Below are 230,686 nucleotides of genomic sequence, written 5' to 3' on the forward strand. Positions count from 1 at the left end.
AATATAAAGCCACATTTTTTAACAGTTTGACGAATTTAAACAATTTTTTTGAATTTAAATTCATATCTTGTTCAATCTGATAAGGGGGAAAATTTGCTGATATTCACTTCATTGCGCGCGGAAAAGAGGGGTTGGCAGTATTCACTGAATCATTTATTAGTTGAATAATTATGTAGTGCGTTACTATTTTGCGGCCTTTCAGACAGGGCAAACAATAAGACGCGATATGAATGATTGAGGATGAAACGAGGGAAAAATGCGGCGTAGCGGTAAAATAACAACGCCGTCAGTAAGACGGCGTTGTTATTGGGACAATAAATCGAAAATCAATAAATCTGGTATAAAAAAATAATAATAAACGTTATCAATGGCTAATGCTTTCGATAATCAAGAGATTGGCAATCGGTTGATTCAATTTTAGCAATGCCTGCTTCAAGTATGTATATAAGTTTTCTGGCTACATCTGTCGTTAACCATAACGTCCGGTCAACTTGCGCTTCATCTGGAGCCTGATCCGAGGTGGATAAATAGTGTAAACGGATCATCATGGCGTCATAACTGTCAACAGTGCTGATGTCCCAACCTACAAGAGGATGTGTTTGAATAACTTCATTTTCTCTATCCATAAATACCCCTTATTGACTAGTTACTAACATGAGTGACTAACGAGGTTTAAGGCGGCTCCTTATTTAGAAGAGCATTAACAGTATATCGTCGCTAATTTAATTTATGAAAAATATTTTAAAAAAATCTGCAAAAATTTTTTTCGAACACTAATTAAACAGTCCGGGACAAAAGGCATTCATCTGGACTGTTTCGAAGGATTGAATAAAAGCGAATTTATTCGGTATTTAAACCGGCGTTCTTCTCTAAAGTGGCGACAAAACGAGCAAGATGTTTTTTCATCAAAGGATCCCGATTTTCATTTTGGGACTCCAGCTTCAGATTGTGGATCAGCAGCTGGTTCGCTTTTTCATCCAGGCAGAAAACCAGAGACGAAAATGCAAGCTCCAATGCGTCAATCTTGCGCTGCTGTGCGCCAATCAGCTCCAGCAGTTCACCGAATGTCATAGCCTCTTCCGGTTTTTCTACTGTCATAATAGGTATCCTCAGTCATAACAGGATGGCAAGATGCCTCGAGCAATAGTCATTGCAGCTGATAACTTATCATTCAGCCAACGCTTTCAACAGGCTAAATTTACTCGTTACGGCCGTAGGGCTCGTCTTTCGTACCGTTGCGAGCGGCATTGACGTTAAAAAATGCGTCGCTATTTCTTATTCTGGCATAAACCAGTCGTCTGCGCTTTCCCAGGTTTCTTGCAGCAATTCAGAGATACGTTCTTTGTCATCTTTATTGCCGCCCAGAACGCTAAGGTTATTGGCCGCCGCATAACGGATATGAATCGATGTATCTGGATAGTGCTGGTGAATTCGTTTCCCCAACTCCTGAGTCAGTGCTTCAAGAGCGCCTGAGGGTAAAGGGGATGACTTTGCTATGGTAATTTCGACACGCATAATTGCCTCCATTGATAACTGTTTATTTATACAGTTATCAATGAAAAAGAACAAGCGACGATGAAAAAATTACTGCCTTACCAAACCAACATCACGATGTAAACCGACATTTCCGGCTATGCCGCCGCATGGTTTGGAACACCACCCATCACACATTGATAGCGTGCATGACGGGCCTGTCAGCTATCGGATTGACCAGTTAAGGCTTTGTCCTGCCAGGAAGGGGACCAACGACTCATTGCCTATTGAAATTTCTTCAGGGAAGCTAACCGGTTCGCGGTGGAGTTCTATCCAGTCTTCATTAACCGGCAAGCCATAAAAACGTGGCCCATTCAACGAACAAAATGCTTCAAGTTTATCCAGCGCATTCATTTCATCAAAAACCGTCGCGTAAGCGCTCAAGGCCGCCTGGGCGTTGAATACGCCGGCGCAGCCGCAGCTGGATTCTTTTCTGTGTTTAACATGAGGCGCTGAATCCGTGCCAAGGAAAAGCCGCTCGCACCCGCTGGCAACGGCATCCCGCAGCGCTTGCTGGTGAATATTTCTTTTGAGAATGGGCAGGCAGTACAGATGCGGGCGGATCCCGCCAACCAGCATGTGATTGCGGTTAAACATTAAATGTTGGGGGGTAATCGTGGCGGCAAGATACTCATTACCTGATACAATGTACTGCGCGGCTTCTTTGGTCGTGATGTGTTCGAATACGACTTTCAGTTCGGGGAACCGCCGACGTAATGGTTCCATAACCAATTCAATAAATCGGGCTTCCCGATCGAAGATATCTATTTCAGGATCGGTTGCTTCGCCGTGTACTAACAACGGCATCCCTATTTCCTGCATTTTTTCCAGAACGGGATAGATGTTGGCAATGTCTGTTACGCCATGACTGGAGTTGGTCGTCGCATTGGCCGGGTATAATTTGGCGGCGGTAAAAACGCTTTGCTCAAAGCCGCTGACAATCTCTTCAGCCTCCAGCGAGTCAGTCAGATAACACGTCATCAACGGTTGAAAACTGTCTTCTCCGGGGATCGCGGCCAGAATGCGCTGACGATAGGCGACGGCGCTTGCTACGCTGGCGATCGGCGGTGTCAGATTGGGCATGATGATAGCTCGGCCAAAAAAGCGGCTGGTGTATGGCAGTATGGTTGCGAGCATCTGATCATCGCGTAGATGAAGGTGCCAATCATCAGGGCGGCGGATTTTCAGTATGTCTGGCAGTGCGGTCATGGAATAGGCTCCAGAGGTCAGTAGAAAAACATCATCTGTCAGTTGGTTTGGGACTAATTCTGCGGGGAATAAGAATAAGTGCAAAGCCATTCGAATGCATCCGTTAGTTGCTGAATGCTTAAAATTAACTAGTATAACCACTACGACTATTGGCATTTCATGCCTTATCTTTTGATCTTTAAACATAAATTATAGAAGGACTAAAATGGAAATTCGTATCGTTGCCAGCTTACAGGCTAAAGCGGAATTTATTGACGATGTTACTGCCGCAGTGAAGCAGGCCGTAGCGCCTAGCCGTCAGGAAGCGGGCAATCTGCAATATGATTTGCATGAAGAAATCGACAAGCCTGGCGCTTTCGTCTTCTTTGAGCGTTGGAAAAATCAGACGGTACTGACGGAACATGAGCAATCAGCGCATTTCAAACGACTAATCGCTGAGTTGGAAGGGAAAACCGAGTCATCGAGCATAAAGCTGCTGAAATATCTGGGCTGATAAAAATACCTGAGCGTTTTAGGGGGCGGGCAGGGATAGCCCGCCATAAAAAAACGCCTGGAGCGTTTTTCAACGCTGCTTGCGGCGGCCCGAAGGGGGGCGGGCAAGGATAGCCCGCCATAAAAAAACACCCGCCGATTGGCGGGTGTTTTTACTGGTGATGAAATGGATTATTCATTAACCGACGTTGGCTTGGTCGCAGGCGCCGCCGCATGATTAACGGCTGAATGGCCTCCGGCTGAACCCTTGCCGCTGAATTGATACGCGGGACGATTCCAGTCGCTCTGACGTGCAGGTTCCGGTTGATAATCCGGAGCCGGCGCTTTAGTCATCGGTGCGGTTGCATGGAACTTATAGCGCGGCTGTGGTGTTTCCGCTGCTGTCGGTTGAGCAGAAACAGCCGGTTCTTCCGCTGATGCAATCGGCGCGGTAGTTATGACCGGCTTAGGTGCGGTTTCTTCAGCAACTTTATCGCTTTCCCCGGCAATCTCGCCGGTTTCTTCGACAACTTCATTGCCTTGTTCGGCAACTTCATTGTTTTCTCCGACAATTTCATCGCCTTCTTCGATAACGTCATTGTTTGCTTCGACAACTGCATTGCCTTCTTCAATAATGTCATTGTTTGCTTCGACAACTGCATTGCCTTCTTCAATAACGTCATTGTTTGCTTCGACAACTTCATTATCTTCTGCGACAACCTCATCGCTTTCACCATACGCTTTCTCCTCTACGAGGATTGACGGAATGGCATCGGCATCGGTTTTCGTTTCGACAATCTCATCCGTAACGGAAGCCTCAATCGCGGCCGCTGCCGGCGTCTCACCAGCGACGGATTCGGCAGAGACGGCGCCGGCATTTTCTTCCGCAGGTTGATCAGCAGAAGTTTGCTGTGCCGGTTGCACTGGGTCGACAACGGAAGTCGCTGCTTCATCCGGTACAGACGCAGTTTCCGGATTGGCGCTTACGGGGCTTTCTACCGCCGTTGGCGCTTCGTATACCGTGGTTGCGGGAACCGTAGCGGCTTCCACAACGACCGGCAGGCTCGGTGTGGCGATTGCTGCGTTATTTTTCGCATTTTCCGCCTGCTGCTGTTCTTCGAGCTGTTCCAGCGATTGGTATTGGGCGACCGGGTAGTTTATCCACACTTTACCTGACGCCAATTCCGGAGACGATGCAGCATATTCCAACGGCATTGGCGACTGAGACGGATAACGCTCGTCACGGTAACGGCGACGGCGTTGACCGCTAACGCGCAGATGGCGTGGCGAGCGGCGGGAACGGCGCGGCATACCGTTATTTTCCGGATTCGCGCCCTTATTGGCATCAGCGGCCTGCGAGTTTTCCGTTTCGCTAGCGTCGGCGACGGTAATCGTCGCTTGCTCAACAGGCGCGAGCTGCGGCGCAACGGTTTCCGCTGCTGCTGCGGATACGACTGTTTCGGCTGGCTCGATTTCAGACTGAATCCGCACTTTCTGCGTCAGTTGGCGACGCTGGCGGCGCGGCATGACCTGTGCCGGTTTTTCCTGCTCGGCAACACTCTCTTCCGTTTCAGCAACAGCCGTATTTTGTACTTTCGCTTCCTGCTGAGGCTGCTGACGTTTATCGTCTTGACGACGGCGCTGACGCTCTGCGCGCGGTTCGCGACGCGGTTGCTCATCAATAACGGCTTTTTCTTCCGTCTCTTCCGCCGCGCGAGTTTCTGGCGCTACTTCAGTATTCTGGCGTTTATTACGGCGCTGCTCCTCACGGGGTTCACGATTGTCACGTGGATTACGATCGCGGCGGTTATTGCCTTGACGACGCGTATTCCGACGTTCCTGGCGCGGGCTCTCGTTGGCCTCGGCGGATTCGGTCTTCTTCTCGTCCGCGGTTTCTGCGGCCTCGGTAGAGGGTTCGGAAGCGAAAATGCCTTTCAACGCACCGAATAAACGACTGACAAGCCCTGGCTGAGCCGGCGTCGCAGGGGAAGCGGCTGACGGAGCCGTATTTTCCACCGTCGGCGCTTTATTTTCCGCAGGCATGTTGGGCATGGTGAAGGTTGCTAACGCTGGCTGCTCAGGCAGTTTGCGTTCGGCAACCTGCTCTTCCTGCAATAATTGCTGGGCTTCGGTTTCCAGCAGTTGCGGCAACAGATAGCTGAGCGTCGGCTTTTCTTCTCCATTACGCACGCGTACGACGGAGTAGTGCGGCGTCTGCATGCCATCATGCGGGACGATAACGGCACGAACGCCCCCCTGACGCTTCTCAATAGCATTGACCGATTCGCGTTTCTCGTTCAGCAAATAGGATGCAATCTGTACGGGAACGATGGCGTGAACTTCTTTGGTGTTCTCTTTCAGCGCTTCTTCTTCGATAAGACGCAGAATAGACAGAGAGAGAGACTCGTTGTCACGCACGGTACCGGTACCGCCGCAACGTGGGCAGACGTGATGGCTTGACTCGCCCAGTGAAGGGCTGAGGCGCTGGCGCGACATTTCCAACAGACCAAAGCGAGAAATCCGGCCAATCTGAATGCGGGCTCGGTCCTGACGGACGGAATCACGCAGGCGGTTTTCTACTTCCCGCTGGTGGCGAACCGGCGTCATGTCGATAAAGTCGATAACGATCAGGCCGCCCAGGTCACGTAACCGTAACTGGCGGGCAATTTCATCGGCCGCTTCCAGGTTGGTGTTGAACGCCGTTTCTTCAATATCGCCGCCGCGGGTGGCTCGGGCGGAGTTGATATCAATTGCGGTCAACGCTTCGGTGGTGTCGATGACGATAGAGCCGCCGGAAGGCAGGCGCACTTCACGCTGGAAAGCGGACTCAATCTGGGATTCGATCTGATAATGGCTGAACAGTGGAATTTCACCGCTGTAAAGTTTGATTTTACTGTTGAAATCCGGGCGGCCAAGCGCGGAGATATGTTCTTTCGCCAGATCGAGAATTTTGGGGTTGTCGATCAGGATTTCGCCGATATCCGGGCGTAAATAGTCACGGAAGGCGCGAACAATCACGTTGCTTTCCTGGTGGATCAGGAAAGGGGCAGGGCGGCCTTCAGCCGCTTTCTTGATGGCTTCCCAGTGTTTCAGACGGAATGCCAAATCCCATTGTAGCGCTTCGGCGGATTTGCCGACGCCCGCGGTACGAACGATAAGCCCCATACCGTCGGGTAACTCTAAAGAGCCTAATGCTTCTTTCAGCTCAGTGCGATCGTCGCCCTCTATTCGGCGTGAAATACCGCCGGCACGGGGATTGTTTGGCATTAGTACCAGATAACTGCCGGCCAGACTGATAAATGTTGTCAGTGCTGCGCCTTTGTTGCCTCGCTCTTCTTTATCTACCTGAACAATGACTTCCTGTCCTTCACGCAAGACATCTTTGATGTTGGGACGACCATGAGAGGAATAGTTGCTGGGGAAATACTCGCGAGCGATTTCTTTGAGAGGGAGAAAACCATGTCTTTCCGCGCCATAATCAACAAAAGCGGCTTCAAGACTGGGTTCAATACGGGTGATTTTACCTTTGTAGATATTCGCTTTCTTCTGCTCATGACCGGGACTTTCGATATCCAGATCATACAGCCGTTGACCATCAACCAAGGCAACACGCAACTCTTCCTGCTGAGTCGCGTTAATCAACATTCTCTTCATCTTTAACTTACTCGTTATTTTTACTTACATTATTGATAGAGCTGCGGACAAAAGAACCGCATGACCGGAGTGAACCGATGGCCTCGTGGCTTATCGCAAGGACGTCAACCTCCCGGTTGTCGCCTGCATAGAGACGCATGTTTCGGTAGCCTGTATTTCCTGGTGGAAAACAGCGCGTTTACTGAGGGAACAGCTTCTGAATAATGTCGCCAGATCTGATTCCATTTGCCGGCCAAGCTGCAATCCGCAGCCCGCTAACTGCTTGATATCACATTACGTCTTACGCCATTGCTGCGTTTGTGTGTCATCAGGCAAACTTAATAATTCCGCAATTTCCCTTGTTTTAATGGAAATCAGCGCGGAAAACACGAAAAGCATTATTCCATTGCTGACACTGTTATAGCAAGGTTACTTTGCCTGTCTGTATAAAGATAGTTGTGCTGCTATTCACCAAACTGTCGGTGGTTGAGACTAAATTCAGCCAGACCTGTAGGTGTAACAATATCTTCATAAGTCAGGCTTCCAGTTAAGCACAGAAAAAGAAGTGGCGCTATCCAAGCGCTCTATTTAGAATCGCGCATCATGAAAACAGACAATCCTGCAGTACAATTTGTGACAATATCCGCCGATGAGGCTGGACAACGCATTGATAATTTTTTGCATGCCCGATTAAAAGGCGTGCCTAAAAGTATGGTTTACCGCATCTTGCGCAAAGGCGAAGTCAGGGTAAATAAAAAGCGGGTAAAGCCAGAATACAAGTTACTCGGCGGGGATGAGGTTCGTATTCCGCCGGTCAGACAGGCCGAGCGCGATGCTCCGCCTGTTTCCGCCAGTCTTGGCAAAGTCGCCGCGCTGGCGGAATGCATCGTCTATGAAGATGATTATATTCTGGTGCTGAACAAGCCATCGGGTACGGCGGTTCACGGCGGCAGCGGGCTGAGCTTCGGCGTGATTGAAGGGCTACGCGCGCTGCGGCCTGAAGCCCGTTTCCTTGAACTGGTTCACCGCCTCGATCGCGATACGTCGGGTGTCTTACTGGTGGCCAAGAAGCGTTCCGCATTGCGTTCTTTGCATGAGCAGTTACGTCTCAAGGGGATGCAGAAGGATTATCTGGCGCTGGTGCGGGGAAACTGGCCGTCACATTGCAAAAGCGTACAGGCTCCGTTGCTGAAGAATATTTTGCAAAGCGGCGAGCGTATTGTTCGGGTAAACAGCGACGGTAAGCCTTCGGAAACGCGTTTCAAGGTAGAAGAACGTTTTGAAATGGCCACGCTGGTTCGCGCCAGTCCGGTAACGGGCCGTACCCATCAGATCCGCGTACATACGTTACATGCCGGTCATCCGATTGCTTTTGACGACCGCTATGGCGATCGCAGCTTTGATAACCTGCTGGTTAAAACCGGTTTGAAACGCCTATTTTTGCATGCCCAGGCATTACGCTTTGAACATCCCAATACGGGAGAAACGCTGCGGGTTGAGGCGCCGCTGGACAACCAACTTCGCCATTGCCTGCAAATATTGCGTAAATCGAAAGGATAAGCGGGCGTTTTTATCTTTTATCGGGATACCGGCGCCATGGTATCCCATCCGGTTAGCGCATTATCAGTGGATTGACCTGCTCCTCTCGCAGCATATGCGCCAGCGCAATTAAAGGCAGGCCAACAAGCGTATTGGGATCGCGTCCTGATAATTTATCGAATAACGTAATTCCCAGCCCTTCACATTTAAAACTGCCGGCGCAGTTCCAGGGCCGCTCTTTTTCCACATACCCCTCAATTTCTTCCTGCGTCAGGGCGCGAAAATGGACGTCAAACGGCTCAACAAAACGCTGTAGGCGTTGAGTGGCGCTATTAAACAGCGCCAGTCCGGTAAAAAAAGTGACGCGCTGCCCGCTTGCCTGCCGTAATTGCCGCACGGCGTTCTCTTTATTATGCGGCTTTCCGGTAATGGCGTTGTTCAATAGACAAACCTGATCGGCGCCTATAATAAGATGATTGGGGTACTGCTCCGCCAATGCGCGCGCTTTGCCTTCAGCCAGCCTTGCCACTAACGCCGTCGCATCTTCGCCGGGATTGGGCGTTTCATCCACATCGGGAGATGCGCAGATAAAGGGCAGATTGAGTTTTTCCAGCAGGGATTTGCGGTAGGGGGAAGTCGAGGCGAGAACGATCTGATACATAATTTTTTTATAAACCGTAGCGGAATGATAAAAGGCATTTTAAACTGTGTGCCGCTCTGGAAGCGAATATTGGTGAAAGGTCGAGCTTCACTGCCTTTTTCTTTGACTCTATGTCGTTACGACGTTAATATGCGCGCCCTATGCAAAAGGTAAAATTACCCTTAACCCTTGATGCGGTCCGCACTGCTCAAAAGCGTTTAGATTACATTGGTATTTATACGCCCGAGCAGGTAATGCGCGTTGCCGAATCAGTGGTGAGTGTGGACAGTGATGTTCAGGCTTCTTTGTCTTTCAATATCGATAATCAGCGCCTGGCGGTGATTAATGGTAGCGCAGATGTGTCGGTCACATTAATGTGCCAGCGCTGCGGGAAGCCATTTGAGCATCAGGTCCATGCGACGTTTTGTTTTAGCCCGGTCATCAATGATGAACAGGCCGAAGCTTTACCGGAAGCGTACGAGCCGATCGAAGTTGATGAGTTTGGCGAAGTCGATCTGCTGGCAATGGTTGAAGATGAAATCATCCTGACTTTGCCTATCGCACCGGTACATGATTCTGAACACTGTGAAGTGTCCGAAGCGGACATGGTGTTCGGCAAATTGCCTGAAGAGGCGGAAAAACCGAACCCGTTTGCCGTATTAGCCAGTTTAAAGCGTAAGTAATTAAGGAGTAAGGTCCATGGCCGTACAACAAAACAAACCCACTCGTTCCAAACGTGGTATGCGTCGTTCTCACGATGCGCTGACCACGTCTTCCGTATCCGTAGATAAAGTTTCCGGCGAAACTCACCTGCGTCACCACATCACTGCGGACGGTTACTACCGCGGTCGCAAGGTTATTGCCAAGTAATTCTTGCGAATTATCAGCAAGGCAATACTTTGACACGCCTAACTCTGGCGTTAGATGCGATGGGCGGGGACTTCGGTCCCTGCGTAACAGTGCCTGCTGCATTGCAGGCACTGGCTTCTAATTCAAGTCTCAACCTGATACTAGTTGGCGATCCTGCTGCGATTACCCCATTACTAGCCAAAGTCGATTCTGGTTTATTGTCCCGGTTGGAAGTTGTTCCGGCTGAATCGGTTATTGCCAGTGATGCCCGACCTTCGCAGGCCATTCGCGCGAGCCGCGGAACCTCGATGCGCATCGCGCTTGAGCTGATCAAAGACGGAAGGGCTCAGGCTTGTGTCAGCGCGGGCAATACCGGCGCGCTGATGGGACTGGCGAAGCTCTTGATTAAACCGCTTGACGGCATTGCGCGCCCGGCATTGGTTTCTGTTTTACCTCATCAGCAACATGGAAAAACCGTGGTGCTGGATTTGGGGGCCAACGTCGAATGCGACAGCACCATGCTGGTTCAGTTCGCGGTAATGGGCTCGGTGATGGCGGAAGAAGTTCTTGGGTTGAAAAATCCGCGGGTGGCGCTGCTGAATATCGGTGAGGAAGAGAGCAAAGGCTTGGATAACATCCGCGATGCCGCGGCTAAATTAAGAAACACGCCTTCGATCAACTACATCGGTTATCTCGAAGGCAACGAATTACTGACCGGGAAGACGGATGTCATGGTCTGTGACGGCTTTGTGGGTAATGTCACCTTGAAGACAATGGAAGGTGTGGTAAGGATGTTCCTTTCGTTGTTAAAGTCTTCATCTTCCGGTACGGACCGAAAGCAAAAACAATCATGGTGGTTACGATTACTGGGACGTTTGTTACAAAAACGTTTGGCCAAACGTTTCGGCCATTTGAATCCTGACCAATATAATGGCGCGTGTCTGTTAGGACTACGGGGAACCGTAATCAAAAGCCACGGTGCTGCGAACCAGCGAGCGTTTACGGTTGCTATCGAACAGGCAATGCAGACGGTACAACGGCAACTTCCGGAACGGATTGCTGCCCGTCTAGAAGCTGTATTACCCAAGAGTGATTAAGCGTACATGTATACAAAAATAATCGGAACGGGCAGTTACCTGCCTGAACAAATCAGGACGAACGCTGATTTAGAGAAGATGGTGGATACGTCTGACGAATGGATCGTCACACGCACTGGAATTCGTGAGCGTCGTATCGCCACGCCAGATGAAAATGTTGCCACGATGGGCTATCATGCAGCGCAAAAAGCGCTGGAAATGGCGGGTATCGATAAATCACAGGTTGGTTTATTGATTGTCGCGACCACGTCTTCAACCCATGCTTTTCCCAGCGCTGCCTGCCAGATTCAGCAGTTGCTTGAGATTAAAGACACCATCGCATTTGATCTGGCCGCGGCCTGTGCGGGATTTACCTACGCGCTCGGCGTTGCCGACCAGTACGTTAAAAGCGGCGCGGTGGATTATGCTTTGGTTGTTGGTTCTGATACGTTATCCCGCACGTTGGATCCGGAAGATCGCGGTACGCTGATTTTGTTCGGCGATGGCGCCGGCGCCGTTTTATTGACTGCTTCAGAGCAGCCGGGCATCCTGTCCACGCATTTGCACGCCGACGGACGTTATGGTGAGTTGCTGACGCTGCCGCACCAGGATCGCAATAACCCGGAAAAACCGGCTTATCTGACCATGTCCGGTAATGAAGTATTCAAAGTCGCGGTAACCGAACTGGCGCATATTGTTGAAGAAACGCTGCGGGCGTCCCAACTGGATAAAAGTGAGTTAGACTGGCTGGTGCCCCATCAGGCTAATTTGCGCATTATCAGCGCAACGGCGAAAAAATTAGGTATGGGAATGGACAAAGTTGTTGTGACGTTGGATCGTCATGGCAACACATCAGCTGCCTCCGTGCCATGCGCTCTGGATGAAGCCGTGCGCGACGGGCGGATAAAACCAGGACAGCTGGTGCTGCTTGAAGCTTTCGGCGGTGGTTTTACCTGGGGTTCTGCGCTGATTCGTTTTTGATTAAACAGGATTTTCACTATGACGCAATTTGCAATGGTATTCCCAGGTCAGGGATCTCAATCCGTGGGTATGCTGGCCGAACTGGCGGCGGAATATCCGGTTGTTACTGAAACATTTGCTCAGGCCTCCGCTGTTTTAGGTTATGACTTGTGGCAGCTTGCCCAGCAAGGCCCGGTAGAGGAACTGAATAAAACCTGGCAAACCCAGCCGGCGCTGTTGACGGCGTCCGTTGCTATCTGGCGCGTCTGGCAGTTGCAGGGCGGCAAAACGCCGGCGCTGATGGCCGGTCATAGCCTTGGTGAATATTCTGCTCTGGTTTGCGCCGGCGTTCTGGATTTTCAGCAGGCGGTAAGCCTGGTTGAGCAGCGTGGCAAATTGATGCAGGAAGCCGTGCCGGAAGGTACGGGCGCGATGTATGCGATTATCGGCCTCGATAATGACGCTATCGCCAAAGCGTGCGAAGAGTCGGCTCAAGGGCAGGTTGTTTCGCCGGTAAACTTTAATTCCCCAGGGCAGGTAGTGATTGCCGGGAACAAAGAAGCGGTGGATCGTGCCGGTGCGGCCTGTAAAGCGGCTGGCGCCAAACGCGCGTTGCCATTGCCGGTGAGCGTACCTTCGCACTGCGCGCTGATGGAGCCGGCGGCCAAAAAACTGGCTGTCGCGCTTGAATCTGTCGACTTCAGCGCACCGAAAATTCCTGTCGTCAACAATGTTGATGCGCGGGTTGAAACGTCGCCGGAAGCGATCCGCAGCGCGCTGGTGCGTCAGCTCCACTGCCCGGTACGCTGGACGGAATGCGTCGAATTTATTGCCTCTCAAGGGGTTGAGTCGTTGTTGGAAGTCGGTCCTGGCAAAGTTCTTACCGGCTTGACCAAGCGAATCGTTGCCACCCTGACAGCAAGCGCGGTGAACGATCCTGCTTCTCTGTCAGCGGCGCTTGAAAAATAAAACGGAGATGACAATGGGTTTTGAAGGAAAAATTGCGCTGGTTACCGGCGCAAGCCGCGGGATTGGCCGGGCTATTGCTGAGAAATTAGTCGCTCGCGGTGCAAAAGTCATTGGTACAGCCACCAGCGAAAAGGGCGCGGAATCAATCAGCGCCTGGCTGGGTGAACACGGTAAAGGTTTTGTGCTGAACGTCACTGATGAGGCGTCAGTGGAAAAAACGTTGGCAGATATTCGTGCTGAGTTCGGCGAAATTGATATTTTGATCAATAATGCCGGCATCACTCGCGATAACCTGCTGATGCGAATGAAAGAAGATGAATGGCAGGATATTCTGGATACCAATCTGACATCGGTATTCCGTCTGTCTAAAGCCGTAATGCGCGCTATGATGAAAAAGCGTTTTGGCCGTATCATTACCATCGGTTCTGTGGTTGGAACGATGGGGAATGCCGGGCAGGCGAACTACGCGGCGGCAAAGGCCGGATTAATTGGCTTCAGCAAATCGCTTGCTCGCGAAGTGGCCTCCAGAGGCATTACGGTAAACGTTGTTGCGCCAGGTTTTATTGAAACAGATATGACTCAGGCATTGACAGAAGAACAGCGAGCAGGCATTTTGAGCCAGGTTCCCGCTAACCGGCTCGGTGATGCTAAAGAAATCGCCAGTGCTGTTGCATTTTTAGCCTCTGATGAGGCGGGCTACATTACCGGCGAAACATTGCATGTCAATGGCGGCATGTATATGATTTAAAAAGTACGAAAACTATTTGCGTTATTTGCGGCGATAACCGCAAAATAGCACAAAATCGTGGTTCGACCAGCCGGGATTTTGTTGCATCTTTTTCAACATTTTATACACTACGAAAACCATCGCGAAAGCGAGTTTTGATAGGAAATTTAAGAGTATGAGCACTATCGAAGAACGCGTTAAGAAAATCATCGTTGAACAGCTTGGTGTTAAGCAGGAAGAAGTCGTAAACAATGCTTCTTTCGTTGACGACCTCGGCGCTGATTCTCTTGACACCGTTGAGCTGGTAATGGCGCTGGAAGAAGAATTTGATACTGAAATTCCAGACGAAGAAGCCGAAAAAATCACAACTGTTCAGGCAGCCATTGATTTCATTCAGGCGAACCAGCAGTAAGCGAACATATCTAGGCGGTCATTCGACCGCCTAAGTTTTTTTGTCCCGCAGTGTCATATTTTCCCTCCCTGGAGGACAAGCGTGTCTAAGCGTCGAGTTGTTGTTACCGGACTGGGCATGTTATCTCCTGTCGGCAATACGGTGGAGTCTACCTGGAGTGCTCTTCTTGCCGGTCAGAGTGGTATCAGCCTGATCGACCATTTCGATACTAGTGCCTATGCAACGCGTTTTGCTGGCTTAGTAAAGAATTTTAACTGTGAGGAATTCATTTCGCGTAAAGAAGCTCGCAAAATGGATGCCTTTATTCAATACGGGATCGTCGCTGGCATTCAGGCCATGCAGGATTCCGGTCTAGAAGTAACGGAAGAGAACGCACCGCGCATTGGTGCGGCGATCGGTTCCGGCATTGGCGGTTTGGGGCTCATTGAAGAGAACCACAGTTCGCTAGTGAAGGGCGGTCCGCGTAAAATCAGCCCGTTTTTCGTACCGTCAACCATCGTTAATATGGTTGCCGGGCATCTCACTATCATGTACGGATTACGCGGCCCGAGTATATCTATCGCCACCGCCTGTACTTCGGGCGTGCATAACATTGGTCATGCGGCGCGTATCATCGCCTACAATGATGCTGATGTTATGGTTGCCGGCGGCGCGGAAAAGGCCAGTACCCCGCTGGGTGTCGGCGGCTTTGGCGCCGCGCGGGCATTATCAACCCGTAATGATGACCCGCAGGCGGCCAGCCGCCCATGGGACAGAGATCGTGATGGTTTCGTGCTGGGCGATGGCGCCGGTATGATGGTGCTGGAAGAGTACGAACACGCGAAAAAACGCGGCGCCAAGATTTATGCGGAAATCGTCGGCTTTGGTATGAGCAGCGATGCCTACCATATGACGTCGCCGCCGGCGGATGGCGCCGGAGCTGCGCTGGCGATGGAAAATACGCTGCGTGATGCGGGTATTTCCGCATCGAAAATCGGTTATATCAATGCGCACGGTACGTCCACCTCGGCGGGCGACAAAGCTGAAACCCAGGCGGTTAAGTCAGTATTTGGCGCGGATGCCGGTCGTGTATTAGTCAGCTCGACAAAATCGATGACCGGGCACTTATTGGGTGCGGCCGGGGCGATCGAGTCGATCTTCAGTATCCTTGCGCTGCGCGATCAGGCTATTCCTCCGACAATCAATCTGGATAATCCGGATGAAGGCTGCGATCTGGATTTCGTGCCTCATGAAGCGCGCCAGGTTAGCGGCATGGAGTACACGTTGTGTAACTCCTTTGGCTTCGGCGGGACGAACGGTTCTTTGCTATTCCGTAAAGTCTGATCGTCAAAATCTGATGAAAAAACCCGGTTTCCGGGTTTTTTTTTGCCTGTCAAAATCAGACTGGTTGGCTTGTATGACGCGCCTGAATGCTGGCAAGCTGTCAGTACGTGACAGAAGGGAAAAAAAGAGATGCTGTGGATAAATGGTCAGTTGCAGGAACAGCTGGCGGTGGCGGACCGCGGCACCCAGTTTGGCGATGGCTGTTTCACCACCGCCAGAGTGCGTGACGGGCACATTGTGTGGCTGGACAGACACCTGGCGCGATTGCGGCTGGCTGCCCGACGTTTGATGCTGCCCGCCATTGACTGGCCGCGGCTGACGTTGGAAATGAACCAGGCGGCGCAAGGCCGGCGTGACGGCATCGTCAAAGTCATTCTTACCCGGGGGCGGGGCGGACGCGGATATGGTATTCAAGGATGCGATAACCCGACGCGTATCGTAATGCAGGCGGACTATCCCGCACACTATGCGCGCTGGCGCGAAAAGGGGATTTGCCTGAGCCTCAGCACGGTCGCATTGGCCAGAAGTGAACTGTTGGCGGGTATTAAGCATCTGAACCGTCTGGAACAGATTCTTATTCGTATCGAACTTGAACAGCGTTCCGCCGATGAGGTCTTGGTGCTTGACACTTCCGGGGCGCTAGTGGAATGCTGTGCGGCTAATTTATTCTGGCGTAAGGGAAACAATGTTTATACGCCGGACTTATCTTATGCCGGTGTTGATGGCGTTGCCCGACAGCAGATCATTTTGCTGCTCACGGATTCTGATTTTGAACTGCATATCGTCAGCGAACCAGTCGAGGCGTTGGCTGATGCGGATGAAGTGATTATTTGTAACGCACTGATGCCGATTGTTCCCGTAAACCAGGCGCAGTCCTGGTGTTATCGCTCCAGAAAACTGTATCGGTTTCTGAGCCCTAACTGTTAGTTGTTGGTTGATTTATGAAGAAAAAAAAGATTGTCCTGGCGATCGTGGCGCTGCTGATAGCCTCGATGTTGCTGCTATGGCAGAAAGTACAGAATTTTGCCGACTCGTTACTCGCCATCAAGCAGGAAACCATTTTTACTCTCCCGGCGGGCACCGGTCGTGACGGGTTGGAAGCCCTGTTACTGGAGCAGAAAATCATTACTAATGGGACGTTTTTCCCATGGTTGCTGCGTGTCGAGCCTGAGCTGGCAAAATTTAAGGCCGGTACCTACCGTTTTACCACGGGAATGACGGTTCGGGAGATGCTGGTCCTGCTATCCAGCGGCAAAGAGGCGCAGTTTGCCATTCGCTTTGTCGAAGGCTCCCGACTGAAGGAATGGCTCGAAACGTTGCGTCAGGCATCTTATATTAAGCAGACGCTGACGGATAAAAGCGAGCAGGAAATCGCGGAGCAGCTTGGGATGAAAGACAAAACCAATCCGGAAGGATGGTTCTATCCCGACACGTACATGTACACGGCCAATACGACCGATGCCGCTTTGCTGCAACGCGCTCATCAGCGAATGAAAAAAACCGTTAATGAGGTGTGGCAAGGACGCGAGGAAGGATTGCCGTATAAAACGCCAGATGAGTTGTTAACTATGGCGTCGATCGTTGAGAAAGAGACGGCGATCGCTGAGGAGCGTACCCAGGTCGCGTCCGTTTTCATTAACCGCTTGCGAGCCGGTATGCGTTTGCAAACCGATCCAACCGTCATTTATGGCATGGGTGATGCGTATAAGGGCGTGATTACCCGCAAGGCGCTGGATACGCCGACGCCTTACAATACTTACGTTATTTCCGGATTGCCGCCAACACCGATTGCGATGCCGGGAAAAGCGTCACTGGATGCGGCCGCGCACCCGGCTAAAACGTCATATCTTTATTTTGTGGCGGACGGCAAGGGCGGGCATAGTTTTACCACTAACCTTGCAGACCATAACCGTGCTGTGAGGCTTTACCGCTCAGCGTTAAAGGATAGGGATGAACAACAGTAAATTTATCGTGTTGGAAGGTTTGGAAGGCGCGGGGAAAACCAGCGCCAGGAACGTCGTGGTTGAAATATTAAATGAGTACGGCATTCATAATGTGACCTTTACCCGCGAGCCGGGGGGAACGCCGTTGGCTGAAAAACTGCGTGAATTGATCAAGCAGGGGATTGCTGATGAGAAAGTGACCGATAAAGCGGAAATCCTAATGCTGTATGCGGCCCGCGTCCAACTGGTGGAAAACGTAATTAAACCGGCGTTGGCTCAGGGAAACTGGGTGATTGGCGATCGTCACGATCTCTCGTCTCAGGCATATCAAGGCGGGGGACGAGGAATAGATCGCCAGTTGCTGCAGTCATTGCGTGATACCGTTTTGGGCGATTTTCGTCCCGACCTGACCCTTTATCTTGATTTACCGCCGGCCATCGGCTTGCAACGCGCTCGTCAGCGCGGGGAGTTGGATCGCATTGAACAAGAGTCATTGGCCTTTTTCGAACGTACCCGCGCCCGCTATCAGGCGCTGGCGGCGCAGGACGCCAGTATTGTGACGATTGATGCCGCACAGCCGATGGAAAAAGTCGGCGCCGACATTCAGGGCGTAATGCGGCAATGGTTGCAGGCGCAAGGATTCGCTCCGCTGACGTTAAAACAGGATCGAGCCTGATGGACTGGTATCCGTGGCTTAACGCCTCTTACCGCCAACTGATCGGTCAATATCAGGCGGGAAGGGGCCATCATGCCATTTTGCTGCATGCATTACCCGGCATGGGGGACGATTCGCTGGTCTATGCATTGAGCCGCTGGTTGATGTGCCAGCACCCGGAAGGAATGAAAAGCTGCGGCAAGTGTCACTCCTGTAATTTGATGATGGCGGGGACGCATCCTGACTGGTACGTGTTACGTCCGGAAAAAGGCAAACACAGCCTGGGGGTCGACCCGCTGCGTGACGTTCTGGATAAGTTGTATCAGCACTCCCGGCAGGGCGGCGCTAAAGTGGTCTGGCTGCCGTTAGCTGAACTACTGACCGAAGCGGCGGCCAACGCGTTGCTTAAAACATTGGAGGAACCCCCGCAGGGAACCTACTTTTTGTTTGGCTGCCGTGAACCTGCGCGGTTGCTGGCCACGTTGCGTAGCCGTTGCCTGTATCATTATCTGGATGTGCCAAGTGAAACGCAGAGCGTGTTATGGTTAAATTCACGCCATAAGAACGACGCCCTGGCATTGCGTACCGCATTAAGGCTACAGGCGGGAGCCCCGCTGGCGGCGGAAAAACTTTTGCAGCCGGATCGCTGGAAACAACGGGTGGCTTTATGTCAAACGTTCTCTGCCGCGTTGACGTCGCACGATCTGCTCTCTTTATTACCTCAACTTAACCACGATGATGCCGATGAACGTATTCACTGGCTGACGTCGTTGTTGCTTGATGCGATGAAATGGCAACAAGGGGCGGCAGAGTACCTGGTGAATCAGGATCAAACCGCGCTGGTTGAACATTTGGTCAATGCGGGTAATTCTCAGCTACAGTACGAGTTGCATCAGTGGCTGGTCTGTCGACAAAAGTTACTGGCGGTAACGGGCGTGAACCGTGAGTTACTATTAACGGAACGATTGCTTGATGCTGAACAAAGCCTGACCACACCTGTCCAGCGGCACTTTCATCCATTTTCTGCTTAATTGATTTCGAGTAAATATCATGTTGTTAGTTGATTCCCATTGCCATCTTGATGGACTGGATTACCAGTCAATACATAAAGATGTCTCCGATGTTTTGGACAAAGCCAGACGTCGTGACGTCGGTTTTATCCTGGCGGTAGCGACGACGCTGCCTGGTTTCCGCGCGATGACCGATTTGATAGGCGAACGGGATAATGTGGCTTTCTCGTGTGGCGTTCATCCGCTTAATCAGGATGAACCCTATGACTACGCCGAATTACGTCGCCTTGCGGCCTCCAGCCAGGTGGTGGCGCTGGGGGAAACAGGGCTGGATTACCATTATCAGGAAGAGACGAAAGCGCAGCAGCAAGCCTCTTTTCGTGAACACATCCGCATCGGCAACGAATTGAATAAGCCGGTGATTGTGCATACCCGCTCCGCACGAGCCGATACGCTGGCGATTTTAAAAGAAGAGCAGGCGGAAAAGTGCGGCGGGGTGCTGCACTGCTTTACTGAAGATTTGGCAACGGCCAAAACGCTATTGGATATGGGATTCTATATTTCATTCTCCGGCATTATCACTTTCCGTAATGCGGAAGAATTACGCGATGTCGCTCGTTATGTGCCATTGGATCGCATGCTGGTTGAAACCGATTCCCCCTGGTTGGCTCCCGTGCCTTTCCGGGGACAGGAAAATCAGCCGGCGAATGTTCGTGATGTGGCGGAGTACGTATCCGTGCTTAAAGGCGTTGAGCTGGACACGTTGGCAGAAGTCACGACCGAGAACTTTTCCCATTTGTTTCACATCGACCTCTCACGGTTGACCAGTGCGCGATAGTGGTTGAGAATAGCCGAGTTTTTTCGGGCTGTGTAATTAATCGTAATAAAGGCACAATCTGGTCGGTCTTTTTTTCGTCAGTTATGTGCGTTTTTCAGTGACGCGCTGCAAATAAGATTGATTTATGTTCTGTTTTGACTTGTCGGGTTGCTGAAACGTGATAGCAGTCAAACATTGATTGCGCTATTTATTTTACTCTGCGTAAAAATTAAAAGGGGGGCTAAGACCTCCCTTACTTGTAAAGGGTATCCTCCCCGCCTTTTATGTATATATAAGCATCAGAAGTAAAAGCACCATTACTCAGGAGCACACTCAATTATGTTCAAGAATGCATTCGCAAACCTGCAAAAAGTAGGTAAGTCGCTAATGCTGCCGGTATCCGTACTGCCGATAGCAGGTATCCTGCTGGGCGTCGGCGCGGCAAATTTTAGCTGGTTACCCGCTGTTGTTTCCCATGTTATGGCTGAAGCCGGAGGATCCGTCTTCGCCAATATGCCCCTGATCTTTGCTATTGGTGTGGCATTGGGATTCACCAACAATGACGGCGTATCGGCACTAGCTGCTGTTGTGGCCTATGGCATCATGGTAAAAACCATGGCGGTGGTGGCGCCGCTGATTCTGCATTTATCCCCGGAAGAGATTGCGGCACAGCACCTTGCCGACACCGGTGTATTGGGCGGGATTATCGCAGGCGCTATCGCGGCTTATATGTTTAACCGCTTTTATCGCATCCAACTGCCGGAATATCTTGGTTTCTTCGCCGGCAAACGCTTCGTTCCCATTATTTCCGGTCTGTGCGCCATCCTGCTGGGGATTGGCCTGTCATTCATTTGGCCGCCGGTTGGCCGTGGTATTCAGGCCTTCTCTCAATGGGGCGCCTATCAGAACCCTGTCTTAGCATTCGGCCTGTACGGTATTGTTGAACGCTCGCTGGTGCCTTTTGGTCTTCACCATATTTGGAACGTACCTTTCCAGATGCAGATTGGTGAATTCACCAATGCGGCAGGTCAGGTGTTCCACGGTGATATCCCCCGTTATATGGCCGGGGACCCGACCGCGGGTAAATTGTCTGGCGGCTTCCTGTTCAAAATGTATGGCTTGCCTGCTGCTGCTATCGCTATCTGGCATTCCGCTAAACCGGAAAACCGCGCCAAAGTGGGCGGGATCATGATCTCGGCAGCACTGACCGCATTCCTGACCGGGATTACCGAACCCATCGAGTTTTCGTTCCTGTTCGTTGCGCCGATTCTGTATGTGATCCACGCGATTCTGGCCGGTCTGGCATTCCCGATCTGTATTCTGCTGGATATGCGCGACGGCACCAGCTTCTCTCACGGTCTGATCGACTTTATCGTGTTGAGCGGCAACGGTCACAATCTGTGGCTGTTCCCGATCGTTGGTCTGGGCTATGCGTTTGTCTATTACTCTATATTCCGTATCCTGATCGCCAAGCTGAATCTGAAGACCCCGGGCCGTGAAGACAGTAGTGCCGATCAGGTTGTTCAGGGAAGCTCTGAGATGGCTGCCGCGCTGGTCGGTGCCTTCGGCGGTAAAGATAACATCACCAACCTGGATGCGTGTATCACTCGTTTACGCGTGAGCGTGGCGGATGTAACAAAAGTCGATCAGGCTGGTTTGAAACAATTGGGTGCTGCGGGTGTTGTTGTTGCGGGTTCTGGCGTTCAGGCGATTTTCGGTACCAAGTCTGACAACCTGAAAACCGATATGGACGATTTCATTCGTAATAGCTAATTAGCAGTCGGGGAGTTTCAAAAGGGGCGAAAGCCTGCTCATGCCGGACACTTAGGGTGTCCGGCATTTTTTTTAATGGATATGCCGAACACCTTCCTTTATTTCTCTGCGATCATTCCCTGCCCGCCGCCGCATTGATACCCGGCAGCACGCTCACCGTCCCTGGCGAGCCATTTCCGGCCTTGCCGAAGAAAAGCCAGATTAATACATTACTTTATTTAATGTTATTCGATGGCGGTCAGCAGAAAAAATCCATCTCAGAACGCTCGATGTGCTGACTTCATTTGCGTAATAGCGCGAAATTTGAACGAAAATGCGACGCGTTACAGGAATGTGCCCTTTTATGATGCTATATGAATTTAGTTATTCATATAAATATAACTTAAGTTTTTGCCTAAGTTGATCCAGATCAATCTGGACCGAGCTACCATTTGATTCAACCGGATTCAACTATCTATAGTTTTTTAAAAAATTTTTTACAAAAAAGGGAATTATCTATGTCTAGTCATCGCTCAATCTCTTCACCGAAGAAATTCATCATCGCAAAAGATTTGCTGCTGGACCCCAGCGCATATATTAATGACCTTGGTCATCAGGCCCTTATTATCTGCGACGTTTTTTTTCTGGAGACGGTCAATTCAACCACTAAATCTAATCTGCAAAAAAACCATGTCGCCAGCGTTATAGAGAAATTCGCGGGCGAATGCACACAAAAAGAAGTCGACCGCCTGTGTGCAATAAGAGAAAAAAACGGTTGCGACGTCATCGTCGGTATCGGCGGCGGGAAAACATTGGATGCGGCGAAAGCCGTTGCTTACCAACATAAAAAACCTGTCGTCGTTGTTCCAACCATTGCGTCCACCGACGCCCCCTGTACCGCCCTGTCTGTTCTCTACGAAGAAAACGGCGAATTTGATAAATACCTGTTCCTGCCCGAAAATCCGGATACCGTATTAGCCGATCCCAATGTCCTGGTGAAGGCGCCGGCGCGCTTTTTCTCCGCGGGCATCGGCGACGCATTAGCCACCTACTTTGAAGCCCGCGCTTGCTACGGCGCCGACGGCCTGAACCTGATTTTAAGAAAACCTTCAATAACCGGTATGGCCATCGCCAAATTGTGCTTTGAGCAACTGAAAGCCAACGTCGAACAGGCAATGATTTCTGTGGAAAATAAAGTCAGCTCGCCGGCCTTTGAAGCCTGTCTGGAGGCCGCTATTTACAGCAGCGGCGTGGGTGCGGAGTCCGGCGGTTTGGCGGCGGCTCATGCGGTGAACAACGGCATGTCCGTGGTGCCAGAATTGCACCGGGCGCAGCACGGCGAAAAAGTGGTTTTCGGTCTTTTAACGCAGTTGGTGCTGGAAAATGCGCCGCAAGCAGAACTGGAAGAAGTCATCAAGATTATCAAGATCGCCAAACTGCCGCTGTGCCTGGAAGATTTTGGTCTGACGGAGTGGAAAGAAAAAGATTGGCGAGCCGTTGCTGAAGTTGCCTGCGCAGAAGGCGACACGATGACCAACATGGTAAAAAAAGTCACGGCGAACGATGTCTATGACGCCATGAAGATTGCCGACTCGCTGGGTAAATATTATCGCGATAAATAAGCGGCGAATACCGATCGTCTAAAGGCGATGGATTAGCGGAGAGTGTATAAAAGGTTCATGATTTTCATGAACCTTTTTTATGGCGTCGCTGGCGAATTATCCATTTGTGAGAGAAATAGTCGAAGAAGGTTGAAAGACATAGAGTCTGTCACTCATACTGCCTTATGCGCTTCATTCTATTGGGCTGATACGGTTTTAACCCAAGCTTGCTTTAAAAGGAAATCAATCATGGCTGAAGAAACCATTTTTAGTAAAATTATCCGCAAGGAAATTCCGGCCGACATTGTTTACCAGGATGAATTGGTAACCGCCTTTCGTGATATTGCGCCGCGTACCCCCACCCATGTTCTGATCGTACCTAACGTCTTGATCCCCACGGTTAATGATACGACGGCTGAACATGAGGCCGCGTTGGGACGGATGATTACGGTCGCCGGGAAAATCGCCAAGCAGGAAGGTATTGCCGATGATGGCTACCGGCTGATTATCAACTGCAACCGGCACGGCGGACAAGAAGTTTACCATGTCCACATGCATCTGCTTGGCGGTCGCGCCTTAGGGCCATTACTGGCTGACTAGGTCTGATTTCAAACGGCCGATAGCGGCTGTTTTATTGCTTAGGAATGTGCCGACTGATGACGCGGACTTAGGTGTTGAGAGAGGAAACATGAAAAAGTATCTATGGGTGGTATTGGCTACGCTGGTGCTGACGGGGTGTCCAAGTCGACCGCCGGAGCCCACGGAACCGCCTGCGACGGTTGAACCGGTAGAGCCTTCGGTTCCGGTAACTCCTCCGCCGAGCGAGCCGGTTCCGCCGCCGCCTAAAATTCAGACGCTGAATTGGGACGCCAGCATCAATCCGCTGGTCGCGCAGATGTTGAAAGCGGATGGCGTAACGCAGGGGAGTATCCTGCTGCTGGACAGCGTGAAGAATAACACCAATGGGGCATTGCAGACGGCGAGAGCCACTAACGCGCTATACAGCGCGCTGGCGGCCGACCATACTTTTACCCTGGTGCCGAAGGAGCAGGTTGCGCAGGCTAAGCAAACGTTAGGCCTGTCGGTTGACGATAGCTTGGGATCGCGCAGCAAGGCGATAGGGCTGGCCCGCTATGTTAGCGCGCAGTATGTGTTGTATAGCGACGTGAGCGGTGATGTGAAATCACCGGTGCTGGATATGCAACTGATGCTGGTTCAGACTGGGGAAATTGTTTGGTCGGGTAGCGGTGCCGTACAATAGTAAACAACAGATTGCCGATCTTATCGGTAAGCATTTTCCGGCGGCAGAGTCCGCCGGTTTTCATTTGGCCCCCATTAGTGGATTAAGCAGCGAAAGCTGGCGGATCCATGCTCCGGGACTCGATGTGCTGGCACGGCCGCAGTCGCTGTCCGGTCGCCTGTCGGGCACCGATCGTCAACGGGAGTTTCATCTGTTGCGGCAAATGGCTTTGATTGGCCTGGCTCCGCGCCCGCTGCTGTGGCATGACGGCTGGTTAATCGTCGAGTGGGTGGACGGCCGCGTCGCCACGGCGTCGGAGTTCTCCGCCTTGCTGCGTAACGGCGAACTGGCGCGTTGCCTCGCCCGCATTCATCAACAGCCATGCAGTGGTTATCCGTTGGCGTTGAAGCCGCTATTCGCCCGTCATTGGCAAATGATGGATGCCCGCCGGCGCTCTCCGGCGTTGTTGCGGCTTCATCGGCATTTCCAGCAAAAAGCGCCGCCCAAGCCATTGGCTATTGCTCCGTTGCACCTGGATGTCCATGCGGAAAATCTGTTGCTGACAGATGAAAAAATCATGTTCATCGATTGGGAGTACGCGGCGGATGGCGATATTGCGCTGGAGATGGCGTTTATTATTCGCGCTAATCAGTTGGATAGCGGAATGCAACGGCGTTTTTTACAAACTTATCAGCAACAGCGTCCGGGGTTTTCTCTCGCATGTCTTCAGCAACGAACTGCGCAGTGGCTGCCGTGGGTCGATTATCTGATGGTGATGTGGTACGAAATACGCTGGCAGCAAACCAGGCAGGAGACATTTCTGCGCGCGTTGGCGCCATTGCGCCGGCAGTTAGGGATCAGCGGATAACCGCGTGGGTATAAGGTCAGGACGACGCATCAATCAATTGAGTAATGAATGAGGTTTTCGTGGGCCCAGTAATGTTAGATGTCGCCAGCTACGAGCTGGATGCTGAAGATCGTGAAGTGTTAGCCCATCCGCTGGTTGGCGGCGTGATTCTATTTACCCGGAATTTTCATGATGTAGGGCAGTTGGCGGAATTGGTGCGCCAGATTCGCACGGCGTCGCGTGAACGTTTGGTTGTCGCGGTCGATCAGGAGGGGGGCCGGGTTCAGCGTTTCAGGGAAGGATTTACCCGGTTACCGGCCGCCCAGGCTTTTGCCGCCTTGAATAGCGAGACCGACGCCTGTCGACTGGCGCAGGAAGCCGGCTGGTTGATGGCGGCGGAAATGATCGCCATGGATATTGATATCAGTTTCGCCCCGGTGCTGGATATCGGTCACCGCAGTGCCGCAATTGGCGAACGTTCGTTCCACGCACAACCTGAAAAAGCGTTACTCGTGGCTAAAAGTTTTATTACCGGTATGCACAGCGCCGGAATGAAAGTAACGGGTAAACATTTTCCCGGTCACGGCGCGGTTAGCGCGGATTCCCATAAAGAGACACCGATCGACCCCCGTTCGCTGGATGAAATCCGCTCGCATGATATGCTTATCTTTAAACAACTTATCCAGCAACAGCAGTTGGATGCGATTATGCCGGCCCATGTGATCTATACCGAAGCAGACCCTCGTCCGGCCAGTGGATCGCCGTTCTGGTTGAAACAGATATTGCGTCAGGAATTAGGCTTTAACGGCATTATCTTCTCCGATGACCTGTCGATGGAAGGGGCGGCCGTGATGGGGAGTTATCCTGAGCGAGCGCAAGCCTCGCTAAACGCGGGGTGCGACATGATTCTGGCCTGCAATAACCGCGATGGCGCGATAAGCATTTTGGATAACCTGTCCCCGGTCAAAGCGGATCGGCTGTCCAGCTTATATCATCGGGGTTCGTTCTCTCGTCGACAACTGCTGGATTCGTCGCGTTGGCAGCAGGCGAATCAGGCGCTTACGGCGCTCAGCGAGCGCTGGCAGGCATACAAGGACGAGAGGAAATAAGATTTTCCGCTACCCGCGCGTGGCGCGGCGTAGCCAAAACAGTGGTGAAGAGCGATGATTATCTACTTACATGGGTTTGATTCAACCAGCCCCGGTAACCATGAGAAAGTGTTGCAGCTTGAATTCATCGATGATGATGTTCGGCTGTTGAGCTATAGCACACGGCATCCGCGCCATGATATGCACCATCTGCTGAAGCAAGTGGATAAAATGATTCAGCAGGTTGACGACGAGCGTCCGCTGATATGCGGCGTCGGGCTTGGCGGCTTTTGGGCTGAACGAGTCGGTTTTCTGTGCGACATACGGCAGGTGATTTTTAATCCCAATCTGTATCCACAGGAAAATATGGTCGGTAAGATCGATCGTCCCGAAGAGTATTGGGACATTGCGACGAAATGCGTTGCCGATTTTCGGGAAAGAAATCGCGAGCGTTGTCTGGTGGTGCTCTCCCGCGAAGATGAAATGCTGGATAGCCAACGCAGCGAGCGGGCGCTACGTGACTATTATGAAATCATCTGGGATGATGAACAAACGCACAAGTTCAAAAGCATTTCGACTCACTTACAGCGTATAAGAGCATTTAAGGCGCTGAAATGAACGTCAATCTGTTATCTCCCGTTGGTCATCGAAATAGTACCCTATAGGTGACGGCGTCACTTCTTATTGTCTTTCAAATTCATTAACCCTCTGAAAGAGAAAACAAATACCAGCCGGTCAAATCGTTAAAATCAAAATAAATTGATATATATCAATTTTGGTATGACCAAATGACCCGACATGGTATTCTTGCCGCAGATATCGAGTTTAACTTACGCGAACCCTATGTAATATAAGGATATTATCTTTAACCCTTTGTTAACTATCGGTTCACATTTTTAGGGGGTCATTTTGACATCACCAACCAAAAAAATTGTTATTGTCGGCGGGGGAGCCGGTGGACTGGAGCTGGCAACCAGTTTAGGTCACAAACTTGGTCGTAAGAAAAAAGCGGAAATTACGCTGGTGGATCGTAATCACAGCCATTTGTGGAAACCGCTGCTGCATGAAGTCGCAACCGGATCGCTGGATGACGATATGGATGCGCTGAGCTATCTGGCTCATGCCCGCAATCATTATTTCCAGTTTCAGTTGGGCATGCTGACGGATATCAACCGTGAGGAGCAGACTATCCAACTGGCTGAAATCCGTGACGAACAGGGCGAACTGTTGGTCGCGGCACGCAAAATTCCTTATGACATTCTGGTTATTGCATTAGGCAGTACCTCCAATGATTTTGGTACGCCAGGGGTAAAAGATCACTGTATTTTCCTGGATAATCCGCAACAGGCGCGACGCTTCCATAACGAAATGCTGAATCTGTTCCTGAAATTCACGGCCAATACGGAAGGAAAAGAACGGGTAAATATTGCGATCGTCGGCGGTGGCGCCACCGGCGTTGAATTGTCCGCGGAGCTGCATAATGCGGTGAAACAGCTGCACAGCTATGGTTTTGACGGTCTGGATAAAGACACGTTGAATGTTACGCTGGTGGAGGCGGGCGAGCGTATTTTACCTGCGCTGCCGCCGCGCATTTCTGCCGCCGCGCATCAGGAACTGACGAATATCGGCGTCAGGGTCCTGACCAAAACCATGGTAACCAGCGCCGAAGCCGGCGGGTTGCATACTAAAGACGGTGAGTTTATCGAGGCCGATCTGATGGTTTGGGCGGCTGGGATTAAAGCGCCGGATGCCATGAAAGAGATAGCCGGTCTTGAGACCAACCGCATCAATCAACTGGTGGTGGAGCCTACGTTGCAGACGACCCGCGATGCCAATATTTTCGCTATTGGCGACTGCGCATCTTGTCCGCAGGAAGGCGGCGGTTTTGTTCCGCCGCGCGCCCAGGCCGCGCACCAAATGGCGTCACGCTGCCATGCCAATATCCTGGCGTTATTGAACGGACAAACGCTGAAGCCTTACGTCTATAAAGATCATGGCTCACTGGTTTCGCTGTCTAAGTTCAGTACCGTGGGCAGCCTGATGGGTAACCTGATGCGGGGCTCGGTAATGGTGGAAGGGCGTATCGCCCGATTTGTCTATATTTCGCTGTATCGCATGCACCAGATTGCCTTGCACGGTTATGTGAAAACCGGCCTGATGATGTTGGTCGGCGGTATCAACCGGGTTATTCGTCCCCGTCTTAAACTGCATTAATGCCGGGAGCCGGGAAACCGGCTCTTTCCACGGGATAAGGCGCCGTCAACGTTGGCCCTGTCCCGTTTTTTCTCCTCGCATCCCATTTAAATGCCTAGCGTCGCCGTTATATGGCGATTTTACAGCACGCTGCTAATTATTAACTATTCAGTATAAAATATCGTTCTATTAGTGCTTTCCGTTAAGATAATTCTCAAATTATGTTTTTTTGTTATGAAAATAACATATTTGGTTAATTAGTCTGATTGCGGGAATCAAGAGCATTGTGCAGACTTCCTACTGTCTATTCTATTGGCGGCATAGTGCGCCGCGTATCCTGAAGGTCAGTCATTCAGGATAAACCTGCGGATTCATCGTGTGAAACGCGATGCGTAGTTAAGTCGCACCGTCTTAATACTACGGGGTCGCAGATGGGGAATGCGTGGAAATCTATTCAGGAGGTATCCGGTGAATAAATCAATGTTAGCGGGTATAGGTATTGGTGTAGCTGCTGCATTGGGTGTGGCGGCGGTGGCGAGTATGGATGTTTTCTCATCTAAACCGCAGTTTGCGCAGGTGATTACAGCAACACCAATTAAAGAGACGATCAGAACGCCTCGCCAGGAGTGTCGCAATGTTAATGTTACGCAGCGTCGCCCGGTTCAGGATGAACATAAAATAACCGGCTCGGTGTTGGGCGCGGTGGCGGGCGGCGTATTGGGCCACCAGTTCGGCGGCGGTCGCGGTAAAGATGTCGCGACGGTGGCAGGAGCCTTGGCGGGCGGCTATGCCGGTAATAAAGTACAAGGCAGCATGCAGGAAAACGATACTTATACAACGGCGCAGCAACGCTGCCAGACGGTATACGACAAGTCGCAGAAAGTGCTGGGTTATGACGTTACCTATAAAATCGGCGATCAGCAGGGGAAAATTCGGATGGACCGCGACCCCGGAACACAGATTCCGGTAGATAAAAATGGTCAACTGATCCTTAACCAAAAGACCTGATACGCTTAGGCCAAAACGATTTCTCTTTAATTACGCTGCCCAATAGCGTCATCTTCTGGGCAGCGTTCTTACTCTCTCTTCCCGCACCGGCCGTTCGTTGAACGACACTCAAGTCGTCATCAATCCGCCTTACCTATGCCCATCCGCCGGGCTATCCGCCTGACGGGGCGCGTACTGCCGCTGCCGGGGTGTGCGGCTACAGAATACGATCGTTCGGCGCCTTGAATAGCGCCTTCATTTCGTCGGACATGGCAAAGTTCATGTTGATGTTTTTAGGCGGAATCGGTTGAGTGAACCAGCGCTGATACCATTTCTCCGCTTCGCCGCTGGTTTGGGCCTGGGCGATAGTGGTATCCATCAGCTTTTTAAATTCAGCATCGTTTTTACGCAGCATACAACCGTAGGCCTCGTGAGATTGCGCGGTGCCGACAATATCCCACTGGTCTGGTTTCTTCGCTTTGGCTCGTTCGCCGGCCAACAGCGGATCGTCCATATAGAATGCTACGGCGCGGCCGCTTTCCAAGGTGCGAAATGCATCGCTATGGTCTTTGGCTGAAATAATGCGCATCTTCATATTATTTTTATCATTTAACTGATTGAGCAGAATTTCATTGGTGGTGCCGGAGGTGGTGACGACCGGTTTCCCTGCCAGATCCTGAAAGTCATTAATACCGCCGCCTTTTTTGACCAGAAGCCGTCCACCGACGATAAAGATCGAGTTGGAAAAGGCGACCTGTTGCTGACGTTCCGCATTGTTGGTGGTCGAGCCGCATTCAAAATCAATGGTGCCGTTTTGCAACAGGGGGATCCGCGCCTGTGAGGTGATGGGAACCAGTTTGACCGCCAGATTGGGCATATTCAGCTGTTTTTTCACCGCATCAACAATCGCATTCGAGTATTCCTGCGAATATCCGACCACTTTCTGATTGTTGTCGTAGTAGGAGAAAGGGACGGAGGATTCGCGGTGCCCGACGATGATAATTCCTGTTTCCTGGATTTTTTTGAGCGTATCGGTCTGAACGGCTCCGTCGCTAGAGCGGGTATCCGCGGCATTGGCCGCATGGCAAGCGATCCCCATCACCAGTAATGAGACCAGTGTTTGTTTTTTCATTGTGTACTCCGTTTTGGTATGAAGGCTGTGGCGAAGACGAATGAACGCCTGCGCCCAGCTTAGCGCCAGGCTGTAGACCGTGGCAAAATAGCATTAGAAATTAATCTGTTCCGCTTGTCGTACTGCATTACGAAGCAATATTGATGCCATGGGCGCATTCTGTGGCGGGCGGGTGCGTTAATAATAGTACGTGATGACGGGCGCCGGGCGAGGCGTCGATGATTATTTTTCCCGGCGAAGCGCCGGTTGGACAACGAGGCGGGAGCTAGCTGAAATCATAATGTGCACCTTCAGAGTGCGTTACCCGTTCAAGTTAAACAGCTTGCGCCTATTACCGCGCGATAGGGAGTGAATGAAGTCATCGCAACAAGAAGGACGATTATTCACTCCCGGTATCAACTAGCCGGCATTGCGCGTTAATCGCGGAATAAAACTTGTGCCCAGCGGGCCAGCCCCGCGGTGACCGAACCAAAGTCATTGCCGCTGGCGATGGGAATGCCCGGCAGTAATTGCTCAATGGCCTGACGCAGTAGCGGCGAGCGGGCGCTACCGCCGGTCAGATAGATCACGTCTGGCTGGGTTTGGCTGGTATTCAGCGCTTGTTTTATTTGCTGTTGAATACGTATCAACGGCTGCTCTATCGCCGTATTCAGTTCATCACCACTAATCGTGGTCGCCACGCCCGGCTCGACAAAGTGCAGATCGGCGGTGGCGAACGTTACATCGGACAAGGTGATTTTGCACTCTTCCGCCAGTTGCACCAGGCGATAACCCAGCCGCTGGCGCCAAACGGTAAGCAGGCGTTTTACCGCTTCGGGCTGTTGGGCATCTCGTATCATTTCATTGATCAAAGTACGGCAGGCCGTGCTGTAGAAATCTTTCTGCGCCGGAATATCGTTAATCGCCACCGCATTCCACCAGGGTTGACTGGGAAGCGTGATGCCCTTTTCCGTCATGCCGTTCATCCCCAGCATCGGCATCAGCTGTTTGAACGCCAGAATGATATCCAGATCGTTGCCGCCGACCCGGCAACCGCTGTGTCCTAGCAGACTTTGCTGCCGTTCGCGTTGCTGATGCCACTCCGGGCCCATCAGCAACATTGAGCAGTCGGTGGTTCCCCCGCCGATATCAACCACCAGTACGCGGGTTTCTTTGCTAAGCGACGCTTCAAAGTCCAGACCGGCGGCGACCGGTTCGAATTGAAACATCACCTGTTGGAAGCCGGCGCGGTGTGCGGCGCGCGCCAGAATGCCCTGGGCCTGCTGATTAGCCTCTTCGCCGCCAATACTCTGGAAGTTGATCGGACGGCCGATAACGGCCTGAGTGATAGGCTGTGCGAGCTGCCGTTCGGCCTGTTGGCGAATATGCAGCATCATGGCGCACACCAGATCCTCAAATAACGCGATCTGTTGAGGTTGAAGACCGACGGCGCCGAGGAAAGACTTGGGCGATTTGACGAACCAGGTTTCTTCCGGGTCAGTCATATATTGCTGTAACGCGGCCCGTCCGAATTTCACACTGTCCGCCTGAACGCGGATATCCTCGTCGTGGTTATAGTTGATGGCGCGGCGAAGCAGTAAAGCATTCTCCCCGATAGATTCGACCTGATGATGACGCCACAGCCATTCACTGACGGCTTCGCGCACCGGGGCGCACAGCAGGGAGGATAAATACGGGGAATCGTTTTCCAACGGTACGAGCTGCGGCGTACCGGCATTCATCACCGCTACCGAGCAATTGGCCGTGCCATAGTCAAAACCTATAAACATCCTGAGTTTCCCATGCCATGAAAAAAGGGTGGGGACTTTACTGTGTTCATCCCTGGGTTGTAAAGAAGAAAGGTTTTACAACCCGGAGAGAATCGGGGAGAAGGGACGTTCGGCGTGGGAAACGCGTGATCTGGATTTAGCGATCGACAATGGCGATTGATGGAATCGGCGGTAGTCCGGGCAGTTTCAATGTGACCTGAGCGACTTCAGCCGGCGGAGCGCTAAAAATACCTTGCCAGGAACCGACTCTGGGGTTTTTCTTGCGATCATAACTGAAATTCAGACGTAGCTCTTTGGGCGTTTTCTGTTTGCCGGCGGCGCTTAGCGGCCAGCGTTGCCCGTTCGCTTCGATATAGAATTGTGTGTCCAAATCGTTGGGGGTCAGGCCGCTGTAGATGATTTCACCGCCAAAAGTGTCGGCTGTGGTTTCAAACCGCAGATCGATCTTCAATTCGCCGTCCTTACGGATTGCCCGCATCACCTGAGCTTCGGCATTGGCGCTGTTGGTCGGCGCAGTCGGACGTTCGGCCGCGCTGACGCCCAAGACGGGCAACAGCAACAGGCCGCATAACATGACGGTTTTCAGCCAGATCTGACGGATTGACGTTAAGGATTGCATACTCATGAATAACCAGAATCTCTTGATAAACGGGAAGCAGACAATGCCGCACGGAATTGATCTATCGCGTGCGGCATTGCTTAATGCTTAGTTGGTCTGTGTGGTATTAATGCCGAACGCGTTGGCTACCGTACGGAAAATATCCGTATTGTCGACATACTGCTGATTGTCTTCGGGGACATGATACGCCGCCAGACCCGCGTCGTGTTTCGCCGCAGAGGTCAGGAAGTCGGCGCCAGGGCCTTTGGCGAACACCGGCACCAGTTCGCGGGTGTGGGTATCGGTGTGCCAGCGCACCAGCGGCAGGGCTCCCGCGCCTTGATTGACGATGTCGGAAAACGCATCGTTATTGGAGTCCGGTCCCAGCAACAGACCGTTACCGTGGTCGGTGGTGACGATGACCAGCGTTTCATCCCAGGAACTGTTTTCTTCCACCCATTCCGCTACCGCTTCAACCGAACGGTTAAAATCGATTTGCTCTTCGATCAGGCGGGGCAGGTTATTGGCATGGGCAGCCCAGTCCACCGCGCCGCCTTCCACCATCAGCATAAATCCGTTCGGGTTTTTGGCGACCAGATTCAACGCGCCTTTAGTCATGGTGACAAGGTCGGGCTGATTGGGGAGTAAATTCCCGGCCGCGACGCCATCACGGTTGAATTGCAGCGTAGCGTTGTTTTGAACCGTTCCAATCAGCTTGGTTTTATTGCCCAAATCCAGCTTATTGTTGGCCAGCGCCTCGAAATCGGCTTTGGTTTCGATATGTTTGTAGGCCGTTTTACCAGAAATGAGACGATCCCATTCTTCTTTACCGCCGACATAACGATAGGCTTTGTCATCCTTTGGCGTGATGGCTTTACCGTTCTCGTCATAGGCGGGGTGTCCTGAACCCATCACCACCGTCGCCAGGCCGGACTCGATAATTTCTTTACCGATTGCGGCGTAGTCGTTGCGGCTGACATTATGCGCCAGGAAACCTGCCGGAGTGGCATGACTCCACTGCACGGAGGTAATAACGCCCAACGCTTTGCCATTTTCCACCGCGTACTCGCCGATGTGTTTCAGCTTCTTGTCGTCATTGGACCAGTTGATCGCGTTGTTGTAGGTTTTATGGCCGGATGCCAGTGCGGTGGCAGCGGCGGCGCTGTCGGTGAAATCGGCGCGAAGATAATCGTAGCCGGAGAAGTAGCCGGGATAGTTACCCAGGCTGCCTTCGAATATGGCGTCGGATTTGTCTTTAGTCCAGATTTTGGACGCCTCGAAAGTCACCGCGCCTTTTTCGGTATGGGTCGGGACATTTGATGTATTCAGCGGATGGGTGGAAGCAAATAGTTTGACGTCAAAATCATCATAGACTTCATGACCTAATGCTCCGTGGCGATAATAGCTGGCCGCATGCCAGGTATTAATGCCCGCGCCGTCCGTGATAAGTAAAATGACATTTTTCGCTTTGGCTGGCGCGACGTCCTGCGCAATGGCTTGAGTGACCAGAGATGTACTGAACACCAGCGTCAGCAGGGCAGTGGAACACATACGCATGGGATAATCCTTGTAGTAATAAATTGTTGCATTTAGATAAATCTTGGTCACCTTATCCTGCTTGGATGACTTTTTTTTGACGGAAATAAGACAAAAAGATGACAGAGAGGCGGGTCGGATAGATCCATTGGGGCTCAGCTCCGCCCACATAGGGAGGCGCTGATAGTGTTTTTAAGGAGTTATGCCGCCAGCGTATACCGGGCCATATTGGTTAACAGCGATTGGATAAACTCAATACGTTACGGCCGGGCGCTTAGATCTTTGATGAATTTCAGGCGTGAAGGCTCATATAAGTGGTAAGTGCCGGAATTTTGCTGCAGCCGCCCGAATGCTCAGGCGGCCGGCGATGGGGTTACCGAGCGGCAGCGGGTTCGGCATCGCGCTGACAGGCCGGCACCGCGGTGCAGTAGCGCGCCATGAGCTTCAGCGTGACCCCGTTGGTCCAGCCGAAGCCGTCTTGCAGCGCATATTCGCCGCCGCCACCGCCGCTGCCGAACCCTGTGCCTTCCACCACATATTTCTCCACCAGCTTATGTTTGGCGTCGTACAGCTTTTGCACATTGTCCAGGAAGCGGGTGCCGATGGCCTGCGCCAGCGCCTCCTGACCGTAGCGATTGAAGCCCTCGACCGCGACCCATTGCAGCGGCGCCCAACCGTTCGGCGCATCCCACTGCTGGCCGGTATTGAGGGTGGTGGTGGTTAACCCGCCTTCTTTCAGCAACTGCCTGCGCACCGCTTCGCCGCTGGCTGCCGCCCGATCGCGCGGCGCGATGCCGACATACAGCGGGAATACCGCCGCCGCGGTGATCGGCTGCGTTATCGCCTTCCGACGCCAGTCATAGTCGCTATAGTAGCCGTCTTGTTGATTCCACAGATAGCGGTTGACGGCCTGCTTGCGCTCATCGGCGACGCGCAGGAAGTACGCCGCTTCCGTTTGATTGCCGGCGGCTTTGGCGCCGCGTGCCAGCGTCAGCTCCAGATGAAACAGCAACGAATTCAGGTCTACCGGAATAATGTCGGTGGTGTGGATGGTGGACAGATCGTGGGGATCGCGCAGCCAGCGCGAACTGAAGTCCCAGCCGGAGGCGGCGCCGGCGCGCAAATCGCGGTATACCTCGGCGGTAGGGCGACCGCTCGCCTGAGCGGCGGTCGTTATATCTTCCAGATAGGATTCGGTCCGCGGCGTATTGCGTTCATCCCAGTAGCGGTTCAGCACGCTGCCGTCGTCAAGACGCAACACGCGATCGCTGGCTTGCCCAGTCGGCAGCCCAACGCTGCCGCGCATCCAGTAGTGGTACTCTTTTTTCAACTGCGGCAGATAGCGCGCATAGGTCTTCTCTCCTTGATGCTGAGCCAGCAGTTCCACCATAAACGAGAAGAAGGGCGGCTGTGAACGGCTGAGATAGTAGGTGCGGTTGCCGTTGGGAATATGGCCGTAACGGTCAATTTCGTAAGCGAAGTTATCGGTCATATTCTGCACCAGTTCCCAGTTGTCGCTTTCCGCCAGACCCAGCATGGTGAAATAGCTATCCCAATAGTAAATTTCGCGAAAACGTCCGCCGGGCACCACGTAGCTATGGGGCAGCGGCAGCAGCGAGTCGTACGCTTTCACCTGCCGGGTGGTGCGCGTCAGCACTCGCCACAGGCCGTCAATATGCTGGCGCAACGTCTGTCCCGCCGGGGGAATGTAGGCTTCGCCTTCTTGCGGCAGGGTAAAATGGCGCTCGACAAAACGCTGTAAATCGAAGCCGGGCGACGATTTCTGCCGCGTATAGGCGGCGAGGATGACGGCCGGATCCTGGTTCGGCACGGCGTCGGCAAAGGTTTTCTGATCGGGGAACAGTTTGGCCCGTTGCACGTCGTTGAACAGCGGCCCCAGCAACACATCGGGCGGCTGGGCGGCCGCGATAGCTGAAGCGGGTTGGGCGATGGCCGGCGGTTGCTCGGGCGATGGCGTAGCGGCGGCGAGCGTGGGAAAGGGAATGCCGAGGCTGAGCGCCAGAGCAAGGGGCTGCAGGGACGTTTTTATTCCATGCAGGGAAGCGGAAAACATGCGCAAATCTCCTTGTGTAAGGCGGTAAAGCCCGAGCGTTGCCGGAAAGACGGAACAATGCATTCGGCGACCCGGACTGACCGCGCAATGGAAATGGCTGAATGAATAAGCGTAGTCCGTCAGCGACGGCGTTTGCCGCTGAGGGGGGTAAAAGTGAGGTGCAGTTCAAATTTTTCGCGGATAGATGACGCTGGAGCAGGGCGGTGGGTTTTTGGCATTGGACGGCGGCGCCCAATGCCAAAGGCGGAGATGCGGGGATTTACGCCGCCAGCGTATGCTGGGCCATACTGATTAACAGCGATTGGATAAACTCAATACGTTGCGGCCGGGCGCTTAAATCTTTGATGAATTTCAGGCGTGAAGGCCCATCCAGGCGGTAGGTGCCGGGACTTTGCTGAAGCAGCCCGATCAGATGCGTCGGATCAACGCGGTTCTGTTCGCTGAACTCGATAAAGCCGCCTTTTTCATTGCCTTCGATCCGTTTGATTCCCAGCGATTGCGCCTGCTGGCGGAGCGCCGCCACCTGCAACAGATGCCGCGCGGCGTCCGGCAATAGGCCGAAACGATCGATCAGTTCGACCTTGAGTTCATCCAGTTCGCCCGGCTGCTTGGCGCTGGCGATGCGTTTATAGAAAGACAGCCGCGTGTTCACGTCGGGAATAAAGTCTTCCGGCAGCAGCGCGGGTAGCCGCAGTTCAACGTCGGTCTGACTGCTGATCAGATCTTCCAACGACGGTTCGCGGCCGGCTTTCAACGCATCAACGGCGCTCTCCAGTAACTCCATGTACAGCGAGAAACCGACGTTGGCCATCTGTCCGCTTTGGTCTTCGCCCAGCAGTTCGCCGGCGCCGCGGATTTCCAGATCATGAGTGGCGAGCGCAAAGCCGGCGCCTAAATCCTCCAGCGAGGCGATGGCTTCCAGACGCTTATGCGCGTCGCTGCTCATCGCTTTGGGATTCGGCGTCAGCAGATAGGCATAGGCCTGATGATGCGAGCGCCCAACGCGGCCGCGCAACTGGTGCAACTGCGCCAGACCGAAGTGATCGGCCCGTTCAATGATGATGGTATTGGCGCTGGGAATATCGATCCCGGTTTCGATGATGGTGGTGCAGACCAGCACGTTGAAACGCTGATGATGGAAATCATTCATCACCCGCTCCAGCTCGCGCTCGCGCATCTGCCCGTGGCCGATGGTAATCCGCGCTTCCGGCACCAGTTCGGACAGCTTCTGGGTGGCCTTCTCAATGTTTTCCACATCATTGTAGAGATAGTAAACCTGACCGCCGCGCAGAATTTCACGCAGAATGGCTTCGCGCACCACCAGCGCGTCGTATTCCCGCACGAAGGTTTTCACCGCCAGACGACGGGCGGGCGGGGTGGCGATAATCGAGAGGTCGCGCATGCCGCTCATCGCCATATTTAAGGTACGCGGGATCGGCGTCGCGGTCAGCGTGAGGATATCCACGTTGGCGCGCATCGCTTTAATCCGCTCTTTATGGCGCACGCCGAAACGGTGCTCTTCATCCACAATTAGCAGTCCCAAATCGTGCCAGTGCACATCACTCTGCAACAGTTTATGCGTGCCGATGAGGATATCGACTTTGCCTTCCCGCGTTTCATCCAAAATCTGCGTTTGTTCGCGTGCGCTGCGAAATCGGGAGATCATCTCAATTTTTATCGGCCAGTTGGCAAAACGATCGCGGAAATTGTCGTAATGCTGTTGGGCCAGCAGGGTGGTCGGAACCAGTACCGCCACCTGTTTATGATTTTCCACCGCCAGGAAGGCGGCACGCATGGCGACTTCGGTTTTACCGAAGCCGACGTCGCCGCACACCAACCGATCCATCGCCAGCGGCTGACACATATCGCTCAGCACGGCGTTAATCGCCTGAGCCTGATCGGGCGTGGTTTCAAAAGGGAACGCGGCGCAGAAATGCTGATATGGTTCTTTATCATGCTTGAAGGCAAAACCGCTTTTCACCGCACGCTGGGCATAGACGTCCAGCAGCTCCGCCGCCACATCGCGCACTTTCTCGGCGGCCTTCTGCCGGGCGCGCGACCACGCATCGCCGCCCAGTTTGTGCAGTGGCGCGCTTTCGTCGGCGCCGCCGGCGTAACGGCTGATCAGATGCAGAGATGAAACCGGTACGTAAAGTTTATCTTCCCCGGCATAGGTCAGGATCAGGTATTCGGCCTTGATGCCGCCCGCTTCCAACGTGGTTAAGCCGGCATAGCGGCCGACGCCGTGCTCCAGATGCACCACCGGCTGACCGGGACGAAGCTCCGCCAAATTACGGATCAACGTCTCGGTATTGATGGCGCGCCGGTTATCCTGCCGCCGCCGGTTGACGCGCTCGCCCAATAGATCGCTTTCGCAAATCAGGGCTCGCTGGCTGAGCGTATCGATAAAACCATGCTCGCTGGCGCCAATCATCAGATAAGCGCCGCGTTTTTGCGCCTGTTCCAGGCGATCTATCGGCGCAGGTTTCAGTTTGATACGAGCCAGCAACTCTTGCAGCGTTTCGCGCCGGCCTTCGCTCTCGACGGAAAAAATGACCTGACCGTCAAACTGTTCGATAAAGCGGCGCAGGGGATCCAGCGGCGCTTTCTGCTGGTGCTGGATGGCCAGGTCGGGCAGCGGCTGGTAACCCAGATTTTCATTAGCGGCTTTTTTCGGCAGCGTGTCGGTTCGCAGCTGAATGCGCGGCCACTTTTTCAATTCGGCGAACAGGCTGTCGATGCGTAGCCATAATGACTCAGGCGGCAACAGCGGACGCATCGGGTCGACCCGGCGGCTCTCGAAGCGTTGCTGGGTATCCTGCCAGAAACGATCCGCCCCTTGTTCGATATCTCCGGTATTGACAATCAGCGTGTGGTCCGGGAAGTAGCTGAACAGCGACGGCAGCGGTTGATTAAAAAACAGCGGTTGCCAGTATTCGATGCCCGCGGGCCAGGTGCCTTTACTCACTTGCTGATAAAGATGTTCGGCATCGCGGCGGACTTCAAACTGTTCGCGCCACTGGCTGCGGAACAGCTCGATGGCGTTTTTATCCGTTGGGAACTCATGGGCGGGCAGCAGATTGATGAGCGGAACTTCATTTAATGTCCGCTGCGTGTCCACATCAAACAGCCGCAGACTGTCGATTTCGTCGTCAAAAAAATCGATTCGATAAGGTTCATCGCTCCCCATCGGGAAAAGATCCAGTAGCGCGCCGCGGGTGGCAAATTCCCCGTGCTCCATCACCTGATCGACGCTGCGATAGCCGGCCTGCTCCAACTGCGAACGCAGTTTATCGCGCGACAACCGCTGACCTTTTTTCAGCATCAGGGCATGTCCGTGCAAAAAATTATGCGGACAGACCCGCTGCATCAGGGTATTGACCGGCAGGATCAGTACCCCGCGTTCCATTAGCGGTAACTGATACAGTGTGGCAAGCCGGTTGGAAATAATTTCCTGATGAGGAGAAAAACTGTCGTAAGGCAATGTTTCCCAGTCCGGTAAGGTCGTGACGGGTTGGTCGGTAAATTGCTGAATTTCATCGTGCAGACGTAAAGCGTTCTGCATATCGGGGGCGATGAGAATGACCAGCCCGGCGTGGCGATCGATAATTTCTGCGCATTCCACCGCGCAGGCGGCGCCGGTCAGTTGTCCCAGCAGGCGTTGCTCGCCCGATTTAAGCGGCAACGTATAACGATATTTTTCAGGCATAATCTGATTATCAGGTCTCGACCCCGGTATCCGCTAAGAAAAAGCCGGAGAGTGAGGGTGTTAGGGTTCCATAAAGCGGTACTACCCTTTATTATCCTTGAACACTTTGCTTTGGCAACCTCATCCAGACGGATTTCATGTATCAACCTGTCGCATTATTCATCGGTTTGCGTTATATGCGTGGCCGAGCATCAGACCGCTTCGGGCGGTTTGTCTCGTGGTTATCCGCTATTGGCATCACGCTTGGCGTGATGGCGCTGGTAACCGTACTGTCGGTTATGAATGGTTTTGAGCGTGAATTGGAGGACAACATCCTGGGGCTGATGCCGCAGGCGTTGATCACCACGGCGCAAGGATCGCTCGATCCACGGACTCATCCCGCATCGTCGCTGGATTCATTGCAGGGCGTTAATCGCACGGCGCCGTTAACCACCGGCGAAGTGGTGCTGCAAAGCGCCCGTAGCGTCGCCGTGGGCGTTATGCTGGGCATCAACCCGGATGACGAGGAACCCCTGGCGCGCTATCTGGTGAACGTGACGCAACAGCAACTCCAGCCGGGGCAATATCGGGCCATTCTTGGTGAACAACTGGCTTCACAACTGGGCGTCAAGGCCGGGGATCAGTTGCGCCTGATGGTGCCCAGCGCCAGCCAGCTCACGCCGATGGGACGTATCCCCAGCCAGCGTATCTTTACCGTTGCCGGGACGTTTTCCGCCAACAGCGAGGTGGATGGCTACCAGTTGTTGGTCAATCAGCAGGATGCCTCGCGGCTGATGCGCTACTCGATCGGTAATATTACCGGCTGGCGTTTGTGGCTCGATCAACCGTTGACGGTGGATACGCTGAGCAGCCAGACACTGCCGGAAGGGCTGGTCTGGAAAGATTGGCGTGAGCGCAAAGGCGAATTATTCCAGGCCGTGCGGATGGAAAAAAATATGATGGGTCTGTTGCTGAGCCTGATCGTGGCGGTTGCGGCCTTCAATATTATTACGTCACTGGGTTTGCTGGTGATGGAAAAACAGGGCGAGGTCGCCATTCTACAAACGCAGGGGCTGACCAAACGTCAGATTATGACGGTGTTTATGGTGCAGGGCGGGAGCGCCGGGATTATCGGCGCATTATTAGGCGCGCTTCTGGGGACGCTGTTGGCCAGCCAGCTAAATACGCTGATGCCGATGTTGGGACTATTGCTTGACGGCGCCGCGTTGCCGGTGGCGATAGAGCCGCTGCAGGTCATTACCATCGCGGTCGTCGCGATGGTGATCGCCCTCTTGTCCACGCTGTATCCGTCATGGCGCGCCGCCGCCGTTCAACCTGCCGAGGCTTTACGTTATGAGTGATTTACTGTTGTTGCAGTGCAATAACCTGTGCAAGCGCTATCAGGAAGGAAAATTATCAACGGACGTTCTACGCGACGTCTCGTTTGAGATGCGCTACGGGGAAATGATGGCGATCGTCGGGAGTTCGGGTTCGGGTAAGAGTACCTTATTGCATTTATTAGGCGGTCTGGACTCGCCAACCTCCGGCGAGGTGATCTTCAAAGGCCAGCAGATGAGCCGGCTTTCGGCGGCGGATAAGTCCGCGTTGCGTAACCGCGAACTGGGTTTTATTTACCAATTTCACCATCTATTGCCGGATTTCACCGCATTGGAAAATGTGGCCATGCCGTTACTGATCGGTCGTGTTCCGGCTGCGCAAGCGCAGGACAAGGCGCGAGAAATGCTGGCGGCGGTCGGGTTGGAGGCGCGCAGCCATCACCGCTCGTCGGAGCTTTCCGGCGGCGAGCGCCAGCGTGTCGCCATCGCCAGAGCGCTGGTGAACAGCCCGTCGCTGGTGTTGGCGGACGAACCGACCGGGAATCTGGATCAGCGCACCGCGGATACGATTTTTGAACTGCTGGGCGAGCTGAATGTTCGCCAGGGTACGGCATTTCTGGTGGTTACCCATGATTTGCAACTGGCCGGACGCCTGAGCCGTCAGTTGGAAATGCGTGATGGTCAGTTGCAGCAGGAACTGACGCTAATGGGAGTGCCGCAATGAGATTTCCTCCGCTCTCCCTGCTGATTGGGCTGCGCTTTAGTCGCGGCCGTCGGCGCGGCGGCATGGTATCACTGATTTCGATTATCTCGACGGTGGGGATTGCTTTGGGCGTTGCGGTGCTGATCGTCGGCCTAAGCGCGATGAACGGTTTCGAGCGCGAATTGAACAATCGTATCCTGGCGGTGGTTCCTCACGGCGAAATTGAGCCGGTTAATCAGCCGTTTGATGGCTGGCGGTCGATTTTGCCAAAAATCGAGAAGGTGCCGGGCGTTGCGGCGGCGGCCCCTTATATCAACTTTACCGGGCTGCTGGAAAACGGCGCCAATCTGCGAGCCATTCAGGTAAAAGGGGTCGATCCGCAGCAGGAGAGCCGACTCAGCGCGCTGCCGCGTTTTGTGATGAATGACGCCTGGAGAAATTTTCGCGCCGGCGAGCAGCAGGTCATTATCGGCCAAGGGGTGGCAAAGGCGCTGAACGTGAATGAAGGGGATTGGGTGACGGTGATGATCCCCAATAACGATCCGCAGATGAAACTGATGCAGCCGAAGCGTATTCGTCTGCATATCGGCGGTATTTTGCAACTCAGCGGTCAACTCGATCACAGTCTGGCGCTGGTGCCGCTGGCCGATGCGCAACAGTATCTGGATATGGGCGACAGCGTAACGGGGATAGCGATCAAAGCCGCCGATGTATTTAGCGCCAATAAACTGGTGCGCGATGCGGGTGAGGTGACCAACGCTTACGTTTATATTCGCAGTTGGATCGGCACCTATGGTTACATGTATCGTGATATCCAGATGGTGCGCACTATTATGTATCTGGCGATGATCCTGGTGATTGGCGTCGCCTGCTTTAATATTGTCTCTACGTTGGTGATGGCGGTAAAAGATAAAAGCGGCGATATCGCGGTATTGCGGACGCTGGGCGCCAGCGACGGGCTGATCCGCGCTATCTTTGTCTGGTATGGTCTGCTTGCCGGGCTATTAGGCAGCGTGTTCGGCGTGATCGTGGGGGTGATCGCCACATTACAGTTGACCAATATTATCCGCGGCATTGAATCGATAACCGGTCATCGCTTTTTATCCGGCGATATCTATTTTATTGATTTTCTGCCATCGGAGTTGCATGTGATTGATGTCATCAGCGTATTGGTGACGGCGCTGTTGCTGAGTTTGATCGCCAGCTGGTATCCGGCACGCCGCGCCAGCCGGATTGACCCTGCGCGCGTGTTAAGCGGGCAGTAACCTTTTACCCACGGCCATGTGGGCAAAACATTCACTAAGGGGCGGGTCATGTATTACGGTTTCGACATAGGCGGCACGAAAATCGAACTGGGCGTATTTGATGCCGGGTTGAATAAAGTCTGGCAGAAACGGGTTCCCACGCCCAGCAATAGCTATGAGACACTGCTGAACACGCTGGTCGATCTGACCAAAGAGGCCGATGCGCAGGTAGGAATGGAAGGTAAAATCGGCATCGGCGTGCCGGGCATGCAGACCGGCGCTAATGGCGCATTGTTTACGGCGAATTTGCCGGCAACCATGGGGCGACCGCTGGCTCAGGATCTGGGGCAGCTATTGCAGCGGGAGATCCGCATTAACAATGACGCCAACTGTTTTGTGCTGTCGGAAGCCTGGGATGCGGAATTCCGGGCTTATCCGGTGGTGCTGGGGATGATCCTGGGCACCGGCGTGGGCGGCGGACTGATTGTCAATGGCCGCCCGGTTGACGGGCGCAACGGTATGACGGGCGAGATTGGCCATTTCCGCTTGCCCGCCGACGCGCTGGCGATCCTGGGTGAAGATATCCCGCTGGTAAAATGCGGTTGCGGGCAGAGCGGCTGCATTGAAAATTATATTTCAGGCCGTGGATTTGAGTGGCTATACGCGCATTTTTATCAGCAGACGCTGCCGGCGGTCACTATCATCAGGCACTATCGCGCCGGCGACGCTAATGCATTGGCGTTTGTCGATCGCTTTATGGATTTGCTGGCCGCCTGCCTGGGCAACCTGTTAACCCTTATCGATCCCCATTTGCTGGTGCTGGGTGGCGGATTATCGAATTTCGATGAAATTTATCAAATTTTACCCACGCGTTTACCCCCGTATTTATTACCTATTGCCAAACTGCCGCGCATAGTCAAGGCGCGCTATGGCGATGCCGGCGGCATTCGCGGAGCGGCTTTGCTACACTTAATGGACAATTAGCAGGAGCAGATATGCATTCGCGTCAACGGTTAGGACGTTTTCATAAAGGGAAACGAATGCGTCAGCAGCGTCTGCGAGCACGTATTTTCCACCGAGATTATCTGGCGGTAACAGAAGTGAAAAAACCACGAGTCGTTGTTTTAACCGGTGCCGGCGTTTCCGCGGAGTCGGGCATTCGCACCTTTCGTGCGGCCGACGGTCTGTGGGAGGAGCATCGGGTTGAGGATGTCGCAACCCCTGAAGGTTTCCAGCGCGATCCAGAACTGGTGCAGGCCTTTTATAATGCGCGCCGTCGTCAGTTGCAGCAGCCGGAAATCAGGCCCAATGCGGCCCATCTGGCACTGGCGAATTTGGAAGCGTCGCTGGGGGATAATTTTTTACTGGTCACGCAAAATATCGATAACCTGCACGAGCGCGCCGGTAGCCGGCGAATTGTGCATATGCACGGCGAGTTACTGAAAGTGCGCTGCTGCCAGAGCGGACAAGTGTTTGACTGGACCGGCGATCTGTCGGCCGAGGAGCGCTGCCACTGTTGCCAGTTTCCTGCGCCTCTGCGTCCGCATATCGTGTGGTTCGGCGAAATGCCGCTGGAAATGGATAAAATTTATCAGGCGCTGTCTCAGGCCGATTATTTTATTGCCATCGGGACATCAGGGCATGTTTATCCCGCCGCCGGATTTGTGCAGGAAGCGCGCGCGCACGGCGCCTATACGGTCGAATTGAACCTTGAACCCAGTCAGGTGGAAAGTCTGTTTGACGAAAAAAATTATGGTCCGGCCAGCGTTGTCGTACCCGAGTTTGTCAGCGGCTGTTTGACCCACCGCAAGGGCGTCAAGTTTTAGCCAGCGTTCACTCCCTGCTTTTTTCTTTGCGTGGCGGCGCGTTTTGCTCACATTCGGTAACCTGATCGAAAGCGAACGTCGCCGCGTGATTGAAGAAACAGAATTCGCTTTCATGGCAATGGCAGTGGGCAGCCGCCTGAGGCGGCGAAGAAGGGGGATCTCTGCGTATGATGCGCCGAAAGAAAGTCAGCATACCGTCATCCTCATGTCAGCATGGTTAGGCGCGCCGCCAGACGAAGCCAATGAGAGAGATTCTCGTATGACTAAGCGTAGCCGATATTCCGGCGATTGCGGAATGACGGCGGTTAAAAGGCTTGAACAGGATATCGCCGCCGGTCGGACAGGCTTTTGTTTTTGGTCTCGGATGGATTATGCAGCCTTTGAATGTGGGATATACCGAGTTAAAACGACGGCAGCGCGTTCATGATCGTCAGCGTTTGATCCTGCTGTTTTTTCTGACGTTATTTACGCTGGCGATAGCACTCTGCGCCGGCGATCGCTGGATCTGGCCGCTTAACTGGCTGGATGACTCGCATCGTCTCTTCGTCTGGCAATTACGTTTTCCCAGAACATTGGCGGTTATGCTGGTAGGGGCCAGTCTGGCGATGTCCGGCGCCGTGATGCAGGCGATATTTGATAATCCGCTGGCCGAACCAGGATTGCTGGGGGTCGCCAACGGCGCCGGTGTCGCGCTGGTCCTCACGGTATTACTGGGGCAGGGGATGCTGCCGATATGGGTCTTAAGCCTCAGCGCCATTATCGGCGCGTTGCTGATCACCTTCCTGCTGCTGCAATTTGCCCGTAGACATGTCTCTAATGCGCGTTTGCTGTTGATCGGCGTTTCGCTGGGCATTATCTGTAGCGCGGTCATGACCTGGGCGGTCTATTTCAGTAGCAGCCTGGACTTGCGTCAGCTAATGTACTGGATGATGGGCGGATTCAGCGGGATTGACTGGCGGTATGGCTGGCTGATGCTGGCGCTGACGCCGTTTATCCTGTGGCTGAGCGCTCAGGGGAAGGTGCTCAACTGGCTGGCGTTGGGGGAGTCGCAGGCTCGTCAATTGGGCGTGTCGGTCTATTATTGGCGTAACGTGCTGGTCTTGGTTATCGGCGCGTTGGTTGGATTGAGCGTTGCGCTGGCTGGGGTGATTGGTTTTGTCGGTTTGATTATTCCGCATATGTTGCGCTTGTGCGGGCTAACCGATCAACGTTATTCATTAACCGGTTGCGCCCTGGCCGGCGGTTCGATCCTCATGCTGGCCGATACCCTGGCGCGGGTCGCGCTCTCTTCCGCTGAGTTGCCGATCGGCGTCGTTACCGCTACGCTGGGTGCGCCGTGGTTTATCTGGTTGTTGTTACGTAACAAAATGTAGAATCTATCCCATCTATCCCCCGCTGGGATAGGCTCTTAGCCCACCGCATAGCCAGAAATGGCTGACGGCCTCCATTCTCACAGGATCAAAAGGATCAAGACGATGAGTAATGAAATCTACGCCATTCCACTGAAAACCATTGACGGACAAGAGGCGACGCTTAAGCCCTATCAGGGCAAGGTGGCGTTAATCGTCAATGTCGCGTCGAAATGCGGTCTGACCAAGCAATATGACGCCCTGGAAAAAATTTACGAAACCTATCGCGATCGGGGATTTACGGTTCTGGGATTCCCTTCAAATGAGTTTGCCGGGCAAGAACCGGGCAGCGAACAAGAGATCCAGGAATTTTGCCGTACGACATTTGGCGTTCAGTTTCCGATGTTCAGCAAAATAGAGGTTAACGGCGCGAATCGTCATCCGCTGTATCAGTTGTTGATTCGTGAACAGCCGAAAGCTACCGGCTCGTTGCTGAGCGGGTTTTATAGCCGTCTGGTTAATAAAGGCCGTAAGCCTGCTCATCCGGAAGATATTTTATGGAATTTTGAAAAGTTCCTGGTCGCCCGTGATGGCCGCGTAATCCAGCGCTTTTCTCCCGATATTGCCCCGGACGATTCCACCATTGTCGATGCCATTGAAGCGGCGCTGGCAAAGTAATTGATGCTGCAATCTTCTCCCTTGTTACAGTTGCGGCAGGCAGGCGTGTTTCCCCGCCTGTCTCCGGTCAATGTTGAGTGCCGTGCCGGCCAACTGTTGCATATTATTGGTCCGAATGGCGCGGGGAAAAGCACATTGCTGAGCAGGATCGCCGGCATGCTTAGCGGAGAAGGCGACGTTTACCTGTCCGGCAGGCCGCTGTCGGCATGGCCTGCGCGGGAGCTGGCGCGGCATAGAGCCTATCTGGCTCAGCAGCAACCGCCCGTGGCGATGATGCCGGTGTTTCAGTATTTACGATTGCATCAGCCTGCGACGGCCAGCGAATCGATCATCGAAGACGTCGTCAGTTTTCTGGCCGAGCGTCTGATGCTGACGGACAAACTGGCGCGTTCGTTGACCCAACTGTCCGGTGGCGAGTGGCAACGCGTCAGACTGGCCGCCACGCTATTACAAATATGGCCGACGGCCAATCCCCACGGCCGTTTGCTGTTGCTGGATGAACCGGCCAACAGCCTGGACATTGCGCAACAGGTCGCTCTGGACGATTTGTTCTCTTCGCTTTGTCAGTCTGGATTAACCGTTATCGTCTGCGCCCACGATCTCAACCACAGCCTGCAACATGCCAACGGCATCTGGCTGATGTCCGGCGGGAGACTGGTGGCGCAGGGCGACACCGACGAGGTGATGCAACCGGAAACGCTGTCGCCGGTGTTCGGCGTCGATTTCCAGCGCTGTATGGTTGATGGCCGGCACTGGGTGATCACTCGTCGCGCCTGAACGCATAGGCGGAAATTAAGAAAAATCGCCTTTACTTGCCAGCCATACCCTTTCAACGCTAGATTAAGCGGATATATCATATCTTTTAGATATTAACCGGCGATTTCGGGTAAAAACATGATGCGTTTAAAACATGTATTGGTGTTGGCAAGCCTGATATTGGCGGGGTGCAGCAGTCATAAAAACCCGCCGCCGAATCCGCGTCTGAGCGATTCCATTATGGTGGTGGCGCAACTGAATGACCAACTTAGCCAATGGTATCGAACGCCTTATCGTTATGGCGGATTGGATCGTAACGGCGTCGACTGCTCAGGCTTTGTTTATCTGACCTTCCGTGACCGGTTCGGCATGCGGTTGCCGCGTTCGACAGAGGATCAGACTGCGTTGGGCGAACGGGTCGATCGTGATGACCTGTTGCCTGGCGACCTGGTATTTTTCAAAACGGGTAGCGGCGGCAACGGGCTGCATGTGGGGATCTATGATAAAGACGATCAATTTATTCACGCCTCCACCAGCCAGGGCGTTATCCGGTCGTCATTGGATAACGTTTATTGGAAACGGGCTTACTGGCAAGCCCGCCGCATCTGAGTTTTTCTATCTTACTGATCTTTATGCCCAATAGTCTTCAACAGGCGGGAAGCCGGGATACTGCTGCTTGCAAGATAAAGGGTATGGGGGTACGGAGCATTTATGTCTTCTCTGCGTTTACTGATCTCGGATTCGTTTGATCCCTGGTTTAATCTGGCCGTTGAGGAGTGCATATTCCGGCAGATGACGACAACGCAGCGGGTGTTGTTTTTATGGCGCAATGCCGAAACCGTGGTCATTGGCCGGGCGCAGAATCCGTGGAAAGAGTGCAATACGCGCCGGATGGCGGAAGACGGTATCAAACTGGCGCGACGCAGCAGCGGGGGCGGCGCAGTATTTCACGATCTCGGCAATACCTGTTTTACTTTTATGGCGGGTAAGCCCGAATACGATAAAAGCGTTTCAACGCAAATCATTCTCAATGCGCTGGCGGCGTTGGGTATCAACGCCAGCGCTTCCGGCCGTAACGATCTGGTTATTGAGCGGGCGGACGGTATCCGCAAGATATCGGGTTCGGCATACCGGGAAACTAAAGATCGCGGTTTTCATCACGGCACGTTGTTATTAAACGCCGATCTGAGCCGTTTAGCCGATTATCTCAACCCTGATGTGAAAAAATTGCAGGCGAAAGGCATTACTTCGGTACGTTCACGCGTAGCCAACCTGGTGGAATTACTGCCCGCGATTGATCATCAGCAAATTTGTCAGTCAGTGATTCAAGCCTTTTTTGATTATTATGGCGAACGCTGCGAACCAGAAATTATTTCACCCAGCGCTTTTCCTGATTTGCCGGGCTTTAGCGAACAATTCGCCCGTCAGAGCAGTTGGGAATGGAACTTCGGACAGGCGCCGGATTTTACGCATCTGCTGGATACCCGTTTCCCTTGGGGAGGCGTTGAATTACATTTTGATGTTGAACGCGGCGTTATTGCCCGCAGCCAGATTTTTACCGATAGCTTACATCCTGCGCCGCTGGAAGCTCTGGCGGTTGCGCTGCGCGGTACGGCATACCGTCCGGAGAATATGGCTGCGGTTTGTCAGCAGCTAATAGAGAGATTCCCGGAACAGCAAAGTGAGTTACGGCAAATGGAAGAGTGGCTGGCGCACAGTATCCGCTAATTAATCGCCCGCGGCGTAATCAGGCTTTCAGGCGAGGGATATTTCTTTGCCGCAGATTGCGCCGGCGGTGGGTTACCCGGACTCGCGCTATTTTTCCCGGCTATTTCGCCACCATTACGGTATCAGTCCCCGTGAGTATAGAAAATGCTACGAGAGAAAGAATACGATTTGATAATGTTTTCTTGCTCTGAAGATTTTTATCTGAAAAACCCGTCAATATACGAACTCGGCCTATTCTTATTGTATCCATGTGGAAAATGCATTGTTCTAGTCTATAAATAAAGCAAGTAGTCCGCTTTTTTATAGACTGTGACATAGCGTATTTATATGGTCTGACTTAAATGATTTATCTGACCCTCTGGCTGGGATAGCAAATGGCGTCTGGATAAATAGGACTAAATACTGATTGTTCTTTGCGTGTTTAGTATAAAACACACGAAAACAGTGATTTATTCTCACCTGACTATGACGATATAACATGCTTATTCGGTTAGATGTAGATTATGAGAGTGATTATGTTTTCTGGCCTATTTATCGTATGGAAGGGAGGTTATTGGCCGTTGCAATGATCACGCGGTTTAATAGTTTGTCAGGAAATATGAGTATCTTGCCTGATGTTATTTTCAGTATGTTAACCAAGTTACAACAATATGATTTCATTAAAGAACAGGTCGATTTTATCAACAGAAACGTGGATTGGTTTAGCCAAAATGAGGTTTCTTTGATTCTAAAAATTGACCATGAAATAGCAGATTTTTTGATGGGATCAGAGATATTAAGTAATGAAATTAAAGGCCTGCCTTTCATTCAATTAGAGATTAATGAACTGTTCCCAAACTTATCCGAGGGTAAAAAGAACGATCGTATTTTAAAGCTGAGTGAATCGTTTAACCTTTGTTTGGATAACTTTGGCTCCGGGAAAATTAATCTGAATCCTTTGAATGATAACTTAATTAGTATGGTGAAAATGGATCAGAATTTTGTTTGGCATCTATTATCCCGTTCGACAAACACTTCGATTATGGATCCGCTGTTGCGGATTATTAAGAACCATTATCAAGGGGTAAGGATTATTGCAAAAGGCATTGACACGCCTGAATATTTAAACAAAGTCAGGCGGTTAAATATTGATGCGGTACAGGGAAATCTTTGGCCGGCGGTTCACTTTAATGAATTGAAAACGCAGGCCGATTTTTTTTATCAGCCATAACGCGCCTCTCTCGTTTTTTCATTCCCGCTAATTCACCCGTTGGCACGGCTGAATGGATAATATCCCTACTCTTGTTCCGTGTTAGTTTCACTACAGCCGTTCTACACTTTCCCTTCCAGGGGAGAAAACATGCCGCAGAAACTATCGTTCGTTAATCACTACCATCAACAGTTGCCGGGTTTCTATACTGAACTGAAACCCACGCCGCTTCAGGGCGCGCGTTTGCTTTATCACAGTCAAGGACTGGCGGATGAGCTTGGCCTCTCTCCTGCGTGGTTTACGCGCAAATATGACGCCGTTTGGCGTGGCGAAACGCTGTTGCCCGGTATGGCGCCGTTGGCGCAGGTCTACAGCGGTCATCAGTTCGGCGCGTGGGCCGGACAATTGGGCGATGGGCGGGGTATTCTACTGGGAGAGCAGCAGCTAGCGGATGGCCGTAGCGTCGATTGGCACCTGAAAGGCGCGGGGCTGACGCCGTATTCGCGCATGGGGGACGGGCGCGCGGTTTTGCGCTCCGTGATACGCGAGTTTCTGGCTTCCGAAGCGCTGCACCATCTGGGTATTCCCACTACGCGGGCGCTGACCGTGGTAACCAGCGAACAGGCGATACAGCGGGAGCGCGAAGAGCCAGGGGCGATGCTGCTGCGCGTGGCGGAAAGCCATGTGCGCTTTGGGCACTTTGAGCATTTTTATTATCGCCGTGAGCCAGAAAAGGTGCGTCAACTGGCGGATTTCGTCATCGCCCGTCACTGGCCGCAGTGGCAGGACGACGAGCGGCGCTATACGCTGTGGTTTGGCGACGTGGTTGAACGTACCGCGCGGCTGATTGCGCACTGGCAGGCGGTCGGCTTTTCGCATGGCGTGATGAATACCGACAATATGTCTATCCTCGGTTTGACCATTGACTATGGGCCGTTCGGATTTATGGATGATTATCAGCCAGGCTTTATCTGCAATCACTCCGACCATCAAGGACGTTACTCATTCGATAATCAGCCGGCGGTTGGGCTGTGGAACCTGCATCGTCTGGCGCAGTCGCTGTCAGGCATGATGACGACCGATGAGCTGGAAAGCGCTTTGGCTCGCTATGAGCCGGCGCTGATGCAGCAATTCGGGGAATTGATGCGCGCCAAGCTGGGGTTGTTTACCGCCGATGCCGCAGATAACGATATTCTGGTGGGGTTATTAGGCCTGATGCAGCAAGAGCGCCGTGACTATACCCGAACGTTTCGTCTGTTGTCCGAGGTTGAGACAAACGATCCCATCTCGCCGCTGCGTGATGAATTTATCGATCGTCCGGCGTTCGACCACTGGTTTACCGCGTATCGTAAACGCCTTATGCAGGAATCCCAGAGCGATGCCGAACGCCGGCAGCGAATGAAAGCCGCCAATCCGAAATATGTGCTGCGCAACTATTTAGCGCAGCAGGCCATCGAACCGGCGGAAAAGGATGACGCCGGCATGCTGGCGCGGCTACATCAAGCGCTATGTCAACCCTATGCCGACCAGCCGGAAATGGACGATTTGGCGGTGTTACCGCCAGAGTGGGGCAAACGCCTGGCGGTATCCTGCTCCAGTTGAAAACAGCCTACCGGCGTAGGTAGACCTGCGGGATCGGGTATTCGGGATGCGGGCTGACGTTCAGATCGGCCTGATACCAGCGGGTAAGCAGATCCTCCTGCAAGACCTGCTCCGGCGCGCCCTGCGCCACCAGTTTTCCTTCGTGCAGCAGTAAAATTCTGTCGGCATACAGGGCGGCCAGATTGAGATCGTGCAATACGCAGCAAACCGCCAACGGTTGCCGCTGCGTCAACTGTTTCAACAGCCGCAGCAGATGCTGCTGATGATAGAGATCCAACGCCGAAGTGGGCTCGTCGAGAAACAGCCATCCCGGCGTCGGCTGCGGGTGCCAAAGCTGGGCCAGCACGCGGGCCAGTTGCACACGCTGCTGTTCGCCGCCGGAGAGATAACGGTAATCCCGATGCGCCAGATTCAGGCAGCCGGTTTGCTCCATTACCCGGCGTATGATGTCGCTATTTGCCGGGTCGCGCCCATACGGGGAACGGCCCATGGCGACAACGTCCTGTACGCTGAAGGCGAAAGCCAGCCCGCTGTGCTGGCGCATCACCGCGCGGGTTTTAGCCAGTGCGGTCGGCGTCCACTGGGAAAACGGCTTACCGGCCAATAAACATTCGCCTTGATGCGGCGTCAAATAACCGGTCAATAAGCGCAGCAGGGTTGATTTACCCGCGCCATTGGGGCCGATAATGGCCACGATCTCACCACAGTTTACCTCCAGTGAAATATTTTCGGTCAGGTAGCGTCCGCCAGCCTGGAAACTCAGGTTTCGGGCTACCAGCGCGTTATCCAGAACGGCGTTATTCATTGCCGCGTCCTTTATGTTGCACGATTAACCATAAGAAATAAGGGCCGCCAATCAGGCTGGTGAACAGCCCGACAGGTATCTCCGCCGGGGACATGACCGTGCGCGCCAGGGTATCGGCAATCAGCAACAGACAGGCGCCGCCCAGGATGGAACCGGGAATCAGCCAGCGGTGATCGGCGCCAAGATGCATGCGAATGAGGTGGGGAATAATTAGCCCGATAAAGCCGATCACGCCGCTGACCGCAACGGCGACGCCCACCAACAACGAGCTTAACAGCAAGAGCATATGCTTGGTGCGCTTGACGTTAACGCCCAGATAGTGCGCTTCTTCATCGCCCAGTTGCAGCAAGTTTAAGCGGTGGGTTTGATACAGGGTAACCACCATCGCCGGAAGCACCAGCGTAGCGGCGACCAACAGCATCGGCCACTGCGCCTGACCTAAACTCCCCATTCCCCACAGTGAGAACTGGCGCAGTTGCTGATCGTTGCTGATGTAGGTTAATACGCCGACGCTGGCGATACACAGGGCATTAAGCGCAATACCGGCCAACAATAGCCGCGTCAGCCCGCCCTGTTCGGACCGGCTTAGAATGAAAATCACCGCGGTAATCGCCAGGCTGCCGACAAAAGCCGCCAGCATCGGGCTGTAGAGCGACAACAGCGGCGGAAGGCCGAGGGGCAGAACAATCGTCAGTGCCACACAGAGCGCGGCGCCGCTGCTGATCCCCAACAGTCCGGGATCGGCCAGCGGGTTCCGGAACAATCCCTGCATAATGGCGCCGGAACAGGCCAGCGCGCTGCCGACCAATACGGCCAGCAGCACGCGGGGAAGGCGAATATTCAACCAGACGTGCCACAGAGGATCGCTCAATGGCGTCAGCCACAGCGTTTTGAACGATAAGGCGAGTGCGCCGAGATTCGCCGCACACAGCATCAGCACCAACAGAAACAGCAGCAGAGCGGCCAGTAAATAACAAGGATGAAGCCGCTGCATCATTTTATCTGTTCTGCCGCCTGACGGATGGTCGCCATCAGGGCCGGCGTCTCCAGCGTAAAGCCGAGCATCGCCATGTCATCAACAACCAGCAAACGATGATTTTTCCCCGCCGGCGTTAGCGCCAGGCCCGGTAATTTCCATATTTGCTCTTCGCCGCCCAGGCTTTTTAATCCCTGAGTGGAGATCAGAATCAGATCCGGCGCGCTGGCCACCACGCCTTCCTGCGATAGCGGCTGATAGCGCTCAATGGCCTGCATGGCGTTGGTTAAACCAACGTTACGGATGATGGTATCCGCAGGCGTATTTTTCCCGGCGGCCATCGCGGTCATACCGCCGTGACTAAGAATGAAAAGCGCTTTCACCGGCAGCGGCGTACCGGCGACGCTGGCCAACTGCTGCTGATAAGTCTCAGCCAGCTTCTTGCCTTCCGCTTCTTTATCCAGCGCCTGGGCAATCACGCTGATTTTCTGCGGGACGGTTTCCGGCACGGGTTTGGCCGGAATATTGATGACTTTGGCGCCGCTGTCCGCCACCTGTTGCAACACCAGTGAAGGCTGCGATAGTTCGCTGGCGATCACCAGAGAGGGCCTCATCGCCAGAATACCTTCGGTATTCAGTTGGCGCATGTAGCCAACATCGGGGAGTTTGGTGGCGGCATCGGGATGCAGGCTGGTGCTGTCCCTGGCGACCAGATCTTTTTCTGCGCCCAGCGCATAGATGATTTCAGTTACGTCGCCGCCGATGGAGACAATGCGTTCGGCGGCCGATGCGCATAGCGGCAGCGCCATTAACAACGGGAATAGCCAGTTTTTCATGCGGCAAGCTCCTTAAGCGGTTTCAGTGCGCTAATTTGTTCACGCCATTGCTGCTGTTCCGGCGTGCCTTCGGTACGTTGTCCGAACAACTGCGCAATTTGCGTGCCGTCTGCAGCGTACAGTTCCAGGCTGGTGACAATGCCATCGGCGGTCGGTTTACGCGTTACCCAGCTTTCGGCAATGGCGTTTTCAATCAGATGCAACGTAAAGTCATGATTAAAAACGTTAATCCATTCGGCGAGCTGCTCCATCCGTTCCACGCGTTCGATTTTGCCGGTAAAAATCTGCACGCAGCCGCGGTTGCCGACAAATACCATAATTTCATTTTGCGCGTCTTGGGCGGCGAACAGCATTTGCGCCAACGCCGAGTTATCAACCTGATAGGCCAGATCATCGCTAACGGCACGGAAAGCCTGCTGACGGGTAAGGTTGTAACGCTTCAGCAGGATGAAAAATTGATGAATATCGGTCATTGCGCGCCAGTCGGCTTCAAGTTCCGGATTGTGTTCCACCGCAGAAGCGGCGTCCACGTCGGTCGTGGACGGGCGGATGGCCAGCGCCGGATTTTCATTGCCGGCGAACTGTTCGACGAACTGCCGCCAGGCCGGCAACTCGGTGGCGTCGGTCGCATAAACCTTCAGAATGGCGTCGCCCTGATGGTCAAAAAACTGAATGCTTTGACGTTCGCCGCGCGGCGTGGTTTCCACCAGCGAAAAAGCGGACGCCCACTGATGCAGGAATAACCGTAAGTCCAGCTCGCGCGGATTAAGAATCAGGCCGGCGTGGCCATCCAATTGTTGGTTGCGGTAATAGCCGACGTGCTCATGAACGGCATAGTCATTGCGCGTGATCGACTTGGTATTACCAACCTGCTCCAGGGCGGTCAGCCAGGATTTGGCGTCGCCCCGCAGACGCGTGGCATCATGTCCGACGCGCGCGTGAGTTAATTCAGCTTCGCTGATACCGAGCAGCTCTGCCAGATCGCGGGCATATTTACGCGGATGCGCGATTTTAGCCTGTAGATATTGTTGGTAGATTGAAGTCTGCATTGTCGCTTCCTTATTCTTTGTTTTCATCACAGCATAGCCAGAAATTAATGAGAATCATTTTCATGTAACAAAAAAGTTACATCAAGTGAAATTTTCTTAATCCATTGGAAATGAAACCTAGAGCGACAACGGCGGATGAGGTTGTGTCGATTCCTGGCGAATTCCACGTCGCGAAGAGGGAAGTCGGCTTGTTTTCAGTCTTCCCCACCACTAATTGATAAAAAGGAATAGTGGATCACATATCGTCCCCCTAACTTAGTTCAGCATGCTGAACTAGATATATTATTCGACTTCCTGGGCGGGTAGACTTTTTAATAACGGAAAACGGGGGCCGTTATGAGTGGCAAAGGATGTAATTCAGTGGTCAGAGCTGAAAAAATTCTGACATATATTGCTTATGTCGGTGCGGCAAGTTTTATGGAGCTGATAAAAGAATTTCAGTACCCTAAAAGCAGCCTGCTTAATTTATTGAATGTCATGGTAGAGTGCGGTTTTTTAATTAAAAATGAACGCGGGCAGTATTCTCTCGGAATAAAGAACTATGAACTTGGCTGTCAGGCTTTGCACAGGAAGAATATATTTGAAGTAACAAAACGTCCTATGCAAGAACTTTCGCTTAAAAGCGGTTTGGTCTGCCATTTGGGAGCAATGGAAAACTATTATGCCATTTACCTTGATAAGGTTGAAAGCCCTGATTCGGTACCGACCAGGAAAAGCTGGATAGGGAAAAAACTGGAGTTGCATATTACGGCGCTCGGTAAAGCGTTGCTGGCCTGGAAAACTCAGGAGGAAATGGATTATTTTTTAGATGCGCTAATACTGAAAAAACATACTCAAAATACGCTGACAGATAAAAAATTATTCAGGGGAGAGTTACAGAAAACACGCCTGAGAGGTTGGGCTATAGATAATGAAGAATCAACTTATGGCGCGGTGTGCCTGAGTATGCCGATTTTCAATATGTATAACCGGGTTAACTATGCAATTTCATTGTCGGGAAATCCGGTAATTTTTTCAGGAAATAAAACCGATGATTATCTTGAATTGCTCCGTCAATGCGCGGAACAAATATCATACGGGCTGGGTTACAGGAATACATTTGAATATTTTAGAAAAGGAAACTGATATAAATGAAAAAGTTTAATGGAATTATCCCACCGGTATCCACTACCTTTGATAGCAACGGGAATATTGACGAAGTCGCCTTAAAACAGGTTGCTGATTTTCTTATCGAAAAAGGCGTCAACGGACTGTTTTACCTGGGAACGGGGGGGGAATTCAGCCAGATGAACGCCGGTCAGCGAATGGCTCTTGCCGAGGTGGCGATTGACGCGGTCGGCGGCCGGGTTCCGGTCTTGATCGGCATCGGATCGCCTTCCACCGCCGAGGCCGTGCAACTGGCGAAACATGCCGAAGCCTGCGGCGCGGACGGAGTCGTCGCTATTAACCCCTATTACTGGAAAGTCGCCTCCCGCAATCTGGATGAATATTATCGCCAGATTGCAAGCAGCGTCAGCCTGCCCGTCATTATTTATAACTTTCCGGGGCTTACCGGTCAGGATTTAACGCCCGAAGTGGTGAAACGTCTGGTGTTGCAAAATGAGAATATCGTCGGCATCAAAGATACTATCGACAGCGTCGGTCATCTTCGGGCCATAATTAACACGGTCAAAGCCGTGCGCCCTGAGTTTTCCGTATTTTGCGGTTACGACGATCATTTACTCAATACGCTTTTACTGGGCGGCGATGGCGCCATTACCGCAAGCGCGAATTTCGCACCTGAATTATCCGTGGAAATTTTTGATGCGTATCAGGCCGGCGATCTCGCTACGGCGACGATGCTGAATAAAAAATTACTGCAACTTCCATCTATTTATTCTCTGGAAACGCCGTTTGTGTCTCTCATCAAATTTGCGATGCAATGTGTGGGGCTACCGGTGAACACCTATTGTCTGCCGCCGATTATGGAAGCTTCCGATGAGGCGAAAGAAAAAGTGCGCGCATTATTGGCCTCGCAGGGAATTTTAAAATCATAAGGGGATACCATGTCTGTTCTCGATATTTTTAATAACGATAACCGGGATATTTACCAGATCAGGACTCACGCTTCCGGCCCTCAAGGCGAACTGCCGCTGACACCGGATATGTTGATAAATCGCCCCAGCGGCGATATTTTCGGCATGACGATGAATGCCGGAATGGGCTGGGCGCCTGACGAACTTAACCGCGACGGCGTTCTGCTGCTCAGCACGTTGGGCGGGCTTCGCGGGCCTGAGGGTAAACCTGCCGCGTTGGCGCTTCACCAGGGCCATTACGAGCTGGATATTCAGATGAAAGCGGCGGCGGACATCATTAAAACGCATAACGCGCTGCCTTATGCGGTCTACGTCTCCGATCCCTGCGACGGACGCACTCAGGGGACGACCGGGATGTTCGACTCGCTTCCCTATCGCAACGATGCCTCAATGGTGATGCGTCGCCTGATTCGCTCACTGCCGGGGGCAAAAGCGGTGATTGGCGTGGCGACCTGCGACAAAGGGCTTCCCGCTACCATGATGGCGCTGGCGTCACAGCATGACAAAGCAACGGTGTTAATCCCCGGCGGCGCCACTTTGCCGGCGTTGGACGGGGAGGATAACGGCAAGGTACAGACCATCGGCACTCGTTTCGCCAATGGCGAGTTATCGCTGCAAAACGCCCGCCGCGCGGGATGTCAGGCCTGCGCGTCCTCGGGGGGCGGATGTCAGTTCCTCGGAACGGCGGGAACATCGCAGGTTGTCGCCGAGGGACTGGGACTGGCGATCCCCCATTCCGCGTTGGCGCCTTCCGGCGAGCCGGTCTGGATCGAGATAGCCAGAGCATCGGCGCGGGCAGCGCTGCTGTTGAACAAAAAGGGCATCACCACCAAGGATATTCTCACCGATAAAGCGATTGAGAATGCCATGATGATTCATGCGGCGTTTGGCGGCTCCACCAATCTCCTGCTGCATATTGCGGCGATTGCGCATCAGGCGGGTTGCCATATCCCGACCGTGGATGACTGGATCCGGATTAATCAACAAGTACCCCGGCTGGTCAGCGTACTGCCGAACGGACCGGTTTATCATCCGACCGTCAGAGCCTTTATGGCGGGAGGCGTGCCGGAAGTTATGCTGCATCTGCGCCAATTGGGGCTTCTGCATGAAGATGTCATGACCGTCACCGGCAATAGTCTGAATGAAAATCTGGACTGGTGGGAACAGTCTGAGCGGCGTCGGGTATTTAAAGATTTACTGCTCAAACAGGAACAGGTCGAAGCGGAAGACGTGATCATGTCGCCGCAACAGGCTCTGAAACGCGGGTTGACGTCAACCATTACATTCCCGGTGGGGAATATTGCGCCGGAAGGATCTGTTATTAAATCCACCGCAATCGATCCCTCGGTTATTGATGAACAAGGCATTTATTATCATAAAGCCCCGGTGAAGGTTTATCTTTCGGAAAAAACCGCTATTTATGACATCAAACACGAGAAAATTAAAGCGGGCGATATTCTGGTGATTATCGGCGTCGGGCCGTCCGGCACGGGAATGGAGGAAACCTATCAAGTAACCAGCGCGTTGAAACATTTGTCCTATGGCAAGCAAGTATCATTGATTACCGATGCCCGGTTCTCCGGTGTTTCCACCGGCGCCTGTATTGGTCATGTCGGTCCGGAAGCATTGGCAGGTGGCGCAATCGGAAAATTACGCACTGGAGATATTGTTGAAATAAAAATTGATTGTAAAAAACTCCATGGGGAAGTTAATTTTCTGGGGACAGTCAATGATGAAAATCCACTGTCAAAAGAAGAAGCAACCGCTCTTTTGCATACCAGATGTAGTCACCCTGATTTAATGCCCGACCCCGAATTACCGGATGATACTCGACTCTGGGCAATGCTTCAGTCGGTAAGCGGCGGTACATGGAAAGGGTGTATATATGACGTAAATAAAATAAGCGATGCACTGGGGGAATATATTAATAAGTCCTGAAGAGATTATTAATAGTAAACTTGGAATGAGTATTTCATAAATAAATACATAAGAACATCTTTTCCTGATTAATGAGAGGTCGTTATGCCACTATTAATAGTTGTGGTAGGTATTGCTGTACTCCTGCTTTTAACCATAAAAATAAAACTAAATACTTTTGTTTCATTAATTATTGTCTCAATCGGCGTCGCCATCGCCAGCGGCATGGAACTGAATAAGGTTGTCGTTTCGGTCGAATCCGGGCTGGGAGGCACGCTGGGTCATATCGGCCTGATATTCGGCTTTGGCGTGATGCTGGGGCGTTTATTGTCGGACGCTGGCGGCGCACAGCGTATCGCGCTCACCATGCTGAAGTATTTCGGTGTGAAAAAACTGGACTGGGCAGTGGTTTGCTCGGCATTTATCGTGGGGATTGCACTTTTTTTCGAAGTCGGTCTGATCCTGCTGGTGCCTATTTTGTTCGCGATTGCCAGAGAAGCGAAAATTTCCCCGATGTACATGTGCGTACCGATGCTGGCGGGGCTGCTGGTGGCTCATGGTTTTCTTCCTCCCCACCCGGGACCAACCGTCATCGCCAGAGAATATGGCGCGGATGTCGGGGTTGTACTGATCTACGGGATCGTGATAGGCATTCCCACCTTTATTCTCTGCGGCCCGTTTCTTAACAAAGTATGCCGACGTTTGATCCCGGACGCATTTAAAAAAGAGGGAAATATCGCTTCGCTCGGTGCGGCAAAGAGTTTTACCGAAAACGAAATGCCAGGTTTTGGCATCAGTTTCTTAACCGCCATGTTGCCGGTGATCCTGATGGCGCTGGTGACTATCATCGAAATGGCCCGTCCGAAAGACGCCGGCGATCCCGGCATGTTGTATTCCGTGGTGCTGTTCTTCGGGAATTCGACCATCGCGATGCTGATTTCACTGTTGTTTGCCATCTATACGATGGGTGTCGGCAGAGGGAAAACAATTACGGAATTAATGAACTCCTGTGGCAAGGCGATCGCGGGAATTGCCGGTCTGTTGCTGATTATCGGCGGCGGTGGCGCGTTTAAACAGGTATTGATTGATTCCGGGGTGGGTAATTACATTTCGTTGTTGGTTTCCGGGATGGATATTAACCCAATCCTGATGGCATGGGGCGTCGCGGCGTTTTTACGAATTTGTCTGGGTTCCGCGACTGTGGCGGCGATATCGACCGCGGGCCTGGTCATTCCGTTATTGGCCGCACATCCGAACACCAACCTGGCGCTAATTACTCTGGCTACCGGAGCGGGCTCATGCATCTGTTCCCACGTTAATGATGCGAGTTTCTGGATGATAAAGGACTTCTTTGGCCTGACAACCAAAGAAACCTTATTGTCCTGGACGTTAATGTCCACGCTATTATCGATCTGTGGTCTGATATTTATTCTGCTGGTCAGCATGGTGTTCTGATAGCGGAACACTGGCTAGTACATGCGACGACTCATGCCGAGAATATCAATGACCTTGGCGGAAATTTCCTCAACGGAATAGTTGGTGGTATTGATGTATTTGATCTGATGTTTGCGAAACAGCGCTTCAACTTCGCTTAGCTCCATGCGGCACTGGCGCAGGGAAGCATAGCGGCTATTTCCCCGGCGTTCTTCGCGGATAGCGGCCAGCCGTTCTGCATCAATGGTCAGCCCGAACAGCTTATGCTGAAAAGGTTTTAGCGCATCGGGCAGACGCAGGTTATCCATGTCGTCGGCAATGAAGGGATAATTGGCGGCGCGGATACCGAACTGCATCGCCAGATAGAGGCTGGTGGGGGTTTTGCCGCAACGTGATACGCCGAGCAGGATAACCTGCGCCTGATCAAGATTACGCAGCGAGATACCGTCGTCATGCGCCAGCGTATAGTCGATGGCGGCAATGCGCGCGTCATATTTGCCCAGGTTGCTGGCGGTCAGGCCATGGGTACGATTGGCGATCGGGGTCGGGGGAATATTGAGTTCTTCCTGTAACGGCGCCACCAACGCTTGCACGATATCCTGACAAAATCCCTCGCTGTTGGTGATAATATCGCGCACGGTGGGCGTGACGATGGAATAAAACACCAATGGACGCAGACCGCTTTGCTGATACAAGGTATTGATTTGTTCGCAAACGGCCTTGGCCCGCGCTTCATTTTCAACAAAAGGCAAGGTATAGCTTACGGTACTCACCGGAAATTGCGACAACACCGCGTGGCCGAGCACTTCAGCCGTGATTGCCGTCCCATCGGAGACATAAAATACGCTTCTTTCCACATCAACCCCTTGTTGTTTTTTAATAAAAAAACAGGTCAACTTCGCTAAAAATTGATTTTAACGAATACTTTTATTAAAACACGATTTCATTATCGTCATGATAACGATAGTGATCTTGCACAATAATTTATTTTTACCGCATTTGTCGATTTTGCTCTGTGAAATCAGTTTTTTTTCATAGGTTGATCGATTCACCTTTCAATACTTTATCAATCGCTATGCTACGCTGATTACGTTGAGACAAATTCTCAACTGAATGTTTTCATACCCTACTTGTATGCAGAAAGGATTTTTTCGATGTCCAATAACGGCTCTGATTTACGGAATGTCCTCTGGTATAACCAGCTTGGTATGCACGATGTTGACCGGGTGGGCGGCAAAAATGCCTCTCTGGGTGAAATGATCACCAACCTGTCAGAATTGGGCGTATCAGTGCCTAACGGTTTTGCGACCACGGCACAGGCGTTTAATGATTTTCTTAATCAAAGCGGTATTAATCAGCGTATCTATGATTTATTGGATCACACTGACATTGACGATGTAAACCAACTGGCGAAAGCAGGAACGCAAATTCGTCAGTGGATTATTGATACGCCGTTCCAGCCCGCGCTTGAGCAGGCGATTAGTGATGCGTATCAACAACTGGCCGAAGGGGAAAAAGATGCCTCTTTTGCCGTACGCTCTTCCGCCACCGCCGAAGATATGCCGGATGCCTCGTTCGCCGGGCAACAGGAAACCTTCCTGAATGTTCAAGGCATAGACGCGGTGATGGTTGCCGTGAAGCACGTATTTGCTTCGCTGTTCAACGATCGCGCCATCTCCTATCGCGTCCATCAGGGGTATGACCACCGCGGCGTCGCATTGTCGGCGGGCGTTCAACGCATGGTGCGTTCCGATCTGGCCGCGTCCGGCGTGATGTTTACCATTGACACGGAATCCGGTTTTGATCAGGTGGTGTTCATTACCTCGGCGTATGGATTGGGTGAAATGGTGGTGCAGGGGGCGGTTAACCCGGATGAGTTCTATGTGCATAAGCCCACCTTGCGCAACAACAAACCGGCGATTGTCCGCCGCAATATGGGATCAAAAAAAATCCGCATGGTGTACGCGGCCAGCCAGGAGCATGGCAAGCAGGTTCAGATTGAAGATGTTCCGGAACAGCAGCGCACGCGCTTTAGCCTGACCGACGATGAAGTACAGGCGCTGGCCCGGCAGGCGCTGCTGATAGAGAAGCACTACGGCCGGCCGATGGATATCGAGTGGGCGAAGGACGGTCACAGCGGCAAGCTGTATATCGTTCAGGCGCGCCCGGAAACCGTTCGTTCCAATGGTCAGGTGATGGAGCGTTATCATCTGCCGTCCGGTGGCGAGGTGCTGGTGGAAGGCCGCGCTATCGGCCATCGCATCGGGGCCGGCTCGGTGAAAGTGATTCAGGATATCAGTGAAATGCACCTGATTAATGCGGGTGATGTGCTGGTGACGGATATGACCGATCCTGACTGGGAACCGATCATGAAAAAGGCGTCAGCCATCGTAACGAACCGCGGCGGGCGTACCTGTCATGCGGCGATTATCGCCCGTGAACTGGGGATTCCGGCGGTGGTGGGCTGCGGCGACGCCACGGAGCGTCTGCATAACGGACAGGAAGTGACCGTGTCGTGTGCGGAAGGCGATACCGGCTACGTCTACCAGAATCTGCTGGATTTCACCGTGAAAAGCTCGCAAATCGATGAAATGCCGGATTTGCCGCTGAAGATCATGATGAACGTCGGTAATCCCGATCGCGCCTTTGATTTCGCCTGTCTGCCGAACGAAGGCGTGGGGCTGGCTCGTCTGGAGTTTATTATCAATCGCATGATCGGCGTTCACCCCCGCGCGCTGCTGGAATTCGATCGGCAAACACCGGAGTTGCAGCGTGAAATTAAAGCATTGATGCACGGGTACGACGACCCGGTCGAGTTTTATGTCGCTCGTTTGACGGAAGGTATCGCCACCCTGGGCGCGGCGTTTTCACCGAAGCGGGTGATCGTGCGGTTATCCGATTTTAAATCCAACGAGTACGCCAACCTGGTGGGCGGCGAGCGTTACGAACCGGACGAAGAGAACCCGATGCTGGGCTTCCGTGGCGCCGGACGTTACGTTTCTCCTGATTTCAAAGCGTGCTTTGCGCTGGAATGCGAGGCGGTTAAGCGTGTGCGCAATGACATGGGGCTGAAGAACGTCGAGATCATGATCCCGTTTGTGCGTACCGTTGCGCAGGCGGAAGCGGTGATCGACGAACTGGCCCGGCAGGGTTTACGCCGCGGCGAGGATGGGCTGAAAATCATCATGATGTGCGAGATCCCGTCTAACGCCTTGCTGGCGGAAGAATTTCTGGCGCACTTTGACGGTTTCTCCATCGGTTCGAACGATATGACGCAGTTGGCGTTAGGGCTGGATCGGGATTCCGGCGTCGTTTCCGAGCTGTTTGACGAGCGTAATGACGCGGTCAAAGCATTGCTGTCAATGGCGATCAAAGCGGCGAAGAAACAGGGGAAATACGTGGGGATCTGTGGTCAGGGGCCGTCGGACCATGAAGATTTCGCGCTCTGGCTGATGGAGCAGGGGATTGACAGTCTGTCGCTCAACCCGGATACCGTGGTGCAAACCTGGCTGAATCTGGCCGAACACCAGTAGTCGCTGAACGTGACGGTATCTTGCCTGACGCTATCGGGCGTCAGGTTACCGCCGCACCTCCCGCTTCCATCGTCATCCCCGCGCAGGCGCTGAGGAATCCCCACAAAAATACCTTGTTAATATTTTACATTTAACATGCTGATATTAAACATATATTCAGTACTTAAATCGTTCGTCTCACGGCGTAAGAAATTACGCTGAGGTGAATGACCCCGCGAATGAGCAGCATGGATGCTGCTCAAGCCAGTGCCGCGTAGGGAACGCGTCACTGGCGGTTCGGAAAAGGGGACGGCCGCCGAAGGAACCGCGTCAGCGGCGTGATTTCAGCCACAAGCCCGGGTCCGGAGGGTGGTGGCGTTTGAACCACCCTGCGTCGGGCGCGTGCTACGACGTGGCATGAAAAAGCCTTTCTTTTCGCGCACGAAATATTCTTCGATATGACATATTCCGATTTATGGGGAGCCTTCAGCGCGCAGACGGGGATCTTCTTTTCAGGTCATTCATTGGTATCAGGAAGGTTCCTGCCTACGCAGGAATGAGGGATTTGGATTCGGTATTACCAAGGTGACTTTGTCAACGTTCTGACGCCCGGTAGCAATAATGCCATCGGGCGTTTTCGTTGGTCTGCGGCATTCACTGCGCAATCAGGAATGACTGGAACTGAGGCGTCATTTCCGTATGAAAACCTTTATCGGTTTTAGTGATCAGATAAACGGCCAACCCTTGCTGTTCGGCTAGCTTTAAGGCTTTTTCGCCGCCCAGCACCATTAACCCGGTATCCCAGCCGTCGGCCTCCAGGGCGGTCGGCGCGATAACGGTCACCGAAACCAACTGATGCGTGATGGGTTTCCCGGTCGCGGGATCGATCACATGAGAGTAACGTTGACCGTTTTGCTCAAAGTAATTGCGGTAGCTGCCGGATGTGCTGATGGCGTATCCCTGCAGATTGACCGCCGCCTGCATGGCGTTTTCCTGGTCGGTCGGTTTCTGGATCGCCACTCGCCACGGCACTCCTTCGGCATTGACGCCCCGGCTGGATATGGCGCCGCCGACGGAAACCAGATAGTTGGTGATGCCTTTGCGGGCCATCAGTTGCGCCAGGAGATCGGCGCCATAGCCTTCGCCCAATGTTGACAGGTCGACATACAGATCGGGCAAATCTTTTTGGATCCATTCTCCCTGTTCGTCACTCAGTAATTTCAGGTGATTGAGCCCGATTTTCTGCCGGGCTTCATCAATCTGTTGCTGGCTGGGAATTTGCGTCGGCTGCTTTTGCGGTCCGAATCCCCACAGGTTGACCAGCGGTCCTACGGTAATATCCATGGCGCCGTCGGTTGCCCGGCCGATACGCTGCGCCGCCAATATGATATCCGCCATACCGTTGCTGATGGGCTGCGGCGCGTTGCCGCGATATTGATTGAATTTCGACAGCGTCGAATCGTTACGATAGGTGGAAATCTCGTTATTGGCCTGCTCCAGCAAGGCGTCAATCTCCTGTTGAAGCTGTTCCTTGCTCTCTTTCTGTTCCCCGCTGATTTTAACGCTATAAAACGTTCCCATCGTTTTTCCCTCGATGGTCAACAGTGGACGCAGATCGGTATGGGGCGCGTTATCACACCCGGCAAGCAGGCTGAACAAGAAACCGAGTAGTAATCCCTTGGCGAGATTAGCCATGAAAAACTCCTGAGAATAAAGCAAGCGATTTGAAAGAGGAAAGGTATAAAGCAAAGCGCGTGAAATACAAATAGAAGATTTACAAAAACATGGCCGACCGCAATTTATGGTGATGAAACTTTATATGTAAGGACAATGAGATAAAAATCTTTCGGAGATATTTTAATGCCGCCTGCGGCGGGCTGGAGGGGACGGCTAGCAACCCAGTCTAAAAAAAAGCCCATCTCAGGGGATGGGCAAAGACTACACACAGCAATTCGTTACTAACTCTGACGAGGAGGAAACCTTGTTGACTAACAGAAGGTTAAACCTAGCTCCGTAATCAATCCTAGGGATTCTACCGTGCTCAGTCATTAGGAATCATCCTAATAGTTAATTGTTTTTTAAGGATTTCTTGGCGGAGATCGCAAAAATTTCAGTAAAACTGAACTGAAAAGGCAAAACAGGCCGATTTTTTAGGATTATTCCCTCAAATATGAAGGTAAACATTAAAATTATTTATTAATCACCGCCGGGAATACTTCTCCGCGGCAGTGATTTTGTTTGACGTCATCTAATCCTTGTCGGCATCGGCATCAAGCGGCACATTAATGATTCCCTGCGGCTCAGGAATCTCGTCCATCCATGCAAAAATCAGGCGATAAGAGACCGCAAGCACCACCGGCCCAATAAACAGGCCGATCATGCCGAAGGCCAGTAAACCGCCGATAACCCCGCACAGGATCAACAGCAGCGGCAAATCGGCGCCTAAGCGGATCAAAATCGGGCGGATAAAATTATCAATCGTGCCGACCACGCAACTTAAGATCAGCAGCACCGTTCCCCAGGTGGTATCCCCACTCCAGTACAACCAGATAATCGCGGGGACCAGGATAGGGAGCGGCCCCAACTGCACCAGACAGCACAGAAACATCAGCACCGTTAATAACGTGGTATAGGGGATGCCGGCGATGAACAGTCCGATACCGCCCAACAGCGATTGAACAATGGCGGTTACCACCACGCCCAGCGCCACCGCCCGGATGGACTGCGCCGCCAGAATGACCGCGGTATCGCCGCGCTCATGGCCGAGACGGATAGCAAAGTGGCGCACCGCTTTGGCGACGGCTTCTCCCTTGTAATAAAGCAGGGCGCTGAATAACAGCATCAAGGCGCAGTGCATCAGAAAACGGCCAACGTGCGCCGCCTGAGCCACCAGCCAGGTTGCGGTTTTCCCCACATAAGGCTGGGCTTTGGCAAACAGACCGCTGCCGCCGCTTTGCAGCAGGGTTTGCCAACTACTGAATAATTTGTCTCCGACCACCGGAATAGACGTCAGCCACTCCAACTGGGGCGGGGAGAAATTTTCCTGACTGGCTGCCCAACCCATTAACGCCGAACTATTATCGATGGCGCTGCTGACCAGTATGGCAATCGGCATGACGAACAGCAGGATCAGCAGTAACGTCATGACGACAACGGCAAGAGAACGACGGCCCCATAGCAGATCCTGAAATTTGATTAATAATGGCCAGGTTGCGATCACCACCATGCTCGCCCAGGCAAATCCCAGGATAAAAGGCTGAACTACCCAAAAACAGGCGATGATCATGATAGTAATAAACAGCAGACTGAATAATGTTCTGACCAAGTCGAAATGCTGTTGTGAAATTATTTTTGTCAATGAATAGTACCTCTGTTAAGTCTGAAAGCAGCGCCGCTTTGGCAAGGCGATGAAACGGCGATGATTTATCATGAGATATTTATGTGGTTTTTGACAGTCTGTCGAACATATTGTTGGCGCGGACAGCGAAAACCAACACGCAGTGTGTTTTTTATCGAACCAGCGGCATAGCTGTGGGAAATGTGATAAAACGTGATAAGTCTGATGGTTGGATAAATAATAAATCGTTTCATTCACAGACACCTAACGTCATATTGGCAAACACTTCTTGTATAGACAGGGTCAAAAAATAATGATCCCACAGATCTCTCAGTCACCCGGCCTCGTTCAGCCGGTGCTCGATTTTTTGGAAGCATTGAAAAAAAATGGTTTTACTGGCGATACCGCGACAAACTACGCCGATCGTCTGACGATGGCGACAGATAATAGTATCTATCAATTGTTACCGGATGCCGTTGTATTCCCCCGTTCCACCGCCGATGTCGCGATTTTATCGCGTCTGGCCGCACAGGAACGCTTTCTTGACCTGACATTCACGCCCCGAGGCGGCGGCACCGGCACTAATGGTCAGGCACTGAACCGGGGCATTGTGGTTGATATGTCCCGCTATATGAACCGTATTCTGGAAATCAATCTGGAGCAGGGATGGGTCAGAGTCGAGGCCGGTGTAATAAAAGACCAGCTAAACCAGTATCTCAAACCCTTCGGATATTTTTTCGCCCCGGAATTGTCCACCAGTAACCGCGCTACGCTGGGCGGCATGATTAATACGGATGCATCAGGGCAGGGGTCGCTGGTGTATGGTAAAACCTCCGATCACGTACTGGGTTTGCGGGCTTTGCTGATCGGCGGCGAAATGCTGGATACGCAGGCCATGCCCGTCGCATTGGCGGAGCAGTTGGCGCAGGAGGCATCCGCGGTTGGCCGGATTTATCAGGCGGTGCTGCACCGCTGCCGCGAGCAACGCCAGCTTATCCTCGACAAGTTTCCTAAACTGAACCGGTTTTTGACCGGATACGACTTACGCCATGTTTTCAGCGACGATCTGCAAACCTTCGATCTGACGCGTATTCTCACCGGCGCGGAAGGGACGCTGGCGTTTATTACCGAAGCCAAACTTGATATCACACCGTTGCCGAAAGTCAGACGGTTGGTCAATGTCAAGTACGACTCGTTTGATTCGGCCCTGCGTAATGCGCCCTTCATGGTGGAAGCCCAGGCGTTGTCGGTGGAAACCGTGGATTCCAAGGTGTTGAATCTGGCGCGTGAGGATATTGTCTGGCACTCCGTCAGCGAACTGATTACCGATGTGCCCGATCGGGATATGTTGGGGCTGAACATTGTTGAGTTCGCCGGCAATGATGAAGCGTTGATCAACGAGCAGATAAATACGTTGTGCGAGCGGCTGGATACCCTGATGAGCGAAGGGAAAACGGGCGTGATCGGTTATCAGGTCTGTAACGATCTGGTCGGAATTGAACGTATTTACGGTATGCGTAAGAAAGCCGTGGGTTTGCTGGGAAACAGCAAAGGCTTGGCGAAACCGATCCCGTTTGCCGAAGATACCTGCGTACCGCCGCAGCATCTGGCGGACTACATTGCCGAATTCCGTGAATTACTGGATAGCCACAACCTGACGTACGGCATGTTCGGTCATGTGGACGCGGGCGTTCTGCACGTGCGCCCGGCGCTGGATATGTGCGACCCTCAGCAGGAAATGCTGATGAAGCAGCTCTCCGATAATATCGTCGCGTTAACGGCCAAATACGGCGGCCTGCTGTGGGGAGAGCACGGCAAAGGCTTCCGCGCCGAGTATAGTCCTGAGTTTTTCGGCCCCGAGCTCTATACCGAGTTACGTCGCATCAAGGCCGCGTTCGATCCGGGGAATCGCCTTAATCCGGGGAAAATCTGTCCCCCGCTGGGTGTTGATGTCCCGATGATGAAAGTGGATACGGTTAAGCGCGGAACCTACGATCGCACCATCCCGCTGGCGGTGCGTACCTCTTTTCGCGGCGCGCTGGATTGTAACGGCAATGGGCTATGTTTCAATTTTGATACCCGCAGCCCGATGTGTCCTTCGATGAAAATTACCGGCAATCGTATTCATTCGCCGAAAGGGCGGGCGTCGCTGGTTCGTGAATGGCTGCGTTTGCTGGCGGAACAGGGCGTCGATCCGCTGGAGTTGGAGAAAAAATTACCGCAGCAAAAACTCAGCCTGCGGACGTTTATCCAAAAAGTCGGCAATACCTGGCATGCGCGTCAGGGAGAATATGACTTCTCCCACGAAGTAAAGGCATCCATGTCGGGCTGCCTGGCCTGTAAAGCCTGTTCTACGCAATGTCCGATTAAAATCGACGTTCCCAGTTTCCGCTCGCGCTTTTTACAGCTGTATCACACTCGCTATTTACGCCCGGTGAGGGATTATCTGGTCGCGGGGGTGGAAAGCTATGCGCCGCTGATGGCGCGCAGTCCTAAAACATTTAACTTCTTTTTGAAAATGCCGTGGGTGAACGAACTGAGCCGCCGGCAGATCGGCATGGTCGATCTGCCGCTGCTTTCGTCGCCGTCGCTGCGTCAGCAGCTTGCCGGCCATAGCGCCTGTCAAACCACGCTGGAACAGTTGGAAAAACTGTCTGAACAGGAACGCCGCTCTTATGTATTAATCGTGCAGGATCCCTTTACCAGCTATTACGACGCGCAAGTGGTCACCGATTTTGTTCATCTGGTGGAAAAGTTGGGGCTGAAACCGGTACTGCTGCCATTTTCTCCGAATGGTAAAGCGCAGCACATTAAAGGATTCCTGAACAGCTTCGCCAAGACGGCCGCAAAAACCGCTGACTTCCTCAATCGCGTGGCGACGCTGGGGATGCCGATGGTGGGGGTCGATCCGGCGCTGGTGCTGTGCTATCGCGACGAATATCGTGAAATTCTGGGGGATAAGCGGGGCGACTTTAAGGTGCTACTGGTCCACGAGTGGCTGACGACGCTGCCGGCGAAAGAGACGCCGCAGGCTGCCACGGGCGAATCCTGGTATTTGCTGGGGCATTGCACCGAAGCCACCGAGTTGCCGGCCAGCAGCCAGCAGTGGGCGAATATCTTCTCCCGTTTCGGCGCCAGGCTGGAAAATGTCAGCGTCGGCTGTTGCGGCATGGCGGGAACCTATGGTCATGAAAGTCAGAATCTGGCGAATTCCCAGGGTATCTATGCTCTGTCCTGGCAGCAGGTGTTGCAGAAGTTACCGCAAAAACGCTGTCTGACCACGGGCTACTCCTGCCGCAGTCAGGTGAAACGGATGGAAGGACGCGCGCTGCGTCATCCGCTACAGGCTTTACTGGAGATTATCTGATGCAGTGGAAACGACAGGCGACGCTTGAGCAACTCAACCAACAGGCGCAGGGGTGCATGATTGCGCATCTGGGTATTCGGTTTACGAAACTGACGGACGACAGTCTGGAAGCGGTAATGCCGGTGGATGCCCGTACCCGGCAGCCGTTTGGTTTTCTGCACGGAGGCGCTTCCGTCGTTCTGGCCGAGTCGCTCGGTTCCGTCGCCGGCTATCTATGCACGGAAGCGGAACAGCAGGTAGTAGGGATAGAAGTCAATGCCAACCACCTGCGCGCCGTCGTTGACGGCGAGGTGCGGGGCGAGTGTCACGCCCTGCACATCGGGCGGCGTCATCAGGTGTGGCAGATAAATATTTACGATGCGAACGAGCGGCTATGCTGCGCGTCCCGGCTGACGACATCGGTCATTAGCCCTTAGTTCTGCCATCACAAAATCGACTGGGCAACAGGCCGTTGCCTGGTCTATTTTGCCGCCATAGCCTGCTATACTTAATATCTGTTTTATCCAGATGAACGCATCAGTATCCGACGCCATCTCATTGATGCATGGTGCGCTGACATCAACGCGTCAGGGCAGAAAAGGGACTTGTTTGACGAAATCAGTCTGGAATGCGGTGGCTTTATCCCACCGTCCCTGCATGCTTAACTGGTGGCAGATGGACTTGAGCGTATTGCGTGCAAAGTAGTAGCTCTGCACCCGGAAAAGGTGGCAGCGCGCCTCATTATTTATTTCTTTAATCAGTCGATTATGCAGTTTTATCAACGCGTGCAAATAACTGTCGTCGTCGCCGTTTCTCAGACATAAATCGACCATTTCCATGCAAGCGTTATAATAGCGCCTCAGATGGTCAATATGGCTTTCTGGACGATTTAGGCGAGCCTCCGCCATATAGAAATCTACTGTGGCATCCCGGATTTGAAATTTATATTCGTCAATCTGATGTTGCAGCCAGGCATTCACGGAAAGCATGGGTATCGGCCTTGAACATTAATGATAATCATTATCATATTTATAAAAATAGCCGGGATCAATGGGGAAAATGGGCTTTGACGACAAAAAACTTCCGGGAGAAGTTTTTAACGTCGCGTCAGCGACGATCCGTAAGGATGGCGGCCAGGGACGGCACGCCATAAAAAACTTCCGGGAGAAGTTTTAAAGAGACTGACATGGGGTGGCGCGCCACAAAAATTCGACGGGGATGAGATTAAATCTTCATTTACTTTCCCTGTTTTATAAATAGGTATTCTCTATGTATGTTAAAGTAATGATAATGAATTGATAATTTTTGTACGGGCAATGGTTTGCGGTTCATGTTCTTTATGATTATTTATCAATTGGTTAGGTTTTAATTTTGCTTCCATTTCAGGGCTGGAGTAGCGGCGGATAACGGTTATAACCGTCACTAATAATGAAATGTTAAGAATAGCCCTGCGAAGCAAGTGGTTGAAGCCAGACGCATTATCACTAACATTAGGGGAAACCAGCCTGAAACTGGTACCACACGTAATGAGGTAGACCGTATGCAGACGGAAAATGTAGCGACGTTTTCACTTGATGAGAATGTCTGGCAAGGTTTGACGCTAACGGACAGTGCAGCAAAACAAATAAAAAATTTAATGCAGCAGGATGCCGCAGTAAAAGGTTTACGACTAAGTGTGAAGCAATCCGGCTGCGCCGGATTTGGCTATGTATTGGATTTGGTGCGGGAGAGCGCGCCGGATGACCTGTTATTCGAACGCGATGGCGCAAACCTTTATGTACCGTTAAAGGCGATGCCTTTCATTGATGGCACCGAGCTCGATTTTGTCCGTGAAGGGCTGAATCAGGTGTTCAAGTTTAATAATCCTAAAGCTCAGCATGCCTGCGGATGTGGCGAGAGCTTTGGCATTTAAGTGATGAAAAATTATGGCACGTAGCACAGTAGAAGTACCTGATGATGTTCAGATCTGGATGGGTGATGTTAGCTATAAAGAAGGCTTCTTCACTGAATTGGCGACGGATCAGCTGGCCCATGGGATCAACGAAGAGGTTGTCCGGGCGATTTCAGCGAAACGTAACGAGCCGGAATGGATGCTGGAATTCCGCCTTAACGCCTATCGGGCATGGCTGGAAATGGAAGAGCCTCACTGGCTGAAGGCCAAGTATGAGAGTCTCAACTACCAGGATTATAGCTATTATTCCGCGCCATCCTGTGGACAGTGTGACGATAGCTGTGGTTCCCAGCCGGGCGCAACCCAGCAGTCGGGCATTGCCGAGGTAAATAATTACCTGACCAGCGAAGTGGAAAAAGCCTTTAATCAGCTTGGCGTACCGGTGCGCGAAGGCAAATCGGTGGCGGTGGACGCGATTTTCGACTCCGTTTCCGTGGCGACTACATACCGGCATGAACTGGCTGAGCAGGGCATTATTTTCTGTTCGTTCAGCGAGGCGATTCAGGAGCATCCTGATTTGGTTCGTCAGTATCTCGGGTCTGTGGTGCCGTCGAATGACAACTTTTTTGCGGCATTGAATGCGGCGGTCGCTTCCGACGGCACCTTTGTTTATGTGCCGAAAGGCGTGCGCTGCCCGATGGAGCTGTCGACCTATTTCCGCATTAACGCCGCGAAAACCGGACAGTTCGAGCGCACCATCCTGATTGCTGATGATGATAGCTACGTCAGTTATATCGAAGGGTGTTCGGCTCCGGTTCGCGACAGCTACCAGCTTCACGCCGCGGTGGTGGAAGTGATCGTCAATAAAAACGCAGAAGTGAAATATTCCACCGTGCAGAACTGGTTCGCCGGGAAAGAAGCGGAAGGCGGGATCCTGAACTTCGTGACCAAGCGTGCGTTGTGCGCCGGTGAAAATTCGAAAATGTCGTGGACGCAGTCAGAAACCGGTTCGGCCATCACCTGGAAATATCCCAGCGTGATCCTGCGCGGCGACAATTCAGTCGGCGAATTTTTCTCCGTCGCGCTGACCAATGGCCGTCAACAGGCGGATACCGGGACCAAGATGATCCATATCGGTAAGAACACCCGTTCGACCATTATTTCCAAAGGGATTTCCGCCGGACACAGTGAAAACACCTATCGTGGACTGGTGAAAATTATGCCGAGCGCCACCAACGCCCGTAATTTCACCCAGTGCGATTCCATGCTGATCGGCAGCAATTGCGGCGCGCATACCTTCCCCTATGTGGAAGTACGCAACAATACCGCCCAGTTGGAGCATGAAGCGACCACCTCGAAGATCGGCGAAGATCAGCTCTTTTACTGCTTACAGCGCGGCATCAGCGAAGATGATGCGATCTCGATGATTGTCAACGGATTCTGTAAGGATGTGTTCTCTGAGCTACCGCTGGAATTTGCGGTAGAGGCGCAAAAGTTACTGGCGATTAGCCTGGAACATAGTGTGGGTTAATTCGTCGGTTGCCGATGTTTCTAATCGGTCACGAAAATGATGAGCGTCACAAGGTGCATGACGCCTGAAGGATAGAGCATGTTAAGTATTGAAAATTTGAAAGTCAGCGTAGAAGGCAAAGAGATCATTAAGGGACTTAACCTCACGGTTAAACCAGGTGAAGTGCATGCCATCATGGGACCGAACGGTTCAGGGAAAAGTACGCTCTCCGCCACGCTGGCCGGACGCGAAGAATATGAAGTCACCGACGGTTCGGTGAGCTTTAAAGGCAAGGATTTGCTGGAGTTGGATCCTGAAGACCGCGCCGGGGAAGGCATCTTCATGGCGTTTCAGTATCCGGTGGAGATTCCCGGCGTCAGCAACCAGTTTTTCCTGCAAACCGCGGTTAATGCGGTGCGTAAATATCGGGAATTAGAGCCGCTGGACCGTTTTGACTTTGCTGATTTTATCGAAGATAAAATCAAGCTGCTGAATATGCCGGCGGATTTGTTGACGCGTTCGGTGAACGTCGGCTTCTCCGGCGGTGAGAAAAAGCGTAACGATATCCTGCAAATGGCGGCGCTTGAGCCGGATTTATGCATTCTGGATGAAACCGATTCCGGTCTCGATATCGATGCGTTGAAAGTCGTCGCCAATGGCGTTAACTCGCTGCGCGACCAGAAACGCTCATTTATCATTGTGACGCACTACCAGCGTATTCTGGACTATATCAAGCCAGATTATGTTCACGTTCTGTACCAGGGGCGCATCGTTAAATCCGGTGACTTCTCGCTGGTGAAACAGTTGGAGGAGCAAGGCTATGGCTGGCTTACCGACCAACAATAAAGCGACTGCCGCTAAAATCAGCGCTGAACAGAAACAGGAAAAAGCCTTACAGCAATGGCACAACCTGTTTGAAACCTATAGCGCCAAGCGTTCGGCGGACGCGCATCGGCACTGGCAGGAAGTTCTGCGTCTGGGGTTGCCGCATCGCAAACATGAGCACTGGAAATACACGCCGCTGGATGGTCTGCTGACGCATGAGTTCGTCGCCGCCAGGGCGCAGGTTGATAAAACAACGCTGAATGCGCTGGCGCTGCCGATCGACAGCTGGCGTCTGGTGTTTATTGACGGCGAATTCAGCGCGGAACTCAGCGATGCCGAATGGGGGCCGTACCAGGTTGATATCAACGCGCGTAATCACGATGAATTTCCGGTGGCAATCCAGCCTGAGGTGTTTTTGCACCTGACGGAAAGCCTGGCCGTCGAACGCACGCTGATTCGTTTGGCTGCCGGCGTGCAGGCGGAAAAACCGCTGTATCTGCTGCATATCAGCAGCGGTCAGGCCCAGGCGTCGTCTCTGAATACCGTACATCATCGCCACCATTTGCATATTGAACGCGGCGCCTGCGCGCAGATTATTGAACATTACGTCAGTCTGGACGAACAGGCGCATTTTACCGGCGCGCGATTGACGATTAACGCGGGTGAAAACAGCCAGATCGGCCATATCAAACTGGCATTTGAAGCGGCGGCCAGCTATCACTTCGCTCATAATGACCTGGTGCTGGCGCGTGATGCGCGGGTTCGCAGCCAGAGCTTTTTGCTGGGCGCGGGTTTGACCCGGCATAACACCAGCGCCCAGCTCAACGGCGAAGGCACCAACCTGGTGATGAACAGTCTCATTATGCCGATCGGCAGCGAGGTCTGTGATACCCGCACCTATCTGGAACATAACCAGGGGTTTGGCGAAAGCCGCCAACTGCATAAAACCATCGTTAACGATCGGGCTAAGGCCGTGTTTAACGGCATGATAAAAGTGTCCCCCGACGCGTTGAAAACCGACGGTCAGATGACCAACAATAACCTGTTGTTAGGCCGGCTGGCCGAAGTCGATACCAAGCCGCAGTTGGAAATTTACGCCGACGATGTGAAGTGCAGTCATGGCGCCACGATCGGCCGCATCGACGAAGAGCAACTGTTCTATTTGCGTTCGCGCGGCATCGGTCAGCATGATGCGCAGCAGATGATCATCTTTGCTTTTGCCGCTGAATTAACAGAAGCCATTGCCGACGAGTCGTTAAGAGACGTGATATTGCAACGTATTGCGCAACGTTTGCCGAACGCACAGGCGGATTTAGTGAAGGCTGAATTATGAGTTATCCAATCGAACGGGTTCGGGCTGATTTTCCTCTGCTGTCAACAGAAGTGAATGGTCAGCCGCTGGCTTACCTGGACAGCGCCGCCAGCGCACAAAAACCGCAGGCGGTGATCGATCGCGAGCTGGCTTTTTACCAACACGAGTATGCGGCCGTACATCGCGGCATTCATACGCTGAGCGCGCAGGCCACCAGCGCGATGGAAGCGGTGCGCGAGCAGGTCGCCGCTTTCATTAACGCCGCGTCGGCAGAAGAGATCGTATTTGTGCGCGGCTCGACGGAAGCCATCAATCTGGTCGCCAATAGCTATGGGCGGACTTTCCTGGCGCCCGGCGATAATCTTATCATTACCGAGATGGAGCATCATGCCAATATCGTTCCCTGGCAGATGCTGGCGCAAGCGCGGGACATTGAAATCCGCGTGCTGCCTATGACATCAGACGGTACGCTGGATTTGAGCAAACTCCCGGCCTTGCTGGATGAGCGTACCCGGCTGTTGGCGGTAACCCAGATTTCAAACGTATTGGGCACGCTGAACCCGGTTAAAGAGATTATCGCGCAGGCGAAAGCGGCCGGCGCCGTCGTTCTGGTGGACGGCGCTCAGGCGATTATGCATCAACCGGTTGATGTGCAGGCGCTGGACTGTGACTTTTATGTCTTTTCCGGTCACAAGATCTATGGTCCTTCAGGGATCGGCGTCCTGTATGGCAAAAGCGCGCTGTTACAGGCAATGCCGCCGTGGGAAGGCGGCGGAGCGATGATCCGCGAAGTGAGCCTGCTGAACGGCACCACCTACGCCGATGCGCCGTGGCGCTTTGAAGCCGGTTCGCCGAATACCGCCGGGATCATGGGGCTGGGCGCGGCGCTGAGCTACGTTAGCGAACTGGGGCGCGAAGCGATCCAGCGTTATGAAACATCGCTGATGAGCTATGCGCTGGAAGCGTTGTCGCAGGTTCCCGATTTGACGCTGTACGGCCCCGCGGAGCGGCATGGCGTCATCGCTTTTAACCTTGGGCAGCATCATGCCTATGATGTCGGCAGTTTCCTCGATCAGTATGGCATTGCCATTCGCACCGGCCACCATTGCGCCATGCCGCTGATGGAACACTATCGTGTTTCCAGTATGTGCCGCGCCTCGCTGGCCGTTTATACTACACGCGAAGAAATTGACCGGCTGGTTGCCGGTTTGCAACGTGTCCATCGATTACTGGGCAACTAAGCGTTATTTTTGTTGCCTGGGGAGGAAAAAATGGCAAGTCTGCCGGAACCGCAGAAATTAGTCCGTAATTTTTCGCGCTGTCATAATTGGGAAGAGAAATACCTTTATATCATTGAGTTGGGCGCCCGTCTGGCGCCGCTGCCGGACGCCTGGCGGCAGGCCGAAAACTTGATCGCAGGCTGTCAGAGCCAGGTGTGGATTGTGATGCAGCGTGACGAGCGGGGACTGGTCACATTGCATGGCGACAGCGACGCCGCCATTGTGAAGGGGCTGATTGCCGTGGTGTTCAGCCTCTATCAGGGATTGACCGCGCAGGAAATCGTGACGCTGGACGTACGTCCTTTCTTTCAGGAACTGGCATTGAGCCAACACCTGACGCCGTCTCGCTCACAGGGACTGGAAGCGATGTTGCGCGCTATCCGTGCCAGGGCGATGCAGCTATCCTAAACTGAGCTGTTTTGATTGTAGAAAAGCGCCGGGCCGACAAGCCCGGTGTTTTTTTATGCCCGGCTTCCTGCCTTCACCTACGGGCGTTTAACATCGCCTCCCGGCCAGCGTTTATTTTTATCCCTTTTTTATCTTTTCAATCATTGCGGTATTGGTTTCGCTTACCTGGATAACTGATTTAACGTGTGGCTTAAGAAACGGTACGTTTTTATTTAAACCATAATGATTATGAGTATATATAAATTAACATTCTGATATTTCAGAATTAGTCCCGTAGATTTATTTGGGGCTGAATTTTATGCTGGGTCTGGCTTTTGTAAAGAATTGAATATCAATGATTTGATTTTTAAGTGAAATATCATTTTGTTACAACAATGCTAATATAGCAGGTGCATGATACTGGTTGATAAAAAGAGAACCAGGCATCGTTTTTAAACCGACATAGATCAGTGACGTAGGGAACTTAGTATGAAACGCGCGTTAACGTTACTTGGTATGGTATTCGCAACGTATCTGGCGGGCAGTAGTGCGGCCAGCGCCACGGAATACCCGCTACCGCCGGCAAACAGCCGTCTTATCGGCGAGAACATCGCTTATACCGTCCCCAATGATGGTCGCCCATTGGAAGCCATTGCCGCTGATTTTAAAATTGGCCTGCTAGGGATGCTGGAGGCTAACCCCGGCACCGATCCCTATCTGCCGACAGCCGGTTCAACATTAACTATACCTACTCAGATGCTGTTGCCGGATACGCCGCGCGAGGGCATCGTGGTTAACCTTGCGGAATTGCGGCTTTACTATTATCCGAAGGGGACGAATACCGTTATCGTGTATCCAATCGGTATTGGCCAACTGGGGCGTAAAACGCCGCTGATGGTAACGTCGGTGTCGGAGAAGCGTGCGAATCCGACCTGGACGCCGACAGCGAATATCCGAAAACACTATCTGGAAGAGCAGGGCATCGTGCTGCCAGCGGTGGTGCCCGCCGGGCCGGATAATCCAATGGGGCTTTTCGCGCTGCGTCTGGCGGCGCATGGCGGCGTGTATCTGATTCACGGCACCAATGCGAATTTTGGCATCGGCATGCGCGTCAGCTCCGGCTGTATCCGGTTGCGTCCCGATGATATCGAAGCGTTGTTTAATTCCGTCCCTGTCGGCACGCGGGTACAAATCGTCAATGATGCGATCAAGACGTCGGTTGAGCCTGATGGCAAACGCTATGTAGAAGTTCACCAGCCGCTGTCTCGAACCGATCAGGACGACCCGCAGACCATGCCGATCGACATCAATAAAAAGGCGAAGGCGTTTATTGATAATGCGGATACGGATGGCAAAACCGTCGCAGACGCCATTGTACGCCGCTCAGGCATGCCGGTACTGGTCAACGTAGGCCAGGACATTAATACCTACCAGGAGGCGTTACACGCGGTTTCTGAGGGTGCTGAGACGCAAGACGCCGCGCCTATTACTTCTATCAGTACATCCGAGTGAAATAGAAATGAATGACCCGGCGGAAAGCAGACGCGTTCGTCGGGTGCGATTGCCAGGCGCTCAAAGGAAGGGGGCGAATGAACTCAGGTAAACGGAATGAAGGCGGAACTGAAAACGGAAGATAAAAAAAATGGCGCATAAAATGCGCCATTTTCATTACTTAACCAGTTCGATTACTTTTTGTAAGTGCGAACTTGGTTGTCCAGACGCTGGTTAGCACGAGCTGCGTCGTCTTTAGCAGCCTGTACGTCAGAGCGGATTGCGTTCACATCGTTGCTCAGTTGATCAACTTTAGCGTTCAGAGTCTGAACGTCAGAAGACAGTTGATCGATTTTAGCATTGCTAGAACAACCGGCCAGCAGAGTAGAACCCAGAATTACCGCGCCCAGTACCAGTTTAGTACGATTCATTATTAATACCCTCTAGATTGAGTTAATCTCCATGTAGCGTGACAAGTATTACACAAACTTTTTTCTAATGAGAATAAATTTTTGATGAGAACATGCTTAATTTTGATCGTTAGCTCAAAGAATCAGCGGGTTTTACCGAATAATGAAAAAAGCAAAGAAAACAGCGATATTTCCATCAGAAAAGTCTTACCTTTTGGTTATTAAAAGCATGTGTTAATAAGCATATTAATTTAACCATGATAACGGCAGAATATAAAAAAGCGCCCTAAAAGGCGCTTTTTCAATATGTGAAAGAGGAAAAGATTTAGACGCGGTGCACGGAAGCGGTATTGGTGGTGCCGCTTGGAACCAGCGCGCCGGAAACCATAACCACAACATCGCCGCTCTGGGCATAACCGCTGCTTAACGCCGCTTCTTTACCAATACGATAGAAATCATCAGTAGAGGCGATTTCTTTTACCAACAGCGTATCAACGCCTTTGCTCAGCAGCAGCTGGCGGGCGGTCACTTCATTGGTGGTCAAGGCCAGGATACGCGCGTTCGGGAAGTATTTACGGATGGACTTGGCTGATTTACCGCCGCTGGTCGCCACCACGATCAACGGCGCATCCAGTTTCTCTGCCGTTTCAACGGCGCCACGGCACACGGCTTCGGTGATGCGCAGTTTGCCCACGGTTTTGATGGTATCCAGGCGAGACTTCATCACGCTGTCGGTGCGTCGGCAGATGGTGGACATAATGCTCACCGCTTCCAGAGGGTATTTCCCTTTGGCGCTTTCGCCAGACAGCATGACTGCATCGGTGCCGTCGATGATGGCGTTAGCCACGTCGCCCGCTTCAGCGCGGGTAGGACGCGGGTTTTTGATCATGGAATCCAGCATTTGCGTCGCGGTGATAACCACTTTACGAGCCTGATTACATTTTTCGATCATCATCTTCTGCGCGAAAATGACTTCTTCAACCGGGATTTCAACGCCCAGATCGCCACGAGCAACCATGATGCCGTCAGACGCGTCCAGAATTTCGTCGAAGTTGTTCAGACCTTCCTGGTTTTCGATTTTAGAGATGATCTGAATATGTTCGCCACCGTGCTGTTTCAGGTGTTCGCGAATCTCTTCTACGTCAGAACGTTTACGGATAAAGGAAGCGGCGACAAAATCAACGCCTTGTTCGCAACCAAAAATCAGATCGCTTTTGTCTTTTTCAGCCAGAGCAGGCAGTTGGATGGATACGCCCGGCAGGTTAACGCCTTTGTTTTCGCCCAGATCGCCATTGTTCAATACTTTGCAGACTACTTCATTACCGTTGATCGCCGTTACTTCCATGCCGATCAATCCATCGTCGACCAGCACGGTATTGCCGACGCTCAAATCTTCAGCGAAGCCGGCATAGGTCACGGCAACGCGTTCTTTATTGCCGACGACGCTTTGATCGGTGGTGAAGGTGAAGGTTTGACCCGCAGTCAGAGAAACGTCGGCGCCGTTTTCCAGCTTCATGGTGCGAATTTCCGGTCCTTTGGTATCCAGCAGAATGGCTGCTTTTTTACCGCTTTTTGCCAGCACGGCCCGCAGATTCTTGATGCGTTGACCATGTTCGGCGTAATCCCCATGCGAGAAGTTCAGGCGCATCACATTCATGCCGGCATCCAGCATTTTGCTCAGCATTTCCTCTGATTCTGTTTTTGGCCCGATAGTACAAACAATTTTTGTCTTTTTCATACGATAGCTTCTACAAGTTGTGATGGATAGAAAACGATTGAACCGAAGGTTGTGAGAGATGGACCCCCGGAAATAATTCATTTGAGTATAGTCTGAAAGAGGTAAGTATAGATGATGACCTACATAACCGATTATCACGTTTTATCAACGAGATAAAGGTAAGCGATGCCTTTGACAACGGTTTTAATGATAGTGGCACGTTAATTAGCTGAAACCATTCAATTGAAACAACGTTCCGTATTATAGTTATTAGCCCGTGATAAACAAGGTGGCTGACGGCCTCAATTCGTATATTTTAGCCCGTTTACGCAAAAAAAGTAACGATTTGTCGTTTTTACCCAGGTTTGTTGCGCAACTGTTCAAAAAAGTATCATGTCAGTGCAGCTGAGACCCTGCACATTGCGTGCGAAAATGTGATATTTATCACTTTTCGCTATAGAAAAGAAAAAAATATGTAAATAAAATGTGTTCTATCGATCCACGTCACGTTTCTACCCAGCAGATGTTGAGAAGAATATGGTAAGTGATAGTTTATCCGCTATAAGGATTGTTACTGCGCTAGCAGGCAAAACCAGATATCCGCTTTTCAGCGGGTGTCTGGTTTTTTTGTTTTCAAGGTATGAACGATGAAAATTGCCAAGATACTCAACAACAATGTCGTGACGGTTATCGACGAGAACAATAATGAGTCGGTTGTGATGGGGCGCGGGCTGGGGTTCAAAAAACAGACTGGCGATTCCCTGGACGAATCGCTGATTGAGAAAGTGTTCGCACTGAAGAGCGGGGAATTGACCTCCCGCCTGAGAGAGTTGCTGTCGGAGATCCCGTTGGAGGTGATCACCACCGCGGACAGAATCATTTCACTGGCGAAAGAACGCCTGCCGGGGAAGTTGCAAAACAGTATTTACATCTCATTGACCGATCACTGCCACTTTGCGATTGAGCGCCATAAACAAGGAGTGAATATCCGCAATGTGCTGTTGTGGGAGATCAAGCGCCTTTATCAGAAAGAATTTCTGGTCGGCGTTGAAGCGCTGGATATCATTGAGCAGCGTTTATCGGTGCGATTACCGGAAGATGAGGCCGGCTTTATTGCTTTGCATTTAGTCAATGCGCAGCTTGATAGTGAAATGCCAGAAGTTATTCACATTACCAAGATCATGCAGGAGATCCTGAATATTGTGAAGTATCAGCTAAACCTGGATTATAATGAACAGGCGTTAAGCTATCATCGTTTTGTTACCCATCTTAAGTTTTTTGCGCAACGGCTTATTGGCAAAAATACGGTGTTCAGTGATGATGAATCATTACATGATGTCGTTAAGGAAAAATACCAACTTGCTTACCAATGCGCTGAAAAGATACAGGCGCATATTGATCAACAGTATCGCTATTGTTTGACGAAAGAAGAGTTGATGTTTTTGACAATTCATATTGAGCGGGTAAGAACCGAATTGCTGGATAAAACGTAAGAAATAGAGAAGAAGGAAATTTGCGGTTCATCACATAACAGTGATAAAAAAGAATAAGTCGCTTGCAAGAATGCCGGGTTGAAGAATAGGATTCTTGCATTAAGGATGTTGATAAATCAGGATTGTAACTGTACGGCTTAATATTAGCCATACAGGCAAAACCTAAACCGTTTTTGTTTTCTGCCCCCTTGGCAGTGAAAAAAACAGTTTGGGTTTTTTTTCGTTTAAAAATAGCGTTGGTTTTTCGTAACGTACTGATTTTATTGTGTGGTTACTGGGCATTAAGGATAGGCAATGAAATACAAGACATTAGCCAGTGAGATACTTGAAGGTGTAGGTGGTCGCGAGAATGTAAATAACGTAATACATTGCGCGACGCGGCTGCGTTTTAAATTAAAGGACAGCAAGAAAGCAAATATTTCCGCACTTAAAAATAATCCTGGAATTATCATGGTGCTTGAAAGCGGCGGCCAGTTTCAAGTCGTCGTGGGTAATCATGTAGGCGACGTTTATCAGGATTTTCTTGACGTGTCTGGTATAAGTGAATCCGCGAGCGCTAATGCTGAAAATCAGGACGGGGGGAATAAGGAAAATCTATTATCCCGCTTTATTGATATCATCGCCGGTATTTTTACCCCATTAATGGGCGTGATGGCGGCCTCCGGGATATTAAAAGGTTTTTTAGCATTAAGCCTGGCCTGCGGTTGGCTGGTGGAGAGCAGCGGGACTTATAAACTTTTATTTTCCGCCAGCGATGCATTATTCTATTTTTTCCCGATTATTCTCGGTTATACCGCCGGTAAAAAATTTGGCGGCAATGCTTTTGTCACCATGGCAATCGGCGGCGCGTTGGTCCACCCGACGATGATCGCCGAATTTAATGCCATGTCGGCGGCGGATTATCAGCCATTACACTTTCTCGGCATTCCCATTACGTTTATCAATTATTCCTCATCGGTTATTCCGATTATTTTTGCCGCGTGGGTTTCCTGCAAACTGGAAAAACCACTGAACGCTTTCCTGCACGCCAATATCCGTAACTTCCTGACGCCGGCCCTGTGCTTGCTGATTACCGTCCCGCTGACGTTTTTAGCCATCGGCCCGGTGACCACCTGGCTAAGCTATCAGTTGGCGCATGGCTATCAGTTGATCTATGGCGCGAATCAAACCATTGCCGGCGGCTTTATGGGCGGTCTGTGGCAGATATTCGTCATGTTCGGTCTGCACTGGGGATTCGTGCCGCTGATGATCAACAACCTGAGCGCATTGGGGCATGACACGCTGATCGCCGTATTGACGCCGGCGGTATTGGCGCAGGCTGGCGCGGCGTTGGGCGTCTCCCTGCGCACCAAGGACGCAAAGTTGAAAGGCATTGCGGGCTCGGCGTTTCCGGCGGGGATCTTCGGCATCACCGAACCGGCTATCTACGGCGTCAACCTTCCTTTGCGTCGTCCGTTTATCTTCGGTTGCATCGGCGGGGCGCTCGGCAGCGCGATTGCCGGCTATTTCGGCACGACACAGTACTCTTTTGGTTTGCCCAGTATTTTCGCCTTTACGCAAATCATCCCGCCGACCGGCATGGACATCACCGTATGGGGGGGAATTATCGGCACGGCGGTCTCCTTTGTATTCTCGGCGGTGGCCAGCTACCTGTTTGGGATAAAAAAAGAACCGGTAGCGGAGACTCAGACGGCCGAGGCCGTACAGAAAAGCGCCGCGCCGGTACGCCAGCAATCCGTCAACAGTCCGATCGAAGGAGAAACTCATCCGCTGGAGCAGGTCAGCGATCAGACTTTCGCCAGTGGTTTGATGGGAAAAGGCATCGCCATCAAGCCGCGGAGCGGGCGAGTGGTTTCTCCAGTTAACGGGACGGTCGCATCACTGTTCAAAACCAACCATGCGATTGGCCTGGAGTCTGCTGACGGCGCCGAAATATTGATCCACGTCGGGATTGATACCGTAAAACTGAATGGACAGTATTTTACCGCCCACGTTAAAACCGGGGATGTGGTGAAGCAGGGCGATCTCCTGGTGGAGTTTGATTATCAGTCCATTGAAGCGGCGGGATATGACACGATCACGCCGATCATCATTACCAACAGCGATGATTACATCGATGTGTTGCCTGTGGCGGGTGATTCCGTAGCGGAACAGTCCCCGTTGTTAACCTTGATTATTTGATCGTTAAACAGTTACTACCCGAATTGGGGAGGAGATTAAAAATGAGCCACCGTTTTCCTGACAATTTTTTATGGGGCGGCGCGATAGCGGCCAATCAGGTAGAAGGCGCTTACTTAACGGACGGTAAAGGGTTATCCACCTCCGATTTGCAACCGCAGGGCGTTTTTGGCGAGATAGTGGAGAGACGCGAGGGCGATAGCGGCATAAAGGACGTGGCGATCGATTTCTATCACCGCTATCCGCAAGATATCGCGCTATTTGCCGAAATGGGCTTCAAGTGCCTGCGTACTTCGATCGCCTGGACGCGCATTTTCCCTCAAGGTGATGAAGAAACGCCAAACGAAGCGGGGTTGGCGTTCTATGATCGCCTGTTTGATGAAATGGCCAAACACCATATTCAGCCGCTTGTGACATTGTCACATTATGAAATGCCGTATGGTCTGGTGAAAAACTACGGCGGCTGGGGCAATCGTCAGGTGATTGCATTCTTTGAGCGCTATGCCCGCACGGTATTTCAGCGTTTTCAGCATAAGGTTAAATACTGGCTGACGTTTAACGAGATTAACATGTCGCTGCACGCGCCGTTTACCGGCGTTGGCCTGCCGGAAGACAGCGATAAGGCGGCTATTTATCAGGCGATCCATCATCAACTGGTGGCCAGCGCGAAAGCGGTAAAAGCCTGTCATGAAATTATTCCCGACGCCAAAATCGGCAACATGTTGTTGGGCGGTCTGCTTTACCCGCTGACCTGTAAACCGGCGGATGTACTGGAAACGCTGCGGCAGAACCGCGAATGGATGTTCTTTGGCGACGTTCAGGCGCGCGGCGCTTATCCCGCCTATATGAAGCGTTTCTTTAAACAGAATGCTATCGAGCTACAGATAACGGATGATGACCGGGATTCGCTCAAGGAAACCATCGATTTCATCTCCTTTAGCTATTACATGAGCGGTTGCGTCACCACCGATGAGGAACTCAACCAAAAAGCGCGCGCTAATATCCTGAATATGGTGCCGAATCCACACCTCGAAAGCTCGGAATGGGGCTGGCAGATCGATCCTGAAGGGCTGCGCATCCTGTTGAATGTATTGTATGACCGTTATCAGAAGCCGCTATTTATCGTGGAGAACGGACTGGGCGCCAAAGATCGGATTGAAAGCGATGGCGGCATCAATGATGACTACCGTATTCAGTACCTTAACGATCACCTGGTTCAGGTCGGCGAGGCGCTGGAAGACGGCGTCGAGGTGCTGGGGTACACCAGTTGGGGGCCTATCGATTTGGTCAGCGCGTCAAAAGCGGAAATGTCGAAACGCTACGGTTTTATTTATGTCGATCGTGACGACCAGGGTAATGGCACGCTGGAGCGTAAGCGGAAGAAAAGCTTTTACTGGTATCGCGATGTGATTAGCAGCAAAGGTGAAGCGCTGAAATAGGTTTAGCGCCCCTGAATCGTCGGCAGGCCCGATCGCTTACCGTGCCGGCCGGCGGTTTGTGGTTTCATCGCAGTTGAGCGGATATTGACATGAATAGACGAGAATTACTGATAAAAGCGGCCGTGGTTGCTTCGTGCATCAAAGCCTGGCCGGTGCAGAACGCACAGGCGAACGCGGGGTCATCGGTACGGACGGGAACCGATGCCGCGGCTACGACGCCGGCGCAGCGCTATCTGCAACTGGCTGATGCTTTGACGCCGACGTTGCCGGAGGTTGCCTATCCGGCGCTGACGGTGGTGGAGCCGAAAGCGGATAAAAGCCACATGCTGGGGTATGCCATGGAGAAAACCGCCTGCGTGGAAACGTTGGCGCAACGCACGTTCAAAACCGGAGACAGCGTGATTGTCGATTTCGGCGATCATTACACGGGATTTCTGACCTTCCTATTAGGCTGGAAAGGCGTTTCCTGTGATTCGCCGGCACGTTTGCGTTTGACCTTTGGTGAAGTGGTGACCGATGTCGCGGAATCGCTTTATCCATATAACGGCTGGATTAGCGCCGCCTGGCTGCCGGAAGAGATCATCAATGTTGATTTCCTTCCTGCGCCGGTAAGGATCGCCCGCCGACACGCATTTCGCTATGTGAAAATTGAGGTGATTGCGACCTCATCCAACTTCAGCGTCACATTCGATAATCTCCAGGTGCAGGCGGTGTCATCGGCAGGCGAGGACAGGCAACGTCCCGAGCGGTATGACAGCGCCCTGTGGCGGGATATCGATAAAGCCAGTATCAGGACACTGCATGAATGTATGCAGACCGTCTTTGAAGACGGCCCGAAACGAGACCGACGCCTATGGTTGGGCGATTTGCGTCTGCAGGCATTGGCTAACTATGTCAGCTTCAATAATACGGATTTGGTGCGCCGCTGCCTTTATCTCTTTGCAGGCTTGCAACGCGATGATGGTTATGTCACGGCATGCGTTTATGAGAAGCCGGCGCCCAGAATAGGGGAAGTGGTGCTGCTTGATTATGCTGCGCTGTTTGGTTGTGTCCTGCTGGATTATTTTCGTGCCACTCAGGATAAAGCGACCGCTGTTGAACTGTGGCCGATAGCGAAAAAACAAATTGAGTTGCTGCTGCAACATGTGAATCAGGAAGGCCTCTTCATTATACCGGAAAAAGATTATGTTTTTATTGACTGGAATAGCGGGGAAGATCAGGACGCCGCAATACAAGGAATAGACAAACAGACGGCTATGCAGGGAGTATTGATTTATAGCTGTCAGCGTTTAATTGAATTAGGAAAAGCTATTCTCCCCACAGAGAATATGGATGCGGTCGCCGAAAAAATGAAGAAAATGACGGTCGCAGCCAGAGAAGTATTTTATGATCCGGCATTGCAATTATTTATTAGCGGGAAAAATCGGCAAATATCCTGGGCGTCGCAAATATGGATGGCGTTAGCGAATGTATTACCCCAGAAAGAGCGCGCCATTTCTTTGCAGAAAGTGATGATAACCTCTGAGGCAATTCGACCGTTGACCCCTTATTTATATCATCATATGGTTGATGCGCTGGTGCAGGGTGGATTAACAACAGAAGCCAAAAAATTGGTCGAAAATTATTGGGGAGGAATGACAAAAGCGGGAGCGGATACCTTTTGGGAAGCCTTTGATCCTGATAATCCTCAGGCTTCGCCGTATGGCAGTAAGCAAATTAACAGCTATTGTCATGCGTGGAGTTGCACACCAAGCTATTTTATTCGTAACCAATTTAGGAAATAGAAAATACTGATATTACATGAGCGCAGCTAACGCTTAGCAAATTTTTATTAAAAATCACACACAGATACTGACGATAGTATCGGGCATTCCTTTGTTTTTATTTTAATAATGTACTCTATCTGGAAAATATTATGCGTAAAAAACACTACTCTCTAAAACTCATTGTATTATTAATATCATCGGCTATTTTATCTAATAGTGCGATGGCGGCAGCGTTAACGATAGAAGAAAGGCTGGCATTGTTAGAAAAGGAATTAGCGGAAAATAAACAAGAATTACAATCGACGAAAAAAGAGTTGCGTGAATATAAATCGATTGCTGAACACAAACAGCAGGTGGCAACCAGCAGTATTGAGAAGCCCACCGGTCAGGAGCGTATTGTTACCGAAGTGGTACAGCCCCAGCAGGCGGGAACGCAGCAAACGGCCGCCGCGACAGAGCAGAAATCACTGACGCTGCATGAGCTTAGCAAATTCATCAAGGATGATATTGGTTTCAGCTATCGCGGATACTTCCGGTCAGGATGGGCCACCGGTACGCGCGGCGCGCCGAAGTCTTACGCTATCGGTTCGGTGGGGCGTTTCGGTAATGAAAACGGCGCCTGGTTCGATCTGGAACTGGCGCAGAAAGTGTATGACCAGGACGGCAAAGTAGCTAAAGCGGTCGTCATGCTGGATGGCAATGTCGGTTTGCAGTACAGCGGGGGCTGGTTTGACAAGGATTCAGAAAATGTGCTCGCATTTTCAGATATTTATTTGACTACCAAGGGATTCCTTCCCTTCGCGCCGGAAGCGGATTTCTGGGTGGGCAAACACAATATGCCGGTCTATGAGATTCAGATGCTGGACTGGAAGAGTCACCGCACCAACGCTGGCGCGGGTGTCGGTATTGAAAACTGGCAGGTCGGCCCCGGTAAGCTGAATGTGTCGCTGACCCGTCAGGATCTGAACGCGCATGCGGTGGATTATGACACTTCGGGCAATACACAGCAGGTAAATAGCAATTCCATTGATCTGCGCTATAAAGATCTTCCGCTGTGGGACAACGCTACGCTGGAAGTCTTCGGAAGATATGCGATGGCGAACCGCAATGACACCAATAGAAATAATGAAAATGACGGTAGTTATTACAGTGTGAAAGATGCCTGGCACGCCGGCGTTATTTTACGGCAGAATTTTGCCAGCGGCGGATTTAATGAATTTACCCTGCAAGGGGCGGATAATTCCATCGCCAGCGGCTTTGCGCTTATATCCGATGCCAACCCCTCCTATGGCTATAATGACGACTATTATGGCGAACACAGTTACGGTAAGGCATTCCGTTTAATCTCCCAGGGCGAAATGTATTTACACCCCAAAGTGATTATGGCTAATGCTCTGGTCTATTCCCGCGGCAGTGATATATACAGCTATGATACCGGCGCGCATACCGATTTTGAAAGTGTTCGCGCGGTTATTCGTCCGGCTTATATCTGGGATAATAACAACCAGACTGGTGTGGAACTGGGATGGTTTGATCAGAAGAATAAAGCCGGTGGAGAGGAGTATCATGAGTCGGGTTATAAAACCACGCTATTCCATACCATTAAAGTGGACACCAGCATGCTGACATCCCGTCCTGAAATACGGTTCTACGGTACTTATCTGAAGGCATTGGATAATGAAATCAGCCAATTCCAATTTGCGGATAGTAAAAGCGATCAATTCACCGTGGGGGTACAGGCGGAAGTATGGTGGTGATAACGGCCCGCTAGCGTAAAGGATTAAATATAAATTATGGCGGCATGAAATTCAGCGTTGGATTTCATGCCGCGCTTATTCCCGCAATAAACTACCCGAATTCTGGGCATGAAATGGACGTATGGCGTCCGGCCGATATCGAGTTGGTGCAAAGGTTATTCAACAGCACTGAAATAAGAGAATGAAGGATACTTATGGCTATTAACTGTGAAGTTATCAAACACGTAACCCAAGCCGGTAAATGGTGGGCCGCCATCGTTATCGCGTTTTGCGCTTTTTCTGCCGCCGCGCAGGGGATGCCGTTCGACGTGGCGGACGGTAAACAGATTCGGGTGATGATCAGCAGCGACGCTAAAAACGAAGCGGATGATGATTTTGCTGTGGCGCATGCGTTGCTGACGCCGACGTTTCAGGTTAAAGGCGTAATTGCTTCCCACTATGCCCGCACCGCGCCGTTAATGAAAAGCGATCCCGGCGCCAGCATGGAAAATAGTTATCAGGAATTAAAACATCTGCTGACACTCATGGAGAAAACCGATGTGCCGGTGTATCGCGGTGCGCTGGACGCGCTGAAAAAAGGGGAAACGTCGCCAGCGTTGAGTGAAGGGGCAAAAGCGCTGATTAAAGAAGCGATGAAAGCGGACGATACTCCGCTGTTTGTGTTAGTTATGGGGCCGGTGACGGATGTCGCCGCTGCGTTGCTAGCCGAACCGCGAATTGCACAGAAAATGACGGTAGTCTGGATTGGCGGCATGCCGTATCCGAAAGGCGGCTGGGAATACAATATGTTTAATGATCCGGTTGCCGCGAATAATGTCTTTACATCGCAGGTTCCGATGTGGCAAGTCCCGCACAATGTCTATATGTCCGTTCGCGTATCGCTTGCGGAACTGGCCGCCCGAGTCAAACCACAAGGTAAGGTTGGGGAGTATTTGTGGCAGCAGATGATTGATTTCAATAGGAAGATTTCTGCCCTTGTCAAAGATGTCCCCTGGCCGAAAAGTGAAGTGTGGGTTCTCGGTGATAATCCCTCCATATCGCTGTTGCTGGATGATCATGAGTACAATTACACGTTAGTCGACGCACCACAGCTCAATGATGATCTCACCTACGCTTCTCAGCCGAATGCACGCCAAATCCGGGTATATAACGCGGTGGATGCCCGGTTCACGTTGGAAGATTTTTACGCCAAGCTGACGTTAACGTATGGCGCGAAAAACGAATGAGTCATGCTGAGAAGAGGGAGCTTAAACCATTGCGATGAGCATCCTGGTGATGCGGTCGGGAGCCGGCGTTGCGTTACAGACTCCGCTGAGGGTTAAATGCGCGCCGGCCCGAATCCTGTAAACCGCTACCCCGGCAGCAGCACTATGCGTTTAAGGGTATGCTCGGCGATTTTTTCCTCGCTATAGAGCAACGGCACATATTCGCCCTGCGCCCAGTGGTCGGCCAGATTGCGGTAATGGGGCGAGCGCGGATCGCCGGACTGGCCGGGGGTATTGATGCAGACTGAATTATCCCAGTTGCCCACGTCCATCACCAGGCGCACCGACGCGCCGGCGGTCACCCTGAAATCGTTTATCCGATAGCTGGCCAGCATCGGCGTCGAGCGGCTGCCGCCCAACGGCAGCGGTCCGGTATTCCATTGCCGAGCCGCCCCAAGCCGGGTGCGGCTGATCGCGTGTTCGAACAGCGTCTGGTGCAGTCGGCCCCATTGCCATTGACTTGCGTCCGCGCCCAAACGTTGGCTGCATTCGTCCCAGGCGGCGGTCAGGCTGTCAAGTATCAGCCGGTTGCGTTCCTGTTCGGCATGGATGCCAAAACGCGCGTCCGGCGTTTCAATCAGTTTCAATAGCGTATCCATATCCCCCGGCTGCAACAGCAACCGCAACTGCGGATCCGGCGCCAGACGGGCAAACAGCGACGGACGCAAATGTTTCATCCACCAGACTTCAAATAACGCCGCCGCGGCGCTGCCGGCGTCGAGCTTATGATCCCAGCCGGCCAGCAGTTGCGCCGCCAGCCGATTCGGCGTGCTCATCGCTTCTTGTCGGCCGATCTGCGCCAGTAAGCGGCACAACAGTTGAGCCGGCAGCGAAAAGGTATCGTTCTGCAACGCCTGCGCGGCCGCCAGCGAATGGGCCGGGTCAGCCGCCAGTACCTGTTTGATGCGCGTCGCCCGACTGCGCTCGGCCCATTCATGACCGATGGATGGCGCATCATAGCCAGCGGGCAGATTCATTTCATTGGCGGTGGCGAAAAAGCCGGCGGCAGGGTTGATACTGCGCGGCAGCCGATCGGCCGGCAGATAGCCGTCCCACTCATAACGGCCGTCGCCCGGCACCGGCAATAGGCCATGCCAGTTATGCCTGACCGGGGTAAAACCGGCGGTGAACCAGCCGATATTGCCCGCCACGTCGGCGCAGACGTGATTCACCGACGGCGTGCCCCACGCCGCCAGCGTGGCGCCAAACGCTTCAACGCTGGCGGCGCGCATGGCGGACAGGCTGCCGAGATAGGCGGCCGCTCCCGGCGACAGCCAGACCGATCGCAACGCGATGGCGAGCCGACGCGCCGGATCTTCATACAACAGCGGGCCGTGACGGGTAAAGGAGAGCGTCAGCGTCTGCGGCGCATAGCCTTTGACGTCGAAGTCTTCCTGCTGACGCTCAATCGACTCCCAGCCGTCTTGATAGCGGTAGCGATCCGCATCTTCCGGCTGGGTCTGGTAAACATATACATCCTCCTGATCGGCGCCAAAGATGGTCAGCCCGAAGGCGGTTTGGCCGTTATGGCCGATCGAGATGCCCGGCGCGCTGGGCTCGCCGGCGCCAATGGCGTTAAATCCCGGCGCCTGCAGATGGACCAGATAGCGCAGCGACGGCGCCGCATGAGCGCGATGAGGGTCGCTGGCCAGCAGCGGCCGCCCGCTGTCGGTGCGGCTGCCATGCACCACCCAGTTGTTGGAGCCTTCTTCACTGCTGGCGCGCACAATATCGCCCAGATCGGTGACTTCGCTCCATGCCCAGGCCTGCTCAAGCGTGGCGGTCAGCCGGGCATCGTCAAAGCTGACCGGGGCGGTCGCCAGTTTAAACAACTTTAGCGCCTCAAGCGGTATATCTTCAGCCAGTAGTCCGTCCGCGAACTGCGCTTCCACCGGCGGCGTGATGCCCGAGCGCAGCAGATCGGTGGCGGCATCGCTGCGCGCCAGCACGTTGGCGCGTAAAATCTCCGAGGCGCCGTTGCGCGTCAGCGCATGAGTACGGATGCGCACCACATCCTCCGGCCGCCAGCGCGCCGGGCGAGTGCCGAACAGGGCAAACTCCGGCGGCAGGCGATCGGGTTCGCGTTGGCACAAGGCGATCCAGGCGTTGATACCGGCGGCGAAAGCGCTGCAGAGGGTTTGGGCGTCGTCCGCATAGGATTTCCACTCCGCTTCCATATCGCCGCGAAACAGAAAATGGCGAGCGGCATGATCCTGCGCCAGATAGCCGGGGCCGAAATCGGCGGCCAGCAGACCGAGGCCGCGTTTGCGCCACAGATCCAGTTGCCAGAGCCGATCGCGGGCGGCGTTGACCCCCTGGGCAAAAAACAGATCTTGCAGATTATCGGCGCGAATATGGCTGATGCCCCAGCGATCGATCCGCAGTTCGCAGGCGGCTTCCAGTCCGGGCAATGACAGGGTTTCGGTTTCAATAGCGTGATGCATCGGATCCTCGTTAAACATGATGACAGGCGACGCGAGCGCCGTCAGCCCGCGGCGTCAGTTGCGGGCGCTGTCTGGCGCACAGTTCGGTCGCCAGCGGGCAGCGGGTGTGAAACGCGCAGCCCGGCGGAATACGGGCGGGGCTGGGCAGTTCGCCGCCAAGAATAAAACCTTGTTTGCTGCGCTGTACGACGGGATCCGCCTGCGGCACCGCCGCGATCAACGCCTGGCTGTAAGGGTGCTTGGGGTTGGCGAAAAAAGTATCGCGCGCGGCGATCTCGACGAAGCGTCCGAGATACATCACCACCACTCGATCGCAGATATGGCGCACCACCGCCAGATCGTGCGACACAAACAAGTAGGCGACGCCGGTACGCTGCTGTAATGCCACCAGTAGGTTGAGGATCTGCGCTCGTACCGAGACATCCAGCGCCGATACCGGCTCATCGCAAATCACCAGCGCCGGTTCCAGCGCCAGCGCGCGGGCGATCACCACCCGTTGGCGCTGGCCGCCGGAAAATTGATGCGGATAACGGTCGGCGTGCTCCGGCCGCAGCCCGACCTGTTGCAGCAATGTGGCGACCCTGGCGCGTAGCTCGCCGCCACGGGCCAGACCACAGGCCAGCAGCGGTTCGCCAATCGCCGCGCCGATGGTGGCGCGCGGATCGAGCGATAGCGCCGGATCCTGAAAAATCATCTGCACCTGCCGGCGTATCGCCTTCAGCGCCTTGGAACCGGCTCCCACCACCTGCTCGCCGCCGATGCGCACGCTACTGCCGGCGAGCGGTTTTTGCAGACCGACCAGCGTATTGGCCAGGGTGGATTTGCCACAGCCGGACTCTCCCACCAGCGCCACCGTCTCGCCGCTGGCGATATCCAGGTCAACGCCGTTAACCGCTTGCACCACCGGCGCCGTCTTACCGAACAGACCGCTGCGGCCGCCGAAATGCACCGCCACATCGCGCGCTTCCAGAATCATTCTGTCGCCGCTCATCGCAAAACCTCGTTCATCTCTTTTATCCGCCCGATATGCCAACAGGCGGAACGGTGTCCATCGCCGCAGTCAAACAGCGGCGGCCGTTCGTCCCGGCAGCGCGGCGTCGCCAGCGGACAGCGTTCGACGAAACGGCAGCCGGCAATAAACTGCTGCGCCATCGGCACGCTGCCCTCGATCGTGGCCAGCAGCGCTTTCGGCTCGTCATCGAGTCGCGGGACGCTGGCCAACAGCAGGGCGGTATAGGGATGCGCCGGCGCACGGAACAGCGTGTGCACCGGCGCAATTTCGGCGATACGGCCGGCATACATCACCGCGACATGGTCCGCCATGTCGGCCACCACGCCCATATCATGGGTGATCAGCACGATCGCGGTGCCTCGTTCGGCCGCCAGCCGCTTCATCAAATCCAGGATCTGCGCCTGGATGGTGACGTCCAGGGCGGTGGTGGGCTCATCGGCCACCAGCACCTTGGGGTCGCAGATCAGCGCGATGGAGATCATGATGCGCTGGCACATACCGCCGGACAGTTCAAACGGGTATTGATGAAGGCGGCGATCGGGATCGGCGATACCGACGGCCTCCAACATCTGTCGCGCCCGGGCCAGCGCCGCCTGCCGGGATACGCCATGATGGATACGGTAGGCGTCGGCGATCTGCGCGTCCACCGTGGTCAGCGGATCCAGACAGGCGCTGGGCTCCTGGAAGATAATGGAAATATCCTTACCGCGCGCCTGACGTAGTTGGCGTTCGGACAGTGCGGCCAGATCGGTCTGCGCCAGCATGATGCGGCCGGCTGTGCGGCGCGCCGCCGGCGGCAACAGGCCGAGCATGGCGTAGGCGGTCAGGGATTTGCCGCAGCCCGATTCCCCCACCAGCGCCATGACCTGACCGGGAGCGACGTCAAACGATACATCGTCCAGCACCGCCGCGCCGTCGATATCAATCGACAGATTTTCCACGCTCAGCAGCCGCTCGCTTGCCTTCATTGGCGTTCCTCAGCCGCCGGCGAGGGGCGCTGATATGTGCCGATGGAGTTGCCGCCGTCCACGCTCAGCACCGCCCCGGTGATAAAGCTGGCGCGGGCGGAGCACAGATAACCAATGGCCGCCGGCGCGTCTTCCGGTCCGCTGGCGCGGCCCAGCGGGATGCGCGCCAACATATTCTTGATATAGTCACCGGACAGCAGGCTGACCTCGCTGCCCGGCGCAAAACCCGGCTCGACCACATTGACACGGATGCCGTATTCGGCCAGTTCCAGCGCAAAACCTTTGGATAACCGTTCCAGCGCGCTTTTCGAGGTACAGTAGGGCACCGAATTCTGGTTCATCTTGCGCGCCGCGCCGGAAGAGATGTTGACGATACAGCCTTGCTTCCCGACGCCGATCATCAACTGCGCCATTTCCCGCATCAGCACGAACGGCGCGCGCAGATTTACGTCGAATACGCGGTCCCAGTCGGCCAGATCCATCTCCAGCAGACCAAAGCGGGTATAAATACCGGCGTTATTGATCAGAATATCGGGCGCGCCCCACGCCTGCCGCACATGGGCCGCCAGATCCAGCAGCGAGCCGTTATCGGTCAGTTCGGTGGTATGCAACAAGGTGGTCGCCGCATCCAGACCCAGTTGCTCCACCGTAGCCTGCAGCGCCTCGGCGCGGTTATCGCTCAGGCACAGCTGCGCCCCTTCGCGGGCAAACCAGGCGGCTATCCAGCGTCCGAAAATACCGGCGGCGCCGGTGATCACGACTTTTTTGTTTGCAAATTCCATAGTATCCCTCAGCGAATACGGGAGCGGGGATCGAGCCGATCGCGCAGCCAGTCGCCCAGCACGTTAACGGAAAAAACCAGCAGGAACAGACAGGCGCCCGGAAAGGCGACAATCCACCAGGCGCGTTCGATATACTGCCGGCCGACGCTCATAATCGAACCCCAACTGGAGGCCGGCGGCTGAATACCCAGCCCGAGAAACGACAACCCGGCCTCCATCAGGATCATCAGGCCAAACTCGGCGGTGGCGACAATCAGCAACGGACCGGCGATATTCGGCAAAACATGACGTAGCAGAATGCGCGCCGCCCCGGCGCCGGCCAGCTCGGATGCCTTGATAAACGGCAGGTTGGCGACTTGCAGCGTTTGGGCATAGGCTACACGCGTGTAGCGCGGCCAGCGGGTTAACGCCAGCACCAGCACCAGTTTGAGAAAGCCCGGCCCCAGCACCGCCACCGTTAGCACCGCCAGCAGGATCGCCGGAATCGACATCATAATATCCACCAGCCGCATGATCAGGGCTTCGACGGCGCCGCGAAACCAGCCGGCAATCATACCCAGCGTCACCCCGACCAGGGTTGAGACCACCACCGACAGTACCGCTACGCTCAGCGAGACGCTGGCGCCGTATAAGGTGCGCGACAACAGATCGCGGCCCAGATCGTCGGTGCCGAGCCAGAAAGTGATCCCCCTGGCCTCGAAGCCCGGCGGCCTCAGCCGCGCCAGCAGGTTTTGCCGCGCCGGATCCATCGGCGCGATCCAGGGGGCGAATATCGCCAGCAGTACGATTACCGCCAGAATCAGCGCGACAATCAGCACCGAAAGCGGCACCTTTCTCTTGCTCCTTGCGACCGCCGGATGGACGAATTGCATATTGCGGCTCCTCAACGCGCCAGACGGATACGCGGATCGACCAACGCGTACACCAGGTCGGCGAGAATGCTGGTCATAACATAGACAAAGGAAATCAGCAGCACAATCACCTGTACCACCAGGAAATCCCGCGACTGAATGGACTGGATCGCCAACTGGCCGATGCCCGGCCAGGCGAACACCGTTTCGATAATCACCGCTCCGGCCAACAGGTTGCCAATCTCCAGCGCGGCGATGGTAATCACCGGGATGGCCGCGTTGCGCAGCACGTGGCGGCGGACGATAGCGCTGCGGGACATTCCCCGGGCCAGCGCCGCCCTGACGTACTCTTTGCCCAGTTCATCAAGCACCGAGATGCGCGTCATGCGGGCGAACGTTGACATGGAAATTGCACCGAGGGCGATAGAGGGCATGATCAGCGCGGACAGCTCCTGCGATCCCGACGTCGGCAGCCAGCGCAGGGTGACGGCAAAGATAAAAATCAGCAAAATGCCCGATAAAAAGGTGGGCACGCTTTGGCCGGTGACCACGATGGCGGTCAACAACCGTTCCAGCCAGCCGCCGCGCCGCGTCGCCATCAGGATGCCGATCGGAATACCGGCGCCGATAGCCACCAGCAGCGCGCCGGCCGCCAGCATCAAGGTATAAGGTAGTCTGGAGGCGACGATCTCCAGCGCCGGAACCCGTTGCACCACGGAAATGCCGAAATCCAGATGAAGCAGATCGTGCAGATAGGCCAGATACTGCACCCCCAGCGGCCGGTCGAAACCCAACTGCCGGCGCAGGGCGTTGATCATCTCGGCGGAGGCATCCTGCGGCACCAGCAGCAGGGTGGGATCCCCCGACAGGTGCATAATCATAAATACGATGGTCAGCACCCCGAGAATGGCGATAGCGGCATGCAACAGCCGTCCGGCTATATATCTCAACACATCGCGCCCCTCTGGCTACGGCTTCGGCTTCCAGCTCATATCCATCACGAACATCGCTTCGTTGGCGCTCGGCTGCCACTCCAGGTGCTTGCTGGCGCCGTATATGGCATAGGCCTGATACAGCCCGATGCCGGGCACCTCGTCACGCAGGATTTGATAGGCCTGGCGATATTTTTCCAGCCGCTGCTGGCTGTCGAGGATCGAGCGCGCGCTGTCCACCAGGGCGTCAAAGTCGGCATTGTGGTACTTGGCCCATAGGCTGCCGCTGCGGAACAGCGGGAAAATCACGCCGTCCGCATCCTGGCAGGCGCAGGACCAGGCGCCAAGAGCCAGACCGCCGGCATTGGCGGCGTCACCCTGACGCCGTTTCAGGAAGGTCGGCTGATCGCTGGACTGAATTTCCACCTTCAGGCCGACATCGTTAATCATCTGCTGAATGGCCTCGACCATGGCGCGGCTGTAAACCGGCGAGGTCAGGAAGGTGATGGTCGCCCCTTCGGCGCCAGCGGCCTTGACCCGTTCGCGCGCCTTATCCGGATCGTACGGATAGCCCTGCACCTGGTCGGTATAGCCAAACACCGGCGGCGCGCCGAGCACGTTGACCGGCGCGGCATAGCCTTCCAGCAGCGCGTCGATCAGCGCCTGGCGATCGATGGCATAGGCGATGGCCTGACGGACGCGAACATCGCTGGTCGGCCCCGCCTGGGCATTGATAAACAGATAGCCGATGCGCTCGGTGGGCGCCGACAGCACCTGCGTATCGGGGTTATTTTGCACGGCGGCGGTCTGATCCGGCGGCAGATCGCGGATCAAATCCGCTTTGCCGGTCTGTAGATCGGCAATCCGGGTAGCCACATCGGGCACCGCGCGGAATACCACCCGCGGAAAGGGCGGCGTAGCCCGCCAGTAGCGCTCGTTCGCCTGTAATTCTATCTGCACGCCCTTTTGCCAGTTAAGCAGCCGGTAGGGGCCGCTGCCCATGGGGCGCTGATTGAATTGCTGGTCGCCAACCTTTTCCACATAGGCCTGCGGGACGATGGAGAGCTTGACCAGTTGCGCCAGCAGCGCCGGGTAAGGGGATTTGGTGGTTATGCGTACCTGGTTGGGGCCGGTGACTTCCGCGCTATTAATCTGATCAAACTGGGATAACTGGGGGCTTTTCAGTTCAGGATTGATGATGCGCTTGATGCTGTAGACCACATCGGCGGCGCTGAGTTTGCTGCCGTCCTGAAAGCTGACATCCTCGCGGATCTGGAAGTCGATGGTGGTATCGTTGATATAGGTCCAGGAGGTCGCGATTTGCGGCGCGATTTTGCCGGCGGCATCGCGGGTCAGCAAATTATCGAATATATTGCGATAGACGCTATAGCTGTCGGTATTCCATTGCAGGTGCGGATCGAGCGTCGCCGCATCGCCCGGCAAATCGATGGTCAGGGTTTCTTTTACCGGCTGGGCGACCGCCAGTGAGGCCGTCAGCATCAGGGCGGCGGCAGCGACCCATCTCAATTTTATAGACATGTTCGTCACTCTCTTCAGACCAGAAAACAGGAGTATTTCCCGCCGGCGCCGCTGATGGGCTATCGCGGGGTATTGCGCTCCAGACCGGCGCTGGCGGCGCAGAATGCCGCCAGATCCGCGTGGGTGGTAAACCAGACATCGCCTTTGGACTGCGCCAGACGGATGACCTCTTCCAGCAGGAACAGCCGCGAACGATGTCCTGAATGGTGGGGGTGGAGGGTCAACTGAAACAGGCCGCCTTCCTGGTAGGCCATTTCCAGTTCTCGCTGCAAAATGCCCAATACCATCAGCGGATCGCCATAGGGACGGGCGGCGCTCATCCGATCCATGGCAAAGTAGGGAGCGTCGTCGCGGATCCACTCCACCGGGATTTCGACGATGCCGGTCGGCTGGCCGTCTTCCAGGAGTTCATAGGGTTCGTCGTCGGCCATTAGCGAAGAGTCGTAGAGCAACGCCATTTCGCGGGCGATACCAAGCGTGGCGGGGCTGAAATCCCATGAGGCTGTGCGCATGCCCACCGGCCGGGCGCCCGACAACCGTTCCAGCACATCGGCGGCGCGCAGGGTCAGATCGCGTTCGGTGTCGGCGTCAAGAGCGGAGTTAAACTCATGGATCCAGCCGTGTATGCCGATTTCATGGCCCGCCGCGGCCACATTGCGCACTTCTTCGGCGTTGATCATCGCCGATACCGCCGGTACAAAAAACGAAGCCGGCACGCCATATTTTTCCAGCAGACGCAGGATGCGCGGCATGCCGGCACGTGCGCCGTACTGACCCTGGCTCAGGCGTCCCGCCGACCGTCCGCCGTTACGTAATTCAAATGTCTCATGATCGGCATCGAAAGAGAGGGCGACGGCCATACGCGCGCCGTCTTTCCACGCTTGCGGTTTCAGCGACCGGCCGGCGCGGACGCGCTCCACCTGGCGCCGCCAGAGTTCGTCCGGCCACAGCCAAGGCGCATCGGCAGAGTACGGCCCTTCCAGCTCAAACATATTATGTTGCCTTATTGTTGTCCGCCCTTTAAAAACTTGAGTAATAGTGCCGGATAATCAAGCGCAAAAAGAATAACGATGTCGATTCATATAACCACATAGTTTAATTGGCGGTCAAGTATTGACCATTGAATGCATAGGGGATACTTGCGAACTTATCGTACGCTGTCGTTGGGTCAGCGGAACAGGCGCTTGGGACGAGAAGGGGAAGCCGGACGAATCAGGCCCGGCGTCGGCGCAACAGGGTGAGGATTTGTCGCAGCGCTTCACGCAGCGAGATGGTGCGGAAAATATCACGCATCATGGCGGCATCGGCGCGCAGACCGGGCAGCCAGCCCATCTTGGCGGCTTTGTAAGGACTGATGACGCGGGACCATTTTACGACCCGGATGCGTACATGCTGCGCGATCCAGATCTGATTGAGCCATACCTCCAGCCCGAAATGCGGCAGCGAACGTAATTCATCCAGACGTGCGGCAACCATGGCGCGGGCGAATACGCGTTCTCCGGAAATATAGTCAAGGCCGATGATGCGCCAGGGCAGGGGGCTGTTATGCCGCAGACTGATCGTGACGTCGGCCTGCTGTTGCCGTACCGGCTGTACGAGAGAGGTGATGTCGTCGGCCGTCAGTCCGACCAGGTCAGCATCAAGCAGCAACAAATGGCTGCCGGTGGCGGCGGCAATGCCTTCCGCCACGGCCCGGCTCTTGCCCCGGTTTTCCGGCAGTCTGATGACCGTTACTCCCTGGCGCTGCGCCAGTTCGGCCGTGCCATCGGAGGAGTGATCATCCACGACGATGATTTCGGACAGCAATGGATGGCGGCTCACCGCGTCAAGCACGTTGCCGATCCGCAGCGCTTCGTTGTAGGCCGGAATGATGCAGCTTACGGAGATCATTTTTCCGGTCTCAACCACATCACGCCGACGACCACCACCAGAATCAGCAGAGCCAGAGAGACATACACCATCCAGTGGTCAACCTGCTCGATGGCATGGCCGAACGTCCAGCCCACGGCGATAAAAAATAGGCTCTTGGGGATGGTGGCCAGGGTGTTATAGAACAAAAAACTGCCAAAATTCATGCGCGCCATGCCGGCCGCCGCCAGGACAACCGCGCCAGCCGAATGGGTCATCTTACCGAACACCAGTATCCTGCCCCCCCGGTTGTCGAAACTGCTGACCATCTTCTCCAATCTGGCGCGGCTTAGTCCCAGGCGGGCCAGCCATTTGGGCGGCTGGCCTTCAGGATTTATCACCCAGCGGCCCAGGGCGTAAAATCCCGTGTCGCCGACCAGATCGCCGAGGATGACGATGACGCACACCGCGCTCAGACTAAAGTAGTCGAGACGGGCCATGTAGGCGGCAATCACGGTGACGATGGGCCCCTCGATGACCGCCAGTGGCGTGAGCAACATCAGCCCATGCGCTCTGATGAGCGTCTCTATGGTTTGCAGATCGAACATGCCAATTTCTCTTTTCACTTCCCGGGTTGCCGATTGCCCGAGGGCGATGGCTTCGCATCCAGTGTATTGCCGCGCCAGACGAAGCTACGCCCGGTCCAGCACCATAACCACAGTGCGGGGAACAGGATATCGCGGATCACCATCGCCAGTATGTCTTGCGGGCGGTGAGGCCAGTCGACCGCTTTTGCCAGTCCCCATTCCGCAGCATACCACATCACCATCAGCATCGGCGGTATCGCCCAGGGGAAAACGCCTGTCGCCGCCAGATAGACCGCCGCCGCCAGCGGCGGCAGCGATCCCAATAATATCTCAGGGATAAACAGCCACAGAAAACCAAAACGCCGGATACGCGCCCAACGCAACTGGCGGCTCCACACCGCGCTCAGGCTGCGGCGGCCAATCGGCAGCGGAAAGGGGCGCGGGGGCAGACGCACCTTCAACCCGGCGTTACGCACCAGTTTGGTTGACGCGACGTCCTCCGCCAGTTCGGCGCCAAGCGCGGCCAGACCGCCGCCGTTTTCCAGTACGTCGCGGCGCCAGAAGAGCGTTTTCCCCTGGGCAAAGCCCATACCCGCGAAATCGGACAGAAATTGCCAGCGAGCCTGATGGGTATTAAACATCGCCGCTTCCACCGCCCCCCATAGATTCTGCGGGCGTATCCCGACGGCGGGCGAACTGACCAGCCCGGTCTGGTCGTCAAAGGTATCCATCAGCGAACGCAGATAATCAGCGGGCAGCAGCAGGTTGCTGTCGGCCATCACCACCCACTGCGCATGGGTAGCCTGCCAGGCTTTGTTAAGGTTGTTTATCTTGGGATTGCCGGAGATCCGGTCTTCGCCGATCAGCAGACGCGCAGGCTGCTGCGGATAAGAGGCGATGACCTTTTCCGCCAGCGGGATGACCGGATCATTCGCGGAAGCGACGCAGAACAGGATTTCATAGGCGGGATAGTCCTGCTGAAAGCTCGAACGCATCGTTTCTTCTTCGAAGCTATCCTGACCGCACAGGGGACGCGCCAGCGCGATAAAAGGATACGCCCCGCCGGCTTGTTTTTTATTCACCGGACGACGCAGACGCCACAGGGCAAGGGCGAGGGAGCCAAACTGAATTACGGTGAGCGCGCCGCAGATTACGACGGCGAAAATGGCGATTAAGGTCATGCGGTGGCGGTCTCACTCTTGGGTTCTGAAACGGTAATAGTCGAGGTCGTATCCGATAACAACGATGACGGACAACTGCTCCAGTCGATCAGACTGAATCGGCCCAGGGTATCTTCCGCGATGGCGCTCAAGTTGCTAACCCAGTCCCCGCAGTTGGCATACAAAACGCCGTCGCGCGTCTGTAGCGCGGGTTTGTGCAGGTGTCCGCAAATGATGCCGTCGGCGTCGTGTCGCCTGGCCAGCTCGATCAGCCGCTGTTCAATGCGGCAGCCATATTTCAACAGCGAGCCGACCCGGTTTATCAGGCGAAGCGGGGCGGGCGTTTCCACGCTACGGCCGGTGCGGCGAGAACGCATCAACTCCTGTCTGCGGAGCAGATACCAGTCGATGCCGCTACCCAGACGCGAGATGGCATAAGAACGCCCGGGCCAGAAGTCGCAGCAGTCTCCGTGCAATACAAGGTAGCGCCGTTTGTCGGCGCCCTTGTGGATGATCGGGCCGGCGGTGGGGGCAATGGAAGTCAATTGCGGGTTAATGTCCTCTCCGGTCAGGCTGAGCGGATCGTGATTGCCGGGAAGCCGCACTATTTTAACGCCCTGTTGCTCGCGGCGGCAGAGCAAATCAATGATGAAGTCATGCTGTGGGGTCCAGTGGACGGCGCGGCGATGCCAGAAATCAAACGTATCGCCCACCAGATAGATATGATCGGCTTCGTGTAGTCTAAGGAACGCTAATAGTTTATCTGCGCGGCATCTCCGTGAGCCAAGATGAAGATCTGAAAGAAAAAGACTGCGATAGCGCATCGGAGAGTGGAAACGACCATAAGGTGACATAACTTCCTCCAAATCCAGGCATCAGTTTATTGATAGCCAAAAACGCTCGGATAATACGTATCATTCATATCCATATCACTACTATAGGATAGTTGTTAAATCAGGGCGTACCCAAAGTAATGAACTCCTGTGTCTTTGCTGGCGGGCGAGTGGCGCTAAAAGATCCCGCCGATTCGATCCGCCATAACGAAACTGAGATCTAGCATAAATACAAGGCATCTTGCCGATGAATTCTTAAGGAAATATTAAGGGGTTACCCGCGTATTTCACCAAGGGTGCCATATCGCGGATATATTTAACCTGAATCAGTTACGGGAGGCGGGCCGGTAAGTGGTTTTGGGCGCTTCGTTTGCTGGGACTAAGCCGCATGTCGATTATAATTGTTGAGAAATCGACCCACCTTTCCCACTAAATGAAATGGTCGCCAATGCTCCGTTGACCAATGAAAGTTGCGGGGGAACGTGACCAATATCGACATCATAAATTACCGGTACTTTAAGATGGCTCAATGCCGAAATAAGTGCATCAAAGTAGTTTTGTCGCTCAGGTTCAGCGGCATCTGGCGCAGCGTTTCTACCGATCAGAATGCCGGCAACGTTGTCGAACCAACCGTGCATACGCAAGCTAAATAAAGCGCGTGTTAATTCGCACGGCCTCATTTCCACATTTTCAAAATACAAGATCACCCCGTCGTCTTTATTCTGCTCACAGAATTGAGGAAGATTACCAAATCGAGTACCTGCTAACCTTGAAATAGTATCCAAACACCCACCAATCAAACGACCCTTAAAACTTACCGTAGAAGGACTTCCGTCAAGGCGTTTCCACTCCGTTTGCTGTGTGAGGTTAAATGCCGCATCCGGTTCTTCTCGCCAGTCATTCTCTTTTTTTTGATACGCGGAGGAAGACTGCTGTTTAATCATCGTCCCCCGTTCACTTTCTAAAACAGACCATATACCTTCTGTAGTTAGGTCTACTACTTTAGCTCCAAGCTCCATAAGATTAGGGCCATGCACCGTTGCCCAACCTGAAATTGTGGTCAGCGGAAAATGTAATGTACTGAGATCGGAATAACCGACAAACCATTTTGGCTCAGCTTGTGCTAATCGCTCAAAATCGATTAATTCAAGTAATTCCATTGCTAGCTCGCCTCCCCAGGGCGGCATAATTGCCTTTATCTCGGTGTTGTTAAGAAAATCTGTCAGCTCTTTCGCACGTGAAATTCTGTTCGCACTTTTATTTTTATATTCGGAACGTAAACAATTCCCTTCTATAACGCTAAATCCCCTTTTTTTCAGCGCATTTTTAGCAAGTTCGAGTCGCGGGTGTAATGTGCGAGGAACGCCTGTCGATGGCGCGGTAATAGCGATTAAATCGCCTGGGATCAGCTTCGAGGGGAAACGGATACTCATCCGATGAATCCTTATCAGTGATATGCATCCATGTATTATATACGCGTCATCCTACAAGTTGCCTGTACGTTGGCTTTATTCCTCGACCCATCTTTTCGACGAGTTTGTCACTGTATCGCCGCCTTTGCGCAACTCGCATGATTTAGCGCGCAACAGCACGCCAAATCATATTAGTGACAGTGTCACTATTTTTAATTGGTTTTTATAATTAATATTTCGAGTATAATCACAGCGTTAGCATGCGCGGGCCTTCAGGGGCGTATTTAAGGCATCTGGATGCTCGGCACATGCCAAAAATGGGTGACGGGCGGCTGCCCGCGCTAAGTACAAACTGGTCGAGCGGTGCGCCTGGCTTCCGCCGAACCACCAGCTTTGTTAAATATTGCAATAGTATTTAACGATCAAAATGATTTATTCGATTTGTATTATCTATTAAAGTCAACTATTTGATCGTTATTATCAATAAGCTATATAAACTTCCTTCCCCCTCAGCCGATAAATGACAATGCCATTGGGAACATTCCCCGTCATATCTCTGCATTTGAAAATCCCATGTGCAAGGTATCTGGTTGGTACATTTTTTAACCAGGCGTCGGCCTTGTTCCATCAAACGGCAACCATTTTTTCAGCGTAGGTTTTGCGGCGGTTTCCCGTTAAACGTCGGGAGAAACGTATGAAATCCATAACGAAATGTGAGTCATACACGTAAAAGGCTGGCACTGGGCAAGCCTTATATACACTTTGAGGGTAGCGGGAAAGTGAAAAACTTCAGAATCGGCATTCGGCTGGCAGTGGGGTTTGGCGTACTCATTGTCTTTTCTCTGGTTATGCTGGTCAGCGGCGTCTATCAGCTTCGGCAGATTGACCAAAGCACACAGCGGATGATGCAGGAGCCGCTGAATAAAGAACGGCTGGTGGCGGACTGGTTCAGCGTTATCAGCGCCAGCGTGCAGCGATCCACCGCGGTGGCGCGTAGCAGCGATGGTTCATTGGCGGAACTGTTCGCGGCGGACAACGCCTCAGCCACGAAAGAATCCAGCGCACGGCAGGAACAGTTTGCCAAATTGGTCAGCAGCCCGGAGGAGAAGGCGCTGTTCGATAAGCTGAGTGAAGTCCGCCAGGTTTACATCCGAGCGCGCGACGCCATCTCCGCCGCCAATGCGAACGGTCAACGCGAACAGGCGCAACAGCTTTTTGAACAGGATTTCCGCCCCTCCTCGCGTAATTATCTGGATACGCTGCAGGCTCTGCGCGACCAGCAACGCGCCACAATCAATCAACTGGGCGCGGATATTTCCAGGAATGCCGGCAACGGCTACCTCTTTCTGGGGATCATCGGCCTATTGATTACCGTCGCCGGCTCGTTGCTCGCCTGGACGTTCACCCGCAGTATCGTGCGGCCATTGGAAAACGCCTTGCAGATTACGAATGCCGTGGCCGGGGGCGACCTCATGCATAACGTGCGTGGTGAAGGCCGGGATGAAACCGCGCAGTTGCTTCATGCCTTGCAGGAAATGACCATCCAGTTGCGTACCATCGTGGGCGAGGTTCGTCAGGGTTCTGAATCCATTGCCGGGGCATCTTCGCAAATCGCGGCGGGCAACCTCGATCTGTCCAGCCGTACCGAAGAACAGTCCAGCGCGTTGCAGGAAACGGCGGCGGCCATTGAACAGTTGGCTTCAACCGTGCGCCAGAACGCGGAAAACGCCAAGCAGGCCAATCAACTGGCGCAATCAACCACCGGTCAGGCCCAGGCCGGCGGGCAGTTGATGAACGACGTGGTGCAGACCATGGGCGCGATCGACACCTCATCCAGGAAGATCGTGGATATTATCAGCGTGATCGACGGCATCGCCTTCCAAACCAACATCCTGGCGTTGAACGCCGCGGTGGAAGCCGCCCGCGCCGGCGAGCAGGGACGCGGTTTCGCCGTGGTGGCCGGAGAGGTTCGCAGTCTGGCCCAGCGTAGCGCCTCGGCGGCCAAAGAGATCAAAGAGCTGATCGACCATTCGGTACAGACCGTGCAAACGGGCAACCGGTTGGTGGAACAGGCGGGAACATCGATACTGGACATCGTTAACGGCGTACGCAAGGTCAGCGATCTGGTGGGCGAAATCAGCAGCGCCAGTCAGGAGCAGTCGCTGGGTATCGATCAGGTCAACATCGCGGTCAATCAGATGGAACAGACGACATTGCAGAACGCCGCGTTGGTGAACGAAGCCTCGGCGGCCACCCAGTCGCTGCAACAGCAGGCTGAGCAACTGGAGCAGGTGGTAAGCGTATTCCGGCTGACGGAAGAACAGCAGATATCCAGTTCCGCCGCGGCCGCCAGCCGCTCGGCACCGGCGGCTACCGCACCGCGCGCGGCGCTGGCGCTTAAACCGGCGGCCGACGCCAAATCCGCTGAAGGGGGCTGGAGCTCTTTTTAACCAAAATCACTGTGACGTCGGCAAACTCGGCAGTGGCGGACATCCTGTGCGCCACGCCGACAAGACGGCGCATCGCTTCTCTTTCCGGCATGCGTATTAACGTCGGCCCCGTCAACAAACCTAGCCAGTAGGGCTGAGGAACACCTTCGGGATTTAAGCCGGCGGCGCAAGCGTTGCGAGTCATGCATGGCCTTATCCATGGGGATTCGGCCTCTTGCCGCCTGGTCACGTTCGTTACCGGTTATGCCCGGATATTACGCGGCGCGGCCGGCGTCAACGCCAGTTGTTCACTAAGTCTAAGTCGTTGAATTTTTCCTGAGGAACCGCGCGGCAGGCTGGTTACCACATAAAAATAGAGCGGCGTTTTGTATTTCCCCAATTTTTCCCGGCACCATTCCCGCAGCGTGTCTTCATCCGGCCGGACGTCGCCCTTAAGCACGATGGCGGCAGCGATTTCCTGTCCGTAGTTGACGTCGGGAATGGCGAAAGCGGCGGCTTCAATAATCGACGGGTGGCTGACCAGCACATCGTCGATTTCCCGCGGCGCGATATTTTCGCCGCCTTTGATAATCAGTTCCTTCAATCTGCCGGTAATAAAATAAAACCCTTTATCATTGCGATAGCCCAAATCGCCGGTATGTAACCATCCGTCGCGGTCGATGGCGGAGGCGGTCTGCGCGCTATCTTTGTAATAGTCATTCATAACGCCCGCGCCGCGCAGCACAATTTCCCCCGTCTGGTTCTCCGCCAGCCGTTCTCCCTGCCGGTCGATGATCTCCGCCTCGACGCCGCAGGGCAGCCCGACGCTGCCGTATACCCGTTCTGCGTGAGGATTACAGAAAACCAGCGAACTGGACTCCGTCATTCCCATGCCTTCAATCACCGGGATGCCAAACCGTTGTTCGAACTGCTCATGGTGCGTTCGAGGTAACGGAGCGGAGGCCGAACGGGCGAATCTTACCCGCGGATAGCGCCGTGCGCCGTTGGCACGAGTATTCAATAAAAACGCAATCATAGTGGGCACCAGATTCAGCCAGGTGCAGCGATAGTTATCGACCGTTTTCCACCATGCGGAGACGGAGAAACGCCGCATGGTGACCAGACTGCCGCCGGAAAAGAGCGGAACCAGTACGCCGATAACCCAGCCGTTAATATGGTAAATCGGCAGGGTGCTCAGCAGACGATCCTGCGGACCAAGCCGGTGCCAGCGGCTGATTTCCCCCGCGGCGGCAAACAGATTGGCATGGCTGAGCAACACGCCTTTAGGATTCCCGGTCGTGCCGGAGGTGTACATCAGTAACGCCGGATGCGCAGGCGGCGGCCGATAGAGCGGGGCAGGCCGCTGGGATAACGGCTGCCCGGCGGCCGGCCAGCGCTCGCGGGTTACCGTCAAAGGACGGTTCTGAGCGGGAAGCCGTTGCAGTACGCCCCGCAAGCGGGGCGCGAGTTGCTGCGTGGTAAAAATAATCCGCGCGTCGCTGTGGGGAATAATCCATTCCAGCGCATCATCGGTCGCCAGCAGGTTAAGCGGCACCACCACATAGCCGGCCAGCATCAAAGACAGCGCCAGCGCCACGGTATGAAAACCGCCTTGCGAGAGAAAGGCGATTTTATCTCCTGGCCGGCAACCTTGCCGGTGCAGCCACGCCGCGGTGGCGGTAGTGCGTTGCAATAGCTGGGCGAAACTCAGGCTATCGGCCAGTTCGCTGGCGATAATAAACTGCGCGTCCGGGCGTTGCGCTGCCTGTTGTCGCAATATGTCCTGTAGCGTGGCCGGTTGTGTCGTCATGGATAGCGCCTCTGCAAATAGGCGCCCAACACGTCTTCCAGCGTGGGCACGTTTTCGGGGATCGGTGAGGAAATCCTGACCAGATTAAAAAAATGGCGGTAATTGAGATTGTCCGAGAAATGATTTTTACCCCAGGTGCCGCAGCCGAGCGTCAGAGTAAAGGGAAGGCCGTTATTGAAATTGCCGCCGGTGGCGAAAACATGTCCCTGATTGACGATGACTCGGCTGGCGGGCAGCAGCAGCCCGGCCTGCAAGGCTTCGTTGCCGTCGCGGGTATGCAGACCGACCGAGTGTCCGGCTCCTTGCCAGCGGTAAATCGCCTGTACCGTTTCACAGGCGTGACGGAAATTTTTCACCTGGTACAGGGTCAATACCGGGGAGAGTTTTTCGCCGGAAAAGGGAAATTGCGGGCCGATCCCTTGTTCCTCCACCATCAGAAAACGCGCCTTATGGCACGCCGGGCGCGTCAATCCGGCGATTTCCGCCAGTCGGGCGACGGGGCGGGCGATGCTGTGGCGGGCCAGCTTCCCCGCCGACCAGAGCGCCTGCTGTAGCTGCCGTTTTTCTGTCGGCGTTAATAACGCGCCGCCCTGATCTGTCAACGCCGCGATGGTTTGCTGATAGCGGGAAGCCGGAATAATCAGGCTATTTTCCGCAGAACAGCTGGTGGCGTGATCAAAGGTTTTGGAGGCGGCGATGTGGGCGGCGGCGGCCTCAATATCCGCGCTTTCGCTGATGATGCTGGCGACATTGCCGGCGCCGACGCTAAAGGCCGGGGTGCCGCTTTGCGCCGCCGCGGCGATATTTTTTTGTGAGCCGGTGGCGATGACCAGATCGACCTGTTGCAGTAATGCTTCTGTTTGTTGACGACTTACCGGGATCGGCAGCATCTGTACCAGCTCGCGCGGAGCCTGCACGAAATCCAACTCATGATGAATATATTCCAGCATGCGGGCGCACACCTTCGCCGCGGCGGGGGAAGGGGCGATAATAATGGCGTTGCGGCACTTAACGGCATTAATAATGTTATTGATCACCGTGGCTATCGGGTTGGTGGACGGCGTGACCGCCGCGACGATCCCCACCGGCCGCGCGATTTCAATAATCCCTTGGTCGGGGATGTCATTAATCACGCCGACGGTGCGTTTTCCCTGAAGATCGCGCAGCAGGCCGATGGTCTTGCGGTAATTTTTCGCCACCTTATCTTCGATATCGCCCAGGCCGGTATCCGCGACGGCCTGTGTGGCTAACGTCCGGTTATTCTCAGGATGAATAATCGCCCAGGCTACCGCGTCAACCACCCGATCGATTTGTTGCTGATGGTAATGTTCAATACGCTGCTGAGCATCGCGGGCTTGTTCAACCAGACTGCTTACTGTCGAACGGTGCGCCACCGGCGCGGTCTGCTCTCGATCGCGGCTGGCCGTCATGGGTTCTGACCTGTCGTTGGATGCCAGATCGCGACGTCCAGAGCGTTGATGCGTTCCGGCAGCAGCCCTTCATTGAAAAAGGCATCGGCGATATGCTGCTGCTCACTCAGGCTTTGCGGCGTGACCGCTCTTACCTGATAAGTTCGGTTGGCGTTAGCCAGTTCGACCGTGTTGCTATCCAGATTGCCCCACAGCGGCCCCAGCAACGCCGCCGCCTGGTCAGGGCTGGCTTTCACCCACTGTCCGGTTTTCTCCAGTTGCTGGTAAATGATGCTCAGAATGTCAGGATGCTGGCGGGCATAGTCCGTTGCGGCAAGATAATAGCGCTGGTAGCTTGCCAGCCCTTTGCCATCGGCCAGCACGCGGGCTTTTTGCTGGACGACGGCGCTGGAGACGAAGGGCTCCCAGGTTACCCAGGCGTCAACGTTGCCGTTTTCCAGCGCGGCCCGGCCGTCCGCCGGCGTCAGGTAGGCCGGCGTAATATCTTTAAAAGAGAGATTGGCCTTGGCGAGCGCGGCGATCAGTAAGTAGTGGCTGCCCGCCGCCTTGGTGACGGCAATGCGCTTGCCCTGCAAATCCGGCAGACTTTTGAGCGGAGAATGCTCCGGCACCAGAATCGCCTGCGCTTCGGGAGAGGGCGTTTCCAGCGCGAAATAGGTCAGCTTTGCGCCCGCCGCCTGCGAGAATACCGGGACGGTATCCGCCACGTCGGCGGAGATATCCACATTGCCTAAATTAAGCGCCTCCAGCAGTGGCAACCCGCTGGAAAACTCATGCCAGGTAACCCGCACCCCTTGTTCATTGAGCGTTTTTTCCAGATTGCCCTGTAGTTTCAGAATGGTGAGTAGCGTAGATGACTTTTGGTAGCCAATGCGTAACGTCGATTCAGCCTGCGCCAGGGGAAGCGTGAGGATAAATAACGCGAAAATAAGTAAGAAAAACAATAGGGAGGCTAATTGGCGATTAACCCAATATAAATATAAGCGTGACATGACGGGCATCCGTGAAATAGATGAAAATAAAACGGTATGCTTGATGAAAATATCAATACTGTCAAAGATGATAATTATCTTTTTATTGTCTATTTTTTACTGTTGAATATGTCTTAATGCTGTTTTAAGCAAAGTAAATGCGATATTTACCAACGAGTGAAATAAATGAAAAATAATGGTGTTATTTTTGAGTTTTATATTCACCGGTGGTGTTGATATTTTGGCTCTAACCCCACCCCACCCCACCCCACCCCACCCCAACCCAATCCTCCCTTCGCAGGAGAAGGAGAAAATCCGGCGTTTTAATGTGTTGCTCCTTCTCCTGACAACTGTCTCTTATACACAAATGTAGGGGCTATAAGGGGGGGTGCCGTTATCCGGCGTAAGAAATTATGCTGAGGAGATAGCAGGCTTAGGATGAGCCGCATGGACGCGGCGAAAGCTTGCGCCACGTATGGAACGTGTCGCAAGCGGTCCGTTAAGCCTGATACCGACGAAGGCATCGCGTAGCGACATAATTTAGCCGCAAGCCGGGGTTCACAGGGGGCTGGCGTTTGGGCCCCCTGTGTCGGGCGCGTGCGACGAGGCAGCATGAAAATAGCGGCATTGTGGCGCACGAAACTATCTCCAAGTTCGCATAAAAATGTGACTAAGAGACAACTGACAAGGAGGAGGCTGAGTGGGGGTAATTAACAGCCACGTTTCAAACGTTGTCATCAAACGCGTTAATAGAAAACTTATATAATGGATGGATGGAAAATATATTTTCCCTTAAATAACCCGTTAGATAAATAATCGATATGTTTATCAATAACTGATGTTTCATACTGCCGGTTGATAGAGGCTAGGATGCATTAATATTATTATCTCTATTCCAGGGTGCATTTATGACAGGTTTCTTCCGTTATAGCCTTATTTTTATCGTTTCTATGGCGTTTTCCGCCGCCGCCTGGTCAGAAGACGTTTTACGCATTGGCTATCAGAAATCCGCCACCACGCTGGTGTTGCTGAAGGGAGAAGGTTCGCTGGAAAACCGCTTGCGTGCGCAGGGGGTCACGGTGAAGTGGACGGAGTTTCCCGGCGGCCCGCAATTGCTCGAAGGATTAAATGTCGGCGCCATCGATTTCGGCTTTACCGGCGAAACGCCGCCGGTATTCGCGCAGGCGGCCGGGGCCAGTCTGGTTTATGTCGCCAACGAACCGGCTTCGCCAACGGCGGAGGCGATTCTGGTGCCTGAAAACTCAGCGTTGCGGTCGGTGGCGGATCTAAAAGGGAAAAAAGTGGCGTTGAATAAAGGCTCTAACGTTCACTATTTGTTGGTTCGCGCGTTATATGAAGCCGGGTTGAAATACAGTGACATTACCCCGGTGTATTTGCCGCCGGCGGACGCCCGCGCGGCATTTGAAAACGGCAGCGTCGATGCCTGGGTTATCTGGGATCCTTTCAGCGCCGCCGCGGAAAAACAGATCCATGCCCGTGTTCTGCGAGACGGCCGCGGCATCGTTGATAATTATCAGTTTTATCTGGCTACCCGTGATTTTGCCGCTAAACACCCGCAGGTCATCACCGCGCTGATCGAAGAAATCCGCCTTATCGGCAAGAAAGCCACTCAAGATCCGCAGGCGGTTACCCGTCAGGTCGCGCCGCTGCTGGGGCTGCCTGAGGATATTACCCAGGTTGCCGTCGAGCGGCAGGGCTATGACGCGCGGTTTATTTCGCCTGAGGTGATTGCCGGCCAGCAGCGTATTGCCGATACCTTCACTGACTTGAAGCTGATTCCGCAAAAGCTGGATATCAGGCAGGCGGTGTGGGCGCAACCTCAGTAATCCATCACTCAATACTCTGTCGACAGAGTTTCATCATGGAGTACGCGCGATGAACATCGTGATTAAACAGACGCTGACCCGGCTGACCCCCTGGTTGATACCGACGCTGCTGATTATCGCCTGGCAAGGCGCGGTGACGACGGGCTGGTTGTCTACCCGTATCCTGCCGGCGCCGGGCGCGGTGCTTAAGGCCGGCTGGACGCTGGCCTACAGCGGCGAATTATGGCAACACCTGGCGATCAGCAGTTGGCGGGCGGCGGTTGGCTTTGGCATCGGCGGCGGCATTGGTTTATTGCTGGGATTGATTACCGGGCTATCGCGCTTCGGCGCGCTGCTGATTGACAGTACGGTGCAGATGGTGCGCAACGTTCCGCATCTGGCCTTGATCCCGCTGGTTATTCTGTGGTTCGGGATTGATGAGTCGGCCAAGATTTTTCTGGTGGCGCTGGGCACCTTTTTCCCTATCTATCTGAATACCTATCACGGGGTGCGCCACGTCGATGCCGGGCTGGTGGAAATGGCGCGAAATTACGGGCTGTCCGGCTTTGCGCTGTTTCGTCAGGTTATCCTTCCCGGCGCATTGCCTTCCATTCTGGTTGGCGTGCGTTTTGCGCTTGGCCTGATGTGGCTGACGCTGATTGTGGCGGAAACCATTTCCGCCAGCGCCGGGATCGGCTATCTGGCGATGAATGCCCGTGAGTTTCTGCAAACCGATGTCGTGGTGATGGCCATCATCCTGTATGCCGTGCTGGGCAAATTGGCGGATATCGCCGCCCGTCAGTTAGAACGAAGCTGGCTGCGTTGGCATCCTTCCTATCAACCAACCGGAGGTGAAGCATGAGCGCCCGTATCTATTCGGTTAATCAGGGCATTTCGCTGGTCACGCAGCAGCTTGATAAACATTTTAATCAGCGTTCGGTATTGCATAATCTGGATTTGCAGATCCCCGCCGGACAGTTTGTCGCGGTGGTCGGACGCAGCGGCTGCGGCAAGAGCACCTTGCTGCGTCTGTTTGCCGGACTTGACAAGCCCAATGCCGGCCGGCTGCTGTCGGGAAATCAGCCGCTGCATCAATTTCAGCAGGATATTCGTCTGATGTTTCAGGATGCCAGACTGCTTCCCTGGAAAAAAGTGATTGAAAATGTCGGTATCGGCCTGAAGGGAGACTGGCGGCCCAAAGCGCGGGAAGCGTTGGAAGAGGTGGGGCTTGCCGGCCGGGAAAACGACTGGCCGGCGGCGTTGTCCGGCGGGCAAAAGCAGCGCGTGGCGTTAGCCAGAGCGCTGATCCATCGCCCGCGTCTGTTGCTGCTTGATGAACCGCTCGGCGCATTGGATGCGCTGACCCGTATTGAAATGCAGCAGCTCATTGAACGTTTATGGCTGGAGCAGGGCTTTACCGTATTGCTGGTGACGCACGATGTCAGTGAAGCCGTCAGCATTGCCGACCGGGTGATCCTGATCGAGCAGGGCTCCATCGGCCTGGATTTGACGATCGATCTGCCTCGTCCGCGGCAGCGGGGTTTGCCCCGTCTGGCGGCGCTGGAACAGGAAGTGCTGGAGCATATTTTTAATCGGCATGAGGCGCGTTCCGTGGAAAGCGCGAAGTTAGCGCGCCAGCAGGTTAACGCGCGCGCGTAAAACGGGGACCGTCTAATGAGTCAGGAAACACCGGTACTGAGTCCGCAGGAATCGCGTCTTCTGCAATCCAGTGCCGAGCGGCAAGTTCGGCAGAGCAGAACCGATAAGATATTGGCTGAAATCCAGCAGGGGAAACCCGTCATTGACGTGGAGCGCGCCCGCTATTTCACCGAGTCGATGCGCGTAACGGAAGGCCAGTTACCGATCCTGCGCTGGTCGAAGGCGATGTATCACATTGCGCAGAACATCACGGTATATATTGACGATGAGCAGTTAATCGTCGGCCGGGCCGGTAAGCCGGGGCGCTATGGCATTCTCTATCCCGAACTGGATGGCGATTTTCTTGATGCCGCTATCAGCCAGCTTCCATCCCGGCTGGAATCGCCGTTTACCATTGATGAGCAGGACAGCGCGATTATTCGTGAAGAGATTTCTCCTTACTGGCAAGGCAAAACCTATCATGAGCATTTATCGCAGGCGTTGCCGGAAGAGACGTTGCGCCTGACTTACGATCCCAAGGACCGGCAGACCTCCCGCTTTATCGTCAACGAAACCTCTTCTTTTCGCTCATCCATTCAATGGGTGCATGATTATGAAAAGGTATTGCAGCGGGGGTTTAAAGGCATTCGCCAGGATGCCGAGCAGCGTCTGGCGCAGCTGGATCCGTTTAATCCGCTGGATAGCGTGGAGAAAGCGCCGTTCTTACAGGCGATTATCATCGCCGCCGACGCGATTGTGCTATGGGCGCAACGTCACGCGCGGCTTGCCGGAGAATTAGCGGCGAAAGAAAGCAACCCCCGGCGGCGCCAGGAATTATTGGACATCGCCGACCGCTGCGAGCGGGTGCCGGAACACCCGGCGCGGGATTTCCGCGATGCCCTTCAGTCGCAGTGGTTTACCCAGCTCTTTTCCCGTCTGGAACAGAAAACCGGCACCATTATCTCCAATGGCCGGATGGATCAGTACCTTTTCCCTTACTATCAGCGGGATATCGAGCGGGGAGTCCTGGACGATGAGCAGGCGCTGGAATGGCTGTCCTGCATGTGGGTGTCGATGGCGCAGTTTGTCGATCTGTATATCTCGCCGACCGGGGGCGCGTTTAATGAAGGCTATGCGCACTGGGAGGCGGTGACCATCGGCGGGCAGACGCCGGAAGGTATGGATGCCACCAACGTGTTGTCGCACCTGTTTTTACGTTCTAAACGCGAGTTTCCCCTGCATTATCCCGATCTGGCCGCCCGGATTCACAACCGCACCCCCGCGGGTTTTCTTTACGCTATCGCGGAGACGATCAAGGAAGGCACCGGCTTTCCCAAATTGATTAATGATGAGGAAGTCGTTCCTTTGCTGCTATCCAAAGGGGCCGAGTTTTCTCAGGCTTATGACTATGCGGTTTCCGGCTGCGCCGAATGCCGGATGCCGAACCGCGATACTTATACCAGCCCCTGCGCCTATATCAATTTTCCGGCGGCGCTGGAAATGACGCTCTATAACGGACGGATGAAACGCTATGGCGCGGAGCTGCTGGGGCTGGAAACCGGCGATCCGCTGAATTTCGCCTCATGGGACGATTTTTGGCAGGCTTACCTCCGGCAGCATATCAATTTTCTGCGTCACGCCTTTATCCAGCAGAAGATCATCATTGATTTGCGGGCGCGGCATTTCGCCTGGCCGCTGGGTTCGGCGCTGCATGATTTAGCCATGGCGGCCTGCAAGGATATCCATCAGCCGGTGATTGAAGGCGGGATTGATTTAGGCTACTTCGAATTTATGGGCTACGGCACGGTGATTGATTCGCTGGCGGCGATTAAAAAGCTGGTTTACGAAGAGCGGCGCATCTCCATATCGCAACTGCTGGAGGCGCTGGAAAACAATTTTGAACATCATCAGGTGCTGCGCGCGCTGCTGATGAACGCGCCCAAATACGGCAACAACGATCCTTATGCCGATAATATCGGCAAAGCGCTGGATAAAGCGTGCCTGGAATTTACCCGTAAATATTCACAAACGCTTGGCGTGCATCTGGATCTTCGGCTGGTGCCTTTCACCTCCCATGTGCCGTTCGGCAAGGTGGTGCATGCCACGCCAAACGGCCGTAAAGCCTGGATGCCGCTGTCGGATGGCTCATCGGCCTCTCAGGGATGTGATAGCAAAGGACCGACGGCGGTGCTGCTGTCGAATTATCAGACCAAGAACTATCAATTCCGTGAGCGGGCGGCGCGATTGCTGAATATTAAATTCACGCCGTCCATCGTGGCGGGTGAGACGGGAACCCGCAAATTGTGCGATTTGATCAGAGCCTGGTGCGATCTGAAATTGTGGCATGTGCAGTTTAACGTCATTAACCGGGAAACGTTGCTGGCGGCCAAGGCCGATCCTGAACGTTACCGGGGGCTGATTGTGCGCATCGCCGGCTACAGCGCCTATTTCACCGATTTGTCGCCGGATTTACAGGACGATCTGATTGCCCGTACCGGGCATGAAATGTTCTAGACGGTGCCGCCATTGACAGAGACTCCGCCGCTTGACCGCCGTTTTCCGCGTTCGATTACGGTAAACAACGCCATGCCGCCGCTTACGGGCTGGGTGTTTAATACCCAGCGTTACTCTCTGCATGATGGCGCGGGGATCCGTACGGTGGTGTTCTTGAAAGGCTGCCCGCTGCGCTGCGCGTGGTGCAGTAATCCCGAGTCTCAGCATGGCAAGCCGGAAATCGCCGTTGATGCCGGCAAATGCCTGGGAAACACGGCCTGCGGGTTGTGCCAACCGCAATGTCCGGCGGCGGCGCTTGGCTATGCGCCGTCGGGAGCGATCCATATTGACCGCGGCCGCTGCCGCCACTGCCTGCAATGCGTTACCCATTGCCCGACGCGGGCTTTGCACCATTTCGGCGAGCGGATGACGGTGCGTCAGGTACTGGATATTGTGGAATCCGATGCGATTTTTTATCGGCGCTCCGGCGGCGGATTAACGCTGAGCGGCGGCGAACCCCTGATGCAGGGGACGTTTGCGCTGGCGTTGCTGCAGGAAGCTAAGAAAAGAAATATCGGTACGCTGCTGGAAACCTGCGGCGACGGCAACTGGCCGGTCCTGCGCGAGATCGCCGGTTACAGCGATGCCATTTACTTTGATGTTAAAAGCCTTGACGATGAATTGCACCGCCACTTTACCCTGCGCGGCAATCGCCGCATCCTGAATAACTTATTGCGTTTGCGCCGCACGTTTCCCAATTTGCCCATTCATGTGCGAACCCCCCTTATTCCGGGGTTCAACGCCACAAAGAATGCGATCAATTCGATCGTCGACTTTGTCCTTGCGCTGCCGCGGGTCAGCTACGAAATTCTGCCCTATCACCGGTTAGGCAGCGACAAATACCGGCTGCTGGGGCGGGAATATTTCCCGGACGAGCAGCAACTTCAGAATGACGCCGCGGCCGGTATTATTCAGCAGGCGAAAGTCCGCTGTGGTAAACGCTATGGCGCGCCGGTGAATAACGAGCTTTCTGTTTAATCTGCTAGATACCCAATATTGACCCCGCGCCGCGCCATTGAGCCTGTAGGATGCGCTTATTTGAAGCGCGGTGAGTTTCATCGCTCGTCATAGCGGGAGCGATAAGTCGCCGGTTAATACATTGGGCAGGGCGCGCAGCACGAGGGAGGGAACCAGCAGTTTGACCTCGCGGGTTCCTCCGCCCATGATGAGGACGGGCTGGTGTAAAACGGCATTATCAATCAGCACCGGCCAGGTGTCGGGCAGGCCGAAAACCGTCATTCCGCCGGGAATCATCCCGGTGAGCGCCGTGGATTTCTCCATGCGGGCAAAGGAGATGCGCTGCGCCGCGAGCAATTGCTTTACGGCGCCGTTGACGTCGAGGCGCCGGGCGCCCGTGCAGACGGCGGCGGCATAGGCTTCAACCCCCTGTTTTTTAAATTTCAGTATCAGCGTGTTGGCGCAGATTTCCAACGGATAACCATAACGTTTGCTGAACACGCTGGTATCGGATGCCTCACCGTCGACGGTAAAAGCCTTGAGCGATAAAGGGGCGATCTGTTGCAGTACATGCGCGGGGATCTGCGCATCAAGTTGTTGGGGATCGCGTAATTTATCATGGTGGGACAGCGCCGTTAGTTTTACTGCTCCGTAGCCGCTTTGCGTCATCGTTGAATCCTTTTGCATCAGTTAATATTGCCCGGCATGGCGTACTTTTTCCGGCTTGATTTTTTTCTCATATAAAAACTGAGAAAGATGTTTTTCCAGCGTTGGCGTTTCGGTCAGAAAACCATCATGTCCGTAGAGTGAGTCAATTTCAACGAACTGCGCATTTTTGATATGTTGCGACAGATATCGTTGTTCTCTGACCGGGAAAAGGTGGTCTGAACCGATCCCGATAACCAGCGTTCTGGCTTCTATTTGTTCCAGCACGATCTCCGTTTTACTTCTCTTTCTGCCGATATTGTGGGTGTCCAGGGCGTTAAGCAAATGCCAGTAACAATAGGCGTCGAATCGGCGGATAAATTTTTCGCCTTGATGGCGTTGATAGGCGGCGGCCAGAAAATTATCCAGCTTATGCCGATCGCGTTCCTGCTGGGTATGAAGGTAGGTGTCAAAGCAGCGGTAGGATAACAGGGCGATACTTCTGGCCGCTTTCAACCCGGCCATACCGCCGTTGGGATCGACGCCGTCAAAGGTTTTATCGGCCAGCAGGGCCAGCCGCTGGCTTTCGTTGAAGGCAATTGCCCAGGGGGAACTAACGGCATTGGTGGACAAAAGCGCCATTTGCCGGATACGCCGGGGTTCGTGGATGGCCCATTCCAGCGCCTGCTGGCCCCCCATGGAGCCGCCGATCAATAGAAAAATGCACTCTATGCTCAGATAGTCGGCGAGCAGGCTGTGTGCGAAAACCATATCCCGAATAGTGATCGGGGGAAAATCATGCAGATAAGGTTGCTTGGTCGACGGGTTGAGACTTTGCGGGCTGGTGGAACCATAGGGCGAACCGGGCACGTTGGCGCATACGATAAACCAGCGGCTGGGATCAAGGCACTTTCCGGGGCCGACCAATCCAGGCCACCAGACTGTCACATCCGAGCTCCCCGTCAGTGCATGACAAATCCATATCACGTTGGATCTGTCCGTATTAAGCGTTCCATAGGTGTGAAAAACGATATCAATCCCCTGGAGAAACGAGCCGTTCTCCAGGATAAAAGGGGAGTCCGAGTGAAAATGATGGCGCGTCATGGACATGTCGGGTTATTTACTGGCCTTGAACGCCTGTTCGATGTCCGCCTTCAGATCGTCGATATGCTCAATCCCCACCGAGAAGCGCAGCCCGGCCGGCGTGACGCCGGCGGATATTTGCTGTTCGTCGCTCAACTGCTGGTGGGTAGTGGCCGAAGGCTGGATAATCAAGGTCTTGGCGTCGCCAACGTTAGCCAGGTGCGTAATCAGCCGCAGGCTGTTGATAAACCGGCTGGCGCGCGCTTTGCCGCCGCTGATTTCCACGGACAGCACGCTGCCAAACCCTTTTGTTAGGTATTTATGGGCCGTATCGTATGCCGGACTGGAGGGTAGGCCCGGATAATTCACGCTTTCCACTTCCGGATGTTTTTCCAGCCAGCGGGCCAGTTCCAATGCGTTATCAACATGCCGCTCTACCCGCAGAGAGAGCGTTTCCAGCCCTTGCAGGAGCAAAAAGGCGTTAAAAGGCGACAGCGTCGGGCCGAAATCACGCAGACCTTCGACCCTGGCGCGGATAATAAACTGAATGTTGCCCAATTCACTGCCGGGGCCGAAAACCTCGTTATATACCAGACCATGATACGCCGCCGATGGCGTGGAGAATTGCGGGAATTTCCCGTTTCCCCACGGATAGTTGCCGCCATCCACTATCACGCCGCCGATACTGTTGCCATGGCCCCCGATCCATTTGGTGGCGGACTCCACCACCACGTGCGCGCCATGCTCAAGGGGGCGAAAAAGATACCCGCCGGCGGCAAAGGTATTATCGACCACCAGGGGTAAGTGATATTTTTGCGCCAATTCGGCGAAATGGTCGAAATCAGGGAAGCCCAGACGCGGATTACCGATGGTTTCAAGATAAAGCGCTTTGGTATTTTCATTAATCAGGCTTTCGAAACTCACCGCGTTATCATCTTTGGCGATACGGACTTCCACGCCCAGGCGCTTAAACGAGAGATTGAACTGCGTCCAGGTGCCGCCATACAACGAAGGCGAGGAGACGAAATTATCGCCCGCCTGCAATATATTGTTCAGCGCGATAAATTGCGCAGCCTGACCGGATGCCACCGCCAGCGCGGCAACGCCGCCTTCCAGTGCGGCGATGCGCTTTTCAAAAACGTCAGTGGTGGGATTTTGAATCCGGGTATAGATATTGCCGAATTCACGCAATGCGAACCGATCCGCGCCCTGCTGGGCATTTTCGAAAGCATAGGAGGTTGTCTGATAGATAGGCACGGCCCGAGCCCCGGTCGTGGGATCGGGCTGTTGGCCGGCATGAAGTTGCAAGGTTTCGAATTTTAACGATGCCATAAAATATTCGCAATTAAGTTAGAGAATAAGAGCATCAGGTAAACATACGCGGGATTATTTGTTAACTGACTAAAAAGGATATTGATTGTTAATTTCGTACTATGGCTTTGGGGTTTAAGCGCAATAAATCCGCTAATAATATATATATTCAAGAATATGCCGTATTCAGTTAAATAGGCTTTTTTTTTATAAATGAGAAATAGGAGAGAAAAGTTATTTTTTTGCATCAATATATCGCGCAAAAATGGTTCTATTTTCTTTCATCGATAAATGCCCATTCAGGCTGATGACTAAGTTCGAAACATTGCCATTAATGACTCCCACCCAGCCTCCCCCTTGCCAGTTGTCTCTTAGTCACATTTTTATGCGGACTTGGAGATAGTTTCGTGCGCCACAATGCCGCTATTTTCATGCTGCCTCGCAGCACGCTCCCGACATAGGGGGCTCAGACGCCAGCCCCCTATGAACCCCGGCTTGCGGCTAAATTATGTCGCTGCGCGATGCCTTCGGAATCGGATCGCTCTTACCGAACCGCCAGTGACGCGTTCCCGACGCGGCACTGGCTTGAACCGCATCCGTGCGGTTCATTCGGGAGCCCTCCGCTTCCTCAGCATAATTTCTTACGCCGGATAACGGCAACCCCCTCATAGCCCCTACATTTGTGACTAAGAGACAGGCGAAGGGGCGGGGTGGGGTTAGAATCAGAAGGTTTGTCAGCAGTCTGACGGCCTGAAAGGCCGTGATTGCGTGAATTACTTTTTAAACTTGTCGCACAGCGCCAGCGTTGCGCCGCGGAACACGCCCAGATCGCTGCCGACGGCGACAAAGCGGGCTCCCCACTCCAGATAGCGTCGGGCGTCTGCTTCTACCGGCGCCAGAATCCCGCTCGGTTTGCCGTGCGCCGCTGCGCGTTGCAGGATATGCCGGATCACTTTCTGCACTTCGGCATGATTCGGTTGCCCCAGATAACCCAGCGCGGCGGAGAGATCGCCCGGTCCGACGAAAATGCCGTCAACCCCGTCTACCGCGGCGATGGCATCCAGATTGTCCACGCCTTCCTGACTTTCGATCTGTACCAGAACGGTGATGTTGTCGTTAATCGTGGCGAAGTAGTTGGGTTCCGTGCCGAACGCATTGCTGCGGTGTCCCACAGACACGCCGCGGATACCGGCGGGCGGATAACGCGTCGACGCCACGGCGCGCACCGCTTCTTCTTGCGTTTCCACAAACGGGATCAGGAAATTGTAAAACCCGATATCCAGCAACCGCTTGATAATCACCGGTTCATTGCAGGGCGGGCGCACCACCGGCGCGCTGTGGCTGCCTTTCAATGCCATCAGTTGCGGAATAAACGACAGCACGTCGTTTGGCGAATGTTCGCCGTCCAGCACCAGCCAGTCGAATCCGGCCAGTCCCAGTATTTCGGTGGTGGTCGGATTTCCCAGCCCGCACCAGCAGCCGATAAGCGTTTTTTGTTGCTGCAAATCCTGACGGAAACGGTTAGGTAAGAGCGGCGTTTTCATTTTTCATCCTCAGTAATTGGAAGGTGTTGTTCAATAACGGTCAGCGCACCAGACACGGACGTTTGTTATCGAACGTCCACCCGGGAACAAGATATTGCATTCCGGCGGCGTCATCGCGTGCGCCTAACCCATTGTTTTTATATAACGCATTGGCTTTATAAAGCTGATCCATATCCAGTTCGATACCCAAACCGGGGCGCTTCGGCACATCGATCCTGCCGCCGATAATCTGCAACGGCGCTTTTGTCAGGCGCTGGTTGCCTTCCTGCCAGATCCAGTGGGTATCGATAGCGGCGATATCGCCCGGCGCGGCGGCGGCGACATGGGTAAACATCGCCAGGGAAATGTCGAAGTGGTTATTGGAGTGCGACCCCCAGGTCAGCCCCCATTCATGGCACATCTGCGCCACGCGCACCGATCCCTGCATGGACCAGAAATGCGGATCGGCCAGTGGAATATCGACCGATTGCAACGCAATGGCATGTTTCATCTGACGCCAGTCGGTGGCGATCATATTGGTGGCTGTCGGCAAGCCCGTTGCGCGCCGGAACTCCGCCATCGTCTCGCGGCCGGAAAAGCCTTGTTCCGCGCCGCAGGGATCTTCGGCGTAGGCCAGCACGCCTTTCAGCTGTTTGCCAAGCTGAATCGCTTCCTGCAGCGACCAGGCGCCGTTGGGATCCAGCGTGATGCGCGCCTGCGGGAAACGGTTGGCCAACGCCGTGACGGCTTCCGCCTCTTCGCTGCCGGCCAGCACGCCGCCTTTCAGTTTGAAATCATTGAAACCGTATTTTTCATAGGCGGCTTCGGCTAAACGCACCACGGCCTCCGGCGTCAGCGCCTCTTCATGGCGCAAGCGATACCAGTCGCATTTTTCATCTGTCTGGCTCTGGTAGGGCAGATCGGTTTTGCGGCGATCGCCAATATAGAACAGGTATCCCAGCGCCTCGACGGCGTCCCGTTGCTGTCCGTCGCCCAACAGCGCCGCCACCGGCACGTTCAGGAACTGCCCCAGCAGATCCAGCATCGCCGCTTCCACGGCGGTAACCACATGAACGGTGATGCGCTGATCGAAGGTTTGCTGACCGCGACCGGATGCGTCTCGATCGGAAAACTGGCGAAATATGGCGTTCATGACGTTTTTGTATTCGCCCAGCGTTTTTCCTGTCACCAGCGCCGCCGCCTGTTCCAGCGTCCGGCGGATTTTTTCGCCGCCGGGCACCTCGCCCACGCCGGTGTGGCCGGCATTGTCTTTAAGAATAACGATATTACGGGTGAAATAAGGCGCGTGCGCGCCGCTAAGATTCAACAGCATGCTGTCGTAACCGGCGACGGGAAGAACCTGCATGTCGACAACAACCGGAGTATCAGGGAAATGATGGCTATCCATCGTGGACTCCTTAATTTGAATCGATAAATCTTCTGTGAAGATTCCAGACTGCTGACAAACCTTCTGGATCCAACCCCACCCCAACCCTCCCCTTCGCAGGGGAGGGGGAAAACCCTATTTTTTTATTGCGTTAGCACCTCCCCCTGACAAGGGGGAGGCCGGGTGGGGGTTGCTAACGGCAACGTTTAGAACTTTGTCATCAAACTCAAATCTTCTTTGAAAATTCTCTGCTTTCTGCGCAGTAAGCCGTAACGCCCAACGGCAAGCGGCTTTGCAAAACAAAGCCGCGGTTTGATGCTGCTATTTAGCGGTAGGCATGGCGAATTCCGGACCTTGCGCAATGCTGTCCGGCCAACGCTGCATGATGCTCTTATAGCGAGTATAGAAACGGATGGCCTCTTCGCCGTAGGCGTGATGTTCGCCGAACAGCGAACGTTTCCATCCGCCGAAGGAGTGCCAGGCCATGGGAACGGGGACTGGAACATTAATGCCCACCATGCCGGCTTTGATCGTGCGGGCGAAAGTGCGCGCTATGCCGCCGTCACGCGTAAAGCAGACGGCGCCGTTGCCGAACTCATGGGCATTGGTCAGCTCAACCGCCTCTGCAAATGTCGCTACCCGGACGATAGACAGCACCGGTCCGAAGATCTCCTCGCGATAGATGGTCATGTCCGGCGTGACGTCGTCAAACAGCGTCGCGCCGACAAAATAGCCGTTTTCCGCGCCCGGGACGCGGAAATTACGGCCGTCCACCAGCAGCCTGGCGCCTTCTTCCGTCCCTTTATCAATGTATTGGGTAACGCGCGCCTGATGTTCCGCGGTAACCAGCGGCCCCATATCGGCTTCACCATCCGTGCCGTTGCGCACTCGCAGTTTCTCAATACGCGGCAGCAGCTTCGCCACCAGTTCGTCGCCGACGGAACCTACCGCCACGGCGACCGAACAGGACATGCAGCGTTCTCCCGCCGCGCCATATGCCGCGCCGATCAGCGCATCCGCCGCCTGATCAAGGTCGGCGTCAGGCATAACGGTAATATGGTTCTTGGCGCCGCCGAGCGCCTGTACGCGCTTGCCATGCTGGCTGGCCTGACGGTGAATGTATTCGGCGACCGGCGTTGAACCGACAAAGGAAACGGCCTCCACTTTAGGATGCGTCAACAGGCGATCCACGGCTTCTTTGCCGCCTTGCACCACATTGAAAACGCCGTCCGGCAATCCGGCTTCCTTAAGCAGGCGGGCCAGCATCAGGCTGACGGACGGATCGCGTTCAGACGGCTTCAGTACGAACGTATTGCCGGTAGCCAACGCCATCGGGATCATCCACAGCGGCACCATGATCGGGAAATTGAACGGCGTGATGCCGACGCACACGCCAAGCGCCTGACGCAGGTTCCAGTTATCGATATTGCCGCCGATATTGTCAGAGAACGAACTTTGCAACAGGCTGGGCGCGCCGCAGGCAAACTCCACCACTTCGATACCGCGAGTGATTTCGCCCATGGCGTCGGACAGCACTTTGCCGTGTTCGCGGGTGATGATTTGCGCCAGCTCTTCGCTATGTTTTTCCAGCAATTCTTTGAAACGAAACAGAACTCTGGCACGGCGCAGCGCGGACTGAGACGACCAGCCGTCAAACGCGGCGGCGGCGGCTTCGACGGCGAGATCGACGGTTGCCGGACGCGCCAACGCCACCTGAGCCACGACTTCGCCGAGCGCGGGGTTGTATACCGGCTGTTGTCCGTCCTGTTCGCCTTCCACCTCTTTCCCATTGATAAAATGTTGGATTCTTTCCATTACAGCATTTCCTCTCTCTTTCGGTTCATGGAGAAATAAATAACGCGGATTAAAACGGCGGGTTTCTTTCACCACCGCGTCTTTTTTGCCTTGACGCCTGGCGGTATTCAGGCGTCAACACCGGTTGGGTCATTACTGAATCGGCGGTTCAGGAATCAAGCCTTGTTCACCCGGCACGGTTTGTAGAAAATCAAAATCGCAGCCATCGTCCGCCTGGCTGACGTGTTCGGCGAATAACCGACCATAGCCGCGCGGATAATAAGGTTGAGGCGGCGTCCACGCTTCACGACGCTGCTCCATTTCTTCTTCGGGGATCAGTAAGTTAAGCTGGCGTTTTGACACGCTTAACTCAATGTTGTCGCCATCGCGCACCAGCGCCAGCGGCCCGCCGATGAAAGATTCGGGCGCGATATGCACCACGCAGGAGCCAAAACTGGTGCCGCTCATGCGCGCATCGGACAGGCGCACCATATCGCGGATCCCCCGTTCCAGCAGTTTTTTCGGGATCGGGATCTGTCCCCATTCAGGGAAGCCGGGAGCGCCCAACGGCCCCGCGTTCTTCAGCACCAGTACGGAGTTCTCATCCACGTCAAGAGCCGGGTCGTCAATGCGTTTCTGCAGATCTTCCACGTTGTTGAAAACAACCGCTCGGCCGACATGATCATGCAGCCGCGGATCGGCCGCATGGATTTTTAATACCGCACTGTTGGGCGCCAGGTTGCCGCGCAGGATCACCAGACTGCCCAGTTCCCCCAGCGGTTTATCCAGCGGCAGAATCACATCGTCGTTGTACACTTCCGCATCGGCGAAGTTTTCCCCCAGCGTTTTGCCGTTCACCGTCATCGGCGAGCCGTCAATCAGCGTACCCAGGCGGTTGAGCAAGGCCCGCAGGCCGCCGGCGTAATAGAAATCCTCCATCAGATATTTCCCGGCGGGGCGAATATTGGCCAGGTGGGGCACTTTCTGCGACAGCTCATCGAAACGATCCACGGTGAGAGGGATGCCGGCCCGGCGCGCCATGGCGATCACATGAATCACGGCATTGGTGGAACCGCCGAGCGCCAGCGCGGTGGTAATGGCATTATCGAAGGAGGCGGGGCACAGGAAATCCGAGGGTTTGAGATCTTCCCAGACCATTTCGACGATGCGGCGACCGGTGCGTTCGGCCATGATGGCATGACGCGAATCCGGCGCCACAATGGATGACGCGCCGGTAAAACAGAAGCCCAAGGCATCGGCGATGCTCATCATGGTGGGCGCGGTGCCCATGGTCATACAGGTTCCGGCCGAACGGGAGATGCCGTTTTCCACCTCTTCCAATTGCTCTTCGCTATACTCTCCGGCTTTATATTTGTACCAGGAGGCGAACAGATCGGTGCCCGAGCCGAGAAATTTCCCTTTATTGTCGCCGCGCAGCGACGGCCCGGCCGGTAAATAAATCGCGGGAATATTCATGGAGATGGCGCCCATGATCAGGCCGGGCGTGGTTTTATCACAACCGCCCATCAACACCGCGCCGTCAATGGGATGGGATCGCAGCAGTTCCTCGGTTTCGATTGCCAGCAGATTGCGATAGAGCATGGCCGCCGGTCTGACATATGGCTCGCCCAGCGACATGGCCGGTAGTTCAATAGGAAATCCGCCGGCCTGAAGAATGCCGCGCTTGACTTGCTCGGCGCGTTCTTTGAAATGCGTGTGACATGGGTTGATCTCGCTCCAGGTATTGACAATCGCGATCACCGGTTTTCCCATGTAATCTTCACGGGCGTAACCTTGCTGGGCCATACGGGCGCGGTGCCCCAGAGAGCGGAATACCGGCGCGCCGTACCAGCGATAACTTCTTAGTGTTTCAGGCGTTTTTTTAATTTGTGCGCACATGGTTGCCTCCAGTTATTATTAGAAAACATATTCTCATTAGGTTATTGCTTGGCCGAAAAGTCTACGCGCTTGATCTCTCCCACCAGGAACAGGTAACAGAAGATAGCCAGGGCGGCGAAGACGGAAACGTACAGCAACGCGCCGCCGAACGAACCGCTTGTCGCCACGATGTAGCCGATAACGATCGGCGTTACGATACCGGCGATATTGCCGATGGTGTTGAACACCCCGCCGCTCAGGCCGATTGCTTCTTTCGGCGAGGTATCGGCGACGACCGCCCAACCCAGCGCACCGACGCCTTTGCCGAAGAACGAGAAGGACATCAGGAAAATCACCAGTCCGATAGAATCGGTGTAGTTGCACAACACCATGGACATGGAGCAGATCATGCCCAGGATAATCGGCGTCTTGCGAGCGAGAGACAGCGAGTAGCCGCGTTTTAACAGGGCGTCGGATATCACGCCGCCTAAAATCCCGCCGACAAAACCGCAAATGGCAGGCAATGAGGCCGCGAAACCGGCGTTAAGTATCGTCAGGCCGCGTTCCTTCACCAGATAGATGGGGAACCAGGAAATGAAGAACCAGGTCAACGTCGAGATACAGTACTGCCCGAGATAAACACCGACCAGCAAACGCTGCGACAACAGCATGCCGATCGTGACTTTCGGTACGTCCGGCGCCGGTTCGGCCGCCTTATCGACCACCGCCGTTTTCTGCTTCGAATCCAGATCGACCAGCGCGCCGCCTTCACGCATATAGTCCAGTTCTTCTTTGCTGAGGCGCGGATGATGCACCGGCGGATAAATTACCCGCAGCCAGATCAGGCTGATGATGATGCCGAGCGCCCCCATGAAGATGAACGGGCTGTGCCAGTCAGTGATGTGAACCAGCCATCCCATAATCGGCGCGAAAAACGCGGTGGCGAAATATTGCGCGGAATTAAAGATAGCCGACGCCGTGGCGCGCTCTTTTTGTGGAAACCATGAGGAAACGATTTTACTGTTGCCGGGGAACGCCGGGCATTCCGCCAGACCGACAATAAAACGCAGCGTGAAAAGCAAAACCACGGCCAGCGAGACGCCGCCGAACACCGTGATGCCGTGAAACAGAAAAATAAATCCTTGCAGCAGGGTAAAGAGCGACCAGAAAAAGATACTGGCGAAATAAACGCGTTTGGCGCCGTAGCGATCCAATAACCAACCGCCGGGGATCTGGCCTATGACATAGGCCCATGCAAAGGCGGAAAAAATATATCCCATAGTGATTGAATCAATACTTAATTCATCGGCCATCGGCGAACCGGCGATAGCCAATACCGCGCGATCGCCGTAGTTAATTGCGGTCACAATAAACAACATCAGAATGATGTGATATCGCACGTGTTTGCTCTTTTTTATGTTTTCCTGCTGTTGAGCTAAGTGTGTCATTATTTACTCCAGCATCGAATAAATCAGTTTGTAGGGATGAGGATACTGAGCTGAATGCATCGGACAGAGAGATGTCATATGTCTCTAATCCAGCGCACCATCAGCGATAGGCGATATGTAACTTCCTGTTGTAAATAAAAAGCCTGTATTAATAGATTATTTGGGCAACAGGAGGTTAAACGCCTCACGTTGATTAGTTTAGGGAGCGGTGTACATGCTGACCAGATACAGTTTTATTGCATAAAAATAAACTGTATTGTTTTAAAAACAATACAGTTATAAAAATAAAACTCAATAAAAACAATTAATTATATATAATTTAGCCAGGCTAATGTTTTAATTAATTAACTGTACAGGTCACGATAGAATATTTTAGTGACGACATAGACACTTTATTGTCTCCTCAGAATGCGGTAGGGGGAAAAATAGGGTAAAAACGCATAAAAAGAGATGCTTTTGAAATATTTTATCTGATTTTGTTTATAATGAAATTTATATTTTCATTTTATTTTCATCCAGAAAATGAAGAAATTCATTTTGGTAACGTTGTAAAAAAGCCACGTTAAAACGAATCCACGGACTGGCGCAGCGATGAGGATGAAATAATGTTCCCGGCGCTAAAAACAATTTATGTTGTCGTGCGATTTCCGCCAGCTTCAAAGCATCCGTGGCATTTTTCATCGGGCAGGCATATAGATAAAAACCATTGACGGCCTGGGTATGAAGTTGCCAGCCGATAGTCTGAAAAAACTGGCCGGCGCTGGTTTGCGCCTGGGCCAAACGCGTTCGTAACCGGGTACGGTATTTATGATATTGCCCATCTTGTAATACGGATAGGATAACGCGCTCGGTCAGTTCTGAACTGGTCAGCCCGGACATCATTTTAAACACGATTAATCTTTCAATAAGCTCCGTATTGCCAATCACGTATCCGACCCGCAGGGTAGGAGAGAGCGTTTTGGAAAAACTGCGAATTTGCGTAACGCGCTTCATTCCGCCCATTGACAGTAACGATACCGCGTCTTGCGGCATCAGTTCTCCCGATACATTGTCCTCTACCACATGGATACCGTATTGCTCCATTAACGATAATATCTTGTGGGCCATGCCAAGCGACAGGCAGGCGCCGGTCGGATTCTGAAACCAGGGGTTGGTGATATACAGACGTGGTTTTTCCCGCCGCAGCACTTCAGCCATACGATCCATATCCGGTCCCTGAGACGTCCAGGGAATGCCGATAGGGCGGATACCGCGCAACATTAGCGACGTGAGGAAGTTACAATAGGCGGGCTCGTCCACCAATACGCTGTCGCCACGGTTGAGTAAGGCCATGGAAACAATGTCCAATGCTTTACTGGCGCCTTGCGTCAGCAGGATATTCTCAGGACTGACCGGTTGCATATTTTCCGGTAACGTGACGGCCAGATGCTGGCGCAGCGGGAGATATCCCCAGGATTCACCATAGCCTGAATTGCTCAGATTCTGGCGCGACACGGTCCTCAGCGCTTTCGCCAGGGTGTCTTGTTGGTACCAATCGTCCGGCAGCCATCCGCAGCTCAGTTGGCGATATTCGGGCGAGGAAACATAGATACTGGATAATAACCAGTAATCATTAACGGGGTTTATGGCATTGTTTTCATTGGCCGTGACCACCCGGGTTTCGCTTATTCCGGATTCGGCGACGTAAAAACCCGAGCCAGGACGCGCCGTTATCCAGCCTTCGGCGACCAGCTGTTCATAAGCCTGCACTATCGTGGAATTACTGACGGAAAATAAGCTGGCGCCACGGCGCACTGACGGCAACCGCTGTCCGCCAGGCAGTTGCTTGCTGGCGATGGCGTTGCGCAGGGTGCTTACGACCTGAACGACCAAAGGTGAAGGGAGCGTTCTGTTAACGGGAGAAAAAAGCTGACTCACAAGCATCCTCACATAAGTAATGATTACCAAGCGTTTCCAATTCAAATCGTTCAATCCGGCTTTAAGGTGAACCCGAATTTACTCTCGTCATCATGGGCGATGTTCGCATTCAGATTTGTCGCTCGTTTCGACAATCAATCTGTTGTCATCTGTATTCTTCATTCTCCTATGCACGATGGGGTTATATCCACGTAGAGTGTATGCGCTATGTTTCGACTTTGTATAGCGCATCCGCGAGTGACAGGAATCCGTTCCCATTCAGTCAAGGCTGGCGTCGATCGTTATTGTGTGTGGGGGGGGAAAGGGGGACGTGTAATAAACGGTAGTGGTATTACAATGCCCCTGTCAAATATTGCGCCTCGCCGTCGCAGAAGCTCCAGTCGCCTTTATGGTTGGTAATAAAGGTAATCATCAGATCGTTGCCGTCGATTCCGCAATGCGTATTGAATTCATGCGCCAGCGTTTTCATAAAAAACTGTTTCTGTTCGTCACTACGCGGGCTGGTGTAAACCCGCACCATGACCAGCTTGTCCGTGCGCGTAAAACCCAGGCCGGTATCCTGAAAAACCATGTGATGAGCTTTGTTTTCGTGAACAATCTGGTAACGGTCGCGTTCTGGAACCTGGAAGGCCTGCAACACGACACGGTGCGCTGTATCTAACAGGGTTTTTATCTCGGATGCGGAACGGCCTTCAATAACATCAAATTGCAGTAATGGCATAACGTGTCTCCGTCAATATGTGGGGTTAAGTATTGCATTGGGGAATATCTTGGCTGTTCTTTGACCAGAGAAAAAGCGCTATAGTTGAAAAGATTATTTTCTATTTTGAACAATCATCATGAAAAACATCAAAACAAACGCCCTGTGGATGCATCTGTATTGGCTGACGGTATTGGCCGAACAGCGGAGTTTTACCCGCGCCGCTGAACGATTGGAAGTGAGTAAGGCCGCAATGAGCCAAAAGATCAAAGAGTTGGAAACGCTGGCCGGCGTCGCTCTGGTTCAGCGCACCACGCGCAGCGTGCGTTTGACCCGGGCGGGAGAAAAGCTGGTGGCGGAGTTACAGGAGCCGTTCGCGCAGATTGAGCAGAGTTTTTTCGCCGTACGCGATGACAGCGGTCCGGTGCGCGGACTGATTCGCATTACCTCGCCCGTGGCGTTTGCGCGTCAGCAACTGGTTCCAAATATCAGCGTGTTTTTACAGGCGTATCCGCAGGTACGTATTCAGCTTGAGGTGTCGGACAGGATCGTGTCGCTAACCAGCGAAGGATTCGATCTCGCCATCCGTCACAGCAATCATTTGCCCGAAACGCATGTCGCGTTGCCGCTGTGCGAGACGCGGACGCTGCTGGTGGCATCGCCAGAATACCTTGACGCGCGTGGGGTTCCCGCGCATCCGGCGGAACTGACGGCGTATGATTGTCTGTATTATCCGCGCGGCACCGAACTGCCGCGCTGGCGTTTCGTGCATCGTCCGACAGGCGGCGAGGCGCTAACCGTAAATGTGAAAGGCCCGTTCGCCACCAATAACAGTGAATCGGTGCGGGATGCGGCATTGAGCGGTTTGGGCATCGCCATGCTGCCGGATTTCAGCGCGCACACGGCCATTGCGGCAGGCACGCTGCGTGAAGTATTGCCAGACTGGCAAATTGTCGAGGCATTCGCCGACAAAATATGGATCGTGCGTCCTTACGCCGCGCAGGTGCCGCGCGCCGTCACCGTTTTTACTCATTGGCTGCGATCGCGGTTTACACCCTGATCAAGAAGGGACTGTAGTTAACTCAGCTTCTGATGGCTAGTCTGTTTAAACTCTGGGTCTCCAGGGTTATCTGATTCATTCGGTATTTCCCCTACCTTTTCAACAAACCCGGTCAGATCCAGCTAGTGCGTTTTTGGCAGATGCGCTGGGCGTCGCCGATCGGTCGTTTTACCGGGCGGGTAACATGGGGTCAGGCATCGTTGTACTTATATATCAAATCCCTATATGTGGGACGATCTCCCACATTATAGAATTTCGCGGAACCCGTCACAAAAGCACCCTCCCTACCTGTGCTAAAAATGTCTGCAATTCAGGTTTATTCACAGGGGAAATACGATGAAATCGGAGAGTGCTGCGGGGGCCAGCGGTGTTCAGACTCTGCTTAGGGGGTTATCGGTTATTGATGCCGTAGCCGCCGGTCATCGTGATTTGAAATCCATCGGCGAATATGTGGGCACCTCGCGCAGCACAACGCATCGCCTGGTCAACGCATTGGTCAGCAAGAACTTATTAAGGTTCGTGGATAAGGACGGCTATTATCTCGGCCCGAAATTAATCGAGCTCGGCACCAGTTCCCTTAACGCCTACCCGTTGAGGATTGCGGCCAAGCAGACCCTGGAGGATCTGGCGAAGCTGACCCAGGATACGGTGCATCTCGCCATCAGGGAAGGCAACGACGTGCTGTACATCGATAAGATCCCCGGTACGCGCGGGCTGGAGATGCGTTCCCGCGTCGGGCAGCGCATGCCGCTGTCATCCACCGGCATTGGTAAAGCGCTTATCCTCGACGAGGATGCCGATGAATGGAAAGCCATTTTCCAGGCGAATCAGCCGCAACGCGACGCAGAGACATTTATTCAGACGATGAGCAAATATGCTCAGAGCGGGTACGCATTTGATCTGGAGGAAAATGAATTCACCATCCGCTGCGTCGCCGCACCGGTGCGAGACGCCTCCAACCGGATTATTGCCGCTATTTCTGTCGCGAGCATTACGCCTTATATGCCCGACAGCCGCATGAGTGAACTTATCAATATCGTTAAAGGCTATGCCGACGCCATTTCCAACGAAATGGGGTGGAGCAGGGCATTGTTTAATCTGCGTCGCAGAGTGCCGGCAGGGAAAAAATAACCAGATGAATATGATGACAACGCTAATTGCCCTGGACTGGGGAACCTCTATGCTACGTGCCTGTCGTCTGGGAAAAGACGGTTCGGTCCTGGAAAAAAGAACGCTGCCCTATGGCGTGACGAAACTGCCGCCATCGGCGACCAATCGGGAAGCGGCCTTTCTTCAGGTCTATACCCAGGCGTGTGGCGACTGGCTGCGGGAAACGCCGGCGTGCCCGGTGATCGCCTGCGGCATGATTGGCAGCGCCCAGGGCTGGCGTCAGGCGCCCTATATAGAGGCGCCCTGCGATATCCGGCAGTTGGCCCAGCAGTTAACCCGCGTTGAGACCGGACACGGCCAGTATTTTTCCATCGTATCCGGCGTATGGAAAGACGGCGACCTGCCCGAAGTGATGCGTGGCGAGGAGACTCAGATAGCCGGCGCGTTACAGCATGATGAACGGCTGCGTTCGACCATGGCGCGGCAGGGAAAAGCGCTGATCGCGCTGCCTGGAACACACGCCAAATGGGTTGAAGTGGCGCAAAACCGGATCGCGCACATCCAGACGTTCATGACCGGCGATCTTTACGATGCGCTGGCGCATCACACCATTCTGGCCACCACGATACAGCCCTCCGAGCAGCCGGACTGGGAGGCGTTTGCTCAAGGGGTGACGGTCGCTCAACGTTACAGATCATCCGTCGGCTTGCTCGGCACGCTGTTTTCCGTGCGCAGCCGTCTGCTGTGCAAACACATCACCGCGCAGCAGCAGGCCGACTATCTTTCCGGGTTGGTGCTGGGCAGCGAATTATTGGCGGTGTTGTCCAGGCTGACGCCGGAGTCCGACCAGGAGATTCCGATCACGTTCATCGGCTCCGAAGCGCTGTGTCAGCGCTATATCCGCGCGCTGACCTATCTGGAGTGTCCTTATCCGGTTCATATTTCTGACGGTGCGACAGAGAGGGGGCTATGGTACATCGCCCGCCTGGCAGGTCTGCTCGATTGACGCCGTTTTTTTGCCAACACCAGGGGACTTAACAATGGATTTCTTAACAACATTACGGCAAACGGGACTCATTGCCATTCTGCGGGGGATCACCCCCGACGAGGTCGAAGATGTCGGGCGCCAACTGTATCAGGCGGGGTTCCGCATCATCGAAATACCGTTGAACTCACCCGAGCCGTTGCGCAGCATCGCCCGTCTGCGGCAGGTTCTGCCGCAGGATTGCCGGGTAGGCGCCGGTACGGTCATGTCGGATAACGATGTGCGCGCGGTAAAACAACATCAAGGTGAAATCATCATCTCGCCGCATACCGATCCGGCCGTCATTCAGGAAACCAGAAAACTGGGTTTGATCAGTCTGCCCGGCGCGGCCACGCCAAGCGAGGCCTTTAGCGCGTTGTCCAACGGCGCGCACGGCGTCAAGATTTTTCCTGCCGAAGCCGTTTCCCCGCAAACGCTGAAGGCATGGCGCGCCGTCATACCCGCGGAGATCCCGCTGTTGCCCGTCGGCGGGATCACGGCCGAATCCCTATCCGGCTGGCTGGCAGCCGGCGCCAGTGGTTTTGGCATTGGCGGCATGCTCTATAAGCCCGGCATGTCGCCTGAGAGCGTCGGGGAGAATGCCGCCGCCTTTGTGCGGGCCTGGCGAAAATCCCGCGCATAATTAACTATAAAACTATATCTCTGTACTGGAGTGCTTTATGAAAACTCGTAATATTGTGCCTCACGCTCTGGCCGGGTTACTGGCCGCCACATCGCTCCTGTCCGCCGTACCTGCGCTGGCTGCCGACTATCCGGTTCGGCAGATAGAAATGATTGTTCCCTACAGCGCAGGCGGCGGCACTGATTTAGTCGCCCGTTCGTTTGCCGACGTAGCGAAAGAATATCTGCCCAAAGCCATCGGTATCGTCAATAAACCCGGCGGCGGCGGGGCGGTAGGCTTCTCCGAACTGGTCGCGGCGCGTCCGGACGGCTACAAAATCGGCCTTGGCACTGCGGAAATCACCATGCTGCCGCATATGGGGCTGGTCAACTTCAATGCCGACGATTTCGCCGCCATCGCGTTGTTGAACGCCGATCCGGGCGCCATCACGGTGAAAATCGATGCGCCATGGAATACCTTTGCGGAATTCATGGAATACGCCAAAGCCAATCCGGGCAAAATCCGCATCGGTAACTCCGGTTCCGGCGCTATCTGGCATCTGGCCGCGGAAGCGCTCGGCGATAAAACCGACACGAAGTTCAACAACATCCCTTACGATGGCGCCGCGCCAGCCATTACTGCGCTTTTGGGCGGGCATATTGAGGCGGTAAGCGTCAGCGCCGCGGAAGTCTCCACGCACGTGGCGGCGGGAACCGTGAAAATCCTCGGCGTCATGGCCGACGAACGCCTGGCCGCTTTCAAAGATGTGCCCACGCTGAAGGAAAATGGCGTCGATCTGTCCATTGGCACCTGGCGCGGCATTCTCGTTCCGAAGAAAACGCCGAAGGATGTGCAGGACGTGCTGGCGGAAACCGCGCGCAAGGTGGCGGAGAATCCCAGATTCGCCGAATCCCTGAGCCGCATCAATCTGAACTTCGACTACCGTAACGCAGAGGAGTTTCAGCAGTTGATCGAGCGCGACAACCGCTATTTCAAAGAGTTAATGACCAAGGTGGGCCTGGCGCAGTAGTCCGGTCGCCAATAGACGACCGCCAGACGTTAACCAGGCATAAGGCCTTTTTCAATAGGGGCCGCGATAGGATATCCGGGCCCCAGGCTGCCACAGAAACCTTTTAGCATCAGAGAAAATGAATATGGCTCATGAACCGAAAGATCCGGATATCCCCGTACCGGATAACGCGCATAAAATCGAAATCGTCATCGGTGTGGTTCTGATCCTGGTGTCGTTGGCCGCTATCGTTGCCGCACAGAAGTTTCCGGCTTCGCGTCTGGCGACCGATATCGGCCCCTCGCGCTTTCCGGTATTTTATTCCGTGGTGCTGATACTGCTCGCGTTAATATTAATTTTTAATAACCTGTCCATTATCAGGCGCAATAAACGCGCCGGCATTACGATCTCCGCTCCGCCATCGCCCGACGATGTGGATATCCGACACGGGAAAACCGTTCTAGGCATACTGGCATCCTTTGCCTGTTTCTTCGGTATGTATTATTTCGGGTACATCGTTTCCATGATCCCCTATCTGATATTCCTGATGTGGCTCATGGCGTTCAAACACAAAATATGGAATCCCGTCATCGCCATTGCCATCACGGGATTGACCTACGTGATTTTCTATCTTGGTCTGAATGTGGCCGTCCCCGTTGGTCTGCTGTTCGAATAAACGGCAAAGCATCGTAAAGAGGTAAAAATATGCAAGAACTATCCATGCTTGCAGATGGCTTCATCGCATTGTTCAATCACCCTACGGCGCTGTTGTTATCCGTGTTCGGCGTGTTTCTGGGCATTATGGTGGGGGCGCTGCCCGGTCTTACCGCCACCATGGGGGTAGCCATTCTGCTGCCGTTTACCTTTGGCATGGATCCGGTGACCGGTCTGCTGATGATTAGCGGGGTATTTTTCGGCGGCGTGTACGGCGGTTCCATCATCGCCATTCTGCTGAGGATCCCTGGCACGCCCGCCGCGGCGGCCACGGCGATTGACGGCTATGAGCTGACCAAACGGGGAGAAGGCGGCAGCGCGTTGGGGATCGCTATCATCTCCTCCACTATCGGCGGCACCATCAGCGTTTTGGTGCTGGTCTTCCTGGCGCCAATGCTTGCCCGCATCGCCCTGAAATTCAGCGCCGCGGAAAATTTCGCGCTGGCGATATTTGGTCTGAGCATCATTTCCAGCATTGCCGGCAAATCGATGATTAAAGGGATTATCGCCGGTTTCATCGGCTTGCTCATCGCAACCGTCGGGCTCGATCCCATGACCGGGTTCCCCCGTTTCACCGGTGGATTTCCCGAACTGATGAACGTGCCCTTTATTCCGGTGATGATTGGCCTGTTCGCCGCATCCGAAGCGTTTAAAGGTATGGCGGAAACCGATCTGATCAAGAAAAGCGCCGTCGCGATTGGCAGTGTGATCCCCACCAAGGCGACGATTAAACGTTGTCTGGCGACCATTCTGCGATCGTCGGGCATCGGTGTTTTCATCGGCACCATCCCCGGCGTCGGCGCGGAGATCGGGGCTTTCGTCGCCTATAACGAGGCCAAGCGCTTCAGCAAAACCCCGGAAAACTTCGGCAAAGGCGAAATCACCGCCGTCGCCGCCAGCGAAGCCGGCGCAAACGGCTGTACCGGCGGCGCCATGCTGCCGATGATGACGCTGGGGATCCCCGGCGACGCCGTCACCGCGATCATGCTGGGCGCCATGACGCTACAGGGACTACAGCCGGGGCCGATGCTGTTCAAGGAACACGGCGATATGGTGTTCACCATTTTCGCCGGTATGCTGTTCTGTTACGCCGTCATGCTGATCATGGGACTGGGGTCGCTGAAGCTGATCGTGAAAATGCTGCAAATCCCGAAACCCATTCTCACGCCGCTCATCATGGCGCTGTCCATCATCGGCACCTACGCCATCAACAACAGCATCTTCGATATCGGCATCATGCTGGTGGCCGGCGTCGTGGGCTACGTGATGGCCAAGTTCGAATTTCCCCCTTCGCCGGTCGTACTGGCGCTCATTCTGGGGCCGATGGCGGAAAGCAACTTCCGCCGGGCGATGTCGATATCCAACGGCAGCATGGATTTCATCTATACCCATCCCATCACCGCGGTCCTGCTGAGCTTGGCGGCGTTCACCCTGTTGTATCCTATTATCCGCAGCGTCATCAGGCACTTTAAAACTTCCGCCAGCCGCGTTGCCAGGTAACAGATAAACGTCGGCGCGCCCTGTACAGGGCGCGCCGCATAAAGCGCTAGCTCGCCCCAGCCATTGTCCAGCCGCGTCTTGCCGGTTCGATTTACAACTTATTACAAATCCTATGCGGCCGAAGACGTTCTTGTTTAACGTTTTATTCATGTGATTTGTTCCCGCCTTCCACCAGGGAGCGCGTTGGTTCTTCGTTGATCTCCACACCGTTTGTGCATTAGCGATCATACTTACCCCGGTAGACAGATTCTGAAGAGGAGCAGAAATGGGTTTTCTTGGCTGGACCGCCGTAACCGGTGGTTTATTACTGCTGATGTCGCTGGCGTCGGGCTGGATCAAGCGTGGTCCGATAACGGTGTTTGCGATTTACCTGGCGGCGGGGGTGTTATGCGGGCCGTGGGTGTTAAATCTGCTGCGGGTGGATATTGCCGCTCATGCGGAGCTGACAAAAAATATCACTGAAATCGCCATGGCCGCGTCGTTGTTTATTACCGGTCTTAAGCTGAGGCTGCCGTTAAAAAGCCAGGGGTGGCGCATTGGTTTGCGGCTTGCGTTTCCCGGCATGTTGCTGACGGTCGCGGGCGCGGCTCTTGCGGTGCACTATTTTGCCGAACTCTCCTGGCCGCTCTCACTGGCGTTTGGCGCGATTGTGGCGCCTACCGACCCGGTACTGGCAAGCTTAATCTCGGTTAACGATGCCAGCGATAATGACAATATGCGCGTCTCGCTTTCCAGCGAGGCGGGAATGAATGACGGCAGTGCGCTGCCGCTGCTGATGCTGGCAGTCATGCTGCTGACCGCGCCGGGCGGCGTATCGCTGGCGGCGTTCGGCCAGTGGGCGTTGGTAGACGTACTGTGGGCCATTACCGCCGGGGTGGCGATAGGTTTTGCCATGGGCCGCTTTGTCGGCCAGTACGCCACGCATCTGCGCCACACCCATCAGGACGTTGCGCCGAACGATTTCCTGGCGCTGGCGCTGATTGCCCTGAGCTATGCCGCCGCACAGGCGCTGGATGCGTCAGGATTTCTTGCGGCTTTTGCCGCCGGCGTCGGGCTGCGCCGGGCAGAAATGCGCGTCGTCAATCGCCAGCCTGCCGATGAATTTTCCGACAGCGACAACCGTCCTCCCGCAGAGGTGATGGTCAATCCCCATATCCGTCACGAACCGGGGAAAACCAATCCCACCAGTTCGGTTGGGTTAGTAGTGGGGGATGCCCTGTCGTTCGGCGATATGGTGGAAAGACTGTTTGCCGCGGGGATCATCATCGTGCTGGGCATCACACTGGCTCAACACTGGGATCCGGCAGGTCTGCTGATGGCCGCTTTGCTGTTTTTGCTGATCCGCCCGCTGTCGGTATGGATTGCCACTATCGGCATGAAAGCGCCGCGTGAGCAGCGCCTGATATTGGGATGGCTGGGAATTCGGGGAATCGGCAGCATTAATTACATTGCCTGGGCCTATACCCACGGACTGGCCGGTGACGAGGTAACAAGAATGACCGATATGGCCTTTACGTTGATCGTCGCCAGCGTGGTGGTACATGGCATGTCGGTAACCCCGCTGCTCAACTGGCGGCAGAGTAAAATTGCCGCCAGGCAGCGCGATAAGGACTGATCGGCAACGGTCCGATCACCCTGAGAAAATCACGGCAGCGCCGCTGCCGTGTCGCAGAATTGGCGCTGACCGACGAGTACCTGCTGACACTCATATTAAAAGCGGGCTTAAAGTAACGGGTAATAGAAGGATTTCAATAGAAGTAGATTTTGCTGGAACGCGAGAGAGGAGGTTTTCACCTCATTTCAATGATCTACAAACGTTAGGATAACTGTAGATATTTGAATTGGTACGACCGAGTGGACTCGAACCACCGACCCCCACCATGTCAAGGTGGTGCTCTAACCAACTGAGCTACGGTCGTACAGGATAGGTTGCGCTCTAATGGATTGGCATCCGTGAACTAACCTTTTGATTAAAATGCTATTTTGCATCCCAATGTCTGGAATGGCCGCTATTATGGACTGGTCCGTAATAGATGGCAAGACCTTTGTCTATCATACTCTTCCAGATGCTGAATGTTTGGTCAACTGGCACGGGCGGACCGTACCGCTACGAACGGAAAACGGTGATAAACCGCCGGGATCTCATTGCCCACAACCGAGAATATACGCTACCGTACTATTTGTTATGGCAGGGTTTTTCATAGCATGAACATCACAAATGTATGAAGGGTTGCCGTTGTTTGAATGCCGGGCTGTGTTAGCAGTCATAGACATAAGGAATAATATGAACATGGTGTATTTATTGATGGCGTTGGCCGGCGGAGCCGGTTTATCCATACAGGCCGCCGTCAATAGCCGTTTGAGTTTCGGGGTAGGGGGACAGCCGTTAATTGCCGCGCTGATCTCGTTTGGTATCGGTACGCTGTGCTTACTGGTGGTGGCGTTGATTCAGGCCGACTGGCACAGCATGGGGGCGAATATCGGACAGCAGTCGTGGTGGCGCTGGATCGGCGGCGTTATTGGCGCCGCTTTTGTGTTCACGTCGATTTTTCTTGCTCCCAAGCTTGGCGTTACCAACACCATGTTTTTGTTTATTATCGGCCAACTGGCCTCGGGTATGGCCATCGATAACTATGGTCTGCTTCAGATGCCGATACGGCCGGTGTACTGGTGGAAGTTCGCCGGTATAGGGGTGATGTTGCTAGGGCTGGTGCTGTTTATGTTCGGCGATCGCTGGTTTCAGCACGCTTGATGCGCCCGATCCCTCGTCGCGGCTGGTTTCTCTCCGTTAACTCATAGAACAACACAACAGGGGTGTGGTGAGTAAAGAGGCGGATTATTTTTGAGTGAGATCAAATTCCCATCAGTTTTGTAAACGTTAATTCAATTAATATTGATAATCATTATCATGTGTAATAAGGTGTGACTGCTCATTTTTTAGCAGGTCATATCTTTATGGCGATGACCTTTTCCTGAACGGGCTCAGGTTCGATTTCTTCATCACTCTTTATCTATGAGAAGAAGAATAAGCATATTGAACCCGGCCTTCTCTTTTGATTACGCAACAACAAGAGCTCCTCCTTTCTGAGGCAGTATCGCTTTCTCTGCTATCGGGATGGTAAGCAAAACGGGAATTGCATGATGATAAAAAAATTATCGCGTTATTCCGTGGCGACGCTGTTGGGTTTGAGTACGTCTACACTCTCTACATCTGCTTTGACGGCAGAGACGGCAACGGATGCTACGGCTACACAGAAAAAAATACTTTCTTCAGAGAACGAGGCGGGGGACACAATCGTGGTCACCGCGGCGGAGCAGACCCGGCAGGCGCCCGGTGTTTCAGTCATTACGGCTGAGGACATCAGTAAACGCCCTCCGGCGAATGATATATCCGAACTGATCCGCACCATGCCCGGCGTTAACCTTTCCGGCAATTCAAACAGTGGTTCCCGCGGGAATAATCGCCAGATTGATCTGCGAGGCATGGGACCGGAAAATACGCTGATCCTGGTTGACGGTAAACCGGTCTCAAGCCGGTCGGCCGTGCGCTATGGCTGGCGTGGCGAACGCGATACCCGCGGCGATACCAACTGGGTGCCGGCCGATATGGTCGAACGTATTGAAGTGCTGCGCGGTCCGGCGGCGGCGCGTTATGGCAACGGAGCGGCGGGCGGGGTGGTGAATATCATCACCAAACAGCCGGCTCAGGAGCTGCACGGCGCTTGGAATACTTATATGAATATGCCGCAGCATAAATCCGAAGGGGCGACCAAACGTACCGATTTCAGCCTGATGGGCGGCTTGACCGATACCCTGAGTTTCCGTCTATACGGCAATATCAATAAAACGCAGGCGGATGCCTGGGATATCAACGACGGTCATCAGCTTAGTCCGGAAGCCACCAATATTCCCGCCGGGCGCGAAGGCGTGCGCAATAAGGACATCAACGGACTGTTGCGTTGGGAATTTATGCCGCAGCAGACGCTGGAGTTTGAAGCCGGTTTTAGCCGTCAGGGTAATATCTACGCCGGCGACACGGAAAACAACAACAGCAACGAGACGTCCCTGGATAAATACGGACAGGAAACCAATCGTATGTATCGGCAGAATTTTGCCGTCACCCATCGTGGCTACTGGGACAGCGGCGTGAGTTCGATGTCCTATTTTCAATATGAAAATACGCATAATACCCGTATTTTTGAAGCATTGGCCGGCGGTCCGGCCGGCAGGCCGCAGGGCAGCGACTTTACCACCATCAAGCTGGATGCGTTTACCGGCCACAGCGAAGTGAATATTCCTTTTGACGCGGTATTTAACCAGACCGCGACTATCGGGATAGAGTGGTCCGAACAGAAGATGAAAGATCCGTCCTCGAATACTCAGACCCAACAGGGCGGCATCATTGAAGGGTATCCCAGCGGTACGCGCAGCGACAAGATATCGGCACGGATAGCCTCAATCTTCACCGAAGATAATATCGAAGTCACCGATAGCACAATGCTGACGCCTGCGTTGCGTTTCGATCACCATAGCATCGCCGGCAATAACTGGAGTCCGTCGCTCAATTTGTCTCAACAACTGGGCGAAGATTTCACCCTGAAAATGGGGATTGCCCGAGCCTATAAGGCGCCCAACTTATATCAAATCAACCCTAATTATTTGCTATATAGCCGGGGCAATGGCTGCTTCGTGGCGGGAAGCAGCGGGTGTTATCTGTTGGGTAACGAAGATTTAAAAGCGGAAACCAGTATTAACAAGGAAATCGGGATTGAGTTCAATCGTAACGGCTATCAGGCGGGGGTTACCTATTTCCGTAATGATTACCGTAATAAGATTGAAGCCGGTTACTCTTCCGTGGGAACCACCACAAATGGCAATACCGAGATTTTGCAATGGGCGAACGTACCAAAAGCGCTGGTGGAAGGGCTGGAAGGGACGCTGAATATTCCCATCAGCGAGACGATAACATGGAACAACAATATTACCTGGATGTTGCAGTCGAAAAATAAAACCACCGGTGATTATTTGTCGATCACGCCGGAATTCACGTTGAATTCCTCCGTCAGTTGGCAAGCGACGGAAGATCTCTTCTTCCTGGCCGACATGACCTGGTATGGCCGTCAGAAGCCGAAAAAATACAACTACAAAGGAGAGGCGACAACCGGCATCGATCGGCATGAAGTCAGTCCTTACGCGATATTCGGTCTGAGCGGGACGTATGACGTGAACAAATATGCCAGCGTGACGGTTGGGGTGGATAACCTGTTCGATAAACGCCAGTTCCGAGCCGGGAATGCGCAATCCGTTATCAATGCTTCCGGATCGCTATATGGCGCTGGGGCGGCGACCTATAACGAACCAGGCCGGACGTTCTTTGTCAGTCTGAATACGCGTTTCTAGTTTCTAATTCAGTTCGCTATCTGTACCTTTGGCGGCGGGCATACGCACGATCGGTGCGCCTGCCGTCAAAGGTTTATTTGCCATTCTTTATTTCCGGTAAAGTGCATATTGCATTTTATTTATTACCGCATCGACCACTAAAAACCATCCGATAGCTGTGTGTTAATGAAAAGAAAATAAAAATTAAATAAAAATAAATCGAGATTTTCTTTATCGATATTCGACAATGAATATTCTTATATTCACAATATTCCAATTTTTATAAATATATGGTTGACCTTATCTGATACTTTAGTATAGCTTGTCTATTCATGATAATGATTATCATAATCATTGCTATTTCCGCATGATGAGAGGTGATCGGATGAACAGATTGGTGGAAGAAGGTAGTCGCAGCAAACAAGCAATACCCGAGAAATCTGCCGTTTTTTCATATCGGTCGATGCATCGTAGTATTTCTGCCTGCGGAGTATTTGAAAGAATTTTACGGCCGGCTGTAGTAAAAAATGATGGTTTAACAACATTTTGGCCTCATATTCAACAAGCTATTAGCCGAGCGAAGCAGGCCGGTATTGCTGAGCCCATCGTGATTGGCGCCCTACCTTTTGATACGTCGCAGCCATCATACCTCTATATCCCCAATGAATATCAGTTTGTTTCAGCATCAGGAATAGAAGATGGCGCACTGGAACAAACTCATAAGAAAAAACGCATAGTTAGTACAAAAAATACACCGGAATCGTCTCAGTTTAAATCTTCTGTCATATCAGCATTAAATTACTTACAAACAAGGGAAATAAAGAAGGTCGTACTCTCAAGAATAGTGGAAATTGAATTAGCGCAGGAAATAGATTGTCAGGAGATAATAAATAATCTCAGATTGCAAAACGCCGGCGGGTATCATTTTTCTCTGCCACTGCCTGATGGCAGCATATTACTGGGAGCCAGCCCGGAATTATTGATCCGTAAGCACGGCGATCTTATTCACAGCCAACCGCTGGCCGGTTCGATATGCCGTCATAGCGATATCGAGCAGGATCGCGTTCATGCCGGGCAATTATTTGATTCTGACAAAGATCTTCGTGAACACCGGATGGTGGTGGATGATATCCAGCAACATTTATCGCCTCATTGCCATTATCTGCATGTGCCGGATGCGCCTTCGCTGCTGAGTACCGACACGATGTGGCATCTTTCCACTTCTATTCGCGGCGAATTGCGTCAGCCTGAAACCAGTGTGATTCAGTTAGCCTGTTTGCTACATCCCACTCCTGCGCTGTGCGGTACGCCAACGGCAGCGGCAAGACGGTTGATCGCCGAGCTGGAGCCCTATGACCGCGGCGTGTTCAGCGGCATCGTAGGATGGTGCGATGCCAATGGCGACGGAGAATGGGCAATAGCGATCCGCTGCGGCATCGTGCGGCATAAGTCGGTGCGTTTCTTTGCCGGCGCAGGCATTGTCGAGGGTTCAGAACCGCAGAAAGAGTGGGAAGAAGTTACAGGGAAACTCGGCACCATGCTGCGGGCCTTCGGTTTACAAACGGAGAGCGTATGAGTATTGAATATACCCCATGGCCGGACGAGTTTGCCCGGCAGTATCGCCGCAAAGGATATTGGATCGATCGGCCGCTGAGCGACATCCTACAGCATCAACATCAGATGCGGCCTGATGCGGTGGCGATTGTTTGCGGCGATCGGCAATGGAGCTATCGTCAGTTCGAACAGCAGGCGTCGGCGCTGGCCGCGAACCTGACCCGGGCGGGGCTATGCCAGGGCGATACTGCGCTGGTGCAGTTGCCCAACGTCGCCGAGTTTTATCTGACTTTCTTTGCCTTGCTGAAAATGGGCGTGGCGCCTGTTAATGCGCTGTTCAGTCATAATAGATTGGAATTGACATCCTATGCGCATCTGATCGCTCCCCGCTTACTGGTCGCCTCCAGACGGCACAGTCTGTTTGCCGATGATGGCTTTCTGCGCCAATTGCAGGCTCAGCATCCAACGTTGAATACCGTTTTATTGGACGGCAGTCGGGATGAGCGCGACCTGCAGAGCTGGCTGACTCCTGACGATTCATCGTTGGCGTATCAGCCATCAGACGCTTCGGATGTTGCTTTTTTCCAGCTTTCCGGCGGAACGACCGGGACGCCGAAGCTGATTCCCCGCACCCACAATGATTATTACTACAGCGTGCGTCGTAGCGCGGAAATATGCCGCTTGACGCACTCAACCCGTTATTTGTGCGCATTACCGGCGGCGCACAATTATCCCCTTAGCTCTCCGGGAGCGCTGGGCGTCTTTTACGCCGGCGGACGAGTCGTGCTGGCGGACGATCCCAGCCCGATGACCTGTTTCCCGCTGATAAAGCAGCACCAGATAGATATCACGTCGCTGGTGCCTCCGGCGGCGGCGCTGTGGATTCAGTCCGCCGCGCAATACCCGGAGGATTTGGTGAGTCTGAAACTGTTGCAGGTTGGTGGTGCCAGACTGAGCGACAGCGTGGCCCGCCGGATTCCGGAGCAACTAGGCTGCCAATTGCAACAGGTGCTGGGGATGGCGGAAGGATTGGTGAACTATACCCGGCTCGATGATGACGATGAACATATCTTTACCACACAGGGCAGGCCGATGTGTCCGGATGATGAGGTCAAGGTGGTGGATAAACAGGGAAATCAGGTTGCGGCGGGAGCGGAAGGGCTGTTGGTGACGCGCGGGCCTTATACCATCCGGGGTTATTACCGCAGCCCGGAACACAACGTACGTTCATTTGATTCGGAAGGCTTTTACCACTCAGGCGATGTGGTACGCATGACAGAGGATGGTTACCTCAGTGTGGTAGGCCGGGAGAAAGATCAAATTAATCGCGGCGGGGAGAAGATCGCCGCAGAGGAAATTGAAAATTTGTTGCTGAAGCATGGCGACGTTATTCACGCCGCACTGGTGGCCATGCCCGACCCGATGTTAGGCGAAAAAAGCTGCGCCTTTATTGTGTCGACGGATCCGCGACTGAACACGCTGGGGTTACGCAAATACCTGCGCAGTCAGGGTATCGCCGAGTATAAATTGCCGGATCGTATTGAATTGATTGACTCTTTACCTGTAACGCCGGTGGGCAAAATTGATAAGCGGGCGTTACGCGAGAGTATTCAGAAATAGCGCCGGTCTGATAAATCAGCAGGAGTTCACGTTATGGCTATTCCTTCTCTGAATGTTTATGACATGCCTGAGTCACACGATTTCCCGGCAAATAAAGTCTCCTGGGATTTTGCGCCTGATCGTGCCGTTTTGCTGATTCACGACATGCAGGACTATTTTGTGCAGTTTTATGATCGGCAAAGCCCATTGATACAACAGTTGATTGAAAACATTGCCGTTCTTCGTCATTACTGCAAATCACAGCGCATTCCGGTGGTGTACAGCGCGCAGCCGAATAACCAAAGCCCGCAGGATCGTGCGCTGCTGAATGATATGTGGGGACCGGGGCTTAACCAGTACCCCGATCTACAGCCGGTGGTGGGCCGGTTATGCCCGGAGGATGACGATATCGTGCTGGTGAAATGGCGTTACAGCGCGTTTCACCGTACATCCCTTGAAGAGAAAATGAAGGCGTGGGGGCGGGATCAGTTGGTGATTTGCGGTGTTTATGGCCACATCGGCTGCATGATCACCGCCACGGATGCTTTTATGCGCGATATCAAAGCGTTTCTGGTGGGCGACGCCATTGCGGATTTTTCCCGGCGCGATCACATGATGGCCCTTAACTACGTGGCGACCCGATCCGGACAGGTGGTGAGCGTCGCCGATCTGGTATGACACTGTAGCGGCGGCGGGCGGATATTGAGGATAACGCGATATGGAAAAGACACAGCGGTTGCAGATGGATTTCACCGGTAAGCAGATATGGGTGACAGGGGCGGGACGCGGCATCGGCGAGCAGATTGCCAGAGCTTTTATTGGTCTGGGCGCGGAGGTGGTCGGGTTCGACCGCGAATTTTCGAACGCCGATCTGCCTTATCACTGCGAATTGTTGGATATCCAACGGCCAGAGCAGGTGAAAAACGTTTGCCAACATCGTCTGGACCAGGTTCCGCGTTTGGACGTATTGGTCAATGCCGCCGGCATTTTACGGCTGGGCGAGGTAGAAATGCTGAGCGACGACGATTGGCATCAGTGTCTGAACGTTAATGCCGCGGGGGCTTTTTATCTGTTTCGCGCCGTAATTCCGCATTTCAAAAGGCAACGTCGCGGAGCGATCGTCACCGTGGGATCCAATGCCGCTCATGTGCCGCGAATGCAGATGGCGGCCTATTGCGCCTCCAAGGCGGCGCTGACCAGCCTGAATCACTGTGTCGCGCTTGAGCTGGCGGAGTATGGCGTACGCTGCAATCTGGTTTCTCCCGGTTCTACCGATACCGCCATGCTGCGCAATATGTGGTGCGACGCCAGCGGAGAACAGCAAGCCATTCGCGGCTTTCCCGAACGGTACAAGCTGGGGATCCCGTTGGGGAAAATCGCCCGAGCGGAAGACATCGCCAATACCGTTGTTTTTCTGGCTTCCGAACTGGCCAGCCATATCACGATGCAAGACATTGTGGTCGACGGCGGCGCAACGCTGGCGGCCTGAATCAGTTTCCCGCGCTATTGATTTGAATGGAAGGAGTCTGCGAATGGCTTTGGGCGATAATGCTATCCTGTCGTTGACGGAAGGACAAAAAGAGATCTGGGTTGCCCAGCAAATGATTGAAGGCAGCGCGCGATACAATACGGCCGAATGCGTCAGGATTCGGGGCGTTCTGTCTCCCGAACGCTTTCAAGCCGCGCTCGCCCACGTTATACCGCGAATAGAAACCCTGAATTGCCGTTATCAATTACGGGATGGCGAACTGGTGCAGGTTGTGGGTGAGCAAACCGGGATAAATTATCAGTTCCTTGATTTTCGGCAGGATAAACAGCCTGAACTAAGTTTGCGGTGGTGGATGCGGCATGACATAGCTCAGCCGGTCGATCTGGCGCAGGGGCGACTGTATCGCGTCGCCTTAATTCAATTGGCGGATGACGTGTTCTGCTGGTATCAGCGAGTGCATCATATCGCGTTGGATGGCTATGGCGTAGCGATGGTGTTGCGTCAGGCGGCAACGGCCTATTCCTGCTTACAGCAGGGGAAAGAGCTGGAACAACAGCCGTTTGCATCGTTACGTTATCTGCTTGATAAGGAAGCGATATACCGGCGTTCAACGTCTTTCTTGCAGGATAAGGCTTTTTGGGAAGACTACTGCCGTCGATTACCCCCGGCGCCACGGCTCAGTCCTGTTCGCAGCGAAGTAAGCGACACCGTGCGCCGTGAGCAACTGATTCTGTCTTCGGTAGAGTTTACACAAATGAAAACGCTGGCTAAAGCCTGGTCGGTATCATGGGTGGAGGTATTGCTGGCCTTATTGGCCGGATATGTGGCCTGGAGAACGCGGGAAAGCGGCGTTGTTCTGGGGATGCCCTTTATGAACCGCAATGATGGGGAACTGTTTAAACTGCCGGCCATGCTGGTCAACATTCTGCCGCTGTTTATTCAGGTTAGGCCGAGCGACGATATGGCGAGCCTGGCGCAAAGCGTGCGCCGGGAGATGGACTACGTCAAACCACATACGCAGTACCGTGGCATGCGACTTTTACGTCTCAGGGATGAGGATGAGCCGCTGTTCGGTCCGGTGGTTAACATCATGCCGTTTTACGAGGAGCTGAATCTCAACGGCACATGCGGGGTGATTGAAAACGTTCATGGCGGCCCGGTGGACGACTGCGCGCTACGGGTCGTTCCCGCAGGCAATGACGAACATAGCCCGTTGCTGATCCATGTGGACGCTAATCCCAACGTGTATTCGGCCGACGTGCTGACCGCCATTCGGGAAGAGATGGCGGCATGGGCGACTCACTGGCTCTCACACCCCGACACCCGCATGGAACAGCTTAACCAGCGCCAGTGGCGCGAACTGGCGGACTACGTCATTCACGCCGCAGATCGGGGCGATTTCGTCTGGCAGGATGTGATTTCACGCATCCGTCGGCAGGCCGAGCTTTCGCCTGACGCCATCGCACTGGAAACCCATGCCCGGCGCGTCAAATATTCGGCGCTGGTCGAGCGGGTTGACGCGATCGGCCACGCGCTGCTTGAGCGCGGCATTGAACCGGGAGACGTGATTGCAATCTACATGCCGCGCTCCGCCGATACGCTGCAGATTATGCTGGGCATACTGTCCGCCGGGGCAAGCTGTTTCGTACTGGATATGACCAGTCCGGACGAACGGTTGCAGCAGGCGCTGGAAGCATGCGGCGCGCGCTGCGTTATCACCGATTCCAGCGAAGAACGCCGCAAGTTCGCAACTCAGACGCTGCCTTGCTCGGCGTTGTTGACGCATGCTGCCGGACGATCTTCGGCGCAGGCGGCAATCTCTCCGGAGACGATCGGCTTTATTATTTTTACTTCCGGCTCCACCGGCAAACCCAAAGGGGTGGCGATTTCGCATCGGGCGCTCAGTTGGTTTGTGGACGCGGCGGGCCAGGCGTATGACATTCATCCCAATGATAAGGTCTTGCAGTTCTCGTCGCTGACGTTTGATGCCTGCCTAGAAGAGATTTTCATTCCGCTGTGCCGGGGGGCCTGCGTTGTCCTGCGCACCGAGGAAATGGCCGAGTCGCTGGAGGATTTTTTGGCGTATGTTACGGATCACGCCGTTACCGTGTTGGATTTGCCCACCACCTTCTGGCATACCCTGACGTTAACCCTGAGCGAACAACGACACACATGGCCGTCGGCGGTGAAAACGCTAATTGTCGGCGGCGAGGCGATCTCTCAGGAACGGTTGTCGCAATGGAAAGCGTTGATGGGCGAACGGATTCGATTAATCAACACCTACGGGCCGACGGAAGGCACCATCGTCTTTACCTACAAAGTGTTGGCCGGTGATGGATTTAACCCGCAAACCGCCGATCTGCGTTCTATCGGTTTACCGTTGGCAGGACTGCGCTGTTTAATCCTTGACGCCGCACAGCGCCCGGTTGAGCCTGGTATGGAGGGCGAGCTCTACCTTATTGGGCCGACATTATCCAGCGGTTACATCAACAGCGCCGAGATGACTCGCGAGAGCTTCATTACGCTAACCATCGCAGACCATCCCGAGCGCGCCTATAAAACCGGCGACTGGGTGACGCAGACGGATCGGGGGGAGATCGTCTATCTGGGGCGGATCGATAAACAAGTGAAGTTCCGCGGTTATCGCGTCGATCTCAATGAAATTCGCGATTGCAGCCTGATGGTGGCGGGCGTAAAGGAAGCTCGGGCGGTAATGTGGGGCGATGGCAATGCGCAGCTTGTGCTGTATGTCGAACTGGATAACCGCGCGAAGGTTTCCACCATAGACATTGAGGCGCAGTTACAGACGGTATTGCCGCAATATATGCAGCCGAATCAGATAGTGCCGATTGCCGGTTTCCCCTTGACCAACAGCGGTAAAATCGATGAAAAGCGCTTGCCGAAGCCGGATGTCCATATCGAGGAAGACGACATCGGCGTGGTCCAAACCGACTTTGAACGGCAGGTCGCCGAAGCGTGGAAGGTTGAGCTGGCGTTGGAGAATGTTGGAATTCATCAAGATTTCTATGCGCTGGGCGGTAGTTCGTTGCATCTGTTTTCCATTCATGCTCGTCTGGCCGGCCAGGGGTTGTCCATCGCTCCGAAGCTGCTGCTGGAAAATCGCACTATTCACCGCCTGTATCTAGCCTGGCGGCAGGTCGCCGACGAAGATGAACAGCGCATGCCCGGTGAGGAGTGGATCGTAAAACTGCAAAGTCATCACCGTAAGCGCACGCTATGGGCTTTCCATCCTTATTCCGGCCGGATTGACTGCTATAGGGGGTTGGCGGAACAGGTCAGCCAGGCGTTCGACGTGCTGGCGATCCAGGCGCCATTTCTGTCTGAGTCCGTCACGGAACACCAAACGCTCCCCGATCTGGCGCGCCACTATGCCCGGTTGATTCGTCATGTACAGCAGGATGCCCCCTATTACCTGGTGGGGTATTCCCTGGGCGGCAATATCGCCTACCTGGTGGCGCAACTACTGAGTGAAGCCGGGCAAAAGGTCAACTATCTCGGCCTGCTGGATTGTCGTCCGCCTCAGTACGTCGAAAAGATGGAAAATTCGCTCTATACCCTGGTCAGAGACAGTCTGGGGGATGATTTTCTTGCCGAGGTCAGGCGACTGAGCGGCGAGGTGCAGCTTGCCGCCATTGCCGAACGCTTACTGGAAACGGGGCATATGCGCTTTCTGACCAAGACGCAACTGATAGCGGCTCTGCGTTTCAGCATGACCAGCGGCCAAAACCAGCCAGCGGAATTGACTCCGCTTACCATTACCGGGCAGGCCTGCCACTACGGCTTTACCACGTCTGGCGAGGAATGGCGGACGCTGCTGACGGCACGGTTGCGTTGTCATCGCTTTAACGGCGAGCACGATACGCTGATGGATGAACTGAGCGGATCGGGAGCGATGCAAACCATTCAGCAGGACTTGTTCCAGGCTTCGCAATTACGTTAACGGCGTCATCATTAAGGACACTCATTATGGATAGGCACGCAGAAGTCTCCGTATTTAAGGCAGAGGAACTGAAAAGCCAACTGCTGGAAAAGTTTGGCATGTCGGATGCTGAATTCGACGAACATGAAAACCTATTCGATTACGGTTTGGATTCCGTTGATGTGATGGCGCTGATCGGCCAATTGCAAACGCGGGGCGTTCAGGTCAGCTTCGTCGATATGGTAAGAGAGCCTACATTTGGCGCATGGAGAAAACTGATCGACGCCCCACATTGATAAACCGATCGGCGCGGGCCAGGGCGCCAGCCATATCGCTTAATGGGAAAAGAGACGGAGAGTGGATAAAAACTTTGTTTTCGCGGCGTTTCATCTGCTGAGGGTTAATCGGCCCTTTCGCTCCGTTTTTTATGCCAGGTCGTTATCCATTCTGTCATTGGGCATGTTGACGGTGGCGATTCCGGTGCAAATTCAGTGGATGACCGGTTCGGTGATGCTGGTGGGATTATCGGTCACGTTAGCCGGATGCGGCATGTTCAGCGGGTTGCTGCTGGGCGGTGTGCTGGCCGACCGCTACGATCGCCGCACCATGATCTTGTTCGGCCGGTCTGTCTGCGGGCTCGGTTTTTCCGGGCTGGCGCTGAATGCGCTGGCGCCTTCGCCTTCGTTGTTGGTGATGTATTTTTTGTCGGTATGGGATGGTTTTTTCGGCGCAATGAGTATCACCGCGCTGTTGGCGGCGACGCCCGCACTGGTCGGGCGTGAGAATATCGCTATAGCGGGCATCGTCAATATGATGATGTTCAGGATCGGTACCATTATTGCGCCAACGCTCGGCGGCGTTGTTATCTCGCTTGGCGGCGTAGCGCTGAATTATACCCTGGCCGCGGCGGGGACATTTCTGACATTGATCCCGTTGTTTGCGCTTCCCCGTATGCCGGGCGGAGAAAGATCCTCGCAGCATGCCGGAAAAGAGCTGTGGCAAAGCATTCAATTCGTCATGAGCCAGCGTATCATCTGGACGATGCTGCTGATGGGCGGGATGGTGAGCGCCATCGCGGCCGTTCGGGTGCTTTTCCCCGCGCTGGCGACGCAGTGGCGGATTGATTTACGCCAGTTAGGGATGTTGTATTCCGCGCTCCCTTGCGGCGCGGTGATCGGTATATTGACCAGCCAGCGCTGGGTTAATGATCGCTGGAAAACGGAGCGCGTGATGTTTATCACCGCGTATAGCGCTTTCGCGCCTATCGTGGTGATGGGTGTTTTTTCCCACTTTGCTATCGCGTTGGTTTGCCTGATGATTTATGGCTATTTCAGCGCGATTAATAATGTTTTGCAGTTTATCGTGGTGCAGAATTACACCCCTAATAATCTTCTGGGCAGGGTCAATGGTATCTGGATGGCGCAAAATATCGGCAGTGATATGGCCGGCGCCTTTTTTATCAGTATGATAAGCGCCTTCATGATGCCGGCGATGATTGCTATTGTTTATGGCGGAACCGCGATTATTACGGCAGGGATCGTCATGTTCATCATCAAACGGCAATGCGCGGCGTCGGCGGAGATTAAACCCTAAGCGGGAGTTTTTGCCGACAACGATAAGGGTTCCCTAATGATGTACGCCTGTCAGCGTCAGGCAGACTGCCTACTGAAAATACCACCCGGTCAATGGCATAATCCATCAATGCGGCAGGCGGGGGAACTCGCGGCGAAAACCCAAGCCAATAATGCGGCCGGTCAAACGCGGCAGCCAGGGCTGGCGGATCAGCCACATCACCAACGTCGGCGGACGTCGGGCGGCTGCGCGGGATGATGTTTTTCCTTTACCGGTCATCATTATTTGCAGCCGCTGGGTGGCCCGGGTGGGAAATTCGCGCCGCCGCTGTACCCGGTTAAGGATATTCAGGCTAATCGGGCCGCGCGCCAGAGGTTCGGCCAAAATATTGGCGGCGGCCACGGCGTCCTGAATAGCCAGATTTACACCCACGCCCCCAATGGGAGACATCGCGTGCGCCGCATCGCCGATGCATAAGACGCCTGGCGCCGCCCAGCGATCCAGTCGATCGATACGGATATCCAGCAATTTAACATGATCCCAGTCCGGTACCGCCGCCGACAGCCGTTCGACACTGACGGGCGACGCCGCCGCGACCTGTCGCAGCAGCGTTGGCAAGCCGTGCTGCTTGATATGGGGAAGGGTGCCTTTGGTGATGCTGTAGCCGCATTGCCAATAGTCGCCCCGGTCCAGCATGATGAAATTGTTCTTGGGGCCGCCGTGCCCGCTGGCCCAATTTTCGTCGCCGATGGCCTTGGGTAATTTCATCCATAGTACATCCCGCGGCATGCCGAAACTGCGGCCGGTCAGATTGGCCGCCTGACGCACCACTGACTGACGGCCATCGGCGCCAACCACCAGTCTGGTGCGGATCAGTAACTTGTCACCCTTGGCATCCAATGCCTCCACGCCATTTATCCCCCCGTTTCCCTGAGTCAATCCCACCACACGGGTAGCCTGTAATAGCTGGAAGCCCGGCAGCGACTGACTCTGTTCAGCCAGAAAATTGAGGAAATCCCACTGCGGCATCAGCGCCATAAATCGACATTTGCCCGGCAGGCGACTGAAGTCGGCCATGGTGATTTTCCTACCGTTGAACTCTCCGATAAGTTTGTCCACCCGCTGATGCGGCAGGCGCAGTAGCGGTTCCAGCAGTCCCAGACGGTCCATGATTTCCAGCGTTGAGGGATGGATGGTGTCGCCACGGAAATCACGTAAAAAGTCGGCATGCTTTTCCAGCACCGCAACAGGTATGCCGGCGCGCGCCAGCAGGTAGCCGAGCATCAGTCCGGCCGGGCCGCCGCCGACAATACAGCAGGGTGTTTCCAGGATCTTATCGGTCATAGGCAACTATCGTCAGCCAGGGGAAAACCTAATGATAGAAGCCTGATGACAAGTTGCAAATAATTATCATTTCCTTGTAGCAAGGGGGTCTACGCCTTCGGAATGTGTTTGGCTGGCAGTCGTGCATCCACCGTGTCAACTTGTATGCACAACTGCGGTTGTGGATTGTAGTCGGCGGGTTATCACGGAGAAGCGATACCAAGCAAAGCGACGCAGCATGCGAATTCGGCGATGATTCCGCGCCAGTAGTCGCTTAACGGATAGGAAGAAACGCTTAAACAAATGATGGCCCAGTACTGAGGCGATCGCCAATATCGCATTTAGCAGCCCACAACGCAGAGAGCATAGGTAGATGGGGGGTGTTCGCCAGGGTATTCCAGATAACTATCACAAAAAAACCTTTTTTCATTATACAAAAAATGAAAAATACTTACTCTGGGTAAACATGCTAACTGATTTAAATATACATTTTCTGCATTTTTCTCGCTTACCTAAAAGTCTGGCGCTTTTAGCATAAAGATAATACTTGAATTAACATTCTGGAAACATAATGAATAAAATATATGCAACAAGGATTGTTTTCTTTTCCGCAGGGTTGATTATAGCGGCATGGGCGCCGTTAATTCCTATCGTGAAGGAAGCGCTAAACGTTAATACTGGCGTTTTAGGTATTCTTCTGCTGTTCTTGGGCTTGGGCTCAATCATTTCGATGCCCATCACTGGCATGTTATCGGCGCGTTATGGTTGTCAACGCGTTATTATTACATCGGCGCTATTAACAATAATAAGTTTTCCATTTTTAGTTATTTCCCAAACCCCGATTGAATTAGGCATATCATTGTTCTTCTTCGGCGCATCAATCGGCACCGTTGATGTATCTATGAATATACAGGCCGTTAAGGTCGAAAAAGGGTTCAATAAAAATTTGATGTCTGGTTTTCATGGTTTTTTTAGTTTGGGGGGGATTGGCGGCGCAGCAGGTATGTCATTTATGATTTATTTAGGCGTGACAGCGCTTTTAGCCTGTTATCTAATGTCGTTTCTTCTTGTAATATTATTCTCTATATCTTATTCCGGGTTGGTTAGAAGCGGAGAGAAAGAAAATAAGAAATATTTTTCGCTACCGAAAGGAATAATCATTCATGTGTGTTTGTTGTGCTTTTTGATGGGGGTTATTGAAGGCTCGATCATTGATTGGGGCGCGCTTTTTATCACTACTGAGCTTGGCATGCCGCCGTCGGTAAGCGGGTTAGGGTATGTGACGTTTGCCTTTGCGATGATGTTAGGCAGGTTTTTTGGCGATAAATTAGTGACATTGTACGGCAGGAATAAGGTGTTTTTTATCAGCAGTATTAGTATCGGGTTAGGTTTTTTATTAGTTATTAACTTTGGCGTTCTTTTTATCACTTTGATTGGTTTTATCTGTATTGGGTTAGGCGCCTCAAACATGGTTCCGATGTCGGACGGCCACAACGCCATTGACGCCGTGGTGGATATCGCCGCCAGGCAACAGTTGGATTTCGTCTTTCTGACCGAACACATCAGCTGCCACCCCGATCTGCCGCTGATGGAGAACAAGCTGATCCTGCCGGGCATTGAGATCACCACCGATTTGGGGCACTTCAACGTGCACGGGCCAGCGCGCGGCCTAGATATGAACGGTCTCGCATACTCAAGCCAAGCGCTGATCGAGCGGGGATTGGCGATGGTCGGAGACGGCCTCGGCACCATCAGCATCAACCATCCGATGATGAAGCCGTGGCACTGGCTGTACCGCGATATGCCGCTTCACCGGGTGAACACGCTGGTGGTGTGTTGCGATCCCACCTCGCCCACCTGGCCCACCTCGCCGCAGTCCGCCGAAGATGCCTTGCGGGTGCTTAACGCCATGTGGAACGCGCGAGCGTAACCCCAACGCCAGCGAACCTTCGATTTACGGCGAACCCTCCACCTTCGTTTATGCGCAAGGGCTGAGCGGAAACGGCATTCTGCGCGGGTTGCGCCGGGGCAACGTCTATATTGAGCGAGGCTGTGGGCTGGATTTCTCCATTAACGAAGGGACGGCGCTGTCCGGCGATGACGTCGGCGGCGGCATGGTCGATTACCGGCTGACGGTGGCGGATACGGCGCGCCGCTATATCGCCGAATGTATCGTCGATGGCGAATGTATCGCCAGCTATCCGTTGGGACGGCAGTCGGTGCGTTTCTCGGTGGATCTTAGCCGCCGCGCCTGGGCGAGAATCGATATTCGCCGGGTGGGGGATGACGCTGGGCGATCGCATCTGCGTGCTGAACCAGGGGCGCGTGATGCAGGTGGATACGCCGATGAATCTGTATCAGTATCCCGCCAACCGCTTTGTCGCCGAGTTTATCGGCTCGCCGGCGATGAATATGAGTAAGGCCCGGCTGGTATCCACCGGCGCAGACGGATAACGTGATAGCCGCGCGCATTAGCGTGGTCGAGGCGATGGGCAATGACTGTTCGCCTATTTTGAATTAAACGGCGCCAGGATGATCGCCCGCATTCCCTTCGCGCCGGGCAAGGCCATCAGCCATGGCGACAACCTACGGCTGCACTTCGATATGGCGCACTGTCACCTGTTTGATATGGAGAGCGAGCAGGCGCTATTCGACTAGCGCGCTTGTTAGGCGCTCAAACCTGCATCTTGAAATTTATTGGATAGAGTGGATAACCATCATGTACTAACTGGTATTCACATCGGAAAAAGCCTAAGCATCAGAGCTTCTCTGAGCTTAGGCAATATTTTACGGTATGGATTCATAGGGAGTTTCGTAAACTAAACTCTAAAATTGGGGTGATAAAATATTAATTTATACACCGCCGACAGAAATGATTTTTCCTTTTATTCCAGGGAAACTTTCATTGCGATCTTTATCGACATTGCGCCAGTGCACTGAGCCGTCTGAGTCGATGTAATAGCAGGCCTCGCCGGTCGTCGGATCGGCGAAGATAAACGTCCGCTGTTCGCTGTAAGTATCCCAGCGTTTATATTCCGGCGCCCAGCGTGCCCATACACCGTTATTTGCAATGGCCCACAAGCGATTATCGCCGCCAACAGAAATAATCTTGGCTTTAATGCCGGGGAAACTGTCATTGCGATCTTTATCGACGTTGCGCCAGTGCACTGAGCCGTCTGAGTCGATGTAATAGCAGGCCTCGCCGGTCGTTGGATCGGCGAAAATAAACGTCCGTTGTTCGCTGTAATTATCCCAGCGTTTATATTCCGGCGCCCAGCGGGCCCATACGCCGTTATTTGCAATGGCCCACAGACGATTATCGCCGCCAACCGAAATGATCTTGGCTTTAATGCCGGGGAAGCTTTCATTGCGATCTTTATCGACGTTACGCCAGTGTACTGAACCATCTGGGTCGATATAATAGCAGGCCTCACCGGTAGTCGGATCGGCGAAAATAAACGTCCGCTGCTCACTGTAAATATCCCAGCGTTTATATTCCGGCGCCCAACGCGTCCATTTGCCATTGTCTGTAATCGCCCATAAACGGGTTGCTGAATTAGCGGTATTACTCATGATTATCTCCTATTTAATACTATTTAGATGTATTGTTTGGGGTGGTTAGAATCCGCTATTTGAAGAAAAAATAAATTTATAATTTAATCAACAGAATACGATATGTTACGTTTTAGCTATACTTCAACGCGTGTATTCCAAATAATTCGCGTTGCGGGTTTGCCTGGCGAACAGGCTGAGGCATGGCTAAGAACAGCTTCTGTATCTTGAGGCTTATTGGATGCGATACTTTTTTAGTAACCATAGTCCACTCTTTTTCACGTAATTTAAGAAATAATTTATCTTATTGTAAGGACAGCTATGGCATTATATCCGTTGACCACTTGCCGTGTATTCTTTACGAAAGAACAGGGTGCAGATAAATAGTAGAAGATAGCGTTGTGTTTTTCATTCGACATACATTTCTAAAAAGAATATTTGTATGGTTCAATATATTGATATTACATGTTATTATTTATGTCATGTAAATTTAATTATGCGCTATTAAGTTGTTTTTTAATGGTTTAATTAATGTAGCGCAATGAATTTTATTCCCCGCGCAAAACAGCATTAAATACTAAATGGTGAGTTTTAAATGATTTTTAAAATAAGAAAAGTGGTGATTACATAGTGGATTATTCTGCTGTTTTATATTTTAATTCATTTAATATAATTACATTTTATATTAGTTGCGTGTTTATAAATTAATGCTGATGATAATAATGATTGGGCATAAAACGAGAGTAGCGACTCAAAAGGCGTTATTTTGATAAAATACGTTCATTGTCACCTTCAACTCCCGACTGATTAGTATAACCTTTCACCACGGAGGCAACCGAGGGACTCAGCCTAGCGCGCTAAAGTTGCTTTGTCTCTCCAGCGCGCGGGCAAAGTCGTCAAGCGAAGTCGTCAGGCGATCTTCAAGCGAAGCGCTGAATACCGGCGTGTGATCGTAGTGGGTAATCTGGTTCTCCTCTGCGAACACGCCATGTAAGATCTCCTGCGCTTTCAATGCGCTAAGCACGGGCTTAAGCGCATAATCCAGCGCCAGCATATGGCAGGAAGAGCCGCCGCAGGCCATCGGCAAAAGGACTTTATTGGCGAATGCGCGCTCCGGCAGAAGGTCGAGCAGGGTTTTCAACGCGCCGGTAAAAGAGGCCTTATAGACTGGCGTACTGATAACCACCCCGTCTGCATCGGCCAATTGATCGACGAAAACTTTCAGACCGGGGCTGTCAAATTTGGCATAAAGCAAATCTTCCGGATTAAAGTTAAATAGGTTCCAGGGAAGAACGCTAATCCCCTTTTGCTCAAGCCAGCGCTGGGCAAAGAGAAGGAGCGCGGTGGAGCGGGATGGAAAACGTGGGCTACCGGCCAGGGTAATAACGTTCATGCTGTCTCCTGCAATAATTCCAGCTTGAAATCGACCGCCGATAGAGATCGGCTAATTAGCGATAATGCACTCATTAATACGATTCACCGATAATTAATTACTCTAGTACCTGATGAATAATATCATAAATATGATTTATGACTGTTGATATTTGAAATCCGCAAATGGCGGACTTATTTAAAATATTTATCTTATAGCGTCATGAATTTATTTTTACTGTAAGTGATTGAGCGGAAATATTATAGAAGGTTAATATGTCTATCGTATGAAACCGAAAGATATAATCATCTGCTTATTAGAAATAGCTATTTATTATAATGACATGAAATAATGGTGTCGGCGACAAATAGCGAATTCGCAGCTTGGAGTATGACGGGGCTAAATGGAATATTATGTGAATTTAAGATATATGCTGGATATAGCGGGGTAATGTTATTCTGAATCATTTCTTGATTGAGCATTATATTTAACGCGCCAGCGCTAAAGCCGGGCATACACCGCCCACGCCGTGGAACGTGTCGCTGATTGAGAGGGCAAAATCGTGCATTATGACTTTGATCGCATTATTGACCGGCGCAACAGAAATTCTACCAAATGGCTCGCGGCGGCAAACCGCGTCAATGCGGCCGGGGAGCCGGTGATTCCGCTGTGGATTGCCGATATGGATTTCGCCTCGCCGCCGGCGGTGTCGCAGGCGCTGTATGATGTGGTCGAACACGGCGTTTTTGGCTATACCGAATATTCCGGTCTGGTTATCGAACCGCTGCGGGACTGGCTGGCAGCGAGACACAACTGGCAAATTCAAGCGGAGTGGGTGGCGCCCGTCAATTCGGTGGAAACCGCGATGGATGTGGTTATTCAAACGCTGACCGCACCGCAAGACGATATCGTGATCCTCTCGCCGGGCTTCGGCGCCTTTGCGCGCGTTATCGAGCAGACCGGGCGCAATACCATTGAAGTGCTCTTGGATAAGGGCGATAGCGATTATTCGCTGAATATATCCCGGCTTGAGCGTCAGCTTACCGACAAAACCCGCCTGATGATTTTGTGTAATCCGCATAACCCGATTGGTAAAGTCTGGCGAGCGGATGAACTGCGGCAAATCGGCCGCTTCTGTCAGCGGCATAATTTGCTGTTATTGTCGGATGACGTCCATCATGATCTGATCATCGGCGATGTGCCTTATACGCCATTGGCCAGTCTCAGCGCGCAGTTCGCTGATTTCACCGTGACCTTCACCTCGCCGGGAAAGACTTTCAATATCGAAGGTATACAGATTGCCAACCTGATTATCCGCAATGCGGCGATCAGGGAGAGAATCGGCACTGTTTTTCGTCAACTCTGTATACATAAACCCAACGTCTTTGCGCTTTACGCGGCGGATGCGGCTTACCGCTACGGCGCAGAGTGGCTGGACGCCCTGATCGGCTATTTAAAAAATAATTATGCGCTGTTACGGGAAGGGATAGAGCGGATCCCCAATATCAGTTTATGCGAAACGCAAGGCAGCCATCTTGCCTGGCTGGATTTCAGAAAAACCGGGCTATCTCAGCAGGCGCTGGAGCGGCGCTTGCTTGATGATGCGGGATTATTGCTTGAGAGCGGCCTTCACTTCGGGGCGTCGGGGGCCGGTTTCATGCGTTTGAATTTCGCCTTGCCGCGCACGCAACTAGCTGAAGCCATCGACCGTTTGCAACGCAGTTTTAGCCGATGAGGGGAGAGTTCCTTTCCCTGACAAGGACTGCCTCTTAGTCACAAATGCTGGGGCTCTGACGAGTTTTGCCGTTATCCGGCGTAAAAAATTATGCAGCGGTGGACTTGACCGCCGAGTGAGCCGCATGGATGCGGCGAGAGTCAGTGCCGCGTCGGGAACGCGTCGCTGGCGGCTCGAATAGCGGTCGAGAACACCGATGGTACCGCGCCAGCGGCATAATTTAGCCGGAAGCCGGGGTTCATAGGGGGCTGGCGTTTGAGCCCCCTATGTCGGGCGCGTGCTGCGAGGCAGCATGAAAATGGCGGCATTGTGGCGCACGAAACCGTCTCCAAGCCCGCATAATAATGTGACTAAGAGACAGCCCTGACAAGGGGGAGGTCGGGTGGGGGTTGCTAACGGCAACGTCAAACCCGTTTATGGAGCTCCCCCAACCCGGTGAGGAATACGATCCCCCTTAATGTTCGGGCCAGAACGGCTCGCCCAGCGTCAGCATCAGCCGGTTAGCCCAGGCAAAGAACGCCGCGGATTGCACCAGATCCAAAATTTCCAGCGTAGTCAGCCCCTGTTCATGCAGGCGCGCCAGAGCGTGCTTGTCCACTTGCGCTGGGGTGGTGGAAAGGCGGGCGGCAAAGGTGATAATCGCTTGCCAGCGCGGGTCTTGTCCCTGGGCGAGATCCGCGCCGGCCGCCGTATCCAGCAAGCGTTGCACCGCATCGTGTTGTTTGGCCAGTTGACTGGCTTTGCGCGCATGAACGGAGGCGCAGAAAATGCAGCCGTTGACTTTGCTGACAACCGCCGCCGCCAGTTCGCGTTCCGCGCGCGGTAATCCGCCCGAGGTGTAAAAAATCCCTTTATCCGTCAGCGTTCGCTGTTCCAGCACCGGCAGGTCGCGCGCCAGCAGACGAAAATAGTCCGAGTCGCTATGGCCGAACCGTGCGAGAAGGGCTTGCTCATCGGCGTTAAATTCGTTTAGCGCTTTTGGGGCAATCCAGGGTTCCCAGCCGAGTTCGGCCTGAGTGAACGCCTGCGGCGCGCGTTGGCCGCTCAGCGTGTGCGCTTGCGTATGCCAGCGCCCGGCCGTGGCGTCCCGCGGCGGGGGGATATCGACGGTATGTCCCGCCAGCAGGCGCAAACCGCGCAGCAATCGGCTTTGAAAACTGACGAATGCGGTTATTTGTGACAGCGTAACTATACTGTCGGGCGTCCATCCGGCTGTGAGCAGCGCCTGCAAATCGGCGGATGCGCTGCCGACCGGATCGCGCGTCAGGCGTTCGGCGTGCGCCAACGCCGCATCGATCGCCGGCGTTGGCGGCGGCGCAGGGAACTCCTTCCGGCGCTGGGCGTAAAAGCGTTGCAGCGGACTGTCCTGATGCCAGGCGCTGATGCTTTCCGCCAGCCACAGCCGTAACGACAGCGGCAGCGCATTGCTCTCGTCGATATCGGTGAACAGCGCCCGATAGCTGCCTTCGCTGTGCCGGGTCGCGGCCTTGCGCGTGTGGCGCGCCTGCGCCAGTTCGCTGCCTGGGGCAATCTCGGCCAGCGTATTCAAAATGTCATGGTCATGTCGGGTCATGCGGTCTCCTGTAACGTAAATACTGATGACGGCAACGGGCTGGGAATGGCCTCAATCAGTTCGCGCGTATAGCGATGGGTCGAATGGGTGAAGATCTGTTCTACCGGTCCGGATTCCACCTGTTTCCCGTGGTGCAGCACGGTCACGGTATCGGCGATTTGGCGCACGACGGCCAGATCGTGGGAAATGAACAGGTAGGTCAATCCCAGCGAGCGCTGAAGTTCTTCCAGCAGCCGCAGGATCTGCGCTTGTACGGTCACATCCAGCGCCGATACGGCCTCGTCCAGCACCAGTACCTGCGGCTCAAGCACCAGCGCGCGCGCAATAGCGACCCGTTGACGCTGCCCGCCGGAGAGTTCATGTGGTTTTCTGGTCAGCAGCGCGTGCGGCAGCGCGACGCGTTCAAAGATGCCGTGTACTTTGTCGCTGCGCTGAGTCCGGGTATAGCGATTAAAATTGCGCAACGGCTCTTCCACGATATCGAACAGCCGCTGCGAGGGATCGAGCGAACTGAATGGATTCTGGTACACCAGCTGGATTTTTTGCCGGAACTGGCGCAGCGCTTCGCCTTTCAATCGGGTGATATCCGTATTGTCGATCAGAATGCGTCCGGACGTCGGGCGCTGGAAGCCGAGCAGGCTGCGCGCGGTTGTGGTTTTTCCAGAGCCTGATTCACCGACGATGGCGTGTGTGGTGCCGCGTTCGACGCTGAACGAGATATCGTCGACGGCGCGAAAGGTCGCCGCTTGCCGTCCGCCCAGCCTATATTCCTGTATCAGGTTTTCCACTTTGACCGCCACGTCTCCGGCTGCGGGGCGGATAGGGCGCGGCGACGGATTAAGCGACGGCACATCGGCCAGCAGCGCCCGGGCGTATTGGCTGTGCGGCGCGTTCAGAACGTCGCGCGTCGGGCCTTGTTCCTGAATGAAACCATTTTGGAATACCAGCAAGCGGTCGGCGCGTTCCGCCGCGACGCCCAAATCATGCGTGACGAACAGGATCGCCGTGCCGTTTTCCCGCCGCAGTTCGTCCAACAGATCGAGCACGCGTTTTTGTACCGTGACATCCAACGCGCTGGTCGGTTCGTCGGCAATAATGAGCGCCGGTTTCAGCGCCACGGCAATGGCGATGAGCACACGCTGTTTCATGCCGCCGGACAGTTCATGCGGATACTGCCTCACCCGTAGTTCCGGCCGCGTCAGCCCCACCCGAGCCAGGAGGGACAGCGTCTTTTCCCGAATGGCGCGTTTAGATAGATGCAGGTGCAGACGCAGAATTTCATCCACCTGTTCGCCAATCGTTTTAACCGGGTTGAGCGAGCTGGTCGGATCCTGTGGGATCAAACTGATGCGGGCGCCGCGGATACTGTCCATCCGCTTTTGCGGCCAATGACTGATGTCGACGCCGTTAAGCCGGATTGCGCCGCGTATCAGGCGGCCGTTCTCGGCGAGAAGACCGATCACCGCCTGCGCCGTGGTGGTTTTGCCCGAACCCGATTCGCCGACCAGCGCGACGACCTCTCCGGGGTTGATCGCGAAAGAAACGCTTTCCACCACCGTTCGTTCCGCGCCCCGGCTCTGGTAGCCGATGGTGACATCGTCTAGTTCCAGCACCGGCGGGGCGGCGCTGTCTTGTTGCAAACTCATGGCTGCTCCCTCCGCAGTGACTGACTGATACGGTTGGCGGACAGTACCACCAGCACCACGACCAGACCGGGGAAGGTGGTCAACCACCAGGCGGTCGAGAGATAATTGCGTCCTTCGGCAATCAACAGCCCCCATTCCGGGGTGGGCGGCGGCGCGCCGTAGCCGAGAAAACTTAAGGTGGAAATCGCCAGAATGGCGCTGCCGAACTGCAAGGCGGCAAAGGCGAACACCGTATGCAGCGTGTTCGGCAAAATGTGACGCCACAACACGCTAAAGAATGAACCGCCGCTGCCGTAGGCCGCTTCGACATAGTCGCTGCGCCTGACGCGCAGAGCTTCGGCGCGGACTAGCCGGGTGAAGCTGGCGATGGAGGTGATCCCGACGGCGATGGCGGCGTTGACCGTACCGAACCCGAGCAGAATGATAACGCTCAACGCCAACAACAGGCCGGGGATGGCGAGCAGAATATCGATGAAACGCATCACTACGCTATCCAGCCAGCCGCCCAGCGTGCCGGCCAGCAGACCGAGCAGGCTGCCCAGCGCCAGCCCCAGTCCGACGGCGATCGCCGCTCCGGACAACGACTGCACGGAACCGTAGACAATACGCGTATAGAGATCGCGCCCCAGTTGATCGGTCCCCAGACTGTAGTCGCCGCCCGGCGGCAGGCGCTGCGCGCCGGCAATGCCGTCCGTCGGGCTGAACGCGGTAAACCAATGCGGGAAGAGCGCCCATAGAATGACGATAAGTAAAACCAGCCAGGCGGCGATCAATCCCGGTTGCACGCGATAGTGAAAGCGCGCGGCGGGTTTTTGCCGTAACGTAATTTTTCCCTGATGAACCATCGTCATGATGCGACTCCTGTAGTGTTTTTCAGCCGGGGATCGAGCAGGGGATATATCAGGTCAATGACAAGATTTATTACGACGAATGCGGCGGCGGAGATCATCACGACCGCCTGTAAAACGCTACTGTCCTGGGTATTGACCGCCTCCCGCGTCAACTGCCCCAGACCGCTGCGCCCGAATACCGTTTCCGTGACGAGCGCGCCGGCGATCAGTTCGCCCAGCAGCAGGCCGGCCATGGTAATGGTCGGCAGCAGCGCGTTGCGAATGACATGACGCCACAGCACGCCGAGCCGGCTGGCGCCTTTGGCGCGGGCAACGGCGACAAACGGCTGCGTTTGCACCTGGTCAATACTCCGCATCAGAATTTGCGCCAGCGGCGCGGAAATCGGCAGGGCCAGCGTGAGCGTCGGGAGAATCAACCCTTCCCATTCGCCGGGATTGATCACCGGAATCAGCCCTAACTGGAAAGAGAAGATCTGAATCAACACGATACCGAGCCAAAATGTGGGAACGGAAATAAACAGCGACGGCAGCGATTGCAACGCCGCGCGCAGGCGTTGAAACGGCGTCATAAAACTGAGGCCCGCAATCAGGAACGCCAGGATGATCGACGCGACCAATCCTAATGACGCCAGCAGCAGCGTCGGCGGCACATTTTCCGTCAATAATTCGGCCACCAGCATGCCGGACTGCATCGAAATGCCGAAATCCCCGTGCAGCAGGCTATTGATTGTGTGAATGTACTGCGTCAGCACCGGCGTATCGGCGCCGTAGGCCAGGCGCAGCTGCGCTATCTGGTCGGCGCTGAGGCCCAATTCCGGGTTCTGGAATTTGATCAGCACCGCGTCGCCCGGCAATGCCTGCAACAGAATGAAGGACAGCGTAAAGGCCGCCCATAGCACAATCAGCGCCTGAGCCAAACGCGTTGTCAGATATCTGCTCATGATCGCTCCTTTTTGCTCTCTCCCTTGCCGACGCAAGGCAAGGGAACGCGATTACTTATCTAACCAGGTGTTGTAAAAGCTGGGGCGGCCGACGGCTTCAAAATCGATACCCTTTGTCGTGGGCGCGGCGGCATAGACCTGCGGCTCTTCGAAGATGGGAATCACATAAGCCTGATCGATGAGATAGCGCTGTACGTCGCCTACCAGCGCCAGGCGTTTTTCGTGGCTCGTTTCGGACGCGATACCGTCCAGCAGGGCGTTAAGGCGGCTATCTTCAAAGTTTTTCACCTTATCGCTGGCGCCGCCTTTTTGCAGCAGGACGTTACGGAGGGTCGGGTAAAACTGGCTTTTCAGCACGTCCGGATCGGCGCGTCCCACCATGGAGGGGTAAAGCGCGGTTTTTTCCGGATCGAGGTTATCCACGGTTTTACTGCCGGCGTCGCCGGCCTGAATATTCAGCTTCACCCCGATTTTCGCCCACTGCTGCGCCACCAGTTGCAGCGTTTCCTTGTTCTGCGGCTGCGGCGGCGATTCATACGCGGTCAGGATTAGCGCCTGCCCCTCTTTTTGCCGCACCCCCTGTGCGCCGGTTTTCCAGCCGGCGTCATCCAGCAGACGGGCGGATTTTTCCGCATCGAAGGTCAGCTTGTCGGACAAATCCACGTAGCCCTGCGCCGTTTTCGCCAGTACGGAGGTGGCCTGCGGATAGTTGTCCGAGAACAGCGTCTGAACAATCTCTTTGGCGTTAGTGGCGTGCAGCAACGCCTGGCGGACGCGCAGATCGGCGACTAGCGGATTATCCGGTCGGAAGGAGAGGCTGTTGTTGACGCCGCGTGTGGCGGAAGCATAGACGGAGACGCCTTGATCCTGAACGCGTTTCTCATCGTAAGCCTGAATTTGGCGAATCGCGTCGGCCTGGCCTGAGAGCAGCGCGCCGATGCGAACGCCGTCTTCCGGCGTCACCAAAATATTGATGCCGTCCAGATAGGCCCGTCCCTGATGGGCAAAACTCGGCGGCGCCCAATTGTAATCTTTACGCGCCGTCAGTTTGACTTCGCGGCCCGGACGGTCGCTTTCCACAACGAACGGGCCGGAGCCGATGATGTTGCGCGCATTGCCGAGCTGGTTGAAATTGTGTTCCAGCGTACTGAGCGATACCAGCCCGGAACCGATGGCGGATGTGCCTTGCAGGAAACCGGGCGAGGGTTTCTCAAAGTAAAATTTTACCGTCAGCGGATCGATAACTTCACTTTTCAGGTAATTGTTGATGACCTCCGAGATCGGGTGGTTGAGCGTTTTGTTGCCAAGCCCGTAGGTGTCGAAGTTTTTCGCCACCGCATTGGCGTCCAACGGCGTGCCGTCCGAGAAAGTGACGCCGGGGCGAATTTTGAAGGTGTATTCGGTGTTGTCGTCGTTGATGGTCCAGGATTCTGCAATCCACGGCTCAATTTGCAGCGTATCCGGATTTTGCCACGTCAGCTTGTCGGTGATCTGATTCAGGATCCCGCCGTTGGGATAGAAGCCCCCGGCGGGCGGATAGAGGTTGGTGTGAGCCTGTTGTTCAAGATAAATCAATGTGCCGCCCGTTTTCGGCGCATTGTCGGCGGCAAGCGACGCACCGCTGAACCCCAGTAATGCTAGTGAAACCAGTGTGCGAATCTTCTGTCCGGAATAGGGAATCAACATCGTGTTTTCCTGTAGTTATCATTTGCGAATCATGCCGTCGGCTGATGGGCGGTATCGCGACGCGGACGGCTAGCCGTCCGAAACCTACAGGTGATATTTTCACAGGCGGATGTAAACAGCAAAGAACAATAATGATATTGATTATGCGAAATTTTGTTAAAAAACATAAAGTCAGCGGCTCATGACGACATCACGCCGGGGCTTGTTTGAGTTTGATGACATTTCTTCGCGGCCACACTTCGTCATCCCCGCAACCACACCTCGTCATCCCCGCGGTAGTAGGCGGGGATCATCTGCTGAAACCGTGAATAGCCATTGACTGATTCCCGCCTGCGCGGGAATGACGTATGGGGGTAATCAACACAGTCTCTGCCACTATTCCGCCATCCTCATGCACGGCCACACCTCGTCATCTTCGCAACCGTACCTCGTCATCCCCGCAACCACACCTCGTCATCCCCGCGGTAGTAGGCGGGGATCGTCTGCTGAAACCGTGAATAGCCATTGACTGATTCCCGCCTGCGCGGGAATGACGTATGGGGTGTAAGCAACACAGTCTCTGCCACTATTCCGCCATCCTCATGCACGGCCACACCCCGTCATCCCCGCAACCACACCTCGTCATCCCCGCGGTAGTAGGCGGGGATCATCTACTGAAACCGTGAATAGCCATTGACTGATTCCCGCCTGCGCGGGAATGACGTATGGGGGGTAATCAACACAGTCTCTACGGCAGTATGCGGGGATCGGCTTTTGCTGGCGGTTTGGGGCTGCTTGAGTTGTCCTCCTGTTCCTGGCTGATTTCGGCGAGCAGCGTGAACAGACGGCCGTCTACGTTGAGCGGCAACGCGCAGCCGGGGGCAAAAATAAAACCGCGTTCGCCGCTTTCCTCTTCGATCTGCCTCAGCCGCTGCCGCAGGCGCGCTTTGACGGCCGTGCGTTGCCCGCCGGCGTAATGAAAATCCCGGTTTTGATCGATGCCGGCGATCAGAATCTTATCGGTCATGGCGCGCACGTGCGCGATGCTGGTGCATTGTGACGGTGTAACGGATAGCGGGGCGTTTTCCCAATTGAATGCTTGTACGTCGTAGTCGAGGCAGGGTTCGAACAGCAGATGGCTTTCGCCGTGGATATGCAGAATGTTAAACCAGGTTTTGCCTTTTGTGTGGCTGAGCAACGCCTCATCATAAGGGCGGCAGAATGTCTGGTATTCCGCCGCGGACAGCAGATCGCCGCGCGCATACTGGGTGGCGAGAAAGATACCGTCGATGCCCGCTTGCAGTAGCGCGTCGAGAAAGTTCAGATTGGTTTGCAGCAGGGCGTCCAACCCATGGCGCAAAGCCGAGGGATGGTTGCGGATAAACGCCAGCGTCGGGCCCGGCTGAGTGGAGCGCGTCATTTCCTGTATCCAGGTCAGCGGAGTGAACAGGGTCGCCAGCAGAGGGACGCCGCCCTGATAGTGCCGGACCAGACCACGGATAATCTCGATTTCCCGCGTCAGCACCGGGTTATCCGCTTCCAGCACCGGCAGAGTGGCGAGATCGTCGGCGCTGGCTATCGGGTAGCGGCGAAATACGCCGGACCATTGCGCTGGGTTGCGGGAAAAAACGATGTCGGCGCCATAGGCCTCGGCCATGTAGTGGCCGTTCGACATCACTTTGATGAAATCCCAGCGGTTTTCATCGGTAAGGCGGATCGTTTCCTGAATAAACGAGGCAGGATCGCGATCGACATGCGGCAGATGCAGCCAGCCGGAGATGGCGGGCCGCGCCAACCTTTCGCCTGCCAGCAGGGCTTTTATTCGTGAAGTCGCGGTCATTTCAGGCTCCTTTGCCGCATTGGCTCTTGTTTAGCGCTGTGCCGGGTCGTGGCGCGGGCGTACCACGACTTCGGTGATTTGCGAATCATCATCGGCGTCGATAACCAGACGCACCGCTTTGGCTATCGAATGCGGCGAACTGCGCGCCAGCGGATCGTCCTCCTCTCTGGGGCGGTTCATCGGCGTGTTGGTCGGCCCGGGATAAACGGTCGCGACCCTTACTCCATGCTCTCGCTCCTCGTTGCGCAGCGCTTCCGCCAGGGCATGCAGGGCGAACTTACTGGCGGAATAGACGGTGTGTCCCGCCAATGGGCGCGTACCGGAACCGGAATTGATAAACACGATGCTCCCCTGGCTCGCGCGTAACGCGGGCAGGGTCAGACGCGTCAGCTCCGCGGGAGCGAACAGATTGATATCGAACTGATGACGCCAGATCTCCGGTGTGGCCGCCGCGACGGCAAACGGCTGTGAGACGGCGGCGGAATGCACCAATACATCCAGCCGGGCGAGAGTGGCGGCCCAGGCGGCGAGCGCCTCGCTATCGCGTAGATCCAGACTGACCTGAATCACGTTCGCGTGTCCGGCCAGCGGTGACGTTTCGCTACGGCGGCGGCCGATGACATAAACCAGGTGATCGCGAGCCAGATCGCTTGCTACCGCCAGTCCTATGCCGCTGGTGCCGCCGGTAACTACGGCGACGGGGCGGCGATTTTTTTCCTCCGACATCGGTGTCTCCATCAACGTTGGCGCCAGGCATAAGGCATGGCTGGCTGCCATTCATCGCCCAGCAGTTCGGGTTCGTCATAATCCAGAATGGCCTGGTAATGATGCTCGCTATCTTCGACGTACAACTGCCCGGCGATCGCCTGCGCCAGCGTGCGGGCGCCGTGGCTGATGCCGGGAATCAGCCCGATCACGTGGCCGTTGCTGAGATGGGCCGGATAGCTGAAGCAGTGCAGCCGCGTCAGCGCCGGCGGGGCGTCCGCGTGTTTAGGCTGCAGCGCGAAATCCGCGCGCAAATACGGATAACGGGCCAACTGCGCATTCCGCAGATCGGCCGGCGGTTGCCAGGCATCCTCCCAGGTTTTTACCTGACCGGCCAGCGATCGAAACTCGGGACGGGCGTGCCAATCCAGCTGATAGCCCGTCGCCAGGATCAAAAAGTCCGCCGGAACTTCGCCCTGCGGCGTGTGGATGACAATGCCGTCGCCCTGCGGTTCAACGCGCAGCACCGGCGCATTGAAGTTGAACCAGGCGTTTTTATGGCGTGATACCCGTAGCGTACTGCCGTGCGGCGGCGGGATCTGTTCGCTGGCGATATGGTGCGCCAGACGCCATTTCCATGCGTCGGGCAAGGCGGGATAACCGGATTCAAAGCCGGGGTTGCCCGCGCCTTTGGAACGGTTGACGCGCGGGAAATCGGGACGGCGGATCAATATCTCTACGCCTGCGGCGCCCGCTTCCAGCGCGGTGGCCGAAACATCCATCGCCGTCGCGCTGCCGCCCACGACCGCGATCCGGCGCCCGGCCAGCGCGGCGAAATCGATGGACTCCTCGGAGTGCGCCCAATAACGTTTGGGCAGCTCGGCGACAAAGTCAGGGATCGACGGCCCGCCAAACGCATCCATGCCGGTGGCCAGAATAACTTTACGGGCGGCGATCGTGCTGTGTTGTCCGTGATGTTGGAAAGTCAGCTCAACGATGCGGGCGTTCTGAAGATTCAAATCGGTTAGCGTATGGTCGTTGCGAACGTCCAACACCAGAACCCGGCGATACCAGCGCAGGTAGTCCGCCCATTGCAGGCGCGGGATCTTGTCCAGCTCGTTCCATGCCCGCAGGCCGAATTGCGCTTCATACCAGGCGCGAAAAGTCAGAGAGGGCAGATCCAGCGCGGGACCGGTCAAATGCTTGGGGGAGCGGAGCGTTTCCATACGCGCGCTGGTCGCCCACGGACCTTCGTCGTTTTTTGGCGCTTTGTCATACAGTACGGCATCGATGCCTTGCAGGCGCAATGCGAACGCGGCGGCCAGTCCCGCCATTCCGGCGCCGATAATGACGACATCTTTTACCGGCGCGCCGGCGTGTTCCGTCACCGGCAACCAACGCTTCGCCGGCTGGGCCAGCCATTCAAGATCTTGTTTGATGCGGGCTTCAAGGGCGGGGAGTCCGATGGCGTCCTCATAGGGTTGTGACATGGTGTTTCTTTTTCCTGTTGCTGTGAATTCAATCTCCTGTTTTTGAGTAATAACATTGCGTTGTCGGGCAGGCTAATAACAATTTTCGCTAGCCTATTGTGTTCTCGTCATAAAAAGCCGGTGCCGAACGCCTGGCGCAGGCCGCCGCGTCGCTCGGTAATAACGTGAATACCTGCGTTCTGGATGCGCGCGATCCCATTGCAGTGAAAAACGCTTTTGCCAAGATTGGGGTATTTGACCGAATGGCGTGTCTCCCGGCATAGTGGACACGCCGTGGTGGATTTTTCTGAGCGATGAACAGAAAGCCCCGATATTCGCGCGGACGGGAATACTTTTCTCCTTCGGTATTTCAGTACGCAGAAATATATTCGCAATAATGAATTATCTTGCGGATCATATGAAATATTAATGGATTCGGTTTTTTAATTTAATTTTTACGGCTGACTTTTGTCTATATGCACTTTTTTGTTGCATCCTTCCGCTAAAATTCAACGTTATTTACGTCCCCAAGTGCAATAATAATTCAGTTGGTCTTCAATGGTGCAATCGATGCCATATTTTCGTCTTTGACTATCAATACAGGTTATATTAATGCGTTATTTTTAATAACTCCTGATATTGTTTCTGGTTTTTTTTGCTTTATAACTGATATCTCTCCTGTTGAATGACGGCTTTCATCAGGTAGAAAAACTAGGGGTAATTCGAATTTATAGAGGGTGCCATAATGAAAATAAATATAAAAATAGCGAGCCTGATGATTGCCGGCGTATGTTTTTTTTCTTATGCGCAAGCAGACGACCTTCCTCCTCTCAAAGTCGCGCTGGATGGGACTTTTGCGCCGCACGCCATGCCGAAAATGGGCGGGGGGATCGAAGGGTTTAATGTGGATTTGGCCAATGAGGTGGCAAAAAAAATGGGGCGGCGGATAAACATTATCGCCGCGCAATTTTCCGGTCTTATTCCCGCAATGCAGGCTGGAACATATGACTTTATTGTCGCGCCGGTTACTATTACCAAGGAGCGCGCTGAAAATGTGCTGTTCAGCGAGGGCTATTATAATAGCGATTATCAATTCGTAGTGAAAAAAGGTACGCCGGAAATTAATTCACTCGATGGTTTTAGAAATAAGACCTTAGCCGTTAATAAAGGCGCTGAATATGATATTTGGGCGCGTAAATTAGCCGATGAATATCAATGGAAGGTCGTCAGTTACGGCACCAATACCGATGCTATTCAGGCCGTGGTTTCTAATAAGGCTTTCGCAGCGATAACCGGCATCACTCCAGGCGCCTGGGCGGTGAAAAAGAATCCGCGCATCGCGCTTTCCTACACCCAGTCCACCAATAACGTATGGGGCATGGCGTTCAGAAAGGATGACACGGCGACCCGCGCTCAGGTGGATCGCATTATCGAATGCCTGAAAGTCGACGGCACCATCAGCCGTCTGGCTGAAAAATGGTTCGGCCTGACGCCCGCGGCGGGCAGCGCGGCGGTGACGCCGATGCCGGGTTATGGGCCGCCGGGACTGCCGGGTTATGAAGATACGCCTCATCCGTTGACGTGCGAGCCATCCGACGCCGAGGCCGGGGAGACGCTTCCATGATGCAACGGCCGATACTGGAGATCGCCGGACTCTATAAATCGTACGGCGACACCGAGGTGTTGAAAGGCATCGATCTGAAGGTGGCGGAGAAAGAGCTGGTGTTTCTGATTGGGCCTTCAGGTTCGGGCAAAAGCACGCTGTTGCGCTGCTGCAATTTGCTGGAGCGGCCCGAGTCCGGCGCGATATTGCTGCGCGGCAACGATATCGCCCTACGCGCCCGGCAAATCAACCTCGTCCGCCAGCGTATCGGCATGGTCTTTCAGTCGTTCAATCTGTATCCGCATTTGGATGTGTTGAGTAACGTGATGCTGGCGCTGCGCAAGGTACAAAAAAAGTCCGCCGCCGAGGCGCGGCAGATCGCCATGCACCATCTGGAGCAGGTGGGGCTGAGACACAAGGCGTCCAGCCGCGCCACGGATCTGTCCGGCGGCCAGCAGCAGCGCGTCGCCATCGCCCGCGCGTTGGCGCTGAAGCCGGAAGTCATGTTGTTTGACGAACCGACCAGCGCGCTGGATCCGGAACTGGTGGCGGATGTGCTGAACGTGATGCTCGAACTAAAGCGCAACGGCATGACCATGCTGGTGGTCAGTCATGAGATGCGCTTTGCCGCTGAAGCGGCGGATCGGGTGGTATTTATGGACGGCGGCGTCATCGTCGAACAGGGGCCGCCGGCGCAGATTTTCCACCATCCGCGCCATGAGCGGCTGCGCGCCTTCGTCAACCGTCTGGGAGGATGAGCGATGGATGCGCCGGTTTCCGCTTTGGATCGATTCCTCTCGGTGTTTTTCAACGCGCAAATCATGCGCGAGTATGCGCCACTGGTGGGTCAGGGAATGCTGGTGACCTTGCAACTGGCGGTGCTGGTGGTGATAAGCGGCATTCTGATCGGGCTGGCGTTGGCCTGTATCCGCATCTGCCGGGTACGCACGCTGAATGCGTTGATTGTGCTGTATGCCGATCTGCTGCGTTCTTTGCCGCCGCTGGTGCTGATCCTGCTGGTGTATTTCGGCTTGCCTAATATCGGCATCGATCTGCCCGGTTTCGTCACGGTCTGGCTGGTGCTATCGCTGGTGCTGGGCGCGTTTGCCGAAGAGATTTTCTGGGCCGGCCTGCTATCGGTGCACAAAGGGCAGTGGCAGGCGGCGCGCGCCACCGGTTTTGGTTTCGGCGCCACGCTTTGGCACATTGTTCTGCCGCAGGCGATCCGCCTGACGATCCCGCCGTTAACCAACCGGGCCATCGCCATCAGCAAAAACACCGCGTTGGGATCGGCGGTCAGCGTGCCGGAAATCCTTTATCAGGCGACGTCGGCGCAGTCGGTCACCGGCAGCGCCACCCCGTTGCTGCTCGGTACGCTGGCCTATCTGCTGCTGTTTGTTCCGGTGGTGATTCTGGGGCGCTGGCTTGAGCAACGTTTCGCCTGGGGGATGCGTTAATGGACATGCTGTTAGAGCAATTTCTGAATATCGAGGTGATGAAAGCGTGCTTCCCGATGCTGCTTGATGGGCTGTGGGTCACGCTGCAGCTCTGTCTGCTGGTGATTCCGGTCGGCTGCGTGGCCGGATTGCTTACCGCGCTGGCCTGCCTGTCTTCGCGCCGCTCGTTGCGCATCGGCGCGATTATTTTCACCGACCTGTTTCGCGCCGTGCCGCCTCTGGTGCTGTTGATTCTGATTTATTCCGGTCTGCCGTTCGCCGGGCTGCATTTATCGCCGATGCAGGCGGTGGCGTTGGCCTTCATGCTCAATAACGCCGCTTACTATGGCGAGGTGTTGCGCGCCGGCATTCAGTCGGTGGGACGCGGTCAGCGCGAAGCCGCGCGCAGCACCGGGCTGAATGCGCTACAGACGCTGCTGTGGGTGGTGCTGCCTCAGGCGGTGCGCAACGTTCTGCCGGACCTGCTATCCAACACCATTGAGGTGATCAAGCTGACCTCGCTGGCCAGCGTGGTGTCGCTGGCGGAAATACTGTATGCCGCCGATATGGCGCGTTCTCTGACGTATAACGCCTCGCCGCTGGTGCTGGCGGCGGGATTCTATCTGGTAATGATTTGGCCTCTGGTCAGGTTGATCAGCCGCTTTGAGCGGCGTGTTGAAGAATAATACGGGAACTGAATATGAGAAAATGTATTGTTGGCGGCGCTCAACTGGGCGCTATCCAGAAAACGGACAGCCGCGAGTCGGTGGTGGCGAGAATGTTGGAACTGATGGATCAGGCGCACGCGGCTTCCTGCGATCTGCTGGTATTCCCGGAACTGGCGCTGACCACCTTTTTCCCGCGCTGGTACAGCGAAGATCCGGCGGAAATCGAACGCTGGTTTGAATCAGAGATGCCCAACCAGACGACGATGCCGTTGTTTGAGCGCGCGCGGATGTACCAGATGGCCATCACTTTCGGTTATGCGGAGTCCACTCCCGATGGCCGGCACTTCAACGCCTCGCTGATGACCGACCGTAACGGCGACATTATCGCCAAATACCGCAAGGTGCATCTGCCGGGACACGACGCCTACGATCCCGAACGCGCGTTTCAGCATTTGGAAAAATACTATTTCGAACCGGGAGATCTGGGATTCCACGTCTTTTCCAATCTTGGCGGCATCATGGGCATGGCGATTTGCAACGATCGGCGTTGGCCGGAAACCTATCGCGTACTGGGGCTACAGGGCGTAGAGCTGGTGACCATCGGCTATAACACGCCGGCGTTCAACGCGCAGCGCCGGGACGAGGCCGATGACAAGCGGTTGTTCCATTCCCTTCTGTCGATGCAGGCCGGCGCCTATCAGAACAGCACTTATGTGGTGGGGGTGGCCAAGGCCGGCGTTGAGGACGGTCATGAACTGATTGGCGGCAGCGTGATTATCGATCCCAACGGTTTCGTGCTGGCCGAGGCGAAAACCCAGAACGATGAACTGATCGTCGCGGCGTGCGATTTCGATGAGAGCAGTTTCGGCAAAGAGACGATATTCGACTTTAAACGCCATCGCCGCACCGAGCATTACCGGTTGATCGTCGAACAAACCGGCGTCGAAATTCCGGCTGAAGTGGAAAAGGATCTGGCGAAATGCAACATCGGATAAACCGGCATACGGCGGGGGTGTTCGCTATCGCGCCGACGCCGTTCGACCAGCAGGAGGGCATTGATTACCCGAGCTTGTCGCGGCTTATCGCTTTGTATCAACAGGCGCAGGTCAGCGGCATCACGGTGCTCGGCATGATGGGGGAAGCGCAGAAACTCTCGCAGGCCGAACAATTGAGCGTTATCGACGCCTTTCTTGACGGGGTTGCGGGCGCGCTGCCGGTGATCGCCGGCGTCTCCGCCGCGGGCATCGCCAATATGGCGGCGCTGGCCGAGGCCGCCATGGCGCGCGGATGCGCCGGCGTGATGGTTGCGCCGGCGGCGGGATTGAAAACCGATGAGGCGGTGTTCAATTACATGAAGCAGGCGTGTACGGCGCTGGGGCCGGATATCCCGATCTGTTTTCAGGATTTTCCGCAGATGACCGGCGTACACGTCAGCGCCGACCTGATCGTCCGTCTGACGCGCGAACTGCCGCAGATCGTGATGCTTAAACATGAAGACAGCCCCGGCTTGAACAAAATCAGCGCCATCCGCCGTCAGTTGGCGGCGGACGACACGGCTCTCTCCATCCTGACCGGCAACGGCGGACTCTACTTGCCGCTTGAGCTACAGCGCGGCGCGGACGGCGCCATGACCGGCTACGCCTGGCCGGAAATGCTGGTGGAAGTGGTGCGGCGTCACCAGCAGGGCGATATGGACGGCGCGCAGGATATGTTTGACAGCCATTTGCCGCTGCTGAGCTACGAGCAGCAGCCTGGCATCGGTTTAGCCATTCGCAAAGGGATTCTGCGCCAGCGCGGCATTTTCGCCTCGGCGCGTCTGCGCGCGCCGGGAGCGCGGCTTTCGCCGGAAGACGAACAACAGTTGCAGCGCTTGATGCAGCGTTTGGCGGCGCGGCTGCGTCATACCGGCTGATCGCCTATCCCGCTTTCCGACGTACGAGCAGATTAATGAAGGAGGTCTCCGATGTTTGACTTGATTATCCGCGGCGGGCGCATCATTACCGCCACCGACGACTACACGGCCGATATCGGCATCAAAGACGGCCGTATCGCGGCGTTGGGCGCCCTGAGCGAGGGGCGCGAGACGATTGATGCGGACGGTCTGTGGGTGATGCCCGGCGGCATTGAAGGACATTGCCATATCGCGCAGGAATCCTCTTCTGGGCTGATGAGCGCCGATGATTATTACAGCGGTACGGTGTCGGCGGCGTTCGGCGGCAATACCACCATTGTGCCTTTCGCCGCTCAAATGAAGGGACAGCGGCTGGAGAACGTGCTGGAGGTTTACCACCACCGCGCCGCGCCGAAAGCGGTGCTGGATTACTCCTGGCATCTGATCATCACCGATCCGACGGCGTCGCTGGCGGACGATCTACCCAAAGTGGTGGCGCGCGGCGTGCCGTCGTTTAAGTTTTTCATGACGTACGACGCGGTAAAAATGAATGATGGCGACATTCTCAACCTGCTGACGCTGGCGGCGGAACACGGCGCGCTGGCGATGGTGCATGCGGAAAATAACGACATCATAAAATGGATGAGTCAGCGTCTGTTGGATCGCGGTTATACGGCGCCGCGCTATCACGCGATCAGCCATCCGGCGGCGGCGGAAATTGAGGCGATCGGCCGGGTGACTCAACTGGCGGCGTTCGTCGGCGGTCCGCTGATGGTGGTGCATGTGTCCACCGTCGAAGGGGCGGAGATCATCGCCCGCGCGCGTCTTGCCGGCGCGAAAATCTTCAGTGAAACCTGCCCGCAATATCTGTTTCTTACCCGCGACGATCTCGATCGGCCGGGGCGGGAAGGCGCGAAATTCATGTGCAGCCCGCCGGTGCGCGATACGACCACCCAGCAGGGGCTGTGGCGTCATTTGCAGGCGGGCACTTTTGACTTCTTTTCCTCCGATCACGCGCCTTATCGCTTTGACGCCAGCGGCAAATTTTTCCACGGCCCGGACGCCACCTTCCGCCAGATCGCCAACGGTATGCCGGGCATCGGTCTCAGGATGCCGCTGCTGTTCAGCGAGGGGGTGATGAAAGGGCGGATTACGCCGCAGCAGTTTGTGGCGCTGACCTCGACTAACGCCGCTAAAACGCTGGGTATGTTTCCGCAAAAAGGCGCCATCGCCATCGGCGCCGATGCGGATCTGGCGCTGTGGGATCCGAATGCGACGCGCCGTGTAACGCATGCCGATCAGCATGACAACATGGACTACACACCGTTTGAGGGCATGACCCTGCGCGGTTGTCCGGTACGGGTCATCAGCCGCGGCGAAACGGTGATCGCCGACGGCGAACTGCGCGCCGCCGCCGGCCGTGGCCGCTTCGTTCACCGGCGTCCGCCGGATTGCACCGGTATGCCCGGCGTCTATACGCCGGAGCTGGACCCGGCGCTTAACTTCGGCGCCGATCTGGCGCCGGTATCAAAGCGGGAGGCCGAATGACGCGACCTTTACCGATTCTTGTCATCAATCCCAACAGCAATCCCGCCGTGACCGATGGACTGCGCGCTGCCACCGCGGCCTTCCGCCTGCCCGCCGGGCCGGAGATCGAATGTATTACCCTGACTCAGGCGCCGCCCGGCATTGAAAGCCAGGCGGATATCGAGGCGGTGGAGCCGCTGCTGCTGGCGGAAATCGCCGCCCGCCGCCAGGTCTCCGCCGTGGTGCTGGCCTGTTATTCGGACCCGGCCATCGACGCCTGCCGCCGGGCAGCCGGCGTACCGGTGTTGGGGATTCAGGAGTCGGCGCTGTCGGTGGCGCTGACATCGGGACGCCGCTTCGGCGTGCTGGCCATCCAAACGCAATCGGTCGCCCGTCATCTGGCCTATGTCCGCCGGCTGGGACTGGAGGCGCGGCTGGCCGGAGAACGTCCGCTGAATATCAGCGTGACGGAGTCGGCGTCGGGCGAGGGGGTGAGCCGCAGGCTGGAGAGCGTCGGCCGCCAGTTGATCGAGCAGGATGGCGCCGATGTGCTGATTCTGGGCTGCGCCGGATTGTCGCGTCAGCGCCGGTTGCTACAGGAGACGCTTGGCGTCCCGGTGATCGACCCGACGCAGGCGGCGGTGGGGCTGGCGCTAACGGCGATACTCTCCGGCGGGGAATGCGGTGAAAATTGAGCGTAAAAACGATATCAATCTGCGTTTGCTGGAGATTTTCGGCACGGTGATGCGCTCTCAGACGACGGTGGACGCCGCCTACGAGCTGGGTATTTCGCAGCCGGCGGTCTCCGGCGGGATAAAACAGCTTGAAGGCCAGCTCGGCTTTCCGCTTTTCGACCGCATTAATCGACGCTTGCAGCCCACGGAGGACGCCCATCTGCTTTATAAAGAGGTGGAGCCGATTTTCATGATGATCCGCTCGGCGGAGAGCCGCATTCGCTCCCTGCGCAGCGGTAATGCAGGCATCCTGCGCATCCTGGGAACGCCGCCGCTGGGCTTTTCGCTGGTGCCGCACGCGCTGCGCCAGCTGCTGCTCAACCGGCGCGGCGTGAAGGTGCATTTCGATGTGGTGGGGCTTAACCGGGTATTGCAGGCGGTGGAGCTCGGCGTCGCGGACGTCGGGCTGGCGCTGGGGCTGGACGAACATCCGGCGGTCAACGTGGAGAAGATTAAACACGGCAACATGATGTGCCTGGTGCCGCGCGGCCATCCGCTGTACGGCATGCCGACGATCCGGGTGGAGCATGTCCGTCAGTACGGCTACATCGGTCTGAACATCGAATCGACGCTGGGACTGTTGCTGGCTTATGCGTTTCGTCAGTGCGGCGTGAACTACGAACCCGATGTAGAGGTACGCTATACCAATAGCGCCGCCATGCTCAGCCAGGCCGGGGTGGGGATGGCGATTGTGGATTCGGTAACGGCGTTGCATCAGGAGTGGAAAGACGTCGCCATCGTACCGTTTGAGATAGCGGTGCCGGTTTCCATCTGCATCGTGACGCGTAAACAGGTGTCGCAAAATCGCCTGGTGGTGGATTTTATCGAGCAGGTAAAAAACGTGATTGAACAGGAGATTCGCTGAACGGCGGTGTCTTGGCGATGGCGGCGCGCACGGCGCTTATGTCGACGCGGCGATGAATTTCTGAAAGGGGAATGGTATGGATTTCAAGATAGCAGGCAAAGTGGCGCTGGTGTGCGGCGCAGGTAGCGGGCTGGGGCGCGCCATTGCTCAATCGCTGGCCGCCGAAGGCGTGCTGGTGGCGGTTACCGGCCGCACGCCGCAGAAACTGGCGGAAACGGTCGGGCTGATTGAACAAGCGGGCGGCAGAGCGAGAGCCTGGGTGTTGGATCTAACCCGGCCGGAGACTTTCGACGAGGTGCTGACGGATATTCGCCGGACGCTGGGGCCGGTGGGCATACTGGTTAATAACTCCGGCGGACCGGCGCCGTCGGCCGCCAGCGGCGTTGCGCTCGCCAGATGGCAGCAGGAATTCACCGCGATGGCGGGGTCGCTGATTCATCTGACCGACTGCGTGCTGCCGGATATGCGCGCGGCGGGCTGGGGCCGCATTATCACCAGTTCGTCATCGGGCGTGGTGACGCCGATCGCTAATCTGGCCGTATCCAACACGCTGCGTATGGCGCTGTCGGGCTGGTCGAAGACGCTGGCCGGCGAGGTGGCCGCCAGCGGTATTACCGTTAACGTGCTGGTGCCGGGGCGCATCGCCACCGCCCGGGTCGACCAACTGGACGCCGCGCGCGCCGAGCGCGAGGGCGTGACGGCGGCGGCGGTGAAAGAGAAAAGCCAGGCCGCGATTCCCGTCGGCCGTTATGGCGATCCTGCGGAGTACGGCGTGGCGGCGGTGTTTCTCGCCAGTCGGCAGGCGGCGTTTATCACCGGCGCTATCCTGCGCGTGGATGGCGGCATGAGCCCTTGCCTGTAATGTGCGCGGGCTTTTTGCCAGATAACGGCGGTGAACGGCGTAACCGCCGAGCCATAGGAACGTCATCGAGCGTATATTCAATTAGCGCACAAACTATTCACTAATTATCGTTTTGGATTGAAAGCGATATTCGCTAGGTTGATTACCTGTTTAGCACAGACGGATAGGTAAGAGACAAGTCTATGAGTGGTTTGACCCCGGTAGTCGATCACGTCGTTATCAATGTCGCGCAACGGCTTGACGACGCGGATACCCTGTTTCAACGTTTGGGTTTTCAGTTAACCCCCAGAGGGCATCACTCTCTGGGGTCCAGCAACCATCTCGCCGTTTTCCATGAAAACTACCTGGAGCTGCTGGGCTTCGAAAGTTATAACGCCAACCAGCGCAAAGCGTTGTGGAACGACCCGCCGGGCCTTTCCGGGTTGGTATGGAAAACCCAGGATAGCGATGCGGTTTTCCGGCGGCTGACCGCCGTCGGATTAGCCGGCGAACCGCCCGCCTCTTTTTTTCGTCCGGTCGAATTGCCCGACGGCAGCCGGCCCGAAGCCCGTTTCCGCACGGTACGGCTGGCCGCCGAGCAGGTAGCCAATGGACGCAGCTTCTTTTGCCAGCATGAAACTCCTGAGCTGGTCTGGCGCCCCGAATGGCAAACACATCCTAATGGCGTCATAGACATTGTCGGATTCGTTATTTCGGCGACGGATCCGCACGCCGTCGCCAGCCTGTACGGCACGCTCTTTGATCCCGCGCTTATCCAGCCTGACGACGATGGCTACCGGCTACAGGCGGGGAAAACCACGGTGTCGTTTATTACGCCGCAACGCGCGCAGTCGCTGTACGGCGAGGTCGCCGCGGGAGACGAGGGGAGTGAACGCATGGTGGCGTTGGAATTGGCTGTTTCGTCTCCGGCTGATAGCTCCCGCTACCTGCAACAACAGGGAATTGCCACCCATACCCGATCTCCCGATAGTTTCTTGGTCGCGGCGCGGGATGCCTTCAACGTGGCGCTACTCTTTCGGGCCGTTTGAGCCTATCGCTACTATTTTCGGATAAAAATCTTATGAAGGCTATTGTGCTACGTGAACACGGCGGCAACGATAAGTTGCGGTTTGAATACGATTTTCCTGACCCGGTTCCCGGTAAGGGCGAGGTTTTACTGCGAGTTCGGGCTTCTTCGCTGAATTATCATGATGTTTTTACCCGCCGCGGTATGCCGGGGATCAGTTTGTCTTTCCCCATTATTATCGGCCTGGATGTCGCCGGAGAAATTATCGCGCTTGGCGAAAACGTTCAGGGCTGGAACATCGGCGACCGGGTTGTGGTGGATCCGATTAACCGGGTTGAGGGCGGCCTGGTGGGAGAGACGACCCATGGCGGTTTGGCCGAATTATGCCGGGTGCCGGCCCATCAGCTTATCGCCTTGCCCGACGATATTAGCTTCGCCGAAGCGGCCGCGCTGCCGGTGGCCTATGGCACCGCGTTACGCATGGTAACCACCATCGGTCAGATCCAGCCGGGGGAAAAGGTCTTGATATTGGGCGCCAGCGGCGGCGTGGGCGTCTGTTGCGTGCAGTTGGCCAAACTGGCCGGCGCCCAGGTGATTGCCTGTGCCGGTAGCGAAGAGAAGGCCGAACGCCTGCGCCAACTTGGGGCGGATCATGTCATCCGCTATACCGAGGAGGATTTTATGAAGCAGTTGTTCCAGCACTATGGCAAGCCGTCGCGCCAGCGTAATGCGGCTCAGCCTGGCGGCGTCGATGTGGTGGTGAATTTTACCGGCGGCGACACTTGGGTCAAATCCCTGCGCTGCCTGCGCGTCGGCGGCCGTCTGCTGACCTGCGGCGCCACCGCCGGTTTCAATCCGGCGGAAGATATCCGCTACATCTGGACCTATGAGTTGCAAATCCGCGGCTCCAACGGCTGGGAAAGAGAAGACCTGCACCGCCTGTTGACCCTGGTGCGGGAGAAAAAACTCAATGTTCTGATCGATCGTCAATGGCCGCTGGAGCAGGGGGCCGAAGCGCTGGCCTCGCTGGAACAGCGTCAGGTTATCGGCAAAGTGGTGGTGATATGAGTTCACGGTTAAGCCAAACGCAAATCGAAGAAAAATTTCGCGCCTCGCCTTTTATCCACTGGCTGAATTTAAAGGTCGAATCCGTGGATTACGACCAGCAAACGCTGACCGTCACGGTTCCGATGCGCGCCGAGTTTGAGCGCATCGCGGGGAGCGACCAGTGGCACGGCGGCCCCCTGGCGTCGATTATCGATACCGTCGGCGACTTTGCGCTGGCCATGATCGTCGGCACTGGCCTGCCCACCATTAATTTTCGCGTGGATTATCTGCGGCCGGCGATCCACACCTCGCTGCGGGTGGTCGCGCGCGTGCGCCGCAACGGCCGCAGCGTGGGCGTCGCCGATGTCGATGTTTATAACGAACAACATGTTTTGCTGGCTATCGGTCGGGCAAGTTACGCCACCGCAACCGCATCAACAGGAGTGTTATCATGACCGACCGTTTTTCCCGGCGGAATTTCCTCCGCATCCTGGGAGTGAGCGGCTCTTTTGCCGCGCTGTCGTCGCAGGTTACGGGATTTCGCTTGATCGGCGACGCCTTTGCCGAGGAGAGCGCCGTTATTGCGCCGCGCCGCGGCGGTACGCTGGTGATCTCCTGGGGCGGGCTGGAGCCGCAGGCGCTGTTTGTGCCTGGCGGCGGCGGATCTTCGCCTTTCCAGACCTCCACTAAAATACTGGAACGGTTACTCAAGCTGGACAACGAACTGCATTTTCAACCGGAACTGGCGGAATCAGTGGTGCCCGCCGCCGATTTTAAAAGCTATGAAATCAAACTACGGCAGGGGGTGAAGTGGCACGACGGCGCCGATTTTACCGCCGAGGACGTGGTGTTTAACGTGCTTGAACACTGGAAAGCCATTTCGGCCGGCATCGCGCTGAAATCGCTGAACGGCGCCACGGCCGCCGATCCCTTTACCGTGACTCTCAACTTTGATAATCCGGTGCCGGAATTTTTCCTGAAGTCCATTCTGGCCGGACAATATCAGTTGATGCTGCCAAAGCATCTCTATGCCGGTAAAGACATCCTGACCAATCCGCTCAATAACCGGCCGGTAGGCACCGGACCCTGGATCTTTGATAAATGGGAGCGCGGCAGCTACGTGGCCTACCGCCGCAACGACAATTACTGGTCTCCCAACCAGCCGTATCTGAATAAGTTACTGGTGCGCTGGTGGGGCGATGCGGCGTCGCGCACCGCGGCGCTGGAAACGGGTCAGTTGGGCGTGGGCTATTCCAATCCGGTACCGGCGCGGGAGGTCGATCGCCTGGTAAAGGGCGGACAGGTCGTGCTGGATACCAGCGGCTATGAAAACAGCGCCTGGGCGGTGACGGTTGAATTTAATCAGCGCCGTGAACATGTTAATCGCCGTGAAGTCCGGCAGGCCATTTTGCACGCCATCGATCGCCGGTTTATCGTCAACACCATCTATTTCGGTCGCGGCAAGTCAGCGCTGGCGCCTATTTTCAGCAGCAATTCCCTGTTTTACACCGATGATGTGCCGCAATATGAATTCGACGTTAAAAAGGCCGCGGCGCTGCTCGATGCCGCCGGGCTGCCGGTGAAGAACGGCAGCCGTTTTAGCGTAAATTTGCTGGCGGCGGCTTGGTTCGAGGAGAACGCCAAACTCGGCCAGTATCTCAAACAGGCGCTGGAGGATATCAATATTAGCGTGCGGCTGGATTCCGTCGACCGCGCGACGGCGTTAAAACGTATTTACAACGATTACGATTATGATATCGCCATCTCCAACTATACCTCTCCGCTGGAGCCGGTGCCGACGGTAACCCAATTTTTCACCACCGACGGCATTGTCAGGGGCGGGGCGTTCCGCAACGCCACCGGCTATAGCAGCCCGGAGATGGACGCACTGGTCGGGAAAATCACCGTTGAAACCGATGAAAATCAGCGGCGGGATCTGATCCATCAATTTGCCCGTCTGGCCAGCACCGATGTACCGATCGTCCCGTTAGTGGAAATGCAGTCCTATACGCTGGCGCGTAAAAACGTGCGGAATTTCACCACCGCCGCGAATGTGCAGGGCAGTTCGCTCAATGATATATGGCTGGCGGAGTAGCGGCATGGCGCGAATGATCTTTCGCCGTTTGTTGCAGGGCGTTCCGCTGTTGCTTGGCGTGATTATCATCAACTTTATCCTGATGAAGCTGGTTCCCGGCGATCTGCTGGATGTGATGACCGCCGAACAGCAGGTGACCGATCCGGTGATGATCGAACGTTTGCGCTCGCTGTATGGCCTCGATCAACCGGCCTGGCTACAGTTGCTGAAATATATCGGCGCGGTGGCGCGCCTCGATCTGGGCTTTTCCTATCGTCAGAACATGCCGGTGCTGGAGGTTATCCTCGCGCATTTACCTGCAACGCTGATCCTGATGCTGGCCAGCATTTCCGTGGCGTTGCTGGTGGGCATCAGCGCCGGCGTGCTGGCGGCGGTGCGGGTGAACAGCCTATGGGACTCGCTTATTTCCGCGCTGTCCGTTCTCTGTTTCGCCGCGCCGAGTTTTTGGCTCGGTATCATGATGATTATTCTGTTCGCCGTGAAGCTCGGCTGGTTTCCGGTGGGCGGCATGGAGGAGATAGGCGCGGATGAAACGCTCTGGGGGCGATGCCTCGATATTCTCCACCATCTGGTGCTGCCCGCGCTGACCCTCGGTCTGTTTTACGCGGCGACGTACGCGCGGGTTATGCGGGCCTCGATGCTGGAGGTCGCACAGCTGGATTTTGTGCGCGCCGCCCGCGGCCGGGGATTGGGCCGTCTGCGAGTGGTGATCGGACATGTTATGCGCAACGCTCTGCTGCCGGTGGTGACGCTGTTCGGTTTACAGCTTGGCACCGTGCTGGGCGGCAGTATCGTGGTGGAGTCCGTGTTCAGTTGGCCCGGTATCGGCCAGGTTCTATTCGACAGCGTGATGAGCCGCAACTATCCCGTGGTGCTGGGGATATTGGTGCTCAGTTCACTGGTCGTGATTGTGATTAATATTCTGGTGGACGCGGTTTATTTCCGTCTGGATCCGCGGATTCGGAGCTGAATGAAAATGTCTGTGATTACGCCATTAGCCGCTGAAGGCGCGCCGTACTTGCAATTTTTGCGCCATTTTTGCCGCAACCGGGGCGCGGTTTTCGGGGCGTTTATCGTGCTGGTTATTCTGATTGCCGCGTTGACCGCCGATTGGATTTATCCGGTCGATCCGCTGCGCATCGTCGCCATACCGGAAATCTGGCCGTTTACCGATGCCCGCTACCCGCTGGGCACCGATTCCCTTGGCCGCGACATCGCCGCGTTGATTATGCACGGCAGCCGCGCCACGCTGATGATTGGCCTGACGGCCAGCGTGGCGGCGACGACCATCGGCGTGGCGGTAGGGGCCAGCGCCGCCTGGTTCGGCGGTTGGGTGGATGAAGTATTGATGCGTATCGCCGAGCTGTTCCAAATCATTCCCAATGTGGTATTCGTGCTGACGGTGGTGGCGATTCTCGGCCCCCATATCGCCAATATCATTGTCGCGGTCGGTCTGGTTTCCTGGCAACCCATCGCCCGGCTGACGCGCGCCGAATTCCTTTCGGTGAAAGAACGCGAGTTTGTGCAGGCCTGCCGCGCCTGCGGCATGGGCAATACCCGGATCATTGTGGCGGAAATCCTGCCCAACGTGATGCCGCCGGTCATCGTGCTTTCCTCCCTGGTGGTCGCCGGGGCGATCCTCTATGAGTCGGTCATCTCATTTCTCGGCCTCGGCGATCCCAATCTTGCCAGTTGGGGGCGGCTGGTGGGCGAAGGCCGCACGCTTATCCGCTCCTCCTGGTATATCTGCGCAGTGCCCGGCGTGGCGATTATGCTGGCGGTGTTGGCGCTAAACCTGTTGGGCGACGGGCTAAACGACGCCCTGAATCCGAAGCTGCGGGATCGCCCATGAATACGGTGCTGGAAGTCAACAATCTGACGGTGGATATCGTCGGCAGACGCAAGCGGATCAAGGCGCTGGACGGCGTTTCACTGACGCTGCATACGGGCGAAACACTGGCGGTGGTCGGCGAGTCCGGCTGCGGGAAATCGTTGACCGCACTGGCGCTGATGCGCTTACTGCCTGCGCCCTCGGTGTGCATCGGCGGGGGAGAGATCTGGTTTGAACGGCAGAATATCGCGGCGTTGAGCGAAGGTAAAATGCGGCGTCTGCGGGGCCGTCGGCTGGCGATGATTTTTCAGGATCCGATGAGTTCGCTCAATCCGGTCAAAACCGTCGGCGATCAGTTGAGCGAAGTGCTGCGGACGCATCTTGGTTTATCCCTGCGCGAGGCGTGGCGGCGGGGGATTGAATTACTGGAACAGGTGCATATTCCCGATGCGCCTCGCCGCATGCTCGAATATCCCCATCGTCTCTCCGGCGGGATGTCTCAGCGCGTCATGATCGCCATTGCGATTGCCTGTAAACCGGCCGTGCTGATCGCCGATGAACCGACTACGGCGCTGGATGTGACCATCCAGGCGCAGATCCTCGCTTTATTACGCGAACTTCAGCGCGATACCGGCATGGCGTTGATGTTGATTACCCATGATTTAGGCGTCGTGGCGGCCATGGCCCAGCGCGTGGCGGTGATGTATGCCGGAAAAAAAGTCGAAGAGGCGCCGGTGTTGGAGCTGTTCGACCATCCTCTGCATCCCTATACCCAAGGATTGCTGCGTGCCACGCCGACATCCGGGCAGCCGAATCAGCGACTGCTGGATATTCCCGGCAGGGTGCCGTCTCTTGGCGAACTGCCGGCGGGATGCGCCTTCGCCGATCGGTGCCTGCATGTTACGGACCAGTGTCGGCGGCAACGGCCTGCGCTGGAGGCGTTACGCCGCGATCATCTGGCGGCCTGCTGGAGGGCGGAGCAGGACGTATCGGCGGCGGTGCTCCGCCAGGCTAATGGAGGATGGCGATCTTGACTGCCGTGCTTGAGGTGCAAAATCTACAGGTGAGTTATCCCACGGGACGAGGGCGGGTTTACGCCCTATCGGGCGTGGATCTATCCCTGTGGCCCGGAGAAACCGTCGGACTGGTAGGGGAGTCCGGCTGCGGAAAATCCACGCTGGGTAAAGCGGTCATGCGGCTTATCGCCAGCAGCGGCGGGTGGATAAAAGTCAATGGCGACGATATCACCAATCTGAACCGCAGGGCGTTGCTGCCCTACCGCGCGGATATCCAGATGATGTTTCAGGATCCGCAGGGATCGTTGAACCCGCGTCAGCGCATCGGTAAAAGCATTGGCCGCCCGTTGGAGGTCGCTGGCTGGGGAAAGGCTGCCATTCGTCAGCGGGTCGGCGAACTGCTGGAACTGGTTGGGTTGCCCGCTGCTGCGGCATCCCGCTATCCGCATGAATTTTCCGGCGGACAGCGGCAGCGGATCGGGATTGCCCGGGCTTTGATTCTGGAACCTAAAGCGATTATCTGCGATGAGCCGGTCTCGGCGCTGGATGTGTCGGTGCGCGCCCAGGTGATCAACCTGATGCGCGACCTGCAACATCGAACCGGCGTGGCCTACCTCTTTATTTCCCATGATCTGTCGGTAGTGGAATATATCGCCGATCGTCTATTGGTGATGTATCTGGGGCGAATCGTGGAAAGCGGACCTACCCGGCAAATTTGGGCCAACCCGGCGCACCCTTATACGTTGGCGTTGCTCTCTGCGGCGCCGGTGGCCGATCCCCGCGCGGCGCGCGCGCAGAATCTGCTGACGGGCGAACCGCCCAGCCCGCTGTCGCCCCCGGACGGCTGCCCGTTTCACACTCGCTGTTCCCATGCCGGCGAGCGCTGCCGTTTGGAACGGCCGCAATTGCGTGACTGCGGCGAGCGGCGCCGGGTTGCCTGCCATTTCCCGATCATTGACATTACTGCTTAAGCACTCGGCCATGGCCGTGCTGAGGAATTATCATGACTTCCGACATTAAAAATCTTGGCGACCTTATCGACCGCCAAAGCGATTTGCAACGTGACGCCATTATCGATTTACGTGACGAGGCATCGCCGCGGATCTGGAGCCATCAGCAAATCGACCTGCTGTCCGGTGGCGTGGCGAGTTTTCTCACCAGCCTCGGTCTGCCGCGCGGCAGCACGGTGGGCATCGCTTCGCTGAATCGGGCCGAATATTTGGCGGCGTATTTTGGCATTATGCGTGCCGGGCTGGTGGCGGTACCGCTGAATATAAAAGTGCCGACGGCCACGCTTGAGTATCTGCTGGCGGATGCGGGTATCCGTCTGGTGTTCGTCGATGACGCCCGGCACGCCATTCTGCAAAAAGCGAATTTGCCTGCGGCTATGACGTTGGTTAATTTCGACGGACAGACGGCCGAGGGTTTCTGGCGGCGTATTGTCCCGCAGACGTTTGACAGCGTGGCGCCGGCCCCCGGCGATCTGGCGATGATCCTGTACACCTCCGGCTCCACCGGTCGTCCCAAGGGCGTGCCGTTGACCCATGACGGACAGCTTTGGGCGCTGCGCGTCACCCGCAGCGGCGGGGTAGAGCCGGACGGCCCGCAGGCCCGCTATCTGCTGGCGCAGCCGCTATTTCATATGAACGGTCTGTTTCTGGCCAAACGGGTCTTTGCGGCCAATGGTCTGTTGGTGGTTTTGCCGTCTTTTGACGTGAAACGCTACGTGGATGCGCTTTCGCGTTACCGGATAAATATCGTCACCGCGGTGCCCACCATGTTCGCCCGCCTGGTTGGCGACGGCCGTTTACTGGAAGGGCATGATTTTTCCGCGCTTAGCAAACTGATGCTGGGCTCGGCTCCGATGTCGCTTTCGCTGTTGGCGCGTATTCAGGCCGCGTTTCCTCATGCGGTTATCACGCACGGTTACGGTACGACGGAGGCGGGACCGGCGGTGTTCGGACCGCATCCCGACGGTATCCCGACTCCGCCGCTGGCATTAGGCTATCCGTTGTCCGCAGACGAGGTGAAGCTGGTTGACGGCCCAACGGAAAATGACGGCGTGTTGTGTATGCGCAACCCGGCGGTAACGCCTGGGTATCACCGGCTGCCGGAAAAAAGCGCGCAGGCGTTTCATGACGGCTGGTACTACAGCGGCGATGTGATGCATCGTGATGAGCAGGGGTTCTATTATTTTACCGGGCGGGCGGACGACATGTTTGTCTGCTCGGGAGAGAATATCTTTCCCGTTGAGGTGGAGAAAACGTTGGAGTCGCATCCGCTGGTGCGCCAGGCCGCCGTGGTCCCTTTGCCGGATGATGAGCGCGGCCAGATGCCCGTCGCTTTTGTCGTACTTCATCCGGAGCATGTCCTCGCCGCTGAGGAACTCAGGCAGCACACACTGCGTCATGGCCCGGCCTATCAGCATCCCCGGCGCATCGCTTTTATCAATGAACTTCCCTGGGCGGGAACCAACAAGGTGGATCGCCATGCCTTGCTGCAATTAGCCCGGGAATTGGAAGCGCACAACACCTGGGCTGCTCCACGGCGGGAGGTCGAAAATGGCAACCGACATTCCTAAGATTGCGCTGGTGACCGGCGCAAGCCGTGGGATCGGCCGGGCCATCGCACTTGCGCTGGCCGCTCAGGGCGTAATTGTGGCGGCGCATTTTCATCACCGGCGGGAGGAAACCGCCCAACTGGTTGCGCAAATAGAACAGGCCGGCGTTCAGGCATTCGCTGTTTCCGCCGACCTGGACGATCCGGACGGCGCGTTCGCGCTTATCGGGCAATTACGGTCGGAGCTTATCCGTCGCTACGGCGAGCCGGGATTTGATATTTTAGTGAATAACGCCGGCCTGGGCGGTCGTGCGACGATTGCTGAAATTACTCCGGCGCAGCTTGACACAATGTTGCAGGTCAATTTCGTGTCGCCTTTTTTCCTGATTCAGCAAGCGCTTCCTCTGCTGCGCGATGGCGGACGAATTATTAATATATCGTCGATGAGTACCCGCGCCGCATTTGCGGATATGGCGGCTTATGCCCCGGCAAAAGCGGCGCTTGAAACCCTGAGCGTGTTGTTGGCCGGCGAGTTGGGGAAGCGGGGGATAACGGTGAATGCGGTGTTGCCGGGGGCGACGGCTACCGAGATGAACCCGCGCGCCCGCGATGCGCAATCCGCCGCGCTGATCGCGCAGAGCGTGGCGCTCGGACGGGTGGGGCAACCGGAGGATATTGCCGCGGTGGTCGCTTTCCTGGCCAGTGAGGCCGGAAGATGGATCACCGGTCAACGTATTGACGCCAGCGGTGGTCAGCGCCTGTAACCGGAAGAGCCGCCCCCGCTCGCGGTTTATCGCTGCGCCAGTTTTTGCAATGCTTTGCCCGCCAGAAGATTAAAGTAGTTCGCGGCGGGTAGGATGGCGGCTTCGTCGGGGTTAAACCGCGGGTGATGCAGGCCGAATTCGCTGGCCGATCCGATATTGACGAATACGCCGGGAACATGATGCAGATAAAAGGCGAAATCTTCGCCGCCCATCTGCGGTTGCTGATCGCGTACCCGATAACCGGCTTCTTCCGCCACCGCCTTGCTGAAGTCCGCCCATTCTCGGCTATTGATGAGCGTGGGCGGACCGGCGTGCCAGCGTAGCTCCGCTTGCGCGCCAAACCCGGCCGCGATATTGCCGATCAGCGTGGCGAGCTTTTGCGGGATGGCCTTTCTGATTTCCACGTCGTGGGTTCGCACGGTGCCTTCCAGCTCCACCCGTTCAGGCAATACGTTCCAGGTGTTGCCGCCGCTGACCCGCGTGACGCTGACCAATACCGAGTCCAGCGCGCCGAAGCTGCGGCTGGGCAGCGTTTGTAGCGCGGTTATGAGTTGTGCGGCGACCACGATGCTATCCACACCTTGCTCCGGGTAGGCGGCGTGCGCGCCCTTGCCGCGCACTAAAATTTCGAAGCGATCGACATTGGCGTGCATCGGGCCGCTGCGCGTGGCGAATTCGCCTACCGGCAATCCAGGGGCATTGTGGCCGCCAAAAATCGCGCTGACCCCTTGTAATGCGCCTGCGTCAATCAACTGATTGGCGCCATTGAAGGTTTCCTCCGCCGGTTGGAACAAAATGCGCACGTTGCCGGCCAGTTGCGATTCGCGCGCTTTAAGCAATAGGGCGGCGCCCAACATGATTGAGGTATGCACATCGTGTCCGCAGGCGTGCATTACGCCCTTATGGCGGGAAATGAATGGCTGAGTCGTCTGCTCATCAATGGGCAAGGCGTCGATATCCGCACGCAGGGCGATGGTGGGGCCGGCATGATGCCCGATCTGCGCGACTACGCCGGTTTTCAACGGCAGCGGCAGAATACCGATGCCCGCTCCGCGCAGCCATTCGGTGATTTTTTTTGTGGTCCGGTATTCATTATTTGAAAGCTCCGGATATTGATGCAATTCCCGGCGCCAGGCGATGAGTTTTTCAGCCAAGATATCAGTCATATATCAGTTTTTTATAGGAAAGGAAGGAAATAAAAAATTAACAACCGGGCTATTATTGGTCAAAGGTTTATTCCTGATAAGTTAATACATTAAATAGGTTAAGTGATTTTTTGCCGAAGCCCGACATTCTGCATGACGCCGCTATTTTCACCCTGTTAAGGTTCTATTTTCCGCAGCGGCGGAATTCAACTATGGAAAGTTAAAAAAAGCATTTCAAATAGTTGTTTTAATCTCTTTATGATGTGCCATCGGCTATTTGGCCTGCGCGACGCCAGCGCAGGCCAATATTGATATTTACCTCCGAAGGAGAATCACAACGTGGCAGAAATCAAAGCAGAAGCGGAAATCAGGGAGCCGGATGTCAGGCAAAGGATCTTGAACGAAGCGATCAATATTTTTGCCAGTAAGGGCGGGGAACTGACGACGATCCGCGAAATCACCGAAGCGACGCGCGTCAATATCGCCGCGGTGAACTATTACTTCGGCTCAAAGGACGGCCTGTTGAAAGCCGTACTGAATACCGTGCTGGATCCGCTGAACGCGATGCGTATCCGCCTGCTGGATGCGGTGGAGGAGAGATATCGTCAGGAAAAGCCGCCGATCGAGGCGGTACTGGACGCATTGCTCCGGCCGCTGGTGAAAAGCGCACGCGCACCGGACGGCGGGCGCATCGCCGTCCGGCTGTTGCAACATCTGCGCGCTACGCCGCGCGAATCCGTCACCGCGCTGGTATCAGACAAGTTTGATCATGTCGCCGCGCGTTTCTTTGCGGCATTTGAACGCGCCGCGCCGCAGCTGACGCGGGCCGAGATCATTTGGCGCTATGAGTTCGCGCGCGGCGCGGCCATGCATGTGCTCGCCGATTCCGATCCGCAGTCGGGGCGGTTGGCGATCATGTCTCTCGGGCTGTGTAACAGCGACGATGACGATGAGGTGCTGGCCAATGTGCTGCGTTTCGTGGTGGCCGGCTTTAATGCGCCGTCGCTGAAATGATGCGCCTTGTAACGCGGTTCCACCCCAACGTTCCTCTTCACAGGGGCTGTCTCTTATACACAAACGCAGGGGGCTGGCGTTTGAGCCCCCTATGTCGGGCGCGTGCTACGACGTGGCATGAAAATGGCGGCATTGGGGCGCACGAAACTGTCTCTGAATCTGCATAAAAATGTGACTAAGAGACAGTGACAAGAGGAAGGTCGGGTGGGGGGCTAATTAAAGTATGACGAGTATAGGAGAGGCAGCGATGAGTAACGAGTTGATTACGGGGTCTTTTGTGGCAATTATTACTCCTTTCAATGAAAACGGCACGGTCGACTATGAAGCGTTTCGCGCCTTATTACATTTTCAGGAAAGTAACGGCACGTCGGCGGTATTGATCATGGGATCGACGGGAGAGGTTTCCCTGCTGTCTCCTGAAGAACGAAAAGAGATTATCCGGCGTACGGCGCAGTTCAAAACCGGCAAGATGAAAATATTTTATGGCTGCACGGGAAATAATACCGATGCCAGTATCGACTATGTGAAATATGCCCGCGAACACGATGCCGATGGGGCCATTTTGGCCGCGCCTGCCTATATTTGCGCCAGCGAAGACGACATCGAACGCTATTTTCTGGAAATCGCGGATGCCACGGATTTACCGCTGGGGATTTATAATAATCCGCCGCGGGTGAAAACCGATCTGCACTGGAACTCGCTATTACGCATTTTTAAACACCCCAATTACGTTATTCATAAGGAATCCACCACGCGCGTGGGGCAGGTGGCGCAGGTTCTGGCGGGCAACCCCGATGTCTCCGTCATGTGCTGCGATTCGCCCAATCTGGGGCTGGTGGTGCCGACCATGTCGCTGGGCGGGCACGGTACGGCGAATATGACCGGCAACATCGTCCCCGCCGAACTGGCGGAGATTTCCCGCCCCTGGCGGGAACCGGGCGATGCCGAGCGCTTTCGCGCGGCCTATCAACATCTTTTGCCGCTGCTGCACTACACCTATTCGGCCATTAACCCGGTGGCGGTGAAGTCGCTGATGCGCGCGGTCGGGCTGCCGGCGGGCAGTCTGCGTCGTCCGCTGCGCGATCTGCAAGGCGAGGCATTGCAGCGCGGCGTCGATATCGTCAGGCAGTTGGGGCTGGCTGAAAAGTATGGCTGGTCTGCTGCTTAGCCGCAAAGCAGGCGGGGGCGCAGCTTCCGCTGGCGGCCCGGTGTTGCTGCGATTCCCGCCTGCGCGGGAATGACGAGGTAAAGGGCGGAAATGACGAGGTAAAGGGCGGGAATGACAGCGATGAATTCCGCCCCGCGTCACCGATGCCGATCCAGCGTCAGCCCCTCCAAATCGATCTCGGCCGGATTGCCGGCAATCGCGTCGGCGACCAGACGTCCGACGCCCGCTGCCTGAGTCCAACCGCTGGAGCCCTGGCCGCAGGCCAGAAACAGCCCGGCGAACGGGGTCTTGCCGACGTAGCCGGGGCCGTCCGGCGTCATCGGGCGCAGGCCGCACCACGGCTGGATGTTGTGATAGTTTCCGGCGTTGGGGAACAGCGCTTGGGCGGTAGCCGCGACGAAGGCGCAGGATTTGTCATCCGGCAGGGTGGCGTAATCGTCCACTGCGGCGATACCGGCCACCCGCAGCCGGTTGCCGAGCCGGGTGATCATCACCTTGCGGGATTCGAACATCACCGACGAGCGGGGAGCAGCGGCGGAATCATCGATATCCAGCGTGACGGAATAGCCTTTAACCGGATAGATCGGCAGCCGGATGCCCAGCGGCCTGACCAGCCGGGCGGCGTCGCAGCCCAGCGCGACTACCACCGCGTCCGCCGTCAGCGCGCCGCGGTCGGTCTCGACGCCGACGATGCGTTGTCGGCGTCCGTCCTGAGTCAGGCGGGTTATCGTGGCGCCGAAATGGAAACGCACGCCTTGCCGCTGTAGATGTTGCGCTAGTTCCTGGGTGAACAGGGCGCAGTCGCCGGTTTCGTCGCCCGGCAGGTGCAGCCCGCCGGTCAATGGGATAGCGGCCTGCGCCAGCGCCGGTTCAATCGCGCTGGCCCCGGCGGCGTCCACGATACGGTGTGCGACGCCGAACTCCGTCAGCACGCGGGATGCCTGAGCGGCCATATCCAGCTCTTGCTGGGTGCTGAACAGCTGCAGCACGCCCAGCGCCTGCTGTTGGTAATGGATGCCGGTCTCTTCGCGCAGTTCGCGCAGACAGCATTGACTATACTTGGCGATGCGCTGCATGCGCGCCTTGTTCGTCCGGTAGCGTTCGAGCCGGCATTCGCGGGCGAATAGCCACAGCCAGCGCCACTGATTCACATCAAGACGCGGACGCCATTTCAGCGGCGCCTGCTCCTCGAACAGCCAGCGCAGCGCCTTCGCCATCATGCCCGGCGCGGCCCAGGGGCCGGAAAAACCGGGGCATACGCCGCCCGCGTTGGCAAAACTGGCCTCCTGTCCCGGCCCGTCCCGGCGGTCGATCAGTTCCACCTCGAACCCTTGCCGGCGCAGATACCAGGCGGTGGTGACGCCGATCACGCCGGCGCCGAGTACAATCACTTTCATGGCTATTTTCCTGTCTGAGATGAAATGGGAGCCGGTTCATGCCGGTACGGCGCGCGGACCGAAGCTAAAAGACGCCGGGATAGCCGCCGCCGTCGATGAGCAGATTCTGTCCGGTGATGAAACCGGCCTGGCGCGAACACAGGAAGGCGCAGGCGGCGCCGAACTCTTCCGCTTCGCCGTAGCGCCGCGCCGGATTAGCCAGGGCGCGTTCCTGCCGGATCAGCGCTTCGTCGCGGCCGGTTTGCCGCGCCAGTTCCTCAATGTGACGCCATTGCCCTTCGGTGGCGAAGATGCCGGGCAAAATATTGTTGATGGTGACATTGTGCTGGATCACGGTGCGCGCCAGCCCGGCGACGAAGCCGGTGAGTCCGGAACGGGCGCTGTTGGACAGCCCCAACTCTAACTGGGGAATTTTGACGCTGCGCGACGTGATATTGACGATGCGGCCAAAACCGCGCGCCGTCATGCCGTCGACGGTCAGGCGCATCATCTCAATCGGGCCGAGCATCATACTGTCAAGCGCCGCCAGCCACTGTCGGCGATCCCACTGACGAAAGTCGCCGGGGGCGGGGCCGCTGGCGTTATTAATCAAAATGTCGGGTTCAGGGCAGGCCGCCAACGCGGCCATGCGCCCCTGTTCCGTGGTGATATCGGCCACCGTCGCGGCCGGCGACGTGCCGCAGAGCTTGCGGATCTCCTGCTGCGCCTGTTGCAGACTGGCGGCGGTTCTGGCCAGCAGCGTCACCTGCGCGCCTTCCCGCGCCAGCTGTAGCGCGGCGGCTTTACCCAGTCCGCGGTTGCCGCCCCAGACCAGCGCTTTTTTGCCTTCAATGCCTAAATTCATCGCGGATGCTCCGGTTGATTATCAGGCCGTAGCCCGCTGTAATGGGGCCGCATGTCGCTGGCCGCGCGGGACCGCGTCAATCAGCAGCCGGGTGTAGGGATGCTGCGGCTGTTGCCAGATCCGGCGGTGATCGCCGCTTTCCACGCAGCGCCCGTACTGCATCACCATCACCCGGTCGGCGATATAACGCACCACCGCCAGGTCGTGAGAGATGAACAGCAACGACAGTCCCATATCGTTTTTTAGCTCCACCAGCAGGTTGAGAATCTGGGCCTGGATGGAAACATCGAGCGCCGAGACCGGTTCATCGCAGATGACCAGCCGCGGCTGTACGATCAGCGCCCTGGCGATGCCGATGCGCTGGCGCTGACCGCCGGAAAACTCATGCGGGTAACGGTCCAGGCTATTCTGCGCCAGCCCGACGCGATCGATCATCCGCCGGACCCTGCGCCGGCGCTCGGCCTTATCGCCAATACCATGCACGATCAGCGGTATTTCAAGAATATGGCGGATATCGTGACGGGGATTGAGCGAGGCATAGGGATCCTGAAATATCATCTGCACCTGGCGGCGCAGCGGCTGCAACTGCGACTCCTTCAGGCGGGTAATGTCCTTACCGTCGAGGATCACCTGCCCCTGCGCGGACGGCAGCAGGCGCAGGATGGTTTTCGACAACGTGGACTTGCCGCAGCCGGATTCGCCCACCAGCCCCAGCGTCTCGCCGGGAAAAATATCCAGCGACACATCGTCCACGGCGGCGATGCGGCCCTGCGCCGTCTGGTATTCGGTGCGAATATTCTTCAACGATAGCAGCGCACGCCCCGTCCGGTCAGGCGTGCGAGCGGGCAGCGCCGGCGGCGTGAACAGGGTGAACGTCGGCTCGCCGTTTTCCGTACCGTGGCGGATTTCCGCCAGCCGGCCGGTGTGATAGTGCGTATCCTGTTCCATATGCAACGACGTCGCGAGCAGCCCTTGCGTATAGCGGTGCGTCGGCGAGGCGAACAGCTGCGCCGTCGGCGCTTCTTCCACCTTGCGGCCGGCGTACATCACGGCGACCCGGTCGGCCCAGCGCGCCACCAGTCCCAGATCGTGGGTGATCAGCAACAGACTCATCGATAGCTCGCGCCGCAGGCGATCGAGCAGCTCAAGGATCTGCGCCTGAATGGTGACATCCAGCGCCGTGGTGGGTTCGTCGGCGATCAGCAGGCGGGGCTGACAGGCGACCGCCATGGCGATCATCACCCGCTGGCGCTGGCCGCCGGATAGATTATGCGGATAGTCGTCGATGCGCCGGGTCGGCTCGGGAATTTTGACCAGATCGAGCAGCTCGATGGCCCTGGCGCGGGCAACGGCCGGCTTCAACGACTGATGCAGCCGCAGCGTTTCTTCGATCTGTTTGCCGATGGACAGCACCGGATTGAGCGAGGTCATCGGCTCCTGAAAAATCATTGAGATGGCGTTGCCGCGCAGCCGGCGCATTTTTTCCGCGGGCAGCGCCAGCAGATCCCGTCCTTCAAACAGGATGCGGCCGCTGATGCGCCCCGGTTCGGCGATCAGGCGCATCAGCGACAGGGCGGTGGCCGATTTGCCGCAGCCGGATTCGCCCACCAGCGCCAGAGTTTCTCCGTGCTGAATGGTTAGGTTTAAGCCGCGCACCGCCTGATGGCCGGGAAAGCTGACGTGCAGATCCTGAATATCCAGTAACGGCGTCATGCGTTTCTCTCCCGCAGGCGTGGGTTCAGCGCATCATTGAGCGCATCGCCCACCAGATTGAGTGATAACACGGTCAGCACCAGCACGCTGCCCGGCAATGCCGTCAGATACCAGGCGCTGCGCAGCGATTCGCGTCCGGCGCCGATCATCGAGCCCCAACTGACGCGGTTGGGATCGCCGAAGCCGAGGAAAGCGAGCGCCGATTCGATCAGAATGGCCGAGGCTACCATCACCGAGGTGGTGACGATAATCGACGGCAGGGCGTTCGGCAGCATCTCCTGCAGGATGATGCGCAGGCTGGAAAATCCCTGGCTGCGGGCGGCGAGCACGAAGTCGCTTTCACGCAGCGTGCGAAACTCGGCGCGCACCAGACGCGCGATGGTCGGCCAGGAGGCGATGCCGATGGCGGTGGAGATCAGCGTTACCGACGGCTGGCCGATGGCTACCAGCACCACCACCAGCAGGAAGGTGGGGAAGGTCTGGAATAGTTCTGTGATATGTACCAGCACGCTATCGATGCGGCCGCCGAAATAACCGGCCAGACTGCCTACCAGCGTACCGATGAGCAGGCTTACCAGCACCGCGCAGAAGCCAATCAGCAGCGATACCTGCGCACCGTGGACGATGCCGGCGGCGACGTCGCGGCCCAGGGAGTCGGTTCCCAACGGGTAGTTGGCGTCTTGTCCCGGCCACAGGAACGGCTGCGCCGCCATATCGAGGGGATCGCCGGGATAGGCGAAAGGAGCGATCATCGCCATAAGAAACACCGCCAGAAGCAACAGTAACCCGGCCAATCCGGCCGGATTGCGCAGAAAGTCGCGGACCGCTGGCGGCAGACGGAAGGTTTTCTCTGGCGGCGGGATAATGCCGTTGGCCGGCGCCGTGGTGCCTTCAGCGTGCGAGTTTTTCATATCAGCTTACCTTGATACGGGGATCGAGCCAGGATTGCAGCAAATCAACCAGCACGTTGGCGATAATGACCAGCAGGGCGGACAACAGCAGTACGCCAAGCAGCACGTTGAAATCACGCGCCAGTACGGCGTCCAGCGCCAGACGTCCTAGCCCCGGCCAACTGAACACGGTTTCCACCACCGCCGCGCCGCCCAATAGGTTGCCGAAATGCATGCCGGCGACGGTCGTGATGGGCAGCAGCGCGCAGCGCAGGATATGACGCACCGTCACCGCCAGCGGCGCCAGTCCCTTGGCGTGCGCGGTGCGGACAAAATCCTGCCGGCTGATTTCCAGCATGGCGGCGCGGGTCAGACGGGCGTAGATGGCGATGAAAAAGCTGCTAAGCGCCAGTACCGGCAGCGCCGCGTGGCGCAACATATCCTGAACGTAGGCCCAGCCGCTCAGGTCGGCGCCGATAGTGATATTGCCGCCGCTCGGCAGCCAGTCGAGATGGACGGAAAATACGATAAGCGCCATCAGACCAATCCAGAAACCGGGTGTGGAGTAGAGCAGCAGGGCCAGCAGCGACAGCAGACGATCCGGCCATTTCCCTGCCCATACGGCCATGATGACGCCCAGAACGATACCGACGATAACGGCGGTTATTTGTGAAAGCAGCATCAAAAACAGCGTGCCGGGCAGGCGGGATAAGATCAGCTCCATTACCGGCGCGTTATAGCGTGGAGAAAACCCCAGACTGAAATGCGCCAGGTTATTCAGGTAGCGATACAACTGTTGCAGAATCGGCAGGTCGAGTCCGAACTGGCCGCGCAGTTGGGCCATGGCGTCCGCGGTGGCGCCGCCCGATTCGCCGGCCAGCACGTCCACGGCGTCGCCCGGAACCAGCTGCAGCAGGAAAAAAACCACGATAACGATACCGATGGCGGTTGGCAGCGCATGGAGTACCGTGCGCCGCAGGACGCCCCATGTTCGGGAAAATTTACTCATCGTCTTCCTTTTGCGTTTATCACCGTTTACCTCGGCAGGGGGCGATGTGGCCTACTGTTCCAGCCAGACGTCGGCCATGGAACCATTGACGCCCTGGATATCGGTCAAGTGGTTGTGAACGCGCGGGTTGTAGAGGGTCAGACGTTTAAGCTGCAACAGGTTTAGGTCGGGTAAGTCCGTCATCACGATGCGCTGGAACGCTTTATACAGCTCCGCCCGTTTGGCCGAATCGATCTCCACCGCGGCCTGCTCCAGCAGGCGGTCGACTTCTGGATTGCTGTAGTGGGAACCGTTGCCGAAGGGCACGCCGGGCTTGAACGCCTGCGACCAGTACAGGCGCTGCACGCCTACCGCCGGATCGAACAGGTTGGAGATGGAATGGTTGGTAAAATCGAAATCGCGGTCGGTATACACCCGCTTGATATAGGTGGCGAAATCCTGCGAACGGATGACGACGTCGATCCCCACCTTGGCCAGCGCGGACTTAATATATTCCGCCACGCGCTTGAAACCATCGCCGTACGGCATGTAGTCGTGAGTCAGGCGAAAACGGATACCGTTGGCCTGACGAGGGAAACCGGCTTCATCCAGCAACTGCTCGGCCCGTTTGATATCGAAAGCATAGGGCGAGGGCGTATTGTCGTGAAACTGGGCCAGTTCAGGCGTGATGGGCGTCGGGGAGTTGACCGCATAGCCGTACCACACCACGTTTTTCAGCACCTCGCGGTTAATGCTATGCGCGATGGCCTGGCGCACTTTCAGGTTCTTCAGATAGGGATTATCCAGGTTGAACTCGATGCGGGTCTGGGTCGGACCGTAGCCGTAGCCGCCGGTTTCAATACCCAACTTGCCGTTGGTCTTGATGCGTTCGATTTCGCTTAGCGGCACCGGAGATTCGCTGCCCAGATCGAGCGCGCCGGTTTCGAAAGCAATGGCGCGGGTGGCCGCGTCGGGAATAAATTTCACCACCAACTGATCGATATAAGGTTTCGGGCGCTCCCAATAGTTCGGATTGCGCAGGTAGATGATATGGCTGCCGCGCACCCACTCTTTAAAAATAAACGGGCCGGTGCCGATGGGCGCGGCGTTGTGCGGATTGCTGCGGATATCGGTCCCTTCATACAGGTGACGGGGGACAATGGGTGCTTCGTTGGCGGAGAAAGCGCTGATGAGATAGGGCGCAGGCTGCGACAGTTCGACGACGGCGGTATAGGGATCGGGCGTTTTCACGTCGCTGACGCTGGCGAAGGTGCCCTGGCCGCGGGAATTGTATTTTTTCACCGCGAGAATGGAAAAGGCGACATCGGCGGAGGTGAAGTCTTTACCGTCGTGCCACTTGACCCCCTGGCGTAAATGGAAGGTATAGCTTTTGCCGTCCGGGCCGATCTCCCAACGGGTGGCTAACTGCGGTATCGGCTTGAGATCGAAGTCATAGCTCAGCAGTCCCTCAATCACCTTGGCGTTGACCTTCAGGATCGGCCCCGCGGTGTTGACCAGCGTGGTCAACACCGGCGGCTCCGGCTCCACCAAAAAATTCAGCGTACCGCCGCGCTGCGGTGTTTGCCCGTCCGCCTGAACGTTGGCGATGGCGAACGAACTGATTAAAAACAGCAGCGGGAGGACAATTCGTTTGTTCATCTTTTTCGGCCCTGTCGTCATCCAGGCATGTCATATGCCGGCGTGTGCTAACAAACTCGCCGGTGAAGCCGAGATACCCGGGGCGACCACGGGGGTGAGGCGTCCCTGCGGGAACCTCCCCCCGCGTTTCCCCTAAATAACAGGCTTTACCGACAGTCTGAGGCATGTCATATGCCTTTATTTTGAAATAACTGTCGTCATCGTATTGGAACGGTTATTTAAAACGAACGTTTAAATTTAGCTATGCTTGGCTAAAAAATGCATAATCGGCGCGCGCGATGGCGAATCGGCAGTTAGCGGGGAATAAACCGGTGAGAAAACTCACCGCTTGCGCCGGGCCGGCGCTTTGTCCTGCAACTCGAATTATTTAGCATATCTATTGATAATAACAGCGGAAAACTTCATTTGATTAAAGCGATTCTGGTGATAAAAAAGAAGTTAAAAATGAGATAATGCCGGCAACGTTTATTCGTCTTGTGCATAACCAAAGCATAAATAATCACTTCGTTTTTTACGGATATGCGCTTAACTGGGATGGTGTATTCAGGTTGGTTTGCAACGCAAGGAGAATGGCAATATGAAACTCAACTGGTTTACCGGAATATTGGGTTCATTACGCGGCCAGGCCAATCGCTTAGCGCCGTCCGGGGTGTCCGCGCCGGATAGTTCGGGCGTAACGGAAGTCATTCTTTCTATGGGATATATTTATGGCATCGAAACGGGATATGTTTATCTGGTACCAGTTCGAACGGAAACGCAACAGTAATTACCGTCGCCTGGTTCGCCAGAGTTACTGGAATGAACTGTGCATTGGAAAACGCGGTAATCCTTATTTCTAAAATTAATCATCGTATTTTTTAGGTTAACTATTCCCCCTGATAAGGGGGACACATTAATAACAAGGTTTCGAACTTTTTCAGCAATCCGAATAATAATACCAGCCAATTTTTAATTGTTTTAATTTAAGGGGTATTAGCAAGGATATATTATGCTGATGAGGAAATATAAATAATGAAAAGCGGCAATATAAGAGTATTCGGCAGGGGATGCGCGGGCGTGCTGCTGGCATTGGCGCTGGCAGCGGCGGCCCAGGCGGCGGAGGTAGTGAAGATCGGCTCCACCGCCGGCGCGACGTCCGATGCCATACTGGCAGCCATCGACGACGCCAAAGCCCAGGGTATTGACGTGCAATTGGTGGAATTTACCGACTGGACGCTGCCGAATGAAGCGTTAAACAACGGCGATATCGATCTGAATTTTTTTCAGCACGAACCGTTCCTGCAAAACGCCATCAAAGAACGCGGTTATAAGCTACAGAATATCGGTTTCGGACTGCTCCAGAATATCGGCATCTACTCGAACAAGATAACCGACCTGAAGGATGTGCCGGATCGGGCAAAAGTCGGCGTGCCTAACGATCCGGTCAATCAGGGGCGGGGACTGCTGCTGTTGCAGAAGGCCGGGCTGATCAAACTGCGCAACGGCGACGCCACTGACGCGACGCTGGATGATATCAGCGAGAATCCGCATCAGCTGCAATTCTTTGAGATCGAAGGACCGCAGCTGATTCGTTCATTGCAGGATCTGGATTTGTCCGTTGTCTGGCCCTCCTATTTCTTCAATGCCGGCACGCCGCAAAAGGCCAGTGAAGCGTTGTTGTACTCCGGGGTAAGCGATAGCTACTACGCCATGCGCTTCACGGCGCGCAGCGATCGCGCCAACGATCCGCTATTGAAAAAATTTGTCGAGATCTACCAGAACTCCTCGGCAGTGCGCAAAATGATTGCCGAACGTTTTAATAACGATCCTAATCTGTATGCGTTGCCCTGGCTGAAGGATGGACAAAAGCCATGAGGCAGGCGGCTACGGCATTGAAAGCGGCGCCGGTTTTTCTGGATAACGGGGCGGACGCGCATCCCGCCGGCGTACCGCTCTCCGTGGCGAAGCGTCGCGGCCGTGGCGCCGGTTCGGTGACATTCGATAATATTTCCCGCATTTACCGGTCATCCAATGCGTCGGTAGAGGCGCTGCGGAACATTAGCCTGGAGATCCCCGCAGGCTGTGTTTTCGGCATTATAGGCCGCAGCGGGGCGGGTAAATCCACGCTGCTGCGTACCATTAATCGTCTGGATAAACCCACGACCGGCAAGGTTCTGATCGATGGCGTGGATATCGCTAAGCTGAGCGAGTCCGAACTGGTTAGCCTGCGCCGTCGTATTGGTATGATCTTTCAGCATTTCAATCTGCTGTCGGCCAAAACGGTGTGGGAGAATATCGCGCTGCCGTTGAAGGTGTCGGGCGTGACGAAGGCGGAAATCGAGCGGCGCGTCGCCGAGCTTTTAGCGCTGGTGGGGCTACAGGATAAACATCATGTTTATCCAAGCCGGCTCTCCGGCGGACAAAAACAGCGCGTGGGCATCGCCAGAGCGCTGGCCACCTCGCCGGAGATTCTGCTGTGCGATGAGGCCACCTCGGCGTTGGATCCCGAAACCACGCAAGCCATTCTGCAATTGCTGCGCGATATCAATCGCCGTCTGGGCATCACCATCATCCTGATTACGCATGAAATGAGCGTGATTCGGGCCATCGCCGATCGGGTGCTGGTATTGGAGCAGGGACGCATCGCCGAATCGGGGGATGTGTGGCAAGTATTCGGCTCGCCGCGGCACGAAGCGACCAAGGCTTTGTTGGCGCCGTTGCGGCAGGATTTGCCGGACGACTTACGCCGCCGTCTGCAATCCCAGCCATTGCCGGACGGCGTCGTCAGCGAACGGATTCTGCAACTATCCTACACCGGCGAGGGCGGGCTGGAGCCGGATTGCTCCCGTATCGCCCAGGTATTGCAGACTCCGGTTCGCCTGATACACGGCGGGATGGATCGCATTCAAGGCCATGCCTATGGCCGCCTGTTATTGGCGATGCCGGGCGATGCGCCGCTGCCTGATTTGGCCGGGCTTACGCAAGGCCCGCAGGCCGTTGCGCATCACATCGAGGTGATTGGTTATGTTCCTGTCGCTCACTATTCCATTTAACCGTTATATACAGGCGCTTCTCGATACGCTGACCATGGTCGGCGTATCCGGTTTCATCGCCTTTTTAGCCGGGATCCCGCTGGCCGTGACGTTGATTGTCACCGCGCCCGGCGGCTTTCTGCCGTCTCCTCGTTTCAACCGCATTGTCGGCGGCGTGATCAATGGTTTTCGCGCCACGCCTTTTATTGTGCTGTTGGTGGCGCTGCTCCCGTTTACCCGCTGGGTGGCCGGCACCACCATCGGTGTTTGGGCGGCCGTGGTGCCGATGGCGATTAGCGCCACGCCGTTTTTCGCCCGTATCGTCGAAGTCAATCTGCGCGAGGTCGATCCCGGACTGGTTGAGGCGGCCCAGGCGATGGGATGTAAAAAGTGGGACATTGTGCGGCATGTCTATCTGTCTGAAGCGCTGCCGGGCATTGTCGGCGGTTTAACCATTACGCTGGTGGCGTTGATCGGTTCGTCTGCGATGGCGGGAGCCGTGGGCGCGGGGGGATTGGGTGATTTGGCGATCCGTTATGGCTATCAGCGTTTTGATACGCAGGTGATGGTCATCGTCATCGCCGTGCTGATCGCCATGGTTACCGTGGTGCAATTGACCGGCGATCGGTATGCGCGTTGGCTTCGGGATCGCTGAAACGGCTTAATTAAAAAATGCATATAGAAAGCAAAAATCGGTACTTTTAATTATTAGATGCTCCGCGTTAACTATGAACCTCTGTTTCAATAACCGGGTGACAAGAGTATGGGCGCAGCATCGTTATTATCACGACTGGAAGAGAGCATCGAGCAGCACAGTGAAGAATATATTACCGTTTCCAGGGATATCCACGCCCATCCGGAAACGGGGAATAACGAATACTATGCCAATAAGTTGCTTACCACCCTTCTGACGAAAAATCAGTTTCAGGTCACGTCGAACGTGGCGGGGCATGAAACGGCCTTCTATGCGCTGAAAGAGAGCGGCAAACCGGGGCCGACGATTGCCTTTCTGGCGGAATACGACGCGCTGATTGATATCGGTCATGCCTGCGGTCACAACATTATCGGGGTGACCAGCGTGGCGGCGGCGATCGCGCTCGGCGAGGTCATTAACGATACCGGCGGGCGCGTGGTGGTGTTAGGCACGCCGGCCGAAGAGGGCGGGCTGCGCGGCAAAGGCGGCCCGAACGGCAATGTAAAGGCGCGTTTTGTCGAACGCGGCTTGCTTGAAGATGTCGATGTCGCGCTGATGGTTCATCCGTCCGGTAAAACGCGCCTCACCGGACCTTCGCTGGCCAATAATCATCTCTATTTCCACTTTTACGGCAAGCCGTCCCACGCCGGCAGCTCTCCCGATAAAGGCGTGAACGCGCTGGATGCGCTGGTGCTGCTGTATAACGGCATCAGCGTGTTGCGTCAGCAGTTGCCGGACGGCGTGCGGGTGCATGGCATTATCACCAACGGCGGCCAGGCGCCGAACGTCATTCCTGAATATGCCTCGGCCCATTACTACATTCGCGCCAAAACCCGTGAGGAAGTGATTGCGCTGGAGCCGCGTATTCGCGCCATTGCCGACGGCGCGGCGTTGGCGACCGGCGCCACGGTGAAGATTGAACATCAGGTCGGGCCGCGTGATTTTCGCATCAACCACCGGCTGAATGCGCTGCTGTTGGAGGAATTTACCGCGGTGGGGGAAACCGTCGATCTCGCGGACAAGACGGGCATCGCGTCAACCGATGCCGGGGATATCAGCCACGCGGTGCCGACGGCGCATCCCACCATCAAAATCGGCCCGGACGACCTGGTCGGTCATACCGTGCCGTTTCGTGAAGCGGCCAACTCTCCGCTGGGCTACACGGCGCTGATCGCCGGGGCGAAAGTGCTGGCGCGCAGCGGGCTGCGTCTGTTGACGGACGCGCAACTGCTGCAGGAAGTCAAAGACGAATTCGCCGGTCGTCTCACGGTTACGGACGCCGCCTGAATCCGCACCTCATTACAATGATAAGATAAGGGAGTTTCCCATCAATGAAGTGGTTTACTTTTCCCGCCGCCGCACTGTTGCTGGCGGCCAGTTTTCCCTGGGGATTAACGCAGGCTGAAACCGTCGATCGTGACGCCGTGCTGAATATCGCTTATGGCAAAAGGCCGGGCACTCTCGATCCTTACCTGACCACCAATAGCGCCACCACGGATGTGGTGCGCCATATCTTCGAACAATTGTTCACCATCAACGCCAAGTTCGAACCGGTGCCGGAACTGGTGGAAAGCTACACGCTCAGCGACGATCGTAAGGTTTACACCTTCGTGTTACGCGCAGGCATCCATTTTCATGACGGCCAACCGCTGACGGCGGATGACGTGGTGGCCTCGATGAATCGCTGGCTGGCGGTGTCGACGCAAGGCAAAGCCAACCTGCCGGGCGCGCAGTTCAGCAAGGTTGACGACCGTACCGTGCGGCTGACGGTGCAAACGCCGTCGCTGATTACGCTCAATGTACTGGCCGATTTGAAGAATCTGGCCGCCATCATGCCCAAACGGCTGATCGACGCTGCGAACGCCAGTAAAAAGCCGGTCAGCGAACTGATCGGCACCGGTCCCTATAAGCTGGCGGAGTTCAAGCAGGGCGAATATCTGCATCTCACCCGCTATGACGGCTACGTCTCGCGCAGCGAACCGGCGGACGGGCTGTCGGGGCAGAAAAAAGCGGATCTCAAGGATATCTGGTTCCGCTATATCACCGACGAATCCACCCGCCTGGCCGGCGCGTTGACCGGTGAATATGACGTTGTTTTCGACCTGCCGAAGGATAATATCGATGCGCTTAACAACGCGCGCGATGTTGAGTTATACCGGCCGGCGGCGGGCGGTTCGCTGATTACCTATCTGTTTAACAAGAACCGCGGGCCGTTCGCCGATGTGAGGCTGCGTCAGGCGTTCAATCAGGCGCTGGACGTGCATCAGGCGCTGCTGGCGGGTTATAGCGATCCGCGCTTTTTCAAAGAAGATTCCTCGCTGGGTTTTCCCGAACAGGTGGATTGGTACAGCGAAGCCGGCAAACCGTACTGGAACCAGCATAATCTCGACGACGCGCGCCGACTGGTCAAGGAGTCCGGCTATAACGGCGAAGAAGTGGTGATTATCGCCACCAAGGAGTACGCCGAACTGTATAACCTGGCGATTGTGGCGCAGCAGGTGTTGAAACAGATTGGCGTGAAATCCCGCCTTGATGTCTATGACTGGGCCACGGTGCTGCAGCGACGTCAGGATCCGTCTACCTTCGATCTGTGCGCGCTGGAATTCTCCATGCGTCAGGTGCTGCATCAGTATCCTTTCCTCGATTCGCGCGCCAAATTTCCGGGCTTGACTAATAGCCCGGAAATTGACGACACGCTGGACGCCATCAAACAGGCGCCGTCGCTGAAAGCGGCCAGACTGCTGGTGGATAAACTGCATTTACAGACCTGGACTTATCTGCCGGTGATCGTGCTGGGGCGCACCACACCGGATGCGGTGGCGATAAAACAGCGTGTCCATGGCTATTACGACCTGATCGGGCCGGTATTATGGAATGTCAGCATCGCGGCGCAGTAAACGGGGAAGATAATGGGTTGGTATATTTTCCATCGGCTGCTGGCGCTGTTGCCGGTACTGTTTGTGGTGGCGGTGGTGGTGTTTTGTCTGGTGCATCTGGCGCCGGGCGATCCGGCGCTGGTGATCCTGGGAAATGACGCCAGTGCGGAGGACATCGCCGCGCTGCGTCAGCAAATGGGGCTGGATAAACCGCTGCTGGCGCAGTTTTTCACCTGGTTCGGCGCGGTGTTGCGCGGCGATCTCGGCCACTCTTTGTTGATGAATGCCAGCGTACTGTCGCTTTTTCTTCAGCATCTGCAACCCACGCTGGCGCTGGCGATTTATGCGCAAGGCATTGCGCTGCTCCTGGGGCTGGGCGGCGGGATTGTCAGCGCCTGGCGGCACGACCGGCTGTTGGATCGCCTGATCATGTGGCTGGCGACGCTGGGGATGTCCATTCCCGGTTTTTTACTCGGCTTGTTTCTGATTTTCTTTTTCGCCGTGCAACTGCGCTGGTTTCCGGTGGTGGGGTATAGCTCCACCCGCGGCGATGCGTTGCTCAATCTGTGGTATTTAACGCTGCCCGCGCTGGCGCTGGGTTTTCGTATCGCGGCGCTGATTGCGCGCATGACGCGGGCGGTGATGCTGGATGTGCTGCAGGAAAACTTTATTAAAACCGCGCGCGCCAAAGGCGTGCCGGAACCGATCGTACTGTTGCGCCACACGTTGAAGAACGGGCTGTTGCCGGTGCTGACCATCTGCGGCGAGTCGTTCGGCTCGCTGGTCACCGGCGCCATTGTGATTGAGAGCGTGTTCGGCATTCCGGGCGTCGGCTCGCTGGTGGTCGACGCCATCGAACGGCGCGACTTCACGGTGATCCAGGGCGCGGTGCTGCTGATTACCGTCAGCTATGTGCTGATTAATCTGGCGGTCGATATTCTCAGCTATCTGCTCGATCCCCGCCTTTCCGTTACGGGGAAAGCGTCATGAAAAAGTTTTTCAGCCAGCGGCAACTGGCAGCGGGGTGCGCGTTGCTAGGCATCATCGTGCTGTTCTCCCTGTTCGGAAGCTGGGCCAGCCCGTTCGACCCTTATTCCATCAGTCCGTTAACCCGCCTCAAGCCCCCCGATGCAGCCCACTGGTTCGGCAGCGATAACTTTGGCCGCGATCTCTTTGTGCGCGTGGCGCTGGCCGTGCGCATCTCGCTCTCCGTCGGCGTGGCGGTGGCGCTGGCGGCGGGCGTCATCGGCACGGCGATTGGGTTGTTGTGCGCCTGGTATCGCTGGCTGGATCTAATCCTGATGCGCATTTGCGACGGGCTATTCGCGTTTCCCTCGCTGCTGCTGGCTATCGCCATCGTCGGTATCCTTGGACCGAATATCTCGAATGTGGTGCTGGCGTTGTCGCTGGTGTATGTCCCTTCCGTGGCGCGCGTTATCCGCGCCGCCGCACTGGTGATCAAAGAAAAGAACTATATTGAGGCATTGCGCGCACAGGGCGCGACCGGCGCGCGCATTATCTGGCTGCACCTGCTGCCGAATGTCATTTCTCCTTTGATTGTGCAGGTGAGCTGGATTTTCTCCGTCGCCATTCTCACCGAAGCGGCGTTGAGCTTTCTTGGCTCCGGCATTCCGGCGCCGATGCCCAGCCTGGGTAACCTGCTGCTGGAAGGGAAAAAGGTGATTTTTACCGCCTGGTGGATGACCTTTTTCCCCGGCATCGCCATCGTATTGTTGATTCTGGCGCTGAATATCATCGGCGATGCGTTGCGCGACGGCGCCGATCGGGGACATAAACCGTTGACGCGCCGTCTGCTGCGCCAACTGAAAACCGAGGCATCAGGGCGATGAGCGAACACGGTCAGCCGGCAACGTTACTTGCGGTTAATGACTTGCAGGTGAGATTCGCCAGCGAACAGGGCGTGGTCGCGCCGGTGCGCGGCGTCTCGTTCGAGGTGGGACAGCACGAAACGCTGGGCATCATCGGCGAGTCGGGCTGCGGCAAAAGCGTGACGGCTCAGGCGCTGATGGGACTGTTGCCGCCGCGCTACAGTCATGTCAGCGGCGAGATGACGTTTAACGGTCATGTGCTGCGCAACCTGTCGCCCGGCGAGTTGCAGCGCTGGCGCGGCAGCCAGTTGGCGATGATTTTCCAGGATCCGCTATCCAGCCTGAACCCGGTTTTTAGCGTGGGTTTTCAAATCGAGGAGAGTCTGCGGCTGCACACGCCCCTAACGCATAAGCAGCGCCAGGCCGAGGTGCTCAGCTTGCTGCGTCAGGTCGGCATTGAAGACGCTTCGCGCTGTGCGGCGGCTTATCCTCATGAAATATCCGGCGGTATGCGCCAGCGCGTGATGATTGCGATGGCGATAGCCAGCCGTCCCGCGTTGCTGATCGCCGACGAACCGACCACTGCGCTGGACGTCACCATTCAAGCGCAAATTCTGACTCTGCTAGAAAAAATCAAAGCGGATAGCGCAATGGGCATCATCCTGATTACCCACGACCTGTCGGTGGTGGCGCAGCTGTGTCAGCGGGTGCTGGTGATGTATCTCGGCGAGGTGGTGGAGGAAGCCGATGTCGTCACGCTATTTGACAATCCGCAGCATCCTTATACCCGCGCCCTGTTGCAGTCGGTGCCCCGGCTCGATCGCGCGCGCAAAACCGAGCTGCCGGAGATCCGCGGGACGGTGCCGGCGCTGTCTGCGGCGATAACCGGCTGCGGTTTCGCCGATCGCTGTCCTTATGCGCAGGCGCGCTGCCGGGAACAGCGTCCCGCCTTACGCGTCTTGTCGGAACGGCCGCAGCGAGTACGCTGCTGGCGCGCCGAAGAGATAGAGGAGCTGTTATGAATACGCCGCTGCTAACAGTGCGACATCTGAGTAAAACCTTTCAGGCTAAAGGCTGGCGCGGTAAACGCTTTACCGCGGTGGAGGACGTCAGCTTTCATATTATGCCGGGCGAAACCTATGCGCTGGTGGGCGAGTCCGGCAGCGGCAAAAGCACCACCGGGCGCAGCCTGCTGGGGCTGACGACGGCGTCCGGCGGCGAGGTCACCTTCGACGGCCGATCTTTACTGACGTTTGGCAACCGGCAGTGGCGCGACGTGCGTAAAGATATCCAGATGATTTTTCAGGATCCGCTGTCGTCGCTCGACCCGAAACGTTCGGTCGGCTACAGCATCGAAGAGCCGCTGATTATTCATGGCGTGCGCGACGCCCGCTGGCGCAGGGAGCAGGTCGGGCAGATGTTATGTCGCGTCGGATTCACGGCGGCGGACGCGCAACGCTATCCGCATGAGTTTTCCGGCGGGCAGCGTCAGCGTATCGGCATCGCCCGCGCGCTGATCCTGGAGCCGAAGCTGATTATCTGCGATGAGCCGGTTTCGGCGCTGGATGTCTCCATCCAATCGCAGATCCTTAATTTGCTGATGCGGTTACAGCGCGAACAGGGGCTGGCGTATCTGTTTATCGCCCACGATCTCAGCGTGGTGCATCATATCGCCGACCGGGTCGGCGTGATGTCGCGCGGGGCGATCGTCGAGGAGGCCAGCGTGCCGGAGTTGTTCGCGCATCCCCAGCATCCCTATACGCGTTATCTGCTGCAGGCGATTCCGCCGGTTCATCCGCGCCTGAAAAGTCAGCCGCGCGCTATGCCGATGGCCGCCCAGGCGTCGGGATGCGAGTTCCGCGACGGCAAGACCTGCCTGCGCCATGCGGATCAGTATTACTGGTTAACGGACACGCACCGGGTGCGCTGTAATACTCACGCAAAATCTAATGCGCAACGGCCGGCTAATCTTGGTGATTTAGGTTCGAACGGCGGGGGATAAGCGGGGGATGCGGTTTCCGTTGGAACGCCTTACCCCCGTGATTGCCCCAGATCTCTCGCAGTTTATGCCCTCACTCTATTACCGTTGCCGCGACATAAAAAGCTCAGTCAATCTGGGCGATTTCCGCGGCGGCGTTATCAATGATACCGATGATCTTCTTCAGCGTTTCTTCATTGGTATCCTCGTGGTTCACCTTGAGGTCCAACACTGATTTGATGTTATCCAATGCCCGTTTCATCTCCGGATGTTGACGCAGCGCCATGCCGGCGATGCGTGCCTTGATGCGTTCAAGGATCTGCTGTAGTTCCTCTTTACGCTGCTCAAGATACTGGCGGCCTTCGTCGGTGATGTCGAATTTTTTCCTGCCGTTAAGTTCGTCCGTAATGGCGATCAGGTTCTGCTCCTGCAGAAAATCGAGCGTCGGGTAGAGCACGCCGGGGCTGGGGGCGTAATGGTTTTCTGTCAGGGATTCGATCGCTTTGATCAATTCATAACCGTGGCTGGGATTTTGCGCCAGTAGATCCAACGCCACCAAACGCAGTTCGCCGTGGGCAAAGAGGCGCTGGCGGCGATGCATTGCGCCATGTCCTTCTTCACCGTGGCCGTGTCCGCGCCGGCCATGACCGCGGCCCTGTTCATGACCGCGTTCTGTTTTCTGTTCCCTGCCTTCTGCGCGATCGCGTTTTTTGCCTTCTTCCCGGTGTCCCCGGCCCCTCATTTCCTCATTTTGACCTTGTCCGTCACGATAGTGATGTTTACGCATAGTTATTTCCTCTTGTTTTAGATATATCTATTTATATCTAAATTGACATTCATGTCAATGCGTCCGGGAGAAAAAATGAAGGATTTAGTCATAGGTTATTATAATAAAAGTATTTTTATTGCATGGTATTTTCGAAAAACATCAGAAAAATTTAGAGGCGAGTACCTAATTAGATAGGGTTGATGTGTGATGGTGCATCCCGGTTAGAGCCGGGGCATGGGCGCGGGTTCTGATGTGGCTCGGTGGTTATTTCAGCGCGGGTATTCTGGTTTTCTTGATAAAAATCAACTAAAAGCCGCTGATTTTTATTGTAAGGGAAATAATTATCACTCTGGTTATTATTGACTATAAAGCATTCCTAATCGATGCCGATATCATTCCATGACATGTCATCAATCGTGATGTTCGAGAATACCCCGACAGGCTAGGCCGGAGAGGGTAATCACGGCACCTGGACTCCCCTCATTTCGCGCGGGAAGCGCTGTGCGCGCTATGCGGCGGATAGCCTGATTTATGTGCAACACATCAAAGAGAAATACAATGAAACTAAAAACTCGAATTATATTGTTGTGCGGTGCAATGCTACTGGGATTATTGGTGCTTTCGGCCGTAGCATTAAATACCTTGTATTCGTCAATGATGAAGGAACGTATCGGGCAACTTACCACGCTGGTGGAGTTGGCCAAGGCTTCAGCGCAAAAAAGCTATGAACGGGAGAAGGCCGGCCAGCTTTCGCATAAGGATGCGCTCAATGAAGCCAAACGCGCCATCGGCAGTTTTCATCAGGGCAATCGCTATTTCTTCGTGCTGGGCTACAGCGACGATGTGAACTATGTACACCCCGACGCCAATCGTGTCGGTATCGTTGATGCGAATGGCGGCCGGGAAGCAGGGGAACGCAACCGGGCGGCTCTGCAGGGGAAGACCTTCGGCATGACGCAGGGCAAGGGCATGCGTCCCGGCGCTCAGGAACTGGTCGATAAAATTTACATTATCACCCGCTTCGAACCCTATGACTGGATCATCGGCACCGGCGACTATATTGATGATATTCAGCAGACATTCTGGCATAACGCCCTCAGGCTGCTGGCGATTGTCGTGGCGCTGCTGGTAGTGATTTCTCTGCTGGCCTGGAACATGCTGCGTACGCTTTTGCGCCAGCTAGGCGGAGAGCCGCAATATGCGGTTGAAGTGGTGCGTCAGATTGCCGACGGCAATCTGGTGGTGGAGGTGCAGACCCGAACCGGCGACCAGACCAGCATTTTGTACGCCATTCGCGCCATGCGCGATAATCTTTCCCGCCTGGTGAGTCAGGTGCGCAACAGCACCAACTCCATCACCACCGCCTCGATGGAGATTGCTTCCGGCAACGAAGATTTGTCATCGCGTACGGAATCGCAGGCCAGCGCGCTGGAGCAGACGGCGGCGGCAATGGAACAGTTGACCTCCACCGTGCAAAACAATGCGGAGAATGCGCGTCATGCCAATGAGCTGGCGCAGTCTGCCTCCGGTGTGGCCGGACGCGGTGGTTCGGTCGTCAAGCAGGTGGTGGATACCATGGATTCGATCAATGCCTCGTCGCGTAAAGTGGTGGACATCATTGGGGTGATCGACAGTATTGCCTTCCAGACCAATATCCTGGCGCTTAACGCCGCGGTGGAAGCGGCGCGCGCCGGAGAGCAGGGGCGCGGCTTCGCGGTGGTGGCGAGCGAGGTGCGTACATTGGCGCAGCGTTCCGCGTCCGCCGCCAAAGAGATCAAAGGCCTGATCGATGACTCGGTGTCCAAGGTCACTGAGGGAACCGATCTGGTGAAACACGCCGGTTCCACCATGAGTGAAATTGTTGAGAGCGTGCAGCGCGTCACCGCGATGGTGGCGGAGATTAGCGCGGCCAGCGAGGAGCAGAGCTCCGGCATCAAGCAGGTAAATCTGGCGGTGTCCCAGATGGACCAGAGTACGGAGCAGAATGCGGCGCTGGTGCTGCAAGCCCTGGCGGCCGCCAAATCGCTGAGCGATCAGGCGCAGGATCTCTCGCGCACGGTCGATCGGTTCCGAACGGACGAATCCGACTCAGCCGATTATCTGCCGGCCTTGGCGCATCAGGGCTGATTTATTTGTTGTTTAGCGTGAAAGCAGATCCCCGCCTACTGCCGCGGGGATGACGGGGGGAAACTGGCGGGGGATGACGAGGGGAAACTGGCGGGGGATGACGAGGGGAAACAGGCGGGGACGGCGAGGGGAAATTAGCAGGGATGAAGGGAGAGGTGCCACCTCCGCAGATCACCGCCTTGGCGAGGTGGCATCTCAGCAACCGCGTCACCGTTACCGGCGCGTTTGAGCCAGTTGCAATTCCTGAATGATGGCGAGCGCGGCATCGGTATCGAAGGCGTTCATGGCGTCGCTTAGCGGTTGAGCCTGCGGACCAAGTCGAGCGCGATGGCGGGCCAGCAGCGCATCGAACAGATCGAATGCAGCCATGTCGCTGTTCTGCAACGCGTCGGCCAGTTCTGTCAACGCCTGCGCCAACGCGTTGTTATCCGTGGCCGCCACGCCGTCATCCGCGGGGGCAGGGGTGTTCGCATACGCTTCGTTTGTCTCGCCATGCTGCCGTAACCACGCCTGCTGCGCCGCCAGCGCGCGCGTCAGCGTTGCGGGCAACGCCGCCGCCAGTCGCTCCAGCGCCGGACGATCTTCGCCGTCCCTGACATTCTGTTCGATAGCGGCGCAGCCTGCCATCAACAGGCGGGCGCCGGTAGCGGCGGCGGTGCTCTTGAGCTGATGCGCGGCGTCACCCGCTTCGGCCAGACGCCCCTCCGCCAGCGCCCGCACGATACGCTGCGTGAGTCGTTGGGCCGCCGGGGCGAAATCACGCAGTAGCTGAATATAAAATCCCCGATCTTGCCCCAGTCGTTGCAGCGCATCCGCGCTATCCAGTACGGCTGGCGCCGTCGATGGCGCTTCCGGCGCTACGAGCGCTGTCGCCGCGGTGACCACGCGTCCTATGTGGCGCAGAATAATGTCTATCAGTTCCTCCATATGGAACGGTTTGCCGATATGGCCGTTCATACCGGCTGCCAGGCAGGCTTCCCGGTCCGACTGCATGGCATTGGCGGTCATGGCGACGATCGGTAATCGGGCGAAGCGCGTTTCACTACGGATCGCCTGCGTGGCTTGCAAACCGTCCATTACCGGCATCTGCATATCCATTAGCACCAGATCGTAGGCGTCCGGGGCGGCATCCAGCGCCTGAATGCTCTGCAATCCGTTGCCCACTACGCTTACCTGCGCGCCTTCGCGCGCCAGCAGACGGATCGCCACATCCTGATTGATTTCGTTATCTTCCACCAGCAGCAGCCGGAGGCCCGCCAGCCGGTGCTGTTGCGTCGGCGTATTGGAGGATTCCTGCCGGTATTTACCCTGAATGGCGCTCGCAATCATGGAAAATGTGAGCGGTTTGCACAACATCGGCAGGCCGTCGCGCGGCGGGCAGGGGGTTGATGACAGCAGCAGTATCGCAGGCGGATTGGGTTCGGTTCGTAGCCGCGCCAACAGTTGCCGGTAGTCCGGCGTATCCACGCTCAGTAGCGCCAGCACCGGTTGCGGACCGGCGTCAAGTTTCGCCTGTGCGGATGTGATATCGCCGCAGGCAACCACCTGCCAGCCGCCGTAGTTCTCCAGCAGTTTACCGATTGCCGTGCGGGATACCGGATGCGGCTCCAGTAGCAATGCCCGTTCGTTTTCCCGCGCCAATTTACCGTTTGCCGCTAGATCGCCGTCCTGATGGGCCGTTACTGATGCGGTTTCAACCATTTCTCCTGAAATGTTTTTCACCGGCTGTAACCAGATTTGGAACCAGAAGCGGCTGCCGCGACCGGCTTCGCTTTGTACCTGCAGTTGACCGCCCATCAACGCCACCAAACGGTGACTGATGGCCAACCCCAGCCCGGTGCCGCCATAGCGGCGTGAAATGGAGGCTTCCGCCTGGCTGAAACCGGTGAAGATATAGGCTATGGCGTCCGCGTCGATACCGATGCCGCTGTCCTGCACCGCGAATTCCAGCAGTACGCCTTGTTCGCCGCGTTGCAACTGGCGCAGTTGTATCCGGACTTCGCCTCTGGCGGTGAATTTAACCGCGTTGCCGCCCAGGTTGATCAGGATCTGCTTGAGCCGCAGCGCATCCCCCAGCAGCAATGGCGGAATGCCGGGGGCCAGTTCATACACCAGCTCCAGCCGCTTGCCGCCCAGCGTGCCGGATAAAATGGTGGAGACATCCGTCAGCAGATCCGCCAGTTTGAACGGCTCGGTATCCAGCGGCATCATGCCGGCTTCCACTTTAGAGAAATCGAGAATGTCGTTGAGAATGTCCAGCAACGAGCGCGCCGCACGTTCCATTTTGTGCAACAGATCGCGCTGCTCGGCGTTGATGGCGGTATGTTCGACCAACTGCATCATGCCCATGATGGCGTTCATCGGCGTACGAATTTCGTGGCTCATGTTAGCCAGAAAACGGCTCTTGCTGCGTGAGGCGGCATCGGCATTCTCCAGCGCCTGATGCAAGTCGGTGACGTCGATCCAGAACAGCACCCGCATGCCGTCGACGGTGGTGACGCCGACGCGCTTGATCCAACGTCCGTTATTTAACTTTACCTGTTGATGGTGTTCGTGTTGTCGCCACAGGTTGAGTTGCTGTTGACGCCAGTTTTCAATGTCGCCGGCGTCCGTGCTGATGTCGACTTCAACCGCCAGTTGTATCACTTCCTCGACGGAAATGCCGGGTTGTATCTGTTGGCTTTTATCGCCAAACATATTCTGATAACGGTAATTGCACAGCACCAGCCGGCTGTCGGCGTCATACAGCGCAAAGGCCTCATCCAACGCGTCGATGGCCGATCTCAGCAGCCGTTCGCTGGATTCGGTGCGCAGTCGCGCTTCCACCTGGGCGCTGACATCCTGTATCGCTCCCACCAGTCGATACAGCTTGCCATGCAGATATTCCACCTCGCCGCTCAGGTTGACCCAGCGTGTGCGGCCGTCCATCAGGGTGATTTGCATCTCCTGGGTAAACGGTTCCCCGCTCTCCATGGTATGGCGTATCAGATCGCGATAGGCCGGCCATTGCTGCCGCATGAGGCGCTGCATCAATGTTTGTACTCTATTCAGATGCATTAGGCTGTCGGATAGCCCCAGCAGGTTGCGCGCGCCTTTGGTGAGATAGAGCGTTTTGCTTTCAGGGGTATAGTACCAGCCGCCGACGCCGGCGATTTTACCGGTGCGCTCCAGCATATCGAGGCTGAGTTTTAATGGCGTGATATCGGTGCGGATTGACATGTATTTCACCGGGCGGCCGCTTGCCCCCAGCATCGGCGCGATGACGCTGTCCAGCCAGTAAAGCGAGCCATCCTTGGCGTGGTTGCAAATTTCACCGTGCCAGATATTGCCGCGGGCGATGGTGCTCCACATATTGCGCCAGAACGATCTGTCATGGATACCGGATTTGAACATGCTGTGATGGCGGCCGATCACCTCATCGGCCCGGTAGCCGCTTACTTCCAGAAAACGGTCATTGACCTTGGTGATATGTCCCCGTAAATCGGTTTCGCTGACGATGGCGTAACGGTCGAGGATATCCAGCACGGCTTGGCGATCGCGTAACGCGAGCTGCGTCATCTTGCGTTCGCGGCGCTGTTGGTCGATATCCACCTGTACCACCAGATAACCGGTGAATCTCCGCCTGGACAGACGCGGAATAAAGCGGTTCGCCAATTGACGAAGAGGGTGCAACTCGACAATCATGCAGCGTTCCGCGCCGTTAGCCAGCCGAAACATCAGGTCGATACGCAGTTCGCTGCGCCCGGACATGGCGTTTTCGATGGCGGTTAGCGGCGCGTTGTCCGTTACCTGTCGGTTCAGGAAATCAAGCCAATGACAATCCGCCAGTTCCTGGCGGCCAAAACCGGTGATCTCGCCGTAAGCCTGGTTAACCCATATCACCCGGCCATCCGGGCGCAGCAGGCAGGCGGCGTCGCTGCGCAGCCGCATCATGCCGACCATTTGACTCATGCCGGCCAGATCGCCGCGGCGCAAGCCATACCGGTACAGCGCCGCCAGCAATAGCGTTATCGCTGCGGATGTCGCGATCCCCCACCAGAAAGCAGACATGCAGTTTCAGCTCCCGACCAGTTGCGCCAACTCAGCCTGCAATGTCACCAGAGCGAGCGGTTTTTCCAGAAAGCCGTTAGCGCCGAGGTCAAGAAAATGGCGTCGCGTCTCCTCGCCATGGTGTCCGGAGACCATCAGTACCGGAAGCCGTTGTTCACCCGTGCGCCGCTCCTGCGCGCGCAGTGCGCGCAGCGTATCTTCACCGCTCAACTTCGGCATGTTGATGTCCAACAGCATCAAATCGAACGGCTGCTGTTGCACCAGTTGCAACGCTTTCTCGCCGTCGCCCGCCAGCGCGCCGGAATGCCCCAGATCGCGCAGCAATCGGGCGGCGATGCGCAGATTGAGCGCATCGTCATCCACGACCAGTACGCGCAACGCCATCATGCGCTCCCCGGCAACGCGCGGATTGCCCGTACCAATTTCTGGCCGATATCATACAGCGGCTGACTGTTGGTCAGCTTTTGCTCCGCTTCGTCCATCTTTTTCCGGTTAATCAAATCCACCACCGCGCCCACTTCGGCGTGGAACGCCCGGTGCGCGCTGACCAGCGCTTCATATTCCGCCGTGCCGCCCTGTAGCGCTTTGCCCGGACCATTCAGCCAGGCGCCCAGGACGCAGCTATCGTCACGCCCGGCTTTCGGATCCAGCACCAGCTTGCGGTTAATGGCGTTACGCAGCGTGACGCGCCACTGCCGGTGGTTGGCGATGGCCTGCCCGAAGTCGATGCGACCCTTTTCATTGATGACCACGCTCTTCTGGGCAAGGCGCAGTTCGCCGGAATCCACTTCCGCCAGCGTGGTATCACGTTCGGTAAGGCGAAATACCCGAATGGTATTGTGCACCAGCGCCACCTGCCGGTTGAGGGCATTGGCCGCGGAAGCCAGATCGTCCACCATCGTGGCGTTCTGTTGGGTGATGGTATCCAGACCGGAGATCTCGTCATTGACCTGGCCGACGCCGATGGACTGTTCGCGTGCGGCGGTGTTGATCTGCTCCAGCATGTCGCCCACCTGACCGACGGCGTCGGTCACTTCCTGCATGCGGTTCAGGGCCTCGGCGGCGCGCCGACTGCCTTCATCCACCCGTGCGCCCGATTCCTCGATCAGGCCGCGCACCTCTTTGGCCGCGCCGGCGGTACGCTGCGCCAGCGCCTGGATTTCCGTCGCCACTACCGCGAAACCTCTGCCTTTTTCACCGGCGCGCGCGGCTTCCACGGCGGCATTCAGCGCCAGGATGTCGGTCTGAAAAGCGACCCCTTCGATCACCTGGATGATGTCCTGAATGCGTTGCGACGACTCTTCGATGGATTGCATGGTGTTCACCACGCTCTGCACCGCGTCATCGCTGCGCAGTACCGCCTCGGCGGTGTGCCGGGCGTGCTGGGCGCCGTCGTTGGCCAATTGGGTGGTTTGCTGAATGGTGCGATAGATCTGTTCCATGGTGGCGGCGGTCTGTTCCAGGCTGCCCGCCTGGGCTTCGGTACGGGCGGCCATGTCTTTGTTGCCGTTGGCGATCTCCTGGGTGCCGCCCAGCAGGTTAGCCACTTCATGGCGCACATCGCGCACCACGGTGCGCACCGAGACATTGAGCTGAGCCAGCGCCAGTTGGATTTGGGCGATTTCGCCGCGTCCGGTTACCGGTACGAACCGGGTCAGATCGCCGCCCGCCATCAGGTTGGCGACGCCCACCACCTGACGCAGCGGCGTTACGGTCTGACGCATCAGCAGCCAGGCGGACAGCGCCGCACAGCCTGCCGCCGTTACCGCCACGCCCCACAATGGCGCGCCGCCGGCCTGCGCCAGCAGCGGTCCGCCCGCCGTCAGTACGCTGATCGCTATGATATGGCCGCGCAACCCCGGATTGAGAAAGCGAGCGATGGTACCAACCAGCGTCCGGCGCACCAACTGCCCGCGATGCAGGGCAAGATGCCGGCGTCCCTGTTCCGCCTCCCGGCGCATGGCGGCGTACAGTTTTTCGGCGGCGGTTATCTCTTCATCGGGCGCCCGCGATCGCACCGACAGAAAACCGACGGTGCGATCGCCGTCGCGCACCGGGGTTACGTTGGCGCGCACCCAGTAATAATCGCCATTCTTGCGCCGGTTTTTCACCAGCGCCGTCCAGGGCAGACCCGACTTGATGGTGGCCCACATGTCGCGAAAGGTCTCCGGCGGCATATCGGGATGACGCACGATATTGTGCGGCTGCCCCAGCAGTTCCTCACTGGTGAAACCACTGACATTGATGAAATTCGAATTGCAGTAAGTGATGTTGCCTTGCAGGTCGGTAATGGAGATAAGCGTTTGATCCCCAGGGAAGAGATAGAGATTCTGGGTTATAGGTAAATTCTTTCGCATTCTTAAAGCTCAGTGATATTTCCGCAGATAATGTTAACTATCGGAAATTGTCAGCCAATCTTTAACAAAGTTAAAAACAACCGTTAATTGTTGCAGGCTGATGACAAAATACGGAACCTTGCCATTAATGATTCCTCACCGCCTCATTCTTGCCTGGGCGAGAAGCCAACTACTTAAAAAATAATAGTTTTTCCCTCTTTTTTTGCTGTCTATTAGTCACAAATGCAGGGGTTGTGACGGGGTTGGCAGTTACCCGGCATAATTTCAGCCGTAAGCCTGGGGTCACGGGGCGGGCGGCGATTGAGCCGCCCCGTGTCGGGCGCGTGCAACGAGGTAGCATGAAAATGGCAGCATAGTGGCGCACGAAACCGTCTCCAAGTCCGTATAAAAATGTGACTAAGAGACAGCATCTGTGGAGGGGAGCCTGAAGGTTTTTCATCGATGATTTACCGGATGCATTAAAACCGCTACTGGACTCGCAGAAAAACAGGAATGCGCGCGCAGAAACGGAACGGCGCATTGAAGGGCGGCTGACGGCCCTATTTTATGTAACATTGCGAAGCGTTTCGCAGCGTTGACGCCGGCAATTAGGCCGGGGTTGGTATCAGCCTGCGGTTGTGCCACGATGATAGCCGATCATTGTCAGAGGAACAGGATGTGGAGCAGTTAACGGCTTTGAGCGCGGCGTATCCGCTTGGCTGGTTGGTAACGCTGGCACTGTTGGGCTTAATCGTGGGCAGTTTTCTGAATGTGGTCATCTATCGCCTGCCGCAAATGCTGGAGCGCCGCTGGCGTGACGAAGCGCTGCGGCAGCTTGGGTCGCCGTTATCCGAACCGGCGCCGCGTTACGATTTACTGCTGCCGCCTTCCGCCTGCCCCCATTGTCGACAGCCGATTGCCGCCAGAGATAACATTCCGCTGGTTAGCTGGCTGTTGTTGCGTGGCCGCGCGCGCTGCTGCCGGCATCGCATCCCCTGGCGTTACCCACTGGTTGAACTGGCCGGCATGGTCGTGTTTGTGCTGGCGGGGCGGCTGACGCCTGTGGGATGGGAACTGGTCGGCGTGCTGCTTTTTCTGTCAGGGTTGCTGACGCTGGCGGTGATTGATGCCCGAACATGGCTGTTGCCGGATGTTGTCACGCTGCCGCTGCTCTGGCTGGGGATTGGCTTCAATCTGTCGGATACCTTTGTTCCGCTGTCGCAAGCCGTAGTCGGCGCGATGGCGGGTTACCTGAGCCTCTGGTGTTTACTGTGGGGATGTAAGCTGCTGAAGGGTAAGGACGGCTTGGGATACGGCGATTTAAAACTGTTTGCCGCGTTGGGGGCGTGGCTGGGGTGGCAGGCATTGCCTCACTTGATCCTGATTGCCGCGGGCGGCGGCGTGCTGGTCACGCTGATACACCGCCGCATCACGCGCCAGTCTGTTGCGCAGCCGCTGGCCTTTGGCCCCTGGCTGGCGTTGGGTGGGGCGGTCAGTATGGTGCTACAGATAACGGGCGTGACGGGGATAGATTATTAGACGTGCGGCGGACGCCGTCAGGTATTTACTGATTTGCTGGTTTAATCGGTAAAAGAATAAAAAAAACAGCGAGAGAGAGTAGGGGTACCGTTTGGAATATGAACGTTTCATCACGGTGCGTTCACTATTGATAGAACGCGAGAGTTATCAACGGATCCGCCTTGCATAAACTCGACAGCGCGGGTTTATGCAAGGCAACTGGCGATTGAATCTTAGGAATCAGGAGGATTCAGCTATCAAGGGAACCTCCAGATCAGCAAAATGCATCAAGGGTATCCAGATCGTCCATAGCGGTGGCGATCCGGTGGATAAACGCCAGCGTGGTATCCCGCGGCTGCATATCAGGAAAGCCGGGGGGCGGCGTCAGGGTCACCGTCCACCAGGTTAATGCGGTGATCAACTGCTGGCGATAGATTTTCCAACCCTCGTCGAAGGAAACCTTCGGACCGCCCGCGGCGTGCAGTTCATTGAGGTACAGGCGCACCAGATCTTGCTCCCAGGCTCGTCGGTCTTCCACCGCCAGAGAACTGGAAAGGGTATAGGCCAGATCGCGTCCCCAATGACCGCGGCCACCGCATTGCCAGTCGCAGAGCCCCAGTTCGCCGCTGCTGGTGATGTACCAGTTCTTCAAGTGTACGTCGCCATGCGTCAGGGTATGAGCGGCATTCTCGTGAAAGGCGACGGATTGCAGGGTTGCCGGCCAGATTTCAGCGTGGCGCCGGTACAAGCGTGCGGGGATCACCGATTCCGCTGCAAGGAAACCCTTACTGGAGCCTTCTTTTATGCCGATATCCAGGGTATTGGCGAAAAACTGCGGCCAGGTCGGTAGTACTTTGATCACCGCTTGTAGGTGCGTCATGGCATAGACTCGTCCGTGCAGACGTGCCAATAGTCGCATCTGACTTTCAGCATGGGGGCGGGATATGGCAGTTTTGTGGTCGCAGAAATGACTAACGGAGCCGCTCAGATCGTTGAGGATGATAATCGAGTTAAAAGATTCCGTATCTATATGCGCATGGAAACAATGCGGAGCCTCAATATCCAGATGCGGACGGACATCCCGAAAGAACAGCACCTCGGACAGCGCGCCGCCCGATATTCCCAGAACGATACGGTTTTGAAGTTCCTGGGAGGCCTTGCAGAATAGTAGCTCCGGCAGACCGAGCGAGCGCCCGGTATCGTTATAGACGACGCGGATTTTGCGGCGGTTCGAAGTGCCATTATTCGGCGCGCTGACGTGGTGTTTCACCACCCTGGCGCCGGGATGCTGATGGCAAAGGACATTGGTTAACCATCGATCAGTGATGGATTCATAGGACAGCGGCAGATCCGTCGCCTCGACGGCTATCCGTTTGTTCCGCATGTCTCGTTCGTAGGCGGTCTGGATACTTTTCAACAGGGTCTCGATGCTCATTTTGTTTTCCTTACATGAAATCGGCGAGTCGGACACTGAAAAATCACAGGTATCGTATTCCGGCAAACTATTTTGTTGCTCCTGCGATCTATCATTAGTGCCGGTTTATCAGTGGCGGTCAGAACGCATATCCCGGCAAACCACGGTTTATACTCGTCATACTTCAAGTTGCATGTGCGTTGGCTTTACTACTCGGCTCATCCATGGGCCTCACCCGTGGGGCCAGCGCAAGCGCTGTTCAAAACGCCATGCGTTTTGTCCTGCAACTCGAATTATTTAGAGTATCTATCCTGTTATTTTTCGATAATGTTAATTTTCTCTGGAATACCTCCATTATTATCTATTGCTTAAAATTCAAATGATTGATTTATTAAGGTTATAAAATGAATTTGTTTAATGCATAATATTATATTTTATATTGTTTGTTATTTGATTAATTAGTTTATTATGTAAATTTTATTTTTGTCTATTTAATATGGCATAGAAAGGTCGACGACGTGTATTGTTTTTTCTATCAGCAAAAAAATGAAAGGTCGATAGTTAAATTGTCATTTTTTTGATCTAAGGCAATCAATTGCTTGTGTTGGTTTATGCGCATTATATTGTTATTTTATATTGTCGTTCTCTATGAATCTTTTAATTTGAGATGCCGGGGTGGATGAATTTTATTCCCCTGTCTTTTTTTAGAAAATAATCATTAACTTAAACGGGTTAATACTCTTTTAGAGGAAGCTGTCGACAAAATGGATTAGGTCGTGGCGCGGGGGGTATGGGTTCAGACGGTTAAATTGAGGCAATCATATGTTCATACACCCGTTCCCGCGTATCCAGATTACTGCAACGCCGAAATTTCATTAAATATTCAAGTTTCGTCATCTCTTTTGTCCTTCTATTGAGGTTGATGACAAACCTTCCCAAACCCGTCATTCCCGCCTACTACTGCGGGAATGACCGCGCTGGGGCCGTGAAGGATGACAGAGGTATATTAGGGGCTTTGTCAGCAGTCTGATTTTTTTTCTACATATATTGGCGGTTTGCGTTTTTTCAAGTGGAAATATCTTTGGTTCCCGCGCTTGATGTACTGGCTGTAAATAAAAGGGTGTCCGACGGCGTGTTATTCGGGGCTGTGCGATATAGCGGCGGTAAGTGGAGGAAGGTTTTCTCCACCGGCTAAAATATACGCTGGATAATAGCCAATTGGGATTGGCTGGAATAAACTGCTTAGTATCCATCCGGCTTCTTTATGCTCATTTTAGCTAAAAATAGCAAAGGTTTTAAGGATCATGACGATGAACACCGAAGGTTCAGCCATACCGAAATTGCCGCCAATGCCTGCTGACGTTATTGCCGCCGTAAATGTTATTGCTTCCTGGCTTGCCATCGATGATTTTGCTTCTCGCCGGGACGATTTAACCGCCGATGCCATTATTTTGACCGGTAATGCGGTATTAACAACAATCGATGGCGCTTGCTCTCTGGCGCAGGCTTACGGTATTCCTTTGATTATTTCCGGCGGCATCGGTCACTCCACTGCGTTACTTGCTGCGGCTATTGAAAAACATCCTCGGTATCGAGAGATCGATACCTCTGATACACGTTCGGAAGCCCAGCTTTTTCATGATATCGCCACCCGGTTCTGGAATTTGCCGGACGAACAGATCTTGATGGAAAATGCTTCGCGTAATACGGGGGAAAATGCCAGGTTCACGCGTGATTTGCTTGAAAAAATATCCCTTGA

Annotated in this window: 189 protein-coding genes, 1 tRNA gene, 1 other RNA gene and 2 pseudogenes (1 of these 193 only partly in view); 120 read left to right on the forward strand and 73 right to left on the reverse strand. The window is 55.0% G+C overall.

The annotated features are described in order from the left end of the window. Positions 1–371: 371 nt before the first annotated feature. From bssS to pyrC, 4 genes are all read right to left on the reverse strand, one after another. The gene (bssS, locus tag ACN28R_RS05525) at positions 372–626 is read right to left on the reverse strand and encodes a biofilm formation regulator BssS (protein ID WP_048638522.1); all 255 of its coding nucleotides are present in this window, start codon (positions 624–626) and stop codon (positions 372–374) included. Positions 627–840: 214 nt separating this feature from the next. Further along, complete coding sequence (locus ACN28R_RS05530) at positions 841–1,098, reverse strand: hypothetical protein (protein WP_048638523.1); 258 nt, start codon at positions 1,096–1,098, stop codon at positions 841–843. Between the two features lie 177 nt (positions 1,099–1,275). Next, a complete protein-coding gene (dinI, locus tag ACN28R_RS05535; protein ID WP_048638524.1) occupies positions 1,276–1,515 on the reverse strand; it encodes a DNA damage-inducible protein I in 240 nt (79 codons plus the stop codon). A 183-nt stretch (positions 1,516–1,698) separates the two neighbouring features. Beyond that, complete coding sequence (gene pyrC, locus ACN28R_RS05540; protein WP_095833842.1) at positions 1,699–2,742, reverse strand: dihydroorotase; 1,044 nt, start codon at positions 2,740–2,742, stop codon at positions 1,699–1,701. Between the two features lie 205 nt (positions 2,743–2,947). On the opposite strand from pyrC, the gene ACN28R_RS05545 reads away from it, so the two are divergent. After that, positions 2,948–3,235, forward strand: a complete 288-nt coding sequence (locus ACN28R_RS05545) for a putative quinol monooxygenase (protein ID WP_048638526.1) — start codon at positions 2,948–2,950, stop codon at positions 3,233–3,235. Between the two features lie 170 nt (positions 3,236–3,405). Here ACN28R_RS05545 and rne read toward each other — a convergent pair whose 3' ends face one another. Continuing rightward, positions 3,406–6,867, reverse strand: coding sequence for a ribonuclease E (gene rne, locus ACN28R_RS05550; protein ID WP_095833843.1), 3,462 nt, complete (start codon positions 6,865–6,867; stop codon positions 3,406–3,408). Between the two features lie 582 nt (positions 6,868–7,449). Here rne and rluC point away from each other — a divergent pair. Beyond that, on the forward strand, positions 7,450–8,406 hold the full coding sequence (gene rluC / locus ACN28R_RS05555; RefSeq protein WP_048638528.1) for a 23S rRNA pseudouridine(955/2504/2580) synthase RluC: 957 nt from the start codon (positions 7,450–7,452) through the stop codon (positions 8,404–8,406). A gap of 52 nt (positions 8,407–8,458) precedes the next feature. Here the strand turns inward: rluC and ACN28R_RS05560 are convergent, their stop codons facing one another. After that, the gene (locus ACN28R_RS05560; protein WP_048638529.1) at positions 8,459–9,046 is read right to left on the reverse strand and encodes a Maf family protein; all 588 of its coding nucleotides are present in this window, start codon (positions 9,044–9,046) and stop codon (positions 8,459–8,461) included. Positions 9,047–9,186: 140 nt separating this feature from the next. On the opposite strand from ACN28R_RS05560, the gene yceD reads away from it, so the two are divergent. From yceD to ACN28R_RS05675, 23 genes are all read left to right on the forward strand, one after another. Further along, a complete protein-coding gene (gene yceD, locus ACN28R_RS05565) occupies positions 9,187–9,708 on the forward strand; it encodes a 23S rRNA accumulation protein YceD (protein WP_095833844.1) in 522 nt (173 codons plus the stop codon). 16 nt (positions 9,709–9,724) lie between these two features. Then, positions 9,725–9,895, forward strand: coding sequence for a 50S ribosomal protein L32 (rpmF, locus tag ACN28R_RS05570; RefSeq protein WP_048638531.1), 171 nt, complete (start codon positions 9,725–9,727; stop codon positions 9,893–9,895). A gap of 29 nt (positions 9,896–9,924) precedes the next feature. Next, positions 9,925–10,971, forward strand: a complete 1,047-nt coding sequence (gene plsX, locus ACN28R_RS05575; RefSeq protein WP_072065877.1) for a phosphate acyltransferase PlsX — start codon at positions 9,925–9,927, stop codon at positions 10,969–10,971. 6 nt (positions 10,972–10,977) lie between these two features. Continuing rightward, positions 10,978–11,931: a beta-ketoacyl-ACP synthase III gene (locus ACN28R_RS05580; protein WP_095833845.1), complete on the forward strand. Its 954-nt coding sequence runs from the start codon at positions 10,978–10,980 to the stop codon at positions 11,929–11,931. An 18-nt stretch (positions 11,932–11,949) separates the two neighbouring features. Beyond that, the gene (gene fabD, locus ACN28R_RS05585; RefSeq protein ID WP_095833846.1) at positions 11,950–12,879 is read left to right on the forward strand and encodes an ACP S-malonyltransferase; all 930 of its coding nucleotides are present in this window, start codon (positions 11,950–11,952) and stop codon (positions 12,877–12,879) included. 13 nt (positions 12,880–12,892) lie between these two features. Next, entirely contained in the window at positions 12,893–13,627 is a 735-nt protein-coding gene (fabG, locus tag ACN28R_RS05590; protein WP_095833847.1) for a 3-oxoacyl-ACP reductase FabG, read from the forward strand. A 154-nt stretch (positions 13,628–13,781) separates the two neighbouring features. Continuing rightward, on the forward strand, positions 13,782–14,018 hold the full coding sequence (acpP, locus tag ACN28R_RS05595) for an acyl carrier protein (protein WP_005970506.1): 237 nt from the start codon (positions 13,782–13,784) through the stop codon (positions 14,016–14,018). A gap of 81 nt (positions 14,019–14,099) precedes the next feature. Beyond that, complete coding sequence (fabF, locus tag ACN28R_RS05600) at positions 14,100–15,341, forward strand: beta-ketoacyl-ACP synthase II (RefSeq protein WP_048638536.1); 1,242 nt, start codon at positions 14,100–14,102, stop codon at positions 15,339–15,341. A 129-nt stretch (positions 15,342–15,470) separates the two neighbouring features. After that, positions 15,471–16,268 (forward strand): aminodeoxychorismate lyase, encoded by a 798-nt coding sequence (gene pabC, locus ACN28R_RS05605; RefSeq protein WP_095833848.1) that lies wholly within the window; start codon positions 15,471–15,473, stop codon positions 16,266–16,268. Between the two features lie 14 nt (positions 16,269–16,282). Continuing rightward, positions 16,283–17,305: an endolytic transglycosylase MltG gene (mltG, locus tag ACN28R_RS05610; RefSeq protein ID WP_095833849.1), complete on the forward strand. Its 1,023-nt coding sequence runs from the start codon at positions 16,283–16,285 to the stop codon at positions 17,303–17,305. Then, complete coding sequence (tmk, locus tag ACN28R_RS05615; RefSeq protein ID WP_048638539.1) at positions 17,292–17,960, forward strand: dTMP kinase; 669 nt, start codon at positions 17,292–17,294, stop codon at positions 17,958–17,960. Before mltG ends, tmk begins: the two co-directional genes overlap by 14 nt. After that, on the forward strand, positions 17,960–18,970 hold the full coding sequence (gene holB / locus ACN28R_RS05620) for a DNA polymerase III subunit delta' (RefSeq protein ID WP_095833850.1): 1,011 nt from the start codon (positions 17,960–17,962) through the stop codon (positions 18,968–18,970). The genes tmk and holB overlap by 1 nt, the downstream gene beginning before the upstream one ends. A gap of 19 nt (positions 18,971–18,989) precedes the next feature. Continuing rightward, positions 18,990–19,787 (forward strand): metal-dependent hydrolase, encoded by a 798-nt coding sequence (locus ACN28R_RS05625; RefSeq protein WP_048638541.1) that lies wholly within the window; start codon positions 18,990–18,992, stop codon positions 19,785–19,787. Positions 19,788–20,105: 318 nt separating this feature from the next. Beyond that, entirely contained in the window at positions 20,106–21,539 is a 1,434-nt protein-coding gene (gene ptsG, locus ACN28R_RS05630; RefSeq protein WP_048638542.1) for a PTS glucose transporter subunit IIBC, read from the forward strand. A gap of 56 nt (positions 21,540–21,595) precedes the next feature. Next, entirely contained in the window at positions 21,596–21,817 is a 222-nt protein-coding gene (locus tag ACN28R_RS05635) for a hypothetical protein (RefSeq protein ID WP_095833851.1), read from the forward strand. 219 nt (positions 21,818–22,036) lie between these two features. Then, entirely contained in the window at positions 22,037–23,140 is a 1,104-nt protein-coding gene (locus ACN28R_RS05640) for a glycerol dehydrogenase (protein WP_095833852.1), read from the forward strand. 228 nt (positions 23,141–23,368) lie between these two features. Next, a complete protein-coding gene (gene hinT, locus ACN28R_RS05645) occupies positions 23,369–23,719 on the forward strand; it encodes a purine nucleoside phosphoramidase (protein ID WP_048638545.1) in 351 nt (116 codons plus the stop codon). An 88-nt stretch (positions 23,720–23,807) separates the two neighbouring features. Beyond that, positions 23,808–24,380 (forward strand): penicillin-binding protein activator LpoB, encoded by a 573-nt coding sequence (lpoB, locus tag ACN28R_RS05650; protein WP_048638546.1) that lies wholly within the window; start codon positions 23,808–23,810, stop codon positions 24,378–24,380. Next, positions 24,367–25,227, forward strand: a complete 861-nt coding sequence (thiK, locus tag ACN28R_RS05655) for a thiamine kinase (RefSeq protein ID WP_048638547.1) — start codon at positions 24,367–24,369, stop codon at positions 25,225–25,227. The genes lpoB and thiK overlap by 14 nt, the downstream gene beginning before the upstream one ends. Before the next feature lie 59 nt (positions 25,228–25,286). Continuing rightward, positions 25,287–26,315, forward strand: coding sequence for a beta-N-acetylhexosaminidase (gene nagZ, locus ACN28R_RS05660; RefSeq protein ID WP_048639907.1), 1,029 nt, complete (start codon positions 25,287–25,289; stop codon positions 26,313–26,315). Between the two features lie 54 nt (positions 26,316–26,369). Beyond that, complete coding sequence (ycfP, locus tag ACN28R_RS05665) at positions 26,370–26,912, forward strand: alpha/beta hydrolase YcfP (RefSeq protein ID WP_048638548.1); 543 nt, start codon at positions 26,370–26,372, stop codon at positions 26,910–26,912. A gap of 291 nt (positions 26,913–27,203) precedes the next feature. Next, positions 27,204–28,508 (forward strand): NAD(P)/FAD-dependent oxidoreductase, encoded by a 1,305-nt coding sequence (locus ACN28R_RS05670; RefSeq protein WP_048638549.1) that lies wholly within the window; start codon positions 27,204–27,206, stop codon positions 28,506–28,508. Between the two features lie 447 nt (positions 28,509–28,955). Beyond that, positions 28,956–29,495 carry a glycine zipper 2TM domain-containing protein gene (locus ACN28R_RS05675; protein ID WP_048638550.1) on the forward strand — a complete coding sequence of 180 codons (540 nt, stop codon included), beginning with the start codon at positions 28,956–28,958 and terminating at the stop codon, positions 29,493–29,495. Positions 29,496–29,691: 196 nt separating this feature from the next. Here the strand turns inward: ACN28R_RS05675 and ACN28R_RS05680 are convergent, their stop codons facing one another. From ACN28R_RS05680 to mfd, 6 genes are all read right to left on the reverse strand, one after another. Beyond that, the gene (locus ACN28R_RS05680; RefSeq protein ID WP_048638551.1) at positions 29,692–30,606 is read right to left on the reverse strand and encodes a glutamate/aspartate ABC transporter substrate-binding protein; all 915 of its coding nucleotides are present in this window, start codon (positions 30,604–30,606) and stop codon (positions 29,692–29,694) included. Positions 30,607–31,022: 416 nt separating this feature from the next. Further along, positions 31,023–32,375, reverse strand: a complete 1,353-nt coding sequence (gene yegD, locus ACN28R_RS05685; RefSeq protein ID WP_095833853.1) for a molecular chaperone — start codon at positions 32,373–32,375, stop codon at positions 31,023–31,025. Positions 32,376–32,511: 136 nt separating this feature from the next. Further along, the gene (locus ACN28R_RS05690) at positions 32,512–33,000 is read right to left on the reverse strand and encodes a hypothetical protein (protein ID WP_048638553.1); all 489 of its coding nucleotides are present in this window, start codon (positions 32,998–33,000) and stop codon (positions 32,512–32,514) included. An 81-nt stretch (positions 33,001–33,081) separates the two neighbouring features. Then, complete coding sequence (locus ACN28R_RS05695) at positions 33,082–34,530, reverse strand: alkaline phosphatase (protein WP_048638554.1); 1,449 nt, start codon at positions 34,528–34,530, stop codon at positions 33,082–33,084. A 352-nt stretch (positions 34,531–34,882) separates the two neighbouring features. Next, the gene (gene treA, locus ACN28R_RS05700; RefSeq protein ID WP_095833854.1) at positions 34,883–36,583 is read right to left on the reverse strand and encodes an alpha,alpha-trehalase TreA; all 1,701 of its coding nucleotides are present in this window, start codon (positions 36,581–36,583) and stop codon (positions 34,883–34,885) included. A 259-nt stretch (positions 36,584–36,842) separates the two neighbouring features. Beyond that, positions 36,843–40,292 carry a transcription-repair coupling factor gene (mfd, locus tag ACN28R_RS05705; protein ID WP_095833855.1) on the reverse strand — a complete coding sequence of 1,150 codons (3,450 nt, stop codon included), beginning with the start codon at positions 40,290–40,292 and terminating at the stop codon, positions 36,843–36,845. Positions 40,293–40,429: 137 nt separating this feature from the next. Here mfd and lolC point away from each other — a divergent pair, with 137 nt between their 5' ends. From lolC to ACN28R_RS05770, 13 genes are all read left to right on the forward strand, one after another. Beyond that, a complete protein-coding gene (gene lolC, locus ACN28R_RS05710) occupies positions 40,430–41,632 on the forward strand; it encodes a lipoprotein-releasing ABC transporter permease subunit LolC (protein ID WP_095833856.1) in 1,203 nt (400 codons plus the stop codon). Then, positions 41,625–42,332, forward strand: a complete 708-nt coding sequence (gene lolD / locus ACN28R_RS05715) for a lipoprotein-releasing ABC transporter ATP-binding protein LolD (protein WP_048638558.1) — start codon at positions 41,625–41,627, stop codon at positions 42,330–42,332. The genes lolC and lolD overlap by 8 nt, the downstream gene beginning before the upstream one ends. After that, entirely contained in the window at positions 42,329–43,576 is a 1,248-nt protein-coding gene (gene lolE / locus ACN28R_RS05720) for a lipoprotein-releasing ABC transporter permease subunit LolE (RefSeq protein WP_095833857.1), read from the forward strand. The genes lolD and lolE overlap by 4 nt, the downstream gene beginning before the upstream one ends. A gap of 48 nt (positions 43,577–43,624) precedes the next feature. Further along, positions 43,625–44,539, forward strand: a complete 915-nt coding sequence (gene nagK / locus ACN28R_RS05725; RefSeq protein WP_095833858.1) for an N-acetylglucosamine kinase — start codon at positions 43,625–43,627, stop codon at positions 44,537–44,539. Positions 44,540–44,550: 11 nt separating this feature from the next. Further along, on the forward strand, positions 44,551–45,381 hold the full coding sequence (gene cobB, locus ACN28R_RS05730) for a Sir2 family NAD+-dependent deacetylase (protein WP_095833859.1): 831 nt from the start codon (positions 44,551–44,553) through the stop codon (positions 45,379–45,381). 371 nt (positions 45,382–45,752) lie between these two features. Continuing rightward, positions 45,753–46,754, forward strand: coding sequence for a vitamin B12 ABC transporter permease BtuC (gene btuC, locus ACN28R_RS05735; RefSeq protein ID WP_095833860.1), 1,002 nt, complete (start codon positions 45,753–45,755; stop codon positions 46,752–46,754). Between the two features lie 102 nt (positions 46,755–46,856). Then, positions 46,857–47,408: a glutathione peroxidase gene (locus ACN28R_RS05740; protein WP_048638564.1), complete on the forward strand. Its 552-nt coding sequence runs from the start codon at positions 46,857–46,859 to the stop codon at positions 47,406–47,408. Between the two features lie 3 nt (positions 47,409–47,411). Then, on the forward strand, positions 47,412–48,185 hold the full coding sequence (gene btuD / locus ACN28R_RS05745) for a vitamin B12 ABC transporter ATP-binding protein BtuD (RefSeq protein WP_048638565.1): 774 nt from the start codon (positions 47,412–47,414) through the stop codon (positions 48,183–48,185). Positions 48,186–48,302: 117 nt separating this feature from the next. Next, entirely contained in the window at positions 48,303–48,773 is a 471-nt protein-coding gene (locus tag ACN28R_RS05750; protein WP_372490568.1) for a C40 family peptidase, read from the forward strand. 102 nt (positions 48,774–48,875) lie between these two features. Beyond that, positions 48,876–49,892 carry a lipoate--protein ligase A gene (locus ACN28R_RS05755; protein WP_095833862.1) on the forward strand — a complete coding sequence of 339 codons (1,017 nt, stop codon included), beginning with the start codon at positions 48,876–48,878 and terminating at the stop codon, positions 49,890–49,892. Positions 49,893–49,938: 46 nt separating this feature from the next. Continuing rightward, positions 49,939–50,064 carry an AraC family transcriptional regulator gene (locus ACN28R_RS05760; protein ID WP_257790304.1) on the forward strand — a complete coding sequence of 42 codons (126 nt, stop codon included), beginning with the start codon at positions 49,939–49,941 and terminating at the stop codon, positions 50,062–50,064. Between the two features lie 306 nt (positions 50,065–50,370). Next, a complete protein-coding gene (locus ACN28R_RS05765) occupies positions 50,371–51,102 on the forward strand; it encodes an EAL domain-containing protein (protein ID WP_095833864.1) in 732 nt (243 codons plus the stop codon). A gap of 129 nt (positions 51,103–51,231) precedes the next feature. Continuing rightward, positions 51,232–52,683, forward strand: coding sequence for a protein adenylyltransferase SelO (locus tag ACN28R_RS05770; protein ID WP_095833865.1), 1,452 nt, complete (start codon positions 51,232–51,234; stop codon positions 52,681–52,683). A 7-nt stretch (positions 52,684–52,690) separates the two neighbouring features. Here ACN28R_RS05770 and ACN28R_RS05775 read toward each other — a convergent pair whose 3' ends face one another. Genes ACN28R_RS05775 through ACN28R_RS05790 form a run of 4 tightly spaced genes read right to left on the reverse strand, consistent with a single transcriptional unit; the run spans position 52,691 to position 56,349 of the window. Continuing rightward, positions 52,691–53,488 carry a heme ABC transporter ATP-binding protein gene (locus tag ACN28R_RS05775; RefSeq protein WP_095833866.1) on the reverse strand — a complete coding sequence of 266 codons (798 nt, stop codon included), beginning with the start codon at positions 53,486–53,488 and terminating at the stop codon, positions 52,691–52,693. Next, positions 53,481–54,485, reverse strand: coding sequence for a FecCD family ABC transporter permease (locus ACN28R_RS05780; protein ID WP_095833867.1), 1,005 nt, complete (start codon positions 54,483–54,485; stop codon positions 53,481–53,483). Before ACN28R_RS05780 ends, ACN28R_RS05775 begins: the two co-directional genes overlap by 8 nt. Continuing rightward, on the reverse strand, positions 54,482–55,300 hold the full coding sequence (locus tag ACN28R_RS05785) for a heme/hemin ABC transporter substrate-binding protein (protein ID WP_095833868.1): 819 nt from the start codon (positions 55,298–55,300) through the stop codon (positions 54,482–54,484). Before ACN28R_RS05785 ends, ACN28R_RS05780 begins: the two co-directional genes overlap by 4 nt. Beyond that, positions 55,297–56,349, reverse strand: a complete 1,053-nt coding sequence (locus tag ACN28R_RS05790; protein ID WP_095833869.1) for a hemin-degrading factor — start codon at positions 56,347–56,349, stop codon at positions 55,297–55,299. Before ACN28R_RS05790 ends, ACN28R_RS05785 begins: the two co-directional genes overlap by 4 nt. 336 nt (positions 56,350–56,685) lie before the next feature. On the opposite strand from ACN28R_RS05790, the gene ACN28R_RS05795 reads away from it, so the two are divergent. The 4 genes from ACN28R_RS05795 (at position 56,686) to ACN28R_RS05810 (ending at position 61,796) form a co-directional block, all read left to right on the forward strand. Then, the gene (locus ACN28R_RS05795; protein WP_095833870.1) at positions 56,686–57,474 is read left to right on the forward strand and encodes an IclR family transcriptional regulator; all 789 of its coding nucleotides are present in this window, start codon (positions 56,686–56,688) and stop codon (positions 57,472–57,474) included. 5 nt (positions 57,475–57,479) lie between these two features. Beyond that, positions 57,480–58,385: a dihydrodipicolinate synthase family protein gene (locus ACN28R_RS05800; protein ID WP_095833871.1), complete on the forward strand. Its 906-nt coding sequence runs from the start codon at positions 57,480–57,482 to the stop codon at positions 58,383–58,385. A 9-nt stretch (positions 58,386–58,394) separates the two neighbouring features. Beyond that, complete coding sequence (locus ACN28R_RS05805) at positions 58,395–60,362, forward strand: YjhG/YagF family D-xylonate dehydratase (RefSeq protein ID WP_095833872.1); 1,968 nt, start codon at positions 58,395–58,397, stop codon at positions 60,360–60,362. Between the two features lie 84 nt (positions 60,363–60,446). Continuing rightward, complete coding sequence (locus tag ACN28R_RS05810; RefSeq protein WP_095833873.1) at positions 60,447–61,796, forward strand: GntP family permease; 1,350 nt, start codon at positions 60,447–60,449, stop codon at positions 61,794–61,796. A gap of 14 nt (positions 61,797–61,810) precedes the next feature. Here the strand turns inward: ACN28R_RS05810 and ppsR are convergent, their stop codons facing one another. Next, positions 61,811–62,632 (reverse strand): posphoenolpyruvate synthetase regulatory kinase/phosphorylase PpsR, encoded by an 822-nt coding sequence (ppsR, locus tag ACN28R_RS05815; RefSeq protein WP_048638573.1) that lies wholly within the window; start codon positions 62,630–62,632, stop codon positions 61,811–61,813. A gap of 297 nt (positions 62,633–62,929) precedes the next feature. Here ppsR and ppsA point away from each other — a divergent pair, with 297 nt between their 5' ends. Continuing rightward, positions 62,930–65,308 (forward strand): phosphoenolpyruvate synthase, encoded by a 2,379-nt coding sequence (gene ppsA, locus ACN28R_RS05820; RefSeq protein WP_048638574.1) that lies wholly within the window; start codon positions 62,930–62,932, stop codon positions 65,306–65,308. A gap of 633 nt (positions 65,309–65,941) precedes the next feature. Here ppsA and apbE read toward each other — a convergent pair. From apbE to ydiK, 3 genes are all read right to left on the reverse strand, one after another. After that, entirely contained in the window at positions 65,942–66,982 is a 1,041-nt protein-coding gene (gene apbE, locus ACN28R_RS05825; RefSeq protein WP_095833874.1) for an FAD:protein FMN transferase ApbE, read from the reverse strand. A 208-nt stretch (positions 66,983–67,190) separates the two neighbouring features. After that, positions 67,191–67,302, reverse strand: an RNA gene (gene rprA / locus ACN28R_RS05830) — antisense sRNA RprA. 233 nt (positions 67,303–67,535) lie between these two features. After that, positions 67,536–68,645 (reverse strand): AI-2E family transporter YdiK, encoded by a 1,110-nt coding sequence (gene ydiK / locus ACN28R_RS05835; protein WP_048638576.1) that lies wholly within the window; start codon positions 68,643–68,645, stop codon positions 67,536–67,538. 292 nt (positions 68,646–68,937) lie between these two features. Between ydiK and ydiJ the strand changes: the two genes are divergently transcribed. Continuing rightward, entirely contained in the window at positions 68,938–71,991 is a 3,054-nt protein-coding gene (gene ydiJ, locus ACN28R_RS05840) for a D-2-hydroxyglutarate dehydrogenase YdiJ (RefSeq protein ID WP_095833875.1), read from the forward strand. Continuing rightward, on the forward strand, positions 71,991–72,407 hold the full coding sequence (locus tag ACN28R_RS05845) for a hotdog fold thioesterase (RefSeq protein WP_048638578.1): 417 nt from the start codon (positions 71,991–71,993) through the stop codon (positions 72,405–72,407). Before ydiJ ends, ACN28R_RS05845 begins: the two co-directional genes overlap by 1 nt. 150 nt (positions 72,408–72,557) lie before the next feature. On the opposite strand, the gene ACN28R_RS05850 is transcribed toward ACN28R_RS05845, so the two are convergent. Beyond that, entirely contained in the window at positions 72,558–72,959 is a 402-nt protein-coding gene (locus ACN28R_RS05850) for a hypothetical protein (protein WP_048638579.1), read from the reverse strand. Between the two features lie 551 nt (positions 72,960–73,510). Here ACN28R_RS05850 and sufA point away from each other — a divergent pair. The 7 genes from sufA (at position 73,511) to ACN28R_RS05885 (ending at position 80,687) form a co-directional block, all read left to right on the forward strand. Further along, on the forward strand, positions 73,511–73,882 hold the full coding sequence (gene sufA, locus ACN28R_RS05855; protein ID WP_048638580.1) for a Fe-S cluster assembly scaffold SufA: 372 nt from the start codon (positions 73,511–73,513) through the stop codon (positions 73,880–73,882). A gap of 13 nt (positions 73,883–73,895) precedes the next feature. Next, positions 73,896–75,392, forward strand: a complete 1,497-nt coding sequence (sufB, locus tag ACN28R_RS05860) for a Fe-S cluster assembly protein SufB (RefSeq protein WP_048638581.1) — start codon at positions 73,896–73,898, stop codon at positions 75,390–75,392. 78 nt (positions 75,393–75,470) lie between these two features. Then, positions 75,471–76,217, forward strand: coding sequence for a Fe-S cluster assembly ATPase SufC (gene sufC, locus ACN28R_RS05865; RefSeq protein WP_048638582.1), 747 nt, complete (start codon positions 75,471–75,473; stop codon positions 76,215–76,217). Continuing rightward, positions 76,192–77,529 carry a Fe-S cluster assembly protein SufD gene (gene sufD / locus ACN28R_RS05870; RefSeq protein WP_095833876.1) on the forward strand — a complete coding sequence of 446 codons (1,338 nt, stop codon included), beginning with the start codon at positions 76,192–76,194 and terminating at the stop codon, positions 77,527–77,529. Before sufC ends, sufD begins: the two co-directional genes overlap by 26 nt. After that, positions 77,526–78,749, forward strand: a complete 1,224-nt coding sequence (gene sufS / locus ACN28R_RS05875; protein WP_095833877.1) for a cysteine desulfurase SufS — start codon at positions 77,526–77,528, stop codon at positions 78,747–78,749. The genes sufD and sufS overlap by 4 nt, the downstream gene beginning before the upstream one ends. 30 nt (positions 78,750–78,779) lie before the next feature. After that, the gene (sufE, locus tag ACN28R_RS05880; protein ID WP_048638585.1) at positions 78,780–79,196 is read left to right on the forward strand and encodes a cysteine desulfuration protein SufE; all 417 of its coding nucleotides are present in this window, start codon (positions 78,780–78,782) and stop codon (positions 79,194–79,196) included. A gap of 468 nt (positions 79,197–79,664) precedes the next feature. Further along, entirely contained in the window at positions 79,665–80,687 is a 1,023-nt protein-coding gene (locus tag ACN28R_RS05885; RefSeq protein WP_048638586.1) for a L,D-transpeptidase family protein, read from the forward strand. Between the two features lie 173 nt (positions 80,688–80,860). On the opposite strand, the gene ACN28R_RS05890 is transcribed toward ACN28R_RS05885, so the two are convergent. Together ACN28R_RS05890 and pykF are read right to left on the reverse strand one after the other, a co-directional pair. Further along, the gene (locus ACN28R_RS05890; protein WP_005970385.1) at positions 80,861–81,097 is read right to left on the reverse strand and encodes a major outer membrane lipoprotein; all 237 of its coding nucleotides are present in this window, start codon (positions 81,095–81,097) and stop codon (positions 80,861–80,863) included. A gap of 304 nt (positions 81,098–81,401) precedes the next feature. After that, the gene (gene pykF, locus ACN28R_RS05895) at positions 81,402–82,814 is read right to left on the reverse strand and encodes a pyruvate kinase PykF (RefSeq protein ID WP_048638587.1); all 1,413 of its coding nucleotides are present in this window, start codon (positions 82,812–82,814) and stop codon (positions 81,402–81,404) included. Between the two features lie 626 nt (positions 82,815–83,440). On the opposite strand from pykF, the gene licT reads away from it, so the two are divergent. The 6 genes from licT (at position 83,441) to ACN28R_RS05925 (ending at position 92,652) form a co-directional block, all read left to right on the forward strand. Next, positions 83,441–84,286 carry a BglG family transcription antiterminator LicT gene (licT, locus tag ACN28R_RS05900; RefSeq protein WP_095833878.1) on the forward strand — a complete coding sequence of 282 codons (846 nt, stop codon included), beginning with the start codon at positions 83,441–83,443 and terminating at the stop codon, positions 84,284–84,286. A 294-nt stretch (positions 84,287–84,580) separates the two neighbouring features. Continuing rightward, complete coding sequence (gene bglF / locus ACN28R_RS05905) at positions 84,581–86,467, forward strand: PTS beta-glucoside transporter subunit IIABC (protein WP_095833879.1); 1,887 nt, start codon at positions 84,581–84,583, stop codon at positions 86,465–86,467. Between the two features lie 41 nt (positions 86,468–86,508). Beyond that, entirely contained in the window at positions 86,509–87,903 is a 1,395-nt protein-coding gene (locus tag ACN28R_RS05910; RefSeq protein ID WP_095833880.1) for a glycoside hydrolase family 1 protein, read from the forward strand. Between the two features lie 89 nt (positions 87,904–87,992). Beyond that, positions 87,993–89,687 (forward strand): alpha-L-rhamnosidase-related protein, encoded by a 1,695-nt coding sequence (locus tag ACN28R_RS05915; protein ID WP_220701777.1) that lies wholly within the window; start codon positions 87,993–87,995, stop codon positions 89,685–89,687. 131 nt (positions 89,688–89,818) lie between these two features. Next, positions 89,819–91,426, forward strand: a complete 1,608-nt coding sequence (locus ACN28R_RS05920; RefSeq protein ID WP_048638591.1) for a carbohydrate porin — start codon at positions 89,819–89,821, stop codon at positions 91,424–91,426. A 296-nt stretch (positions 91,427–91,722) separates the two neighbouring features. Further along, entirely contained in the window at positions 91,723–92,652 is a 930-nt protein-coding gene (locus ACN28R_RS05925; protein WP_095835740.1) for a nucleoside hydrolase, read from the forward strand. 125 nt (positions 92,653–92,777) lie between these two features. Here the strand turns inward: ACN28R_RS05925 and ACN28R_RS05930 are convergent, their stop codons facing one another. The 13 genes from ACN28R_RS05930 to ACN28R_RS05990 all read right to left on the reverse strand — a co-directional run bounded on the left by ACN28R_RS05930 (position 92,778) and on the right by ACN28R_RS05990 (position 107,080). Beyond that, positions 92,778–95,135, reverse strand: coding sequence for a penicillin acylase family protein (locus tag ACN28R_RS05930; protein ID WP_095835741.1), 2,358 nt, complete (start codon positions 95,133–95,135; stop codon positions 92,778–92,780). A 10-nt stretch (positions 95,136–95,145) separates the two neighbouring features. After that, positions 95,146–96,126, reverse strand: a complete 981-nt coding sequence (locus ACN28R_RS05935) for an ABC transporter ATP-binding protein (RefSeq protein ID WP_095833881.1) — start codon at positions 96,124–96,126, stop codon at positions 95,146–95,148. Further along, on the reverse strand, positions 96,123–97,115 hold the full coding sequence (locus ACN28R_RS05940; RefSeq protein WP_095833882.1) for an ABC transporter ATP-binding protein: 993 nt from the start codon (positions 97,113–97,115) through the stop codon (positions 96,123–96,125). The genes ACN28R_RS05935 and ACN28R_RS05940 overlap by 4 nt, the downstream gene beginning before the upstream one ends. Next, positions 97,112–97,897: an SDR family NAD(P)-dependent oxidoreductase gene (locus ACN28R_RS05945; RefSeq protein ID WP_095833883.1), complete on the reverse strand. Its 786-nt coding sequence runs from the start codon at positions 97,895–97,897 to the stop codon at positions 97,112–97,114. The genes ACN28R_RS05940 and ACN28R_RS05945 overlap by 4 nt, the downstream gene beginning before the upstream one ends. Before the next feature lie 8 nt (positions 97,898–97,905). Beyond that, positions 97,906–98,769 (reverse strand): ABC transporter permease, encoded by an 864-nt coding sequence (locus tag ACN28R_RS05950; protein WP_095833884.1) that lies wholly within the window; start codon positions 98,767–98,769, stop codon positions 97,906–97,908. An 11-nt stretch (positions 98,770–98,780) separates the two neighbouring features. Then, on the reverse strand, positions 98,781–99,701 hold the full coding sequence (locus tag ACN28R_RS05955) for an ABC transporter permease (protein ID WP_095833885.1): 921 nt from the start codon (positions 99,699–99,701) through the stop codon (positions 98,781–98,783). 15 nt (positions 99,702–99,716) lie between these two features. Then, entirely contained in the window at positions 99,717–101,219 is a 1,503-nt protein-coding gene (locus ACN28R_RS05960; protein WP_048638597.1) for an ABC transporter substrate-binding protein, read from the reverse strand. Between the two features lie 59 nt (positions 101,220–101,278). Further along, the gene (locus ACN28R_RS05965) at positions 101,279–102,211 is read right to left on the reverse strand and encodes a polysaccharide deacetylase family protein (RefSeq protein WP_095833886.1); all 933 of its coding nucleotides are present in this window, start codon (positions 102,209–102,211) and stop codon (positions 101,279–101,281) included. Positions 102,212–102,431: 220 nt separating this feature from the next. Beyond that, positions 102,432–103,109 carry a glycosyltransferase family 2 protein gene (locus ACN28R_RS05970; RefSeq protein WP_095833887.1) on the reverse strand — a complete coding sequence of 226 codons (678 nt, stop codon included), beginning with the start codon at positions 103,107–103,109 and terminating at the stop codon, positions 102,432–102,434. Next, positions 103,106–103,693, reverse strand: a complete 588-nt coding sequence (locus tag ACN28R_RS05975; protein WP_236840190.1) for a DedA family protein — start codon at positions 103,691–103,693, stop codon at positions 103,106–103,108. Before ACN28R_RS05975 ends, ACN28R_RS05970 begins: the two co-directional genes overlap by 4 nt. Further along, positions 103,690–104,835, reverse strand: coding sequence for a ceramide glucosyltransferase (locus tag ACN28R_RS05980; RefSeq protein WP_095833889.1), 1,146 nt, complete (start codon positions 104,833–104,835; stop codon positions 103,690–103,692). The genes ACN28R_RS05975 and ACN28R_RS05980 overlap by 4 nt, the downstream gene beginning before the upstream one ends. Next, complete coding sequence (locus ACN28R_RS05985) at positions 104,832–105,668, reverse strand: UDP-2,3-diacylglucosamine diphosphatase (protein WP_082153064.1); 837 nt, start codon at positions 105,666–105,668, stop codon at positions 104,832–104,834. Before ACN28R_RS05985 ends, ACN28R_RS05980 begins: the two co-directional genes overlap by 4 nt. A gap of 374 nt (positions 105,669–106,042) precedes the next feature. Beyond that, on the reverse strand, positions 106,043–107,080 hold the full coding sequence (locus tag ACN28R_RS05990; protein WP_095833890.1) for a S66 family peptidase: 1,038 nt from the start codon (positions 107,078–107,080) through the stop codon (positions 106,043–106,045). A gap of 758 nt (positions 107,081–107,838) precedes the next feature. On the opposite strand from ACN28R_RS05990, the gene ACN28R_RS05995 reads away from it, so the two are divergent. Next, complete coding sequence (locus ACN28R_RS05995; RefSeq protein WP_048638604.1) at positions 107,839–109,509, forward strand: methyl-accepting chemotaxis protein; 1,671 nt, start codon at positions 107,839–107,841, stop codon at positions 109,507–109,509. A gap of 241 nt (positions 109,510–109,750) precedes the next feature. Here the strand turns inward: ACN28R_RS05995 and ACN28R_RS06000 are convergent, their stop codons facing one another. The 3 genes from ACN28R_RS06000 to ACN28R_RS06010 are packed head-to-tail and all read right to left on the reverse strand — an operon-like array spanning position 109,751 to position 113,720. Next, positions 109,751–111,298 (reverse strand): class I adenylate-forming enzyme family protein, encoded by a 1,548-nt coding sequence (locus ACN28R_RS06000; RefSeq protein ID WP_048638605.1) that lies wholly within the window; start codon positions 111,296–111,298, stop codon positions 109,751–109,753. Then, positions 111,295–112,728 (reverse strand): acylating sulfoacetaldehyde dehydrogenase, encoded by a 1,434-nt coding sequence (gene sauS, locus ACN28R_RS06005; RefSeq protein WP_048638606.1) that lies wholly within the window; start codon positions 112,726–112,728, stop codon positions 111,295–111,297. Before sauS ends, ACN28R_RS06000 begins: the two co-directional genes overlap by 4 nt. After that, on the reverse strand, positions 112,725–113,720 hold the full coding sequence (locus ACN28R_RS06010; protein ID WP_095833891.1) for an aliphatic sulfonate ABC transporter substrate-binding protein: 996 nt from the start codon (positions 113,718–113,720) through the stop codon (positions 112,725–112,727). Before ACN28R_RS06010 ends, sauS begins: the two co-directional genes overlap by 4 nt. Positions 113,721–114,607: 887 nt before the next feature. Here ACN28R_RS06010 and ACN28R_RS06015 point away from each other — a divergent pair. Genes ACN28R_RS06015 through ACN28R_RS06035 form a run of 5 tightly spaced genes read left to right on the forward strand, consistent with a single transcriptional unit; the run spans position 114,608 to position 120,694 of the window. Beyond that, positions 114,608–115,546, forward strand: coding sequence for a sulfonate ABC transporter substrate-binding protein (locus ACN28R_RS06015; protein ID WP_095833892.1), 939 nt, complete (start codon positions 114,608–114,610; stop codon positions 115,544–115,546). 49 nt (positions 115,547–115,595) lie between these two features. Continuing rightward, positions 115,596–116,387, forward strand: coding sequence for an aliphatic sulfonate ABC transporter permease SsuC (gene ssuC, locus ACN28R_RS06020; protein WP_095833893.1), 792 nt, complete (start codon positions 115,596–115,598; stop codon positions 116,385–116,387). After that, positions 116,384–117,184, forward strand: coding sequence for an aliphatic sulfonates ABC transporter ATP-binding protein (gene ssuB / locus ACN28R_RS06025; RefSeq protein WP_095833894.1), 801 nt, complete (start codon positions 116,384–116,386; stop codon positions 117,182–117,184). The genes ssuC and ssuB overlap by 4 nt, the downstream gene beginning before the upstream one ends. Positions 117,185–117,199: 15 nt before the next feature. After that, positions 117,200–119,677 (forward strand): (2S)-3-sulfopropanediol dehydratase, encoded by a 2,478-nt coding sequence (gene hpsG / locus ACN28R_RS06030; RefSeq protein ID WP_095833895.1) that lies wholly within the window; start codon positions 117,200–117,202, stop codon positions 119,675–119,677. Positions 119,678–119,689: 12 nt separating this feature from the next. After that, positions 119,690–120,694, forward strand: coding sequence for a glycyl-radical enzyme activating protein (locus tag ACN28R_RS06035; protein WP_236840191.1), 1,005 nt, complete (start codon positions 119,690–119,692; stop codon positions 120,692–120,694). 87 nt (positions 120,695–120,781) lie between these two features. Here the strand turns inward: ACN28R_RS06035 and ACN28R_RS06040 are convergent, their stop codons facing one another. The 10 genes from ACN28R_RS06040 to ACN28R_RS06085 form a co-directional block, all read right to left on the reverse strand. Continuing rightward, positions 120,782–121,360, reverse strand: coding sequence for a YbaK/EbsC family protein (locus ACN28R_RS06040; RefSeq protein WP_220701793.1), 579 nt, complete (start codon positions 121,358–121,360; stop codon positions 120,782–120,784). A 3-nt stretch (positions 121,361–121,363) separates the two neighbouring features. After that, complete coding sequence (locus ACN28R_RS06045) at positions 121,364–122,428, reverse strand: homoserine O-acetyltransferase family protein (protein WP_095833897.1); 1,065 nt, start codon at positions 122,426–122,428, stop codon at positions 121,364–121,366. Positions 122,429–122,434: 6 nt separating this feature from the next. Then, the gene (locus ACN28R_RS06050) at positions 122,435–123,733 is read right to left on the reverse strand and encodes an O-acetylhomoserine aminocarboxypropyltransferase/cysteine synthase family protein (RefSeq protein ID WP_095833898.1); all 1,299 of its coding nucleotides are present in this window, start codon (positions 123,731–123,733) and stop codon (positions 122,435–122,437) included. 752 nt (positions 123,734–124,485) lie between these two features. After that, positions 124,486–125,256 carry a 2-dehydro-3-deoxyglucarate aldolase gene (gene garL, locus ACN28R_RS06055; RefSeq protein ID WP_095833899.1) on the reverse strand — a complete coding sequence of 257 codons (771 nt, stop codon included), beginning with the start codon at positions 125,254–125,256 and terminating at the stop codon, positions 124,486–124,488. A 40-nt stretch (positions 125,257–125,296) separates the two neighbouring features. Next, the gene (gene gudD, locus ACN28R_RS06060; RefSeq protein WP_095833900.1) at positions 125,297–126,643 is read right to left on the reverse strand and encodes a glucarate dehydratase; all 1,347 of its coding nucleotides are present in this window, start codon (positions 126,641–126,643) and stop codon (positions 125,297–125,299) included. A gap of 300 nt (positions 126,644–126,943) precedes the next feature. Next, positions 126,944–128,437 (reverse strand): CoA-acylating methylmalonate-semialdehyde dehydrogenase, encoded by a 1,494-nt coding sequence (locus ACN28R_RS06065; protein WP_095833901.1) that lies wholly within the window; start codon positions 128,435–128,437, stop codon positions 126,944–126,946. Between the two features lie 132 nt (positions 128,438–128,569). Next, complete coding sequence (araD, locus tag ACN28R_RS06070; protein WP_095833902.1) at positions 128,570–130,315, reverse strand: L-arabinonate dehydratase; 1,746 nt, start codon at positions 130,313–130,315, stop codon at positions 128,570–128,572. A gap of 41 nt (positions 130,316–130,356) precedes the next feature. Then, positions 130,357–131,742 carry an MFS transporter gene (locus tag ACN28R_RS06075; protein WP_048638618.1) on the reverse strand — a complete coding sequence of 462 codons (1,386 nt, stop codon included), beginning with the start codon at positions 131,740–131,742 and terminating at the stop codon, positions 130,357–130,359. Positions 131,743–132,234: 492 nt separating this feature from the next. Then, positions 132,235–133,659, reverse strand: a complete 1,425-nt coding sequence (locus tag ACN28R_RS06080; protein WP_048638619.1) for an aminotransferase-like domain-containing protein — start codon at positions 133,657–133,659, stop codon at positions 132,235–132,237. 331 nt (positions 133,660–133,990) lie between these two features. After that, positions 133,991–134,380, reverse strand: a complete 390-nt coding sequence (locus ACN28R_RS06085; protein WP_048638620.1) for a tautomerase family protein — start codon at positions 134,378–134,380, stop codon at positions 133,991–133,993. 118 nt (positions 134,381–134,498) lie between these two features. Between ACN28R_RS06085 and ACN28R_RS06090 the strand changes: the two genes are divergently transcribed. The 8 genes from ACN28R_RS06090 to ACN28R_RS06125 all read left to right on the forward strand — a co-directional run bounded on the left by ACN28R_RS06090 (position 134,499) and on the right by ACN28R_RS06125 (position 143,013). Further along, positions 134,499–135,419 carry a LysR family transcriptional regulator gene (locus tag ACN28R_RS06090; protein WP_095833903.1) on the forward strand — a complete coding sequence of 307 codons (921 nt, stop codon included), beginning with the start codon at positions 134,499–134,501 and terminating at the stop codon, positions 135,417–135,419. A gap of 336 nt (positions 135,420–135,755) precedes the next feature. Then, a complete protein-coding gene (locus ACN28R_RS06095) occupies positions 135,756–136,550 on the forward strand; it encodes an IclR family transcriptional regulator (RefSeq protein WP_095833904.1) in 795 nt (264 codons plus the stop codon). A gap of 4 nt (positions 136,551–136,554) precedes the next feature. Continuing rightward, entirely contained in the window at positions 136,555–137,535 is a 981-nt protein-coding gene (locus ACN28R_RS06100; RefSeq protein ID WP_197089000.1) for a 2-dehydro-3-deoxygalactonokinase, read from the forward strand. 34 nt (positions 137,536–137,569) lie between these two features. Beyond that, the gene (locus ACN28R_RS06105) at positions 137,570–138,196 is read left to right on the forward strand and encodes a 2-dehydro-3-deoxy-6-phosphogalactonate aldolase (RefSeq protein ID WP_095833905.1); all 627 of its coding nucleotides are present in this window, start codon (positions 137,570–137,572) and stop codon (positions 138,194–138,196) included. 37 nt (positions 138,197–138,233) lie between these two features. Continuing rightward, complete coding sequence (locus ACN28R_RS06110; RefSeq protein WP_048638624.1) at positions 138,234–139,205, forward strand: Bug family tripartite tricarboxylate transporter substrate binding protein; 972 nt, start codon at positions 138,234–138,236, stop codon at positions 139,203–139,205. A gap of 124 nt (positions 139,206–139,329) precedes the next feature. After that, positions 139,330–139,860 (forward strand): tripartite tricarboxylate transporter TctB family protein, encoded by a 531-nt coding sequence (locus ACN28R_RS06115; protein ID WP_136155097.1) that lies wholly within the window; start codon positions 139,330–139,332, stop codon positions 139,858–139,860. Between the two features lie 29 nt (positions 139,861–139,889). Continuing rightward, complete coding sequence (locus ACN28R_RS06120) at positions 139,890–141,398, forward strand: tripartite tricarboxylate transporter permease (protein WP_095833906.1); 1,509 nt, start codon at positions 139,890–139,892, stop codon at positions 141,396–141,398. A 265-nt stretch (positions 141,399–141,663) separates the two neighbouring features. Then, entirely contained in the window at positions 141,664–143,013 is a 1,350-nt protein-coding gene (locus tag ACN28R_RS06125; RefSeq protein ID WP_048638627.1) for a cation:proton antiporter, read from the forward strand. A gap of 227 nt (positions 143,014–143,240) precedes the next feature. Here the strand turns inward: ACN28R_RS06125 and ACN28R_RS06130 are convergent. After that, positions 143,241–143,317: transfer RNA gene (locus tag ACN28R_RS06130), tRNA-Val, on the reverse strand. 371 nt (positions 143,318–143,688) lie between these two features. On the opposite strand from ACN28R_RS06130, the gene ACN28R_RS06135 reads away from it, so the two are divergent. The 9 genes and pseudogenes from ACN28R_RS06135 to entS all read left to right on the forward strand — a co-directional run bounded on the left by ACN28R_RS06135 (position 143,689) and on the right by entS (position 156,952). Further along, complete coding sequence (locus tag ACN28R_RS06135; RefSeq protein ID WP_222103766.1) at positions 143,689–144,150, forward strand: DMT family transporter; 462 nt, start codon at positions 143,689–143,691, stop codon at positions 144,148–144,150. Positions 144,151–144,539: 389 nt separating this feature from the next. Beyond that, positions 144,540–146,798 carry a TonB-dependent siderophore receptor gene (locus tag ACN28R_RS06140; RefSeq protein WP_183096840.1) on the forward strand — a complete coding sequence of 753 codons (2,259 nt, stop codon included), beginning with the start codon at positions 144,540–144,542 and terminating at the stop codon, positions 146,796–146,798. A 364-nt stretch (positions 146,799–147,162) separates the two neighbouring features. After that, the gene (locus ACN28R_RS06145) at positions 147,163–148,353 is read left to right on the forward strand and encodes an isochorismate synthase (protein ID WP_095833908.1); all 1,191 of its coding nucleotides are present in this window, start codon (positions 147,163–147,165) and stop codon (positions 148,351–148,353) included. Next, on the forward strand, positions 148,350–149,951 hold the full coding sequence (locus ACN28R_RS06150; RefSeq protein WP_095833909.1) for a (2,3-dihydroxybenzoyl)adenylate synthase: 1,602 nt from the start codon (positions 148,350–148,352) through the stop codon (positions 149,949–149,951). The genes ACN28R_RS06145 and ACN28R_RS06150 overlap by 4 nt, the downstream gene beginning before the upstream one ends. A 33-nt stretch (positions 149,952–149,984) precedes the next feature. Beyond that, positions 149,985–150,605, forward strand: a pseudogene (locus tag ACN28R_RS06155) (isochorismatase family protein); the annotation flags it as partial. Between the two features lie 43 nt (positions 150,606–150,648). Beyond that, positions 150,649–151,419: a 2,3-dihydro-2,3-dihydroxybenzoate dehydrogenase gene (gene dhbA / locus ACN28R_RS06160; protein ID WP_095833911.1), complete on the forward strand. Its 771-nt coding sequence runs from the start codon at positions 150,649–150,651 to the stop codon at positions 151,417–151,419. A 43-nt stretch (positions 151,420–151,462) separates the two neighbouring features. Continuing rightward, positions 151,463–155,380: a non-ribosomal peptide synthetase gene (locus ACN28R_RS06165; RefSeq protein ID WP_095833912.1), complete on the forward strand. Its 3,918-nt coding sequence runs from the start codon at positions 151,463–151,465 to the stop codon at positions 155,378–155,380. A gap of 26 nt (positions 155,381–155,406) precedes the next feature. Continuing rightward, positions 155,407–155,655, forward strand: coding sequence for a phosphopantetheine-binding protein (locus ACN28R_RS06170; protein ID WP_048638633.1), 249 nt, complete (start codon positions 155,407–155,409; stop codon positions 155,653–155,655). A gap of 61 nt (positions 155,656–155,716) precedes the next feature. Further along, a complete protein-coding gene (gene entS / locus ACN28R_RS06175; protein ID WP_048638634.1) occupies positions 155,717–156,952 on the forward strand; it encodes an enterobactin transporter EntS in 1,236 nt (411 codons plus the stop codon). 105 nt (positions 156,953–157,057) lie between these two features. On the opposite strand, the gene ACN28R_RS06180 is transcribed toward entS, so the two are convergent. Beyond that, a complete protein-coding gene (locus tag ACN28R_RS06180; RefSeq protein ID WP_048638635.1) occupies positions 157,058–158,275 on the reverse strand; it encodes an FAD-dependent oxidoreductase in 1,218 nt (405 codons plus the stop codon). A gap of 550 nt (positions 158,276–158,825) precedes the next feature. Between ACN28R_RS06180 and ACN28R_RS06185 the strand changes: the two genes are divergently transcribed. The 3 genes and pseudogenes from ACN28R_RS06185 (at position 158,826) to ACN28R_RS06195 (ending at position 160,912) form a co-directional block, all read left to right on the forward strand. Next, on the forward strand, positions 158,826–160,184 hold the full coding sequence (locus ACN28R_RS06185; RefSeq protein WP_095833913.1) for an MFS transporter: 1,359 nt from the start codon (positions 158,826–158,828) through the stop codon (positions 160,182–160,184). A 353-nt stretch (positions 160,185–160,537) separates the two neighbouring features. After that, a pseudogene (locus tag ACN28R_RS06190) lies at positions 160,538–160,669 on the forward strand (sugar ABC transporter ATP-binding protein); the annotation flags it as partial. A gap of 117 nt (positions 160,670–160,786) precedes the next feature. Then, positions 160,787–160,912: a hypothetical protein gene (locus tag ACN28R_RS06195; protein ID WP_257790306.1), complete on the forward strand. Its 126-nt coding sequence runs from the start codon at positions 160,787–160,789 to the stop codon at positions 160,910–160,912. Positions 160,913–161,107: 195 nt separating this feature from the next. Here the strand turns inward: ACN28R_RS06195 and ACN28R_RS06200 are convergent, their stop codons facing one another. Both ACN28R_RS06200 and ssuE read right to left on the reverse strand, forming a co-directional pair. Next, a complete protein-coding gene (locus tag ACN28R_RS06200; protein WP_095833914.1) occupies positions 161,108–161,827 on the reverse strand; it encodes a hypothetical protein in 720 nt (239 codons plus the stop codon). A gap of 823 nt (positions 161,828–162,650) precedes the next feature. Then, positions 162,651–163,199: an NADPH-dependent FMN reductase gene (gene ssuE / locus ACN28R_RS06205; protein ID WP_048638638.1), complete on the reverse strand. Its 549-nt coding sequence runs from the start codon at positions 163,197–163,199 to the stop codon at positions 162,651–162,653. Between the two features lie 541 nt (positions 163,200–163,740). Between ssuE and ACN28R_RS06210 the strand changes: the two genes are divergently transcribed. Further along, entirely contained in the window at positions 163,741–164,913 is a 1,173-nt protein-coding gene (locus ACN28R_RS06210) for a MalY/PatB family protein (protein WP_095833915.1), read from the forward strand. 454 nt (positions 164,914–165,367) lie between these two features. Here ACN28R_RS06210 and ACN28R_RS06215 read toward each other — a convergent pair whose 3' ends face one another. The 8 genes from ACN28R_RS06215 to ACN28R_RS06250 form a co-directional block, all read right to left on the reverse strand. Then, the gene (locus ACN28R_RS06215; protein WP_095833916.1) at positions 165,368–166,486 is read right to left on the reverse strand and encodes an alkylhydroperoxidase domain protein; all 1,119 of its coding nucleotides are present in this window, start codon (positions 166,484–166,486) and stop codon (positions 165,368–165,370) included. After that, positions 166,483–168,132 carry a dipeptide ABC transporter ATP-binding protein gene (locus tag ACN28R_RS06220; protein WP_095833917.1) on the reverse strand — a complete coding sequence of 550 codons (1,650 nt, stop codon included), beginning with the start codon at positions 168,130–168,132 and terminating at the stop codon, positions 166,483–166,485. Before ACN28R_RS06220 ends, ACN28R_RS06215 begins: the two co-directional genes overlap by 4 nt. Then, a complete protein-coding gene (locus ACN28R_RS06225) occupies positions 168,129–168,983 on the reverse strand; it encodes an ABC transporter permease (protein WP_095833918.1) in 855 nt (284 codons plus the stop codon). Before ACN28R_RS06225 ends, ACN28R_RS06220 begins: the two co-directional genes overlap by 4 nt. Next, on the reverse strand, positions 168,980–169,924 hold the full coding sequence (locus ACN28R_RS06230) for an ABC transporter permease (protein ID WP_095833919.1): 945 nt from the start codon (positions 169,922–169,924) through the stop codon (positions 168,980–168,982). The genes ACN28R_RS06225 and ACN28R_RS06230 overlap by 4 nt, the downstream gene beginning before the upstream one ends. A gap of 51 nt (positions 169,925–169,975) precedes the next feature. Then, positions 169,976–171,610 carry a TIGR04028 family ABC transporter substrate-binding protein gene (locus ACN28R_RS06235; protein ID WP_095833920.1) on the reverse strand — a complete coding sequence of 545 codons (1,635 nt, stop codon included), beginning with the start codon at positions 171,608–171,610 and terminating at the stop codon, positions 169,976–169,978. 727 nt (positions 171,611–172,337) lie between these two features. Further along, positions 172,338–173,429, reverse strand: a complete 1,092-nt coding sequence (locus tag ACN28R_RS06240; protein ID WP_095833921.1) for a uroporphyrinogen decarboxylase family protein — start codon at positions 173,427–173,429, stop codon at positions 172,338–172,340. Positions 173,430–173,459: 30 nt separating this feature from the next. Further along, complete coding sequence (locus ACN28R_RS06245) at positions 173,460–174,155, reverse strand: SDR family oxidoreductase (RefSeq protein ID WP_095833922.1); 696 nt, start codon at positions 174,153–174,155, stop codon at positions 173,460–173,462. Between the two features lie 11 nt (positions 174,156–174,166). Further along, on the reverse strand, positions 174,167–175,624 hold the full coding sequence (locus ACN28R_RS06250) for an FAD-dependent oxidoreductase (RefSeq protein ID WP_095833923.1): 1,458 nt from the start codon (positions 175,622–175,624) through the stop codon (positions 174,167–174,169). A 724-nt stretch (positions 175,625–176,348) separates the two neighbouring features. Between ACN28R_RS06250 and ACN28R_RS06255 the strand changes: the two genes are divergently transcribed. The 20 genes from ACN28R_RS06255 (at position 176,349) to ACN28R_RS06350 (ending at position 195,507) form a co-directional block, all read left to right on the forward strand. Next, positions 176,349–177,227 (forward strand): transporter substrate-binding domain-containing protein, encoded by an 879-nt coding sequence (locus tag ACN28R_RS06255; protein WP_220701775.1) that lies wholly within the window; start codon positions 176,349–176,351, stop codon positions 177,225–177,227. Next, positions 177,224–177,964, forward strand: a complete 741-nt coding sequence (locus ACN28R_RS06260; protein ID WP_269467068.1) for an amino acid ABC transporter ATP-binding protein — start codon at positions 177,224–177,226, stop codon at positions 177,962–177,964. The genes ACN28R_RS06255 and ACN28R_RS06260 overlap by 4 nt, the downstream gene beginning before the upstream one ends. A 3-nt stretch (positions 177,965–177,967) precedes the next feature. After that, on the forward strand, positions 177,968–178,663 hold the full coding sequence (locus tag ACN28R_RS06265; RefSeq protein ID WP_095833924.1) for an amino acid ABC transporter permease: 696 nt from the start codon (positions 177,968–177,970) through the stop codon (positions 178,661–178,663). Next, positions 178,663–179,328, forward strand: coding sequence for an amino acid ABC transporter permease (locus tag ACN28R_RS06270; protein WP_095833925.1), 666 nt, complete (start codon positions 178,663–178,665; stop codon positions 179,326–179,328). Before ACN28R_RS06265 ends, ACN28R_RS06270 begins: the two co-directional genes overlap by 1 nt. A 14-nt stretch (positions 179,329–179,342) precedes the next feature. Next, positions 179,343–180,305, forward strand: a complete 963-nt coding sequence (locus ACN28R_RS06275) for an N-carbamoyl-D-amino-acid hydrolase (RefSeq protein WP_095833926.1) — start codon at positions 179,343–179,345, stop codon at positions 180,303–180,305. Continuing rightward, positions 180,290–181,222 carry a dihydrodipicolinate synthase family protein gene (locus ACN28R_RS06280; protein WP_095833927.1) on the forward strand — a complete coding sequence of 311 codons (933 nt, stop codon included), beginning with the start codon at positions 180,290–180,292 and terminating at the stop codon, positions 181,220–181,222. The genes ACN28R_RS06275 and ACN28R_RS06280 overlap by 16 nt, the downstream gene beginning before the upstream one ends. A 51-nt stretch (positions 181,223–181,273) precedes the next feature. Then, a complete protein-coding gene (gene hydA / locus ACN28R_RS06285; protein WP_095833928.1) occupies positions 181,274–182,749 on the forward strand; it encodes a dihydropyrimidinase in 1,476 nt (491 codons plus the stop codon). Next, entirely contained in the window at positions 182,746–183,423 is a 678-nt protein-coding gene (locus tag ACN28R_RS06290) for an aspartate/glutamate racemase family protein (protein WP_095833929.1), read from the forward strand. The genes hydA and ACN28R_RS06290 overlap by 4 nt, the downstream gene beginning before the upstream one ends. Next, positions 183,413–184,327, forward strand: a complete 915-nt coding sequence (locus tag ACN28R_RS06295) for a LysR family transcriptional regulator (RefSeq protein WP_095833930.1) — start codon at positions 183,413–183,415, stop codon at positions 184,325–184,327. Before ACN28R_RS06290 ends, ACN28R_RS06295 begins: the two co-directional genes overlap by 11 nt. A 76-nt stretch (positions 184,328–184,403) precedes the next feature. Further along, the gene (locus ACN28R_RS06300) at positions 184,404–185,189 is read left to right on the forward strand and encodes an SDR family oxidoreductase (RefSeq protein ID WP_095833931.1); all 786 of its coding nucleotides are present in this window, start codon (positions 184,404–184,406) and stop codon (positions 185,187–185,189) included. Positions 185,190–185,371: 182 nt separating this feature from the next. Then, complete coding sequence (locus tag ACN28R_RS06305; RefSeq protein WP_095833932.1) at positions 185,372–186,217, forward strand: VOC family protein; 846 nt, start codon at positions 185,372–185,374, stop codon at positions 186,215–186,217. Between the two features lie 32 nt (positions 186,218–186,249). Next, positions 186,250–187,263 carry a quinone oxidoreductase family protein gene (locus ACN28R_RS06310; protein ID WP_095833933.1) on the forward strand — a complete coding sequence of 338 codons (1,014 nt, stop codon included), beginning with the start codon at positions 186,250–186,252 and terminating at the stop codon, positions 187,261–187,263. Further along, on the forward strand, positions 187,260–187,697 hold the full coding sequence (locus ACN28R_RS06315) for a PaaI family thioesterase (protein WP_095833934.1): 438 nt from the start codon (positions 187,260–187,262) through the stop codon (positions 187,695–187,697). Before ACN28R_RS06310 ends, ACN28R_RS06315 begins: the two co-directional genes overlap by 4 nt. Further along, entirely contained in the window at positions 187,694–189,337 is a 1,644-nt protein-coding gene (locus ACN28R_RS06320) for an ABC transporter substrate-binding protein (protein ID WP_095833935.1), read from the forward strand. The genes ACN28R_RS06315 and ACN28R_RS06320 overlap by 4 nt, the downstream gene beginning before the upstream one ends. Before the next feature lie 4 nt (positions 189,338–189,341). Then, positions 189,342–190,307, forward strand: coding sequence for an ABC transporter permease (locus tag ACN28R_RS06325; RefSeq protein WP_095833936.1), 966 nt, complete (start codon positions 189,342–189,344; stop codon positions 190,305–190,307). Next, complete coding sequence (locus ACN28R_RS06330; protein WP_236840192.1) at positions 190,308–191,189, forward strand: ABC transporter permease; 882 nt, start codon at positions 190,308–190,310, stop codon at positions 191,187–191,189. It abuts the gene before it with no gap. Continuing rightward, a complete protein-coding gene (locus tag ACN28R_RS06335) occupies positions 191,186–192,202 on the forward strand; it encodes an ABC transporter ATP-binding protein (RefSeq protein WP_095833937.1) in 1,017 nt (338 codons plus the stop codon). Before ACN28R_RS06330 ends, ACN28R_RS06335 begins: the two co-directional genes overlap by 4 nt. After that, positions 192,190–193,155 carry an ABC transporter ATP-binding protein gene (locus tag ACN28R_RS06340; RefSeq protein WP_095833938.1) on the forward strand — a complete coding sequence of 322 codons (966 nt, stop codon included), beginning with the start codon at positions 192,190–192,192 and terminating at the stop codon, positions 193,153–193,155. Before ACN28R_RS06335 ends, ACN28R_RS06340 begins: the two co-directional genes overlap by 13 nt. 32 nt (positions 193,156–193,187) lie before the next feature. Next, positions 193,188–194,765 carry a class I adenylate-forming enzyme family protein gene (locus ACN28R_RS06345; protein WP_095833939.1) on the forward strand — a complete coding sequence of 526 codons (1,578 nt, stop codon included), beginning with the start codon at positions 193,188–193,190 and terminating at the stop codon, positions 194,763–194,765. Beyond that, positions 194,746–195,507 carry an SDR family oxidoreductase gene (locus ACN28R_RS06350; protein ID WP_095833940.1) on the forward strand — a complete coding sequence of 254 codons (762 nt, stop codon included), beginning with the start codon at positions 194,746–194,748 and terminating at the stop codon, positions 195,505–195,507. The genes ACN28R_RS06345 and ACN28R_RS06350 overlap by 20 nt, the downstream gene beginning before the upstream one ends. 26 nt (positions 195,508–195,533) lie before the next feature. Here the strand turns inward: ACN28R_RS06350 and ACN28R_RS06355 are convergent, their stop codons facing one another. After that, positions 195,534–196,673: an amidohydrolase gene (locus ACN28R_RS06355; protein WP_095833941.1), complete on the reverse strand. Its 1,140-nt coding sequence runs from the start codon at positions 196,671–196,673 to the stop codon at positions 195,534–195,536. Positions 196,674–196,991: 318 nt separating this feature from the next. On the opposite strand from ACN28R_RS06355, the gene ACN28R_RS06360 reads away from it, so the two are divergent. Together ACN28R_RS06360 and ACN28R_RS06365 are read left to right on the forward strand one after the other, a co-directional pair. Further along, positions 196,992–197,666 (forward strand): TetR/AcrR family transcriptional regulator, encoded by a 675-nt coding sequence (locus ACN28R_RS06360; RefSeq protein WP_310794036.1) that lies wholly within the window; start codon positions 196,992–196,994, stop codon positions 197,664–197,666. A 247-nt stretch (positions 197,667–197,913) separates the two neighbouring features. Continuing rightward, the gene (locus ACN28R_RS06365) at positions 197,914–198,834 is read left to right on the forward strand and encodes a 4-hydroxy-tetrahydrodipicolinate synthase family protein (protein ID WP_095833942.1); all 921 of its coding nucleotides are present in this window, start codon (positions 197,914–197,916) and stop codon (positions 198,832–198,834) included. Positions 198,835–198,971: 137 nt separating this feature from the next. Here the strand turns inward: ACN28R_RS06365 and ACN28R_RS06370 are convergent, their stop codons facing one another. The 6 genes from ACN28R_RS06370 to ACN28R_RS06395 form a co-directional block, all read right to left on the reverse strand. After that, entirely contained in the window at positions 198,972–200,231 is a 1,260-nt protein-coding gene (locus tag ACN28R_RS06370; RefSeq protein ID WP_095833943.1) for a D-amino acid dehydrogenase, read from the reverse strand. Between the two features lie 64 nt (positions 200,232–200,295). Then, positions 200,296–201,075, reverse strand: a complete 780-nt coding sequence (locus tag ACN28R_RS06375) for an SDR family oxidoreductase (protein WP_095833944.1) — start codon at positions 201,073–201,075, stop codon at positions 200,296–200,298. Positions 201,076–201,096: 21 nt separating this feature from the next. Continuing rightward, a complete protein-coding gene (locus tag ACN28R_RS06380) occupies positions 201,097–202,788 on the reverse strand; it encodes an ABC transporter ATP-binding protein (RefSeq protein ID WP_095833945.1) in 1,692 nt (563 codons plus the stop codon). Continuing rightward, the gene (locus ACN28R_RS06385; protein WP_095833946.1) at positions 202,785–203,699 is read right to left on the reverse strand and encodes an ABC transporter permease; all 915 of its coding nucleotides are present in this window, start codon (positions 203,697–203,699) and stop codon (positions 202,785–202,787) included. Before ACN28R_RS06385 ends, ACN28R_RS06380 begins: the two co-directional genes overlap by 4 nt. A gap of 1 nt (position 203,700) precedes the next feature. After that, positions 203,701–204,687 carry an ABC transporter permease gene (locus tag ACN28R_RS06390; protein WP_095833947.1) on the reverse strand — a complete coding sequence of 329 codons (987 nt, stop codon included), beginning with the start codon at positions 204,685–204,687 and terminating at the stop codon, positions 203,701–203,703. A 51-nt stretch (positions 204,688–204,738) separates the two neighbouring features. Continuing rightward, positions 204,739–206,325 (reverse strand): ABC transporter substrate-binding protein, encoded by a 1,587-nt coding sequence (locus ACN28R_RS06395; RefSeq protein WP_095833948.1) that lies wholly within the window; start codon positions 206,323–206,325, stop codon positions 204,739–204,741. Positions 206,326–206,902: 577 nt separating this feature from the next. Between ACN28R_RS06395 and ACN28R_RS06400 the strand changes: the two genes are divergently transcribed. From ACN28R_RS06400 to ACN28R_RS06445, 10 genes are all read left to right on the forward strand, one after another. Further along, a complete protein-coding gene (locus tag ACN28R_RS06400; RefSeq protein ID WP_095833949.1) occupies positions 206,903–207,091 on the forward strand; it encodes a hypothetical protein in 189 nt (62 codons plus the stop codon). A gap of 245 nt (positions 207,092–207,336) precedes the next feature. Continuing rightward, complete coding sequence (locus tag ACN28R_RS06405; protein ID WP_095833950.1) at positions 207,337–208,179, forward strand: MetQ/NlpA family ABC transporter substrate-binding protein; 843 nt, start codon at positions 207,337–207,339, stop codon at positions 208,177–208,179. After that, positions 208,176–209,357, forward strand: a complete 1,182-nt coding sequence (locus tag ACN28R_RS06410) for a methionine ABC transporter ATP-binding protein (protein WP_095833951.1) — start codon at positions 208,176–208,178, stop codon at positions 209,355–209,357. Before ACN28R_RS06405 ends, ACN28R_RS06410 begins: the two co-directional genes overlap by 4 nt. Next, positions 209,329–209,991 (forward strand): methionine ABC transporter permease, encoded by a 663-nt coding sequence (locus ACN28R_RS06415; RefSeq protein ID WP_095833952.1) that lies wholly within the window; start codon positions 209,329–209,331, stop codon positions 209,989–209,991. The genes ACN28R_RS06410 and ACN28R_RS06415 overlap by 29 nt, the downstream gene beginning before the upstream one ends. 108 nt (positions 209,992–210,099) lie before the next feature. Beyond that, a complete protein-coding gene (locus tag ACN28R_RS06420) occupies positions 210,100–211,317 on the forward strand; it encodes a M20 family metallopeptidase (RefSeq protein WP_095833953.1) in 1,218 nt (405 codons plus the stop codon). Between the two features lie 44 nt (positions 211,318–211,361). After that, positions 211,362–212,927: an ABC transporter substrate-binding protein gene (locus ACN28R_RS06425; protein WP_095833954.1), complete on the forward strand. Its 1,566-nt coding sequence runs from the start codon at positions 211,362–211,364 to the stop codon at positions 212,925–212,927. A 12-nt stretch (positions 212,928–212,939) separates the two neighbouring features. Beyond that, a complete protein-coding gene (locus tag ACN28R_RS06430) occupies positions 212,940–213,896 on the forward strand; it encodes an ABC transporter permease (protein ID WP_048638650.1) in 957 nt (318 codons plus the stop codon). Then, positions 213,893–214,756, forward strand: a complete 864-nt coding sequence (locus ACN28R_RS06435; RefSeq protein ID WP_095833955.1) for an ABC transporter permease — start codon at positions 213,893–213,895, stop codon at positions 214,754–214,756. The genes ACN28R_RS06430 and ACN28R_RS06435 overlap by 4 nt, the downstream gene beginning before the upstream one ends. Further along, positions 214,753–215,757, forward strand: a complete 1,005-nt coding sequence (locus tag ACN28R_RS06440; protein WP_048638652.1) for an ABC transporter ATP-binding protein — start codon at positions 214,753–214,755, stop codon at positions 215,755–215,757. Before ACN28R_RS06435 ends, ACN28R_RS06440 begins: the two co-directional genes overlap by 4 nt. Continuing rightward, entirely contained in the window at positions 215,754–216,737 is a 984-nt protein-coding gene (locus tag ACN28R_RS06445) for an ABC transporter ATP-binding protein (protein WP_095833956.1), read from the forward strand. Before ACN28R_RS06440 ends, ACN28R_RS06445 begins: the two co-directional genes overlap by 4 nt. 103 nt (positions 216,738–216,840) lie before the next feature. Here the strand turns inward: ACN28R_RS06445 and ACN28R_RS06450 are convergent, their stop codons facing one another. Beyond that, the gene (locus ACN28R_RS06450) at positions 216,841–217,500 is read right to left on the reverse strand and encodes a PadR family transcriptional regulator (protein WP_048638653.1); all 660 of its coding nucleotides are present in this window, start codon (positions 217,498–217,500) and stop codon (positions 216,841–216,843) included. A 540-nt stretch (positions 217,501–218,040) separates the two neighbouring features. On the opposite strand from ACN28R_RS06450, the gene ACN28R_RS06455 reads away from it, so the two are divergent. Continuing rightward, entirely contained in the window at positions 218,041–219,609 is a 1,569-nt protein-coding gene (locus ACN28R_RS06455) for a methyl-accepting chemotaxis protein (RefSeq protein WP_095833957.1), read from the forward strand. Positions 219,610–219,822: 213 nt separating this feature from the next. On the opposite strand, the gene ACN28R_RS06460 is transcribed toward ACN28R_RS06455, so the two are convergent. From ACN28R_RS06460 to ACN28R_RS06470, 3 genes are read right to left on the reverse strand one after another with little or no spacing between them, the layout of a single operon-like run. Next, positions 219,823–223,659, reverse strand: coding sequence for a PAS domain S-box protein (locus ACN28R_RS06460; protein ID WP_095833958.1), 3,837 nt, complete (start codon positions 223,657–223,659; stop codon positions 219,823–219,825). 6 nt (positions 223,660–223,665) lie between these two features. Then, entirely contained in the window at positions 223,666–224,046 is a 381-nt protein-coding gene (locus ACN28R_RS06465; protein ID WP_082153070.1) for a response regulator, read from the reverse strand. Then, entirely contained in the window at positions 224,043–226,016 is a 1,974-nt protein-coding gene (locus ACN28R_RS06470) for a methyl-accepting chemotaxis protein (RefSeq protein WP_095833959.1), read from the reverse strand. Before ACN28R_RS06470 ends, ACN28R_RS06465 begins: the two co-directional genes overlap by 4 nt. Before the next feature lie 657 nt (positions 226,017–226,673). Between ACN28R_RS06470 and ACN28R_RS06475 the strand changes: the two genes are divergently transcribed. Continuing rightward, positions 226,674–227,534 (forward strand): prepilin peptidase, encoded by an 861-nt coding sequence (locus ACN28R_RS06475; RefSeq protein ID WP_095833960.1) that lies wholly within the window; start codon positions 226,674–226,676, stop codon positions 227,532–227,534. 253 nt (positions 227,535–227,787) lie between these two features. Here the strand turns inward: ACN28R_RS06475 and ACN28R_RS06480 are convergent, their stop codons facing one another. After that, positions 227,788–228,948 carry a phosphotransferase gene (locus tag ACN28R_RS06480; RefSeq protein WP_095833961.1) on the reverse strand — a complete coding sequence of 387 codons (1,161 nt, stop codon included), beginning with the start codon at positions 228,946–228,948 and terminating at the stop codon, positions 227,788–227,790. 1,289 nt (positions 228,949–230,237) lie between these two features. On the opposite strand from ACN28R_RS06480, the gene ACN28R_RS06485 reads away from it, so the two are divergent. After that, a protein-coding gene (locus ACN28R_RS06485) for a YdcF family protein (RefSeq protein WP_236840193.1) crosses the window boundary here: on the forward strand, positions 230,238–230,686 show its 5' portion. The gene runs 385 nt beyond the window's last position; only the first 449 of its 834 coding nucleotides appear in the window; it begins with the start codon at positions 230,238–230,240; its stop codon lies beyond the right edge, outside the window.

The organism is Brenneria goodwinii, assembly GCF_002291445.1.
Lineage (GTDB): Bacteria > Pseudomonadota > Gammaproteobacteria > Enterobacterales > Enterobacteriaceae > Brenneria > Brenneria goodwinii.

Coding starts and splice junctions, on each gene's coding strand:
- bssS (WP_048638522.1), bottom strand. CDS start 626: ATGGATAGAGAAAATGAAGTTATTCAAACACATCCTCTTGTAGGTTGG.
- ACN28R_RS05530 (WP_048638523.1), bottom strand. CDS start 1,098: ATGACAGTAGAAAAACCGGAAGAGGCTATGACATTCGGTGAACTGCTG.
- dinI (WP_048638524.1), bottom strand. CDS start 1,515: ATGCGTGTCGAAATTACCATAGCAAAGTCATCCCCTTTACCCTCAGGC.
- pyrC (WP_095833842.1), bottom strand. CDS start 2,742: ATGACCGCACTGCCAGACATACTGAAAATCCGCCGCCCTGATGATTGG.
- ACN28R_RS05545 (WP_048638526.1), top strand. CDS start 2,948: ATGGAAATTCGTATCGTTGCCAGCTTACAGGCTAAAGCGGAATTTATT.
- rne (WP_095833843.1), bottom strand. CDS start 6,867: ATGAAGAGAATGTTGATTAACGCGACTCAGCAGGAAGAGTTGCGTGTT.
- rluC (WP_048638528.1), top strand. CDS start 7,450: ATGAAAACAGACAATCCTGCAGTACAATTTGTGACAATATCCGCCGAT.
- ACN28R_RS05560 (WP_048638529.1), bottom strand. CDS start 9,046: ATGTATCAGATCGTTCTCGCCTCGACTTCCCCCTACCGCAAATCCCTG.
- yceD (WP_095833844.1), top strand. CDS start 9,187: ATGCAAAAGGTAAAATTACCCTTAACCCTTGATGCGGTCCGCACTGCT.
- rpmF (WP_048638531.1), top strand. CDS start 9,725: ATGGCCGTACAACAAAACAAACCCACTCGTTCCAAACGTGGTATGCGT.
- ACN28R_RS05580 (WP_095833845.1), top strand. CDS start 10,978: ATGTATACAAAAATAATCGGAACGGGCAGTTACCTGCCTGAACAAATC.
- fabD (WP_095833846.1), top strand. CDS start 11,950: ATGACGCAATTTGCAATGGTATTCCCAGGTCAGGGATCTCAATCCGTG.
- fabG (WP_095833847.1), top strand. CDS start 12,893: ATGGGTTTTGAAGGAAAAATTGCGCTGGTTACCGGCGCAAGCCGCGGG.
- acpP (WP_005970506.1), top strand. CDS start 13,782: ATGAGCACTATCGAAGAACGCGTTAAGAAAATCATCGTTGAACAGCTT.
- pabC (WP_095833848.1), top strand. CDS start 15,471: ATGCTGTGGATAAATGGTCAGTTGCAGGAACAGCTGGCGGTGGCGGAC.
- mltG (WP_095833849.1), top strand. CDS start 16,283: ATGAAGAAAAAAAAGATTGTCCTGGCGATCGTGGCGCTGCTGATAGCC.
- tmk (WP_048638539.1), top strand. CDS start 17,292: ATGAACAACAGTAAATTTATCGTGTTGGAAGGTTTGGAAGGCGCGGGG.
- holB (WP_095833850.1), top strand. CDS start 17,960: ATGGACTGGTATCCGTGGCTTAACGCCTCTTACCGCCAACTGATCGGT.
- ACN28R_RS05625 (WP_048638541.1), top strand. CDS start 18,990: ATGTTGTTAGTTGATTCCCATTGCCATCTTGATGGACTGGATTACCAG.
- ptsG (WP_048638542.1), top strand. CDS start 20,106: ATGTTCAAGAATGCATTCGCAAACCTGCAAAAAGTAGGTAAGTCGCTA.
- ACN28R_RS05640 (WP_095833852.1), top strand. CDS start 22,037: ATGTCTAGTCATCGCTCAATCTCTTCACCGAAGAAATTCATCATCGCA.
- hinT (WP_048638545.1), top strand. CDS start 23,369: ATGGCTGAAGAAACCATTTTTAGTAAAATTATCCGCAAGGAAATTCCG.
- lpoB (WP_048638546.1), top strand. CDS start 23,808: ATGAAAAAGTATCTATGGGTGGTATTGGCTACGCTGGTGCTGACGGGG.
- ycfP (WP_048638548.1), top strand. CDS start 26,370: ATGATTATCTACTTACATGGGTTTGATTCAACCAGCCCCGGTAACCAT.
- ACN28R_RS05680 (WP_048638551.1), bottom strand. CDS start 30,606: ATGAAAAAACAAACACTGGTCTCATTACTGGTGATGGGGATCGCTTGC.
- yegD (WP_095833853.1), bottom strand. CDS start 32,375: ATGTTTATAGGTTTTGACTATGGCACGGCCAATTGCTCGGTAGCGGTG.
- ACN28R_RS05690 (WP_048638553.1), bottom strand. CDS start 33,000: ATGAGTATGCAATCCTTAACGTCAATCCGTCAGATCTGGCTGAAAACC.
- ACN28R_RS05695 (WP_048638554.1), bottom strand. CDS start 34,530: ATGCGTATGTGTTCCACTGCCCTGCTGACGCTGGTGTTCAGTACATCT.
- treA (WP_095833854.1), bottom strand. CDS start 36,583: ATGTTTTCCGCTTCCCTGCATGGAATAAAAACGTCCCTGCAGCCCCTT.
- mfd (WP_095833855.1), bottom strand. CDS start 40,292: ATGCCTGAAAAATATCGTTATACGTTGCCGCTTAAATCGGGCGAGCAA.
- lolC (WP_095833856.1), top strand. CDS start 40,430: ATGTATCAACCTGTCGCATTATTCATCGGTTTGCGTTATATGCGTGGC.
- lolD (WP_048638558.1), top strand. CDS start 41,625: ATGAGTGATTTACTGTTGTTGCAGTGCAATAACCTGTGCAAGCGCTAT.
- lolE (WP_095833857.1), top strand. CDS start 42,329: ATGAGATTTCCTCCGCTCTCCCTGCTGATTGGGCTGCGCTTTAGTCGC.
- nagK (WP_095833858.1), top strand. CDS start 43,625: ATGTATTACGGTTTCGACATAGGCGGCACGAAAATCGAACTGGGCGTA.
- cobB (WP_095833859.1), top strand. CDS start 44,551: ATGCATTCGCGTCAACGGTTAGGACGTTTTCATAAAGGGAAACGAATG.
- btuC (WP_095833860.1), top strand. CDS start 45,753: ATGCAGCCTTTGAATGTGGGATATACCGAGTTAAAACGACGGCAGCGC.
- ACN28R_RS05740 (WP_048638564.1), top strand. CDS start 46,857: ATGAGTAATGAAATCTACGCCATTCCACTGAAAACCATTGACGGACAA.
- btuD (WP_048638565.1), top strand. CDS start 47,412: ATGCTGCAATCTTCTCCCTTGTTACAGTTGCGGCAGGCAGGCGTGTTT.
- ACN28R_RS05750 (WP_372490568.1), top strand. CDS start 48,303: ATGATGCGTTTAAAACATGTATTGGTGTTGGCAAGCCTGATATTGGCG.
- ACN28R_RS05755 (WP_095833862.1), top strand. CDS start 48,876: ATGTCTTCTCTGCGTTTACTGATCTCGGATTCGTTTGATCCCTGGTTT.
- ACN28R_RS05765 (WP_095833864.1), top strand. CDS start 50,371: ATGCTTATTCGGTTAGATGTAGATTATGAGAGTGATTATGTTTTCTGG.
- ACN28R_RS05770 (WP_095833865.1), top strand. CDS start 51,232: ATGCCGCAGAAACTATCGTTCGTTAATCACTACCATCAACAGTTGCCG.
- ACN28R_RS05775 (WP_095833866.1), bottom strand. CDS start 53,488: ATGAATAACGCCGTTCTGGATAACGCGCTGGTAGCCCGAAACCTGAGT.
- ACN28R_RS05780 (WP_095833867.1), bottom strand. CDS start 54,485: ATGATGCAGCGGCTTCATCCTTGTTATTTACTGGCCGCTCTGCTGCTG.
- ACN28R_RS05785 (WP_095833868.1), bottom strand. CDS start 55,300: ATGAAAAACTGGCTATTCCCGTTGTTAATGGCGCTGCCGCTATGCGCA.
- ACN28R_RS05790 (WP_095833869.1), bottom strand. CDS start 56,349: ATGCAGACTTCAATCTACCAACAATATCTACAGGCTAAAATCGCGCAT.
- ACN28R_RS05795 (WP_095833870.1), top strand. CDS start 56,686: ATGAGTGGCAAAGGATGTAATTCAGTGGTCAGAGCTGAAAAAATTCTG.
- ACN28R_RS05800 (WP_095833871.1), top strand. CDS start 57,480: ATGAAAAAGTTTAATGGAATTATCCCACCGGTATCCACTACCTTTGAT.
- ACN28R_RS05805 (WP_095833872.1), top strand. CDS start 58,395: ATGTCTGTTCTCGATATTTTTAATAACGATAACCGGGATATTTACCAG.
- ACN28R_RS05810 (WP_095833873.1), top strand. CDS start 60,447: ATGCCACTATTAATAGTTGTGGTAGGTATTGCTGTACTCCTGCTTTTA.
- ppsA (WP_048638574.1), top strand. CDS start 62,930: ATGTCCAATAACGGCTCTGATTTACGGAATGTCCTCTGGTATAACCAG.
- apbE (WP_095833874.1), bottom strand. CDS start 66,982: ATGGCTAATCTCGCCAAGGGATTACTACTCGGTTTCTTGTTCAGCCTG.
- ydiJ (WP_095833875.1), top strand. CDS start 68,938: ATGATCCCACAGATCTCTCAGTCACCCGGCCTCGTTCAGCCGGTGCTC.
- ACN28R_RS05845 (WP_048638578.1), top strand. CDS start 71,991: ATGCAGTGGAAACGACAGGCGACGCTTGAGCAACTCAACCAACAGGCG.
- ACN28R_RS05850 (WP_048638579.1), bottom strand. CDS start 72,959: ATGCTTTCCGTGAATGCCTGGCTGCAACATCAGATTGACGAATATAAA.
- sufA (WP_048638580.1), top strand. CDS start 73,511: ATGCAGACGGAAAATGTAGCGACGTTTTCACTTGATGAGAATGTCTGG.
- sufB (WP_048638581.1), top strand. CDS start 73,896: ATGGCACGTAGCACAGTAGAAGTACCTGATGATGTTCAGATCTGGATG.
- sufC (WP_048638582.1), top strand. CDS start 75,471: ATGTTAAGTATTGAAAATTTGAAAGTCAGCGTAGAAGGCAAAGAGATC.
- sufD (WP_095833876.1), top strand. CDS start 76,192: ATGGCTGGCTTACCGACCAACAATAAAGCGACTGCCGCTAAAATCAGC.
- sufS (WP_095833877.1), top strand. CDS start 77,526: ATGAGTTATCCAATCGAACGGGTTCGGGCTGATTTTCCTCTGCTGTCA.
- sufE (WP_048638585.1), top strand. CDS start 78,780: ATGGCAAGTCTGCCGGAACCGCAGAAATTAGTCCGTAATTTTTCGCGC.
- ACN28R_RS05885 (WP_048638586.1), top strand. CDS start 79,665: ATGAAACGCGCGTTAACGTTACTTGGTATGGTATTCGCAACGTATCTG.
- ACN28R_RS05890 (WP_005970385.1), bottom strand. CDS start 81,097: ATGAATCGTACTAAACTGGTACTGGGCGCGGTAATTCTGGGTTCTACT.
- pykF (WP_048638587.1), bottom strand. CDS start 82,814: ATGAAAAAGACAAAAATTGTTTGTACTATCGGGCCAAAAACAGAATCA.
- licT (WP_095833878.1), top strand. CDS start 83,441: ATGAAAATTGCCAAGATACTCAACAACAATGTCGTGACGGTTATCGAC.
- bglF (WP_095833879.1), top strand. CDS start 84,581: ATGAAATACAAGACATTAGCCAGTGAGATACTTGAAGGTGTAGGTGGT.
- ACN28R_RS05910 (WP_095833880.1), top strand. CDS start 86,509: ATGAGCCACCGTTTTCCTGACAATTTTTTATGGGGCGGCGCGATAGCG.
- ACN28R_RS05915 (WP_220701777.1), top strand. CDS start 87,993: ATGAATAGACGAGAATTACTGATAAAAGCGGCCGTGGTTGCTTCGTGC.
- ACN28R_RS05920 (WP_048638591.1), top strand. CDS start 89,819: ATGCGTAAAAAACACTACTCTCTAAAACTCATTGTATTATTAATATCA.
- ACN28R_RS05925 (WP_095835740.1), top strand. CDS start 91,723: ATGCCGTTCGACGTGGCGGACGGTAAACAGATTCGGGTGATGATCAGC.
- ACN28R_RS05930 (WP_095835741.1), bottom strand. CDS start 95,135: ATGCATCACGCTATTGAAACCGAAACCCTGTCATTGCCCGGACTGGAA.
- ACN28R_RS05935 (WP_095833881.1), bottom strand. CDS start 96,126: ATGAGCGGCGACAGAATGATTCTGGAAGCGCGCGATGTGGCGGTGCAT.
- ACN28R_RS05940 (WP_095833882.1), bottom strand. CDS start 97,115: ATGAAGGCAAGCGAGCGGCTGCTGAGCGTGGAAAATCTGTCGATTGAT.
- ACN28R_RS05945 (WP_095833883.1), bottom strand. CDS start 97,897: ATGGAATTTGCAAACAAAAAAGTCGTGATCACCGGCGCCGCCGGTATT.
- ACN28R_RS05950 (WP_095833884.1), bottom strand. CDS start 98,769: ATGCAATTCGTCCATCCGGCGGTCGCAAGGAGCAAGAGAAAGGTGCCG.
- ACN28R_RS05960 (WP_048638597.1), bottom strand. CDS start 101,219: ATGTCTATAAAATTGAGATGGGTCGCTGCCGCCGCCCTGATGCTGACG.
- ACN28R_RS05965 (WP_095833886.1), bottom strand. CDS start 102,211: ATGTTTGAGCTGGAAGGGCCGTACTCTGCCGATGCGCCTTGGCTGTGG.
- ACN28R_RS05970 (WP_095833887.1), bottom strand. CDS start 103,109: ATGATCTCCGTAAGCTGCATCATTCCGGCCTACAACGAAGCGCTGCGG.
- ACN28R_RS05980 (WP_095833889.1), bottom strand. CDS start 104,835: ATGACCTTAATCGCCATTTTCGCCGTCGTAATCTGCGGCGCGCTCACC.
- ACN28R_RS05985 (WP_082153064.1), bottom strand. CDS start 105,668: ATGTCACCTTATGGTCGTTTCCACTCTCCGATGCGCTATCGCAGTCTT.
- ACN28R_RS05990 (WP_095833890.1), bottom strand. CDS start 107,080: ATGAGTATCCGTTTCCCCTCGAAGCTGATCCCAGGCGATTTAATCGCT.
- ACN28R_RS06000 (WP_048638605.1), bottom strand. CDS start 111,298: ATGACGACACAACCGGCCACGCTACAGGACATATTGCGACAACAGGCA.
- sauS (WP_048638606.1), bottom strand. CDS start 112,728: ATGACGGCCAGCCGCGATCGAGAGCAGACCGCGCCGGTGGCGCACCGT.
- ACN28R_RS06010 (WP_095833891.1), bottom strand. CDS start 113,720: ATGTCACGCTTATATTTATATTGGGTTAATCGCCAATTAGCCTCCCTA.
- ACN28R_RS06015 (WP_095833892.1), top strand. CDS start 114,608: ATGACAGGTTTCTTCCGTTATAGCCTTATTTTTATCGTTTCTATGGCG.
- ssuC (WP_095833893.1), top strand. CDS start 115,596: ATGAACATCGTGATTAAACAGACGCTGACCCGGCTGACCCCCTGGTTG.
- ssuB (WP_095833894.1), top strand. CDS start 116,384: ATGAGCGCCCGTATCTATTCGGTTAATCAGGGCATTTCGCTGGTCACG.
- hpsG (WP_095833895.1), top strand. CDS start 117,200: ATGAGTCAGGAAACACCGGTACTGAGTCCGCAGGAATCGCGTCTTCTG.
- ACN28R_RS06040 (WP_220701793.1), bottom strand. CDS start 121,360: ATGCAAAAGGATTCAACGATGACGCAAAGCGGCTACGGAGCAGTAAAA.
- ACN28R_RS06045 (WP_095833897.1), bottom strand. CDS start 122,428: ATGTCCATGACGCGCCATCATTTTCACTCGGACTCCCCTTTTATCCTG.
- ACN28R_RS06050 (WP_095833898.1), bottom strand. CDS start 123,733: ATGGCATCGTTAAAATTCGAAACCTTGCAACTTCATGCCGGCCAACAG.
- garL (WP_095833899.1), bottom strand. CDS start 125,256: ATGAAAACGCCGCTCTTACCTAACCGTTTCCGTCAGGATTTGCAGCAA.
- gudD (WP_095833900.1), bottom strand. CDS start 126,643: ATGGATAGCCATCATTTCCCTGATACTCCGGTTGTTGTCGACATGCAG.
- ACN28R_RS06065 (WP_095833901.1), bottom strand. CDS start 128,437: ATGGAAAGAATCCAACATTTTATCAATGGGAAAGAGGTGGAAGGCGAA.
- araD (WP_095833902.1), bottom strand. CDS start 130,315: ATGTGCGCACAAATTAAAAAAACGCCTGAAACACTAAGAAGTTATCGC.
- ACN28R_RS06075 (WP_048638618.1), bottom strand. CDS start 131,742: ATGACACACTTAGCTCAACAGCAGGAAAACATAAAAAAGAGCAAACAC.
- ACN28R_RS06085 (WP_048638620.1), bottom strand. CDS start 134,380: ATGCCATTACTGCAATTTGATGTTATTGAAGGCCGTTCCGCATCCGAG.
- ACN28R_RS06090 (WP_095833903.1), top strand. CDS start 134,499: ATGAAAAACATCAAAACAAACGCCCTGTGGATGCATCTGTATTGGCTG.
- ACN28R_RS06095 (WP_095833904.1), top strand. CDS start 135,756: ATGAAATCGGAGAGTGCTGCGGGGGCCAGCGGTGTTCAGACTCTGCTT.
- ACN28R_RS06100 (WP_197089000.1), top strand. CDS start 136,555: ATGAATATGATGACAACGCTAATTGCCCTGGACTGGGGAACCTCTATG.
- ACN28R_RS06105 (WP_095833905.1), top strand. CDS start 137,570: ATGGATTTCTTAACAACATTACGGCAAACGGGACTCATTGCCATTCTG.
- ACN28R_RS06110 (WP_048638624.1), top strand. CDS start 138,234: ATGAAAACTCGTAATATTGTGCCTCACGCTCTGGCCGGGTTACTGGCC.
- ACN28R_RS06115 (WP_136155097.1), top strand. CDS start 139,330: ATGGCTCATGAACCGAAAGATCCGGATATCCCCGTACCGGATAACGCG.
- ACN28R_RS06120 (WP_095833906.1), top strand. CDS start 139,890: ATGCAAGAACTATCCATGCTTGCAGATGGCTTCATCGCATTGTTCAAT.
- ACN28R_RS06125 (WP_048638627.1), top strand. CDS start 141,664: ATGGGTTTTCTTGGCTGGACCGCCGTAACCGGTGGTTTATTACTGCTG.
- ACN28R_RS06135 (WP_222103766.1), top strand. CDS start 143,689: ATGGTGTATTTATTGATGGCGTTGGCCGGCGGAGCCGGTTTATCCATA.
- ACN28R_RS06140 (WP_183096840.1), top strand. CDS start 144,540: ATGATAAAAAAATTATCGCGTTATTCCGTGGCGACGCTGTTGGGTTTG.
- ACN28R_RS06145 (WP_095833908.1), top strand. CDS start 147,163: ATGAACAGATTGGTGGAAGAAGGTAGTCGCAGCAAACAAGCAATACCC.
- ACN28R_RS06150 (WP_095833909.1), top strand. CDS start 148,350: ATGAGTATTGAATATACCCCATGGCCGGACGAGTTTGCCCGGCAGTAT.
- dhbA (WP_095833911.1), top strand. CDS start 150,649: ATGGAAAAGACACAGCGGTTGCAGATGGATTTCACCGGTAAGCAGATA.
- ACN28R_RS06165 (WP_095833912.1), top strand. CDS start 151,463: ATGGCTTTGGGCGATAATGCTATCCTGTCGTTGACGGAAGGACAAAAA.
- ACN28R_RS06170 (WP_048638633.1), top strand. CDS start 155,407: ATGGATAGGCACGCAGAAGTCTCCGTATTTAAGGCAGAGGAACTGAAA.
- ACN28R_RS06180 (WP_048638635.1), bottom strand. CDS start 158,275: ATGACCGATAAGATCCTGGAAACACCCTGCTGTATTGTCGGCGGCGGC.
- ACN28R_RS06185 (WP_095833913.1), top strand. CDS start 158,826: ATGAATAAAATATATGCAACAAGGATTGTTTTCTTTTCCGCAGGGTTG.
- ACN28R_RS06195 (WP_257790306.1), top strand. CDS start 160,787: ATGATCGCCCGCATTCCCTTCGCGCCGGGCAAGGCCATCAGCCATGGC.
- ACN28R_RS06200 (WP_095833914.1), bottom strand. CDS start 161,827: ATGAGTAATACCGCTAATTCAGCAACCCGTTTATGGGCGATTACAGAC.
- ssuE (WP_048638638.1), bottom strand. CDS start 163,199: ATGAACGTTATTACCCTGGCCGGTAGCCCACGTTTTCCATCCCGCTCC.
- ACN28R_RS06215 (WP_095833916.1), bottom strand. CDS start 166,486: ATGACCCGACATGACCATGACATTTTGAATACGCTGGCCGAGATTGCC.
- ACN28R_RS06220 (WP_095833917.1), bottom strand. CDS start 168,132: ATGAGTTTGCAACAAGACAGCGCCGCCCCGCCGGTGCTGGAACTAGAC.
- ACN28R_RS06225 (WP_095833918.1), bottom strand. CDS start 168,983: ATGACGATGGTTCATCAGGGAAAAATTACGTTACGGCAAAAACCCGCC.
- ACN28R_RS06230 (WP_095833919.1), bottom strand. CDS start 169,924: ATGAGCAGATATCTGACAACGCGTTTGGCTCAGGCGCTGATTGTGCTA.
- ACN28R_RS06235 (WP_095833920.1), bottom strand. CDS start 171,610: ATGTTGATTCCCTATTCCGGACAGAAGATTCGCACACTGGTTTCACTA.
- ACN28R_RS06240 (WP_095833921.1), bottom strand. CDS start 173,429: ATGACCGCGACTTCACGAATAAAAGCCCTGCTGGCAGGCGAAAGGTTG.
- ACN28R_RS06245 (WP_095833922.1), bottom strand. CDS start 174,155: ATGTCGGAGGAAAAAAATCGCCGCCCCGTCGCCGTAGTTACCGGCGGC.
- ACN28R_RS06250 (WP_095833923.1), bottom strand. CDS start 175,624: ATGTCACAACCCTATGAGGACGCCATCGGACTCCCCGCCCTTGAAGCC.
- ACN28R_RS06255 (WP_220701775.1), top strand. CDS start 176,349: ATGAAAATAAATATAAAAATAGCGAGCCTGATGATTGCCGGCGTATGT.
- ACN28R_RS06260 (WP_269467068.1), top strand. CDS start 177,224: ATGATGCAACGGCCGATACTGGAGATCGCCGGACTCTATAAATCGTAC.
- ACN28R_RS06265 (WP_095833924.1), top strand. CDS start 177,968: ATGGATGCGCCGGTTTCCGCTTTGGATCGATTCCTCTCGGTGTTTTTC.
- ACN28R_RS06270 (WP_095833925.1), top strand. CDS start 178,663: ATGGACATGCTGTTAGAGCAATTTCTGAATATCGAGGTGATGAAAGCG.
- ACN28R_RS06275 (WP_095833926.1), top strand. CDS start 179,343: ATGAGAAAATGTATTGTTGGCGGCGCTCAACTGGGCGCTATCCAGAAA.
- ACN28R_RS06280 (WP_095833927.1), top strand. CDS start 180,290: ATGCAACATCGGATAAACCGGCATACGGCGGGGGTGTTCGCTATCGCG.
- hydA (WP_095833928.1), top strand. CDS start 181,274: ATGTTTGACTTGATTATCCGCGGCGGGCGCATCATTACCGCCACCGAC.
- ACN28R_RS06290 (WP_095833929.1), top strand. CDS start 182,746: ATGACGCGACCTTTACCGATTCTTGTCATCAATCCCAACAGCAATCCC.
- ACN28R_RS06300 (WP_095833931.1), top strand. CDS start 184,404: ATGGATTTCAAGATAGCAGGCAAAGTGGCGCTGGTGTGCGGCGCAGGT.
- ACN28R_RS06305 (WP_095833932.1), top strand. CDS start 185,372: ATGAGTGGTTTGACCCCGGTAGTCGATCACGTCGTTATCAATGTCGCG.
- ACN28R_RS06310 (WP_095833933.1), top strand. CDS start 186,250: ATGAAGGCTATTGTGCTACGTGAACACGGCGGCAACGATAAGTTGCGG.
- ACN28R_RS06315 (WP_095833934.1), top strand. CDS start 187,260: ATGAGTTCACGGTTAAGCCAAACGCAAATCGAAGAAAAATTTCGCGCC.
- ACN28R_RS06320 (WP_095833935.1), top strand. CDS start 187,694: ATGACCGACCGTTTTTCCCGGCGGAATTTCCTCCGCATCCTGGGAGTG.
- ACN28R_RS06325 (WP_095833936.1), top strand. CDS start 189,342: ATGGCGCGAATGATCTTTCGCCGTTTGTTGCAGGGCGTTCCGCTGTTG.
- ACN28R_RS06330 (WP_236840192.1), top strand. CDS start 190,308: ATGAAAATGTCTGTGATTACGCCATTAGCCGCTGAAGGCGCGCCGTAC.
- ACN28R_RS06335 (WP_095833937.1), top strand. CDS start 191,186: ATGAATACGGTGCTGGAAGTCAACAATCTGACGGTGGATATCGTCGGC.
- ACN28R_RS06340 (WP_095833938.1), top strand. CDS start 192,190: ATGGCGATCTTGACTGCCGTGCTTGAGGTGCAAAATCTACAGGTGAGT.
- ACN28R_RS06345 (WP_095833939.1), top strand. CDS start 193,188: ATGACTTCCGACATTAAAAATCTTGGCGACCTTATCGACCGCCAAAGC.
- ACN28R_RS06350 (WP_095833940.1), top strand. CDS start 194,746: ATGGCAACCGACATTCCTAAGATTGCGCTGGTGACCGGCGCAAGCCGT.
- ACN28R_RS06355 (WP_095833941.1), bottom strand. CDS start 196,673: ATGACTGATATCTTGGCTGAAAAACTCATCGCCTGGCGCCGGGAATTG.
- ACN28R_RS06365 (WP_095833942.1), top strand. CDS start 197,914: ATGAGTAACGAGTTGATTACGGGGTCTTTTGTGGCAATTATTACTCCT.
- ACN28R_RS06370 (WP_095833943.1), bottom strand. CDS start 200,231: ATGAAAGTGATTGTACTCGGCGCCGGCGTGATCGGCGTCACCACCGCC.
- ACN28R_RS06375 (WP_095833944.1), bottom strand. CDS start 201,075: ATGAATTTAGGCATTGAAGGCAAAAAAGCGCTGGTCTGGGGCGGCAAC.
- ACN28R_RS06380 (WP_095833945.1), bottom strand. CDS start 202,788: ATGACGCCGTTACTGGATATTCAGGATCTGCACGTCAGCTTTCCCGGC.
- ACN28R_RS06385 (WP_095833946.1), bottom strand. CDS start 203,699: ATGAAAAACTCGCACGCTGAAGGCACCACGGCGCCGGCCAACGGCATT.
- ACN28R_RS06390 (WP_095833947.1), bottom strand. CDS start 204,687: ATGAGTAAATTTTCCCGAACATGGGGCGTCCTGCGGCGCACGGTACTC.
- ACN28R_RS06395 (WP_095833948.1), bottom strand. CDS start 206,325: ATGAACAAACGAATTGTCCTCCCGCTGCTGTTTTTAATCAGTTCGTTC.
- ACN28R_RS06400 (WP_095833949.1), top strand. CDS start 206,903: ATGAAACTCAACTGGTTTACCGGAATATTGGGTTCATTACGCGGCCAG.
- ACN28R_RS06405 (WP_095833950.1), top strand. CDS start 207,337: ATGAAAAGCGGCAATATAAGAGTATTCGGCAGGGGATGCGCGGGCGTG.
- ACN28R_RS06410 (WP_095833951.1), top strand. CDS start 208,176: ATGAGGCAGGCGGCTACGGCATTGAAAGCGGCGCCGGTTTTTCTGGAT.
- ACN28R_RS06415 (WP_095833952.1), top strand. CDS start 209,329: ATGTTCCTGTCGCTCACTATTCCATTTAACCGTTATATACAGGCGCTT.
- ACN28R_RS06420 (WP_095833953.1), top strand. CDS start 210,100: ATGGGCGCAGCATCGTTATTATCACGACTGGAAGAGAGCATCGAGCAG.
- ACN28R_RS06425 (WP_095833954.1), top strand. CDS start 211,362: ATGAAGTGGTTTACTTTTCCCGCCGCCGCACTGTTGCTGGCGGCCAGT.
- ACN28R_RS06430 (WP_048638650.1), top strand. CDS start 212,940: ATGGGTTGGTATATTTTCCATCGGCTGCTGGCGCTGTTGCCGGTACTG.
- ACN28R_RS06435 (WP_095833955.1), top strand. CDS start 213,893: ATGAAAAAGTTTTTCAGCCAGCGGCAACTGGCAGCGGGGTGCGCGTTG.
- ACN28R_RS06440 (WP_048638652.1), top strand. CDS start 214,753: ATGAGCGAACACGGTCAGCCGGCAACGTTACTTGCGGTTAATGACTTG.
- ACN28R_RS06445 (WP_095833956.1), top strand. CDS start 215,754: ATGAATACGCCGCTGCTAACAGTGCGACATCTGAGTAAAACCTTTCAG.
- ACN28R_RS06450 (WP_048638653.1), bottom strand. CDS start 217,500: ATGCGTAAACATCACTATCGTGACGGACAAGGTCAAAATGAGGAAATG.
- ACN28R_RS06455 (WP_095833957.1), top strand. CDS start 218,041: ATGAAACTAAAAACTCGAATTATATTGTTGTGCGGTGCAATGCTACTG.
- ACN28R_RS06460 (WP_095833958.1), bottom strand. CDS start 223,659: ATGTCTGCTTTCTGGTGGGGGATCGCGACATCCGCAGCGATAACGCTA.
- ACN28R_RS06465 (WP_082153070.1), bottom strand. CDS start 224,046: ATGATGGCGTTGCGCGTACTGGTCGTGGATGACGATGCGCTCAATCTG.
- ACN28R_RS06470 (WP_095833959.1), bottom strand. CDS start 226,016: ATGCGAAAGAATTTACCTATAACCCAGAATCTCTATCTCTTCCCTGGG.
- ACN28R_RS06480 (WP_095833961.1), bottom strand. CDS start 228,948: ATGAGCATCGAGACCCTGTTGAAAAGTATCCAGACCGCCTACGAACGA.